The following is a 230686-nucleotide window of genomic DNA, read 5'->3' on the forward strand; positions in this document are numbered from 1 at the left end:
CCATCAGTAGGCTTCACATAGTTGCATACATTATAAATAACAGGTTTAGTACCTAATAACTTCGATTGATTTACAAAATTGCTCATCCAAGCCCCACCACGTTTGCTTTCGCGAGCAAAAAAATCACCATAGAAAAGCCCTAATGGAGTGCCATCTTCTTCAAAAAGCTCATATACTAATACATCGGGGTGGTATACAGGTATATCTTTACGTTCTTTAAAAGTGATACCATAAAGCTTAGTAGCCGCATAAAACACTCCATTCTCAAGAGCATTCTTCAACTCGAAGTATGGTTTTATTTCGTTCTCATCAAGATCGTATTTAGCTTTACGCACTTGCTCAGCATAGAAGTTCCAATCATAAGGTTCTAAGCTGAAATTACCTCCTGTCTTAGCAATTTGTGCTTGTATCTCTTTAGCTTCAGCTTTAGCTTTACCTACTGAAGCAGGCACTAAATCTTTAAAAAACTGGACAATAGCAGTAGGTGTTTTTGCCATAGTGCGTTGCAAACTCCATTCTGCATAGTTTTTAAAGCCTAAAAGCTCTGCTTTTTTAGCACGAAGTAAGGCAATGCGTTTTAAAATGTCGTTAGTATTATGAGCGCCTCCATCGGTGCGATTCCAAGCAGCTTCAAATAGTTGTTTGCGCTGATTGCGGTCTGCTAATTCGCTAAGAAGCGGTTGCTGAGTAGTATTTACAATCGCTACTTTCTGACCATTGATAGTTTGTGCTGCTGCTAATGACCCTTCTAAAAGCGTTTGGTTGAAATCAGTTTCTAAAGAAGCCAACTCGCTGTTGTATTTTTTAAGGGTTTCTTTATCAGTAGTGGATAGATTAGCCCCTGCTACTACAAAATCTTCATAGTAATTTTCTAACAATTTAAGCGATTCAGCATCTAATCGCAAGCTCTCACGTTTATCATATAAGGCTTTAATACGTGCAAAAAGCTTTTCGTTTAAGTGAATGCCATCAGCGTGCTCTGCAAACTTAGGAGAGAGCTCTTTTTGCAATACTTTCAGTGTGTCATTAGTATGTGCTTCTGTTAGAGCGTTGAATACAGCTGAGGCACGTTCTAATTCCACTCCACTTTTTTCTAAAGCAACGATGGTATTTTCAAAAGTAGGGGCTTCTTTATTACTTGTGATAGCCGCTATACGTTCATTTTGCAAAGCCATCCCTTTAAGAAGAGCAGGACGATAATGCTCGTCTTTTATCTTTGAGAAGTCTGGTGCTCCGTATAGCAAGGTGCTTTCTATAAGTAGTGGATTATTATCTATATTTTCTGTCATTTTCTTTTGGTTTTCAGAAGGGTTACAGCCTACTAAAGCAGTAAGTAGTAGCACTGAAAAGAGTTTTTTTTTTCATAGTCTGTTGGTTTTAAAAAGAAGGGCGAATTTTATCAATCCGCCCCCTTTATATATTTAACTAAAATATTATTACTTAGCTGTTAAACGTACATCTATACGTCTGTTTTTAGCTTTGCATTCATCGGTATCGTTAGCAGGACATATTGGATGCTCTGCTCCATAACCTTGAGCGCTCAACTGTGCTTTGTTAGCACCTAATGCTACTAATTTGTTTAGTACTGAATTAGCACGTCTTTCAGAAAGTTTTAAGTTACCTTCGGCACTACCAGTATTATCAGTATACCCCCCTAAACGGATAGCAGCCTTAGGATAAGCTTTCAATATAGCTACAATATTTTTTAATTGTTGTTCTGAACCTTCAGTAAGCTCATCATTACCTGTTTTGAAGTAAGTTCTATCCAAAGTAATCCAATTATCTTTGAATTGTTCTGAAGTAGTAAGGTTTTTATCTTCTAACAATTTTACAAGGCGAGCCTCAGATGAATTTTCACCTACTTCTAACATTGTATTGTCAAAAAGATTCAATTGAAATAAATCACCTACATTGTATTCAAAGTTACCATCAGCGTTTAATACTCCCTCTACTACTTCTATAGCAGGTTCTAATGGTATCATATCGGTTTCAGCCTCTCCTTGACGTATTTGAGCTTCTACAGGCATTCCGTTAGCATCAGCGGTATGTCCGCCCAAGATAGGAGCGATAACCAAGCCCACTAAGCAAGTAAGTTTAATAAGGATATTCATTGAAGGTCCTGAAGTATCTTTGAATGGGTCACCTACAGTATCACCAGTTACAGCTGCTTTATGAGCGTCAGAACCTTTATAAGTCATTTGTCCGTTGATTTCTACCCCTGCTTCAAATGATTTCTTAGCGTTATCCCAAGCACCACCAGCGTTATTTTGGAAGATTGCCCATACTACACCTGATACAGCTACACCAGCCATATAAGCTCCTAAAGCTTCAGCTCCCATTACAAAACCGATAATGATAGGGGTAATAATAGTAATTGCACCAGGCAACATCATTTCGCGCAAAGCAGCTTTAGTAGAAATATCCACGCATCTACCGTACTCTGGGGTACCTTTTCCTTCCATAATGCCAGGAATTTCACGGAACTGACGACGCACTTCGTTCACCATATCCATAGCCGCTTTTCCTACTGATTGCATAGCTAAAGCTGAGAAAATTACAGGAATCATACCTCCAATAAACAAGGCTGCTAATACATCAGCTTTGAAGATGTTAATACCATCAATACCTGTAAAGGTAACATAAGCAGCAAACAATGCTAAGGCAGTAAGAGCTGCAGAAGCAATTGCAAAGCCTTTACCTACAGCAGCGGTAGTATTACCTACTGAGTCTAAAATATCGGTACGTTGGCGTACTTCTTTTGGCAGTTCACTCATTTCAGCTACCCCTCCTGCATTATCAGCAATAGGCCCGAAAGCATCAATAGCCAATTGCATAGCAGTAGTAGCCATCATTGCTGAAGCTGCAATCGCAACCCCATAGAAACCTGCTAAGGCATAAGACCCCCAGATAGCTACTGCAAAAAGCAATACAGAACCAAAGGTTGATTTCATACCGGTAGCTAAACCTGCTATAATGTTAGTAGCAGCACCAGTAGAAGAGTTGCGCACAATGTTCAACACTGGTTTTTTACCTAAAGCAGTAAAGTATTCAGTAATAGTAGAAATAAGTAACCCTACGGCTAAACCTACGATAGTAGCATAGAATACATTAATACTTGGAATACTCTTTACACCTTCTCCAAAGAAACTCATCTGAATAGTTTCAGGAAGCATATATTTAATTAAGAAGAAACAAGCTACCAAAGTAAGCCCTAAAGCTACATAGTTACCAGTGTTTAGCGAACTTTGTACTTGTTTTTCTTTAGCTTCATTATTTTTGATACCTACAAAGAAAGTACCTATGATAGAAGCTACAATACCTACCCCTGCGATTACCAAAGGTAAAAGTATAGGCCCCATATTGCCGAAGTTGTCTGTAAAGGCACCTCCATTACTCATCGCCATATCTTTGATTACGTAGTTACCCAATACCATTGAGGCAAGTACTGTAGCCACATATGAACCAAATAGGTCAGCCCCCATACCAGCTACGTCACCTACGTTATCACCTACGTTATCAGCGATAGTGGCAGGGTTACGAGGGTCATCTTCTGGGATACCTGCTTCTACTTTTCCTACAAGGTCAGCTCCAACGTCAGCGGCTTTAGTATAAATACCACCTCCCACACGAGCAAAAAGGGCAATAGACTCAGCTCCTAATGAGAAACCAGCCAAAGCTTCAAGAACAAGAGTCATTTCATCATAAAAAGGTTTACCACCTTCTATAAAGGTGTTTACAAAGAGGATGAAGAACAAGCTCAAACCTAATACAGCTAAACCTGCTACTCCTAATCCCATTACAGTACCACCTCCAAATGACACTTTTAAGGCTTTTGGCAAACTAGTGCGTGCAGCTTCAGTAGTACGCACATTAGAGTTGGTAGCAATACGCATACCTATGTTTCCTGCTAAGGCAGAGAAAAACGCTCCACACACAAAAGCTACTACGATAAGCCAGTGAGAAGTCTCCACCATACGCGAAACAATAAATAAGGCTATAGCGGCTATTACCACAAAAATACCTAAAATACGGTATTCAGCATTAAGAAATGCCATTGCACCTTCTTTGATACTTTTAGAGATGCTTTGCATTCGTTCGTTGCCTGTGGTTTGCTTGTTTACCCACAAAGCCTTTGTAATCATAAAGATAAGCCCCAGAATAGCAAGGGCTAACGGTAGATATAACATCATTTTATCCATACAAATATTAGTAATTAATTATTCAGGCGGTAAAAGTACAAAAGATTATATTAATAAGAAAATAAAATATGATTTTTTTTTGTTTTCTATCCTAAAAAACCTATAAAAGTAGTTAAAATAAAGACGTTGATAAAGTCTATAAAGAAAGCCCCTACCATCGGTACGATTAGAAAGGCTTTATGGGAAGGCCCAAAACGCTCAGTAACCGATTGCATATTAGCCACTGCCGTAGGGGTAGCTCCTAAGCCGAAACCACAATGCCCTGCACAGAGTACTGCTGCATCATAATCAGACCCCATTAAGCGGAAAGTTACAAAATAAGCATAAGTACACATTACAAAGGTTTGTACCGCTAAAATGATAAGCATTGGCACAGCTATATCTAACAACGTCCAAAGTTTTAGGTTTAAAAGAGCAATTCCTAAAAAGAGACTTAGTGAGGCATTGCCAAACACATCTATAGCTCGGTCAAACATATTTACTTTGAAAGCATTGGTAAGTACATTGCGCAGAAGTACCCCGAAGAATAAAGCCCATACAAACTGTGGAATAGTAAATTTTTCAGGTAAGTAAGCTGTTACTGTAGGAGAAACCATTATAGCTGAAAACGATAGACAAGCAGCAAAAAGAGCCATTGTCTCTATAGCTGATTTTGAAGTGATAAGACGCTGCTTACCTGCATTTTCAAACACTTCAACTACAGTATCTACTACATTATCAGTAGCTTTATCAGTTATAGGTTTTCTCCCCATATTATTGACTAATTTTCGTGCGACAGGACCTCCTATAAGTCCACCGAGTACCAAACCAAAGGTAGCTGAAGCCATACCAAGACTCGTTGCCCCTTTAATACCATAGTCTGTCTCTAATATCTTACCCCACGCACCTGCCGTACCGTGTCCACCGGTCAGGGTGATAGAACCTGTTATCAAGCCCATAATAGGATTTTGCCCCAATGCACTTGCCAACCCTACTCCTACTGAGTTTTGTACTACTATAAAAAGAGCCACTACCCCCAGAAAGAAAATCAGCCCTTTACCTCCTGCTTTTAATCGAGAAAAATCAGCACTGAGCCCTATTGAAGAAAAGAAAAACAGCATAAAAGCCTCTTGCAAATTAGTGCTAAACTCTAATGAAATTTCGTATTTAAGATACAGCAAAAAGATAATAATAGCAGCTAATAGTCCGCCAGCCACTGGCTCAGGAATATTGAAGTTTTGAAGTATCTTTATTTTCCCTACCAATAAGCGTCCTACCAATAGCACAAGAGTAGCAATAATAAGGGTGTAATAAGGGTTTATAACAATTGTATTCATAGGTTTAAAAAAATTAGCTATTTAATAAAAAAAAGAATTAGCAAATTAGCAAATTTACAAATCAGCTAATTCACTAACTACAAAGGTACTCCCCCCTATAAAAATAAAATCAGTAGGTTGTGCCTTTGCTTTAGCTGCAGATACTGCTTCTTGTACTGAAGAGTAAGCCTCCCCTTTCAACCTTTTAGCAGTGGCAATTTCTTTCAATATCTCTACAGCCAATCCACGCTTGATATTCGGACTACAGAAGTAATAATGTGCTTCTTTAGGAAAAAGGTCTAAAACAGCCTTTACATCTTTTTCTTTTACAAAACCTATTACTATATGTAGCTGTGTATAAGTTTGCTTTTTCAGCTGCTCCATTACATAAGTGAGTCCGCCAATATTATGCCCTGTGTCGCATACGACAGTTGGGTGAGTACTAAGAGTTTGCCAACGCCCTTTGAGATGGGTATTCTTCACTACATTTAGCAAGCCGTTTTTGAGGTTTTCATCGCTGATATCCCAACCCTGATGTTTTAAAAAATCAATTACAGCTATTACACCTTTGATGTTTTTCTCTTGATAAATACCTTGCAAATCGGTAGTGAGGTTAGTGGTCAGTTCATTAGCGAAAACTATAGGAGCCTTGTCTTCTTTTGCTCGCTTAATAAATACAGGGGCTGTCTCTTCTTGATATTCACTAATCACTACAGGGGTATTTTTCTTGATAATACCTGCCTTTTCAAAAGCGATTTCAGGTAGGGTATTACCTAATATATCGGTATGATCTTTAGAAATATTGGTGATAAGCGACACTTCCGGAGTGATGATATTAGTAGAATCAAAACGCCCCCCTAAGCCCACTTCTATTACCCCTATATCAACTTTTTCTTCAGCGAAATAATCAAAAGCCAAACCTACTGTCATTTCAAAGAAAGAGAGGTGATGAGTGGCTAGAAAATCTTTATGGGCAGCAATAAAACTCACTACACGTTCCTCAGGAATTTCTACACCATTTATTTTGATGCGCTCTCTGAAATCTTTGAGATGAGGAGAAGTGTAAAGCCCTACTTTATAACCAGCCTCTTGCAGTATAGAAGCGAGCATACTACTCGATGACCCTTTGCCATTAGTACCAGCTATATGTAAGGTTTTGAATTTCTTTTCGGGATTTCCTAATACTGAGGCAAAAGCAATTGTTCTGTCTAATTTATTGTTCAGAGCAGTTTTTCCTTGTGTTTGAAACATTGGTAACTGATTGAACATCCACGATAATGTTTCTTGATAGTTCATTCTTACTCTCCTAATTTGAAGTTGATCACTATGAAGCCTACTTGACGGGCAGGAGCATTTTCATCAGGATTCCAGCTGTGTTTATAGGCCGTCTTGCGAGCAGCGTCTAACAGACACTGAGCTGAGTTAGTGGTACCCTTTACGCCAGCCGTAGCTTTTACTACTTTACCACTACGATCTACTTCTATCTGTACTACTACACGTCCTTCCTCATTGCAATCTTGTACAACCTTCCCTTGGGTAGCAATACTGCGCCCTTTCAGTCCCCAACCTTTGCCAGAGGAGCCACCACCTCCTGCACCATAGTAGGAGTCGGCATACTGACTACCATCTATTTGTCCTTGGTAACCAGGTCGCTGTCCGTCACCTTGTCCTGCAGTACCACTACCCCCTGCATTAGCAGCCCCCAATATACTTGAAAGTGCTTCAGAGGTTTCACGCGAAGGTTTAGGGTCAGGCTTAGGAGTTTCTGTTTTAGGAGTTTCTTTCTTTTTTTCTTGTTTTTTAGGCGCTTCGGCTATTGCTACTGTTTCGTCATTATCTTGGGCTAAAAGATTCTCTTTCACCTCTGTAGAAGTTGTTTCTTCTGGCACCGATTCAGGAGGCGTTTGGGTCTCTACTTGTTGGGCAGCACTAGGAGGCGTTGTACGTTCCCCCATACCCGTAACATCTACCCCATATATCACCTCTACTCCACTCTCTGGCGGAGGGTCTAAATAAGTCATTCCCGCAAAGAAGAGCAATAGCACCACTATGCTCATCACAGCGGTAGTGAGTACCAGCGACTTGCGCTTATGTGTGGTATCTAATAAACTCATAATTTTTCATCTATTTTGGGCGTACTGCCAAAATTACTTTATACTGATTTTGGTTGGCTATATCCATTACATTTACGGCATTTTCTATTGGCACACTTTCCTCTACTCGTAAGATAATAGTAGGGTTTTCTACCCCATTTAGAGCCGACCTAAGTTCGCTATCTAAATTGGTAACAGAAATAGGTCTTTTATCAATAAAATAATTCAAATTTTTATCAATACTTACCGAAACATTCTGTGTATTAGTTGATTTACCCTTTGCTTTTGGTAATAATAAGTCTAATGCATTAGGGCTATTAGCTGTAATCATAAAAAATACCAAAAGCAAGAACACTATATCGGTCATAGACGACATACTGAACTCTGGGCTGATTTTATTTCTACCTTTTAATTTCATAACTTTTTCTTTAATTAAGCAACTAGCAGACTAAAGAGGTTCGTTGAGCAAATCTAAGAACTCTACTGCATTAGCTTCCATTTGGTGAACTATTTTATCGGTTTTTACCACTAAATGGTTGTACCCCACATAGGCTATGATACCTACTATAAGTCCCGCTACTGTAGTGGCCATAGCCGTATAGATACCTCCTGCTAAAGCCCCCATCTCAGCTTGCCCACCAGCGGTAGCCATTTCGTGAAATGACATAATCATACCTACTACCGTACCCAAGAAGCCTATCATTGGGCCAGCTCCTGCAATAGTAGCCAAGATAGCTGTATTTTTCTCTAACTTATACACCTCTAAAGTACCTGCATTTTCAATAGCTTTGTTGATATCTTCAAGCGGTTTCCCGATGCGTGATACTCCTTTTTCTATAAGGCGTGCTACAGGTGTGTTTGATTGCACACATAGCATTTTAGCAGCATCTAATCGACCTGCTGCTATACAATCGCGTATTTTGTACATAAAAGTTTTATCTACTTGCGAAGCTGCTTTGATAGCAAATGTGCGTTCGAAATAGATGTAGAGTGCCACACCCAACATCAGGAAGAGAACCCCGATAATGATAATATTACCCGTGCCACCGTCTATAATCATATCCATTATAGAAAGTGTTTTTTCTTGTACTTCAGGGGCAGCATTATTAGTTTGTGTAGCTATCCCCATAGCCGTTTGTAATCCTAACATAACTTCTTGTTTTTAGCTTTTAAAATCTCGCAAAAGTAGTAAATAATTATCAAATAGCAATTAATAAATGAAAAAACAATTGAATAAAGAAGCTGTTTTTTATAGAAGTATTTGATTTTCAGAGGTTAATTATTACTTATTAAACACAAAAAAAGGCTCTCAAAAAATGAGTAGCCTTTTTTTGTTTTGTGGACTCTACTGGATTCGAACCAGTGACCCTCTGCTTGTAAGGCAGATGCTCTGAACCAGCTGAGCTAAGAATCCGTTAAATTATGAAAACAACAATAAAATCCGAAATTTTGTGGGTCCTACTGGATTCGAACCAGTGACCCTCTGCTTGTAAGGCAGATGCTCTGAACCAGCTGAGCTAAGAACCCCAAAAATAACAATGATAAAAATTTTAAATCTTAAACCTAAGTGGGTCCTACTGGATTCGAACCAGTGACCCTCTGCTTGTAAGGCAGATGCTCTGAACCAGCTGAGCTAAGAACCCTTACGTTTTTAAATCGGGTGCAAAAGTACAACCTTTTTTTATAACCTCCAAATATTTTGCATATTTTTTTAGTAAAAATATACTATTCGCAACATTATCAACTGATTATCAACACAAAATACAGGTGCATACTTTATTAAAGTCTTAACTAATCTGCTAATTAGCTAATGTATTTCCATAGGTTTTTGTGGCGTTGGAGTTGGTCGAGGGTGTAGGCTACGCATTGATGCTCTGGCTGGACTAAGTCGGGGTCAGCTTTGAGGAGGTCGATAGCATAGGCACGGGCTGCTTTTAGTATCTCTTGGTCTTTTACAATATCAGCTATTTTTAGGGCAAGTACCCCACTCTGTTGAGTGCCCATTAGGTCGCCAGGCCCGCGCAGTTTGAGGTCTACTTCCGCTATCTCAAAACCATCATTAGTGCGCACCATTGTCTCCATACGCGTACGGGTATCATTACTCATCTTGTTGCCTGTCAGCAGTATACAATAGCTCTGCTCGCTACCACGCCCTACACGTCCGCGTAGCTGATGCAGTTGCGATAAACCAAAGCGCTCGGCACTCTCTATAACCATCACTGAGGCATTAGGCACATTGACCCCTACCTCTATGACAGTTGTCGCCACCATTATCTGGGTTTCGTTTCGCACAAAACGCTCCATCTCGACATCTTTCTCCGCAGGCTTAAGCTTGCCGTGCACTATTGAGACTTTGTATTTAGGTAGCGGAAAAGAGGCACTGATATACTCGTAACCCTCGGTTAAGTTTTTAAAGTCTAAGGCTTCTGATTCTTCTATCAGCGGATATACTACATACGCTTGTCGCCCTTTGTCTATTTCTTTTTTGACAAACTCATATGTTTCTGCACGTCGATTTTCAAAATGATGTATGGTTTTAATAGGCTTTCTACCAGGGGGTAACTCATCTATTACCGACACATCTAAGTCGCCGTACACGCTCATCGCTAAAGTGCGCGGTATAGGAGTGGCAGTCATTACTAATATATGAGGCGGCAAGGTATTTTTGCGCCAGAGCTTAGCACGCTGTTCTACCCCAAAACGGTGCTGTTCATCAATAATAGCCAAGCCCAAGTTAGCAAACTGTACCTTATCTTCTAACAAGGCGTGAGTGCCAATGAGTATAGAAAGACTCCCCTCTTGCAACTGCTCATCTAAAATACGGCGCTCTTTGGTTTTAGAAGAACCTGTTAGTAAAGCTACACTTATACCTGTATTTTGCAACAGGGCACTAATACTCTGGTAGTGCTGGGTAGCGAGAATTTCGGTAGGAGCCATTAAGCAGGCTTGAAAGCCGTTATCTACCGCTAATAGCATTGTCATCAGGGCTACTATGGTCTTGCCAGAACCTACATCACCTTGCAAAAGTCTGTTCATTTGAGCATTTGAGCCTAAATCGGCACGTATTTCTTTAAGCACTCGTTTTTGAGCGTTCGTCAGAGGAAAGGGTAAATGGTGATTATAGAAGTTCATAAACGCATCGCCTACCTTTCTGAAAGGCATTCCTTGAAACTTCTGCTTCTGCAGTAGATTTTTGCGTACTAACTGTAGCTGTATGTAAAAAAGCTCTTCAAACTTCAGGCGCACAGTAGCTTTGGTCAGCATTGATTGGTCAGCAGGGAAGTGAATGTTGCGCATCGCTTCCTGCTTACTAATTAGGTTTAGTGTCTTGCGTATTGAAGCGGGCAGGTTCTCCATAAACTGATAGCCTACCTCTTCGAATACCGTATGTATAAGTTGCCGCATCACACGGTTGCTGACTCCGCGCTTAGTTAGCTTCTCAGTAGAGGGATACACCGGCTGTATGCTGCTGTGCCCTGCCTTGTTGAAATCGACAAGCAAGTCCATTTCGGGGTGAGGCATAGAGAAAATACCTCCGAAGTGATTGACTTTGCCAAATATGACATAGGATTCGTTTAGCTTTAGGCTATCGCTTATCCACTTGTGTCCTTTGAACCATACTAACTCCATTTGCCCCGTTTCATCTACAAAAGTAGCTACTAAACGCGCTTGCTTCTGCTGTGCTGAGGCTACCGTACGCAAGTTTACAATCTTACCAATAAGCTGTACTTCGGCATTATTATTTTGTAACTCATTGATTTTATAAAACTTGGTACGATCTATATACCGGTTAGGAAATAGGTTTAGCAAGTCTTGATACTGCTCTATGCCTAATTCGGACTTAAGCAGTTCTGCCCGCTGTTTGCCTACCCCTCGCAGGTATTCTACAGAAGTATGTAAAAGATTTGGCACTTGTGTCATTTAAAGAAATGAATGTTTTTGGTGCAAAGATAGTGATAATTTGTCAATTTGACAATTTGTCGATTTGACAAATTAGGTAAAACAAACGAAATTATTGGGTTAGTGGGAGGGCTCAGAAGGCTGAGAGGGCTGGAGGTAGCATATTTTTCTGGTTTTTAGGCGATAATTAGACGTTTGGATTTCGCTCATCTTTCGGTAATCCTTCGGTGATCTTGTATTCTTCCTATATCTAAAGTAAAGGGAAGCTATAGAAGAAATTTTTTCTGAAAGAACTGAGAAGGCTGGGAGGATTGAGAGGGCTGGGAAAAGTGGGACAGGTGAGACAAGTGGGAGGGCTGAGAAGGCTGAGAAGATTGTCACGTTCTAAAAATGGTTAGCAAATGAGACAAATAAATATGGTACAAATTTTGCATTCTTTCTTCATTGGCAAATTAGCAAATTGACTCATTATGATTATCATTCCTAAAAACTACGTATCGCCTTATGGCATTATGGATACCGAACGCGCTATCAAGCTTATTAAAGATACTTTTGAAACTACTTTGGCTCGTGCGCTTCACCTCACTCGTATCTCTGCTCCACTGTTTGTAAAACGCGCTACAGGACTTAATGACGACCTGAACGGTGTGGAACGCCCAGTGAGTTTTGAAATGAAAGACGCTGAAGGACAGACTATTGAAATTATTCACTCGCTCGCTAAATGGAAGCGTTTGGCACTAAAGCGTTATGGCATCAGCCTACACGAAGGTATTTATACCGATATGAACGCTATCCGCCGCGATGAAACCTTAGACAATACACATTCTATCTACGTAGACCAATGGGACTGGGAAAAGGTTATAGCCCCTACTGACCGGACTTTGTCGTACTTGCAACAAACAGTAAATCAGCTTTATAATGCTTTTTTGGAAACAGAAGCTGCCCTTGTAGCTCATTACCCCAAGTGCAAGGCTTTCCTGCCTAAAGAGGTGACTTTTATCAGTTCACAAGAACTTGAAGACCGCTACCCTACTCTATCGTCTCAAAAACGCGAAGAAGTATTTGCTAAAGAAAAGGGCGCTATTTTCATCACTCAAATAGGAAAAACACTACGCTCAGGTAAAAAACACGACAACCGCGCCCCTGACTATGACGATTGGGAACTAAACGGTGACCTTATTTTATGGAATCCGGTGTTGGACAGTGCCTTAGAATTATCGTCTATGGGGATACGCGTAGATGAAAAATCATTAGCAGACCAATTGCAAGTGGCTAATGCTGAACACCGCAAAAGCTTAGACTACCACCAAATGCTCTTAAAAGGAGAGCTCCCTCTGACTATTGGTGGCGGTATCGGTCAGTCGCGTATTTGTATGTTGCTTATGCAGAAAGCACATATAGGGGAGGTACAAGCCTCTATCTGGACAGATGATATGCTGCTGCTTTGTGAAGAAAACGGCATTCAGTTGCTGTAATTTAAATAAAATGTTGTACATTTGCACTGCATTACGTGAGATAAATGCGTTATTACAAACTAATGAAAATAACAAAACCCAATGAAAAATAAGACAAATATTTTTGTACTTTTATTCTCAATTGCTACCACAAGCCTTATGGCACAGGAGTTACTTCCGCTATCTTTGCGCCAAAAAGAAGAACTAAAAAAACAATCGTGGGTACGCGAAACTCCTTTTGAACCGGTGAAAGTAAAAGATATGGGAAACCGTATCAGTGCTTTGGCTGTGAACCCTGCTAATGCTAGCCATTTCGTAGTGGCTCCTCATCAAGGGGGGGTGTGGCTTACCCAAAACGGAGGGGAGACTTACCGCGAGCTATGCACTACCCTGCCCTCACAAACGATTACAGCTCTGGCAATGAATTGGCAGTCAGGTACGTTAGCAGTGGCTACTCCCTATGGATTATTCGTTTCTACTGATAATGGCAAAACTGTTGATTTTAGGGGACTTGCTGGACTTAAACACATCACAGCCATTTATCTATCGCCCTCTAATCCTCAAGAGATAGTAGTAGGCGTATTAGGCAATAAGTATAAAACAGATGAAAAGCGCGGTATCTTCAAAAGTAATGATGGAGGCAAAACGTGGCAGCAAAAGCTATTTGTAGGTACTCGCACGGGTATCAGCGACATAGTAGCTACCCCTGATGGCAGCACTCTACTAGCTACCGCTTGGGAGATAAATGACAGTCCGTGGAATAGTGTGCCTTACGGCAGCAATAGTGCCATCTACAAAAGCACTGACAAGGGCAACACTTGGACGAAAATAACGGCTAACAATGGTTTTCTAAAAGGTAATGCCATAGGCAGAATAGGAATTAGCTGTGTAGATGCACAAACCTATTACGTTGTAGTAGACAACCGCAACTATAAGAAAAAAGAGAGCAGTAACAGCCTACAAAAACAGACTCACTTACAGCTTACCGCTCAAGATTTTGATGGTATGAGCAAGAGCGATTTTCTCGCCTTAGACAACAGTCGGTTAAATCGGTTTTTATACAACGTAGGAGAAAACAAAAAGTACACCGCTCAACACCTGAAAGATATTATTAGTGCTGAAGTGACCTCGCCCAGCAAGTTACTCAACTTTTTAGGCACCAGCGAAAAAGAAGTTATAGGAGCTGAAATATACCTCACTACCGATGGGGGTACTTCGTGGCAAAAAACAAACACCCAACCCTTAAATGATGTGTATTACCAAAATGGCGAACGCTTTGCCTCTATCAGTGCTGACCCTGCCGACAAAGAGCACGTACTTATCGGTGGTTACCCTTTATTGGAGTCAGTTGATGGAGGAAAAACGTGGCGCAGCAAACAGCCTGTAAATCTTGGAAGTGGTTATGAGCAATTATATCAGCAGCAAGGCACCCTATTTTGCACTACTCCGTATGGGCTAATGCTTTCTTACGACAGTGGACGTACTTTTGCGACTAAAAACGTTCCTCAAGCGATGAATTTTGAGCAATTGACATATGACAACGCTAACAAAACACCTTACTTTATTAGCAAACAAGGCGTACTGGCCAAAAATAACGCACAATGGAATATCTTTAAGCTCCCTATTAACCGTTTAACCTTTGGAAATGAGACCTATGCAGCTGCCTCTTACGGTCGTTTCTTTACTTTTTATCCTAATAAAGACCAACAAACAGCCTTGGGCACTATGTATTACGGCGAAAGTAAAGCCCCTTTGCGTTTTGGCAAGTACGCTCCTCTATTGGTTTCACCTCAAAATAAAGACATCATTTATATAGGAAGCAATAAATTGCATATCTCTTTAGACAAAGGGCGCAATTGGCGCACTATCTCTGACGATGTAACCAATGGGAACAAACAAGGTAACAAGGCATATGGCACTATCTCGGCAATAGCAGAATCGCCTTTTATGTTTGGCTTGCTATACACAGGTAGTGATGATGGTATGATATACACTTCTGACAATGGAGGTGTATCGTGGAAGCAGATATACAACGCTTTCCCTCGTGCACTACGCGTGAATAACCTTATTGCCTCAAAACATCAGCGCAACCGCGTACTCACCACCCTTATAAGCACTGATGAAACGGCTACTGACCCTTTTATTTTCATCAGTAATGACAATGGAAAAAGTTGGACAGACATTCGTTCAGACCTGCCTGACAGCAGGGTAAATGTACTAAAAGAAGACCCTATAAACGAACAAATACTATACGCTGGCACTGACAACGGTTTGTACATTTCGTTTAACTTAGGAGAAAGTTGGCAACCTTTTAGCAAAGGGCTGCCTGAGACAGGTATCGCCGACCTTATGATAGACGAAAATACCGGTGAAATGACGGTAGCTACCCTAGGGCGTGGGCTTTATCGCACCTCTATAAAGATGATGCAAGAACTGCGAGTAGCTATTACCTCACAAGAATTTTACCCCTTTGAAGCCCCTATCAGCATAAACTATTCGGCTAAATGGGGCAATGCTGCTAATGAATGGGAAGAGCCTCTAAAACCTACTGTATACAGCTATGCTTTTGCTTCAGAAGAAGGATTATCAATAAACGTAAAAGTAATGAAAGGTAAAATTACCCTCAATGAGTTTATTTATAAAACCAACAAAGGGTTTAACTACATACCTTACGACCTTACTATTTCGGCAGAAGGCAAAGTAGCCTATGAAAAAAGTGTACAGAAGATATTCCTGCCCACTGCAACTGACGGCAATGTATATCTGCCCAAAGGGCGTTATACCCTTGTATTCACGCTGCCCAACGATTTTGAAGAAGAAAGAACGTTAGAAGTGAAATAAATTAAATAATCAATACTATATGAAGTCTTTTTTACCAAGTATGTTTTATTACGGGTTTCCTGTAGTACTCCTTACTACTATTGATAAAGACGGAAACGCCGATGTTACGCCTATTTCGTGCAACTTTACCTTAGGCACGAATGCTGTGATAGCTCTTGTAAAGCTAAACAAAGCCTATCATAATGTAATGGAAGTACCCGAAGTGGTATTCAACCTGCCTTCGGCAGAAATGTGGGAGAAAGTAGAGGCAATAGCCCCCTATACTGCGCAAAACCCTGTACCCCCTCAGAAAGTAGGTAAGTACGCTTATACTGACGACAAGTTTGCTATAGGTGGTTTTACCCAATTGCCTTCTGAAAAGGTTCGTGTTCCTCGTATAGCTGAGTGCCCTATACAAGCAGAAGCCGTAGTGAAGCAAGTGAATGACCGCGGCACATACGCCCTAATAGAGCTTGAGTTTGTTCAAGTACACGCTGAAGACCATTTAGTGATGGAGGAAAACAAAATCAATCCGTTAGCGTGGGAACCTCTTATCTATAACTTTAAGCATTATTATGGCTTAGGAGAGCACAAAGGACTTAATTTTACTATTAAATAGCCTTAGCTGTTAGTAGTTAGTTATTAGCCGTTAGCTGTTAGTTATTAGCCGTTAGCTGTTAGTTTGGCTAGCAGCTAATAACTTTTATAAAAAAACTAATAACACACTTGCTAATTAAGAATTTATTATTACCTTTGTGGTATCAATTCAAAAAACCTAATATTATGATGAGAAAAACAACTAAAACCGTACTGTTACTTTCATCAATGGGGCTAATGATAGCCTGCGGAAATAACAAAAAAACAGAAAACACAATGAGTGAAAACACAAATGTAGACAAGGGAATTGCCCTTGCTGAAATGGACACTACCGTGCGTCCGCAAGATGATTTCTACAATTATGTAAATGGTACTTGGGCTAAAACTGCCCAAATACCCGCTGACAAACCTACGTGGGGTTCTTTTCATATTCTACGTGAGAAAACCGATGAGAACTGTCTGCTTATTTTAGACAATTTGCTAAAAGAAAACTTTGAACAAGGCACTGAAGGACAGAAGATAAAAGACCTATATGAATCTTTCATAGACTGGAACAAGCGCGATGCTGAGGGACTAAAACCTATAGAAGGCTATCTAAACAAAATTGATGCTATTAAAACGCTTGCTGACCTTCAAAAATACTTAGAAGAGGCTACTAAAGAAGGTGAAAACCCTATCTGTGCTTGGGGCGTGTATGCCGATATGAAGGATTCTAACACCAATACCGTTTATCTTGGTAACTTTAGCATCGGTATGGGACGCGATTATTATCAAAAGGATAATAAAGAGAATACTGAAGCGCTACAAAAATACCAAGATTACGTAGCTGCTATCTTCAAAGTGTTAAAAGATGACAAAGCTGCTGAAAAAGCTAAAAAAATAGTAGATTTTGAGCGCTCTGTAGCTAAACTAATGCTAACCAATGAGGAAGACCGCAACCCTAACCTCAGCTATAACCCCCAAACTATGGAGGAGCTTAGCAAATTGGTTAAAAACCTCAACTTGCCTCAATACCTCAAAAATGTAGGTGTAAATATTGATAAGGTGGTAGTTTCTGAAATTCGTTTGTACAAACAATATGACAAGTTTATCAACGAAAAGAACTTACCTCTGCTAAAAGATTACCTAAAATACCAATTGGTAGCTGATAACGCAAGCAACCTTACTAAAGAGCTTGATGAACTTTCTTTTAACTTCTACAATAAAGAATTGCAAGGACAACAAGAGCAACGCCCAATGAACAAACGCGCTCTAAGTGTTATCAACAATATTTTGGGAGAAGCCTTTGGTAAGCTGTATGTAGAAAAATACTTCCCTGCTAAAGCTAAAGAAGAGATGGTAACTTTAGTAGACTACCTCAAAAAGAGTTTTGCTCAACACATAAAAGAAGTGACTTGGATGTCTGATGCTACAAAAGAAAAAGCATTGGCTAAACTGAACAAATTCACCGTAAAAGTAGGGTATCCTGACAAATGGGAAGACTACTCTAAACTTACCATTGAACCCGCTGCTAAGACTGTTTATTTTGCTAACTTGCAACGCGTGAGCGAATGGGCTTACCAAAAGAGTTTGGAGAAAGTAGGCAAACCTGTTGATAAAACTAAATGGGGAATGTCGCCACAAACCGTAAATGCGTATTACAACCCGCTATATAATGAAATCGTATTCCCTGCTGCTATCTTACAACCTCCTTTCTTTAACTTTGAAGCTGACCCAGCAGTGAACTTTGGTGGTATAGGAGCTGTAATAGGACACGAAATGACCCACGGTTTTGATGATAGTGGTGCTGAGTTTGATGGAGATGGTAACCTACAAAACTGGTGGACACCTGAAGACAAAAAGAACTTTGAAGATGCTACCAAAGCTCTTGCTGCACAATTTGACAAGTATGAACCTGTGAAAGGCGTATTCGTAAACGGTACTTTCACTAGTGGTGAAAACATAGCTGACCTTGGTGGAGTAAACATCGCTTTTGATGCCCTACAAATGTATTTGAAAGACAAAGGACAAGTGGGTAAAATAAGCAACTTTACACAAGAACAACGTTTCTTTATCTCTTGGGGTACTGTATGGCGTACGCTTTCTAAAGAACAATACCTCACCAATCAAGTGAAGACAGACCCTCATAGCCCTGGTTACTTCCGTTCATTTGGTCCTCTTGTGAATGTTGATGCTTGGTATAAAGCCTTTGATGTAAAAGAAGGAGATAAACTCTATAAAAAACCTGAAGACCGCATTAAGATTTGGTAAGTTAGCACTGCACTGATGGTAACCCCTACCAATCCGTGCATTGCAACACTTTGCCCTACGAGATATAAATTCTTAATGTGAGTTTGTGGCATAAAAACGCTTTCCATTATATGGTCAGCGTTTTTTTTGTAGCCGTAAATAGCCCCCATAGCACTGCCTATATAGTCGCGGTAAGTAAGAGGGGTAGATGTGTAATAATAAGCGATAGATTGCTTGATAGTAGGGAACTTTTGGGCTACAACATCTAATAAATCTAAAGCGCGTTGGCGTTTGAAAAGTTCGTATTGCTCTCCCCTACCCTCTCCTTGAGTACAAGTACTAAAACTCTCTTGCCAGCGGTGTAGTTCATCAGGAGCCATATAGGTAAGAATAGTGATATTATCGGTATAAGCTCCCCCATTCTTTGGTGGATTCATAGAGAGCATATATGATAGTGGAAAATCATTAGTGGCATATTGTGCAGTGTTATACACACTATCATTATCCTTAAACCAGTAGATATTATAAGGTAAATAAAGGAAAATATTAGGCTTAAGCACCAAGTGCAATGAAAAAGCCGAAGCTGTAGGTTGCAGTCCCTGTACGCGCTTATAGAAAGAAGGTTTGAAAGCTTGCTTACCAGCTATCTGTAGTAATTGCTTTACATCAATAGCTGAGATTATATGACTAGCCCTGAAAGTCTGTCCTTGCTTAGTATGCACCGCTGTAATCTGTTGCTCGCTGCCATAGCTGAATGCAACAACTTCAGTTTGACGATAAAGATTCGCTCCATAGCGCTGTAACTCCCTAATAAGCAAGTCGGTTATCTGGCTACCTCCTTTGGTAAGTCGGTAAGCACTCTGTATATATGAATTAACTGAAAGCGCGTGTACATAGAGAGGCGTTTGAGGCGCAACCCCTGCATAAAGGAAACTTGCCCCCAAAAGCACTGCTTTAAGTCGTTCGTTAGTAGTAAGATTATCTAAAAAATCGGAGAGTTTTATAGAAAGAGTAGCAACATCGTAATGTACTTCTGTAGCATTATAACGGTAAAGTGGAAATTTATCGCAAATAGTACGTATTGTATAGACATATTGCTCTAAAGCCTTTCTCTCTTCAGGGAAATAAATAAGCAGCTGCTTTACGAAGTTTTCATACCCTTGGGCGTGAGGGTACATTACATCAGGAGTGTCGCCAAAGCAAATACGGTCGTAGCCATTTAAATCGAGACGCTCTAATGAAAGGTCTTGCATTATCCCTACTTCTTTAAAATACTCATAGAGTACCTGCCCTTCAGATAGACTCCCTACGTAATGTACACCTGTATCGAAGAGAATATGATTGCGCTTAAAGGTCTGCAAATTGCCTCCGTATTGTTGGTTTTTCTCTAATACACACACCTTTTTTCCCGCCCTTGCTAATAGTAAAGCTGAGAAAAGTCCCGAAAGACCACTACCTATTACTATTACATCATAAGTTTCATCTTTATTCTCTTCTGCCATATATTATTTTTCGATTATTTCTACGTTTTTAGTTCTTTCGAGCTTAAAACGCTCTTTATTCCAGTGAAAAGGTTTAAAATCTTTATTCTTAATTACTGTATTATTTCTATAAATAAGATTTTCTACTGATTTAGCGTATAATATAGGTTCATCAAAAGTTTCAAATACGTTATTTTCAATACGAATATTAGAATGAAAGTATTTTTTTTGATCTGACAAGTTAGGTATTTCAGGATAAATGGAGATAATTGCATTAGTAAATTGATAATTTGCCGTAAGCGCATTGATAAAGCGGTTGTGTTTGATAGTTACATCGTGGCAAGCCCCCGTTTCGTACCAACCATTACAGTCGCCACAAAGCAAAATAGCAGCCCCATGTGTGTGGTCGAATACATTATGCGCACATACTACTTTTTTAGGAGTACTAAAGAGTGCTCCTCGTGCCCTATTGTTGCGCACTACATTATGCGTAAATATAACCTGAGGGGTAAGAGTAAGGTTTTCTACCCCACAAGCGTACTCTGCTGATACTTCATCGGGGAGAGGCTCAGCAAAACTTATTTCGAACACTTTAGCTCCTTCATCTGTAGGGCTATCAACAGGTTTAATAGACTGAATACGATACGTTTTATCACCTATGGTTTCCATCGTTTTGGCAGCAACAAACTGTACTTCATCTCCCGTTCTTCCCCAAGTAAAACCCCACGATTGAGGATGCATATACTTGGCTGTGATAGTATTACGTGAGGGACGAGCTATGACTTTGAGGTACGTACCGTGGACATTAATAGCATCGTCTGCCATTCCCTCATAAAGTCCCCCTTCAGAACGAATGACACCACTACAGCTTGAAAAGTGAGTAGCATCAGCTTGGGTAGTATAAAAACGCTCTGAACCTTCTTTTATAGCTACCTTGAAGCCTTTGAGAGTAATATTTTCAGTAAGTTGTGCCAAAAGCCCCATTCCATAAGCATTATGCACTGTAACGTTTTCTAACTTTATATTTTTACTCTCAGTAATAAAAATAGCTGGCGTAGGTCGCCCATAATTGCGGAGTGCAAAACGCTCGTCTTTTTCTATGCAAGGCTCTGCCCCCATTCCCTCTATTTTAAACATATTAGGAGACAATTCTGTAACTTTAGTAGGATTGAAAGACACATCTGCTCGCTGGTAAGTAAGTCGCTTATCTGGAGTAAAAAGCATACCGCCCATAGGCTGCTCTTCGTAATCCTCACCACAAAATAGGAGCTTACCAGCTTCTACTTTATAATTACCCTCAGGATAAAGCTTGCCTACAACCGTATTATGCGCCTTATCTACTTCAGTAATATGCAGTTGTCGAAAATGAGGAATAGCAAAATCAATGGAAAAATTCTTGAGCGTGACATTAGTACAATTCTTGAGTACTATGGGGAGTATAGTGCCGTGAAAGATAAAATCGCTATTATTGCCGTCAATCACTACATCTTTTAGATTTTCTAAGTACAAAGCGACTTTTTTAGGGTTAGTTTGGTCGTGATTAGAGATGTAGAGTACTTTCTCTGAAGTTTGTGACAGATGAAAGTGATACGTATCCTTAGGGAAGGCATACTGATGGTTACTTCGAACCTCTACTTCGGTAGGGCTACTAACAGATGTTGATGTTTTGCAAGCTATGAAGCTGCTCAAAATCATAAGTATTGCATAATGTGGTTTCATATTGGTTTTTATTTTATTATTCTGAAAATTTGGTTATAAACTTATCAATATATAGTTGTTTTTCTTTTGATTTGTACTGCTCTATATAGCGAGGATGCTCTAAAACTACCATTTCGCCAAATAAAGAGGCTTCTTTATTGAGTTTATGGAGAAAAGTAGCATTTTTCTTGCCTAAAACAAACACTTTTTGAGTATCTAACCCCATAGTTATATGCTTTTTGAGTGTTTCAATCATATAATCTTTTACTGCCAAAAAAAGAGCTGTATCATCATAATAATTGGCATTGAGCCATTTGCCATCTTTGGCTTTTTGTACAATAGCTAAAGGAAAAGGAGAATTAATATAAAACTGCTTATAAAAACGTTCTACCCCACCGTACTGCTTAATCATATCATACACAAAAACAGACGAGACCTCGTGGGTATGAGCCGAGTGCATAGGTATACCGCACTCGCTCTCTAAGCGCTTAGTATCAGTGAAAGGTACCCCTGTAACCCCAGCTCCATTTCTACTAGGATTGATACCTATGATAAACTTTCGCTGTTGATTATCTTTATAAAATTTCTCATAAAAAGCACGCATCACCTGCATTGTTTCAGGATTATCAACATAAGGATTGAGCACTGCAAAACCATTGGGCAGCGATTGCTCATACACTAAATGCGTGTTGAAATTAATAACTCTTTCAGCAAAAGTATTCATTAGGCTTGTTTTTTGAATTTTACAGCTACCCATTTATTGCGTTCTAAATTCTCTACGTATTGCAGACTGTGCGCTTCGGCTTTTTCACGAATAAGAGGTATATCTTCTTCATAAAAACCACTAAGCAAAAGAGTTCCGCCCGCTTTGAGCGATTGAGCGTAGTGAGGAATATCGGCAAGAAGAATATTTCGATTGATATTGGCTATAATCAAATCAAAATTCTTTTTGTTAGCCAACGAAGAAGCATCACCAAGTTGTACTTGTATATGCTCACAACCATTGCGTTGAACGTTTTCTATTGAGTTTTCTACACACCACTCATCTACATCTATTGCAGTAATATCGGTAGCGCCTCGCTTAGCTGCCATAATAGCTAACACACTAGTTCCACAACCCATATCGAGTACTTTTTTATTGGTAAGTTCTTCATTTAGTAGGAATTGTAGCATCATATAGGTAGTTTCGTGATGTCCTGTGCCGAAGCTCATCTTAGGGTCTATTACTATCTCATAAGGAGTAGAGGCTGCTGGATGAAAGGTAGCCCGAACCGTGCAAAGCCCCTCTATAGTAATAGGCTCAAAATGTTTTTCCCACTCTTCATTCCAATTGACCTGTTCAATAGTCTTAAAAGTGTAAGTAATTTGAAATTCATCACTCTGTAGTATCTGTATATCATTGAGAATAGCTGTATGCCAAAGAGGTTCTTGTATATATGCTAACAGTCCGCTATCAGTATCTACAAAACTCTCAAAACCTACTTCAGCTAGCTCAGCTACTAAAATTTCTGAAGCTATCCCCATTGGGGTTATTGTAAAATTGTATTCTATATAATTCATTTTGGCAGATTCAATTCATAAAGGTAACTTTTAATTTTGCTGATTGTTATTCAATAAGTTAACGTTTCCTTGATTTTTAATAGCTTGCAAATATACCTGTTTTGGACTCATATAACCAAATCTTTTTCGAGGTCTATTGTTAAGTTTGTTTTGTACTCTCTCCAATTCTTCTTCATTTATAAACCTTAAATCAGCTCCCTTTGGAAAGTACTGTCTTAATAAACGATTATAATTCTCATTAGAACCTCTCTCCCAACTATGATATGGATGAGCAAAATAATAGTCTAAATTGAACTCTTCTGATAGCTCTTTGTGTTTAGAAAATTCTTTGCCATTATCAGAGGTTATTGTATGTATAGTTAGTTGATTTTCAGTAATTAACTTAGCTATCATTTCTTTTGTATGGATAGCTCCCTTACAAGGCAAGTGCCCTAATAAAGTATAACCTGTAGCTCTATCATTAAATGTTAAAATAGCTCCTTTATGATTAGCTCCCATTACTAAATCCACTTCGTAATCACCTATGCGTGAGCGTTGTTCAACGATTGCTGGTCTTAAGTCTATACTTTTTCTATCGTTAATAGGATCATTTGATTTATAAGTTTCTTTTCTTTGATACCTTTTCCCCTGATTTCTAAGGTGTTTGTACAAATCACCTCCCTTTTTCTTATCATTCCAAACAAACTTATAAATAGTTTGATGAGAAATATTTTTTAGTGTTCCTGCAATTTGTTCAGGACTATAATCTTCTTTTAAAAGGGTAGTTACCTGCTCTTTAATTTCCTCTGTAAAATGTATAGCTTTTCTCTTTTTCTGCATTCTATCAAGGTATAATTGATGAGCTTCCTCAGCTTTATATATGCCTGTTTGAGGATTAGAGTTTCTTTTAATTTCTTGATTTACAGTCTTTTTAGGCAACCCTATTTCTTTTGCAATTTGAGCTCTTTTTAAATTAATTTGTAGATATCCTTCTATTTTGTATCTTTGCCCCAATGAAATATGACTCATAATTTGTACTTTACATTTTTCAATTTCAACAACGCAAATATGAGGATTTTTTTCATTTGGCAAGGAAAAACTATATGATTTTTCCTTGCTTTTTTTGTTTTTAATTTTTGTCTGCAGCAGACAAAAATTAAAAACAAACCCTTATTAAAAAGTTACTTTTATTACTTGAATTTAGGTTTCTTAGCAATTATTTTCAGCTAAAGGCAAAATTACAAAAAAATATCTATTGTTCATTGTTAATTGACAATTATTTTGTACCTTTGTAATCACAATTCATAGAAGCATCAGAATTTATGAAATACCTACTCCTATTTATATCACTCATTTTTAGCACTTTATCTTCTTTTTCGCAAGAAAAGGAATTATACCCACACTCTCGTGCTGAAGAACTTATTGGTACGTGGACAATTATATCACAACGATTGGATAATTTGGAAATTACTCTAACTGATTGTGAGAAACAGAGTCATTTTATTTTTACAGCTAACGAAATTATTGAAAATTACTATAAAATATACGATGGTAGATGTGTAATACTCAATTCTAACAAAGATATGTATACAATAAAGGAAAATCATATCATACGAAAAGAAGAAAGCGACTTAAACAATACTTTTGCTATAGAAAATGACCTTCTTACGCTTACTTTTACCGGAAAAGATGAAGATGGCACTGAGCATATAGCTGTGATTATCTTAAAGAAAACCAAACCCATAGAATACATAAAATAATGAGAACACTATTTTTCGCCCTATGCTTGCCCTTTATGGGCTATTCGCAAACTCTTTGGACATTAGACGACTGTATCAGTTATGCCAAAGAGCACAACCTTTCTATTAAACAATCTGAAATTGATTTAAAATCTACAGACATAGACCGTTTGCAGGCTAAAGGGGCTTTTTTGCCCTCAATAAATGGTAATTTGTCTTACAATTTCAACAGTGGGAAGAATATCAACCCTGTGACAAACCAGTACGAAAATACGGTTTTTCAATCAGCTTCAGGAGGTATTGGGGCTGAAATGACACTTTTCGCAGGACTGCAAAACTGGCGTAAACTACAACGTGCTACCCTAAACCAAATGGCATCGGAATATCAGCTTGAGAAAGTAAAAGAAGATATTGTACTGATGATTATTAATGCTTATGCCGAAGTATTGAGCTATAAAGAACAAATAAAAAACCTAAAAGCACAACGTGAGGTATCGGAAGAAAGCGTAGAACGCACCAAAAATCTAATAGAAGCCGGTTCTCTACCAAAAGGCGATATTTATGAAGCTGAAGCACAATTGCTAACCCAAGAACAGCAGATTATTGCTACTGAAAATGCTCTTTTTATTGCTAAAATGGGATTAGCTCAGTTACTTTTGCTGAAAAACTATCAAGATTTTGATATTGCAGACCCTACTTTTGAACATCCTTCAGAAGAAATACTTGTAAAAACCCCTCAAGAAATCTATCAGCATGCTAAAGAAATAATGAGTGATGTAAAAATAGCTGATAGTAATATTTTATTGGCTAAAAATGCACTACAAAATGCACAAGCAGCTTACTCTCCACGACTTTCAGCACAATGGGGATACAGCTCTCGTTGGACGAAGAATAAATATTTGAACTTTTGGGATCAGATAGACCTAAATAAGGGGATGTATGCTGGGTTTTCGCTATCAGTGCCTATTTTTAATGGATTTTCTACCTTAACAAATATAAAACGTCAGAAACTGAACTTGTTAAAAGCTCAATATGCAAAAGAGCAGGCAGAACTTACTTTAGAAAAGAACAGTTATCAGGCGCACACCAATGCTACTAATGCTAAAAAGCTATATGAAGCTACTGAAAAGACTGTTTTAGCAAAAAAACAATCTTTTAACTACGCAAAAGAACGTCACGATGTAGGTTTGATGAATACTTTTGACTTTAATCAGGCAAAGTATCAGTACGAAAATGCTCAAAATGAATCAGTAAAAGCGAAGTATCAGTATATATTAAAGCTAAAAGTATTAGAATACTACTTTAGATAATAAAAAAGAAGTGATTTCTCACTTCTTTTTATACGGATTGGCACGATATCCTTCTAATAAAGCATCGTTTTCCATTATAAAGGGAATAGCAGTAGGCTGATCCCATTCTACATCATACCTATTCATCAGATAATCGCTTAATTCTGTTCGGTTCTGGAACTTTATAACTTGATAAGGTTCTTGAAAAGCAAGCTTTTCTACAAATAATATTCCTCCTTGCTTAAGAGGTACTAATACGCCTACGTGACCCACAAAAAGGGTATTCTCATCTGCACTGAGTTGTGAATGAAAAAGGACTGAAATAAATGAGGCCTTCATAGGGTCATCTTTTTTAGGAAAACTAATACCTCTTTCTTTCCAAACGTGCTGTACTGTGGCTAAATGGGAAGCTACTTCTTTAGTATTTTTTGTAGGCATAGAGGAAAATAAAGCCCAAAAACGGGCTTCATCCTCTGCTGTAAAATATTTTTTAGGCATTGTATGCAATACTTCTTTATCTATAAAAAGTATTTCATCATCAGTAGATACACTTGTCGTAGGAGTTGCTACTGCTACAAAATCACGTAATAGAGTAAACGAAGTTATTCTACAGTTATAGCCTTGAAAAATAGGATATTTACGCGTCCATTGGCTCTGAATTGCAGCTTCATCATACTGTGGTAATAATGAGTCGATAGTAGCATAACCTTGCGGTACTAAACCTACTTTTCCCCCAACTGTATTATTGAATAAAGCTACACTCTCCAAAAAATCTCCTATATTTTTAGTAGACACTCCCGCTGCAGCAAGAGCTTGTTGTACCTCTTGTTGAGATTCTGTATCCACCAAATTGCTATATACTAACTGTAGTTTGTGCTTTTCTTCTGTTTCTACAACTTTTTCTGTTACTTTTTTATTTGTTGGCTGCTGACAAGCAAACAGAAGTCCGCAAACTATAGCCGTAAGAACTATTTTATTCATTATAGATTATTATTTAAATAGTGTTTTTATCTCTTCTAATAGTTTTATCTGTTTCTTTAAAGATTCTGTTTGCGTAAGCCCTTTCTTAATAGCAATCCCTTCATCTAAAACACTTAAAAGCATTTTCTTTCCTACAGGATTTTCCATTTCCTTAGCTATATCTTTCAACGGATTATAAATGCTTTCTACCAATTGAGTATTGTCTAAACTCATTGCCCACTGATAGCCTTTTTTAAAGTTAGCTGAAGTCTCTGGAGTATCTCTTTCTAAAAATGGATAATAAACGAAATAAGGCAGCATAGTAGGCAGATACTTCTCCATTTTGTTATCGATTATTACACTTGCTAAACCCGCTAACTCGTCTACAGTATAATCTTCAGGTTTAGCTTGCTCTAAAAAGTTCTTTGCTCTTGCTGGTTCTGTACGTGCTATCCCATTAAGTGCTGCATTTTTTATAGCTCCTGAAGGTATAGACAAGGCTTTCTCAAATATAGCTGAATACTTCTTATCCTTGGTTGCTGCTAATACCCATATAGCAGCTGCTTTCACAAGATTGGCACTATCTGTTTCTGCTACTTTCTCTACTATTTGCAATTCTTTAGGAGTAAGTTTATAGCTAATGAGCTTCTGCAAAGCTTTTTCTCTTACTTTGAAGAAAGGGTCTTTCAGCGCCGTTAATAGAATCTCTTTCCCTTCTGTAGCAGTAGTAGCATCTACCGCCTCTATTCTACTCTTATAATCAGTAGCGTGTTGCAATTGATATAAATATTCTTTCCATGATTTATTATTGTGCTCAGTTGCAATTATCACTCCTCGTGGATTTATATCTACTAATTCTGGAGTATTAGCTACCGGAAAAGTAAAACTATTCTCTTTGCGGGCATCTACCCACACTTTATGACGCACTCGCTTACCATTTTCATAAACATCTATCTCTAATGGGAACTGAAATAGTATTTTTTCATCTTGTGTTTGTACTATTTTCACTGTCAACTTCTTAGTTGTAGCATTGTATTTTTTTACTACATCTATCACAGGATTTCCACTGCCAAAATACCACTGATTAAAGAACCAGTTTAAGTCTTTTCCACTTATTTTTTCTAATGAAAGTCGCAATTGGTGAGCTTCCCCAGTACTATAAGCATTAGTTTTCAAATAATCTGCTACTCCTGCAAAAAACGCCTCATCTCCTAAATAATCACGCAGCATATTAAGGATAGCTCCTCCTTTATTATAAGATACCAAATCAAACATATCATCTTGGCGGTCATATCCAAACCGTACTAAGTCCTTACTAAAATCAGTAGGACGATGTTGATATTGACGCATATCATTTAATAAATGCTCGTCTGCTACATCTCTACCATATTTATGATCAAGCCACAAATATTCTGAATAGTTAGCAAATGACTCATTCACTGTAAGGTTTGCCCAACTTTCTGTAGTCACCAAGTCTCCAAACCAATGATGCGCTAACTCGTGTGCTATAATAGGCTCCCAATGATTTTGGTCTTCTAAATCTTCTGCTGTCTGATAAGCTGTCTCTGCGTGGCTTACGGCTGTTGTATTTTCCATTGCACCACTGACAAATTCGCGTACTACTATTTGAGCATACTTCTGCCATGGAAAATCATATCCAAATCGCTCTGAAAAAAAGGTTATCATCTCTGAGGTATTGCCAAATATTTTCTTAGCTACTGATTCGTATGGCTTTTCTACATAATACTCTATGGGTATATTTCCACGCCAAGGAGTATCTTTCACTACAGCAAATTCTCCTGCTCCCATAAAAAATAGATAAGGTGCGTGTGGTTTGTCCATCACCCAATGATCAGTACGCATACCATCCTTCTTTACCGAATTTTTAAGAACTCCATTAGAAAGGGTCACAAAGCTGTCTGGTACTGTCATCTCTATTTCTTGTGTAGTCTTCTGGTTAGGACGGTCTATAGTTGGAAACCAACAAGAAGAAGCTTCACTCTCTCCTTGTGTCCATATCTGACGCATTGGCTTATCAGCTTCTCCTTTTGGATTAATAAAATACAATCCTTTAGTATCTGTTATTGCAAGAGAGCCCTTATCAAGTACTTTTTCAGGCTGTGCTGTATATTTAATGTAGATAGTATAATCCTCATCTTTCTGATAAGTTTTATCTAATTTTATTTTCAGCAAATCTTCTTTATACTGATAAGTAAGAGGCTGCTGTTTGCCTTTATTATCTATTGCTACAGTGTGTATCAACATCGATTTAGCATTGAGAATCAAACTATCTGTCGGATAAAAATAAGGAGCGGCAGTCAGCCATTCTTCCCCATTAAGTGTCTGATTATCAAAATTAAAACTCACCTTTAGTTTAGTATGCTTCAATGCTGTTTTCTTTTCAGCAGTAGCGCGATAAAGGGTTCTGCCCGAAGTATCTGTTTGCGAAAATGCATAGCCCACAAGTAAAAAGGCGATAACAGATAAAATAATTCTTTTCATAAGTAAGAGTTAAAAAAATATAAATTTTGAGAGTGCAAAAGTAGTAAAAAAATAAGAACAAAAAAAGAAAATTTGCTACTCAATTTTTTTTATTATCTTTGCAGCAATAAACAATAATAAAAATGAAACTTTCAATACAACATCTATTAATGGGCGGTGGAGTTATACTTACTTCTGGCTTTCTTGTCAATGCTATGTCTGTGAAAAAAGAAGAACGCAACATTTACGAACAAGCAGAAGCCGAGGTAGCTACTACTTTCCCCGATAGTGAGGTGTCTCCTATGAGTGAAGAGACATTTAGCAGTTACAAAGTCTATGCCATTGATTTACCCGAGAATTTAGATTTCGCTGGTGAAAGAGTTCCCATTGAAGACCCTGATGTTTACGAACGATTAGATAGAGAGTTCCTTGTCAATACTTATTGGCAGTCTAATGGATTGCTACTTCTAAAACGAGCTAATAAGTATTTTCCTATTATCGAACCTATCCTCAAACGCAATAACATCCCCGATGATTTTAAGTATTTAGCTATTATTGAGAGTGGACTAACCAATGCTGTTTCACCCTCTGGAGCTAGTGGCTTTTGGCAATTTATGAAAGCAGCCGCCCAAGAGTACGGTTTAGAAGTAACCGACCAAGTAGATGAACGTTACCATATAGAAAAAGCAACCCAAGCTGCTTGCGACTATTTCAAAAAAGCAAAACGTAGCACTGGAAGTTGGACGATGGCAGCTGCAGCTTATAACGCTGGTATAGCTGGTATGAACAAACAAACCTCTTTTCAGCAGACTAATAATTATTATGACTTATGGCTAAATACTGAAACTTCTCGCTATGTATTTCGTATTTTAGCAGTAAAAGAAATTATGAAACACCCTAAAAAGTATGGTTTTATCTTTGAGAAGAAGCACCTATACAATGAACTACCTACTTATAATGTTATGATAGACTCTACTATTGAAAATCTAACTGATTTTGCAAAAACATATAATATAACTTACAAGGATTTGAAGATATATAACCCTTGGTTACGCGACAGAAAGCTTGACAACAAAGAAGGTAAAACCTATTACATCAAAATCCCTAAAAAATAAAGCAATATAATCTTTTTTTTATCTTACACTCTATCAAATTTTTAAAACTTCGATAGAGTGTTTTTTTTCGTCTTTATATGCTGCAAACTGTTTCAATATCTCCAGATTACCATTGGTTACCCACTTATGAGTCGCTACATAATCCTGCTTTTCATTTAGCAAGTGATATTGAGCAAGTATATTGCGTGTCTGCCGTGCTACAGCATAACCTGAGTCAATCACTTTGATAGAAACAGGAATAAATCGTTGTATCTGAGGCAGCAGGTAAGGGTAGTGTGTACATCCTAACACAAGGTAGTCTATACCTTCTGCTACCATTGGTTGTAGGTATTTCTGTAGTAGTGCTGTCATTTTAGCACTTTCCATCTGTCCTGCTTCTATAAGGTCTACTAACCCCTCTCCTACCTGCTCTATAATTTCTATTTTCTCTTCTTGCTTTAAGTGCTCACTTGTTTTAGCAAAAAGGTCGCTTGTGAGGGTACGACGAGTAGCCAATACTCCTATTTTTTTAGTAATACTCTGCAAACCTGCAGGCTTAATAGCTGGTTCAATACCTATAAAAGGTACCTGTTTATATTTATCTCTAAGATAAGCTATCGCATTAGTAGTACCTGTATTGCAAGCTACTACTATTATTTTTGCGTTATGATTGAGCAAAAATTGAGTATTAGCATCACATAGAGCTATTATTTCCTCTTTAGTTTTCTCTCCATAAGGAGCATTTTTATTATCTGCTAAAAAAAGTGTATTTTCATTAGGCATCAAAGCATTAATCTCTTTCCAGATAGTAGTACCACCTACGCCCGAATCAAATAAACCTATAGGTGCCGTCAAAAGCTCAGCATTTTTCATTGTTGAAAAGTAGTTTTGGAACTGCAAAAATAAAAAAAAGTGTTCAAAGAATGAACACTTTTTCTAAAAATTTTATTCCTATTCTTAAAATCCTAAATCTTTCTTTACACTACTGTATAGGTCTTCTCCTGAAGCTACTATCACACTTGAACCTGCACTTGAGTCTAACACATATTGTACTCCTTTTGCTTTAGCCACTTTTTCAATAGAGCTTTTTACTTTCTTAAGCAAAGGTTCTACTAACTCTTGTTGCTTCTTTTGCAAGTTTTGAGCAGCTGTTTGCTGAGACTGACGAATGTTGTTTTCCATTGTCTGAATTTCTTCTGATTTTTTCAGAAATTCTGTCTCACGTGCTTTCAATTGTGCCTCTGTAAGTGCTGCTGCTTCTTTCTGATATTTATCAGCTCTGGCCTGTAGTTCTTTTATAGCTGCCTGAATATCGGCTGTATAGCCTTGCTCTAATTTCTTCAATTGAGCTTCTATTGATTTTCTTTCAGGCATTTCTTCCAAGAGTTTTTGCACATCAATATGAGCTATTTTTACTTGGGCAGTTAGCATAGTCGTAGCCCCAAAAAATAAGGCTATTGCTACCATCAGCGTTCTAATGTTTCTCATCATCGTTTTAATATATTAGTTATTAAGTTTTTACTATTTTGTTGTAGGTGTTTGTGTCTTTGCCTCCATTTGTTTTTTCACTCTTTCAGCTTGTTCCTTTTCGCGTTGTGCTTTCTGTGCTTCACGCTCTTGTTGCAATTTTTGTTGGCGCTCTGCTAATTCCTTTTCACGTTGTGCTTTCAGAGTCTCGCGTTCTTGTTGTAACTTTTGTTGGCGTTCTGCCAATTCCTTTTCGCGTTGCGCTTTCAGAGCTTCACGTTCTTGTTGCAATTTTTGTTGGCGCTCAGCTTGCTCTTTTTCTCGTTGTGCTTTTAGGTTCTCGCGCTGCTGTTTCATTTCTTCTGTCTTGCGGAGGCGCTCTTGTTCATACTGCACACGGCGTTCCTCACGGGCTTTCTCTGCTTCCTTACGTTTTTTCACTCGTTCTTCTACGAACTCAAAATCATAACTTTCTTTTAGCAGTTCTGCCATATCTTTATTCCGATCATCTGCATTATCTTTTTTCTTCAGAGCACGTAGTACTACCTTGCTCAAGTTATGCTGCTCGTTCGAAAAAAGCATTGTAGCATCAGTTTTCTCAAATATAAAGTCATACTTGCGCATCTTGCCTATCTCTTGCACTATGTTAAAAACTTGGTCTTGTATAGGCTTTGCTAGCATAAACTTCTGCGATATGTATTCACCTTTTTCAGCATTAAACTTTTGTTCTTTATAAGCGTTTAGGTTATGCTTTAGCAAGGCTATCTCTTCTTCCTTATCTTTAATAAGTTCAGGCGTCAGCAGTGCTCGCTCAGCTTCCAATTGCTTTTCTTCTGCGTCTATTTTGGCCTGACGTTTTTCTATTTCTGCCTCCCACTGTGCTACCTGAAGCGCAAATTGCTCACTCGCTACTTTGTAATCTTCTAAGTGCGAAAGTATGTAATCCATATCCACATAGCCTATTCGTGAGGGCTTTTGCGAATATGACAAACTCATAGTTGCAAGTAGTAGCAAAATTAGTGTTCGTAACTTTTTCATAGAAAATATCGTGCCAAAAATTAGAATTGCTGACCAAAAATAAAGTGTGTTTGCCAACCGCTGCGTGTATTAGCATTTGCTGGATTGTCAAAACCATAACCAAAATCAATACCCAACATACCAAACTGTGGCATAAAGAGTCTGAGTCCTAAACCTGCTGAACGTTTTATCTGGAAAGGATTAAAGTTGCCTAAGCCATTGTATACATTACCTCCTTCAGCAAATAGCAAACCGTAAATTGATGCCATAGGCTTAAGAGTGATAGGATAACGCAACTCCAAAGAGTATTTGTTATATACGGTTTCTCCGTCATCTGACGAAAGGGCGTAGTTTTCATAACCTCGCATTTGTATATTCTCACGGCTATCCATATTGTAGTAGCCTAATCCATCCCCCCCCATAAAGAATCGTTCAAAAGGCACTACACCACGTTTGCTGTTATACGCTCCTAAGTAACCAAAGTCTGCTCCAAATTTTAATACAAATTTACTATATAAATTGGTATACCAAGCTGATGAAAACTTCAGTTTGTAAAATTCTAACCAGCGGAATCGCTTCTGATCTACTAATGACAATTTATCCGAATCATTATCTGCTATTGCTTCTGCGCGTTCTTCTAATAATTTTCCATAATCTACTCCATTAAAGAGAGAATAAGGAGGTGTCAACTTAGCACTGATAGTAAAGCTACTACCCGACATCGGATAAATAGGGTTAGGACCACTCGAATTTCTTGATAGAGAAATTGTGTAAGCAAATGAATTAGAACGACCATCTTTAAATGTAAACACACCAAAGTTGCTATAATCTTGTAAGTCGTAATGCTGATAACTTAGGTTATGTGCAATTTGGAAATAATCATCAGGCACACGTAAGCGTTTTGCTAAACCTACACTCACACCTGTTATATATACACGCTTACTCTTATCTACATCATAGCTACGGTAGTTATAACCAAACTGCTCTGTTCTACTAAACGATACCGAAAACTGTACAGGGCGTTCTCCTCCCATCCAAGGCTCAGAGAATGAAAACCCATAAGTACGATAGTATCTACTCACTTGCACACTAAGCGATAGAGCTTGTCCATCACCCATAGGCACCGGAGTATACGCCTTAGGATTGAAAAGATTCTTTATCGAAAAGTTATTGAAAGAGAGTGCTACTGTTCCAATAAACGAACCACCTCCATAACCTCCCTGTAGTTGTACTTGACTCGAACCTGTCTCTGTTAGATTATACTCAACATCTACGGTACCTGCATTAGGGTCTGCATTCTTCAGCTCAGGATTCATATTCTGTGCATCAAACAGTTGCATTTGTCCTAACTCCCGCAATGTACGTATTATTGACTCTCTACTATATAGGTATCCAGGACGTGTACGAAGCTCTCGATATATCACATAGTCATTAGTCTTCTCATTTCCTACTACCGAAATCTTATTGAAGTAAGCTGGTTTACCTTCTTGTATACGCACTTCAAAATTAATTGTATCATTCACCACGGACGTTTCTACAGGATGCACTTGCGAAAAAAGATAACCACTGTTCTGATACAAGTTAGAAATATCTTCAGAATCTGGATTAGTAGAGTCTTGTATACGTTTCTTTAACAATACGCCATTATAGACATCTCCTTTCTTTATCCCTAATACTTGATTGAGTACTCGGTCGTTATATACTGAGTTACCTAAGAAGCGTATATCACCAAAATAGTAACGTTTTCCCTCCTCTAACGCTATCTTCAAGTCAATATTTCCGTTTTTATTTCTGATAAGTGTATCACTCACTATACGCGCATCTCTATATCCTTTCTCTTTGTAAAAATCAATAAGTCCTACTAAATCCTCATCGTAATCCTTCTTCACATATTTCGAGCGCTTCCAAAAACGTCCAAAGCGTATTTGCTTAGTTTTTTTAAGCTTTTTGTGTAGTTTAGCCGCATCAAATTCTTTATTCCCCTCAAAAGTAATCCGATCTATCTTTATCTTACTACCTTTATCTATGTGTATAAGCATATCTACCCCATTGGCATCAGTAGTATCTATTTTTGTATCAATAGTTACTTTAGTGTTGAAGTAGCCATCTTTTTTATACTTATTTGTAATATAGTTCTTAGTATTAGCTATAAGACTCTCATTTACCTTCACTCCTTTTTTTAGATCAGCATCTTTAAGCAATGTCTCAGCTTTTTTCTGATTAACCCCCGACACTTTCACATCTATAAGCGAAGGAGTCTCTTTGATAGCCAACTCTAAAAATACCTTATTCCCCTCCACTCGTTGTATGTAAATATTAATATCGCTAAACAACTTATAGCTCCACAATTTGTGAATGATGGCACTGAACTTTTCACTTGGTACCTCTATCTCATCGCCCACTCTCAATCCCGATGTGGTAAGAATAGTTTGCTCATTATAACGTTTGGCACCCGTTACTTCAATGCCTCCAATAGTATATTTTCTTCCTTGTCCTAATGATATTCTTTCTTCCTCTTGAGCATTCACCAAACTACAAACAGCTATGAATGCTAGTAATAAAATCTTTTTCAGCATAGTTTTACTTAAGTTGTTCGCTAATTTTTCCAAATCGTCTCTCTCTATTTTGATAACTAATGAGGGCTTCTTCCAAATGTTTTTTGGTAAAATCAGGCCATAGTACATCAGTAAAATAAAGTTCAGCATATGCTATCTGCCACAGTAGAAAGTTGCTAATTCTGTACTCTCCGCTGGTACGGATAAGTAAGTCTACATTGGGCAAATCATACGTATATAGATGTTGTTGTATAATATCTTCGTTTATAGCATCAACTTTTAGCTGTTGTTGCTCCACTTGCTGAGCTATGCGTTTTATTGTTGTCAGCAACTCCTCACGCGCTCCATAACTCAAAGCCAAGGTTAGAGTAGTACCCGTGTTGTGCTTCAGACGGTCTATCACTCCTACAAGTGTATTCTTTACTTTCTCAGGGAACCTTTCTAAGTTACCTATCATATTCAGCCGCACATTGTTCTTATCTAACTCATCAGCTTCTTTTCTCAAGAATTTTACTAATAGTTCCATAAGAGCCTTCACTTCCAATGCGGGTCTATTCCAATTTTCTGTTGAAAAAGCATAGAGTGTCAAATAAGGAATGTGGTGCTCTACACAATATTCCAACACTTGGCGCACACTTTGGCCCCCTTTTTCGTGTCCTAATGCTCTGAGCAACCCTTGTTTCTTAGCCCAACGTCCATTGCCATCCATTATAATGGCTAAATGTTCAGGGTATTTTGTTATTTCCATATATTAAACTCTATTTTCTACAATAGCAAGGCTCTTCTCCAAACGTATAAGTAAGAGTTAAACCTGTAAATGTATACCAATCATTGCTAGCTTTATTACCAAATGAAAAAGGTCGTTCTTTCGGTAAGCTACCATCTAAATTATTAGTAAGTGTGTATCTAAAACCTACTTCACCTGCTAAAATAAGCCGCATGGTTATCTTTTTCTTTACTCCTAAAATCACAGGGAAAGTATAACTGAGCGTGCGCTTAGTAGTATCAGTAGCCTCTACTGGCGGAGTAACAGCCTTCTCAAAATACAAATCGTCGTGCCAAAAAGCAGCGGCTCCTATGTAAAGATAGGGGGTCATTGGCTTATCTAATAAGTTTTTGATTCTAAAACGGAAGAAATTAAACTCCGCTCCTACAGAAAGTTCAGTCAAGTCGCTCTTAAACGAGAACTGACGGTTAATCTTACCTGGTATATCCGACTGTGCATCATCACCTTTCAATGATGATTTATTAACCTGCACCCTAAGAGCCATCCTCTGGTGAAAATTCCATTTAAAAAGACCGCCAAAGGCTGCTTGGTTAGGATATACATAATAAGTACTCCCAACATCTGATATAGGGTTGCTTCCGCCTAAAAATACCCCTACTTCATACCGCTGTGCTGATGCCAATTGCACCATCAATAGTATTCCGGTGATATATAATATTCTATACATACGCTATTCTATGCAAGGCGCAAATATAGGAGTTTTAAATGAAATAACATTCATTTTTAGCTTTTTTTTAACCCTAAAAACTCATTTTTTCCATCACCAAACCCATATAACACTGATTTTCAATAGTATACAAAAAGCATCTTTTACCTCTATCGCCCCTACTCCTAATCACACTCTTTCACAAGCAATGATTATGCCAAATTTACCTATTTTCTAATTTGCGAATCTTCTAATTTGTTAATTTGCCAATTATACACTATCTTTGCGCCATTAATTAAAAAAAGGATAAACTAATATGGCAAACATTGAAAAAATAAAATGCCTCATCATAGGATCAGGTCCTGCGGGCTATACAGCAGCCATCTACGCTTCTCGCGCCAATCTTAACCCTGTGCTTTACCAAGGCGAACAACCTGGGGGACAACTCACTACTACCAATGAGGTAGAAAACTTCCCTGGCTATCCTGAGGGGGTAATGGGTACAGAAATGATGATGCAATTAGAACAACAAGCTAAACGTTTCGGCACAGACATTCGCAATGGGTGGATTACTAAGGTCGACTTTTCTGCACACCCGCACAAAGTATGGGTAGACGACAAAGAAGTTCACGCCGATGCAGTAATCATTGCTACAGGGGCTTCTGCTAAATATTTAGGATTACCTTCCGAGCAACACTATCTACAAACAGGAGGAGGCGTGTCAGCTTGTGCCGTATGCGATGGCTTTTTCTACCGCAATCAAGAGGTAGCTATCGTAGGAGCAGGCGATTCTGCTTGCGAAGAAGCACTATATTTAGCTAATATCTGTGCCAAAGTTACGATGCTCGTACGCCGCGATGAGTTCCGTGCCTCTCAAATTATGAAAGAGCGCGTACTCAATTCACCTAAAATAGAAGTGCTTTTCAATACCGAAACTGAAGAAATTCTCGGTGACGGACAAGTCGTTACAGGTATGAAAGTCCGCAATAACAAAACGGGAGAAATAAGCGAAATAGCTATCACAGGTTTCTTTGTAGCTATTGGTCACAAACCTAACACTGAGGTATTTAAACCTTATATTAACACTGATGAAGTAGGCTATATCAAGAACGTACCAGGTACTTCTCTTACCAATGTAGCGGGCGTATTCGTTGCGGGCGATGCTGCCGATACCCGTTACCGCCAAGCTATTACAGCCGCAGGTTCAGGCTGTATGGCTGCCCTCGATGCCGAAAAATACCTAATGACCCTCGAATAACCTCATAAGGGCAAAAGGCAATTCACCATAAAAAAGCGCGATGTTTACTTCTTCTAAACATCGCGCTTTTTCATTTGCTAATTTATTTGCTTGTGCCGCTGGCACCTAATTTATGATTAATAATTCTATCCATATAATCCTGCATAAAAGCCTTAAGATCTTTAATGCCTTTCTGAATTTCAGCATTATCTACCTTACCCAGTAGATTATCCTTCAAAGCCCCATCTTCTTTCCTATAAATACCATTAACTTTAGCATTTTCATCTATAATATAGATATAATTACCCTGCATCATTTGGTACATCACCGCATTCGAGATAAAAGCACGTGGTGTTTCATCTGCTACATTACTAAAAAGACTCCGCCCCCACGAACGGAAAGGCTTATGATAACCCATCAAATCTACTAATGAGGGGTAAATATCTATCTGTTGGGCTATTTCCGAAGATACTTTAGTAGGCACCAAGTTAGGATTAGCACTGTAGAACATTATAGCAGCTCCCATACCCGTAATTGGTTCTTTATACAAATCGTAATATACCTGATTAGGGTGGTCATTTACGAAAGCAAAAATCGTATTCTCAAACCAAGGTTGTTTCTTAGCACATTCAAAAAACTGTTTCAATGCGTAATCCGTATAACCTATACATTTATGAATTTCCAAATGCCCCACAGGAAATTTTCCTTCATATTTCTTCGGAATCTGAAAAGGATGATGTGACGAAAGTGTAAAAATAGTACCAAAGAAAGGTTGCTTTTTCTCAGAATAAGTCCTACACATATACTGAAAGAAAGGCTCGTCCCATATCCCCCAATGTCCATCATCATCAGCATCGTTATTATATTCTGTTTTGCCGTAATAATGGTCAAAACCTAAGATATTAGAAAAACCTAAAAATCCCATTGAACCATTAGGAGCTGAATGGAAAAATGAAGTGTCATACCCCATCTCTTTAGCTATTGAAACTAATGACTGGGTAGGTTGTTTCACATAGGGCGAAGAAGTATAAGCTACCTGAAATGAGGGAATACCTGCCAACATAGACGAGATTCCGTGTATAGATTGCCGCCCTGTACAGTAAGCATTATCAAGCACAAATGAATGATGTGCAAGCGAATCTAAGAAAGGAGTATAACTCTCAAAATTAGGAATATGCGTCTTAGTATTCATACAGCCCCAATACTCCTTACCAAAGCTCTCCAAAATAAACAACACCACATTAGGTTTCTGTACCACCTCACGGCTATACTGCTTAATAGGCTTAATATTTCCTTCTATATACGCCTCATCTACCAAATGATATTCTTTAAAACCTTTATTCTTTCCCATACTACGTATAAGGCAGAAAGGCGTGTTGAGTATCGCATCTGCCTGTGCCGTGATATTCACGTGCCTACTCGCGTCCAACATATTAATAGGACGTGTATCCGAAGTAAAACCACCCCCGCGAATCGCCATCATTATCAGCGTACCCAATCCTAAAAAGCAAATCGTAGACCACGCATAGTAAGGTACTTTTCTCTCAACCTTCACAGGCTTTATTTTCACTAACTTATACAGAAATACCCATAAAGCAATAAGCAAAATAAAACCGACAAACATATACCAATAATCTACCAAAAAAGTAAAAAATAAGGTCGTTTTGTTCTGTTCGTGCTCAATAACCGCAAAAGAAGCCGAAGTAAGACGCGATTTACTGAATGGATAATACACCATATCGATAAAATTAGTGGTGTAAGCTATCGTATTAGGAATAAAATACGCCCAAAAGACCACTTTCTGAAATTTCGGATGCGTATTCACCCACAAAGGCAACAAACTAAGCAGTATAAATAGTAAATTGATATACATTATAGCACAGTTATCAAACGCCAGACCATAGTAGAAAAGGTCAGTAGCGCTATAATCACCCATCACATCGTGATTAAAATAGATAAACAAGCCACGTGCTATAGCATAAAAGAAATATACCAAGAAAATACGATACAGAAATACTAAATATTCTCTAACCCTCATAATATTTATAGTTGATTTTTAAGTAAATTGTAATAATAATATAACAAAAGCCAATACAGTTGAAGCGATAAGTACCCCTCGTGCGCTCTCATTCTTATTCCTATTCAAGAAAATGAAAAACACCAAAAGGTCTAATGCACCTCCTAAAGCAATAAGTTTCCCCAGATAACCTTTATAATAAGCATCTAACAAAGTAATGCGAACGCTGAACTTCGAAAAAATAAGCACATAAGCCAAAATAGCCAACGCATTAGCCAATAATCCTGCTAAAAAACCAATAATAAGGTCTCTCCTATCCTCATTTATTTTTATAAATCCCATTGCTGTAGTGTTTGAAGATGTTGATGAGCAGTAAGGTCAAACTGCACAGGCACTACCGATATATATCCATTTTCAAGAGCCCATTGGTCAGTATCAGTACCTTCATCTTGGTTTACAAAAGTACCAGTCATCCAGTAGTATACCCTTCCTTGTGGATTTACACGCTTATCAAAGCTCTCAATCCATCTCGAACGTGCCTGACGACATATTTTCACCCCTTTTATTTCTTCTTTGCGAAGATTAGGGATATTCACATTCAGTACCGTACCTTTAGGTAAACCATTAGCGAGCACCTTCTCAGCAATATGTTTTATATAGCTACGTGCTTGCGAAAAATCAGCATTCCAACTTGGGTCTAATAGCGAGAAGCCTATAGCGGGTATTCCTTCAGTTCCAGCTTCGATAGCAGCACTCATTGTACCCGAATATATCACATTTATAGAAGCGTTACTCCCGTGATTGATACCACTCACACAGAGGTCAGGCATACGTCCGTTTAGTACCTCGTGTTTAGCAATCTTTACGCAGTCAGCTGGTGTACCGCTACAAGCGTACTCACGGGTTGCACCATTTTTAGAAGGCATTGGGTCGCAATACATAGTTGTATCTAAGGTTACTGCGTGACCTTTACCACTTTGGGGCGAGTCAGGAGCCACTACCACCACCTCGCCTAATTCATTCATTATCTCTATCAAATAACGGATACCAGGAGCAGTAATACCGTCATCATTAGTTACTAAGATCAAAGGTTTTTGCATATTCAAAAAAACTTAAAAAAGTATCAGCGCACAAAAGTACAAAATAATTAGCTATTTACAACGTTATCAAGTTATTTTTTTAAAACAAAAAAAGAGCAATCTAACTATTTAGATTGCTCTTTTTATAAGAAGGCGGCGACATACTCTCCCACTTGCGTAGTACCATCTGCGCTAAAAGGTTTAACTGCTCTGTTCGGAATGGTAAGAGGTGAGACCTTTGACTATAACCACCTTAAAATTTTAGTCGTTAGTACTCTAGTTCTTAGTCGTTAGATTATTACTTATAACTCATAACCAATAACTAAACTCCCTTTACTAACTCTATCATATTGTAACATATGAGGATAAAAAGCAAATATTTAACTAACTCTCTCTTAAAAAGAATGCTGCGCGAAAAGTCTACGGGTTATTAGTATTACTCGGCTATGATGTTACCACCGTTACACCTGTAACCTATCAACGTGGTCATCTCCCACGACCCTTAAAAGAAATCTCATCTTGTGGCGGGTTTCGTACTTATATGCTTTCAGCACTTATCCCATCCGCACTTAGCTACTCTGCTATGCCCTTGGCAAGACAACAGATACACCAGCGGTGCGTCCAACTCGGTCCTCTCGTACTAGAGTCAGATCCACGCAAATTTCTAACGCCCACAGTAGATAGAGACCGAACTGTCTCACGACGTTCTGAACCCAGCTCGCGTGCCACTTTAATGGGCGAACAGCCCAACCCTTGGGACCTTCTCCAGCCCCAGGATGTGACGAGCCGACATCGAGGTGCCAAACCCCCCCGTCGATGTGAGCTCTTGGGGGAGATCAGCCTGTTATCCCCGGCGTACCTTTTATCCTTTGAGCGATGGCCCTTCCATACGGAACCACCGGATCACTATGCTCTACTTTCGTACCTGATCGACTTGTCTGTCTCTCAGTCAAGCTCCCTTATGCCATTGCACTCTACGCACGGTTACCAAGCGTGCTGAGGGAACCTTTAGAAGCCTCCGTTACACTTTTGGAGGCGACCACCCCAGTCAAACTACCCTCCACGAATTGTCCTTTGCCTTGTGCAAAGTTAGACCTCAGATAAGCAAAGGGTGGTATTTCAACAATGACTCCACAACTACCGGAATAGCCGCTTCTTAGTCTCCCACCTATCCTACGCATCACTTATCCAAGACCAATACGAAGATATAGTAAAGGTGCACAGGGTCTTTTCGTCCCACTGCGGGTAATCGGCATCTTCACCGATACTACAATTTCACCGAGCTCATGGCCGAGACAGTGTCCAAATCGTTACACCATTCGTGCAGGTCGGAACTTACCCGACAAGGAATTTCGCTACCTTAGGACCGTTATAGTTACGGCCGCCGTTTACTGGGGCTTCAATTCAAACCTTCGCATTGCTGCTAAGCTCTCCTCTTAACCTTCCAGCACCGGGCAGGTGTCAGACCCTATACTTCATCTTTCGATTTTGCAGAGTCCTGTGTTTTTGATAAACAGTCGCTTGGACCTTTTCACTGCGGCCTATCTAATGATAGGCGACCTTTCTCCCTAAGTTACAGGTCTATTTTGCCTAGTTCCTTAGCCATGAATCTCTCGAGCGCCTTAGAATTCTCATCCCAATCACCTGTGTCGGTTTACGGTACGGGCATTAGCCTTCGCTTTTCTTGGAAACGTTGTCACCACACTCACCTCGGCCGAAGCCTCAGCGTACTTTCGAAGTCATAACAACTCCTTAAACGTACTATTCCGTCAGTACGCGGTAGTTATCTCATTCCGTCACTTTTAACAGACTAATGGTATAGGAATATTAACCTATTGTACATCCACTACCCCTACTCGGGTTCGCGTTAGTCCCCGACTAACCCTCAGCTGATTAGCATAGCTGAGGAAACCTTGATCTTTCGGCGGGCAGGTTTCTCGCCTGCCTTATCGTTACTTATGCCTACATTTTCTTTTCTATCAGGCTCCACTATGGCTCACGCCTTTAGCTTCCACGCCAATAGAATGCTCCCCTACCGGTATATTACTTCAAGTAATAACCCCATAGCTTCGGTAATATGCTTATGCCCGTTTATTATCCATGCCCAACCGCTCGACTAGTGAGCTGTTACGCACTCTTTAAATGTATGGCTGCTTCCAAGCCAACATCCTAGCTGTCAGTGCAGTCAGACCGCGTTTGGTCAACTTAGCATATATTTGGGGACCTTAGCTGATGGTCCGGGTTCTTTCCCTTTAGGATATGGACCTTAGCACCCATACCCTCACTGCTGATGAGCATTTAATAGCATTCGGAGTTTGTCAGGAATTGGTAGGCGATGAAACCCCCGCATCCAATCAGTAGCTCTACCTCTATTAAACTCGCATCAACGCTGCACCTAAATGCATTTCGGGGAGTACGAGCTATTTCCCAGTTTGATTGGCCTTTCACCCCTACCCTCAGGTCATCCGAAGTCTTTTCAACGACAACCAGTTCGGTCCTCCACGCTGTGTTACCAGCGCTTCAACCTGCCCAAGGGTAGATCACCAGGTTTCGCGTCTACTACTACCAACTATGAGCGCCCTATTCAGACTCGCTTTCGCTACGGATTCGTATCTGAAATACTTATCCTCGCTGGTAACAGTAACTCGTAGGCTCATTATGCAAAAGGCACGCCGTCACAGCTGACGCTGCTCCGACCGCTTGTAAGCGTATGGTTTCAGGGTCTATTTCACTCCGTTATTCACGGTTCTTTTCACCTTTCCCTCACGGTACTGGTTCACTATCGGTCTCTCAGGAGTATTTAGCCTTACCGGATGGTCCCGGCGGATTCAGTCAAGGTTCCACGTGCCCCGACCTACTCAGGATACCCATAAGATTTATAAAGCTGTACCTATACGAGACTTTCACTCTCTATGGTGTGTCTTTCCAAACACTTCTAATCCAGTTTTACAACCTATATCTGGGTCCTACTACCCCCATATTGCCGTAACAATATGGGTTTGGGCTGCTCCCATTTCGCTCGCCACTACTCTGGGAATCACTTTTGTTTTCTTCTCCTCTGCCTACTAAGATGTTTCAGTTCAGCAGGTTTGCCCACCAATCGGTGTAGTACATCTTCAATGTACTGGGTTGCCCCATTCGGATATTTGCGGATCTAATCGTATGTGCCAATCCCCGCAACTTTTCGCAGCTTATCACGTCCTTCTTCGCCTCTGAGAGCCTAGGCATCCCCCATACGCCCTTACATAACTTTTCGCGCTTGTAGTCTTTCTTAATTCTGAATTTTAAATTCTAAATTAAGAAAATACCTCGTTCTCTTTGATTCTTTTTAATATTTTTTCGTTAGATTATCAATAATCTATTATTGATCTCTTATGCTTTTTATCCCAATATGTCAATGTACTGTTTTCCTCACCCTAACCCTCTCCAAAGGAGAGGGAACTTGTGGGTGCGTGTTGTGGAGAATAAGGGATTCGAACCCTTGACCCCCTGCGTGCAAGGCAGGTGCTCTAGCCAGCTGAGCTAATTCCCCGTGTTTAGTCGTTAGTTATTAGTCGTTAGTCGTTAGCCATTTAACTATCTAACTCTTCAGCTCCTAGAATTTCCTCAATTCAGCTTATCTTTTCGTAGTCCCAGGCAGACTCGAACTGCCGACCTCTACATTATCAGTGTAGCGCTCTAACCAGCTGAGCTATGAGACTGCTTGTTTTTTTGTTGTCCAGCAAGATTTAAAGAAAAGGTGTTATCCTTCTATTCGTCTATAACATCGGTCGTCTCTAAAAAGGAGGTGTTCCAGCCGCACCTTCCGGTACGGCTACCTTGTTACGACTTAGCCCCAGTCACTAGTTTTACCCTAAACAGCTCCTTTCGGTGACCGTCTTCAGGTACCCCCAGCTTCCATGGCTTGACGGGCGGTGTGTACAAGGCCCGGGAACGTATTCACCGGATCATGGCTGATATCCGATTACTAGCGATTCCAGCTTCACGGAGTCGAGTTGCAGACTCCGATCCGAACTGTGATCGTCTTTATAGATTCGCGCCTGCTCACGCAGTGGCTGCTCTCTGTAACGACCATTGTAGCACGTGTGTAGCCCAAGATGTAAGGGCCGTGATGATTTGACGTCATCCCCACCTTCCTCACGGTTTGCACCGGCAGTCCCACTAGAGTGCTCGACTTTACTCGCTAGCAACTAATGGCAGGGGTTGCGCTCGTTATAGGACTTAACCTGACACCTCACGGCACGAGCTGACGACAACCATGCAGCACCTTGAAAACTGTCCGAAGAAATACCTATCTCTAAGTACGTCAGTCTCCATTTAAACCTTGGTAAGGTTCCTCGCGTATCATCGAATTAAACCACATGCTCCACCGCTTGTGCGGGCCCCCGTCAATTCCTTTGAGTTTCACACTTGCGTGCGTACTCCCCAGGTGGGATACTTATCACTTTCGCTTAGCCACTCAGTCTTACAACCAAACAGCTAGTATCCATCGTTTACAGCGTGGACTACCAGGGTATCTAATCCTGTTCGCTCCCCACGCTTTCGTCCATCAGCGTCAATTAATTGTTAGTAATATGCCTTCGCTATCGGTGTTCTGTGTAATATCTAAGCATTTCACCGCTACACTACACATTCCAACTACTTCACAACCATTCAAGACTAACAGTTTCAAAGGCAGTTGCTCAGTTGAGCTGAGCGCTTTCACCTCTGACTTATTAGCCCGCCTACGGACCCTTTAAACCCAATGATTCCGGATAACGCTCGCATCCTCCGTATTACCGCGGCTGCTGGCACGGAGTTAGCCGATGCTTATTCGCAGAGTACCGTCATCAAAGTACACGTACTCCTTATTCTTCCCCTGCAAAAGCAGTTTACAACCCATAAGGCCGTCTTCCTGCACGCGGCATGGCTGGATCAGTCTTCCGACCATTGTCCAATATTCCTCACTGCTGCCTCCCGTAGGAGTCTGGTCCGTATCTCAGTACCAGTGTGGGGGATATCCCTCTCAGAACCCCTATCTATCGTAGCCTTGGGGAGCCGTTACCTCTCCAACTAGCTAATAGAACGCATACTCATCTTTCACCGCCTCAGCTTTAATATAAAAATGATGCCATCCCTATATACCATTAGGTATTAATCCAAATTTCTTCGGGCTATCCCTATGTGAAAGGCAGATTGTATACGCGTTACGCACCCGTACGCCGGTCGAAGCCCGAAAGCTCCTCCCTCGACTTGCATGTGTTAGGCCTGCCGCTAGCGTTCATCCTGAGCCAGGATCAAACTCTTCATCGTTAAAATCTTTAATTTCTTCTAACCGATTTTTAAGTTATTGACTTCAGGTTTCACTCGATTCTTTAAATCTTCTTTTGTGCTGTACAACATTATGTCAATGTACGTGTTGTTTATTCTTGCAAGAGCACTTATCGTCTCATTTGCGGGTGCAAAGGTACGGCGTTTTTTTAATTCTGCAAATTTTTTAGCACTTTTTTTTGAAGTTTTTTTGAGGGGAATTGTTAAGTGGTTGGAAATCAATGGTTAGAGAGATGAAGATTTTTTGGGGGAAAATGGGAGGAATGGGAAGGCTGGGAGGTTTGAGAGGGCTGAGAGGGCTGGGAGGGCGAGCCGCACAGGCGATTATGAAACAGGTGGGGCAAATGGGAGGCTTGGGAAGGCTGAGAGGACTGGGACAAGTGGGACAGGTGAGACAAGTGGGACAAGTGGAACAAGTGGGAACAAAAAAAGCTGCCTTTGGTAAGGCAGCTTAATTTTTTATTATATACTAATTATTTAATTATTCATCATCTCCATCAAAGTAGTCTAAAAACTCTTTGATAAGTTTGGTAGGATTGGCTTTTTTCGTCCAAAGGATAGGAGTTTCTTCAAATTCCTGTTGGTGAATAATAATAGGTATATTACGTGTAAATACCTTCTCTACCTCTCCTTCATCTATAAGACGCTTGGCAAGTGCTATCACCTCTTTAATAAATTCTTTAGTGAATCTATCACCTTTTTTGAGAATTTTTTCATATAAATCTTCGTCTTCCTCGATAGCACGGTCGTTTTCTTCGTCAGAATAAAAATAAGGTGTTTTGGCAAACCACTGCTTGAGTTGTTTGTCTTTCTTACCTCCTATAGTTTCAATTTCAGTTTGTAACCAATAGTCATAATTCCACTTTGCATCTTCTTTTGACGCAGCATTATAGCTTTCTTCTTTTACATTTAAAAGGGTATTATAGCTCAGTGTAACCTTAGGAAATCGCAAGTCTTCATCATCACAAGTATAGCAGAGAGACAAAACGTATACATCTTTTCTATCTTCTTCATTTACAATTTCTTGAATTGCATTTTTCAGCTTCTCATAACTCTTCTCAGTAAAATTCTTTCTTTCCTTTTCCACTATTAATTTGTTATTTTAGTTATATTTTTGGGATTGTGTTTTTCTAAAAATTGCCTGCAAAAGTAATTCTTTTATTTTAGATAGTGAAACTTTTTAAGCTATTTTTTTTCACTAAAGATAATGTGATAAGGAAACGAACTATTTATGACAGTATTTTATAGCTATTCGTAAGTTTTAGGGCTATAGTGTTTTCGTATGAGGTATCGCTTTTTACTAATACTTGTCCGTCTTGGGTTTGTAAGCTGAGTGAAAGTTGCAAGAAAGGATGAAGCTCTGGGTTGATAAGGGCTGTAAATTTTACATTGAGCATCTGGGTAAGCTGTAATTGGTGACCTGTGATTTGCTCGGTGAGATTTTTGACGATTTGCATCATACACACCCCAGGTGTAACGGGATTATTAGGAAAATGACCTTTGAAAATAGGGTGCTCAGCATTGAGGGTTAGCGTACAAAGATAAGTGTTAGCTGCTATTTGTTGTAAGGTATTGAGGGTATAAAAATCTTTTAACATCTTTAACAATTGAAAGTTGGCAATTAATAATTATGAATGGGTTCTAAAATTATTTGAATCTTAAGGGTGTGGTGCTCTATTGTTATATTGTCAGGGGTATAAGTAAAGGTTGTGTATAAGCTTTTGGCTTTCATATTAAGCTGCTTAGAAAGGTTAGTGCCTGAAGTAAAGAGATAAACTGTATCACTTCCAACGCTACACTGTTGTACCTCTGTAGTGCCTTCAGCATATTTTTGAATGACAACAAAATGAGTTTGCAGTAATTTCTGAAAATCGGCTATAAGCGTATTGATGATAACTTTACGATTAAGGTCAGGGAGAACATAATTGACCTCTACCCTACCCTCTTTCTTTTCAAAATCAAAAAGAGTATTGCCAAAATCAGTAGTGAGAGCCACTCGCCAAGCGTTATCAGCAGTGATTTTAGCCGCTAAAAGCCCGCTAAAAGTGTGTCCGTATGCCGTTATTGTAGCCCGATAGAGGTATTGTTCGCCTACTAAAAAATGCGGATTCTTGACCGTTTCTGTAGTTTTTGGCACTAACTGGTATTGCGAGGGGAGTTGATAAGGCGTAGAACAGCCTACAAATAACAGCAGACTATATTTTAAAATTCGCTTCATCAATAGAGGTATTTAGTTTTTTATTTGTAAAAATAATTTCGGTATAATCAGCAGTGGGTTCGATGAGTTTCACGCGGTCTACTAAATATTGGGCATCAAAATAAAGGTTAATCTCGCGTATATACTTCAGCAGGGTTTTATCTTTAGGCAACAACTTCACAAGGGTATGCTTGCCTGATTGCGAAAGACTGATAGTAAACTCTTTCTCGTCAAACATATCACCGGTAACTGAGCTGATAATAAGATGATTAATTTTCTTAAAAACTTTATTATCAGCTTTTATTTGTGATACTTTGCCTGCATCATTCACCGTAATATTATCTTTCTGAAAGATAATACGATATTGGTAAGGCTTAGTGTATTGCCAATTGAGTTGTGAAGGTTTAGCAAAAGCCATTTTGCCAAAGGTCTCGATATCTTTGCTCATAAAATCGAGGTGTTTTTTCTGCTGGAAATCTGCTTGCATAGTTTGTAACGTACGAGTTTTAGCGATAAGCTGTGCTTTGAACTGGGCAGATTGTTCGGCAGTAAGGGGCTGAGCTATAAGGACAAAAGGAGCACAGAGGCTCAGTAATAAGAAAAGAGTTTTCATCAGAAATCTGTAGTTATTGTATAATTGTTATCTTTGAGATATTGCAATAAGCGTTCCAAAACGTGCAGACTGCGCTCGAATTTATCGTGCATCAGTATAATATTGCCGGCACTGAGTTTGCGGGTGATACGCCTAAAAAGCCGGTCTTCATCAGTAATGACTGTATCTAACGAACGAATGTCCCAGCCGATAGTTTTTTTATGAGTAGCGCGAATGGCACGAGCTAAGGGAGGATTGGTGATGCCATAAGGCGGGCGAAAAAGAGGAGTGTGTATACCTAACTCTGCTAGGACAGCATCAGTGCGTTTAATTTCGTCTATAAGTCGTTGGGTATGCAGTAGGTTTCGGGGCTGGTGACTAAAAGTATGATTCGCCAGAAGATGTCCTTCGGTTTTCATACGGCGCAACACTTCAGGGTATTTTTGTATTTGTTCGCCTACGCAAAAGAAAACGGCTTTGGCATTGTATTGCTTCAGTAAATCTAAGAATTGAGGTGTAAGTGCTGAAGGACCATCATCGAAAGTGAGAACAACCGTTTTAGGAGGTCGCCCCTTTAGGCAGTACTGAGTAGGAATAAAGTAGGAAAGACGGATATCGAATACTCCCCACGAGAGCAAGGCCAAATATAAGAGCAGTCCCACACCATATATATAGATAGGAACTCGCCACAGTACCGCAGCGAGTACTGCAAGTACAAAAAAAGCCGTTATATAGAAATGTTTGTTCAAGATGATAAATTTGAATATGGGACAAAAGTAGTATTTTTTTCTGTTTTTAAGCCTATTATTAGACACTTATTTTTCGCTTTTTCTTCGCTTATCCTTCGGTGTAGATGGCTTGTTCGTATATCCATTGTATAGGGTAAGTGGCTACAGAAAATTTTTCTATTACCTTTTTAAATATAAGCACCCTATCTGTCGCTGTAACTGACGGGTCTCATCATAATATTCTATCAAGTAAAAATAAGTGTCTTGAGGTAAGAGGACTGCATTAGGTAGAGATACCTCCCCCTCGACAATTCCTTTGAAGACCCTTTGACGATTGTCGTAATGAGATATTGTGAAGACTTTTTCGCCGTTACGGTTATATATAGTAACTTGATTATCAGGATAATTCTCTATTCCTACAATATGGAAATAGTCATTTTTGTCATCACCATTAGCAGACATCGCATTATCTGCTACAACTTTGTGAGTAACTTTGACCATAACGGTAGCAGTGGTGCAACTTTGAGAGGAGGGCGTGCATAGCTCATAGACAAAGTAGTCGGTGCCTATAAAGCGCACGCGGGGACGGTATAGTATTGTGTTATCTTCTTTGACAAAAGCATCGCCATTTGTTGGAAAAATGACAATCTTTGGGGAGGCAGTATAGGGCGTATCATTATCTAATACTGCGATGCGTATGGGGGTATTCATAGGAGTAGTAGCACTGTCTGACACTGCTATAGGCTGATTAGTAGCACTTTGGGTAGTGGAAGAAGTATCTGTTTCTACTGTGGCGGAGACCGTAGGGGTAACAGGAGTCTGTAAAATAGTAATGGTAATAGTCGCCGTCTGACAAATAGGTTTTTGGTTCTTGTTTTTTGAGTCGCAGATACGGTAGTTTAAAGTGTAACGCCCTATTGGGGTTTGAGGTGGAACAATGATGTTGCCGTCTTTAGTGATGATAAAAGTATTAGGAGTAGACTGTGGTAACAAGCTAAAAATAACTTTTCGGATATCAATGGGTTTTCCATTTAGGCGGTCGTTAGTGAAAACGCTGCCGACAGTTGTAGCGGTAGTAGTGGTGCTTGCGGTAGTGGTAAGAGTATAGGTGTCGTCTGAAAGGGTAATAACAGTTGGGGTAGTAACTGATTGTAATATTGCAATAGTTACAGTTGCCGTTTGACAAATGGGCTTGTGGTTCTTGTCCTTTAAGGTTTGAGAGTTGTCACAAATACGGTAGTTTAAGGTGTAACGCCCTATTGGGGTTTGAGAGGGAACAATAATGTTGCCTTCTTTAGTAATAACAAAAGAAATAGACGTAGATTGCGGCAACAAGCTAAAGATTACTTTTTGGATATCAATAGGTTTTCCGTTTAGGCGGTCGTTACTGAGGACACTACCGACAGTTGTAGCGGTAGTAGTGGCGCTTTCGGTAGTCGTAACAGTATAGGTGTCATCTGAAAGTGTGAGAATGGTCGGGGTGACTACAGTCGGGGTAGTAGTAGCAGTGACAGTGGTGCTTGTCGCAGTAGTTGGAGTAGTAACTGATTGTAATACTGCAATAGTTACGGTTGCTGTTTTACAAATAGGTTTTAGGCTCTTGTCTTTTGAGGTTTGAGAGTTGTCGCAGATGCGGTAGTTTAAAGTGTAACGCCCTATAGGGGTATGAGGTGGGACAATGATGTTGCCGTCCTTAGTGATGACAAAAGTACTAGGTGCAGATTGCGGTAATAAGCTAAAAATTACTTTTTGAATATCAATGGGTTTTCCGTTCATACGGTCGTTAGTGAAAACACTTCCTACAGTTGTAGCAGTAGTAGTAACACTCTCGGTAGTTGTGAGCGTATAGGTGTCGTCTGAAAGGGTAATAACTGTTGGGGTGGTAGTAGCGGTGACGGTGGTGCTTGTTGTAGTGGTTGGGGTAGTGACTGTTTGTCGCACTAATATGGTTACAGTTGCTGTTTGACAAATAGGCTTTAGGTTTTTATCTTTTGAATTTCGAGAATTGTCACAAATGCGGTAATTTAAGGTGTAACGCCCTATAGAGGTTTGAGCTGGAACAATGATGTTGCCGTCTTTAGTGATAACAAAAGAGGTTGGGGTAGATTGTGAAAGTAGGCTAAATATTACTTTTTGGATATCAATAGGTTTTCCGTTTATACGGTCGTTGCTGAAGACGCTGCCGACAGTTGTAGCAGTAGTAGTGGAGCTCTCAGTAGTAGTGAGAGTATAGGTATCGTCTGAAAGAGAAATAACAGTCGGGGTGACTATTGTAGGGGTAGTAGTTGTGACGATGGTGCTTGTTGTAGTGGTGGGGGTAGTAACTGATTGTAGCACTGCAATAGTTACGGTTGCTGTTTGGCAAATTGGTTTAAAGCTCTTATCTTTCAAGGTTGAAGAGTTGTCGCAGATACGGTAATTTAGGGTGTAGCGCCCTATAGGCGTTTGAGGTGGGACAATGATATTGCCGTCCTTAGTGATGATGAAAGTATTGGGAGTAGATTGTGGTAACAAACTAAAAATTACTTTTTGAATATCAATAGGTTTTCCATTCATACGGTCGTTAGTGAAGACGCTACCGACAGTTGTAGCGGTAGTAGTGATGCTCTTGGTAGTAGTAAGTGTATAGGTGTCGTCTAAAAGGGTAATAACGGTAGGGGTGACTATAGTAGGGGTAGTAGTAGTGATGGTAGTGCTTGTTGTAGTGGTTGGAGTAGTAACTGTTTGTAATACTATAATGGTTACGGTTGCTATTTGACAAACAGGCTTAAAATTCTTGTTTTTTGACGGTTGAGAGTTATCACAAATACGGTAATTTAAGGTATAGCACCCTATAGGGGTTTGCGCTGGGACAATGATATTGCCGCCCTTAGTGATAACAAAAGAAATAGACGTAGATTGCGGTAATAAGCTAAAGATTACTTTTTGAATATCAATAGGTTTTCCGTTTAGGCGGTCGTTAGTGAAGACACTACCTACAGTTGTGGCGGTAGTAGTAACACTCTCGGTAGTAGTGAGAGTATAGGTATCGTCTGAGAGTGTGATAATTGTCGGGGTGACTATGGTAGGAGTGGTAGTAGCGGTAACGGTAGTGTTTGTTGTAGTTGGGGTAGTAACTGATTGTAGTATTGCAATAGTTACAGTTGCTGTTTTACAAATAGTTTTTTGACTCTTGCCCTTTGAGGGTTGAGAGTTGTCACAAATACGGTAATTTAGGGTGTAACGCCCTATAGGGGTTTGAGTTGGAACAATGATGTTTCCATCTTTAGTGATGATGAAAGTATTAGGCGTAGATTGCGGTAACAAACTAAAAATTACTTTTTGAATATCAATAGGTTTTCCGTTCATACGGTCGTTAGCGAAGACACTACCGACAGTTGTAGCGGTAGTAGTGGTGCTCTCGGTAGTAGTGAGAGTATAGGTATCGTCTGAAAGTGTGATAACGGTAGGGGTAGTAGTTGCAGTGATGGTAGTACTTGTTGTGGTTGGGGTAGTCGTGGTTGGGGGGGTAACTAACTGTAGTACTGCAATGGTTACAGTTGCTGTTTGACAAACAGGCTTTTGACTCTTGTTTTTTAAGGGTTGAGAATTATCGCAAATACGGTAGTTTAAGGTGTAACGCCCTATTGGGGTATGAGAGGGGACAATAATGTTGCCATCTTTAGTAATAACAAAAGAGGTAGGTGTTGATTGCGGTAACAAGCTAAAAATTACTTTTTGGATATCAATAGGTTTTCCGTTCATACTGTCGTTAGCAAAGACACTACCGACAGTTGTAGTGGTAGTAGTGGAGCTCTCGGTAGTAGTAATAGTATAGGTGTCATCTGAGAGGGTAATAACGGTAGGGGTAACTATAGTAGGGGGGGCAGTAGCGGTGACGGTGGTGCTTGTTGTAGTAGTTGGAGCAGTAACTGATTGTAGTACTACAATGGTTACAGTTGCTGTTTGACAAATAGGTTTTTGACTCTTGTCTTTTGACAGTTGAGAATTATCGCAAATACGGTAATTTAAGGTGTAACGCCCTATTGGAGTTTGAGCTGGAATAATGATATTGCCTTCTTTAGTAATAACGAAAGAGGTAGGAGTAGATTGCGGTAACAAGCTAAAGATTACTTTTTGGATATCAATTGGCTTTCCGTTCATACTGTCGTTAGTGAAGACACTACCGACAGTTGTAGCGGTAGTAGTGGTGCTATGTGTGGTTGTGATAGTATAGGTGTCGTCTGAAAGGGTGATGACTGTAGGGGTAGTAGTAGCGGTGACAGTGGTGTTTGTTGCAATGGTTGGAGTAGTAACTGTTTGTCGCACTACTATGGTTACGGTTGCTGTTTGACAAACGGGCTTGTGGTTCTTGCTTTTTGAGGGTTGAGAGTTATCACAAATACGGTAATTTAAGGTATAGCGCCCTATTGGGGTATGAGCTGGGACAATAATATTACCCTCCTTAGTGATGATGAAAGTATTAGGAGTAGATTGCGGTAACAAGCTAAAGATTACTTTTTGGATATCAATAGGTTTTCCGTTTAGGCGGTCGTTAGTGAAGACGCTACCGACAGTTGTAGCGGTTATAGTGGTACTCTCGGTAGTAGTAAGAGTGTAAGTGTCGTCTGAAAGTGTGATAATAGTCGGGGTGACTATTGTAGGGGTAGTTGTGGTTGGGGTAGTAACTGATTGTAGTATTGCAATAGTTACAGTTGCTGTTTTACAAATAGGTTTTTGACTCTTGCCCTTTGAGGGTTGAGAGTTGTCACAAATACGGTAATTTAGGGTGTAACGCCCTATAGGGGTTTGAGCAGGAACAATGATGTTGCCGTCCTTAGTGATAACAAAAGAAATAGACGTAGATTGCGATAACAAGCTAAAAATTACTTTTTGAATATCAATAGGTTTTCCGTTTAGACGGTCGTTAGTGAAGACGCTACCTACAGTTGTAGCGGTAGTAGTAGTACTTTCAGTAGTAGTGAGGGTATAGGTATCGTCTGAGAGGGTGATGACTGTAGGGGTAGTAGTGGTGACAGTGGTGTTTGTTGTAATGGTTGGAGTAGTAACTGATTGTCGCACTACTATGGTTACAGTTGCTGTTTTACAAATAGGTTTTTGCTTCTTGTTTTTTGACTGTTGAGAGTTATCACAAATACGGTAATTTAAGGTGTAGCACCCTATAGGCGTTTGAGCTGGAACAATGATGTTGCCGTCTTTAGTAATAACAAAAGTAGTATTAGGCGTAGATTGCGGTAATAAGCTAAAAATTACTTTTTGGATATCAATAGGTTTTCCGTTCATACGGTCGTTAATGAAAACGCTTCCAACAGTTGTAGCGGTAGTAGTAAAACTCTCGGTAGTTGTAAGAGTATAGGTATCGTCTGAGAGTGTGATAATAGTCGGGGTGGCAGTGGTGTTTGTTGTAGTAGTTGGGGTAGTAACTGATTGCAGTATTGCTATAGTTACGGTTGCTGTTTGGCAAATAGGTTTTTGACTCTTGCCCTTTGAGGGTTGAGAGTTGTCGCAAATGCGGTAATTTAAGGTGTAATGCCCTATTGGGGTATGAGAGGGGACAATAATGTTGCCGTCCTTAGTGATGACAAAAGTATTTGGCGTAGATTGCGGTAATAAGCTAAAGATTACTTTTTGGATATCAATTGGCTTTCCGTTGATACGGTCGTTAGTGAAGACACTACCGACAGTTGTAGCGGTAGTAGTGGTGCTATGTGTGGTTGTGAGAGTATAGGTATCGTCTGAAAGCGTGATAACAGTAGATTCCTCTTTCGGATGAAGTAACTTTGTTTCCTCTTTCGTTTCATAAAAACGCAATGTATTATCGCCCCAATAAGTTGCATACTTTATAGGACAATTCGCTTGACAATTTGCTACGGTATAATGCTCATATATTACTATTCCATCTTTCTTTTCGTTAAAAAATGTGCCTTCTACCCTATACAAAGGAGCTCCTGCATTAGCATAACCTGCAGGCACTACTCCTATAGGAAGTATCTTTTTCCCTTTATATTTTAAATCTATAAGAGACACTTCTTCAGGGTAATCTACTGAAAAATAAATATCTTTAACCCCTCCTATACCCGTATTGCTAAGTACGAAAAAATCATTATGTTCACCATCTTTTTTATCAAACACTATAGGCGAAGGTTGTAAAAGCAAAGACGGTGAGCGCAAGTAATAGCTGTTAGAAAGCTTAGTATCATACAAGCGCTCACCGACTTTTAATTTTACAGTATCTTTGAGTTCTCCTTTAAGAAGCAATGCCCGAGAAGTTACTTTCCTATTAAATTCAAAAGCAATAGTGTTACTCTTGTTAATAGTAACTACAAATGTAGGTTGAGAAAGTAAAGTTCCTGCTTTTTGTATTATTTTAGCCTCTCCTTTTGTTATAACAACAGTACCTTCAGCGTATTCTACCCCTAAAGGGAGTATAATTTCCACTTCTACTGTTGTTATACCTTGAGGCACTGACAAACGAACTATTTCCTTTTCTTGAAAATTATCTAATGCAAAATGCAAATTAGTGGAAGTAAGAACATTTTCTATAGTTTGTCCGTCAGCAAATTGAAAAAATATAATGGTTAGTACAAATAAAAACCTTATTAATAGAATTCTATATAACTTTTCTATCTTCATCATCCTAATTCTGTTGGTAAATTTTAGGACAAAGATAGTGCTTTTTTACAATAACAAAAAGTTTTTTATACTATTTTTTATATTTTTATTTAGAACCGCAACCCTACACCTATTTGAATTTGTTGCAAAGTTGCCTTTTCAGAAAGGGCTTTATTGATATCTGAATATCCCCACGCATACCTACCATACACATACAAAGGATTTAATATTTTCACCTCTAAGCCTGCTACTATAGAGAAGTCCGTGTCTTTAAAAAGCTTCTTACCGTTCTCCCAAGTGCTATCCTCACTATTAGTTAAAAAACTGAACTGAGACCCTGCGTGTAACGACAGAAATTCATTAGGATTATACTTCAACAATACTGGCACACTCACATAATCCAGCGTTTTGTTCTTATTAAACTTTTCGTCCCACACTTGTTTGTAACTATTGCGAATCTCTGTATTGCTTTGGTTAAAGAGCACTTCGCTCTGCAATCCCCATTTGTCAGTAAAGTCAAATTCAAGAAATCCTCCTATTTGATAGCCCAACTTAAAATTGTCTTTATAGGCAACCCCTGCTATCTTTCCTAAGTTAGCCCCTGCTTTAGCCCCTATGTGAAACTCTTGAGCATAAGTTGCAGTGGTAAGTAGCATTAATGCAATAATAGCCGATAGTTTAACTAAGTTCTTTTTCATATATTATTATTGTTTTAAATATTTTGTACTGAATAAAGGGCAAATAATATGCCAATTTTTCAAAATTACTGATTTACTAATTTGCTAATCAGCAAATTATTTGTACCTTTGGGGCGTGAACAATTAAAATATTAACAAGCCAATGATTATACACCATTTGGGTGAAGAACCCTCAGTACTTAATCGTTTTATCGCAGAACTCCGCGATGTAAATATTCAATCAGACCGTATGCGTTTCCGTAAAAATTTGGAACGAATAGGAGAAGTATTATGTTATGAGATGAGTAAGTTCTTGCATTATCGCAGTGAGATTATCACTACTCCATTAGGCGAGAAGAAAGTACAACTACCTAAAGATGAAATAGTGATATGCTCTATCTTGCGTGCTGGTTTAGCGCTCCATCAAGGACTGATGAATTATTTTGACAATGCCGATAATGCTTTTATATCGGCTTATAGAAAACATACCTCTGAGACTGATTTCGACATAATGGTAGAGTATTTGGCATCGCCCTCTTTAGAAGGAAAAGTACTCTTCTTAGCTGACCCTATGTTAGCTACAGGACGTTCGTTTGCCAATGTGTACAACGCTTTAGCTCCTTTGGGGAAACCTAAAGAAGTACACCTATTTGCCGTGATTGGTGCCCAACAGGGGATAGAATATTTAGAAGACAAATTCCCTGAAAGTACTCATCTCTGGATTGCGACTATCGACCCTAATCTAAATGAATATGGTTATATAGTACCTGGTTTAGGTGATGCTGGCGATTTAGCTTTTGGTGATAAAATGTAAGGTAAGTAGCGCAGCGGGTAGTGAGAGTAGTAGCCATAGCACAGTCTCTTTTAGCCACCATATACGTATTTTCTCTACGTAAAGGGCAAAAATAATAGCTATAGGCGCAAAGCTATAGAGCACTTCTCTAGAAACTATGGCTACTATTACGGCTACCCAAAGAAACTGAATTACTACAAGGGAGCTGATACTGTGATAGGTAGTCTTAAAATAATACACTATCAGCGAAAGTGCAAACAAAAGCCCCAAACAGCCCAACGCTACTAAAGTAGGCAAAGGGTATGAAGGAAAAACTAAAAGATGCTCTATATCAGTGTAGAGTTTCTGATAATAGTCGCTCAAAAAAGAAGTGTAATCAAAAAGGATAAGCGTTGCCCCTAATAATATGCCGATAATAAGAATAGCTAAAAGAGGTATAAACCAATAACGACGCTTCTTAGCTCCATAGAAAAGCAATGAAATCCATATATTTAACAAGAAAATAAGTGCCCAAGGGTGCAATAGCCCAGCACAAACAATAAGTAAGGAGGTATCAAACAATTTCTGCGAGATACCTTCTCCTGTTTTTAGCGTAAGCACGCGCCATAAGGCAGCTATTATAAGGAAGTTAGCGCCTACTACTTTTACTTCTTGAAAAAGAGACGGAAAAAGCACTACAAAAATACTAAAAAAAGCTATCGAATAACAGTTTTTTGTCTCTGTTAATTCATTCCAGCGGTCTATCTGGTGCAAAAGCAATAAAGAAAGCCAAAATATCACAAAAGTGATAAGCAGTGTAGTAGTATGCGGACTATTAAAAGGGGCTATTTGTAAGATTTCATATTGATATAACCCATCACCTATCAACAGAGCTATAAGCACGATGATAAAAGTGATGGGTTTAGTATTTTCAAAACGTTCTGAAAGCATTAGTTACTAATAGTTAAAATATTACCTGCTACCGAAACATTATAATAGAGCAGATGATAAGGTGAAGTCACTTTGTCTATCGCAATAGGGCTCCCATTCACAAGGTTATACACAGTGCCATCGCAAGGACATTGTACAAAAATAAACGAATGGGTATTAGTATCATCACAACGCTCAAAAGTATTTCCTCCTCCTGACTTCGATGCACAATGCAACCGCTCGCAAGTATTGGTAGTGTGGTTAGGACAAGCTGCTTCCCAAGCGTAATACGAACTACCATTATAAGTCACAAAAAAACCCTTAATACCTCCGTAAGGTACAAAAACGGTACTCATAGGTGTTTTCAACGAATTGTACAGAGGTAAGTTCATATTGATAGTATAGGTAAAGTGAAATTCACCTAAGTAAGGGTTTCTAGTGCGTTGTTCTTTTTCGCAACCTAATAAAACGCCTAATACGAAAATGAAAATTATTTTTTTCAGAGCTTAAAATATATATCCTACTCCTACTGAGAGGGTTCTATTCTTAAAATTATAATCAGTACTAAAAGGTACGTGACTTAAACTGTTATCTCCTTCAAATATATTAGTAAGCCCTTGTACCCAGCGCAACTCAAAAAACCAACCCGATTGGGTAGTATAGCCTATACCAGCAGTCAGTGCTCCGTCTATCATATCAATAGCATCGTCTTTTACACGGGTTACTGGGTCTGTACCATCAAAATAGAAGTTAGGCTTATCAATGCGATATTCTAACTGAGGCCCTACGTGTAGATTAATACCTTTCCCTACATTGAAGCGTGCCAATACAGGAGCTGATAGGTAATCTAATGCTAATTTTGCCTTACCATAAGTACTATTTCTTATATTGGCACCGCGCCTGTTATAGATACCTTCTACCTGTAGAGAGAATAATTTAGAGAGAGGAAACTCAAGAGTAAGACCTGCATAATACCCGTGATAAGGATTCACACTGCTATCACTATTCACATTACCGCTCAGGGTAGCGTAATTATACCCTCCTTTGATGCCTATGTATTGTGCTTTCGCACTCCACAGTCCTAATAAACATACTGCTAATAATACTATTTTCTTCATTGGTTATATATTTTCGTTGATATTCAATTCATTATTCAAAAAAAACTCAAAGTTTCTTTGTAGTTATAATCTTCACAGGACAGGCTTTTTGGGCTTTCTCACAATCTTCATAAATACTATCATCATAACTCTTCAGTGTAAAGAACCCTTTCTTATCGGTAGAACGCAGTAGCACGCTCTTACCATCTTTCTTAGACATCTGAAACTGCTCAGGAGCCGCCTCCACACAGTAGTTGCAGCCTATACACTTCTCACGTTGTAAAGTTACTATTACCATTTATTAGTCGTTAGCCTTTAGTCTTTAGTCGTTAGTACGTTAGTCTCTAGCCTTTAATCGTTAGTACGTTAGTCTTTAGTTGTTAGTCTCTAGCCTTTAGCACATTAGTTTTTAATCTCTAATCTTTAAGTCGCTTTCTAACGACTAACGACTAATCACTAACGACTAATTCTTCACTATTTTATACAATTTATCTGATAAGCGCACTCTAAAATCAGTTTTGATAGTGCACGAATCCCCTTTTTTAGCGCGCTCGGCAGGGACGTCATTTACCATCATACTTGTTAGCTCAAGCTCTTGCACTCCTGTAGAAGGCCCTGTGATAAGTAGCTTATCGCCTATCTTTATATCAAAAGCCTCAATAGCAAACTCAGCTATACCTGTTTTAGGAAAATAGTGCTTGCCTTGCCCTATGTACACTTTCTTTTGGGTAGCATTAGAACCAGGATTCTCGCTCCATTCGCCGAGTTTTTGTCCTAAATAATAACCACCCCAGAACCCGCGATTATACACTGTCTTAAGGGCTTCTATCCACCCTTCAAATTTATCTTTGCTATAAGTACCTGCGTAATAAGCATCTATCGCCTCGCGATAGGTACGGATAACAGTCGCCACATACTCAGGCGCGCGCCCACGACCTTCTATTTTTAGCACCTTCGCCCCTGTATCAATTACTTGGTCGAGGAAATCTATAGTGCAAAGGTCTTTAGGCGACATCATATACTCATTGTCTAACTCTATCTCGAAACCGCTCTCTTGGTCAATTACGGTGTATTTCTTCCGACAGTTTTGCTTACAAGCCCCTCTATTGGCTGACGAGTTATGCGAGTGCAAACTTAGGTAACACTTGCCCGACACTGCCATACAGAGGGCTCCGTGTCCAAATATTTCTATTTCTACCAAATTGCCCGAAGGCCCCTTTATTTGCTCCTTTTCTATCTGCTCGCATATCTTTTTGATTTGTCGCAAACTCAGCTCGCGGCTCATCACCATCGTATCGGCAAACATCGCGTAGAAGCGTACGGTTTCTATATTAGTAATATTTATCTGAGTAGAAATATGTACCTCCATCCCTATCTGCCTTGCATAGGCAATTACAGCCTGATCCATAGCGATTACTGCTGTAAGCCCAGCTTTTTTAGCCGCATCAAGCAGCGTTTTGATGATAGAAAGGTCGTGATCGTAAATAATAGTATTGAGGGTGAGGTAAGTGCGAATACCTTTAGGAGCACAACGGCGTGCTATCTCATCAAGATCAGCAATAGTAAAATTGATGCTAGCCCTTGCCCTCATATTCAGCTGGTCTACCCCAAAATATACTGAGTCGGCACCGTTGTCTATCGCCGCTTGTAGCGACTCAAAGTTACCCGCAGGTGCCATTAGTTCAATTTTTCCTGTATTTGTCATTTTATAGTGAGTGAGGGTGCAAAGATACAACTTTTATTTATATAATAGGTATTTCTTTCTTATTTCTTTGAATTTATCGAGGTCTTTCTGCCAGCTTTGGCGTATTTCAGCTTCTGTTTTCCCCTCTGTAATTTGTTTCTTCAGCAGGTCATTACCGGCTATTTTATTGAAAGAAGCGGTAAAAAAAGATGTTTTAACGCCTTTCCCTTGCTCAAATGCTTTTTTTAGCCACGTCAAATTCAGTTGCGATAAGGGGGCTGTCTTGCTCAGGTCTTCACCGTAACATACTTTGCCATTAAACTTCGGACTTTTATCGCCGGCATTGGGCTTAGGCGTAAAGTGAAACGCGGTCTTATCAAAATAAGGAGCTCCGTATATTTGAAACTGCTTATTAGTGCCCCGCCCCATACTAACATTTGTCCCCTCAAAAAAACACAAGCTGGGGTACAAATTAACTGAAGCGTCATTAGGCAAATTAGGTGATGGCTTCACTGGCAAACTATAAGCCGTTTGGTGAGTGTAATTAACAAGCGAAATAACTTTTAAGTCGGTAGTAACTGACTTGGCAAGCCATTTTTCGCCATTAATCATCTGCGCATATTCCCCTATGGTCATTCCATAAACTACTGGCACGGGGTGCATACCAATAAAGCTTTTGAAAGCGGGCTGCAATACAGGCCCATCAATGTAGTGCCCGTTAGGGTTAGGGCGGTCTAAAACAATAAGCGGAATATGCGCCTCAGCACAAGCCTCCATCACATAATGCAAGGTAGAGATATATGTATAAAAACGGGCTCCTACATCTTGCAGGTCAAAGAGCATCAGGTCAATACCTTTTAGCTGCTCGGCTGTAGGTTTCTTGTTTTTGCCGTATAGCGATACTATTGGCAGCCCTGTGCGGGTATCTTTGCCATCTTTTATCACTTCGCCAGCATCGGCTTCCCCTCTAAAACCGTGCTCAGGAGCAAATACTTTAGTGAGCTTTATTTTCTTTTTTAGTAGCGTATCAACCAAATGTACGTACTTGCCTTTTTCGGTCTTTACGATGCCGGTTTGGTTAGTGACAAGCCCTATATTTTTATCCTGCAAATCTTTAATATACAGATACATACGGTTAGCCCCCACCACTACTTCCTTGCTGTGTTTCTCTGCTTTTTTCTCAATAGTAGTAGCCGACTGCTGCCCATTATTTTTGCACGAAATGAGTGTACATAAGAAAAAAAGTGTAATTTTGGCACTTCTAAAATTGATTATCGAATTGAATGTTGAATTTTTCATAGCGAAAAGAGTTATTTTCTCAAAAGGCGACAAAAGTACAATATCTTCACCAATTATCAAAATGGCAGTAGCTGCAATTGCCGTTGGAATGGTGATGATGCTCATCGCTATTGCCACTGGTATCGGTTTGCAGCGCAAGATTCGCGAGAAGTTAGTAGTCTTTCACGGGCATATACAAATTTTTAATTATGACAACAATGCCTCTGAAGTTTCTATCAAACCTATCTCTATCAACCAAGATTTTTATCCCTCTTTTAAAAGCGTACCACAGGTTACCCACATTCAGGCGGTAGCTACTAAAGGGGGCATTATCCGTACCCCCGACACCTACGAGTCTATCCTTGCTAAAGGGGTAGGAAAAGACTACGATTGGTCGCTGATGCGCGACTTTATCACCCAAGGGCGCGTACCTAAGGTTGATGGTGAAGAGATTACCGATGAGATACTAATGTCTACCTATTTAGCCAATCGTCTACACCTAAAATTAGGCGACCGCTGTCAGGCTATCTTCCTCAAAGACGAGGCAGCACAAGCTCCTAACCAACGTAGCTTCAAAATAGTAGGCTTGTACAATAGTGGTTTCCAAGAGTTTGACGCGTCTTATATCTTCACCGACCTGCGTCAAATACAGAAAATAAACAAATGGCAAGCTGACCAAATCGGCAATTTCGAACTCTTCATCAATGATTTTAACCAAATAGAAAACATTGGCAAACAGGTGTATGCTCATACCAATTACCACCTCGATTCGCAGACCATTATGCAAAAATTCCCTTTTATTTTTGAATGGTTAGGAATGTTCGATTTCAATATCTACCTCATTATCGGCATTATGATTATCGTGGGGGGCTTCAATATGATAACGGCTATATTAGTACTTATCTTAGAGAAAACCCCTATGATTGGCACCCTCAAAAGTATGGGGGCTTCTGATAAGAGTATTCGCAAAATATTCCTCTATAACGCTGCCTATATCATTGGGTTAGGACTGCTATGGGGCAATGTGCTGGGCTTTGCACTGCTCTATCTACAGCAGTGGTACAGCCTCGTAAAGTTAGACCCTGCCACTTATTATGTAAGCGAGGTACCTACAGCCTTTACCCCTATGTGGATTGTATGTTTAAACATTGGGGTGCTACTGCTCTGCCTGCTGATGTTGCTAATACCTACTTATATTATCACCAAAATTTCACCTACCAAATCAATGAAGTTCGCTTAAAAATAACTTTTTAGTAACAAATAAATATATCAATATGAAAAAACTTTTTCTTAGCCTTGCTTTTTTAACGCTGACCTCTTTGGCTATGGCACAGAGTACTAACATCTTGTCGCCCGCTTACCAAAGTAGTTTAAACTCACCTATAACCTACGGCGGTAATGTAGGTATCAACTTTACCACTTACGGTTTGAGTTTAGATTTATCACCCCGTATAGGTTATAAAATCACTAATGACATAGAGCTTGCTCTCAACATCAACGGCTCTCTACAGCACACTGAGTACTACCGCAGCCTCTCTTTAGGGGTAGGGCCTTCATTAGCCTATTATATCGGAAGAGCAGCCTATCTGAGCAGCTCTTTTCAGCACTATTTCGTATCACTTAAGAACAAAAGCACTAGTTACACCCATAACACCGAAGAAGACGCCCTTTACCTTGGCGGAGGTTATATGCAGCAATTGGGCAATAATACCTATTTGCAAATAGGTGCAAGCTATAACGTACTGTACAAAAAAGACAAAAGTATTTTCAGTTCGGGCTTAGTTCCTCACGTAGGTATCGTTATCGGACTGTAATCGAGCAACTACTTTTTTTCTGAATAATGATAATTTGCTAATTATATACTTGCTAATTAGCAAATTATCATTATCTTTGCCCCGAAAATAATAACAAGAGGACAAATTTGTACTGATTGCAACCTCTTGGGGTACTCCCCAAAAAATGCTAAAACAGTAATCTTTTATTACTTCTTTTTTAGTAGTACCCCATTGATTTAGTGCTAATTATCCTCTACAAATCACATATAACAATGGGATATCTTTTTACCTCTGAGTCCGTTTCTGAAGGACACCCTGACAAAATCGCTGACCAAATTAGCGATGCTCTTATCGACAACTTCCTCGCTTTCGACCCCCACTCTAAGGTGGCTTGCGAAACCCTCGTAACCACTGGGCAGGTAATTCTTGCGGGCGAAGTAAAATCAAACACTTATATTGATGTGCAGCAAATAGCGCGCAACGTTATCAAACAAATAGGCTATACCAAAAGCGAATATATGTTTGAGGCTAACTCTTGCGGGGTGCTATCAGCCATACACGAGCAGTCACCTGACATCAACCAAGGCGTTGAGCGCGGCAAACCTGAAGAGCAAGGGGCTGGCGACCAAGGTATGATGTTTGGCTATGCGGTAAACGAAACCGATAACTATATGCCGCTTGCCTTAGACCTATCGCACGCCTTGCTAAGAGAGTTAGCCGAAATACGCCGCGAAAACCGCGAAATAACCTACTTACGCCCTGATGCTAAAAGCCAAGTAACCTTAGAATACAGCGATGATAATAAGCCAGTACGCGTAAATACTATAGTAATTTCAACCCAGCACGACGATTTTGATACGGAAAGCAAAATGCTTAAGAAAATCAAAGAGGATATAGTGAATATACTTATCCCTCGTGTGATTAAGAAATACCCTCAGTACGCGCCTTACTTCGACGAAAACATCATCTACCATATCAACCCTACAGGTATTTTCGTTATCGGGGGGCCTCACGGCGACACCGGACTAACAGGACGCAAAATAATAGTGGATACCTACGGTGGTAAAGGGGCTCACGGAGGGGGTGCTTTCTCAGGCAAAGACCCTAGCAAGGTAGACCGCAGTGCTGCCTACGCTATGCGCCACATCGCCAAAAACTTAGTAGCAGCTGGTGTTGCCGATGAAATATTGGTACAAGTCAGCTATGCCATAGGGGTAGCAGAGCCTACTGGTGTATATGTAAATACCTACGGCACTGCCAAAGTAAAGCTAACCGATGGCGAAATAGCTAAGAAGATACAAGAAATCTTCCCGCTACGTCCTTACGATATAGAGCAACGCCTCAAACTGCGCAATCCTATCTATAGCGAAACCGCTTCATACGGACATATGGGTCGTACCCCTAAGGTAGTAACTAAAGTGTTTTCATCACCTTACCACAGAACTAAAAAGATAGAGGTAGAACTCTTCACTTGGGAAAAGTTAGACTATGTGGATAAAGTAAAAGAAGCATTCTTTAACTAATAAAATAATAAATCAGAAAAGCCGTTCAGTTTTGAGCGGCTTTTTTTATTTATTAAAACACTCATCACACCACACTAGTATAGTGGCTCTACACCGAAGAATGAGCGAAGGATAAGCGAAGGATGGTCAAACAATAATCGAATGCATAACTGTCATTTTGTCATCAAAAACTGTCATTTTGTCAGTTATTAAGCATTGGCACAACTATTGCCCTACCCTATGCGAGATTGTTGAACCCTAAAAAAGAATTTAATATGAACTTCAATACATTTACTATCAAAGCGCAAGAAGCGGTACAAACCGCTCAGCAAATTGCCCAACAATATGGGCATCAGGAATTGCAATGCGAACACTTCTTTAAAGCTATCGAGCAAGTAGACGAAAACGTGTTGCCTTTCCTCTTTAAAAAATTGAACATCAACCGCGAACAGCTCAGCAAAAACTTAGAAGCTGCCTTACAGTCTTTTCCAAAAGTAACGGGGGGTAGTATGGGCATCTCTCGCGAAGCCAATACAATGCTCAACGAAGCGGCTAACATCGCTAAAAAATGGAACGACGAATACGTATCGTTAGAGCACTTGCTTTTAGCTATCTTCAAAAGTAATAGCAAAATAGCACAAGCCCTCAAAGACCAAGGCGTAAGCGAAAAAGAAATGGAGAAAGCCATTCAAGAGCTGCGCAAGGGCGAACGAGTAACTTCCGCATCGGCTGAAGATACTTACAACTCGCTTAACAAATACGCTAAAAACCTCAATCAGCTGGCTGATAGTGGCAAGCTCGACCCTGTGATTGGTCGTGATGAGGAAATACGCCGCGTGCTACAAATCCTTTCGCGTAGAACCAAAAACAACCCTATGCTAGTAGGTGAACCAGGGGTTGGTAAAACCGCTATCGCCGAAGGTTTGGCACACCGTATCGTAAAAGGCGATGTACCCGAAAACCTTAAAGACAAAGTAATCTACTCGCTCGATATGGGTGCCCTTATCGCGGGAGCCAAATACAAAGGCGAGTTTGAAGAACGACTCAAATCGGTAGTGAAAGAGGTAACCAGCTCTGATGGTAGCATCATTTTGTTTATTGACGAAATCCACACCCTTGTAGGGGCTGGTGGTGGCGAAGGTGCTATGGACGCTGCCAACATCTTAAAACCGGCTTTAGCTCGTGGTGAGCTACGTGCTATTGGGGCTACTACCCTCGATGAGTATCAAAAGTACTTCGAAAAAGATAAGGCATTAGAACGTCGTTTCCAGAAAGTAATGGTAGAAGAACCTGATACTGAAAGTGCTATTTCTATCCTTCGTGGTATCAAAGAAAAATACGAAACTCACCACAAGGTGCGCATCAAAGACGAGGCTATCATTGCAGCGGTAGAGCTTTCAGAACGCTATATCACCAATCGTTTCTTGCCCGACAAGGCCATCGACCTAATGGACGAGGCAGCTGCTAAACTGCGTATGGAAATCAACTCTAAACCTGAAGAGTTAGACGTACTCGACCGCAAGATAATGCAGCTCGAAATAGAGATCGAGGCTATCAAACGCGAAAACGATGAGGCTAAACTCAAAATACTCAACGTAGATTTGGCAAACCTAAAAGAAGAACGCAACGCTATCTATGCCAAATGGCAAGGCGAAAAGGGCGTAATTGACGAGGTACAAGCTACCAAAGAAGCTATCGAACAGTACAAACTAGAAGCGAGCAGAGCCGAACGCGAAGGCGATTACGGAAAAGTGGCTGAGTTGCGCTATGGCAAAATAAAAGAAGCTGAAGCTAAATTGGCTGCTTTGCAAGAGAACTTAGACAACAAAAGTGAAGGTAATAGCTTAGTAAAAGAAGAGGTTACGGCTGAAGATATAGCTGAGGTAGTAGCCAAATGGACAGGCATACCGGTATCGAAAATGCTACAAGGCGAACGCGAAAAGCTGTTGAAGCTCGAAAGCGAATTGCACAAACGTGTAGTAGGACAAGAGGAGGCTATAGAAGCAGTATCTGATGCCATACGCCGTAGCCGTGCAGGCTTGCAAGACCCTCGTCGCCCTATAGGTTCATTCCTTTTCTTAGGTACTACAGGGGTCGGTAAAACGGAACTTGCCAAAGCGTTGGCTGAATACCTCTTCGACGATGAAAACGCAATGACGCGTATCGATATGAGTGAATACCAAGAGAAACACGCTGTAAGCCGATTGGTAGGCGCGCCTCCAGGATATGTAGGTTACGAAGAAGGCGGTCAGCTAACCGAAGCCGTACGTCGCCGTCCGTATTCTGTTATTCTGTTAGACGAAATTGAGAAAGCACACCCTGACACTTTCAATATTCTTTTGCAGGTATTAGACGAAGGACGTTTAACTGACAATAAAGGTCGTACTGCCGACTTCAAAAATACCATTATCATTATGACCTCTAATATGGGTAGTCAGCTTATTCAAGAAGCGTTCGACAAGTACGCCAATGACACTGAGCGCGCTATTGAAACCTCTAAAAACGAAGTGCTACAACTGCTCAAACAGACAGTACGCCCTGAGTTTCTGAACCGTATAGACGATATCATAATGTTTACACCGCTCAACGCCAACAATATCCGCAGTATTGTGCGTTTGCAACTCGATGCAGTTATCAAAATGGTAGCTAAAGAAGGTATTCTTATAGATGCCACCGATGAAGCGATAGACTACTTAGCACAAAAAGGCTTTGACCCTCAATTTGGTGCCCGTCCTGTAAAACGTATCATTCAGAAGGAAGTGCTCAACCGCCTTTCTAAAGAAATACTAAGTGGCAATATCCACAAAGACAGCACCATACTCTTAGACGCTTTCGACGGAAAATTGGTATTTAGAAATTAGTCTTTTAATTAGTGATTAGTCGCTTTCTAACGACTAACGACTAATCACTAACAACTAAAAAAAATGACATTTTGTCAGTTTTTAGTGCTTTGGCACAATCATTGACTATCTACTAATGAAATTAAAAATAAATGTTGAACTAATAATAACGAACAATTAATATGAGCAAGATTATAGGTATAGACTTAGGAACCACCAACTCGTGTGTTTCTGTTATGGAAGGTAATGACCCTGTAGTAATTACCAATGCTGAAGGCAAACGCACTACTCCATCAGTAGTAGCTTTTGTAGACGGAGGCGAAATAAAAGTAGGTGACGCCGCTAAACGTCAGGCTGTTACCAACCCTCACAAAACTGTTTATTCTATCAAACGTTTTATGGGGAACAAATTCTCTGAAATAGGAAAAGAAATAGCACGCGTACCTTACAAAGTAGTGCGCGGCGACAACGATACCCCTCGTGTAGATATTGACGGACGTTTGTACACTCCTCAAGAAATCTCAGCTATGATACTTCAAAAAATGAAGAAAACCGCTGAAGACTTCTTAGGGCAACCAGTAACCAGCGCGGTTATCACCGTACCTGCTTACTTTAATGATGCACAACGTCAAGCTACTAAAGAAGCGGGCGAGATAGCAGGTCTAAAAGTAGAACGTATCATCAACGAACCTACAGCTGCTGCCTTAGCTTACGGTCTTGACAAAAACCACAACGACCACAAGATAGTAGTATTCGACTTTGGTGGTGGTACCCACGACGTGTCTATCTTAGAGCTTGGTGATGGTGTGTTTGAAGTACTTGCTACCGATGGCGATACACACCTTGGTGGTGATGACGTAGATGAAAAAATCATCAACTGGTTAGCTGAAGAGTTCCAAGCTGAAGAAGGTATTGACCTACGCAAAGACCCAATGGCACTACAACGCCTCAAAGAAGCAGCTGAAAAAGCTAAGATTGAACTTTCATCATCTACTGAAACTGAAATCAACTTGCCTTACATCACCGCTACTGCTTCAGGCCCTAAACACTTGGTGCGCAAACTCTCTCGTGCTAAGTTCGAGCAACTGATAGACGACCTAGTAAAACGCACTATCGAGCCTTGTAGAAAAGCACTACAAAACGCAGGTTTAAGCGTAGGTGATATAGACGAGGTTATCTTAGTAGGGGGTTCTACTCGTATCCCTGCTGTACAAGAAGCGGTAGAGAAATTCTTTAATAAGAAACCTAATAAGAGTGTAAACCCTGACGAGGTAGTAGCTATAGGGGCTGCTATACAAGGGGGGGTACTTACCGGTGATGTGAAAGATGTATTGCTCTTAGACGTTACCCCTCTATCATTGGGTATCGAAACTATGGGCGGCGTGATGACTAAACTCATCGATGCTAACACCACTATCCCTACTAAAAAGTCACAAGTATTCTCAACTGCTGCTGACAATCAGCCAAGTGTGGAAATACACGTACTACAAGGGGAACGTCCAATGGCTAACGACAACAAAACGATAGGTCGTTTCCACTTAGACAACATCCCTCCTGCTCCACGTGGAGTACCACAAATTGAGGTAACTTTCGATATCGATGCTAACGGTATCATCAACGTATCAGCTACCGACAAAGGTACTGGCAAATCGCACAACATACGTATAGAAGCCTCATCAGGACTTTCTAAAGAAGACATCGAAAAGATGAAACGCGAAGCTGAAGCTAATGCTGAAGCCGACAAGAAAGCCAAAGAGAGAGCTGATAAGCTAAACGAAGCTGACGCGATGATTTTCCAAACTGAAAAGCAATTGAAAGAGTTTGGCGATAAGCTACCTGCTGACAAGAAAGGGGCTATAGAAGGCGCGCTAAGCGAGTTAAAAACAGCTTATGACAGCAAAGACCTTGGCAACATAGAAGCAGCGTTAAACAAAATCAACACTGTTTGGCAACAAGCTTCAGAAGACCTCTACAAAGCACAACAAGGCGGTGCTACCGGACAACCTAACGCTGGCGGACAACAACAGCAAGGCGGTAATACCGACAATGTACAAGACGTAGATTTTGAAGAAGTAAAATAGTCCGTAGCACGGACAAGCAGATAACAAAAACACCCTCAGTAAATGGGGGTGTTTTTTTGTATATGATGAAAGCAAAATATTTTTTCGGTTAAAACAACTGCTAAAAAATCACACATTCGAACTAAAAAATCAAAAAAAGTTTTGGTATTAAAAAAAATAGTTGTACCTTTGCGCCCTGAATATAAATAACATATTAATAAATAGAGAAAAAATGGCAAGAGTTTGTGACTTAACAGGCAAAAAAGCATTGGTGGGCAACAACGTGTCGCACGCAATGAACAAAACGAAACGTAAATTTAATGTAAACCTCCGTACCAAACGCTTCTTCATTCCTGAAGAAAACCGTTGGATTACCCTAAAAGTATCGGCAGCTGCTATCAAAACTATCGACAAAAAAGGTATCTACGAAGTGCTTAAAGAGGTAGAACGTAACGGATATATTAACTAAATTTTAAAAACAATAGTAAAATGGCTAAAAAAGGAAATAGAATTCAGGTTATATTGGAGTGCACCGAGCACAAAGAATCTGGCTTACCAGGAACTTCTCGTTACATCACTACCAAAAACAAAAAAAATACTCCAGATAGATTAGAACTTAAAAAGTTTAACCCTATCCTAAAGAAAATAACTGTTCATAAAGAAATTAAATAATTAAAACGTTATGGCAAAGAAAACAGTAGCAACACTACAAGGTAAATCAAAAAAGCTTACTAAAGCTATCAAAATGGTGAAATCACCTAAAACAGGTGCCTATACTTTCGTAGAAAGCGTTATGGCTCCTGAGCTCGTTGATGAATTTTTGAAGAAGAAATAATTAAATTTTCTCTATTTTTATCATATCTGAAAAGCTGTCGTGAGACAGCTTTTTTGCATATATAAACCTTTTTTATTACCTTTGCCCGAGTTTTTAGATTATAGTATAGTTATGGCATTTGAGTTTTTAAAAAATATCTTTTCTAAAGAGAAGAAAGAGACCCTAAACAAGGGCTTAGAAAAATCGAAAAATAGCTTTTTCGACCGTCTTGGCAAGGCTATTATTGGAAAATCAAAAGTAGATGAGGAGGTGCTCGATGACCTTGAAGAGGTACTCATCGCCAGCGATGTAGGGGTTAATACTACCCTAAAAATTATTGAACGTATAGAAGCACGTGTGGCTAAAGACAAGTATTTAGGCACTTCTGAACTTAATAAAATCTTACGCGAAGAGATTGGTAGTCTACTGTCAGAAACGCACACTGGCGAGGCTACCGACTTTTCTCTCCCTGCAGACAAAAAGCCATACGTAATGATGGTAGTAGGCGTAAATGGAGCTGGAAAAACAACTACTATAGGCAAACTAGCTAGTCAGTTTACTAAAAAAGGACTAAAAGTAGTCTTAGGGGCTGCCGATACTTTCCGCGCAGCAGCAATAGACCAGTTGCAAGTATGGGCTGATCGTACGGGAGTACCGATGATTAAGCAGCAGCTGGGTAGCGACCCTGCCTCAGTAGCCTACGATACTCTTACTTCTGCTGTAAAACAAGGGGCTGATGTAGTAATCATAGATACAGCAGGACGCTTGCACAACAAGATAAACCTGATGAATGAGCTGAGCAAAATAAAGCGCGTAATGCAAAAAGTAATAGCTGATGCTCCTCACGAAGTGCTATTAGTATTAGACGGCTCTACAGGACAAAACGCTTTTGAACAAGCTAAAGAGTTTACCAAAGCGACTGAAGTAACCGCCTTAGCCGTTACCAAGTTAGACGGCACTGCCAAAGGCGGCGTAGTAATAGGCATTTCAGACCAGTTCCAAATTCCGGTAAAATACATAGGGGTAGGCGAAGGAATTGATGATTTGCAAATATTCAACAAATATGAGTTTGTAGACTCATTCTTCCAGCAATAAATACTATTTTTAAGAGATAAAAAGAATCACTTTAGGTTATTTTAATTGAAAATATTAACTTTTCAAGAAGCCATAAATATCTGAAGTGATTCTTTTTTTATAAAATAAAATCACTACATTATTTTATATCCAAAAAATATTCGTATATTTGTCGCCAAATTTAACAAAACTAACTAATATTTTTTTAGATATGTCAAACGACATCCGCATTCGAAAAGGGTTAGACATACTGTTGGAAGGGAAAGCTGATAAGACTACTAAGCAGCTCCCTCTTTCGGCATTGTATGCTGTTAAACCCAGTGATTTTCACAGAGTTATCCCCAAACTTTTACTACGTGAGGGGAATGAAGTGAAGGCAGGTGAAGCATTGTTCTTTTCTAAGAGTGATGAGCGTATCTTGTTCCCCTCTCCTGTAAGTGGTACTATCAAGGAGATTATACGTGGCGAAAGACGTAAGGTCTTAGAAATACGTATAGCACCCAGCGAGGAACAATCGTTTAAGAGCTATGGTGAAAAGGATGTGAACGAAATGGAGGGCGAAGACATTAAGGCACACCTACTTAGCAGTGGTTGTTGGCCTTTTATCAAACAGCGCCCTTATGACGTGATTGCCAATCCTGACACTACTCCAAAAGCAATATTCGTGTCGGCTTGCAAAACCAACCCGCTTGCCCCAGACTACGACTATGTGCTAAAAGACAAAGAAAATGAGCTACAAACAGCTCTTACTGCCCTTTCTAAGCTAACCCCTGGTAAGGTGCACGTATCAGTGTTTAAAGACAGTTCTCTTTCTCCTTTCCGTAACCTCAAAAACATTGTTCTTCACAATGTTTCAGGACCTCACCCTGCTGGTAACGTCAGCACCCAAATAGCACGCATTAGCCCTATCAACAAGGGTGAAGTGGTATGGGTGGTTACTCCTCAGGACTTGGTAGTTATCGGTGAACTTTTCCTTACTGGTAAACTCAACCTTACACGCACTGTAGCACTTACAGGTTCTCGTATTGAAAACCCTCACTACGTAACCGCTATTGCAGGAGCTCAAATTAGCAGCGTGGTAGGTAACCAAGTAAAAGAAGTTGCTAACACTCGTATTATCAGTGGTGATGTACTTACTGGCACTAAGGTAGGTGAGAACGATTTCTTAGGTTTTTATGACGACCAAATCACAGCTATCCCTGAAGGAAATGATTATGATTTATTCGGTTGGGCAAAACCTATAAGCAACAAAGTATCTCTTACTCGTTCGCTTACTTTCTCGTGGTTGAATCCTAAGAAAAAGTACGACCTTAACACCAATACCAATGGCGAACACCGTGCTTTTGTGGTAACAGGTATGTACGAAGAAGTTTTCCCATTAGACATCTATCCTATGCAACTACTTAAAGCTTGCCTATATAAGGATTTGGACGAGTTGGAAAACCTTGGTGCTTATGAAGTAGCTCCAGAGGACTTTGCGCTTACTGAATTTGTATGTGTGTCTAAACAGCCACATCAGCAAATTATCAGAGACGGACTTGATTTAATGATTCAAGAATTAGGATAATAATTCATAGACAGTAATATATCAGAAAAATGTTAAACTATTACAAGCCTTCAGGAAAATTTTCACCTATAGCTTTTGTATATCTTTTATTAGTGTGTGCTATAATAATGCCTATTCTGGGTGCTATCTATGCATATGCTACGTGGTATATACCTATTATATATGTAAACTTTCTCATTACCTTTGGTTTTGGGGTTAGTATCTCTTTTGTAGTGAGCCTTTTAGTCATCAGATTAGGAAAAGTGCGTAACTATGGGCTTTCAGTACTTTTTGCTATTATTGCCTCATTGGTAGCTTATTACAGCCAATGGGTAGTATGGGTAGACTTAGTACTAAACGCTGGAGAAGTTTACGGAAATGAACAGATGGGTATATCGGTGAGCAATGTTCAATTTGAGCAACTGCTTTACTTAGCCACTCACCCAAGTGATCTTATTGATTTGATAATGCTTATCAATGAAGAAGGTACTTGGGGTATAAAGAGTATGACTGTAAGTGGTATTTTCCTTAGTATTATTTGGTTAATTGAGTTCGGAGCTATTATGTTCTTTGGTTTTATGGCTGCAGGTCGTTCAAAAGTACCTTTTAGTGAAGTTACCGAAGAATGGTTTAAAGAAGAAGAGTTACCTGCTTTTACTTATATAGACAACCCTAATAGCTTTAAGCAAGCCGCTGAACAAGGTAATTGGGAAGCATTAGCTGAAACTTTACAGTTAGCAGATAGACAAGCAAGTCATAGCCTTTTTACGGCATATGTATCGGGCAATGATTATTATCTTTCTGTATATAATGTAAAGGCTAAAACAAATAGTAAAGGCAAAGTAGAGTTTGATACTGATGAGTTTATGAAATACTTACATATCAATAAAACTATTTATGATATGCTGAAAGCAAAAGCTTAAATTAAAATGGCAAGACCTGCAACGAAACTAGATTTAGAGTTTTTAGCTAAAGAAAATTACCAAAAGTTACTTTCTTTGATAGAAACACTACCTGAGGAACAGCGAGAAGACTCCTTCCTAGAAGGTACAATGAATAGAAATATTCGCGATGTTATAGGACACTTGTATCATTGGCATTTATTATTCCTAAATTGGTATGAGGTAGGAATGCGAGGTGAAAAACCTAAAATACCCAAAGAGGGTTATACTTTTTCTGACACTCCTAAACTCAACCGAGAAATATGGGAGCAATGTCAAAAAGTATCACTTGCTGAGATACTCTCACTTTTTGAAGCTTCTCATAATAAAGTGTTTCAACTTATACAGAAACACTCAGATGAAGAGCTTTTTACCAAAAAGAAGTATCATTGGACGGGTACGACCTCACTCGGCTCTTACTTAGTTTCATCAACGTCAAGCCATTACGATTGGGCTTTAAAACTAATTCGCAAATCAATAAAAAGAAATAATTAACTTATTCATTAAGAAAATGAGTTTAAAAAGTAAATTAAATACATTAAAAGAAAAGTATAAAGGAACGAAGATGGAGACAACTTTCAACGCGCTCCACACATTCCTCTATACGCCTAATGAGGTAACCCACGGGGGTACCCACATTAAGGCTGCTGACGACCTAAAACGAACTATGAATATGGTGGTAATGGCACTTATTCCTTGTTTGATTTTCGGTATTTTCAATGCTGGCTATCAGCACCAAGTCGCTTTCGGAACGATTGAACCTCAGGCGGGTATGGCTTTCTGCAGCGGCGATTTCTGGAATTGGGCTAACTTCAGTATTGGTATTACTAAAGTACTTCCTTTAGTGATAGTATCATACGTGGTAGGTTTGGGCATTGAGTTTATCTTTGCTACTATCCGCAAACACGAAGTAGAAGAAGGTTATTTAGTAACCGGTATGTTAGTACCTCTTATCGTACCTATTGACATTCCTCTTTGGATGCTAGCTGTAGCTGTAGCTTTTGGGGTAATTATAGGTAAAGAAGTATTCGGTGGTACAGGTATGAACATCTTGAACCCAGCACTAACTATTCGTGCGTTCTTATTCTTTGCTTACCCAACATCTATGACAGGTGATAAAGTATGGGTAGAAGGAGCCGTACAACGCGCTAAAGACATAGCTGCTGGCGCTAATTTAGATGCCGTATCAGGAGAAACAGTTTTAGGTAATTTAGCACAAGGACAAACGGGTACTTACCAAGTATCAGACCTGTTTTTTGGTTTTATACCAGGTTCAGTAGGTGAGACCTCTACCCTACTCATTATCTTAGCTGGTCTATTCCTTATTTATACCAAAATTGCTTCTTGGCGTATAATGGTAAGTATGTTTGTAGGTGCTTGGGTAATGGGTGCTATCTTCAATTGTTTAGCCCCAAGTATGGAAGGTACACAGTTTTACGCTTTGTGGAGCTTACCTGCATATGAGCACTTACTTATAGGTGGTTTGGCTTTCGGAGCTGTATTTATGGCTACCGACCCTGTAACAGCAGCACAAACCAATACAGGTAAATACATCTATGGATTCTTAGCAGGTTTTATAGCGATTGCTATCCGTTGTTTCAACCCTGCCTACCCAGAAGGTGTAATGCTTGCTATCTTATTGATGAACGTATTGGCACCTACTATCGATCACTTCGTAGTACAAGCCAATGTGTCTCGTAGAAAAAAACGTTTAAAATTATCAACTGCTAAAACCGCATAATTATGGCAATCAAGACAGAAAGTAATTCGTATACAGTGATTTTCGCCATTATAATGGTGGTAATCGTAGGTGCGTTACTCGCTGGTATCTCGTCAGCGTTAAGTAGCGATATCAGCAACAATAAAAAGTTAGAAAAGAAACAGAATATCCTCTACGCTATGGGCGTAAATCACAATGAAGGCGAGCTCGGAGGAGGTAAAGTAGAGTTTCTTTCTACTACCGATGCTGAAAAAGAGTTTCCTAACTATGTGAAAGAGCAATACCTTATCAAAGGAAATACCGCTGAAAAAGTAGAAGGTGCTAATGACCTTATCAACTTCAACGGTCATCGTGAAGGTTTACCTCTTTACGTAGGTGAAAAAGATGGAGCTACCCTCTATATAATTCCCGTAAGCGGACGTGGTTTGTGGGATGCTATTTGGGGATATATAGCAGTAGATAAAGACCTTATCGTACGTGGTGTTTTCTTCGACCACAAAGGTGAAACCGCTGGTTTAGGAGCTAACATCAAAGAACGTTTCTTTATGGACGACTTTATTGGGGAACATTTATTGGATGCGGCAGGTAACTTCCAAAGCATTCAAATTTCAAAAAGTAATGGTGACCCTGAAAATAAACGTAAAGAAGATGGGAAAATTGATGCTATTGCAGGAGCTACCCTTACTGGTAATGGAGTGCAAGGGATGATAAGCGATGGCATAGAGCCTTATATATCCTATATTAAAAGTTTAAACAAATAAGAGACTATGGGACTATCAAAAAAAGATACAAAATTAGTAACTGACCCTCTATGGGATAACAACCCCGTAACAGTACAAGTGTTAGGTATCTGTTCAGCCTTGGCAATTACAGCTCAGCTGAAAGCCGCTATCGTAATGAGCCTTTCATTTACCTTTGTGCTTGTAATGGGTAACGTAACCATTTCTTTGCTTAGAAATGTGATTCCACCAAAAATTCGTATCATCGCCCAGCTGATAGTGGCTGCTGCCTTGGTAATCGTAGTGGACTTTGTTCTGAAGGCTTATGTATACGACCTTAGCAAACAGCTATCTGTATACGTAGGGCTTATCATCACCAACTGTATTTTGATGGGGCGCTTTGAGGCATTTGCTTTGGGTAACCCTCCAGGAAAATCGTTCTTAGATGCTATTGGTAACGCAGGTGGTTACTCTATCGCCTTACTTATCGTAGCTTTCTTCCGCGAACTATTAGGTTCTGGTACTTTGCTAGGTTTCCAAATATTAGGAGACCCTATCAAGAAAACAGGAGTTTATGCCTTAGGCTACGAAAACAACGGTTTTATGTTGTTAGCTCCTATGGCTTTGGTAACCTATGGTATAGTAGTGTGGGTACAGCGCTCACGCAACAAAGCCTTAATAGAAGACAGTCATTAATCATTTAAAAAGAAAAGAAAATGTTAGAATATTTAACACTGATTTTTAAATCAATATTCGTAGAGAATATGATTTTCGCTACCTTTTTAGGTATGTGTTCGTACTTGGCTGTATCTAAAAAAGTGTCGACTGCTATAGGATTAGGAGCTGCCGTAGTATTTGTACAAACCCTAACAGTACCTATGAACTGGCTACTCAATGAGTATATACTCAAAGAAGGTGCTTTGCGCTGGTTGGGTGAAGAATATGCTAATTATGACTTGAGCTTCCTTACCTACATTTTGTTTATCGCTACTGTAGCTACAATGGTACAGTTGGTAGAGATTGTAGTAGAGAAGTTCTCACCATCATTGTATAACTCATTAGGTATCTTCTTGCCTTTGATAGCTGTAAACTGTGCTATCTTAGGAGGTTCACTCTTTATGCAATCGCGTGCTGAAGTGATTCACTCATTCGGGCTTTCAGTAGCTTACGGGGTGAGTTCAGGATTAGGTTGGGCTATCGCTATCTTGGCGTTGGCAGCTATACGCGAAAAGATACGTTATTCACACGTACCAGCTCCTTTGCGCGGCTTAGGTATCACTTTCATCACCACAGGGCTTATGGCTATTGGCTTTATGAGTTTTGGTGGTATGCTAACAGGTGGTAGCAGCAAAAAAGAAGAGCCTAAGAAAGAAACCACTATCCAACAAGAAGTTAAAACTGATAATTTAGCCAATAACACAAAAGATTTAAGCAATGATATTAGCAAGTGAAATATTAACAACTATTGCAGTAACGGTAATAGGGTTATTAGTAATAATCCTTCTGTTAGTAGCCGTTTTACTATATGTAAAGCAGAAACTAACCCCATCCGGCCCTGTAAAAATCACTATCAATAAAGATAAAGTAATAGAAGTGCCTATCGGTGGTTCATTGCTTTCTACTTTGGGTAACGAGAAGATTTTCTTGCCATCAGCTTGTGGTGGTAAAGGGTCTTGCTTGCAATGCGAATGCCACGTATACGAAGGGGGTGGCGAAGCCCTTCCTACTGAAACCCCTCACTTTACCAAAAAAGAACTTAAAGAGGGAGTACGTTTGGCATGCCAAGTGAAAGTAAAACAAGATATGCAAATAGGCGTACCTGAACAAGTATTTGGTATCAAAAAATGGGAAGCTAAGGTGGTAAGCAACTACAACGTTGCCTCTTTCATCAAAGAGTTTGTGGTAGAAATCCCTGAAGATATGGACTACAAACCAGGTGGATATATACAAATAGAAATCCCTGCTTGCGAGGTAAAATACACTGACATCGACATCACTGCACACCCTAAAGAACACCCAGGTGAGCCTGATAAGTTCAAAATGGAATGGGATAAGTTCAAACTATGGCCTTTAGTGATGAAAAACCCAGAACCTGCAGAGCGTGCTTACTCTATGGCTTCTTATCCTGCTGAAGGACGTAGAATTATGCTAAACGTACGTATCGCTACACCTCCGTTCGACAGAGCTAAAGGTGGCTGGATGGATGTAAATCCTGGAGTAGCCTCATCATACATTTTCTCTCGTAAACCAGGTGATAAGGTTACCATTTCAGGCCCTTATGGTGAGTTCTTCATCAACGAGTCTAATGCCGAGATGCTTTATGTAGGGGGAGGTGCAGGTATGGCACCTATGCGTTCGCATTTGTATCACCTCTTCAAAACCCTAAAAACCAATAGAAAAGTTACTTATTGGTACGGAGGTCGTTCAAAACGCGAATTGTTCTATGTAGAGCACTTCCGCGAATTAGAGCGCGAGTTTCCTAACTTCAAATTCTTTATCGTACTTTCTGAACCGCTACCAGAAGATAACTGGAAAGTGAAGAAAGATATCAATGACCCTGAAGGTGATGGATTCTTAGGATTTGTACACAATGCTGTAATCGAACAGTATTTGAAGAAACACGATACCCCAGAAGATATAGAACTGTACTTCTGTGGTCCTCCGATGATGAACAAAGCTGTTCAGAAAATGGGACAAGACTTTGGTATGCCTGACGAAAACATTCGTTTTGACGACTTTGGTGGTTAATCACCTTTTTCATATAAAAATCCGACTTAGTAATAGGTCGGATTTTTTATGATATAGATAAGGTTTCTTTTCGTTCTTTTATAATTGTGGGGTGGGTGATAATTTCTAAACTCATAAATTTATCTACCGAATTAATACCAATATTTAAAAGTCCTTTTCCTTCATTGATATAATAATACCATATTTTTCGTTCAGTAAAAAGGTTTTCATCAATACAGAAAGGAGTGCCTAAGGTAGATTTAACAAGATGACCATCATCTCCAAAACGAATAGGAATACACAGTGTTCGTAAAATATGATTAGCCATTTCAGTAAGTTCTTTATGTAGTAAAATATCATCAAAACTGATAGCAGAAACAATATCACTGTTTCTTTCCTTAAAGCAGATAATATAATATCCAAAACAATCAGCTATACCTCCTACACCAGCATAATCAAAAGGCATAGTTTCAACAGAAGAAATAAAATTAGTAAGACTGAAATCTTCGATGTTTATATTCATAAATGAGTTATTGTTTCCTATTAGAAGATTTTTGAGTGCAAAAATAGGAATAATTGCTAAAATTAGAGAATATTTCAAAAAATATCGTACCTTTGTCATTATTTTAAATCATAGTGTTATGAAAAAGATATTTGCAATTCTTGTATGTGCCTTAGTGTCGTGCTCCAATCCAGAAGAAGCAATAAAGGCTTATCAACAACAAAAAGACAGCATAGGTTTACAATCAGCTGAGAAACAAAATGAACTCTTAGGACAAGCTCCTATGGCTTTTAAACAAAGTATGCAGGCAATAGCCCAACAATACGGCAAAATACTAAAAAACTTGCCAGCAGATTTCGCAGCTAAAGAAGAGAAAACTAACCGCTATCAGCAGCTGGCTATAGTATCGGAATATTTGTTGAATCACCGCAAATATACCGAAGAAGAAGCTCCGGTTATCAATGAGTTGGAAGACTTGTGCGCTACAGTAGATTTAGACAATGCTACTGATTTTAACGATTATCCTGAGTATCAAACTTTAGTACACAATATTTTTAAGCTACATATCTACTCTTATAAAGTACAATATGAGTTTGATGACCCTTGGGGAAAGATTTTACCTGACTTCAAAACAATTAAATCAGAAAACATCAAGCAAGCACTAGCTCCTTTGCTCATAGAAGGGGTTTCACCTACTTCAGCAGCTACTACTAACGAAGAATTAATGGCTTTAATACCACAAATAATAAAGAACACTGAGCTTCTACAAGAACTCAACCAACATATAAACTTAGTTAATAAACTTAAATCAGGGCAACCTTTCCCGCCTTTTGAAGGAGTAGTAGATATGAATGACAAGCCCATAAGTTTTGAGCAACTAAATCTAAAAGGAAAAATGCTCTTCATCGATATTTGGGCAACTTATTGTCCTGATTGCAGAAAAGAACTCCCTGCTTTAGAAACCTTACAACAAACTTATAAAGGTAAACCCATTACTTTTGTAAGTATTTCGGTAGACCGCGATAAAGAAGCGTGGAAAACAATGGTAAAAGAGAAGAAACTAAGCGGTATTCATCTCTATGCTTCACCAGAAACAAAAGAATTATTCAAAAAACTATATGATTTGCGAAGTATTCCGCGTTATATGTTAGTAGATAAAGAAGGTAGTATCATTTCTATCAATGCTCCAATGCCAAGTAAAGATACAGCATTAGAAAGCCTCATTAACTTATAAGATAAAATTTTAGGAAATATTTTTGGTCTTTAACAAAATATTTTGTAATTTTGTTGCCGAAAAATAAGTTTATAATCATAAATAAACCAACAGCTTTATGAAAAGATTGTTACTTTTATGTGGAATATGTTGTTCTACATTTGGTTTTGCACAAAGCAAACCTAACATTGTACTCATCGTATCTGATGACCATTCTTATCAAACCATTGGGGCTTATAACAATGGGCAAACCGATGCTACCCCTGCTATTGATAAGTTAGCTAAAGAGGGAGTTACTTTCAACAAGGCATTTGTAACCAACTCTATTTGTGGCCCTAGTAGGGCTTGTATCTTAACGGGGAAATACAGCCATAAAAACGGATTTATGGATAATGAAACCTCGCATTACAACTCGTCTCAGCAGCAGTTTGTTAACCTTCTACAACAAGGTGGCTATCAGACCGCTTGGATAGGTAAATATCATTTAGGCGATGACCCTAAAGGCTTTAACTTCTTCAAAATATTGGTAGACCAAGGCAGGTATTTCAACCCCGACTTCATCATTGAAGGCAAAAAACGCGTACGCGAGCAAGGGTACGTGAGCAATATCATAGAAGACGAAGCAGAAAAATGGCTTGACAGACGGGATATGAACAAACCTTTCTGTTTAGTAGTAGGACACAAGGCTGTACACCGCACTTGGATGCCTGACCTACCTGAATTAGGAGCTTATGAGCATGTCAATTTTCCTCTACCTGATACTTTCTTTGACGATTATGCTACACGTGTACCTGCAAGTTTGCAAGAAATGGCTATTGGAAAAGATATGCGTATGGGTTATGACTTAAAAATGTTTAAAAATGAGAAAGATGTAGCACAAGACGCTAACTTCTCTCGAATGACAGCTGCTCAATTTGCTGCTTATAACGATTTTTACAATCCTATCAGAAGTGAATACTTCAAGGAAAACCTCAGCGGAAAAGAATTAGCAAAATGGAAGTTCCAACGCTATATGCGCGACTATCTTTCTACTGTAAAATCAATGGATAAGAACATAGGGCGTATGCTCGACTACCTTGAAAAGCACAATTTAAAAGATAATACTATTATCATCTACCTTTCAGACCAAGGTTTTTATATGGGTGAACACGGATGGTTCGACAAGCGTTGGATGTATGAAGAGTCTTTCCGTACTCCTATGATAGTTTCATACCCTAAACTCTTCCCTAAAGGCACTACTAACGATGATTTTGTATTAAATATCGACTTAGCTCCTACTTTCTTAGAATTAGCAGGAGTGAAAGTACCTGAAGATATACAAGGTAAATCTTTCTTGCCTTTATTTGCTAAAAAAGCAAAACCTATCCGTAATCAGTTGTTCTACCACTATTACGAAAATGGAGAGCACGCTGTATCACCACATTTTGGGGTTCGTACTGAGCGCTATAAACTTATCCGTTACTACAAACGTTGTAATACTTGGGAATTATTTGACCTTAAAAAAGACCCCAAAGAATTGCAAAATGTATACGGACAAAAAGAATATCAGAAAATCACTAAAGAATTAGAAAGCTTACTGCTAAAAGAAATTCGCGATAAGAAAGATGATCTTGCTGAAAAAGTATTCTTCAACAAAGAATTCCCAACACAAAAATAACTATGCAGCGACAGTTTTTACTCTTGTTATTTCTATGGGTATGCGGCAACGGATATGCTCAGACCTTAGATTCTATTTTTGAAAATCCGGCAGTACAAGAAATAAACCGGATGCCAATGCATGCCTCTTATTTTCCTTTTGAAGAAATAAGTAAAGCAAAAAATGGCTTGCCTTCTAATTCTACACGCTATTTAAGTTTGAATGGTGAATGGTCATTCCTTTGGAAGAACGATTATAAGCAACTTCCTAAAGATTTCTATAAGAAAGATTACAAGGAAGAAAAATGGGATAAAATAACTGTACCTGCCAATTGGGAAATGAAAGGTTATGGCATTCCTATTTACGTAAATGCTTCATATGAGTTTAACCAAAAAAATCCCACTCCTCCTGATATTCCTGATGATTTAGCTCAAAATGCAGGTGCATATCGCAAAGTATTTGAGCTACCCTCTACTTGGAAAGATGAAAAGGTTTACCTACATTTAGGAGCTGTAAAATCAGCATTTAAACTCTATATCAATGGTACTTTTGTAGGTGTTGGCAAAGACAGTAAGTTAGCTTCAGAGTTTGATATTACACCTTATCTGACCTCAGGAAAGAACCTTATAGCTATGGAGGTAAGACGATGGACGGATGCTAGTTACTTAGAGTGTCAAGATATGTGGCGTTTTTCGGGTATTTCACGTGATTGCTACCTATATATGCGCCCTAAAACACACTTTTATGACCTTAATATACAATCAACCTTAAGCAATAATTACGCTGATGGGCGACTCATTGCTTCGGTAGAGGTGTGGAATGAAACCATTCAAGATAAATCAAAATATCAAGCGGAACTATCTGTATACTACAAAGATAAGCTACTTTATCAGGAGAAGAAAAATACTACAGCCTTAAAAAGAGCTTTTGGCAAAACAGAGTTACAATTTCAAGCAGACTTTCCACAAGTGAAAGCGTGGAGTGCAGAGTTGCCCCACTTATATAGGTTACAAATGGTGTTATACGATGCTGAAGGCAAAGTAAAAGAAGTCATCAGTCGTCCTATAGGTTTTAGAACTGTAGAAATAATAGGAGCTAACTTATTAGTAAATGGGAAACGCATCTTGATAAAAGGTGTAAACCGACACGAAACTGATCCTTATACAGGTCAAGTAATATCGAGGGAGAGTATGGAAAAAGATGTAATGCTAATGAAAGCACTCAACTTTAATGCAGTACGTACTTGTCATTATCCTGATGATCCTTATTTCTATGACCTATGCGACCAATACGGACTTTATGTAATGGATGAGGCTAATGTAGAAAGCCACGGAATGCATTACGAAGTGGATAAAACACTTGCTAACGATACCAAATGGGAATATGCCCACCTATTGAGAATGCAACGAATGGTGATGCGTGACAAAAACCACCCTTCTATTATCATTTGGAGTATGGGCAATGAAGCTGGCAATGGATGGAATTTCTATAAAGGCTACAGAATGATGAAAGGGTTAGACCCTACTCGTCCTATCCATTATGAGTTAGCTCATTACGATTGGAATACCGATATTGAATCGCGTATGTACAGACGTATTCCTTTCCTATTAGAGTATGCTTTGAGTCATCATCAAAAACCTTTCTTACAATGTGAGTATGCACACGCTATGGGCAATAGTTTAGGAAACTTCCAAGAATATTGGGACGTTTATGAGCATTATCCTAAGCTACAAGGCGGTTTTATATGGGATTTCGTAGACCAAGGTATATATAAAACACTACCTAACGGGAAGAAAATACTGACATATGGAGGAGATTATGGGGATAAAGATACCCCAAGCGACAACAACTTTCTTATCAATGGAGTTATAGCTTCTGATAGAAGTTTACACCCACATTCTTACGAAGTACGAAAGGTACAACAAGAAATAGGATTTCAGTACAAAAATAATTTACTTACCCTGCGTAATAAGCACTTTTTCAAGGATTTGTCAAATTATGAAATACAATGGAAGTTACTAAAAGAGGGTAAAGAAGTACAAAAGGGTAGTATCACCGACCTTGTAGTTTTGCCTCAAACTGAAGCTACTATTATAATGCCCAACTTATTGGTAGATAAACAAGCCGAGTATATACTACAATATATTGCTACTTTGAAAGAAGATGAGGGATTATTAAAAAAAGGAACTGAATTAGCCTTTGCTGAGTTTCCTTTGACAAGCTATCAGCCAGCAAAAGTAGAGGAGGATAGCACTCCTATTAATATAGAAGAAACATCTACTTATATCTTGCTAACAAACAAGAATTTCAGTGCTAAAATTGATAAAACAACAGGTAAATGGACTTCTTTCAAAATAAAAAAAGAAGAACTTTTTGCTGCTGAAGGTTTAGAAGTAAACTTATGGCGACCAGGTACTGATAACGACTTTGGTGCTGGGCTTCCTAAGAAATTACAACATTTACAAAACGCTGATAGTAAAGCAAAAGAAATAAAAGTTAGTGTTGAGACTCTACCTTCAGAACAAGTAAAGGTAACCATTCAAAAACAATTAGTAGATGGAAGTATAGCATACAAACAAGAGTTGCTTTTTAATGGAAAACCTTTCGTAATAGTAAGCAATACTTTTAAGCCTTTAAAAGATGATAAAACACTTACCTTTAAAATTGGGAATCACCTTACTCTATTGCCTTTTGAACGCATTCAATGGTATGGAAGAGGTCCGTGGGAAAGTTACCAAGATAGAAAAACCTCTTCTTTAATAGGACTATATGAAGGAAGTATTGAAGCGCAAGCACATCCTTATGTACGTCCACAAGAAACAGGAAATAAAACAGAGGTGCGCTGGGCAAAACTAATGAAGAAAGGTGTTACTCTTGCTATATATAGCACTGACAAGTTGCTAAATGTAAATGCTTTGCCTTATACCCCTGAGCAATTATTCCCTGGTATTGAAAAAGGACAAACACATTCAGGTGAACTTACTCTAAGCAAAAACACTCATTTAGACATTGATTTACAACAATTAGGTCTTGGAGGAGATAATAGTTGGGGCAATCTACCTATGGAACAATATTTATTGTATTTGTATAGACCTTATAGTTATTCTTACAGATTAGTTGCTGAATAAATTATTATCTTAACTCTATTCCCTAAAATTTAATATGGGGGTATTTCATAGTAAATACCTCCATTTTTTGTTGCAATTGTATTAAAAATTGCTGATGTTTTTCTGTATCAGGGTTAAACGGACGATGTAGAAGGGCCTTTTGAATACTTTCTGCTTGCTTCATATCCATTTGAGTAGCTGTATCTATATAACTAGCCACCAAGCGCTCCCATATATAATTTATTGCCATTTCTGAAGGATGCACCATATCATTAGCATAAAATCGATAGTCACGAAGTTCATCTAAAAGCAACTCATAAGCTGGAAAATAAGTATAATAACCAGAAGTAATTAGAGGATAAAGCGCCGAGAAAAGTTGCGACTTACTTACTTGGTTTTCTAAAAAACCATCTTTAATATGCCGTACAGGAGAAATAGTAATAACTAAGTGTATTGAAGGATTAATTTGCTTTAGCAATTGAGCTATACGAGTAAGACTCTCTCCTATTTCTTCCATCGATAGAAGCCTTTTAGAAAAATGTTGTTGAGGAAGTTTATGGCAGTTAGCTACTATTCTATCAGTACTATTATAGATATATACCCAAGCTGTACCAAGTGTAAGAAAACAGAAATTAGCTCTATGCAATGTATCATAAAGCAATGTCTGTTGCCTGTTAGCTAAAGATATTGACTCTTTGAGTGAAATATGACTCATATCCGAGTGAAAATCAAAACTATGCCATAGTTCATTATGAAGAAAAAAGTCTTCAGCTACATAAGGTATTGACTGTAGAGCTCGAGTTATAATATTCTCAATAGCGAAAGGATGAAAAAGAATACCAAAGGGATTAAGTGTTATCGGAAACTTGTAATAAGCAAACTTTTCACCCATATTCACAGCAAAGCAGGAGCCTAAACTCACAATACTACTATGATAAGTAATAGAAGTACTAACCTTGGAAATAGGAATAACTGTTCTAAAATCCACTGATATAAAAATTTATAAGTTTTGACGCTCAAGGTCTAATAAAAACTTCTTTCTATCAAGACCTCCTGCATAACCTGTAAGCGTTCCATTAGTACCAATCACACGATGGCAAGGTACTATTATAGAGATACGGTTCTTCGCATTAGCATTAGCTACTGCTCTTACCCCTTTAGGATTGCCTACTGCTATTGCCTGCTCTTTATAAGTACGAGTCTCTCCATAGGGTATTGTTTGTAGTACTCTCCACACTTCTTCCTGAAAAGAAGTACCGATAAGCTCTATAGGAAGCGTAAATTCCTTTCTTTCTTTAGCAAAATATTCGTTCAATTGGTGTGCTAATTCTAAAAGCAATGGCGTATCTTTCTCCTCATCATCAGTAATTTTAAAATGTTGCATTGCTATAGCTTGGTCTATTAGTAATGTTTTGCTATCGAAAAAATCAAGTAAGCAAATAGCCTCATCGGTTGCCATTGCTATCATCTCTCCTATTGGAGTTATAATTTTCTTTTTATATAGTTTCTTCATTAACAGTTTTTCAATAATATCTCATTTCTAACTTATAAAACTCTGCAGTGCCAATTCGTAACTCTTCATACCAAAACCTACTATGCACCCTTTCACTACTGGCGATAGATACGAATGATGTCTAAAAGCCTCACGAGCAAAGGTATTTGATATATGCACCTCTACCACTGGTGTAGATACTGCTTTTACTGCATCTGCTAATGCCACTGAGGTATGTGTATACCCTCCTGCATTAAGTATGATGCCATCATAAGTAAAACCTATCTCGTGTATTTTATCAATAAGCTCCCCTTCACTATTGCTTTGAAAATAATGTAATGTTACTTCTGGGTATTGAGTTTGAAGTACTGCTAAATAATCTTCAAAAGTCTGACTCCCATATACTTCTGGTTCTCTTTTACCTAAAAGATTGAGATTTGCCCCATTGATAATCATTATTTTTTTCATATCTTATCTTTCTTCTTTATTTATTACCTCTCTCACTTTATTTAAAATTGCCTCTATCGTAATCGTCTCTATTGCTTTATCATACCCTTTAGGATATTTTTTACCATAAACTGAAGTAGGAACAAGAGGAAAACGTGTTCTATCTGCCAAAAGAGCATTCTCCATTGGCTGGGCATACGGATAAAAACCAGCGTATGGATGGGTTACCCCCCAAATAGTAATCGTTGGCACTCCATACATAGCCGATAAATGCGCATTACCGCTATCCATAGCCACCATTACATCTAAGCGCGAAATAAGCTCTAACTCTTGCTTAAAAGAGAGCTTACCTACCATATTCTCAGCATTAGGTAAGCATATTTGCTTTACTTTTTCCTCTTCTTTCTTTCCTCCTCCAAATATATATATTTTACCATTAGGATATTGTACTGAAAGTTGCTGAATCACTTCACACATCTTCTCAAAAGGGTACTGTTTCCCCTCATACGAAGCAAAAGGAGCCACCCCTATATTCACTGTTTCACTTAACATTCTTTGTACTGTTTCACTTATATCGGGAGGTGAAAGCAGATAATCTTCTGTTAGATCTATAGGGAATCCCAAAGTAGCAAACACATCAGCATAACGCTGATAAGAAGGCTTTAGAGGGTGAAATGACTTAAAACGGTAACGAGTAAGTGCCTGTTTTTCTATGCGCCCCTTATTTATTTGGGCAAAAGGTATCCCACTTCCTTTGAAATACAATCTCAAAATATTAGTACGCAATACGTTATGAATATCAGCCACTCCATCTATTCCTTTAGCTTTCAACTCCTTATACAGTCTATAGAGTCCGCATAATCCTGCGTGTTTGCCATTTAGCTCAGGCGAAAACACTTCCAAATTAGGAATATGTGCAAACATAGGAGCAAAGAGTGGACGCGTAACATACGTAATTTTCACCTCTGGATATTGGTCAGCAAATGCAGTTACTATGGGTACACTGATAGCTACATCTCCCATTGCTGACATTCTAAAAATAGCGATATGTTCCATTTTGTTTTGGTATTAAATATTTTATTGTTACTTTTGGCAGCTGAAAGACACCTACTTGTAATCAAAAAACAGGGTTAACTATAGTGCAAATGTAGTAATTATTTTTTAATTTTTATATATTATGAAGCATTTATTTTTAGTTTTTTTTATTGCTCAATGCATCTGGGCGCAAGAGCCAAGTGTTTTTGACTTTTCTAAGAGTCTACGCATCGACTTCAATTTGCTTACCGACGCCCAGCATACTGAAGTACTTTTTCAACAACTGAAGAAAGAACCATATTGGGGTGGCCCCACTCATCAGCTTATTGCACCTAACTGGGGTAGTTTCCGATTGCTGGTATTAGATGGTTCAAAAATCGTCTTTTCAAAAGGTTTTAACTCACTTTCTAACGAGTGGGCTGCTATCGATGAGGCTAAAAACGAAAAACGCCTCTTTTATCACGCTATTCAAATCCCGTTTCCTAAAAAAACGCTAAGGGTACAGATTGATCAACGTGACCGTGAGGGTATTTTTCACCCACTTAGTAGCTGCGAAATACGTCCTGACGATTATTTTATTAAGGTAGAAATGCCTATCAATTACCCTTCAAAAGACCTACTAATAAACGGCTCCCCTTCTGAAAAAGTAGATTTGGTTATTCTTGCAGAAGGTTATACAGCTGCCGAAGCCGATAAGTTTTATGCTGATGCCCAGCGTATGACCGACTATATGTTCACCATTCCTCCTTTCGACAAGCTCAAAAAAGACTTCAACGTACGTGCTATAGCAGTACCTTCTGCTGAAAGTGGCACTGATGTACCAGGTAAAAACATTTACCGAAACACAGCGTTCAATTCTTCTTTTTATACTTTTAATCAGGAGCGTTACCTCACTACCAACAGTCTGAAAGAAATAGCTGATGTAGCGGCTGCAGTACCTTATGACCAACTATATGTATTAGTCAATACCCCTATTTATGGCGGAGGTGGTTTTTACAATCATCTTAATTTAGGCACTGCCGACAACGAACTCTCTGAAAAGGTGTATATACACGAGTTTGGACACGGTTTTGTGGGACTTGCCGATGAGTATTACTACGATTGGGATCCTACTTTTCAGGATATGTACAATCAAAAAATAGAACCGTGGGAAGAAAACATCACCACTTTAGTTGATTTTGGTAGTAAATGGAAAGATATGGTGCAGAAAAATACGCCTATCCCTACCCCTCGTACCAAAAAATACCAAAAAGTAGTAGGTGCTTTTGAAGGAGGAGGCTATACCAGCAAGGGGGTTTATAGCCCTATGCAAGACTGCCGTATGAAGTCTAATGAGCCTAAAGGTTTCTGCCCTGTCTGCGAAAGAGCCATACAGAAAATAGTCAATTTCTACACCAAATAAAAACAGCGTACAAATAAAAAACTTTGCCAAAGTCTTTTACTTCCTTGGCAAAGTTTTTTATTTTTATCTTCTAATCTTTTGGCAAAATGCCTTTACTATTTCTGCCGAAATCCTACCTGCTTCTTCTACAAATTCGTTATACGAAATTGCATTACCTTCGCCTGCCTTGTCTGATATAGCACGAAGCATCACAAAAGGGACTCCTAACAGATAACAAGTTTGAGCTATAGCAGCAGCCTCCATTTCTACCGCTTTAGCTTGCGGAAAAGTATTAGCTATCTGCTGCAAACGTTCAGGTGATGAAATAAAAGCATCACCACTAACTACTTGCCCATAATGCAAGCGATACTGATGTTGTGCTGCTACTTCTTTCAGTTGTGCTGACCATTGAACATCTGCTATAAAAGCGGGAGGCATCTGCGCCTGCTGCCCTATTTCATAACCAAAAGCCGTTACATCTACATCGTGATGACGTACTTCAGTAGCTAAAATAATATCGTACACTGAAGTATCAGCTAATCCTCCAGCAGTACCTGTATTAATAATAAGTGAGGGGTTATATTTTTCTATTAACAAAGTAGTAGCTACTGCAGCACTCACCTTACCGATACCCGAAAGTAGCACTACTACCTCTGTACCACAGAGTGTCCCCTCATAAAATGCAAAACGCCCTATCTTTGTTTCCTTACAATCTATAATGGCAGCCCTGAGAGTATTAATCTCCAGCTCCATAGCTCCTATAATTCCTATCATTTGATAAATAAATTAAAAAGAGGGACTGTTCAATCTCTAAAGAACAGCCCCTTACTATAAATATGAACTTTATCTATTTCTTATTTTCTACCAATAATGGTTTCATATTTTCAGTTATATATGTTTCTGCCTTATTACCCTCGGCACTATATATTATAAGAGCCTTTATTTCAGGATGTTTAGCTAAAAATTCCTTACTTTTTTCAAGACCTATAAGCATAAACATAGTAGCATACGAATCTGACTCGCGTGCAGATTTGGTAACTACTGTAGCACTAAGCATTTCACTTTCCAAAGGTTTACCTGTTGAAGGGTCGATAATATGCACAAAGCGTCTTCCTGTACCATCTATCCATACACGGCGGAAGTTCTCATCAGTAGAAACAGCCTCATTAGTTAGTTTTAGATTTACTTCAGAATAATTAGAATCCAATTCATAAGGGTCAATCACATTTACTACCCAAGGTTTTCCTTCTACAGTATTTTTACCACTTACTTTTATTTCGCCTGCTACTTTCACCACATAATCATTGATACCCTTTCCTTGCAAATAGTCACCAATTACATCAGCGGTATAGCCTCTTACTACAGACGACAAATCCACTTGAATAGCTGGATGTTCTTTTTTTACATAACCATCAGCCCCTATTTGCACTTTGTCAAATCCCACATATTGTTTTAGGCTATCAATCTCCTGGTCAGTAGGTAGTTTAGAAATAGGTTGTATCATCTCACGACCAAATCCCCATACTTTTATAAGTAACCCCACTGTTGGGTCATACTTTCCTCCACTTTCTTTCCATATCTCACGAGCAGCTGTATATACTTTCTTAAAGTGTTCATCTGCTTTGATAGGCACATATCCCTTATTAATTTTTGAGACAATAGACTCTTCGTTATAAACAGAAAGTGAGTTATCTATAGTCCTCACTATTGAATCAATAGAAGACTTTAAACTAATGGTGTCTGTAGAGATGTATTTAACTCGGTATTCTACAGTTCCAGCTACACCTTCTATTTCTTGATATTTAGGAGTTCCTTTTTTCGAATCACAAGAGAATAGTAGAAGTCCTCCTAAGCACAATGTTAAAATTCTTGTTTTCATATTTGCTTATTATAAAAAATTATTTAGTTTTTTTATTAGTGAATTATTAATTTTTCAAATGATTTCGTCTTATAGGTTGCTTCCTGATGCTTGTCATCACTATACACTAATAGTACTGCTAAATCAGGATGTTTTTCTAAAAAAGCCTTGCTTTTTGCAAGTCCCATCACCATAAACATAGTAGCATATCCATCGGCTAACATTGTTGAGGGGGCTACTACGGTAGCACTTAGCACATCGCTCTGGGTAGCCCTACCTGTTAGTGGGTTGATAGAATGCACGTATTTACGCCCATTGCTATCTGTCCATACTTTTCTATAATTACCAGAGGTTGCCAATCCTTGGTTAGTAAACTGAATAGTAGCGACCAAATCGCGATCATCTAATGGTTTTAACGGATTCTCAACGCCTATTGTCCAAGACTTATCTTCAACTGTATTCTTACCTTTTAAGTACATTTCGCCAGCTATTTCTACTATGTAGTTCTTTATTCCTCTTGCACTTAAATAGTTAGCCACTACATCCGAGGTGTAGCCTTGGGCAATAGCGTTGAAGTCAAAAAGTATTTCAGTATATCGTTTTTTTATAAGATTCTTTTCTGTAATCGCCACTTTATCAAATCCTACATATTTTCTAAGACTATCTATCTTTTTATCAGTAGGAAGGTCTGCTTCGCTTATTTTTTGTTTACCAAATCCCCAAGCATTTACTAATACACCCACTGTAGGGTCAAACAGTCCTTCACTTTCTTGCCATATCTGCTGCGAAGCTTCAAACACTTTTCTAAAATGCTCATCTACCACCACCGTAGTATCTCCCTGATTAATCTTCGAAATAGCCGAATCAGAACGGTAGGTAGACATTGAGCGGTCTATCACTTCAAGTATTGAGTCTATGGCTGGTTTGAGATTTTCATCGCGCTCAGCTATGTACTTGATGTGGTAAGTAGACCCTTGTGCCTCTCCTTCTATTAAGTATACTTTTTCGTTTACAGAAGGTTGGCAGGCCACCATTACCATAGTAAGTATAAACACTAAATATTTCATTGTTTAATCAATATTGTGCGCAAAGATATATTTTTTATTTATTCCCTCCAAATTTTTTGTTAATTATTTTCTAAAAATTAACATTCCTACTTATTATTGTTTTTTACATAGTGGTAAAATTTCTTGCGGTACTATCCGATAGCGTTCTATCTCTTCTGCTGTAAAATGCGTTGAATAGATTATTTCTTCTACCTCAAACCCCACTTGTCGCAACCTATCAAAGTAATCCAACCCGTACACGCGTACGTGGTCGTACTGTCCAAAAATGCGAGTACGCTCAGCAGGGTCGGTGATGGTATCGTCTTCAAAAGTATGTGCCCTATTTATATCTTGGGGTACCTGAAATATTCCCCAGCCTCCTTTTTTCATTACGCGGTACAATTCGCGCATTGCTTGTGCATCATCAGGGATGTGCTCTAACACGTGATTGCAAAATATCACATCAAAACTATTATCTTCAAAAGGCAAAGCACACAAATCGGCTTTTACATCTGCCAAAGGCGAATAAAGATCTGTGGTGATGTAGGTCAGATTTTTCTGGTTTTTAAAGCGCTTATAAAACGCCTGTTCTGGGGCTACGTGTAGCACTTTCAAAGGTTTCGAGAAAAAATCAGTCTCTCGAGTAAGGTACAACCACAGCAAGCGATGCCGCTCTAACGACAAAGTAGAGGGCGAAAGCACATTGGCACGCGGACTACCATAGCCATAAGGCAAAAACTTCCTAAATGTTTTTCCATCAATAGGATCTTCATATTTTTTACCTCTCAAATATAGTGCCAAAAAAGGACGTACCCAATAACTCATTTTTATTAGGTACGGACGTGGTATAGTGTTTAAAATGTATTTAATTACCGACAAATTCTAATAGTTTTTAGTTTAACGATACAAGGTAAGTCCAAAACCTTTCATTTCAGCAGAATAAACAGGGTAACACACCATCTGAACAGAAGATTTTTCTTCAGCTGAAAACCATTTAGAAGTATAGGGCAAAAGCCAATAAGCGGCACGAGTACTAAGGATACCTATTCCTGCTCCTACGCACACATCACCTGCCCAATGGCGATTATTATGCAGACGCATACCTGCTACTACAGCAGAAAGTGCATAGCCGCTAATTCCTATCCATACACTTTCGTCTTTATACTCCTGCCAAAGCATTTCCATTCCTGTAAAAGCTGTAGCTGTATGTCCCGAAGGAAAAGAATTATAGCTACTGTTGTCAGGGCGGCGTATGCGTGTAGTGTATTTTACTCCATTTACCAAAGCTGCCATAATAGCATAAGAGGTAGCACCTACTATCAACCGTTCTTTCACCGTATGTTTGGGTTTAACGCCAAAATTGCTAAGCGCAAAAGTAGTTGTTATAGGGGCATATTGCAGGTAATCATCAAAACGGTGTTTCTGTCCTCCCGAAAATCTATAAGCGTGTCTTTGCACATACCTATTAATATAGGTAGCATTAGAAATAAGTCCTAATGATATAAGCGATGCAGGTAGCAATACTTGCTGTACACTTGGTTTTTCAGTTGTCAATAGCGAAGAGGGTAAAGCTATCGACAGACTATCGTTTTGTGCCTTTACTGAAGAGATGAGAATAAAGCAAAATGCTATAATAAAAAACAATACTTTCATTGGCTATCAATCATTTTACTACCAGAAATAGTACAAAAGTACTGAACCTACTATTATACGATAGATACCCCACACTTTAAAACCAAACTTAGTAAGTATATGTATAAAAAACTTCACTGCTATCATCGCCACTACAAAGGCTACCACATTGCCTATAATAAACAACCAAAAAGACTGGTCGCTTGCCATAATAAGCTCATAACCTTTTTGTTGTACCGTACCTTCAGCACCCCATTTTTTTAAGAAAAGCGAATAAACGGTTACAGCTAACATTGTCGGAACAGCCAAGAAAAAAGAGAACTCAGCAGCAGCCTTGCGCGAAAGCCCTTGGGTCATACCCCCAATGATAGAAGCTGCAGAGCGCGAAGTACCAGGCATCATCGCCAAGCATTGCCAAAAGCCTATTATAACTGCTTTCTTTACTGAAATCTCTTTTTCGTTATCAATAACAGGATTTTTAAACCATTTATCTACAAATATTAGAATAATCCCCCCTATAATAAGCACAATAGATATTACTTTTTGATTGCCCAATACCGCTTCTATCTTATCATCAAAAAGTTTTCCTAATATCAAGGCTGGCACTACTGCACAAGCTAACTTAATATAAAAATTGAAGTTAGAAAAGTCAAAGAATTTGCGCCAATATAGCACTACTATCGATAAGATAGCCCCAAACTGTATAGATACCTGAAACATTTTCAGATATTCATCTTCAGGCATTCCCATCAAGCTGGCGGTAAAGCCCATATGGGCTGTTGATGAAATAGGAAGGTACTCAGTAAGTCCCTCTACTATAGCGATAATAATAGCTTGTAGTGTATTCATTATTTATTTTCTTCTTTTTGAGTTTCTTTTTTAGTAGGGTTGAGCAATATAGCGTATATTTCTATGGCAAAGCCCAAAAGCACTAAAGCGGGTGCTAAGTGAATACGTCTAAAGTCAAAAATTGACGCATCAAACACTGCAGGATTATCGCTACCACCTCCACTCATCAGCAAAAAGCCTAGCGTTATAACAGCTAAGCCTATCGCCATAAAAATATAATTTTTCTCTTCAAAAATAAGGGTTGAATGATGTTTCATTATAATTGTATTTTTTCAATTTTGAATTATTCGCTAATTAGTAATACAAATCATTGGTGTTTAGGTTTAAAAAACGCTGAGTAGCAAAAAAAGTACTACCCCAACTGATAAGAATACCTATCAGCAATACACCTACAAATACTATCAATAGTACACTACTGTCTATCAGCACTCCAAACTCAGGATACGATCTAACAATAGCCAAAAGAGAAAGATAGAAAAAGCTCATTGCTATTAAGGCACTTAATATCCCTAAGCGTACATTAGTGCGTATAAACGGACGACGTATAAACCCACGCGTAGCCCCTACTAACTGCATTGTCTTGATAATAAAACGCTTAGAGTAAATAGAAAGCCTAATTGACGCATTGATGAGCAACACCGACACAAAGGTAAAAAGGGCACTAAAAACTAAAGTGATTAACCCTATTCTATTCACATTATCGTGAATGAGTGCTACCAATGATTGATCGTATATTACTTCGGACACAAACGAATTTTGCTCTAATTCGTGTTTAATTTCTTGCATTTTATCAGGCTCTGCAAACTCAGCTTTCAGACTGAGGTCTATAGCATTTCGCAGCGGATTGGTGCCAATAAAAGTAACAAAATCCTCTCCTATATCCTTACTAAACTTCTCTGCTGCCTCATCTTTCGATATAAACTTCAGCTCTTTTACATAATCAGCTACTGATAGCGTTTTCTGCAGTTGGGTAATATCAGCTGCTTTAGCATTATCCTTTATTTGCACAGTTACTGTTACCTGCTCTTTGAAATGGTCAGCTATTTTTTTAGTACTGAGTACCAAAAAACCAAAGAAAGCCAACAAAAACAACACCAAGGTAATACTTACGATAACCGAAAAATAAGAGGTGAGTAGTCTTCTTCTGTTAAATGAATCTATCGAACGCGACATTATAATAAGTTTAATAACGGGGCAAAATTACAAAATAATTACAAATGACAAATGATAAAGCACAAATTTTTTCCCCGTTTCAATCAGGAGAGGAGGAGGTTGACGAAACGAGGAAAAAATAAATATGAATAATAATCTATGAGTTCTTTTCTGTTTTGCGGCGTTTTTTCTCAGCACTTAGCAGTGTAAGCTCGCGTCCTGTTTGTCCTGCCACTGAAGTATTTTCTTCAGCACGGCGTATCAAGTAAGGCATTACCTCGCGCACAGGACCGAAAGGCAAGTATTTAGCCACATTATACCCCTCTTTTGAGGCATTGAAGCTAATATGGTCGCTCATACCATACAATTGGGCTATCCAAACACGTTTATCGTCTTTAGCAAGTCCTTTTTTAGCCATTAAGTCCATAATAAGAGCAGCACTTTCTTCGTTATGAGTACCTGCAAAAAGTGCAATACGGTCGATATGCTCTATAATATAGGTAACAACTGCATTATAATTATCATCAGTAGCCTGTTTGCTAGCACATATAGGGGTAGGATAGCCTTGTTCAGCAGCGCGTTCGTTTTCTTTTTCCATATACGCTCCACGCACTACCTTCACCCCAATATAGAAACCATCAGCTACTGAACGCTCATAAAGTCCTTTTAGGTAAGGCAGACGGTCGTGGCGATACATTTGTAGCGTGTTGTATACAATAGCTTCTTCCTTGTTATACTTGCGCATCATCTCTTCCACCAAGTCATCAGCGGCAGTCTGCATCCAGCTCTCTTCAGCATCTACTAAAATAGGGAGTTTATACTCATAGGCTTTCTTACAAGCAGCATCAAAGCGCTGCTTTATCTTTTCCCATTCTTTTTCTTCATCAGCGGTTAAGCTCTTGCCTTCAGTAATTTTTTGGAAAATAGCAAAACGCCCAAATCCTGTAGGTTTAAAAACTACGATAGGGATACCATCATTGCGGTGTTGGTTACCAAAATCAATGGTTTCCATCGTTTTCTGAAAGGTAGCTTCAAGAGAGGCTTCATCATCTTTCCCTTCTACCGAATAGTCAAGCACAGACCCCACCCCTTTGTTATGCATTTTTTGGATAACAGGTAGGCAGTCTTGCTCCGAAACGCCCCCACAAAATTGGTTAAACACCGTACTGCGAATCATTCCTTCTACAGGTAGACGGAGCTTTAGCGAAAAATTGGTAAGAGCAGTACCCATATTGATAAGGGCATTGTTACCGATGAGTTTAAAGAGCCAATAAGCCCAATTTAACTCTGATTGGCTTTTGAGTTCAAAAGCGGTCTTAGTGTCAGAAAAGCGATTTTCCATAATTGTCAATTATCAATTGTTAACTATTAATTGTTAATGTGAGGCAAAGATATCATTTATTTTTTTAACAAACAAATTTTTCTTTAATTATTTTTCCTTACCATATCTGTCGTTCAACATTAACAATCAACACTAACTATTAGCTATGTATTGCTCTGTTCTCGGTAGCAGCAAGAGCGGCTTCTTTTACAGCTTCAGTAAAAGTTGGGTGTGCGTGACTGATGCGCGCTATATCTTCAGCACTGGCTTTAAACTCCATTGCAGTTACAGCTTCGGCTATCATATCGGCAGCTCGCGCTCCTATAATATGTACCCCTAATACCTCATCGGTCTTAGTATCAGCTAATATTTTCACAAAACCATCAGTATCCATACTAGCACGAGCACGACCCAAAGCACGGAATGCAAATTGTCCTACTTTATAAGTTACTCCTTCAGCTTTTAGTTGCTCTTCGCTCTTGCCTACTGAAGCTACTTCTGGCCAAGTGTAAACAACGCCTGGTATAAGATTGTAATCAATATGAGGCTTTTGCCCTGCCAACTGTTCTACTACCAATACCCCTTCTTCTTCAGCTTTATGCGCCAACATAGCGCCGCGCACCACATCGCCTATAGCATAGATATTAGGTATATTAGTCTGCAAATGGTCATTTACCACTACCCTACCCCTATCATCTTTGTGTACGCCAGCTGCTTCGAGGTTAAGACCTTCGGTATAAGGACGGCGACCTACAGCTACTAAACAGTAATCGCCTTGCAGGCTGAGTTCTTCGCCCTTAGGAGTAGTTGCTTTTACTGTTACCGTAGCTCCTTCACGGGTTACTTCTTTCACTTGGTGACCGGTATAAAAATCAAAACCTTGCTTTTTGAGTACTTTAGTAAGTTCTCGCCCTAAACCTCTGTCCATTGTAGGGATAATACTATCGGTATACTCTACTACTGATACTTTTGCCCCTAAACGACTATATACTTGTCCTAATTCTAAGCCTATCACTCCCCCTCCTATCACTATTAGATGTTTAGGAACTTCTTTTAGTTTAAGTGCCTCGGTAGAGGTAATCACACGCTCTTTATCGAGAGAGATAAAAGGTAAAGAGGCAGGTTTAGAGCCTGTAGCTATAATAGTATATTTAGCTTCGATAAGCTGTTCGGTAGCATCGGTTGCTGTAATCTTTATTTGGGTAGGCGACACAAAAGAGCCTACTCCTGTAAAGACTTCTACCTTATTTTTGTCCATCAAGAATTTCACACCTGCACAAGTTTGCTCTACCACAGCCGCCTTGCGTGCTATCATTTTCTCTAAGTTGAGGGTTACCTCGCCAGAGAGTTCAATACCGTGTGCGTCTAAATGCTTAAGGGTATCTTCGTAGTGATGAGAAGAATCTAACAAGGCTTTAGAAGGTATACAGCCTACATTAAGGCAAGTGCCGCCTAAAGTGTTATATTTTTCTACAAGGGCCGTTTTAAATCCTAATTGCCCTGCGCGTATAGCAGCCACATAGCCGCCTGGACCTGAACCGATGATAACGATGTCGTAGGTTTTCATACTATATTGGTTTTTTAGATTTTTTTATTTTCACCGCAAAGTTAAATAAATAATCTGAATACACAAAATAAAGTAAATAAAAAAAAGCTGCCTTATCACTAAGACAGCCTTTTCACTATGCAAATAAAGTTAAACTTTTACTTTTTATGCTCTTCTTTGTTATCAGAGCTCACCGATTCATCTTTTACAGTATCGTAAATGATTGGTGCTGCCACAAAGATAGATGAGTAAGTACCTACAAATACACCTATAATCATAGCGAACATAAAGCCTCTAAGGGTTTCACCACCAAAGATAAAGATGGTTACCAATACGGCTAAAGTAGTAAATGAGGTGTTCAAGGTACGGCTAAGAGTAGTATTAAGGGCGTGGTTAATCTTTTCGCGAGACCAATGTGGCTGACGCATTACCTCCCTAATACGGTCGTAGATAATCACCGTGTCGTTAAGCGAGTAACCTACTACTGTAAGAATAGCCGCTATAAACGCTTGGTCGATTTCCATATTAAATGGCATTATGCTGTAGGTTAGCGAGTAAATACCCAATACCAATAGCACGTCGTGAGCTGATGATACTATCGCACCCATAGAGAACTGCCATTTACGGAAACGGAAGAGGATATACAAGCCTATCACTATAAGTGAACCTATTACTGACCAGAAGGCACTACTCTTAATATCTTCTGCTATGGTAGGCCCTACTTTCATTGACTGCATAATACCGACCTTATCAGTAGAGGAAGCTTGTGCAAAACTTTCATAAGAAAGCCCTTGTGGTAAGAAAGATTGTAAGCCTTTGTAAAGGAGTTGTTGTACCTCGTTATCTACTTCAGTACTTTCTTCTTGTACTTTATATTTAGTAGAGATTTTCACTTGGTTAGGAGCCCCAAAAGTCTTCACCTCTACATTACCTAAATCCTTTTTCAACGCTTCGGCTACTTGGGTAGGTACTACTTCTTTTTCAAAACGCACTTGGTAAGTACGTCCTCCTACGAAGTCGATACCTTGGTCAAGACCACGAGTGAAAAGCGAAATAATTCCTATTACAGAAAGAGCAATAGAGATAACATAACCCACTTTGCGGTTGCCTATAAAGTTCAAATTAACATTCTTGAACCAGTTTTTAGTAACAGAAGTTACAAAAGTAAGTGGGTGACGTTTTTCTACGCTATAGTCTATAAGAAGACGAGTAATAAAGATAGCGGTAAAGAGCGTAGTAAGAATACCGATGAGCAAGGTAGTTGCAAAACCTTGAATAGGGCCACTACCGAAGAACAAAAGTATCAACGCTGTCAGACCTGTAGTGATATTAGAGTCTAAGATAGACGATAAAGCGTGCTTAAAGCCATCAACTACCGCTTGGTCAGTACTTTTACCTTTAGCTAATTCTTCCTTCGAGCGCTCAAAGATAAGTACGTTAGCATCGACCGCCATACCTATAGTAAGCACGATACCCGCAATACCCGGTAAGGTAAGCACTGCCCCTATACTTGATAGCACTCCAAAGATAAGGAGAATATTCACCAATAAAGCTATATCAGCATAAATACCCGCACGACCGTAGTAGAACACCATCCAAGCGAAGATAAAGATAGTAGCAATAAGGAATGAGTTCATACCGCTGTCGATAGCCTCTTGCCCTAATGAAGGTCCTACCACTTCAGACTGTACGATGTCAGCCCCTGCAGGCAACTTACCAGCACGAAGTACGTTAGCAAGGTCGATAGCCTCATTAAGAGTGAAGTTACCGGTAATTTCAGAACGACCTCCTGAAATAGCACCTGTGGTTACCCCTGGTGCTGAATACACTATATTATCAAGTACAATGGCTATATTGCCGCGTTCAGTAAAGGCTTTGCCAGTAAGGGCTTCCCATATACGAGCTCCTTTACCGTCCATTTGCATTGATACTGATGGTTGGTTGCGCATATCATACCCTTGGTCTGCTTGGGTAATCACGTTACCAGTAAGGGCAGGAGTGTTATCGCGGTTGCCTTTGAGCGCATACAACTCAATCATAGAAGTTTTCTTGTCTGGTTTGCCCCATACGAATTTCACATATTGCAAATCAGCAGGTAGCAAACGTTTAGCTTCTGGTGAATGCAAGTAGCTATTCACCTGCATTGTATCTTTAAGATTTGCTGTTAAAAGTACAGGACTTTCGTAACGAACAGGGCTAGCCAAATCGAAAAGAGGATTAATAGTGCCTTTAGCAGGTACTGAATCTTTCTTCACATCAGTAAGAAGAGAGTCGATAGTGCTACCTGTTTGTGTATTAACCGCTAAAGTATCTTTAGTAGAAGTAGTTTTAGCTACTTTAGTAGTTTTGAGTTGCTCGTTAAGAGCTTCTAAGTAAGGATATACATCTCCGTTCTTATAAGTTTCCCAAAATTCGAGTTGAGCAGTACTTTGTAAAAGGGCTTTTACACGGTCGATATCTTTAGCTCCAGGAAGCTCGATAAGTATACGACCAGAGGCACCCAAGCGTTGGATATTAGGCTGAGAAACCCCAAATTTGTCGATACGTTTGCGCAATACCTCGAAAGCTGACACGATAGACTCATCAACTTTGCGACGGATAATAGGGCGCACCTCGCTATCAGACATTTGGAAGTTGATTTGGTCACTAAGGGTTTTATTAGCAAACACATCAGGTGAAGCTAATTTACCACCGTTTTTAGCGTAAGCTTCGAAGAACAAATCCAAGTAGGTTTTGTCGGTTTTGCGCAGCTGAACATCCGCTTCGGCTAATGATTTGTTAAAAATGGGGTCTTTAGAATTGTTAGCCAACCCTCTAAGGATATCTTTTACTGAAATCTGTAGGATAACGTTGATACCCCCTTTGAGGTCGAGCCCACGGTTGAGCTCTTTCTCTTTAACTTCAGCAAAAGTGAACTTAGCTATACCGATGTTATACACATCTTGCCCCAACATTGAGTCTAAATACTTTGCTTCGACTGCTTCGCGCTTAGCGATATAATCGGGCTGAGTATTAGACACTTTAGCCGCAGCAAACGCTTTGGCTTCGTCTTCCACTCTACCTGCCACATACGTAAATGAAAGCTGGTAAATACTTACCAACCCAAATAGTAGGGCAAATAGTTTAATAAGTCCTTTGTTTTGCATTTTTTTAAATGAATTACTTAACTTTTTATCTTCAAACGGCAAAGGTACATATTTTACACTAAATACAAAATATTTCTTAAAAAAAATTAGTGTCTTTTTTTTGTAAGTATTATAAATCAGACAATTAGATAATTAGCAAATTTGTAAATTAGCAAATTAGTAAATTCGCAAGGTTTTGCGGTTTTTATTGTTAATTTGACAAAGGCGTTTCTTCAGTGTGTCTATATTCAAGCTATATTCATTGTATATTCAACCTATAGCCAAGCTATCATTGCCGATTTGTCAATTTGTCAATTTGGCGATTTGGTGATTTGCCGATTTGTAAATTTGCGAAGAATTCTTGCTTATTCAAAAATTATTCGTATATTTGTGCGATTTTTATAAAAACTAAAAACTAATATTATTATGGCAAAAGCAGGAAATGTATTATTAGGGCTTGCAGCAGGTTTAGCTGTAGGCGTAGCTGTTGGTGTATTATTTGCACCCGACAAAGGTGAAGAAACCCGTAAAAAAATAAAAGACGGGGTGAGTGATAAGGCTGATAAGCTAAAACGCAAATTGGAAAAACTAACCCAAGAAGTTAGAGAAAAATCAGGAGAGGTAAAGGAAAACTTAGAAGAAAAAGTAGAAAACTTACTTTCTAAATCGAGCTATAAAGCTGACGATGTAATTACTTTCCTTGAAAAGAAATTGGCTGCCCTTAAGGAAGCTAACGCTAAGTTGCAGAAATAAGCTATTATGTCGTTTCACTCGATAAAAGAATCATTTAAGGAAGTTCCTACAAAAGCAACTGATGCTCTTGATGCGCAAGTGGCCTATTATAAGCTATTCCTTTTTAGGTTTATAGCCCAATCATCTACAGGCTTAATAACTTTTTTTATAGTAGCTTTTGCGTGTTTGTTGATGCTATTCTTCATATCGATTGCTGCAGCTTATGCAGTAGGTGAGGCTGTAGATAGCATAGCGTGGGGCTTTGTTATTGTAGGGACTTTCTATATAATAGTAGCTGCGGGAGCTTTCTTCTTCCGCAGGGTACTTATTGTGAAACCTTTGCTAAGGAAACTGTCGGAAATTTACTTTAAAGCAGCACCTGATGATGATGAAGAATAAAATATACGAATCATTCGAGGCAATTGATAATGACCTAAAAATACTGAAACTCGAAAAAGATATTCACGCCCTTAAACTATCGCGTCAGCTTTCTGTTTGCAAAGAAGAGATGACGGTAAGCAACCTGTTAGCGGGCACGTGGTTTTCTATCTTTTCTCCTAAAAAAAGATGGCTCAGTTTAGTGATGGAATACGCCCTATTTTTCCTATTTAGAAAAAGATGAGTAATAGTATTGTAAAGAACCTCGATTGGGTGTCGGTGATATTGTACCTATTATTGGTAAGTTGCGGGTGGATAGCTATTTTTTCAACTACTTATAGCGACCTGAAAGCTAGTTCTATATTCGACCTCAATCAGTTCTACGGAAAGCAGTTGCTTTTTATTGCCCTTAGCTTCTTGCTTATCCTCTTTATCTTGGCTATAGATAGCAAGTTGTACATTAATCTGGCAGTAACTTTTTACTTGATAGCCATTGTATTGCTGGCGGGACTGTTCGTCTTTGGAAAAGAGACGAATGGGGCGCGGGCGTGGTATGCTATTGGCAGCATCACGGTGCAGCCGAGCGAGTTTGCCAAAGTAGCTACTGCTTTGGCTTTTTCGCGTTATGTGAGCGACATTCACACCGATGTGCGGCGCATACCTGACTTACTACGCGCCATAGCTATTATTTGTGTACCTTCTTTTCTTATCTTGCTACAGCCCGACGTAGGGAGTTTATTGGTATTCTTCTCGCTACTGTTTGTACTTTTTCGCGAAGGAATGCCCTCTGCGCTCTTATTCTACCTATTTTTAGCAGGGGTAGTATTTGTTTCCTCCTTAAAATTCGGCACTCCACTTACTCTGTTAGCCTCTGCCTTATGCATTGGCTTCTACGTTTTTTGGCATAAACGCCGTACCAATCGTATACCCTTTGCCAATTTGTTCATACTCAGTGGCATCTGTTTAGTAACAGCTTTGGCTACCCACCCTGCCTATGAGAATGTGCTAAAGCAGCACCACCGCAACCGTCTAAGCCTATGGTTGCGCTTAGAAACTGACCCTCAGAAAATAGCCGCAATGAAACGCGACTTTGCCTACAATACGAATATGGCTGAATCGGCTATTACCTCGGGAGGTACTTTGGGCAAAGGTTTTTTACAAGGCACGCGCACCAAAGGTAGCTTTATACCCGAGCAACACACCGACTATATATTCACCACCATTGGCGAAGAATGGGGCTTTGCGGGTACTACGTTAGTGGTTGTCCTTTTTGCGTTACTCCTTCTGCGGTTGCTACAGTTAGCCGAACGACAGAAAACCAAATTTAACCGCGTCTATGGCTATTGCGTAGTGTCGATACTCTTTGTACACTTCTGCATCAATATAGGTATGGTTATCAGTCTTATCCCTACTATAGGTATCCCCCTACCCTTCTTTAGTTATGGAGGTTCAGGGCTATGGGCTTTCACTATATTGCTGTTTATCTTCCTCCGTTTAGATGCGAGGTAATGAGTCAATTTGCCGATTTGCCAATTTGTCGATTTGCCAATTTGTCGATTTGCCAATTTGTCGATTTGCTAATTGTCGATTTACTAATTTGCTAATTTAATTATTATGTACAAAGAAAAATTAGAGACCGCTACACAATTATATAAGCAGTACCACCAACAGTACAATGCCGTTGCTTTTGCAAGGTTGATAGACCTATTATTTGCAATAGCTATTGGCTACAAGGCTATAAACGAAAGTTCGTGGCTATGGGGCTTTTTAGCAGCTGTGATGATAGTGCTTTTCTTCTTACTTATTGGCAAACACAAACAAATAGCGGTAAAAAGACGCATTGCTAAGGCAAAAATAGCCATCAATGAGCGCGAAATAGCCTTTATAGAACAAGGCATCTACCCTGCTGACAATGGCAAAGATTTTGAACCTGCCCAGCACCCTTACGCCTACGACTTAGATGTATTGGGCGAAAAATCATTGTATCACTACCTCAACCGTACCCATACTTACTTAGGACGCAAACGCTTAGCCGAACAGCTATTGTACCCCAAAGATACTGCCATACTCGCCCACCAAGAGGCAATTAAAGCTCTAACCCCTCAATTAGCTTGGCGACAAACTTTTATGGCACACGCTGAACAGATAGACGACAGTCCTTCTTTCTACGACCGATTGCAGCAATGGGCAGCAACCCCTACCCCACCAATGGGCAAATTTACGCGTGTTTTTACAGTGATTTCACCTATAGTCTTCACTCTTTCGGCAATTTTAGGCTATATATACGACTACGAAGTGTTAAAAAGCATCGCTAAACTACTACTCACTATAAATTTATCGGTATTTTTCTTCTACATCAGCAAAATAAACAAAGAAAAACTCGGTTTTGAACGCACTTATGCTATGCTTTATGCTTTCAAATCGTGTATATCTTTAATAGAAGAGCGTTTCCCAGAGAAAAACCTGCAAACTAGCAAACCTATAGCACAACTTTCGCGCTTATTAGACGATTTAGATAGTGTAAGCAACATATTGGTCTCTATTCCGCTCAACGCTTTCAGCTTTTACCACCTACATCGTTATAGAGCTTTACAAACGTGGAAAGCCACCTACAGCAAAGAGGTATTGCCATGGCTCGAAACTGTAGCTGACACAGAAGTGCTGTGTAGTTTTGCTAATTTTGCTTACAACTATCCTCACCTTGTATATCCTACCCTAAATGAAGCTTATCGGATAGCTTTTGAAGCCGTAGGCCACCCTCTTATACACGAAAAAGAGCGTGTAACTAATGATATAGTGTTAGATGAAGCACATTTTGTACTCCTAACAGGCTCGAATATGTCGGGTAAGAGCACTTTTTTGCGTACATTGGGTATAAATATGCTACTTACACAGCTTGGATTACCCGTTTGTGCTAAAAAAGCTGATGTACACCCACTGCCACTATTAGTATCAATGCGGTTATCAGACTCATTAAGCGATGGTAAGTCGTATTTCTTTGCTGAGATAAATCGTATAGAGCAAATTATGGCAGCTCTAAAACGCGAACGCTGTATGGTATTATTAGATGAGATACTACGCGGTACTAACTCTGAAGACAAGCAGTACGGTACTATAAAAATCATTGAGCGACTACTATCGCTAAAGGCGATAGGCATTGTTGCCACTCACGATATTGAGGTATGTCGCCTGAGCGAACAGTACCCCGACCGCTTAGTAAACAAATGCTTTGAGTCAGACATCAGCGAAGGGGTATTGCACTTTGACTATAAACTACGCGAAGGTACCTGCCAAAACAGAAACGCTACGTTCTTAATGCGTGAAAGAGGAATCATTGCATAACGAGAGGTAAAACGCTTAAATTTTGCTAATTCGCAATAGTTTTATATCTTTGCAAAACATTGACCACTAACTATTAATAATTTATTCACTAAAAATCATTATTTCTATGAAATGGGAAGGAAGAAGACAGAGTAGCAATGTAGACGACCGACGCGGTATTAGCGGTAAGGGAGGTCTGTTGGCAGGCGGTGGTATCGTGGGTATCATCGTAGTTTTACTGCAGCTTTTTGGCGGCGAAACAGGGCAACAAGTTGCTTCAGTGGTCAATCAGGTAGCTGGTGGCAACCAAACTCAGCAAACAGAACGCGTAGAGCTAACTGCTGAGCAGAAGAAAATCGGTGAATTTACCGCTACTGTGCTTGCCGATACTGAAGATGTATGGGAAAAAGTCTTTGCCAAAAACAGACTTGGAGCGTATGAAAAGCCTACCTTAGTACTCTTTACTGCTAGTGTAAATACAGGTTGCGGACAAGCCTCATCGTCTGTAGGGCCTTTTTACTGTCCGGCAGACCATAAGTTATATATGGATATGGATTTCTTTGAGGAACTGAAAACGCGCTTTGGAGCCAAAGGTGGTGACTTTGCTATTGCCTATGTAATGGCTCACGAGGTAGGACACCATATACAAACGCTTTTAGGCACCTCGCAACAAGTAAGAAGACAACAGCAGGGACTTAGCCAAGCAGCCGCTAACAGGTGGTCGGTAGCCCAAGAGTTACAAGCCGACTTCTATGCAGGGGTATGGGCTCACCATAACCAGAAGTATTTAGATGTAGATGATATTGATGAGGCTCTAAGTGCTGCTAATGCTGTTGGCGATGACGCTATTCAGAAACGTATGCAAGGGCACGTAGTACCCGATTCATTTACACACGGTACTTCTGAGCAACGCAAATACTGGTTTACTAAAGGATACAAAACTGGTGATATTAACGAAGGTAATATCAAAACTATCTATGAACAAACAAATAATCGTTAAGGATTTAGGTCATAAAGACTATAAAGAAACTTGGGACTACCAAGAAAGCCTCTTTGAAGAAATAGTTGAGCTGAAACGCAAGAATAGGGCTGAAAACACTGACCTCCCTACTCCTAATTACTTTCTTTTTGTAGAGCATCCACACGTATATACGCTTGGCAAAAGTGGTCATATAGAGAATTTGCTAATTGATGAGGCTGCTTTAGCTAAAAAAGGGGCTTCTTTTTATAAGATAAACCGCGGAGGCGATATTACTTATCACGGGCCTGGACAGATAGTAGGTTATCCTATTATAGACCTAGAAAACTTCTTTACGGATATTCACAAGTATTTGCGTTCGCTAGAAGAGGTAATCATCAGAACCTTAGCCGACTATGGCATAAAGGGAGAACGTAGTGAAGGAGAGACTGGTGTATGGTTAGATGTAGGAACGCCTTTTGCTCGCAAAATATGTGCAATGGGGGTACGCGCCTCGCGATGGGTAACAATGCACGGATTTGCTCTGAATGTCAATACTGATTTAGGTTATTTTGATAATATTATCCCTTGTGGGATACGGGGTAAGGCAGTAACCTCACTCAATGTAGAGTTATCAAAAGAAAAGGTAGATACTGAAGAAGTAAAGAGATATATACTAAAGCATTTCGAAGAGATTTTTGAAGTTACCATAAAGAAATAAACACTAAAAAAGGCTGTCAGTAAGAATATTGACAGCCTTTTTTGTATCAAATAAATATCTAAAAATCACCGTAATTTACTTGAAAACAGGGTAAATGTAGGTCTTTGCGCCACATATCTACTACTTGATTGCGGTCGTCTAAGAGGAAGTTTATAAAGTACTTCCCTTGTATTTCCTGCTCAAAAAGTTCACGCTTGATGATGTTATCTTTGCGGAAATCATTAGTTGTGCGCATCAGTAGGAGGTCATAATCTATCTGGTGTTTAGCAAGAAAGCGCAAGGTGGGTTCGCGGTATTTATCTTCGCGCCCAGAAAGGAGAATTACCTTATAGCCCTGTGCTTTAGCCATTTGCAATACAGAGGCTACCGGAGCATTGAGCAAATCGTTATCGCAAGTAGCTGCATTATAAGGGTCGCGACCATTGAGCAAAGAGAGCGTGCCGTCTAAATCGCAGATAACCGCCTTAGGCAATGACTCGTCTTGAGTGATATATACCGCTTCTGGTGCTTTTACCTTCTGAGGAATAGGCTCAAAATTAAACTTTTCTAAAGTATGATGCAGATTGCTAACATTCTTCTCGATAACCCCTTTGGGGATAAACTTACCTGTTTCGGCAAAACGTTTGTCGCAACGTTTTACGAGCTCTTCTACAGGGACATCAAATACTTTAAAAGAAATATCAGCATACTCAGTATAAGCGTTTACCATATCTTGAATAGTGCGCAGCGAGGTATTAGTAGCATCAATAAGCACATTGGTATCGCTCTTAAGCAAGGCTAAAACAGAGGCATCGACCATCTTGCTGATGCGCTCTTCGTAAAAAGGTATCATCAGGGAATCGCCAAACTGCATTAAGCGAAAGTCATCACGGTTTACGCGTACCCAATTGTCTTCGGTACGCAAAAAATAACGTGCAAAGGTGGATTTGCCTGAACCAGGTGCCCCCACCAATATAAGTAATTTGCTCATAATCTGCTATCTAATTGATTTTCTATCTCCTCGCCCAAAATACGGTCAAGTACTAAGTTCTTAAATTCATAATTTTCTTCGTGTATATCGGCATAGGGCGTTTGCAATAATTTGGCATTGATAGCCCAGTCGTTTATAGAACACTTCAGTTTTCCTTTGATATTGCGTTTGTTTATCTGCTCTTGTAGTCGGTCTTGGAAATCAACTCCATAGATAAGGGTTAGGTAATCGTTATTGCGCACCTTGAAAGCGGGTGGCATAGCTGGTAAGAAAGCCTTACGCGGCTTTATAACTACCCCTTCTTCTTCATTGGCATTCATCTTATCTACCCAAGCACGAATTTCAGGATATTTAGCTTCAAAATCGGCTTCATCAGCAAAGGTGTAATGGAGAAACTCATCGTCATTAATCTGCTGAAAGCTGAGATTATCATTGACAAATACCTCCGTACCATCGTCTTTTATTTCCTTTAGGATATTAAACGGCTTGAAGTAAATAGGAGCCTCTTTGCCGAAAATATCTAATTCCTTCTTAAACAAGCTGATATTCTTAACATAATTGGGCAAATCGAGGAGCTTCATATCGCGTACTGATTGGTATTGACGAATGATATGATTAGGGTATTTATCTTTTAGTTCCTTACCTGATAGGGCTTTAGCATCGGCTACAAAAGCCTTATACTCAGGTTTCTGGCGTATTTGGGTTATCTTGGCATATAGGTCTGACTGTTGCAAATAGTCGGCGTGTATCTGGTGCGAGATGTAGTAAGCCGAGAACTCGTTGGCAATAAGTCCCTTACCCAAAGCAGACCAAGGCATCAGCTCGGACTGTATGATACGGATAGCGGTATCGCTCCAGCTAAAACGAGCGTGCAAATCGGTAAGGGCTGCAAGCCACTGAGTGCGATTTAAATGGTTGATTTTATAGCCATTACGGCTAACTAAATAACTATCGGTCAGCTCTTTATGCAAGTATATATCGCAATAAGAGCCCATATATTTCTTTTGTACCAAAAGTTCGTTTACCCCTCTATCTACAAACCATCGCAGTCCCTCGTAGAGACTCTCTATTTGGTTGCGCTCTACCGACTTAGGGGCAGGTGAGATAGTGGGTGAAAAGGCATTGATTTTGTTTTTGCAAAACCAATCGATGCGTTTTTTGATAATTGCTTTATCGTCCATTTTAGTTATTTTGATGGCAAAGATAACAATTTTTAAGAGGATATGCAAAATTAGCAGTATTAGTTAAAAATAAATAATAAAAAGGGCTGTCCGGCAAGAAGATTTGTGTGGACAGCCCTTTTCAGAATTAATTAGCTATATGGGTATTTTTAACCTATGATAAATTATCGTTTTTCTCTAAGAGACCAACCGGTTTTCAGACCGATAATGAAATATACCAATAGCAATTCGCCTATAGCTAAAAGCGTATCGCCAGGTACACGCAACCAACGAATAATCTGCATTGTGTCGGTATGCATAAATTCTTCAGAACGCGCTGACCAATAGCCATTTTGGATAGCTTCTACCGCTTGTAAAATTCCTATAGGCAATAGGCTGCCTACTAACATTACAAACAGCCCTATATTGATAAGCCAAAATGACCAACCGAGAATCTTGTAGTTCCAATGACGGTCGGCATACAAGCCGCGCAATACAAAGAGAATCAAACCGATGCCAAGAATACCATATACCCCAAACAAGGCAGCGTGACCGTGAACGGCAGTGGTATTAAGCCCTTGAATGTAGTACAAAGCAATAGGTGGATTGATAGCAAAACCAAAGATACCTGCCCCAAGGAAGTTCCAGAAGCACATAGCTATGAAGCAGTAAATAGGCCATTTATAAGCTTTAATCCACTCGGTTGTTTTAGACAATTGGTAGTTGTGGTATGCCTCGTAACCGATGAGTACCAAAGGCACGATTTCGAGCGCACTAAAGGTAGCCCCTAATGCCAATACCCCTGTAGGTGTAGCACTGAAGTATAGGTGGTGGAAAGTACCCAATATACCTCCTGCTAAGAATACAATAGTAGAGAAAAGTACGGCTGTACTTGCTACTTTGATGCGCAACAAGCCCAAACGAGAGAACAAGAAGGCTGCCACTACGGTAGCAAATACCTCGAAGAAACCTTCTACCCAAAGATGCACTACCCACCAACGCCAGTATTCAGCTATTGCCATATGTGTTTGACGACCATACATTAGTCCCGCACCGTAGAAAGCAGCAATTGCTACTGATGAAAGTACGAACAACAACAATAAATGGCGGCTTTCGTCTTTGCGTTTGAGAGCTGGAATTAAAGCTCTAACCATTAGGAACAACCACAAGAACAAACCTACGAGTAATAGAATTTGCCAGAAACGACCAAGCTCGATATACTCATAACCTTGGTGACCAAAGTAGAAGTTTTCTACTAAGCCTAACTTTTGCATTACTCCCATCCACTGACCGGCTAATGAGCCTAATACTACAATAAGTAAAGCCACGAAGAGTACATTCACCCCAAGACGTTGATATTTAGGTTCGTAGCCAGATACAGCAGGCGCTATATACAAACCTGTAGCCAACCAAGAGGTAGCAATCCAGAAAATAGCCAACTGTACGTGCCAGCTACGAGAAATAGCCTGTGGCAATACTACATCGAGAGGAATACCAAAGAAGCCGCCTCCTTCTACGCCATAGTGCGCTGTAATAACCCCAGAAATCATTTGTACAATGATAAGCAATGAAACAATCCAGATGTATTTGAGGGTTGCTTTCATTGAAGGGGTAGGCTTCATATTGCGCAAAGGATCTTCAGTAGGGAAAGTCTCGCTGGTTTCCTCTTCTTTGTTGCGAGCGTGGTAATACACAAGCAGCCCCACACCAAAGAGAAGCATTAGCACGCTGAAGCCAGACCACATCTGCAAAGAAGTAGAAGGGTGGTTGCCAATGAGCGGATCGTAAGGCCAGTTATTGGTATAAGTAACATCGTCATTAGGACGATTGGTGCTGCACACCCAAGACGTCCAAGTAAAGAAAGCGTTCATCTGCGCCATACGGGCAGGGTCTTTAATCGCATTCTTAGGAATGGCGTAATGGGTACGCGTTTGCTCGAGTGCAGGGTCATCCATAAAGAGTTTGCTATAATAGTTAGCTAACTCTTTAGCTACTTGCGCGCGCTCAGGTGAGAAAATGATAACCCCCGTTTGCTGATTGAAAGTATTGGCACGAAGCTCTTTTCGCAACTGTACCTGATACTTAGCTTGCTCTTCTTCGGGCAGGTCTTTATAGACTTTGCCGTCTTTTTGAGCATACAAATCTAATAAGAGCATAGACTCGCGGTGGAGGTAATCGGCGTTCCAGTCGGGAGCGATGTAAGCTCCGTGTCCCCAGATACTTCCTACGGTCTGACCACCCATAGATTGCCAAGCGTTCTGACCGTCTTTGATGTCTTGCCCTTCATAGAGCGTTTCCCCATCGGTAGTTACGATTTTTTCGGGGAAAGGAGGTGCTGTACGATATATTTCTACACCGAAAAAAATCAGCACCAAGAAAGAGGCTGCCACTGTAGCCCCTAACCAAATCCACAATTTTTTTGCTGTCATAATAAAATTGTTAGTGTTTTTAATTTCGGGTGCAAAGATATAAAAGATATTTCTATCTTGTATAAAAAAGGGAGATTTTTTTTATTTTTCTATGAATCCATTAGTATTCGCTCTGGTAGAGTAGGTTTATTATTCGTCACATACTCGGCTGCGCCAGCTCGCCGACTTTCCTTCGCTCATCTTATACTCATCTTATACTCATCTTATACTCATCTTATACTCATCTTATACTCATCTTATACTCATCTTATACTCATCTTATACTCATCTTATACTCATCTTATACTCATCTTATACTCATCTTATACTCATCTTATACTCATCTTACACAGTTTCACATCCTAAAATAGATCTATACTAAAAACAGAAAAAAAATATGACAAAAAGGCGGACAGTGATAGTTCGGTACAGTGATTGCTGTAAGAAAACTATTATAGAAGAAATAGAGAAAAAAGGCTTAAAAAAGAAATTTTACTTTGGAGATATGGATATTTGCAAAAACAGATAATATTAGAACCCTTGATGCCCTAAAATAAAAAGTGTTACAAGCTCTTAAAACAGCTGAGGAAAAAACCTATTAAGGAGTTAGAAAAACTATTTGGACCTAATAGTGTTTTTGCAAAAAAATTCTTTGAAATAGTGAATTAGTTATGTATAGACAAGTAAAAAAAATCAATGATATAGGCAGATATATCTATATAGATGGGCTTATTTATGGTATAAAAGAAGAAGAGGAAAAGAGATACTTCCAAGAGTTATCTTTAGGAGGAAAAGTCCTTTGGCAATCAAAAGAAAATAATGTATATGACTATTATGTAAATGAGGAGGTTATTATCTTTAACCTAAAGAATACTGAAGGAACTTCTAAGGATCTTTTGATATATGATAGAAAAACAAAAAAAATAATATTTAAGGGAGAAATAGAACTATATTTATTCTCATCCAGATTCTATGATAAAAATATTTTATATAATATTAATAAGAATAGAGTTTTAACATTTGATATACTGAAAGGTGGTATATTACAAGAAAAAGAAATGCCTCTCAAAGGAATAACAGCGTTTTTCACATATGATTACATTGTAAGATATGATGATATATATATTTATATATATGTAAAAAATGACTATTCTTTACTATGGCAACAAAATATCCAAGACTTTTTTCCTGGGGAAGAAATAGAGATATATTCTGTACATCCTTATAAAAATACTTTTATAGTAATTGCTAAAATGGGCATTGTTTGTCTTTCTCAAAAGGATGGTTCTCTTATTTGGAAGTGTGATCATTATGCACGGACTATGGAAATCGTAGGACATTATGGTTATGTGTGTACCAGCTTGTCTTTTTATCGTGTTGATTTAGATACGGGAGAGTTCTATAATTATAATAGAAAATATTCTCGTTTGCCTGATTTTGAATATAATGGAGAAACATACTGGCCAGCTGGTTATAGGGTAGTATATCATAAAGGGTTATTATGGTATGAAGTCTTTATATCTGGATACGCTTTTATCCTTGCCATTGACCCCGAAACAGGCAAATATAAGTGGATTCATAAAGTAGAAACCTATGAAAGAGTTATGGATATAAAGTTCTATGATGATAAAATGTTTCTTCTGGACTCCGGAAATACGTTATTTATCTATGAGGAAGAGAATTAGCTCTAAACACCTCTGCCATTGAAGTACATCAGATAATACCTTGTGAGACAGGAGAACAACATATCAGGGAAAATGAAGGAAATTTCTATATTTTTAGAGATTCCTATAAATAGTTAAATTTTAAAATGTTACCTCACAATTCACATATCGTACAAAAAAGCGTATCGCCACCACTAAAGAGATAGAAAGGATGAAATACCAAATAAAATTAAGCATTTTTATTAGTTTTCTACTTATAAATTGTAGTGTTAAAGAAACTGAGTTTGAAATTATCTGTACAAAAAAAGTAAGTAAAAAGTATTCTTATAATCCTATAGGTTTTATAGAAAATAGCTACGGAAAGTTAAACATAAAAACCATTTCTCACTACGATAAGGAAGGAAAGTTAAAAGAAGTTTTTTGGAATAGATCTAATGGTTTTTTGAAATATACATTGTCAGAACTAAAAAATGATGTAGCCTTATTAAATAGCTTTGATATTGATACTATATATTCCGACAAAAAATATATCAGTTATATAAAAGAGAAAAAGAATGATACTATATTTTATTTATCTAATGATGAAGTAATTATAGAGATAAAGAAGAAAGGATTGGATTAGTAAACTGTTAAATAACAATGTCTATTTTAGTTTTAATAGATAGGCTATCGTATAAATATCATCGATAATACAAAAAATTGATGTAATTTTGTCTTTGCAAAGCATTGGAGTTGTTTTTATTTTTTTTGCAATTACAAATATACAAATCTTTTGCTTTGCTTTTTTATTTTTTTAACTTTTCAACTAGCAAGTTGAATTATATAGATTTTGATGATTAACCTAAACTTACAGAAAAAAAGATACTCAAAATTTAATATATAATGCTTAATTAAAAATTATTTCTTACCTTTGCCGTTGGAATGATACAAAAGAAATCTGTACATATACGCTTAATTGCCTCTTTGCTGTTGCTATGTATGCTAAAAGTGGCTTTCCCTGTGGGTGAGTTTTTTCATAACCACCACACAAATAAGGAGTTATGCGCTATTGCTACAGGTAGTGAATGTAAGCACGAAGCACACTTTTCGGCTATAGATACTCACCACGATTGTATCTTTCTACAACTTCATCAGTTCTTTGCTCCTTCTTTCTTTACTTATCATTTATGGGAGCAAAGCGTTTCAACTATTTTCTTCTTTATTGAAAAAGACATTCCGCAAAATGTCTTTACTATCTTTTCAAGAGGACCGCCTGTTAATTTGTCAATGAGTCAATTTGCCAATTAGCAAATTGAGAAATCAATTAATTTTCAAATTAAATTCTTATGCAAAAGATATTATCTCTTCTGCTGCTGTTGTGTGCGTTTTCAACTTTTGGACAAGGACGCTTACAACTGCAAGTAGAAGATACTCAACAATTGCCGTTGGCAGGAGCGGTGGTGCACTTTATGGGCAAACACTACCTAACGGACTCTGACGGCAAAGTAGCTATTGAGAAAACGCCTAAAGGGTCTTATCCTATCAAAATCACTTATCTCGGTTATCACGATTACGAAGCAACGCTTACGCTGCCTATCGCCCAACCTTACAAGGTAGTAATGAAAGAGACTGTTAATCAGTTAGATGCGGTAACAGTGGTAGGACATAATACTTCTGTGATAGAATGTAGGTTGCCTTATAGGATTCAGGTTATCAAGCAAGATGGTTTTCTAAAGCATTCAGGAGAGGAACTGTCTAAAATACTTACCCAAGTAGCAGGTGTTTCGATGATACAAACGGGGGGTACTATTGCCAAGCCTGTGATTCACGGTTTGCACGGCAATCGTATTTTGATACTCAACAACGAGGTACGCCAAGAGGGACAACAATGGGGGGCTGACCACGCTCCTGAAATAGACCCTATGGTGGCTGACCAGATAAGCGTAGTGAAAGGAGCTGAGGCTGTTCGCTATGGTTCGGATGCACTGGGTGGGGTAATACTCATCAGCCCAAACAAACTGCCTTATGGCGATGGACTGCACGGTAAGTTATTGCCCTCATTTGCTTCAAACGGTAGAAAGACTGCCCTAACGGCAAGTGTAGAGGGGTCTGTACCCAAGCTACATTCGTGGGCATGGCGGATGCAAGGTACCCTAAAACGTTCGGGCGACATCAGTACGGCTAACTATCTGCTGAACAACACCGCAGCCCGTGAGGCGAACTTTTCGGTAGCAACAGGCGTACAGAAAAACAAAGGTACTGCTGAAGTGTTTTACAGCCGTTATGAGAATGAGAGCAGTGTATTCTACGGGTCGCATATAGGGAATTTAGACGACCTATTAGGCAGGTTTGAAATCGGCAGACCGCTGACTACCTATCCGTTTTCGTACTCTATCAATGCTCCTAAGCAAAAGGTAGTACATCACCTACTGAAAGCCAAAGCGTTTTACCTCCTGCCTTTAGGCAGTAAACTGACGGCACAATACGCTTTTCAGAAAGATATACGCCAAGAGTTTAGTTTGCGTAGGATGGATAGGACGCGCATCCCAGCCCTGAATATGGAGCTCACCACTCACATCCTTGATGTAGATTGGGAACACTCTTATCGCTACCGTTGGGGGACGATGATAGGGGGTAGCTTTAGCAAGCAGGACAACTACAACCAACCTGGTACGGGGGTAGTGCCTGTAATCCCTAACTTTGCTTCGCTTAGTTACGGCGTTTTTGGGATACAACGTTACTCTTATATGAATTGGCAAGCCCAAGCAGGGCTTAGGTATGACTACAAATACCTAAACGCCGATGGCTACGATATGTACTCACAACGCTACGGAGGAGAACACCAATTTCACAACCTGACCTACAGTGTAGGAGCCTCGCACCACCTCTCTAGTTGGATAGATGTGGGCAGCTATATAGGTTTGGCGTGGCGTGCCCCTCACGTAAACGAGCTGTACAGCAGTGGCTTGCACCACGGAGCAGGTACCTATGATTTAGGCGATGAGACACTGCAATCGGAAACAGGACTTAAGTGGCTCACCAGCTTTAGTTTTAACAACCGCAAGATACGAGTGAATATAGATATGTACCTACAATGGATACAAAACTATATTTACGACTACCCTACGGGGGAAACGCGTACCTTGTTTTCGGGGGTGTACCCTATCTTTCAGTATGCCCAAGCTGATGCTTTCTTTAGAGGCGTAGACCTTGATGCAAAACTACCTTTGCTGAAGTGGCATAGCCTAAGCGACCAAGAGTTGAACTATGAACTGAAGGGCTCTGTAGTTTTTGCTAATGAGATGCAGACTAAGCGATATTTCCCCTTTATACCCGCTCCGCGCATAAATCAGCAGTTAAAATGGAACGTAGAGCGCAATAGAGGGTTGGTAAGAAACTTTGCTGTGGGTATAGGGCACACCTTTGTAGCCCAACAAACCCGCTTTGAACCTGCCCAAGAGTTAGTGCCTACTACCCCTGATGCTTATCACCTTTTTGAGGCTAATATAGAAACAAAGCTGAAGATAGGAGGACAACAAACTTTAGGAATAAGGCTTTCTGCCGAAAACCTTTTGAACACAGAATACAAGGAATACACCAATCGGTTTAGGTATTACGCCCACGATTTGGGTAGGAATGTATTCGTGAGATTGATTTATAATTTTTAAAAGACATCAAAAAAAATGAAAAAAATATCATATTATTTAAAAGCTATCAGTATGATAATTTTAGTGTGTTTTGCCGTAAGTGGCTGTAGTAAGGACGATAGTAAACCAAAACCACCTACTGACGAGACTAAAGATAGAGGACACGATATGCCCGACAAGGTACAGTTTATCATCACCGATAAAGGCACTAAAGCAGTGCAAGAGCGTACCGCTAACAAGTCGCCTAAGGGAATAGTGTACGACATCAATAACCCTATACAATGGCAAGTAGGGCACGAGTACCTGTTCGAGATAGTGTATTACAACAACGGAGTGCGTATGAACCACGAGTTTGTAACTGCTGAAATGGCACCTATCCACCAACACTTCTTTCAGTTATTTCAAGGAAATTACCCTGAAAATAAAGAAGGAAGAGATGCGATGGTAACCACTATGAACAAGGTAGTAAGTTATGAATATCAGGATACTGACCCTGAGAATAGCACTTACGGCACACAAGGGGTGAAGTTGCGCCTGCGCACTTGGGACAAAAAGCACCCAGAACTACGCGACCCTGTGGGACTAAAAGGTTTTTTCCACATTAAAGACGAAGCTACTGTCGGCAATTATACCTTGCGAATTAAGTTAGCACACTTTCTCACTGCTAACAAGCTCAACCCACAAACCCAAGAAGAGCGCCCTTATAACGTAGTGGAATACTCTAATGCGTTTCAATTAGATTCGGATATGACACTACCCATAGAAATTAAACAATAACCTTTTTAACATTAAAAAAACGATGAAAAATATATATAATTTTTTTAAATACACTTTCCTTTTAGTAGTGATGGCTACTGCTTTTAGCGCTTGTAGCAAAGATGATAATAAAGTAACCCCTCTTACTACTCAAACTTCTACTACTACCGTTACCACAACTTCTACCACCACAGTTACTACTGAAGAGTTTATGGCTAAGTGGAGCCAACTTGAAGTGCGATTTACCAAAGGGCATTCTCACGGCTATTTCCACGGTAACCCCGACTATCCCGTGAAATACCTCAAAACAGTACAACATTTCTATTTTGAGAACAAAAATGGCGTTATTACCCCCGCAAGCAACAATCCTACCGCTATCCGTTGGGAAGGAAGTAATGATGAAGCTGGAGTATCACTCTCTGGAATAGAACTTATCTTCTATGATAAAGAAGGCAAACGTATAAACTCACTCTTGACTACTGGTCAGGCTCCTAATCACTATCAATTCTTCTTTATCGCCGATAATTTCACAGCAGTAGCTAGTAATACTACAGTGCCTACCCAAGCTGAAGCCTTGCGCTACAAATACCGCGATACCAATCCTGAAGAGTTGTATATCAAAGGAGGGGCAGGTATAGACAATAACCCCAATGCCCCCAAAGGTGTGCTCCGTAAAGAGCAAATAGGCTTAAAAGGCTTTTTTGAAATCAAAAGAGCTTATGTAAATTTCGATTTGCAAATTGTGTTAGGCTATTTCGCTACCAAACCCGCTGGATTAACTTATAGTACCCTTCCGGCTAATAAAGTTATGGAAGTGAAAATCCCTATTCATATCTATACAGATATCATAGCAGAAGATGAACAAATAGAAGATGCAATGCGCGAATTTGGCGCGACCAAAGCCGAAATCGAAAAAGACCGAAACGATATTCTCTCTTCAACCCTCAATCCTGAAAGTAGTGGTACCTTTTTGTAAAGAGGAGAGACAAAATACAAAGGACAAAAGAAGAACTTTGCCAGAGGTTATACCTTTGGCAAAGTTTTTTCTTTTTAAATTTTGGTGGTTCAAATAATTGTTGTATCTTAGCCGAAAATTTTTAAATACATCAACAAACTTAAAAAAACAAAATAACAATGGGAAAAGGATTTTTTAAAGTACCTAAGGCTGTAAATGAGCCCGTAAAGAGTTATGCACCAGGCAGCCCTGAGCGCGAAGCGGTGCTCAAAGCCTACAAAGAATTATGGAACACCTGTGTAGATGCTCCGCTATACATTGGCAGTGAGGAAGTACGCACTGGCAACACGAGCGAGATGCACCCCCCACACGACCACAAGCACTGCTTGGGCGTTTACCACAACGCTAGCAAAGCAGAGGTAGAAAAAGCGATAGCTGTAGCCCTTGAAGCTCGTAAGAAATGGGCTGCCCTTGCGTGGGAAGAACGCGCCGCTATCTTCTTGAAAGCTGCTGACCTTATTGCAGGGCCTTATCGCGCTAAAATGAACGCTGCCACAATGATTGCACAATCTAAAACTGTACACCAAGCTGAAATAGATTCTGCTTGCGAGTTGATAGACTTTTTGCGTTTCAACGTGGAATTTATGGCTAATATCTACAACGATCAGCCTAACTCGTCAGAAGGGGTATGGAACCGCGTAGAATATCGCCCATTAGAGGGATTTGTATATGCCGTTACTCCATTTAACTTCACCGCTATCTCGGGCAACCTACCTGCAAGTGCTGCCCTAATGGGTAACGTAGTAATATGGAAACCAAGTGCTTCGCAAGTATTTTCGGCTAATATGATAGTAGAAGTATTTAAGAAAGCAGGTTTGCCAGATGGGGTTATTAATGTACTGCACGGTGATGCAGCGATGATTACTGATGCGCTACTGGCTAGTCCGCATTTTGCTGGTATCCACTTTACAGGTTCTACCAATGTTTTCCAAGATATTTGGAAGAAAATAGGCAACAACATTCATAACTACAGAACTTATCCTAAGATAGTAGGTGAAACAGGCGGTAAAGACTTTATCCTTGCCCACCCAAGTGCTTGTGCAAAGCAAGTAGCTACAGCTATCACTCGTGGCGCATTTGAGTACCAAGGACAAAAATGTAGTGCTGCCTCTCGTGTATACTTACCTAAATCAAAGGCTGAGGAAACATTGGAATTGGTGAAAAAAGACGTATTGTCTTTCAAAATGGGTTCTCCTGAAAACTTAGAGAACTTTATCACAGCTGTTATTCACGAAAATTCTTTTGACAAATTGGCTAAATACATAGACGAAGCGAAGAAAGATAAAGATGCCGAAATATTCGTAGGCGGTGGTTACGACAAGAGCAAAGGGTATTTTATAGAACCTACCGTAATTGTTACCACTAATCCGCATTACACCACTATGGAAACTGAGCTTTTTGGGCCTGTGGTAACCGTGTATGTATACGAAGATGCTAAGTGGGAAGAAACGCTAAAATTAGTAGATGAAACCTCGGCTTACGCCCTTACAGGAGCGGTATTTGCTACTTGCCGTTACGCGATAGACGAAGCGGTGAAAGCCCTTGAAAATGCGGCAGGTAACTTCTACGTAAACGATAAACCTACGGGAGCTGTAGTAGGACAACAACCTTTTGGTGGCGCACGTGCCTCAGGTACTAACGACAAGGCTGGTTCGGCACAGAACTTATTGCGCTGGGTATCACCTCGCCTTATCAAAGAAACTTTCGTACCACCAGTGGATTATCGTTATCCTTTCTTGGGGTAATAAAGGAATAGTAAAGCTGTCCAAAAAAGTTTTTTTCACCTTAAAACATTAATACAAATTAGATTTTCATAACTCTATGATTATTAACATCCCCCCTCCCCCTTCGAAGGGGGAGATGTGATGGTCAGCATACACGAAAAACTTTTTGGACAGTCTATTTTCAAAGTAAAAAATTAGCAAAATAGAATAACAAAATCAATCAAATTAAACATTAAAAATGGAATGGCTTTGGAACTTGATGGCCGACCACGAGAGTGTGGCTTACACTGTGATAGTGTATAGTGTGGTCATCGCGATAGGAGTTGCTTTAGGAAAGGTTAAATTTTTTGGCATCTCATTTGGTATTGCTTGGGTACTTTTCGCAGGCATTGCTATGGCTGAAATGGGTTTTACGGTAAACACTCATATTCAGCACTTTATTAAAGAATTTGGGCTTATACTCTTTGTCTATACCATTGGACTACAGGTAGGGCCAGGATTCTTTTCTGCCTTTAAGAAAGAAGGCATCAAGCTCAATCTGTTGGCAGTAATATCAATAGCTACCTGTGTGGCTACAGTGATTGCCATTCACTACCTTACAAATACCGATATGAGTACCTTAGTAGGGATAATGTCTGGAGCCGTAACTAATACGCCTGGCTTGGGAGCTGCCAATGCTGCGTTGGCTGAGAAGTTTGGCGAAGATGCCCCCTCGCTTACTACTATGTATGCAGTAGCTTATCCGTTTGGGGTATTTGGTATTATCATTGTGATGTTGGGCTTAAGAGGTATCTTCAAAGTAAATATTGAAGCTGAAAAACGATTAAACTCACTACGGCATTCTAAAGACCAAGTAGTTATCAACCGCTTTGCTATCAAAGTATCCAATCCATCTTTATTTGGCAAAAAACTAAGCGTTATTAAGAAGACGCTCGATTTTGATTTTACCATTTCGCGTATGTGCCGAAAAGGTGAAATACTCTTAGCTGATGCTGACACCCTAATAGAAGAAGGCGATGTGGTATTAGTAGTAGCTAACCAGAGAGAGAATGAAAAGTTCTTTACGCTAATGGGCGATAGTGTAGCTATCACTGATTATTTCCCTGATGAGAAAGATATGCGCTACACCTCGCGCCGTATCAATGTAACACAACGTGCTATTTTCACCAAAACTTTAGGAGAATTGGATGTGCGCAGACGCTTTGGGGTGACTATAACCCGCGTATTTCGTGCGGGAGTGGAGTTCGTACCTTCTGCCCACACTAAGTTGCAATTTGGTGATACTATCACCGTAATAGGCGATGAAACCCACATACAATTAGTGAGTAAAGAATTTGGTAACTCTAAACGCCGCCTACAGACCCCACATATAGCAGAGCTCTTTATGGGTATTACTCTTGGGGTATTATTAGGCAGTATCCCCTTCTCAATACCAGGTATACCAGGTGCTGTACGCTTAGGTTTGGCGGGAGGCCCTCTTATTGTTGCTATACTTATCAGTAGATATGGTGGTAAATTCTCAGTGACCCACTACGTATCGCAAAGTGCCAACCTAATGGTGCGCGAGATAGGTATTGTGCTATTCCTTGCTAGTGTAGGTTTAGATGCTAAAGCTAAATTTATAGAAACTTTGTTGCACGGCGATGGACTTTACTGGATGGGCTTAGGTGTACTTATCACTCTAATACCATTATTAGTAACTTCGCTTATTGCACGTATAAAAGGCAAATTAGACTATTTGGAAATCTGTGGATTGCTTTCAGGAGCTTCTACTGACCCCCCAGCATTGGCTTTTGCTAATGATATGTCGAACTCTGAAATACCTGCCCTTACCTACGCAAGCGTATACCCTCTTACTACTTTCTTGCGAATAATGGTAGCACAATTATTGATTGTATTTTTTGTGTGATGTTAGAAAAAATGCTTACTTTTGCACCCTCAAAAAAACAGAATACTATGTTTGGAAATATGATGGATATGATGGGTAAGCTCCAAGAGATTAAACAAAAAACTGACGAAGCTAAAGAGCAACTCAGCAATGTACTCTTGGAAGAATCTACCGCTGATGGGAGCGTAAAAGTAACCATCACTGCTAACAGAGAAATTAAATCAATTAGCATAAGCGATACGCTTTTGGAAGACAAAGAAGCCTTAGAAGACTTTTTGATACTTACGCTAAACAAGGCTATAGCCAAAGCTACAGAAAAGAACGAAGCCACACTGGCAGCTGTAGCCAAACAAGGGCTTCCGTTTAACTTTTAAAACACAAAACAAATGGGTAAAATAATTGCTATTGCAAACCAAAAAGGAGGGGTAGGAAAAACTACTACCTCAGTAAACTTAGCAGCCTCATTGGGGGTGTTAGAGAAAAAAGTATTGCTTATTGACGCTGACCCTCAGGCGAATGCTACCTCGGGTTTAGGCATCAATGTAGATTCGATAGAACACGGTACCTACGAACTACTTGAGCATACTATGGACGCTAAAGATATGATTATACATACTAGCTCGCCTAACCTTGATTTGATAGCTGCCCACATCAACTTGGTAGCCATTGAAATAGAGTTAGTAGACAAACAAGAGCGCGAGTATATGCTTAAAAAAGCCTTAGCGCCCATACGCGACCAATATGACTATATACTAATAGACTGCGCTCCGTCATTAGGGCTCATCACCCTAAATGCCCTGACTGCTGCTAACTCGGTAATCGTACCTATACAGTGCGAATACTTTGCTTTGGAAGGGTTGGGCAAGCTATTGAACACTATCAAAAGTGTACAAAAGTCGTTTAACCCTAATTTAGACATTGAAGGGTTGCTACTGACTATGTATGATGCACGCTTGCGCCTATCAAACCAAGTGGTAGAAGAAGTGCAAAAACACTTTAGCAATATGGTGTTTAAAACTATCATACAACGCAATGTGCGCCTAAGTGAAGCCCCCAGCTTTGGTGAGACTATCATCAACTATGATGCTACTAGCAAAGGGGCAACTAACCACATCAACTTAGCTCAAGAAATCATAGATAAAAACAAGACAGCCTAATGACGAAACCTGCTAAAAAACAATCCTTAGGAAGAGGAATATCTGCTATTTTCGGCAACAGTCCTGAAGCTACGATTAGCTCTATCAACGACAAGAATGCTGATAAGATAGTAGGAAATATTATAGAATTAGAGCTCGACCTGATTGAGACAAACCCTTTCCAACCACGTACCTCTTTCAACGAAGAAGAGTTGCAAGGGCTCGCTTCGTCTATAGAGGAATTGGGGGTAGTACAGCCTATCACCGTTCGCAAATTAGAAGAAGGGAACAAATATCAACTTATTTCGGGTGAACGCCGTTTTCGCGCCTCTAAATTGGCAGGACTTAAAACAATACCCGCCTACATCAGAATAGCCGATGACAACGACTCGCTGACAATGGCATTGGTAGAGAATATACAGCGTCAGGATTTAGACCCTATAGAGATAGCCCTTTCGTACCAACAGCTGATAGAGCAAGTAAACCTAACCCAAGACCAAATGAGTAAGCGTGTAGGGAAAAAACGCTCTACCATCACCAACTATCTGCGACTACTGAAGTTAGCGCCTATTGTGCAAACAGGTATACGCGATGGTTTTATAAGTATGGGGCACGGACGCGCTATTATACCAATAGAAAACCCTGAACAACAGGCTGAAGTATATGAGCGCATCATAGCAGATAATCTTTCGGTACGCGACACCGAAGAATTAGTACGCCGCATTCAAAACCCTGAAACTACTGAAGTAGCCAGTGTAAGTCTGCCCAAAAACAGTAGCAAAACTGAAGTGCCTTCTTATATAAAGGAGCACATCAGTACTTTCAACCACTTCTTTGGTACAAAAGTTGCCGTAAAAATGAGTAAAGACGGGAAGGGTAGCCTAACAATACCTTTTAACTCTGAAGAAGATTTTAAGCGCATACAAAGATTATTAGACAAAAAAGATGAATAAAGCTGTTATTTTGATAATGGTTCTCCTATTAGGAGGGCGTATGGCGTATGCACAAAAGGAGGAGGTTGCGACAATACCTTCAGACTCGATGCAGGTAGCCGTTATGCAAAACAACCTAAACAAAATAACGTGGAATACAGACCCGCTATCACCTGCTAAAGCTGCCTTTTACTCGGCTGTAATACCTGGATTGGGGCAGATATACAACAAGAGCTATTGGAAAGTGCCCTTAGTGTATGCCGCTATTGGTACACCTATCTATTTCTATATACGAAATTCTAAAGAGTACGACCGCTACTTAACTGCCTACAAACGACGACAGCAAGGGTATACTGATGACGAGTTTTACCTTGATGGACAACCGCTTCTGAGCACCGATGGGCTACGCCGTGGCATACAGTTTTACAGGCGTAACAAAGAACTTTCGATACTTATAGGGATAGGTATGTATGCCCTAAACGTGATAGAGGCAAACGTTGATGCCCACTTGAAACAATTTAACGTAGATGAACGGCTTTCTTTAGAGCCCTACATACAGACCGACTACCTCACTCAACCGCAATTTGGAGTAACACTCACCTATAAATCAAAAAAATGAATACACAAAACTTATTGGCTACCTTGCGCAACATAGTAGGCGCAAAGTACGTAATGACCGACCCTGCACAAACCGAAAGATTTCGTACTGGTTACCGCTTTGGGACGGGAAACGCCATAGCAGTAGTACGTCCGGCAACCTTGTGGGAACAGTGGCAAGTATTAGAAGCCTGTGTGGCTGCTGATGTAATCGTCATCTCGCAAGCTGCTAATACCGGCATCACAGGTGGGTCTAACCCTTTTGGGAATGACTACGACCGCGATGTAGTGATTATCAACACTATGCGCAATGACAATGTACAACTAATATTAAACGCTGAGCAAGCCGTATGTTTGCCAGGTTCGACCCTAAACCACCTTGAAGCAGAACTTAAGCCCTACGGACGCGAACCACACTCGGTGATAGGTTCGTCTTGCATAGGAGCCTCAGTAATTGGAGGGGTGTGCAACAACTCAGGAGGTTCGTTAGTACAACGAGGCCCCGCTTATACTGAAATGTCCCTATTTGCCCAGCTAAACGCTGAAGGTAAGTTAGAGCTTATAAACCACTTGGGTATTGACTTGGGCGAAACCCCAAAAGAGATACTGACCAATCTGCAAGAAGGAAAATACCAGACTAAAGACATTAAGAATACTGGCAAAAAAGGACACGACCACCACTATTGCGACCACGTTCGCCAGATAAATGCCGATACACCAGCACGTTTTAACGCTGACCCTGCTCGCCTATATGAAGCTTCAGGAAGCGCCGGTAGGTTAGCTATCTTTGCCGTACGTGTAGATACTTTCGCTGCTGAAAAAAATACAGCTGTATTCTATATAGGTACTAATGACACAGCTGTACTTACCAAGCTACGCCGAGATATGTTGGGTTCGTTTGAACAAATACCTATCTCAGGAGAGTATATACACCGCACGGCTTTTGATATAGCAGCTAAATATGGAAAAGATACTTTCTGGTATATCAAAAATGTAGGTACAGAATACTTACCGCGTCTTTTTGCTATGAAAGCATGGGGTGACCGTGTAGCTAAAAAACTGCCTTTTATGCCTAACCACTTCAGCGAGAAGTTTTTGCAAGCAACTTCTAAGCTGATGCCTAAACACTTGCCCCAAATACTATGGGACTACCGCAATCAGTACGAGCATCACCTTATATTGAAAATGGGAGGTAAAGGAGTAGAAGAAGCTCGCGAATATCTAAAAAAAGAGTTTGCTGACAGCAGTAAAGGGGCTTATATAGAGTGTGATGCTAAATTAGCTCAAGCCGCTATGTTATTGCGCTTTGCAGTAGCTTCAGCCGCTATACGCTATCGCTCAGTACACGAAAAAGAGGTGGAAGATATTGTTGCTTTAGACATCGCTTTGCGTCGGAATGACGAAGATTGGTTTGAGAAACTACCGCCCGAAATTGATAACAAAATCTTGCACAAGTTATACTACGGACACTTTATGTGCCACGTATTTCACCAAGACTACGTAATCAAGAAAGGGTATAACTGCGAAGAGATAGAAGAAGAGATGCTCAAACTATTAGACAAGCGCGGTGCTCAATATCCTGCTGAACACAATGTAGGACACCTCTATCACGCTAACGATGACCTTAAGAACTTTTACAATAGTCTTGACCCTACCAACACCTTTAACCCAGGTATAGGTAAAACATCGAAGAAGAAAGATTGGAAATAAGTATATTATCTTAAAACATTTTATCATACTATATTAGGCTGCTCATTTGTATTGAGCAGCCTTTTTACAGAAGTTTTTAACATTCTTTGGCATACTTTTTGCTGGGCAAATTAGTTAGAACCAAATTATCAACACATCAAATGTTAATGAAAAGAATCTTATTTATAGCCATGTTAGGTGGTATAGGTTTTACCACTGTACAATGTACTAAAACTATTGAGGAACGTGTAGAAGTAATTCGTGAACGCGGCAATGCTATTCTTTCAGGCAATGGAATTCCTGATGCCTCTTTAGGGAAAGTTGGTGATTATTACTTAGACCTCAGCGGAGTAAACCTCTACGGAGCTAAAACTGCTGAAGGTTGGGGTAACCCTATCAGTTTGCGCGGCTTGAAAGGCGATAAAGGTAATGACGGACAAAATGGAACTGACGCCCCTGTGCCGAATATAAAAGGAGGTTATTGGTACATTGGTGAAACTAACACAGGCATCAAGGCCGAAGGAAAAGACGGAACTAATGGCAGTAATGGTTCTAACGGAACTAATGGTAAAGATGGAAAGGACGGAAAAGATGGCATTACTCCTACCATTTCAGCTGACGGCTATTGGGTAGTAAACGGACAAAAAACAAACATCAAAGCAAAAGGAACTGATGGCAGCAATGGTTCTAACGGAACTAATGGTAAAGATGGAAAGGACGGAAAAGATGGCATTACTCCTACCATTTCAGCTGACGGCTATTGGGTAGTAAACGGACAAAAAACAGATATCAAAGCAAAAGGAACTGACGGAACCAACGGACAAAATGGTTCTAACGGAACTAATGGTAAAGATGGAAAGGACGGAAAAGACGGCATTACTCCTACTATTTCAGCTGATGGCTATTGGGTAGTAAACGGACAAAAAACAAATATCAAAGCTAAAGGAACTGATGGAACCAACGGACAAAATGGTTCTAACGGAACTAATGGTAAAGATGGAAAGGACGGAAAAGATGGCGTTACCCCTACAATTACCATTAATAGTGAGGGTTATTGGGTGATAAATGGACAAACTTCTACTACTAAAGCTAAAGCTGAAAATGGTAAAGATGGAAAGGACGGAAAAGATGGTGTTACCCCTACTATAACCATTAACAGTGAGGGTTATTGGGTGATAAACGGACAAGTTTCTACTACCAAAGCTAAAGCTCAAAATGGTAAAGATGGAAAGGACGGAAAAGATGGTGTTACCCCTACTATAACTATTAATAATGAGGGTTATTGGGTGATAAATGGACAAACTTCTACTACTAAAGCTAAAGGAGAAGACGGTAAAGAAGGAAAAAAAGGCGACAAAGGAGCTGATGGTGCAAAAGGACAAGATGGTAAAGATGCTCCTAAACCTAATATCAAAAATGGTTATTGGTATATAGGTGATGAAAAAACGGAAGTAAAAGCTACAGGTGCCCAAGGAGAGAAAGGAGAAAGAGGTCTCCCTGGTAAAGACGGTTCTGTAATCTATGCTGATAAGGGGAAACCTACTACCCAAGGTAAGGACGGAGATTATTATATTGATACAGAAGCTAAGATATTCTATGGTCCTAAAGCAAATAACACTTGGCCTACTACAGGTATTTCATTGACTGGTAAAAATATCAATAATGAAGATTATCAACTAAGTGATGATGGTAAAACTTTGATAAAGTGGTTGAACCCTAAAACACGTTTTATTGATATGGATGCAGACCCTAGACTAAGAGAGGTGACAAAAATTGGCAATAATGCTTTCGATAGACAAGTAAATAACATTGATTATCAGTTCACTACTATCATCATAGGCAATAAAGTCAACGAAATAGGAGAAAATGCTTTTAGACTTTGCAACAGACTTAGAACTGTAGAGCTTCCTGAAGAACTTAGAAAGATAAATGCAGGAGTTTTTGATAACTGTACACGTTTGCAAAATATAGAAATTCCTGAAAATGTAACTTCTATAGGAACTGGTGCTTTTTCAAGTTGTGTAAAACTCTTTTCAGTTATCATACCTAAAAATGTTACTAGCTTAGGTAATGCCTCTTTTAGCAACTGTGCGAACCTACACACAATTATTATACGTCAACCTAATGCTTTTCCTTTATCTAATATTTTTGTAGGCACACCTATTAAAAATATTTATGTACCTTCTGGAAGTGAAGAGGGTTATAAAAGCAAAGCTGCTAACCTCAAAGACAAAATCAAAGTATTAGATTTAGTAGATTAATTTCATTATCAGGTAATAAAGACTTTGTCAGAGTTTTAGGACTTTGACAAAGTCTTTATGTCAAAAAAATGAATAAAAATATAATCCTTAGAAAAGCGGTTGCGAATGAAGCTCCTATTATTTGGGAGATATTAGCCACTGCCATAGAAAGGCGCAAAGCTGATGGTAGCGACCAATGGCAAGATGGCTATCCTAATGAAGGAGTAGTCGCTGACGACCTCAGCAAACAATATGGTTATGTGTTAGTAGAAGGCAAAACTATTATAGGTTATTGCGCTCTTATACTAAACGATGAGCCTGCTTACAAAACTATTGAGGGGCAATGGCTTAGCAATGAAGATTTTATGGTAATACATCGCGTTGCTATCGCTCCTGAGTATTTGGCAAAAGGTTTAGTGCAAACAATGTTAACCTACATAGAGGAATTAGCGAAAGAGCAACACATACATTCGCTACGCGCTGATACTAATTTTGACAATGCGGCTATGCTACATCTCCTACAAAAAATGGGGTATCATTATTGTGGTGAGGTAATGATGAGAGGAGGAAAACGCAAAGCTTTTGAGAAATACAGCGGCTAACCTATTGCTTAAAAAACAAAAAAATGTTATTAACCTATTTAGAAAGATTTATAACCGAAGAGCGCAAAGAGCGTTTTCGCGAGATTATTGGACAACGCACTAATCATTTCACTGTTGCTATGGAAGATGTTTTTCAGATGCACAACACTAGTGCGGTAGTGCGTACTTGCGAGGTATTTGGAGTGCAACAAGCTCACAGCATAGAGGGGCGCTTCGGCAAACGCCTTGATGCTAAAATAGCAATGGGTGCTCAAAAGTGGGTAGATGTATTTCGCTATGACAATACTCAGCACTGCATAGATAGCCTCCGTGCTAAAGGCTACCAGATAGTAGCTACCACTCCGCACAAAGACGCTTACTTTCTGAATGATTTTGACATCAGTAAAAAGAGTGCTTTCTTCTTTGGCACTGAAAAAGAAGGTCTCTCGGAGCAGGTACTCTCGCAGGCTGATACTTTTTTGAAAATACCAATGGTAGGCTTTACTGAAAGTCTGAATATATCAGTAGCAGTGGCCATTGTACTACAACAACTAACCGATAGACTTAGACGCAGCGACCTACACTGGCAACTAACCGAAGAAGAGCGTTATGATACCTTAGTACATTGGACAAAACAATCTATCAGAAATGTGAATGATGTATTAAAACGCTATGAAGAAATAAAAGATACGTTATGAAAAAACTGTTAATCTACGTTTACTTATTTGTCTGCCTCATACCCTCCTTATGGGGACAACAGCCTGCTACCCTTGTGAATGCTGAGGCAAATCTCTATAAGGTAGATGAACTACTATACCGTAGCGAACAGTTAGTAAGTGAGGATAAGGCTATTATCAAGCGTATTCCTATAAAATCGATTATTAATTTGCGATACTTCACCCGTTCGGGCGACAGAAAGTTGTTTGCTCCTTCAGAAGGCGTAAAGCTGATAAACCATCCGTTACTAACATGGCGCATCAAAGCTCCTGAAATAGCCCAAACGCTGAAACTTATACGGCAGCACCAACAAGAAGGTGCTGTACTCTTACATTGTTATCACGGGGCTGACCGTACAGGTATAATGGTAGCTATGTACCGCATTATCTACCAAAATTGGAGTATAAAAGACGCTAAACACGAAATGCTAAATGGACCTTATGGCTACCACAGTGTGTGGAAAAACTTAGAAGCTCTATTTACCGAACAAACTGTAGCTGAAGTGCGCCAACACTTAGGTATCAAATAAATAACACAATGAAAGTAAAAGATATTATCGCTCCCTTAGAAGAGCTTGCTCCGCTAAACTATGCAGAAAGTTTTGACAATGTAGGTCTATTAGTAGGTGATGCTGAGCAAGAAGTGACGGGAGTGCTCATCACCTTAGACACGTTAGAGCCAGTAATAGACGAAGCTATCGCTATAGGTTCAAACCTAATTATCAGCTTCCACCCTATTATCTTTAGCGGACTCAAATCGCTGACAGGTAAGACATATGTAGAGCGCGTAGTGATGAAAGCTATACAGCACCATATTGCTATCTACAGTATGCATACTGCTTTAGACAATCAGTTTGAGGGGGTAAATGCTTCTATTTGCGACCGTTTAGGGCTACAAAACAGACGTATTCTTATACCTCAGCCTGACACTATTCAAAAACTTATTACCTATGTACCTAAAGCCGATGCTGAAATGCTCCGCAAGGCACTGTTTGCTGCAGGAGCTGGCAATATAGGCAATTACGCTGAGTGTAGTTTTAATATTGAAGGTAATGGCACTTACAAGGGCAATGATGCCTCTCACCCTACTATTGGCACTCCAAATGTATTTCACACCGAAGCTGAGACTCAAATAGGTGTTATATTTCCCAAGCACCTACAAAGTGTTATATTAAAAGCTCTGCTACAATATCACCCCTATGAAGAGGTAGCTTATGAGATTTACACTCTTGAAAACTACCACCAACATATAGGAATGGGAATGATAGGTGAATTGAGCGAAGCTATGAGTGAAACTAACTTTTTGGCATTACTACAAGAACGTATGCAAGCAAAGGGTATCAGACATAGTGCTTTAAGAGGAAATCCTATAAAAAAAGTAGCTGTATTAGGCGGTAGCGGTACATTTGCTATCGAAAATGCTAAACGAGCAGGTGCTGATATTTTTATATCAGCAGACTTTAAATACCACGATTTTTTCAAGGCTGAAGGGCAAATATTATTAGCTGATATAGGACATTATGAAAGCGAACAATACATAAAATTACTTTTATTTGAGTTTCTTTCAAAAAAAATTCCTACCTTTGCAGTCTCAATATCAAAAGTGGACACCAATCCTATCAAATATTATTCGTAAATATGGCACAAAAAGTGGATATTACCGTAGAAGAAAAGTTAAGAGCTTTGTATGATTTACAGCTTATTGACTCAAAAATTGATGAACTACAGAACACACGTGGCGAGCTTCCATTAGAAGTTTCTGACCTTGAAGATGAGGTAGAAGGACTAAAGAAACGACACGTAAAATTCAAAGAAGAATTAGATGCCTTACAAGCAGGTATTGCTGAAAAGAAGGCAAAGATAGAAGAGGCGAAGGCGCTGATAAAGAAATACAGCACCCAGCAAAAAAACGTACGTAACAACCGCGAGTATACCTCTATATCTAAGGAAATAGAATTCCAAGAATTAGAAGTACAATTAGCAGAAAAGCGCATCAAAGAGGGAAAGGTATTAGTAGACCAGAAAAAAGAAGCTATTAAGCAGGTAGACGAACGCAAGGCACAACGCGATGCTCACTTAAAACAGAAAAAAGCTGAATTAGGTTCGGTATTAGCTGAAACTGAAAAAGAAGAAGCTTTCTTAAGAGAAAAAGCTGAAGAGTATGCTGCTAAGATAGAAGAGCGTTTATTAAAGGCTTATCAACGCATTCGCGAGAGTGTAGTCAACCGTTTAGCAGTAGTGCCTATACAACGTGGTGCTTCAGGGGGTTCATTCTTTACTATCCCTCCTCAAGTACAAGTTGAGATAGCTTCTCGCAAGAAAATCATCACTGATGAACACAGTGGGCGTATATTAGTAGATGCTGCCTTAGCTGATGAAGAAAAAGAGAAAATGGAAGCTCTTTTCAAGAGTTTTCAATCTCAGCCATAATTAATGTATTTTTTGAAAAAGACGCTGTTTAACCTTCCAAAATTTCTAACAGCGTCTTTTTTTATTTCAATCTATCCTATAATAGCTTTATTGTTCTACCTCTTCGAGATGTACAAGCTCAACTCCTGCTTTTTCTAAGAATACTAGACCTTCATTATCGCGGTATCCCTCTTTATAAACTACACGCTTAATACCCGATTGGTAAATGAGTTTGCTACACTCTTTGCAAGGAGACATTGTAATATAGAGCGTAGCCCCTTGTGAAGATTGTGTAGAAGCCGCTACTTTCATTATAGCATTTGCTTCAGCGTGTAACACAAACCAATGGGTATTGCCCTCTTCATCTTCACAGCAATTATCAAAACCAGTAGGCGTACCATTATAACCATCAGATATTATCATACGGTCTTTTACCATTATAGCTCCCACTTGCTTGCGCTGAGAATATGAGAGTTTAGCCCACTCCATAGCCATTCGCATATAAGCTTTATCATAGCGCAATTGCTTTTCTTGCTGCTGCTTCATCATCTTGAATTTGTTTTTTAAGAAGTGATACTGATGAAAACTTCCGTTCTTCACGGAGATATTTCACAAAATATATAGTCAAATCTTGTCCATAAAGGTCTTGGTTAAAATCAAAGAAATAAACCTCAATAGAAGCTCCTTTCCCTTGAATAGTAGGGTTCTTACCTATACTCATCATACCGTATACTTTTCGCCCCTCAATAAGACTATACACTACATATACCCCATCTTTAGGTATCAGTTTATAAGAAGCCTCTACCTGAAGATTAGCTGTAGGAAAGCCTATAGTTCTACCTAATTTGAGGCCGTGTACTACTTTACCCGTAAAACTATAAGGTACTCCAAGATAATGTTCAGCTATCTCTACCTTCCCTTCATTAAGAGCTTGTCTTATTTTAGTAGAACTAACAGACACCTCATCTACCTCTTGCACCGAAATTTCTTCTACTGAAAAACCATATTGTTCCCCAAAAAGACGCATATTATCAATATTAGCAGTCCGATTTTTACCAAAATGGTGGTCATAACCTATGATTACCTTTTTAGCACGGAGGTGCTTCACTAAAAGCTCAAACACAAAAGCTTCAGCAGAAAGGTTCGCAAAAGCCTCATTAAAAGGTTGTACAATAAGCAAATCAACCCCAAGCGACTGTAGAAACTGTTTCTTCTCTGCCAGCGTATGAATAAGCTTCAGCTGCTGGTCGTGCTGTACTATCATACGCGGATGAGGAAAAAAAGTAAAGACAGTAGCCAATAGTCCGTTTTTGTGTGCTGTTTCTACCACCCTTTTGATAATTTTCTGATGCCCCAGATGTACACCATCAAAAGTACCAATAGTAATGACAGTTGGCTTTTCAGAGGTAAAAGTAGTAATATCGGTTATTTCTCTCACTTGTCGTAAAACTTATTATAGATATCAATATATTTTTCTTTTATAACACGGCGCTTAAGCTTGAGGGTAGGTGTGAGAAGTCCTTCGTCAATCGTCCATTCGTCAGGGGTAAAATCAAAGAGTTTTACCTGTTCCCATTTTCCCAAATGTCTGTTTACCCTTTCTACCTCTTGGGCTACACGATTATGAACCTCCTCATTCTTAGCTATTTCGGCATTTGTATTACCTATTTTTAGGTTATGGCGTCTTGCCCATTCCCTCACAAAAGGAAAGTTAAGCTGAATAATAGCAGCAGGCATCTTCTCTCCCTCACCCACTACCATTGCATTTTCAATAAAACGAGAGAGCTTCAACTGGTTTTCAATAAGCTGAGGGGATACATATTTTCCTCCTGAAGTTTTAAAGATTTCCTTTTTTCTATCTGTTATTTTCAGGAAGCCCTCAGCATCCAATTCACCAATATCGCCTGTATGAAAGAAGCCATCAGTAATATTTTCAGCGGTTTGTTCCGCATTTTTATAATAGCCTAACATCACATTTTCTCCCTTAACAAGAATTTCCCCATCTTCAGCTATTTTTACCTCTACATTATTTACAGGCTTGCCTACGGTACCAATTTTCCAATACCTACCTGATTCTCGATTAACAGAGATCACAGGCGAAGTCTCAGTAAGCCCATATCCTTCCATAATAGTAAGCCCTGCTGCAGAAAATACTTTTGCTAAACGCGGAGAAAGCGCGGCACTACCACAGACTATCATCTGTATACGCCCTCCTAAGGCTTCACGCCACTTACTAAATATAAGTTTGCGCGCTATCTTCAATTGAATTTCATACCAGAAGCCATTAGCACCATAAGGTTCATAATGAAATCCTAAACCGAGTGCCCAGAAGAAAAGCCTTTTCTTAATCCCCTTAAGTTCTGTGCCTTTAGCAAATATTTTATCATAAATCTTCTCTATAAGGCGTGGTACTACTGTAAGGATATTCGGTTTAACTTCTTGAAGATTTTCACTTATTTTTTCGATAGACTCAGCAAAATAAATACGCAATCCATCATACTGATAAAGATAAGTAAGCATCCTCTCAAAAACATGGCACACCGGCAAAAAGCTAAGCGCTGTAGAACCTGGTAAGATTGGAAGCCTATCTTGGCAGTTGATAATATTAGAAATAATATTCCAGTGAGAGAGCATTACTCCTTTAGGGCGATTAGTAGTACCCGAAGTATAAATAATAGTTGCTAAATCATCTTTTTTAATGCTATTTTTAAGGTCTTCTACCTCTTGTTGATTGCTTTCATCTGCTCCTAAATCAAATATTTCTTGCCAAGAGTGAGCAAGCTCAACTGTATCAAAGGTAAAAATAGTAATCAGATGCGGTAATTTATTTTTGATAGAAGTAATTTTATCTAATAACACCTTATCAGAGACGAAGCAATACTTACATTCTGAATGATTTAGTATGTACTCAAAATCTTCTAAAGTAATGGTAGGATAGATAGGTACATTTTGCGCCCCTATTTGTAGGATACCAATATCTAAGATGTGCCATTCAGTGCGATTAGTACTCGAAATGACAGCTATTTTATCATCTTTTTTAACTCCTAAGCGCAATAATCCTCTACTTACGCAGTTCGCTTTCTGAATATAAGTTTGTGTTGAAGTCTTTTCCCACTTCCCATTGTATTTGGTTGCAAAAGCATCGTCCAATGGGTATTTAGTTTGTTGATAATAAGGAATATCAAACAAACGAGTAACGGTATTCATTGTTCTTTTGTTTTTTATTTTTGGTTATGTGTGCAAAAGTAATAAAATTTTGTTAAATGGCAAATAAAACAATGAGTCAATTCACTTCTTTTGCGCAAACTGACTCATTCTTATTTAAAAAAATTAACACATTATCTCTACTCAACAGTTACCGATTTGGCTAAATTGCGAGGCTGATCTACATTGCAACCGCGCTTAATAGCGATGTAATAAGAGAGCAATTGCAAAGGCACAGAAGCCAAGATTGGCGTAAGAGCCTCACTAATTTCAGGTATTTCAATCACGTGGTTAGCCAGACCTGCCATTTGGGTATCCCCTTCTGTTACTACGGCTATAATTTTGCCTTTTCGTGCCTTAATCTCCTGAGCGTTAGATACTACCTTATCATAATGCCCTTTGTTTGGTGCAATAAATATTACAGGCATATTCTCATCAATAAGGGCTATAGGCCCGTGCTTCATCTCTGCAGCAGGATAACCTTCAGCGTGAATATACGATATTTCTTTCAGTTTCAAAGCCCCTTCTAAAGCCGTTGGGAAGTTAAAACCACGTCCTAAATACAAACAATTAGTAGCGTGCTTATAGTTTTCTGCTATTGCTTTCACATTATCGTGCACTTTATTAAGGGTAATCTCCAAAAGTGAAGGAATTTTGCCCAAATCTTCGCATAAACGCTGATATGTCTCGTCAGAAATAGTACCTTTCTTATGTCCTAAGTGCAAAGCGATAAGGGTAAGCACTGTAAGTTGTGTAGTAAAGGCTTTGGTCGAAGCCACTCCTATTTCAGGACCTGCGTGGGTATAAGTACCCGAATCGGTAATACGAGCTATCGAAGAACCTACCACATTGCAAATTCCATAGATAAAAGCGCCTTTCTCTTTTGCCAATTTAAGAGCTGCCAAAGTATCAGCGGTCTCTCCTGACTGCGAGATAGCAATAACGATATCATCTTTATTGATAATCGGATTGCGGTAGCGGAACTCCGAGGCGTATTCTACTTCTACAGGGATACGTGCGTACTCTTCTAAGAGATACTCACCTACCAGCCCAGCGTGCCACGAGGTACCACAAGCTACAATAATGATGCGTTTAGCATTGAGAAAGCTTTCCAAATGCGCTTCAATTCCTGATAGCTTAGTAGTATGGTCAGGCAACAACCTACCTCTCATTGTATCTTGTATCGACTTAGGTTGCTCGTAAATTTCTTTGAGCATAAAGTGGTCATAACCTCCTTTTTCTATAGCATCAAGGTTTAACTTCAGTTGCTGTACAAAAGGACTCACAGCCTCATTACTGCCTATTTTAATCACTTTTAAAGGCTCGTTTAGGCGAATAGTGGCCATTTCGCCATCTTCTAAATACACAGCATTTTGGGTGTATTCAATAAATGGTGAAGCATCTGAAGCTATAAAAAACTCATCACTACCTACACCAATTACCAGCGGACTCCCTAAGCGTGCCACTACTATCTCTTGCGGATTGCCTTCTTCCATTACGGCAATAGCAAAAGCTCCTACTACCTCATTAAGGGCGTAGCGTACCGCTGTAGCTAAGTCTTTTTGTTCTTTTTGTTTAAAATATTCTATAAAGTTCACTAATACCTCAGTATCGGTGTCAGAATGAAAGGTAAATCCTTCTTTGATAAGGTTTTGCTTAATACTCGCATAGTTCTCAATAATACCGTTATGCACGATAGCTATCTTGCCCGAATTAGACAGATGAGGATGCGAATTAACATCATTAGGCACTCCGTGGGTAGCCCAACGCGTATGCCCCATACCGCTACCATAAGCAGGCACATCAGCTCCTGCTTTAGCCACCAAGTCAGATACTTTACCTTTAGTTTTCTCAGTATGAAAAGTTGTGGCGTTTAGTATAAAGCCAGCACTGTCATAGCCTCGATATTCTAAACGTCTAAGTCCATCAATCACGATGGGAAAAGCGGCACGTTTGCCTAAATAACCTACGATTCCACACATATTTTTTATTTTTTAAGTTTCCTTTTTTCATTTTATACTCTTACGCTCTCGGGCACTAATACCGTATAATCACCATTATTGCGAATTACATCGCGTACAATAGACGATGATATAAAAGAGGTACGAGCTGCCGTAAGCAAAAAGACAGTTTCTATCTTAGATAGGGTGCGGTTAGTATGTGCAATAGCTTTCTCAAACTCAAAGTCGGCAGGGTTGCGAAGCCCTCTTAAGATAAATTGAGCATCAATTTCTCTGCAATAATCAACTGTCAGTCCCTGATAAGTACTTACCTTCACTTTGGGTTCATCGGCAAAGGCTTTTTCTATAAACTCTTTGCGCTGTTCAACGGTAAACATATAATTCTTATCACCATTTACACCTATGGCTACTACTATTTCGTCAAATAGAGCCAAAGCACGGCGTATAATATCAAAATGTCCTAACGTAATAGGGTCAAAAGACCCGGGGAATAAAGCTCTTTTCAATGGTTAATTATTTAGTATTAAGTACTCGTTCTATCTCGCTTTCAAATAAGTCTGCCAAGCTAATCCCCGCTACTTTAGCTTGCTGTGGCAATAGGCTCGCTTCCGAAAGACCTGGGGTCGTATTCATCTCTAACAAATAAGGGGTATCCCCTACTATAATGAATTCACTTCTACTAAAACCTTCCATTTTCAATAGTCGGTACACGCGCTCTGCCAAAGCGTTAATTTTAGCCGTCATCTCTTCCGAAATGCGCGCTGGGGTTATCTCTTGCGATTTGCCATTATACTTAGCGTCATAGTCAAAAAAATCATTTTCTGACACTATTTCAGTCATTGGCAACACCTTTATGACTCCGCGATACTTAATCACACCAATAGAAATCTCAGTTCCTTTCAAGAAACTTTCTATAAGTATCTCATCATCTACCGCAAAAGCTTTATCAATAGCCTCTTTTAGGGCAGCTTCTTCATTTACTTTGCTAGCGCCTAAGCTACTACCTGCCTTATTAGGTTTTACAAAGCAAGGCAAGCCTACTTTAGCTACTATATCGGCAGTACTATAGTTTTCCCCTTTATTCAGATAATACGACGGAGCTGAAAGAATACCAAAAGGTTTTAGCACCGATAACATATCGCGTTTGTTAAAGGTCAATGCCGAAGCGTACATACTACAGCCTGTTAAGGGCACGCCTATCAGATTAAAATACGCTTGCAGATAACCGTCTTCCCCTGGGGTACCGTGAATAGCGTTAAACACCGCCTCGAAAGTAATCTTTTGCCCGTTTATTACTACTGAAAAGTCATTGCGGTTGATAGGGTATTCAGCATTCTGTTCATCTACATACACCCATTTATCTCTATCGATACGCACTAAGTAAGGTGTGTACTTTTCTTTATTAAGGTGATTAGCTACCACCCTTGCACTTTTTAAAGAAACAGGAGCTTCATCAGAGTAGCCCCCCATTATTATTGCTATATTTTTCTTCATATCACGTTTTTTGTTTATAAGTCCCTTTTTCACTCTTCTAATAAGTTAGAGACTTCTTTTTGAAGTACTGGTATATACTGCCATACTATTGCCCAAATAATTTCATCAGAAACAGTATCATAACCGTGTATAATTCTATTGCGAACATCTACTATCTGACGTGCTTGTGTTATCTGAATCTCACTATCTTTCTTCAAAATACGATTCATAGCTTCTCCTATTATCTCAATATTTCTTTCTACTGCTCTTTTGGTTTTCAAATCACTTTTAAACTCTTCAAAAGTAGTATGTTCTTCAAAATAACTTTCTATCTCAACAATAGCATTAAGCACATCATATAACCAAACTTTTACTTCAATCTGCATAAATAAGTCGTTTTTTTGAATTAATATGCGCTAAAAAATAAGGATTTTTAACCGCTTTTTCCTCTAATAAATCAATCTCTCGGTTGAAAATAGCTTGCAAAGCAAATTTTAAATTGAAATAGTTAGCCGCGTATTCCGATACATCTTGCTGTTTAAAATCTACTATCAAATCTATATCGCTATTTTCATTAAACTTTGGGGTAAGTACCGAACCAAAAGCATATAAGGTCTTTACCTTGTGGTTTTGGCACAAAGCATCTATTTTTAGCTTATTATCTTCTAAAAGATGATTCATTACTTCTGTCTGAAATACACATCAATAGGAACTCCTTTAAAATCAAAGTTTTCACGGAGTTTATTCTCAATAAAACGCCTATAAGGGTCTTTTACGTACTGCGGCAGATTAGCAAAAAAAGCAAACTGCGGCATCGGTGTAGGCAATTGGGTACAGAACTTTATCTTCACATATTTACCTTTGATAGCTGGTGGCGGATAGTTCTCTATTATTGGCAACATCACCTCGTTAAGCTGACGGGTAGGTATACGCTTAGTGCGGTTGTTATACACCTCTACCGCCGTCTCTATCGCCTTGTAAATACGCTGTTTATTAAGGGCTGACACAAAGATAATAGGCACATCAGTAAAAGGTTCTATCTCTTTGCGAATGGCAGCCTCGTAAGCCTTAGCCGTATTATTTTCTTTCTCTACCAAATCCCATTTATTAACTAATATCACTATACCTTTGCGGTTGCGTTGGGCAAGCCAAAAGATATTAGCATCCTGACTTTCAAAGCCGCGTGTCGCATCGAGCATCAGTATACACACATCAGAGTGCTCAATAGCGCGAATAGAGCGCATCACTGAGTAAAACTCAAGGTCTTCTTTAACCTTCGATTTACGGCGAATACCAGCCGTATCAACCAAGTTAAACTCAAAACCAAAGCGGTTGTATCTCGTATCAATAGCATCGCGAGTAGTCCCTGCTATATCGGTCACTATATAGCGGTCTTCGCCTATAAGAGCATTAATAAATGACGATTTTCCCGCATTAGGTCTCCCCACTACAGCAAAGCGTGGCAGATTTTCTTCCTCCTTCTGTTCTTTTTCAGGTAAGTTTTTCACTAGCTCGTCTAACAAGTCGCCGGTACCACTACCATTAATGCTCGATATAGAAAACAAATGCTCAAATCCTAAGGCGTAAAACTCGTGGGCATCATCGCGGCGGTTATTGCTATCCACCTTATTAACTACCACAAAAACAGGCTTTTTACTTTTGCGCAATAGGGCAGCTACCGATTCGTCCATACCGGTCAAACCGTCTTCTACATTCACCATAAAGATGATAGCATCAGCTTCGTCAATAGCCAGATTTACTTGTTTATCAATTTCTTTCTGAAAGGTATCATCGCCACCGGCCAAATACCCTCCTGTATCGATAACCGAAAACTCCACACCATTCCAATCCGTTTTGCCATAATGGCGGTCACGGGTTACGCCGCTTACGGCATCAACTATCGCCTCACGGCGTTTTATCAAACGATTAAAAAAGGTCGACTTACCTACATTAGGGCGCCCCACTATTGCTACAATAGCACTCATATTAGTTAATTTATTTTTGCAAAGATAGTAAATAATTATCAAATGACAAATGACCACAGCAGAAAATATTTCTTTTAGTCCTTCCCTTTACTTTAGATATACTTACACTATACGAACACTATACGAACACCGAAGGATAAGCGTCTATTAAACCACCCTAACCCATAAAAATATCCTACTCACAGCCTTCTCAGCCTCTCTATACCTCCCAGCCTTCCCAGCTTGTCATTCAAAAAATCCCTAAAAATAACTCTCAATTCAAAAAAAAGTCGTACTTTTGAGCCCTCAAAATACATCTAATCAGAAAAGACTTTGCAACAGTATAAACGCACCATAACATTCATTATTAGCTTATTAGTAATCACTTCTTGCTTTTGGTACGCTGAAACTTTTGCCTTTAGAAAAGGCGGTTTTCAGTATGAATATCCTTTTTCTATAGCCGACACTCTCAAAAAAGATAGCTTAACACCTAAGTTGCCTGTCCAACTACGCGGCAGGCGACCCAAACCTCAAAAGCCTAAAGCTAAGGCCGATACCCTCAAGAAAAAAGACACTATCAAAAAACCTAAAGGGGCTTTAGAAGATGTGGTAAAATACAAGGCTAAAGATAGTATCGTCTTCAACAAAGCCACCCACGAAATCATCTTGCACAACGAAACCAATGTGCAATATACTGATATTGATATTACTGCAGGGATAGATGTTATCAACTTTCAAAAAGGTGAAGTATATGCTGGGCGACTAAAAGACAGTCTTGGCGAGTATAGCCAGCACCCTGTATTTAAGCAGGGTAGTGATGTTATTGAGCCGGACTCTATCCGCTTCAACTACCGCAACCAAAAGGCGATTATCCGCAACGCCTACACTAAGCAGGACGAGAACAATGTAAAGGGCGAAATCATCAAGAAAGAGAACGACTCTACTTACTTTATGCGCAACGCCATCATTACTACGGCCGAAGACCTCGACGACCCCGATTATTACATCAAAGTATACAAAGCTAAGTTCGTACCTAAAAAGAAGATTATCGCAGGCTTCAGCAATATGTATATAGTCGATATCCCTACCCCTATCGCTATCCCATTTGCTTATTACCCAATGGTATCGGGGCGCTCTTCAGGGCTTATCTTTCCTACCTTTGGCGAGGTGAATAACCGCGGTTATTTCCTTCAGAACATAGGCTATTACTTTGTAGTTAGCAATAATTTCGACCTTGCCCTCACAGCCGATTATTACACTAATGGCAGCTACGGACTGCGTGCCCAATCGGCCTATGTGAAGCGCTACAGATACACCGGTAGCTTCAACCTTACTTATGAGAATAACATCTACAGTATGAGGGGCTTACCCGACTATTCGGGCAGTCAGATGTACAGCATACAGTGGACGCATAGCAAGGACAGCAAGGCAAACCCTAACTCTAACTTTTCAGCCTCTGTAAACCTGTCGAGCAATAGTAGGTACTACCAAGAGTCGTATAATCAAGCTAATACCTCTAACTTCCTAAACAACACGATGATGTCGTCAGTGTCATACTCTAAGACTTTTCCTTCATCGCCTTCGGTGAACTTGTCTGTATCGGCATCGCACTCGCAGAATACGAACACCAAAAGTATAGATATGACCCTGCCTTCGCTGCGCGGAAGTGTAGAGCGTATTTACCCTTTTGCTAAAGAGGGCGAAACCAAAAAAGGACTTATCAAGAGTTTGAACTTACAGTATAGTATGCAGGCTGACAACCGTTTTGCTACCTACGATAGCCTTTTCTTTTCAAAGAAAATGTTCAACGAGGCGCGCAATGGGGTGCAACACTCTATCCCAATTAGCACCACTGCTAAACTAATGAAATACATCACCTTAGGGCTCAACTCATCTATCAACGAAACTTGGCAGTTCAAAACCATACGCAAAAACAACTTCAATAGCACTATTGGCAAGGTAGGCATTGATACCCTTAGCGGCTTCGACCGTTTTATGACGTACAACTTAGGGGCTAGCTTAGGAACTACCATTTATGGTACTTTCCGCTTCAAAAAAGGGTCAGCCATACAAGCTATCCGTCACGTGATGCGCCCTTCAGTAAGCTATGGCTACACCCCATCATTCGACCAGTATTATGATTATTACATATCCGATGCTTATGGCAATCGTATGCAGTACTCGCGCTTCGAGGGGGGTATCTATGGCACCCCAGGGCTACACGAATCGCAGTCAATAGGCTTTTCACTTGCTAACACTTTCGAGGCTAAGATGAAGCAAAAAGACAGTGCCGAAACGGCTCCACGAAAGGTTATGCTACTAAACAGCCTCAACTTCAGCTCTAACTACAACGTGATAACCAAGCAATTCAGTCCGGTGAACGTTACAGGAGGTACAGCTCTGTTCAATGGCAAATTAGGGGTTAATTTTGGTGCCACTCTCAATCCGTATGCTATCGACAATAACGGGCGACAAATGGAAAAGTGGAATATCAACAATGGTGGTAGCCTTTTTAGGCTAACCAATGCCAACATTTCTACTAACTATTCTTTCTCTAACAAAGACAAAAAGGACAAGAAAGACAAGAACGGCAAGGATAAAAAGAGTACCGGCAACGTATCGGGCGGACGTACTGACGACCTATTTGGGTCTTCTAAGCCACTAAATGACGTGCAGCATATTGGCGATAAGAAAGAGGAGAAAGACGGAGACGAGAAGCAAAAGTTCTATCAGGCTACTATCCCTTGGGATTTAACGCTTGCGCACTCACTCACTTACAGCAATCAAGCGCGCGAAAGTATGATTTCTAATAACTCACTGATGTTCTCGGGCAATGTATCGCTAACCCCTAAGTGGCAAGTAGGGCTTTCGAGCGGTTACGACTTTGTAAACAAAGGGTTTACATACACCCAGCTCCGTTTCGAGCGCGACCTGAACAGTTTCAAAATGAGTTTTCAATTCACCCCTTTTGGTTACCGCACCTCTTGGTACTTCTTTATTGGTATCAAAGCCTCAATGCTTTCTGACCTAAAATGGGAGAAAAACAAAGAACCAGACCGTATCTTACGATAAAGACAAAAGTATAGTGTATAAGAATGAAAGAAAAAATACAGCAGCTTCGCGAGGAGCTTAATCAGCATAATTACAATTATTACGTGCTCGACACGCCTACTATTTCCGACTTTGAGTTCGACCAAAAACTCAAAGAACTACAGGCATTAGAGCAAGCGCACCCCGAGTATTACGACGAGAACTCGCCTACAGTACGTGTGGGGGGTACTATTACCAAAAACTTCCCTACAGTGGTGCACGAGTATCGTATGTACTCGTTAGACAACTCTTATTCTAAAGAAGATTTAGAAGAATGGGAACAACGTATCATCAAGACTTTAGGTAGTGACCAAATCAACTTCACCTGCGAACTAAAGTATGATGGCGCTTCTATTGATTTGCTCTACGAAAATGGCAAACTCAAGCAAGCTACTACACGTGGTGATGGTATTCAAGGCGATGATATTACTGCCAATGTGCGTACCATCGGTTCAGTGCCTCTACAGCTAAAAGGCGATTATCCTGAGCGTTTCTATATCCGCGGCGAAATAGTAATGCCTAAAAAGGCTTTTGAAGCACTCAACAAAGAGCGCGTTGCTGCAGGCGAAGACCCTTTTATGAATCCGCGCAATACCGCCAGCGGAAGCCTCAAACTGCAAGACACTGCCGAAGTAGCTAAACGCGGCTTAGACTGCTTGTTATACTTTTTAGTAGGCGACACAGGCATAAAGAGTCAGTTTGAGGGATTAGAAAAAGCACGCGCTTGGGGGTTCAAAGTGCCAAACATCTCTAAACTATGCCATTCAACTGCCGAAGTTATGGACTTTATCAACGAATGGGATAGCAAGCGCCACACCCTACCCTACGAAACCGATGGCGTAGTGGTGAAAGTAGACAGCATAGCACAGCAAGAAGAATTAGGCTACACCTCTAAGTCACCGCGCTGGGCGATGGCTTATAAGTTCAAAGCCGAGCAAGTAGATACCCTTTTAGAGAGCATCTCTTACCAAGTGGGTCGTACAGGGGCTATTACGCCTGTAGCCAACTTACAGCCCGTACTTTTAGCCGGCACTATCGTGAAGCGTGCCTCGCTGCACAATGCCGACCAGATAGAAAAACTCGACATACACATAGGCGACTCAGTATATGTAGAAAAAGGCGGAGAGATTATCCCGAAAATAGTAGGGGTGAATTTAGAAAAACGCGAAGCCAATGCGGAAAAAGTCCAATATATCACCCATTGTCCTGAGTGTGGCACAGCTTTAGTGCGCAACGAGGGCGAAGCACAGCACTACTGCCCTAATAGCAACAGCTGTCCTCCTCAAATCACAGGCAAGATACAGCACTTTATTTCGCGCAAAGCAATGGATATAGAGGGCTTGGGAGAGGAAACAGTAGAACTACTCTTTAGAGCTGGTATCATACACACCTATGCCGACCTCTACGAAGTAACTGTTGCCAAACTGCTACCTTTAGAGCGTATGGCACAAAAGAGTGCTGAAAACATAGTAAAAGGCATCGAAAAGTCAAAAGAAATACCGTTTGAGAGGGTGCTTTTTGCCTTAGGCATCAGATATGTAGGCGAGACTGTAGCCAAGAAATTGGCACGCCACTACAAAACCATAGAAGCCCTCGAAGCAGCTACTATTGAGCAGCTAATAGAAGTAGACGAAATAGGCAACCAGATAGCTAGCAGTGTAGTGAGTTTCTTTGCCGATGCTTATAACCGCGCCCTTATAGAGCGTCTAAAAGGCTACGGACTACAATTTGCCCTAAGCGAACAGGCTACCGAAGGGCAGACTGACAAGCTAAAAGGGCTCACTTTTGTAGTATCAGGGGTATTCCACCTACACTCACGCGATGAACTCAAAACCCTTATAGAGCAACATGGTGGCAAAGTAGGTTCGTCTATCTCATCTAAAACCAGCTATGTAATAGTAGGCGATAATATGGGACCTAGCAAAAAAGAAAAAGCAGAAAGCTTAGGGGTAAAAATGATAAGTGAAGAAGAATTTGAAGCGTTAATAATCAGTTAAATATGTAGGGAAGTTTGGCATTGTAAGCTAAAACCGTTATCTTTGCCCCCAATTAAAACAAAAAACTAATTGATGAAACTTTTACGCCTCATACTTTTCTGGTTATGCTGGGCTATTCCCCTGAGTGGGTATGCTCAGAAGACACCCGTTTTCAAAGTAGTTTTAGACGCAGGGCACGGAGGAAAAGACCCTGGTAAGGTAGTCAATAAAACTATTTATGAGAAAGACGTAGTGCTAAAAATAGCCCTTCTGGTAGGAAAGAAATTAGAAGCTCACCCTGACATCAAGGTTATTTACACCCGCAAAACCGATGAGCTTATCGACCTATACGAGCGAGGAGCTATCGCCAACAAAAACAAAGCAGATGTATTCGTATCGATACACTGCAACGCCCACGAAACACAAGTAGAAGGGGCTGAAACTTATGTATTAGGGTTGAATGCTAACGAACAAAACTTCGAGGTAGCTAAGGCTGAAAACTCAGTAATCTATCTAGAAGATGATTATAAGAAGAAGTATGCCCAGTACAATATCAACTCTCCCGAGTCTATTATTGGGCTCTCTATTATGCAAGAAGAGTTTTTAGAGCAAAGCATACAATTGGCTAAGATAGTGCAAAGTCAGCTAACAGGGGTTATGAAGCGCGCCAACAGAGGTGTGCGCCAAGCAGGCTTCATAGTGCTGCACCAAACCTATATGCCTAGTATCCTTATCGAGACGGCCTTTCTTACTAATAACGAAGAGCGAAAATTCTTAACCTCAGAGAAAGGGCAAGAAGAGTTTGCCGAAAACATTGCTACAGCTATCCTAACCTATAAAAAATGGATACAAGGGCAAAGTTCATACGTAGCGCCTAGCGACACTGTATCAGTACACGGCACAGGCAGAAAACAGCCTGCAAACCACCCTACCGAAAAGGGGAGTGTATCTTACAAAGTGCAAATTTCGTCTAGTCCCAAACGCTTGGAAGCTAAGCCGTTTAACTTCAAAGGGCTCTCGCCTATCTCAACAGAAAAAGACGGCAAAGTATATGTGTATTATTACGGCAATGCTAAACGACACAAAGAGGCTCTTACCCTACTGAGTAATGCTAAAAAAAAAGGCTACAAAGATGCTTATATAGCGGCTTTTTATCTTGGGAAACGAATCACTATAGAGAAAGCTAAACAAATAGAAAAATAGAACCTATAAATAAAAACTGATGAAATTATCAAAAGAAGTAAAAACAGCCATTATAGTAATAGCAGGTATTGCTGCTTTTTTCGTAGGATTTAACTTCCTAAAATCAAAATCTATATTTAATAAAACCAATACCTATTACGCTTACTTCCCTCATTCAGGCGGATTAAAAACAGGTACTCAAATAACTGTAAACGGAGTAAAAGTAGGTAGTGTTGAAGCTGTTGATTTAGAAGAGAAAACAGCAAAAATCAAAATCACTATGGAGTGCTCTGACGATTTTTCATTCTCTAAAAATAGTGTAGCCGAGCTGTACAACAGTTTATTAGGCGGTGCTGGACTTCAGATTATCCCTGCTTTTGACAATGCCCCTATAGCGGTATCAGGCGATGTACTCGAAGCGCGTATTCAAGAAGATATGCTTGCGTCTATCTCATCTTCTATTAAGCCTACTCAAGAAAAACTAAACCATTTACTCAATCAGGCTGATACTACCCTTACCGGTGTAAATAAGATTTTAGATGCTAAAACCTCTAACGACCTAAAAGTAGCTATAGCTGAAATCAGTGCTACTATGCGCAACCTCAACCAAGCATCAGTTACCCTCAATAAATTATTAGCTGATAGCCAAAGCAACCTGCGCTCTACCCTACAAAACGCTAATAAAATCACTACTGATTTGGCTAAAGTATCTGGCGAACTATCAGAAGCTGAACTTAACAAGGTTATAGCCGATGCTCAAACTACTCTTAACAACCTCAATACCCTTTTGGCTGATATAGAAGGGGGCAAAGGCACTATAGGCAAACTGATGAAAGATGAAGCGCTATACAAAGACTTAGACAAGTCTGCTAAACAGTTAGAGCTGTTGCTGCAAGACTTCCGCCTAAATCCTAAGCGCTACGTACATTTCTCTATCTTTGGCAAAAAAGCCAAAGTATACGAACCTCAAGACGAAGAAAAATCAGAATAATATAAACGTATAATGAGCTTCCTCCCTAACATAGTATTTGCGATACTTCTCTGTATAGGAGGAGGCTTTTTCATTTATAATATACGCAAACTCATACGCAACATACGTTTAGGTCGCCCTGAGGTAGTAACCGACCACAAACGCAAACGCCTAAAGAATATGCTGCGTATAGCCTTTGGGCAACAAAAGATGTTAGTGCGCCCCATAGTAGCCGTACTACACCTTATAGTATATGCAGGCTTCTTGATTATCAACATAGAGCTTTTAGAAATCATCATTGACGGACTTACAGGCTCTCACCGCATATTTGCTAGCTTAGGAGTTTGGTACTACTTCTTAATCACTGCTTTTGAGGGGTTAGCTCTTTTAGTTATTATAGCTGTTATCACTTTCTGGATACGGCGTAATATACTAAAAGTACCTCGTTTTCAGAAAACTGAACTAAAAGGGTGGGCTAAAAAAGATGCTAACAATATTCTCTATGCCGAAATGGTGATGATGAGTCTGTTTCTGCTAATGAACGCTGCCGATACCCAACTACAAGCCCTACACGCCCCTCACTACGTTTCTACTGGGGCTTTCGGCATCAGTCAATATATAGTACCCTTATTGCAACACACCTCTGTACCTACTCTTATAGCGATAGAGCGTAGCTGTTGGTGGTTGCATATCATCGGGGTTTTGTGCTTCTTAAACTACTTATACTACTCTAAACATCTGCACATATTATTAGCATTTCCTAATACCTACTACGCCTCTATTCAACCTTTAGGAGCACTAAAAGTAAATCCTACGGTGACACGTGAGGTAAAACTAATGTTAGACCCTACTGCTGACCCTTTTGCTGCTCAAGACACTTCCCCTCCTGAAAAATTTGGGGCTTCAGATGTAGCCGACCTTACGTGGGTACAGCTAATGAGTGCTTACACTTGCACTGAATGCGGACGTTGCACCGATGAGTGTCCGGCAAACCTTACTGGCAAGAAGCTCTCACCACGTGCCATTATGATGAAAACCCGCGATCGCTTAGAAGAAGTTGGTAAGAACATCGATAAGCACGGCAAGTTTGAAGATGATGGCAAACAGCTATTAGGCGATTACATCACGGCGGAAGAGTTATGGGCTTGTACCACTTGCAACGCTTGTGCCGAAGCCTGCCCTGTGAGCATTAGTCCGGTGAGTATTATTATGGAGCTGCGCCAATACTCAGTAATGGAGCAATCAGCGGCTCCTACCGAGCTAAATGCTATGATGACCAATATAGAGAATAACGGAGCACCGTGGGCTTATAGCCAAGCCGACCGTGCCCAAATAGTAAATATATGACCTTCTTACGCTACTGCTTACTGTTTAGCCTACTGTGTCCCCTCCTAACCTTGCGCGCACAGATTATATTTACCGAGAGTCTCGCTACGGTAATTGATACCACCCGCTCTTGGCAAGGCTCTGTTGCGCCTGAACTCAACTTCAAAACTGAAAAAGAGAACTTCTTCAGTTTTAAAAACAATGCCAATGTTAGTTGGCTACTTCAGAAGAAAAAAGCTATTACCCTTATCAATCAGTTAGAGATTACTGCTTTTGGCAATACTGTAAACGTCAGCAATGGTTTTCTACATATGGAATATCGCTATTTAGTAAAACCACGCTTAGAGGTTTATCCGTTTGCCGAATTGGTATGGTCGCCTACACGGGGGTTGCTGTTGCGGGTAGCCTCGGGTATGCAGTCGAGGTATAGACTTATACAATCAGAGCATTTTATCCTAACTAGCGGTCTCGGTTTTTTTTACGAATACGAAAAATGGAATATGGACGGTGTTCCTAAGTATACAGGCGAGAATATCACTCTGCACCAGCGTACCCTCAAAACCCGCTTAGCTATAGGCTTCAAAATACTCTTCAGCGAGAAGTGGCAGCTTACCACCAGCGGTTATATGCATTCGCGCTTAGATAGCAATATCGCAAATCCACGTTTTGCCTACGATTTACAACTAAAGCATCATATCACTAAAAATTTTGGTATATGGCTTTCTTACCAGCTCATTCAGCATACCAAACCTATTGTGCCCATAAAGAAGATGTACTTGGTTACTACTGGGGGCGTATTTATTTCGTGGTAGTGCTAATGATTTATGATACAGATAAAAAAATAGGCTGTCCTTGTTATTAGGACAGCCTATTTTTCTATTATGATTACAAAAATCTTACAACACACCAGCTAACGCTTTGTTTACTTCGCGTACAGCGGCAGTACTTTCAGCAAATTTCGCTTTTTCAGCATCGTTGAGTTTTACTTCTACAATTTTCTCAACACCATCTCTACCTACAATTACAGGCACACCTACGCATACGTCTTTTTCGCCGTATTCGCCTTCGAGCAATACTGAGCAAGGGAAAAGTTTCTTTTGGTCACAAGCAATAGCTTGTACTAAAGCTGAAACAGCTGCTCCTGGTGCATACCAAGCTGAAGTACCCAATAATTTAGTAAGGGTAGCTCCTCCTACTTTAGTATCTTCGGCTACTTGGTTGAGGCGGTCAGCTGAAAGGAATTCGGTAACAGGCACTCCGCGGTAGCTTGCCAAACGAGTAAGTGGTAGCATACCACTATCGCTATGTGCAGCGATTACCATACCATCTACGTCTGAAATAGGACTATTTAGCGCTTCAGCCAAACGGTATTTGAAGCGAGCACTGTCGAGCGCGCCTCCCATACCAATGATGTGGTTTTTAGGCAAGTTGGTAGCTTTGTGTACCAAATAAGCCATAGTGTCCATAGGGTTGCTCACTACAATTACAATCACGTTTGGTGAGTATTTCACCAACTGTTCTACTACTGATTTAACGATGTTAGCATTGGTACCGATAAGCTCTTCGCGTGTCATACCAGGCTTGCGAGGAATACCAGAGGTAATCACTGCTACATCACTACCAGCAGTTTTAGCATAATCATTAGTTACCCCTACGATACGAGTATCAAACCCGTTGAGAGAGGCAGTTTGCATCAAATCCATAGCTTTACCTTCAGCAAAACCTTCTTTGATGTCAATTAATACTACTTCAGAAGCAAAGTCCTTAATAGCGATGTACTCTGCACAGCTGGCACCTACTGCACCAGCTCCTACTACTGTAACTTTCATATATACTGTTATTTAGGTCGGGAAATGCTCTTCCCGAAGGTTATTTTCGAGCTACAAATGTAGGAACTTTTACCAAATCTTGCAAATTATATTTAAAATATTTTTAACATTTTTTTGTACTGGCGATGGTTATTTAATTTTTTACTAGTAATTTTGCTTTCTGAAAAATCAAAAAAAACAATCAAAATGAAGAAAAAAGACACTTATTTTGTAGTAGGTATTTCTACCGAAGTAGGAAAAACCATCGTTTCGGCTATCCTTACCGAAGCTCTTGAAGCTGACTATTGGAAGCCCATACAGTCAGGCGATTTGGAGAATTCTGACACCGACAAAGTACGCCGACTTATCTCTAACACACGCACTGTTTTCCACCCCAATAGTTACGCTCTTCATACTCCTGCCAGTCCGCACCTTTCAGCTGAATTAGATGGCATACGCATAGAATTATCTAAGATAGTGCGCCCTGAGACTGATAACCACTTGGTTATAGAGGCTGCTGGCGGACTTTTCGTGCCACTAAACGAAGACGACACGATGCTCGACCTACTCCGCCCTACCGATAAAATCGTACTGGTATCGCGCCATTACTTAGGCAGTATCAACCATACGTTACTCACTTACGAAGCCCTAAAGCACAGAGGTTTAGATGTGTATGGCATTGTATTCAGCGGCACACCTAACCCTTCAACTGAGTCGTTTATTTTGCATAAAACCCAACTACCAGTGCTACTGCATATAGATGAAGAACCTTATTTTGACAAAAATGTCATCGCAGAATACGCGGGGAAATTTGGCAATTAGCTAATTTGCCGATTTGTCAATTTGTCAATTTGTCAATTTGTCAATTACCTTTTGCTTATTGTTCGCTTATTGTTCGCTCATCGTTCGTTTATCGTTCGTTCATCGTTCGGTGTAAGTATATATAAAAAGTATGGGAGGACTGGGAGGGCTGGGAGGATTGGGAAGGCTGGGAAGAATGAGCAGACTTTTGTGTGTTTGACCTGATTGGCAAAATCAACAAATTGACAAATTGGCAAATTATTATTACCTTTGCACTTTTAAAATAAAGACAATACCGATGCTTACTTTACAAGACACTTTAAAACAGCATATCACTCAGGTCGTACAGCAGTTGTACAGCGTTGATTTAGAAACCGTTGAACTACAGCAAACTCGCAAAGATTTCACCGGTGATATTACCCTTGTGATATTCCCCTTATTGCGCCACATCAAAGGAAACCCTGTGCAAATTGGCGAACAAATAGGTGACTATCTGAAAAAACACGCTGGCAATTTAGTTAGCGATTTCAACGTTATTAAAGGTTTTTTGAACCTTGTGATAGCCGATAGTTATTACATCGATTTCTTAGACCAAATCAGAGAAAATAAGCACTTTGGTTTGGCTGCCCCTAACAGCAAAGAGGCGATTTTGGTAGAATATTCATCGCCTAACACTAACAAACCGCTGCACTTAGGGCATATACGCAACAACCTTTTGGGGTATTCGGTAGCTGAAATACTAAAAGCTGCTGGACATAAGGTGTATAAAACCCAAATCATCAACGATAGAGGGATACACATCTGCAAATCAATGATTGCGTGGCAACGTTTTGGCAACGGCGAAACCCCTGAAAGTATTGGTTTAAAAGGCGATAAGCTAGTAGGCAACTACTACGTGGCTTTTGACAAGGCTTATAAGGAGGAAATTCAGCAACTGATAGCCGAAGGAAAAAGCAAAGAGGAAGCCGAAAAGCAAGCCCCTATATTTGTAGCCGCTCAGGAGATGTTGCGCCAATGGGAAGCCGGCGACCCTGAAGTGATATCGCTTTGGAAAAAGATGAACGGCTGGGTGTACGATGGTTTTGCGGTGACTTATAAGAATTTAGGGGTAGATTTCGACTCGTATTACTACGAAAGCAACACCTATTTATTAGGGAAGGACATTGTAGAGAGAGGATTAGCACAGGGTGTTTTCTTCAAAAAAGAAGACGGCTCGGTATGGTGCGACCTTACCGCTGATGGATTAGACGAGAAGTTGGTACTGCGTGCTGACGGCACTTCGGTATACATCACCCAAGATATGGGGACTGCTACGCAGCGCGTGAAAGACTACCCCGATGTAAAGGGAATGGTATATACGGTGGGTAATGAGCAGGATTATCACTTCAAAGTGCTTTTCTTGATACTCAAGAAGTTAGGATACGATTGGGCTTCGCACTTATACCACCTCAGCTATGGTATGGTAGACCTACCAAGCGGCAAGATGAAGAGTCGCGAAGGTACTGTAGTAGATGCTGACGACCTTATAGCCGAAATGGAGCAAACCGCTAAGGAGATTTCGCAAGAACTCGGCAAGCTCGACGGTTATACCGAAGCGCAAAAAGAAGCCTTATACCACACTATCGGCTTAGGGGCACTGAAGTATTATATACTAAAGGTAGACCCCAAGAAGCGCATCCTCTTCGACCCTAAAGAGTCTATCGACTTCCAAGGGAATACAGGTCCTTTTGTACAATACACTTACGCGCGTATACAGTCGATTTTGCGGAAATACGCCGAAATGGGAGTCGCAGACAGCACAGCTATGCCTGATACTCTGCACGAAAAAGAGAAAGCACTGCTAAAAAGTATTACCCTTTTCCCTGCTATTGTGCAAGAAGCAGCCGAAGAATACAGTCCTGCTGTGATAGCTAATTACGTATACGACTTGGTAAAAGACTTCAATTCTTTCTACCAAAACGTATCCATCTTAGGGGAAAAAGAGCCTGTGAAGTTGCACTTCAGAGTAGTTTTATGCGAGAAAATAGGCGAAATTATAGCCGCTTCGTTTAAAATGTTAGGAATACAAGTGCCTGAAAGAATGTAAGTTAGCTTTTTGAAGCAAAAAAAGTTGTAAAAAAAGTAAGAAAAAATTTGCAGGTATTGAAATTTGTTGTACCTTTGCACCGCAAATGAGAAACAAATCAGCTGCAAACTTACTGAAAAACACAAGCGAAAATAGCTCAGTTGGTAGAGCGCAACCTTGCCAAGGTTGAGGTCGCGGGTTCGAACCCCGTTTTTCGCTCTTTTTTTGTTACTTACATATAACGATGATGCTCGGATGGTGGAATCGGTAGACACGCTGGACTTAAAATCCAGTGGGCAGCAATGCCTGTGCGGGTTCAAGTCCCGCTCCGAGTACGACTTAAAACAATCATTACTTTCTAACGAGAGTAATGATTTTTTGCTTTTACGTAACCTTTAAAAATATTTTGACTATGGACTTATCTTTCAAAATTGGTAATACAATAAAGGCTGAGTCTGAGCTTGAAAGTGCAGGTAAACTAAAAATGTAAGTTCCAGTAGTAAGTGCAATTTTTCAGGTATAAATTTGCAGGTATTAAATTTTGTTGTACCTTTGCAGCATAATAAGCGAAAATAGCTCAGTTGGTAGAGCGCAACCTTCCCAAGGTTGAGGTCGCGGGTTCGAGACCCGTTTTTCGCTCTTTTTTAATGTGCAATTATTAATTGTTAAATGAACACCTTTAAGAATATGAGTCAGTTAGCACTCTTTAGTGCTTTGATAGGCAGTACTCGAAAGAGATACGCAGGGCAACAATATTCTTTATTATTATAGTAGCTATATTTTTCTTTTGAAAGATGTAGCTATTTTTTTATGCAAAATAATAAAATGAGAGATAATACCCCCTTAACCTCCTCACGGCTTACACTTCGCCAGTGGCAACTTTCTGATAGCGCTAATTTATATGAATTAGCAAAAAATCCTAATGTAGCTCTTATAACTGGATGGAACCCTCACCAAAACGAAGAAGAAAGCCGATATGTTATTGAACATATTCTTTGCAAGCCTCATACATTTGCTATTTGTTTGACTGACAATACAATTATAGGTAGCATAGGGCTGCACTTTCAGGGAAATAGCAACTGCCCTTTGAAAGAAAATGAAGCTGAACTAGGCTATTGGTTAGGCGAGCCATTTTGGGGAAAGGGATATGCTACTGAAGCCTCTAAAGTTATTATTAAATACGGCTTTGAACAGTTGGGGTTACAGCGATTGATGGCAATTGTTTATGAGGAAAACAAGGCATCTAAACACGTACTCGAAAAGTGCGATTTTGCCTTTCAACATTCTTTAGAGAAGCAAATATCACCTTTAACTGGGCTCATACACACTCATTTATTTTATGTTTTAGAGAAGAATTAAATAAAAAACACAGCAATATCTATATAAAATGCCTAAAAGAAACGACCTACATTGTGTTCTGCTCATAGGATCAGGACCTATTATCATCGGACAAGCCTGCGAGTTTGACTACTCAGGCTCGCAATCGTTGCGCTCATTGCGCGAAGATGGTATCAAAACCATACTTATTAACTCTAACCCTGCTACCATTATGACCGACCCGTCTATGGCGGATGTGGTCTATCTGAAACCTCTCACCACTAAATCATTAGTGGAAATTCTAAAAGCTCACCCCGAAATAGATGCTGTTCTCCCTACAATGGGCGGACAAACAGCGCTTAACCTCTGTATTGAGGCTGATGAGAAAGGTATCTGGAAAGACTTTGGAGTAGAAATCATCGGGGTAGATATTGATGCCATACAAATCACTGAAGACCGCGAAAAATTCCGCGTGTTGCTTGATGAAATCGGTATCCCTATGGCACCGTCTGAAACGGCTACTTCTTTCCTTAAAGGAAAAGAAATCGCGCAACGCTTTGGTTTTCCACTCGTAATACGTCCGTCTTTTACTTTGGGCGGTACAGGAGCTTCTATCGTCTATAAAAAAGAGGATTTTGATATGCTCCTCAATCGCGGTTTGGAAGCCTCGCCTATCCACGAGGTGCTTATCGATAAGGCACTTTTAGGCTGGAAGGAGTACGAACTTGAGCTTTTGCGCGACAAAAACGACAATGTGGCCATTATCTGTACCATTGAAAATATGGACCCTATGGGTATCCACACTGGGGATTCTATTACCGTAGCCCCTGCGATGACTCTATCTGACCGCACTTTCCAACGTATGCGCAATATGGCGATCAAGATGATGCGCAGTATAGGCGATTTTGCAGGTGGTTGCAACGTGCAGTTTGCGGTATCGCCTGATGAAAAGGAAGATATTATCGCTATTGAAATTAACCCTCGTGTATCGCGCTCTTCGGCTTTGGCTTCTAAGGCTACAGGTTATCCTATTGCTAAGATTGCTACCAAATTGGCTATTGGCTATCATTTAGACGAGTTGCAAAACCAAATCACTAAATCCACTTCCGCTTTCTTTGAGCCTACGTTAGATTATGTGATTGTGAAAATACCACGTTGGAACTTTGACAAGTTCGAAGGCTCTGACCGCACTATTGGCTTGCAAATGAAGTCGGTAGGTGAGGTAATGGGTATAGGGCGTTCTTTCCAAGAGGCATTACAAAAAGCTACCCAATCGCTTGAAATCAAACGCAATGGTTTGGGTGCTGACGGCAAAGGCTATAAGAACTACGAACAGATTATTGAGAAACTAACCTACCCGAGCTGGGATAGGGTATTCGTGATATACGATGCGGTACAGATGGGTATTCCGCTTAGCCGCATACACGAAATCACTAAGATAGATATGTGGTTCCTCAAACAATATGAAGAACTATGTGCGCTCGAAAAAGAAATATCACGTTACAAAATAGACACCTTACCTAAAGAACTCCTCTTTGAAGCCAAACAAAAAGGGTTTGCCGACCGACAAATTGCCTATATGCTTGGTTGCTGGGAGAGTGAGGTACATAAGAAGCGTGAGGAGCTAAACATACGTCGCGTATTCAAATTGGTAGACACTTGTGCTGCTGAGTTTAAGGCGCAAACTCCTTACTATTATTCTACTTTCGAGGCTCCTATCCGCACCGCTGACGGCAAGGAATACGTGGCTAACGACAGCGTAGTAACTGACCGCAAAAAGGTGGTAGTACTCGGTTCAGGTCCTAACCGTATAGGACAGGGGATTGAATTCGACTACTGCTGTGTGCACGGGGTATTAGCTGCCGAAGAGTGTGGTTATGAAACCATAATGATCAACTGTAACCCTGAGACCGTTTCTACCGACTTTGACACGGCTAACAAACTCTATTTTGAGCCTGTGTTCTGGGAGTACATCTATGATATTATTCAGCACGAAAAGCCAGAGGGGGTCATTGTACAGCTCGGCGGACAAACAGCACTTAAATTGGCTGAAAAGTTAGATAAATATGGGATTAAAATTATAGGCACTAGCTTCCAGTCGCTTGACTTGGCAGAAGATAGAGGTAGTTTTTCAACGCTACTGAAAGAGAATAATATTCCTTATCCGCGTTTTGGTGTAGCTGAAACCGCTGATGAGGCGCTCAAACTCGCCGATGAACTTGACTTCCCGCTACTCGTGCGCCCTTCGTATGTATTGGGAGGGCAAGGAATGAAGATTGTCATCAACAAAGAAGAGTTGGAAGCCCACGTGGTAGACCTCTTGCGCAAGATACCTAATAACAAACTGCTACTCGACCATTATCTCGATGGTGCTATAGAAGCGGAAGCTGATGCAATATGCGACGGGGAGAATGTGTATATCATTGGTATTATGGAGCATATAGAGCCTTGCGGTATTCACTCAGGCGACAGTAACGCTACCTTGCCACCGTTCAACTTGGGTGAGTTCGTATTGCAACAAATAAAAGACCATACGCATAAAATAGCCTTGGCACTCAATACGGTAGGGCTTATCAATGTGCAGTTTGCCGTAAAAGACGATGTAGTGTATATCATTGAGGCAAACCCACGTGCTTCGCGTACTGTGCCATTTATCTCTAAAGCTTACCAAGAGCCGTACGTAAACTACGCTACCAAAGTAATGCTGGGCGAGAAGAAACTCACTGATTTCCATTTCAATCCGCACTTAGAGGGCTTTGCTATTAAGCAACCTGTGTTCTCATTCAACAAATTCCCAAATGTAGATAAGAAGCTAGGGCCTGAAATGAAATCTACCGGCGAAAGCATTTTGTTTATAGATAGCCTTAAAGATGATGCTTTCTACGATATTTATACAAGGAGGAAGATGTATCTTTCAAAATAAAGAACTAAAAGGGCAAGCATAGGCTTGCTCTTTTGGTTTTTAGTTGTATATTTGCAGAGTAAAAAATAATTAATTACTTTTATGAATATAACTTTATCATTCAAAAAAGGATCACAATCTGATATTTTATTAGATTTAAAAACTCTTGTTATTGTAGGGGCTAATGGTTCTGGAAAGACAAGATTCGGTTCAAAAATAGAAGAAAGCTACAAAGGTATTACCCATAGAATATCTGCTCAAAAATCTCTAATAATGCCTGATTTTGTAAGTCCAAAATCAAGAGAAGTGGCTAAGAATGAATTTTTATATGGTTATAATTATGATGATATAGAATATCTAAAGGAATATGGAAAGAAAAGAAATAGATGGGGAGATAAACCTAATACTCATCTATTAAATGATTATGAAAAGTTACTTGTTTTGCTTCACACAGAAGAATATGAACAGTCTTTACATTACAAAGAATATGGAGGAGATAAACCTTTTACTAAGTTAGATAAAATACAAGAAATATGGGAAAAAGTATTACCTCATAGAAAGCTAAAAAAAGAGGCTGGCGTTATAAAAACTTATCCTTCGGACAATTCAGATAGTATTTATAATTCTTCAGAAATGAGTGATGGAGAGCGAGTTATTTTTTATCTAATAGGAGAAGTATTGTGTGTGCCTGAAAACTCTATAATTATACTAGATGAACCAGAAATGCACTTACATAAATCTCTTGTTAATAAATTGTTTAACCTAATAGAGAATGCTAGAGAGGATTGTTGTTTTATATATCTTACTCACGATATTGACTTTGCAATAACAAGGCAAAATGCAAAGAAAATTTGGATGAAATCTTATGAAGGTAATGATACTTGGGATTATGAAATTTTAGAAAATAATGAGGCTATTCCAGAGTCATTATACTTAGAAGTTTTAGGCAGTAGAAAACCTATTTTATTTATAGAAGGAGAAAATAAAAGTTTTGATTATAAACTCTATCAATACATTTTCCCTGACTATACTATTAAGTCATTGGGAAGTTGTACTAAGGTTATTGAAATAGTAAAATCCTTTAATGAACAAAGTTCTTTTCATAATATAAAAGCGTATGGATTAATTGATAGAGATAGGAGAAATGAAGAGGAAATAGAAAAATTAAATTCTAAAGATATTTGGGTTTTAGATGTAGCAGAAGTTGAAAATCTTTTTCTCGAGGAGAATGTCATAAAAGAGATTGCAAATTATATGGGTAAAAATAGTGATAATGTTCTTAGAGAAGTAGGAGAAAATATATATTCATTTTTTGAAAAGGAAATAGAGAACCAAATAAGACTAAAGTTTAAGGAAGTAATACAAAAAAGATTCTATGAATTAACACAAAAAATCACTAATGATGAAGATATTATTAAACAATTAGATAGTAATTATAACACAATAGATAAAGAAAAAATATATGATGAGATTAAAGATGAATTTAGTAATTATGTTTCTTCAAAAGATTACAAATCTATTTTAAGAGTGTTTAATAATAAAGGTTTGATAGCTAATTCTAACTTATGCAAGCTAACAGGTTTAGATAGGAAAGAAGCATATATAGATCTTGTTTTATCTCTTTTAAAAAAGGATGATGGGATTAGTAATACAATAAGAAAAGCTATTATAAGCCAAATACAAAGGAAATAGATACAAAAAATTATTTTCTAAAACTTTTTTATGTATTAGAAAATATAAAATCATCAAGCCTATGCTCCGTTTATTCTTCCTCCTTTTCCCTTGTCTTGCACTGGCACAATATCCTAAAGCAATGGATTTTAGCAAACTCTATCAGGGGAAATTAGACAGTGTCGCAGTTGTACTTCGTACAGGCTGGACAAAAGAAACTTCGTGGCCTGAAGCTCCTGAAGAAGAACGTATTACTGAGATAAGAAAACACCTTCCGCTATCAGAGGGAAACCATTTGCTAAGGATATTAAGGAATAAAAGAGGGTATAAAGAAGAATATCCTTTGCTAAATGATGTAGTGAGTAGTTTCCTATTCTATGCAAACGGAAACGAAGTGCTTACTATACATTTTTCAACGGAGACCAAGCAACTAACAATGTATAAGGGTGATGAACTTATTTTTGCAGGAATGAGCAAAGGAAAACTTACTAAAAAGCTCATTCGCTATCTGTATCCTAAACTTTCTGCTAAAGAACTGTATATGAATTTCTTTATCCTATGGGAGGAAATTTAGAAACAATAAACCGCCACTTATTATATAAGCCGTCTTCCCCTCACAAAATAAGGTATTGCGGAACAACGAAAGGGGAATGACTCCATTTAATTCATTATTATTGGGAAGAAAGACAAGACAGAGTTTCTGCTCACTCTAAACAAAGTTTGCAAAACCGAGGATACCGCCTTTCGCTATTTTTGAAAGGCTTAATCGAGTTCTCCCTCTGTTTAGAGGTCTTCTCTTTCTTATTTTATTAACTTGTTAATCGTATTTATATGTTTTACAAAGAATTAGAGGTAGCTCCTAACTCAGTAGGACTCCTATTCAAAAAGAATGTTTTTCAGCAAGAACTCAGTGCGGGTATTTATAAATTTAGTCCGTGGGAGAAAGTGCATATCATATCACTATCGCAAAAATTAAGAAGTATAAGGGTGGTAAATCAGGAGGTATTGACTGCCGATAATATTGCATTGCGTTTTTCTTTTTACTTAGCTTACAAACTCGATAACGCTAAGTTATTTGTAGATAACTTTGGGGTAGAAGCCGATAATTTTGCTGTAGCTGAACAGCAAATAGTAGCCGCTGCACAGGTGCTACTACGTCAGAAAATCGCCACTTTCACTAGCGAAAAACTAAACGAATGCCGAGAAGACATTACTGACTTTAAAGAGGAAGATTTTTGTAACGAAGTAGCTACTTTGGGGCTTAAAATAATAAAAGCACAGCTGATAGATATTACTTTCCCTAAAAGTGTACAAGACCTCTTCTCAAGAGTATTAGAAAGCAAAATACGTGCTACTTCTGAACTTGAAAATGCGCGTACTGCAGTAGCTACTGCCAGAGCCCTTAAGAACGCTTCAGAACTAATGAAAGGCGATGAGAATATTAAGTTTTTCCAATATTTAGAGACTATCACCAAGATAGCTGATAAGGGCAAACATACCTTTGTAATAGGCGAAGTACCTACTGCTAAAATATAAAAAGTTAATGTTAGGATTTCGTATTTTCAAAAAAAAGTAGTACTTTCGCCCATTCTTTTATAGCTAACAATATGAAAAAAGCCTTACAATACTGTTCGTTTGTTCTTTTTGCTACGCTACTCATCATCGCTTGTACGCCTAATGCCAATACTTATTACAACCGCCAGCTACAGCCAATTGTTACTAAATACAATGTGTTGTACAATGGCGAAGAAGCCTACGCTAAAGGACTAAACGAGTTGCGAAATAAGTATCAGGACAATTTTAGCGAGATACTACCGGTAGAGCCTATCGGTATGAGCGGCAAAGTGCAAGTAGGAGGAATGGAAAATCCTAACTTCGAGCGTGCTGAAGAAAAAGCTATCAAAACTATTCAGCGCCACTCTATGGTCTTCAATGGGATACAACGCAACTACAAAATTGATGATGCCTATATGTTATTAGGGCAAGCACGCTATTATAACGAACGCTTCTTCCCTGCTTTAGAGGCTTTTAACCACTTACTTACTAACTACGGATTTAGCGAGCGCATACCAGAGGCTGCGGTATGGGCTCAGAAAACTAATTTGCGATTGGGAAGAGACAAAGTGGCTATTGATAAGTTAACAGAACTACTCAATGAAACTCCTAAAATGCGCCGTAACGACAAGGCTGAGGCTTATGCTACCTTAGGGCAAGCATATATCAACCAAGAGCAATATCCTGCTGCTGCAGATGCGCTCTACCTCGCTGGTAAATACACACGCAACAAAGCATTGCGCGGGCGGTATTACTTCATAGCTGCCCAATTATATGAAAAACAACACCAAAAAGATTCAGCTGCAGTAGCCTTTGAAAAGGTAGTAAAACAGAACTGGAAAATACCGCGCAAGCTATGGATAGAAGCGCAAGCTGGAAAGGCGCGTAATAAGACCTTTACTCCTGAAGAAAAAGCAGCGTTTTTAGCTTATTTGCGAAAACTTGAGAACCGCTACGAGCACAAAGACTTCCTTGATGTGCTGTATTACACTCACGCAGACTTGGTAAAAGACCCTAATAAACGATTAGCAACTGACTACTACCGCCAGTCCCTATTGCACAACAAAGACAACAATCCGTTGAAAGCTAAAGCTCACACTCGGCTTTCGGAATTGTACTTCGACCAAAAAGATTATATTGGGGCTTACCAACACTTAGACAGCACCCTTACTTACATTCCTGAAAACACCTTTGAGCATCTATATGTGCGCCGCAAAAAGGACAATTTGGCTAAAATTGCTGAATTAGAATTTGTAGTAAAGAAGAACGACAGCGTGCTAAAGGTAATAAAACTACCCGAAGCAGAGCGCCGTGTTTTCTATCAAAAACACATCGACTCGCTACAACAGCTTGCCGCCCTTAGAAGTCAGAAGACTAAGAATGTCAAAAATGCTAATTTAGGTTTAGGCTTTACAATGCCTACAGCCGACGAACAAAAGGGTGGTAAATTCTACTTCTATAACCCTCTGACTGTAGCATATGGGAAACAGCAATTCGAGCAGTATTGGGGCGACCGCAAGTTAGAAGATAACTGGCGATGGTCAGCTATAAACAATAGCACGATACCTAACCTCAGCGCTACAACCACTACTCAACAGGTAGCAGAAAAAGAGATAGATACTCCTGATAATTACCTCAGCAAACTGCCTAAAACTGAAGCTGAAATCAGTAAGCTAACGGCAGACCGCAATGAAGCGCTATATCAATTAGGGGTATTATACCGTGCCAAGTTTAGTGAAAATGAATTGGCTATACAGCGTTTAGAGCGATTGCTTTCTCTACAACCTACTGCCGACTTAGAGGTAGCTGCCCTATACGAACTACAGAAAAACTACACCGATGTACATAACCCTAAAGCGGAAAGTATTAAGGAGAAACTTCTGACAAACTACAGTGGCACCGACTATGCTAAACTATTGCAAGGAGGTGAAACTACTAAGCAAGAACAAAACAAATTGGCTCAGCAGTTTTTAGACTCGCTTACAGCTGAATACAATCGGAATGAAATAGTAGCCGTAGCCGAGCGCTTACAAAATGAAGCTATCAACTATCGCGAAACAGCCCTTGCACCTAAAATAGCCTTGCTACAAGCCAAAACCACTGCTCGTTTAGAGGGAATCGCTGCTTATCAGCAACAGTTGCAACAGCTCGTAACTAACTATCCAGCGACTGCTGAAAGCGAAGAGGCTAAAAACTTATTAGAGGAACTGAAAGACATAGAGAAAGAAACTTTTGTAACTGATGATAAGGCAACCAGCTGGAAGGTCATTATCACAGGCACCACTTCTGAAACACGTGCTCAACTGAAAGACACTCTTACCGAGAAACTACAAGCTATCTCTGCATCGCTTAGTCTTTCTGCCGACCTGTACAACGCACAAGAAACGTGGTGGGTAATTCACCACTTGCGCGATGCTTATACCGCTCATAGCCTTATTGAGGAACTGAAAGATTTCTTAGCAGCTCATAAGCTCTCAGCAAAGGCAGTACCTACCGAAAACTACCGTTTAATACAAATACGAAAAGAGAAACTACCTGATTAGTATCACTATACAAAAAAGGGGAACAACGCTGTGTTGTTCCCTTTTCTTTTTAGCTCAGCATTTGCTGGGCTTTTTTAATTCCTTCTATAAAAGTATCTATCTCTTCAAACGTGTTATACACCGCAAAGCTGGCGCGTACGGTACCCGGTATCTGGTAGTAATCCATTATGGGTTGAGCGCAATGATGCCCCGTGCGTACGGCTATGCCCAACTTGTCTAAAATAGTACCCACATCATAAGGGTGCACCCCTTTCAGATTAAATGAAATAACCGCTGTACGCTTGCTCAAATCTTCATTGCCATAGAGCACTATCCCCTCAATCGTTTTTAGTTTTTCGATAGCATACACTAACAACTCGTGTTCGTAGGCAGCTATTTCTGTTATACCCAACGAATGCATATAATCAATAGCTGCCCCAAAAGCAATTCCACCGCAAATATTAGGCGTACCAGCTTCAAACTTATAAGGCAAATCAGCATAGGTACTCTTCTCAAAACACACTTCTTTTATCATTTCACCTCCCCCCTGATAAGGCGGCAGTTGCAACAATAATTCTTCTTTGCCATAGAGAGCCCCTACCCCCGTAGGCCCGTACATCTTATGCGCTGATACGGCATAAAAATCTACATCTAAGGCTTGCACATCGGGCTGTAAGTGAGGGGCTGCCTGAGCGCCATCTACTAAGACCACTGCCCCTACCCTATGTGCCTTCTCGATAATAGCCTCTATAGGGTGGATGTTGCCCAAAGCGTTCGATACGTGTTGCACACTCACTATTTTAGTACGCTCACTAAGCAGTTGTTCGTATGCCTGTAGGTCTAATACCCCTCGTTCGTCCATAGGTATTACCTTTAGCGATGCCCCACTGCGCTGACAAGCTAATTGCCAAGGTACTATATTGCTATGGTGCTCAGAAGCCGACACTATTACCTCATCGCCGGCTTTCATCAGTGCTCCATAGCCGCTGGCTACCAAGTTGATACTGTGAGTAGTACCAGCTGTAAAAAGAATTTCAGACGACTTGCGAGCATTGAAATGTTTTTGTACTTTGATACGAGCCTGCTCATATAGGTCGGTCGCCTCCTGACTAAGGGTATGCACCCCCCTATGAATATTAGCATTCTCATAAGAATAATACGCTATTATCGACTCAATAACCTGCATAGGTGTTTGAGAAGTAGCCCCATTGTCAAAATAAATAAGAGGTTTATGATTGATAATGCGCCGCAATATCGGAAAGTCAGCGCGTATTTCGTTGATAGATTTCATTTTTTACTTAGTATTTATTGGCAAAGGTAGAAAAATAATAGCAATTAACAAAACAAACAAAAAAACAACTTTGCCAAAGTTTTACCTTTTAGCAAAGTTGTTTATAGTTGTTTTATAGTTTGTAACTATTCTGTAAACTCTATTACATCAGCAGAAACAACCACTTTATAGTTAGCCCCCAACAAAAAGCTAAAATAGTGTATTTCTACCGTCTCATTAATGACTGCTTTTGATGAGCCTACTAAATTAGCATTTTGTAACATCTTAGCACGAGCCTCTCCTACAAGTCCTGCTTTAGTACCACCGAAACCTAACACATACAAATTAGAAGCTTCACCTTTCACGTGTTCAACTACATTAAAGTTTTTCTTAGAAAGTACCACTTGGGTAGTGTGGTTGTTTAGGTTATGAGTAAGTTCATTAGTAGAACCACAGCTCGCTAACAATAGTGCCAATGCACCAAATAAAAACAGCTTTTTCATTGCTTATAAAAATTAAATTAGTTACTTATAAATATATGTCTTTATGTTATGGTTTTTCTGTTTCTTCTAAATAGGATTTAAATGTTTTTTAAAACTTGCGGCAAATATACCACTTATTTCTTAATTGCAAAAAAATATTTTTCTCCCGCTCTTTCCTTTTACTTTAGATATACATACACTATAGGATCAGCGAAGGATCAGCGAAGGATTAGCGAAGGATTAGCGAAGTTTCAGCAAAGTACAAACGGTTAATAACCATAAAAAAACAGAAAAAATAATCAAAAAAAGTTCGTATTTCAAAGAAAAGTACTATCTTTGTACTATGATTCAGAAGACAATACAAATATTAAACAAAAGGGCTAAGTTTGAATACGAAATTCTCGACAAATATCAGGCGGGTATAGTGCTGGTAGGTACTGAAATTAAATCGATTAGGCTTGGGAAAGCATCTATAGCCGAGAGTTTCTGCGAGTTTAACGAGCGAGGGGAATTGTTTGTTATCAATATGACGATTGAGGCATACGATTTTGGCACCTATTACAACCATCGCCCTAAAAGCGAACGCAAACTGCTGTTGCAAAAGAAAGAATTGCGCAAACTGAACAAAGAGGTAAAAAACAGCGGACTTACCATTGTGCCTTTGCGACTTTTTATCAATGATAAAGGGCTCGCTAAGGTAGATATTGCTTTAGTTCGCGGTAAAAAGCTATACGACAAGCGCGAAACTATCAAAGACCGCGACAATAAACGGAACTTAGATCGACTAAAAAGATTTTAAATAGTAAGCAACCTAACCACTAACGACTAATCACTAACGACTAACGACTAAAAAAATGTATATTGATTTTAAAGAACTTCCAGAAGATGCCCGTGTGTGGGTATACCAATGCAATCGCAGTTTTACTGAAGAAGAACAACAGCAACTGCACGCTCAATTAGAAGAGTATCTAAACCAATGGACTGTACACGGAAAAGACTTATTGGCTTCGTTCGAGTTGCGCTATAATCGCTTTATCATTATTGGGGCAAACTATGGGGCGCACGCTATTTCGGGCTGCTCTTTAGATGCTTTGGTGCGCTTTATACAAGAGCTTGAAGAGCAGTATCAGGTTATGCTGCTCGACCGTATGAATGTGAGCTATCGACAAGGAGAACATATCGCTTATAAGAACTTAATCGACTTTAAGAAGATGGTCAAGGATAAAGCGGTATCGGCAGAGACAATAGTATTTAACAACCTTGTCAATACTAAATTAGAATACGAAGAAAATTGGGAAGTGCCTTTGGCTGAAAGCTGGCACAATCGTTTTCTTTAAGAAATAAAAAAATTAGCAAATTACGCCATTGGTAATTTGCTAATTTTCAAATTTACTAATTTTTTAGATTTCTATTTCAATTTGTCCTCTTACTAAATCGTCAAAGGTTTCAGCTCTGCGGATAAGATGAGCTTCTCCCTTATACCAAAGCACTTCGGCAGGGCGTAGGCGCGAATTATAATTGCTCGACATAGTGTAGCAATAAGCCCCTGCATTATGGAAGCAGAGTATATCGCCCTCTGTAATTTCGGCTATCTGTCGGTTAGAAGCAAAAGTATCGGTCTCACACACATAGCCCACTACCGAATAAAAACGCTTGCGCCCTTCGGGATTAGAGATATTCTCTATAAAGTGAGTAGCCCCGTAAAACATAGGTCGTATAAGGTGATTGAAGCCCGAATCGACTCCTGCAAAAACTGTTGAGGTAGTCTGCTTTACTACATTTACTTTCACTAAAAAATAACCTGCTTGGCTTACCAAGAATTTACCAGGTTCAAAAGCCAAAGTTAGGTCGCGCCCATACTCTTGGCAGAAAGCTAAAAAGCGTGCGCTCAAGCGTTCGCCTAATTCTTCTATATTCGTCTGTATATCTCCCTCTTTATAAGGCACTTTGAAACCACTACCAAAGTCAATAAACTGCAAATTTTTGAAGTTTTTAGCCATCTCGAACAATATTTCGGCAGCGTATAAAAAGACATCAATATCAAGGATATCACTACCAGTGTGAATGTGTATGCCGTTGATATGCATTTTCGTGTTTTCAACAATACGCAGAATATGAGGTATTTGGTGGATACTAATACCAAACTTGCTGTCTATATGTCCCACTGAAATATTGCTATTGCCGCCTGCCATCACGTGTGGATTAATACGGATACACACAGGCACTTCGGGGTGCTTACTACCAAACTGCTCTAAGACCGAAAGGTTGTCGATATTGAGTTGTACCCCTAAGCGCATAGCCTCTTCTATCTCGTCTATAGAAACCCCATTAGGAGTAAAAATAATCTGTTGTGGGGCAAAGCCTGCGCGCAAGCCTAATTGTACTTCCTGAATGGAAACCGTATCGAGTCCTGCTCCTAATTTTTTCATCAGTTTTAACACTGAAATATTAGAAAGCGCCTTCATAGCGTAATTGATACGCAAATGAGGCACGCTGCTAAAAGCAGCTGTAAGTCGCTGATATTGAGAGCTTATTTTATCAGCATCATACACATACACAGGACTTCCGTAGGTATGTGCTATTGATAGTAAATCTTCTATTTTCATCTTATAAATGTGTTACTTAATGAGTTACAGAACTGCAAAGGTAAGATTTTTGCAAAAATAGTACTACAGAAAATAAAAAAATAGTATATTTGCCACAAATTTAGGACGCAATGAAATTAATTATAACATTTTTGTCTGCGCTATTGAGCTTTGTGGTATGGGGGCAGCAATCGGATTTTGTACGTTTGAAAGACCTCTCTGCTGACTTTGTGTACGAGTTAAAATACGCTACGCCCGACAACTTTCTAAAGCAGGCGGTATACGATTGTGGCGAGTGCTACTTGCGCAAAAGTACAGCTGAAGCCTTAGTGAAGGCTAATGAGGCTTTTAAACAGCTAGGATACCGCATTAAGCTGTTTGATTGCTACCGACCGCTCAGCGTTCAAAAGAAAATGTGGAAGATACTGCCCGGCACTCATTATGTAGCCAATCCCGCTAAAGGGTCTAAGCACAACAGAGGAGCGGCGGTAGACCTTACACTAGTAGATGCACAAGGCAAAGAGCTAAATATGGGGACGCCTTTTGATTTCTTTGGAAAAGAAGCGCATCATACCTATACTCAGCACTCTAAAGAAGTACTTGAGAACCGCAAACTGCTAAAAGAAACACTCGATAAGTTCAATTTTAAGTCGATTTACTCAGAATGGTGGCATTATGAGTACCGTCCCGAGATGCAATCGAAAGTAGAAAACTTTGAATGGCAGTGCAATTAGCCGGTTTATCAATTAAAAATACTATTCTATTATGAAGATACAGCATTATATAGTAAGTTTAGGTTTGTTTTTGGGACTTTTCTGTGCTGAAAAGGCTCAGTCGCAAGCACAAACATTAAAGCCTATCATTAGCGAAAAACGCCTAAGCAGTGATACCTCCACCGCAGGTATGGACGGCCCTCATATATATTATACCGGAAGAGGCCCCGAAAAAGTCATTAAATACATCACTGAAAGCGGTAGAGAGAATATGAAAATCACCTCTAAATGGTATTATTCAGGGGTAAAACGAGGTAAAAAACTAAAAACACAAGTAGGACACAAGCATTTTTTCAGCTTCAGATTGAAAAAGGAACTCACCAAGGAACCTGCAGTGTACGAAATGCCTGAAAAGCTAATTGCTATCTCCGATATAGAAGGAGAGTTTGAGGCTTTTCGCTCTTTTCTTATCGCTAATGGGGTGATGAATGAAAAGTATAAATGGACATTCGGCAAGGGGCATTTGGTAACCGTAGGCGACTTTTTTGACCGCGGACTAATGGTAACCCAAACCCTTTGGCTCATCTATCACTTAGAAAACCAAGCAGAAAAAGCAGGAGGCAAGGTGCACTTTATTCTTGGCAATCACGACCTGATGAATATGAATAACGATTTTCGCTATGTACGCAAAAAGTATTTCACCAATGCCGAACTGATGAATATCCCTTATATAGACCTTTATAAGCCCAAGACCGAATTGGGTCAATGGTTAGAAACTAAAAACATAGTAGAGAAGATAGGCGACTATGTATTTGTGCATGCAGGTATTTCTAAAGAAGTAGCTGACCTCAACCTATCAGTACAAGAGTTGAACGACAAGGCGCGCCGATATTACTTCAGAAACAAAGAAGCTCAACAGCAAACAGACAAGATATACAGCACTATCTATAAATTTGGGGTAAGCCCAACGTGGTACAGAGGTTGGGGCAAACAAACCATCGCCCTTGAAGAGGCTGATGAAATAATGAAAAAGTGGAATGTAGGCAAATTCGTTATCGGTCACACTCTTCATAGCGAGGTGACCTACCTACTAAACAAACGAGTTATCGACCTCGATGTATCCCACGCTAAAGGAGTGGTACAAGGTTTGCTAATAGAGAATGGCAATGAGTATAAAGTAGATAACAAAGGCAACAAAACAACAATAGTAGAAAACGCTTCTATCCCCGAAGATGATGATTAATAACTAAAAACTAATAAAAATGAAAGGAATTATCTTAGCAGGAGGTTCAGGAACCCGCCTTTACCCAATTACAAAAGGAGTTTCAAAACAATTACTCCCTATTTATGACAAACCAATGATTTACTACCCTTTATCAGTCTTAATGTTGGCTGGTATTCGTGAAGTATTAGTGATTTCTACCCCTCAAGACTTACCCGGGTTCCAACGCCTTTTAGGAGATGGTAGTAGTTTTGGTATAAATCTGAGCTATGCTGAACAGCCAAGCCCTGATGGATTAGCTCAAGCTTTTATTATAGGAAAAGACTTCATCGGCAATGATGATGTATGCTTGGTATTGGGCGATAATATCTTCTACGGACAGAGTTTTTCGCAAATGCTTACTCAAGCTGTTTATAATGTAGAGAAAGAGCAGAAAGCTACTGTATTTGGTTACTATGTAAAAGACCCTGAACGCTATGGAGTAGCTGAGTTTGATGCAGCAGGAAATGTACTGAGTATAGAGGAAAAGCCTGCCCAACCAAAGTCGAATTACGCAGTAGTAGGGCTTTATTTCTATCCAAATAAAGTAGTGAAGGTAGCTGAAGAAATCAAGCCTTCAGCACGCGGTGAGTTGGAAATCACGAGCGTTAATCAGGAATTTCTGAAAGATGGAGAGCTAAAAGTAAAGCTTTTAGGTCGCGGCTTTGTGTGGCTGGATACTGGCACCCACGATTCGCTTAGCGAGGCGTCTAACTTTGTAGAAACTTTAGAAAAACGTCAAGGGCTAAAAATCTCTTGTCTGGAAGAAATAGCCTTTCGCAAAGGTTGGATAAGCGCTGAAAAACTACGCGAATTAGCTCAGCCAATGATTAAAAACCAGTACGGACAGTACCTTTTGCAATTGACAATTGACAATTGACAATTAACAATTTAATAAAAAAACTATTCCCCTTACCTAAGCAATGGCAAAACTAAAAACAGCTTATTTCTGTCAGAATTGCGGAACCCAATACAGCAAATGGCAAGGACAATGTCACGCCTGCAAACAATGGAATACCATTGTAGAAGAGGTTGTACAGAAAGACTCTGCCCCTGTATGGCAAGAAAAAGAGAGCATAAGCAAAAATAAAGCTCCTAAATACATAGCTGTTTCGCAAATCAGCACTCAACAAGAGTCACGCCTAAATAGCAATAATCACGAACTAAACAATGTGCTTGGTGGGGGGATTGTGCCTGGCTCGGTAACCCTTTTAGGAGGTGAACCTGGTATTGGCAAAAGTACGCTATTGCTGCAAATAGCCCTTAACTTACCTTATCGTACCCTTTATGTATCGGGGGAAGAAAGTGAAAAACAGATAAAAATGCGTGCTGACCGCATTCCACATCATCTTGATAATTGCTTTATCCTAACAGAAACCAAGACACAAAATATCTTTCAGCAGATAAAAGAACTCCTGCCTGAAATTGTGATTATAGACTCTATACAAACGCTACAATCTGATTATATAGAAGCATCAGCAGGAAGCATCTCGCAGATAAGAGAATGTACTTCTGAGCTAATTAAATTTGCTAAGACTACGCATACCCCTGTAATTCTCATTGGGCATATCACTAAAGACGGACAGATAGCAGGCCCTAAAATATTAGAGCATATGGTTGATACTGTCCTGCAGTTTGAAGGCGACCGCAACCACGTGTATCGTATCTTGCGTTCATTAAAAAACCGCTTTGGTTCTACCTCGGAACTCGGTATTTACGAAATGCTCAGTAATGGTCTGCGTGAAGTTAACAACCCTTCAGAAATACTCATTTCTAAGACAGATGAGACTATCAGCGGTACTACTATAGCCGCTACCTTAGAAGGTATGCGACCTCTGATGATTGAAATACAAGCTCTTGTGAGTACAGCTGTCTATGGCACACCTCAGCGCAGCACCACAGGCTTTAATGCCAAACGACTGAATATGCTCTTGGCTGTACTCGAAAAACGCGCAGGTTTCCGCTTAGGGGCAAAAGACGTATTTCTAAACATCACAGGCGGTATCACTATTGATGACCCCGCCACTGACTTGGGGGTAGCAATGGCAATACTCTCATCTAACGAAGATATTGCTATTGAAAAAGATGTTTGTTTTGCCGGAGAAGTAGGACTTGGCGGTGAAATACGCCCTATACAGCGAATAGAACAGCGCATTACAGAGGCTGAAAAGTTAGGTTTTAATACTATTTTCATTTCTAAATACAACAAGATAGCCCTTAAAAACACTAAAATTAAGATTGTGAAAGTTGCCAAAATAGAAGATGCTATTGGCGAACTTTTTGGATAAGAAGACTTATATATGCTTAAGAAACTCTTTCAAGATACAGCTATTTACGGAATTGCAACCGTCTTGCCACGTGTGATGACGCTTTTGCTCACACGCCTCTACGTTAGCAAACTCGACACTAATAATTTCGGTATTTATTCAGGTATTTTTGTGTATCTTATTTTGGGCAATGTGCTACTGTCGTATGGTATGGAAACGGCTTTTTTTCGTTTTATGAATAAAGGTGAACAAAAAAAACAAGTACAATCTACTGCACTTACTTCTCTAACTGTATCTTCTTTATTTTTCCTACTATTTGCCTACCTGCTAAGAGAATCTATAGCCTCGTGGCTTAACTACAAAGTAGAGCATATTGTTTTTGGTATCTACATAATGGTGCTCGATGCTTTAGTTGTAATCCCTTTTGCATGGTTGCGCAATAAAGGTAAAGCTAACTTTTACGCTTTTGTAAAAGTAGGCAATACCGCCCTTAATTTGCTCCTAAATATCTACTTTTTAAACTACCTGTCTCAAGAAAGCATTGCCACCAACGGAGGAGTATATTACATCTTTTTAGCCAATGTTATAGCAAGTTTAGCAACTCTGATAGTGCTACTGCCTATCTATATCAAAATACGTTTTAGGTTTTATTACCCGCTGTGGAAAGAAATGATGATTTATGCCTTTCCTGTACTTTTAGCTGGTATTGCTTTTGCTGTAAACGAAGGCTTCGACCGTGTTTTCTTACGTATGCTACTCCCTGAAGAGACAGCTGACGCTACCATAGGTATTTATTCTGCTTGTTATAAAATGGGAGTGTTTATGAATCTTTTTGTAAGTGCTTTTAAGCTCGGAGTAGAACCTTTCTTTTTCAGTAGTGCTCAAGATAAGAATGCTCCTAAGACATACGCCCGTATTACTGAATATTTCATTGTATGTAGTGGTTTTATATTAGTTTTTATCACTGTATTTACTGATGTATTTAAACTTATCTTGATACCCAATAAGGCTTATTGGGAAGCACTCTGGATAGTACCTATCGTCTTGCTCGCCAATCTCTGTTTGGGTATCTACCACAGTCTTTCAGTATGGTACAAAGTAACTGACCGTACCAGCTTTGGAGCTATTGTATCATTAGTAGGTATGGCACTTACAGTACTTTTCAATTTTGCTTTAATTCCTTGGCTTAGTTATAAAGGAGCAGCATTAGCAACCCTTATCACCTACGGAGCAATGATGAGCATCTCTTATTACTACGGACAAAAATACTACCCTATACCTTATAACAAACGAAAGATAAAAGTATTTCTTGGTATGAGTGTACTCTTCTCTTTCTTAGAGTTTTACCTTTTCAACTGCAATATCTATATTGGGTGCGTATTTCTACTTATTTACAGTTACTTAGCTAGTCTAACCTTAAAGTTTAGATTTCGAAAAAATAAAAAGACTGCCCTTTAAGAGCAGTCTTTTTGTGTGTTTATAAACTAAAAAGTTTCGTTTTTTCATCTTCTTTAGCGCGCATCAACTCGCTATCTGCAGGTGTTTTATCCTTATAGCCACAAAGATGCAAAATCCCGTGTGCTAACACTCGTAAGAGTTCCTGTTCAAAGGTTACACCAAAAATATCAGCATTTTCTCGCACTCTTTCTATTGAGATATAAATATCAGAGTTTAGGGTAATACCTTCTGTATAATCAAAAGTGATAATATCAGTAAGAGTATCATGCTGCAGGTATTGCACATTTATTTTATGCAAATAAACATCATCACAGAATATATAGTTGATATCGCCTATTTTCTTTCCTTCTGAAAGGGCAATCTGTTTCACCCATTGTTTCACCTTATTTTTATGATAAAGAAAAACGAAAGATGTTTCATTAAAAAAAGCTATCATTATTTATTCTTCTCTTTATAAGTACTAATACCCAAAAGCATATATATTGGTGAAAAACCAATCATTATGGTTACTAATAGTAAGATAGATATAGCTCCAAGCACAGAAGCTACCGTTACAGAAAACTCATTATACAAACCTAAAATAGCAATAACTACTATTATCAAAAGGCGGATGTTCTTATCTAAAGTACTAATATTTCTTTTCATATATCTGACTTTTTAAAATTTGTGGCAAATGTACTTCTTTATTTTGTATAAAGCAAATTTCTATCTCACTATCTCTTAAAGTTCCCACTTTATTCCTACGAAATATGTTCTCCCTGGTGAAATACTCGAATAAAAACTAGTAGTTTTTGTTACATAGTCGAAAAGGTTATCGATACCAGCATTTAAGGTAAAATGATAAGGAAGTCTTGATGATAGTTGTAAACGCCATATAGTATATGGAGCATAATAGGTGTAATACTCTATATTATTAGATGTTTCATAGATAGTAGTAGCACTTACATATTTACCACTCACTATTACATTGGGTATATATTTTGTTTCAGCTTTCGGAATGTATTCAGCTTTCCAAGTAGCGGTATGAGGACGATTTTCTGAACGCTGTTGACTAGTATGATAATAGGCATATGACCCCTTTAAACGCAAACTTTTAGTAGGCCTATAAGTAGCCGACAACTCTGAACTTACTATTTTCGCATTTCCATAATCATTCACATATTGAATTGTGTCAGTAGCACGCGACCATTTATAAATTATTTTGTCTTTCACTACTGAAAGCTGCGTCATAGCCGTTATATTAATTTTTGAAGTATTATAATCTACCGAAAAGTTAAAATTATTACTCTTTTCAGGTTTTAGATATTTATTGCCCATTATCTGAAAACCTCCCCCCCAAGGGTGGAACCAGTTTGTGTAAAGTTCTTTCAATGTAGGCGAACGAAAACCTGTAGAATACCCACCTCTGAAAGTAAAATTTTCTACCTTAAACATTCCTGAAAATCTATAAGTAAAGAAATCTTTAAAGAGTGAGTGATAATCCATTCTAACTCCCGATACTAAGGTAAAAACAGGTGATAGAGCCCATTCTTGTTGTGCAAAGAGAGTGTAATTCTTAGCATTTTGCTTTGCCTCTGTTCCTGTATTATTGAAACGAAAGCTAAGTAACTCATCCGATAACACTTCAGCTCCTGCTACCAAAGAGTGTTTCTCAAAAAGTGACTGGTTATACTGTGCTACTACACGCCATATACTATTTTCATAGTTTTTTTCTTGTTCATTGAGCAAACGGTAATAATTAAACTTATCATAGCGGTCAAAAGCTCCAGAAAGACTCAGCTTTTTATCTTCTGAAAGTACTATATTAGTTTTGAGATTCATCACATAGTTATAATAGCGGTCTCTCACTTTTTTAGAGCTTTCTGTACCTGCATCACGTTCACTAAAATAATAATTAGGTGTTAAGGTAAGGTCTATTTTAGGAGTTACATTAAAGATAATTTTAGGAGTAATACCATAGTTACTACCTCCTGAAATATTCAATCCTCCTTGTGTAACCAATACCAAACGACCATTCTCATAAGTACGCAAGGGCTCTTTATCCTCTAATATATAAGGTTTCATATAGTTATGATACCCTGACAGACGTACACTTCCCCAGTTTTTTTTGCTACCTAATGAAATATTTGTTTTATGATTTCCACGATTTTCATAAAGGTATCCTACACCTGCTTCTAAAGGTTTATGAGCATTCTTAGTAATGATATTGATAACTCCTCCTAAAGCATTTGAGCCATAGAGCGAAGAGGACGCTCCTTTAATAATTTCTATACGTTCTATATTGTCAAGGTCTATACGGTTATAATCAATATTATCAAAAGTTTCACCAGCCATACGCTCACCATCTATCAAGAAAAGCACGTACTTACCTCCAAACCCCATCATATTGATATTAGGCATTCCCCCATCGTATGTAAAGTTAATACCTGCAAACTCTGTCTCCAAAAACGATTGAAAATCAGTAGCCTGCGATTTTCTTATATCTTCAGCAGTAACCACTTGTACAGTGATGGGTACATTCTTGAGGTTTCGCTGGGCACGAGTAGCGGTCACAATTACCTCATTGAGTTTTATCTCTTTATCTTTATTATCTTTATCATTTTGTGCAAAAGCTTCTTGTAGTGTCAAAAAAGCAATAAACGCTGTAATAATAATCTTTTGCATAATCATCTATCTTTTAGAAAAAAAAGGCTGTCCATAGCTGAACAGCCTCTTGAAGCTATTATTAATAATATTAAAAATTACCATCGTCTGATAATTGGTACTGAAAGGTAAGGTAAACAGCCTTTGCTCTTTCATTATAGCAGTCTGTAAGCTGAAATTTCACATATTTACCATTAGCTCTTTTTAGTACATATACCCACTTAGTAGGACGATATACACTCGGATATTTACGCACTTCTTTATTTTCAGGAGCAATGTGTATAATTCCTTCTTCAAGTCCAAAACCTCCTGTCATTGGCTTAGATAGTGAAATAGTTGCAGTTTTTGTATTAGGATAGCCTAATAACACTTGTTGTTCTGTATCTACTACAAATTGCCCTTCAGGTACTTTATTGATAGAAGCAAAATCAGTAGTCTTAGTATTTAAAGCAGCTGCTCTTCCCTCTCCTGAAGTACCTCCATTGAGTTTTACTAAATAACCATTAAAAGCTATATCCCAATCTAAACTTGTTGTAGTAGGTGTAGCTACAGTTGATACTCCTTTTTCAAAAGAAAAAGTAACCCACTTCCCATTTACATCTAAGTTAGAAATACTCTTAACATTAGCAGGTAATTTAGGAGTTTCGTCCTCTTTGCTGCAAGAGGTAAGAATAAAGGCTATAACCAAAACTGATAATAATAACTTAATTTTCATAGTTGTTATTATTTACTTTGTGTGTCACTCAATTGATATTTTAGTTTAGGAAAGTTAGCTATCTTTTTATTACTCACTTCTTTATAAAAGTCAGTTACTTGTACTTTAGCATACTTACCATCTGCTGTCTTGATAATATATACCCATTTATTAGGAGCATATACCCCTCCCCATTCTTTCATATTAGCAGGGTTAAGATTTATAGTTCCTGTTGTAGAACCAAAGCCTCCTGTAAGCACTGGTGAAATTTTTTCCTTTGTAGTACTTCCATCCCTATTAGAAAAAGACACTTCTTTATCTTTTTCAAAGCCTACTACTATAGTTTCCTTTACAGTCTCAAAATCTTTTGATTCAGTTTTAAGAGCTTCACCTTTTCCTTTTCCGCTTACTCCCCCATTAAGTTTCACATAGTATCCCTTGAAAGCTATATCCCAAGAAGTAGTATTGCTTTGGGTAGCACTTACTACAGAACCTGCAGCTAATGAAAAATATTGCCAATCAGCAGTAGCATCTAATTGTACTTCAGCAGCTGCTTTAGTAAAGGTAAGGCTTACTTTTTCTACAGGAGCTTGTGAAGTAAGTGTATCATATTTGAAAGTAAGATACCCTATTTCTCCTTTAGAATTGGTATATTCAGTAATTTGAATTTTTACATAGCTACCTTTTGTTGTTTTTATAACATACACATATTTAGTAAGATTAATATGAGGTGTATTACTTCCTTTAGCAGGAGGAGTATAATTATAGAAACCTTTAGGGTCAGGATTCATTACTGTACCTGTAATTGCTTTATTAACAGAATTAGTTATAACTGTAGGAGTAGTTTGCCCTTCTTTTGGTTTCCCATAGGTTGTTACTTCTTCATCTTTTTGGTAACCAACACCTGGATATTGGGTTACAGCATCAAAATCTTTGCTACCTGTGTTCACTACTTCTACTCCGCCAATTCCCGAAGTTCCTCCGTTAGTTTTTACATTATAACGATTGAAAGCTATGTCCCAATTATTACTTGTACGTGGATTAGTAACAGCCACTTGTTTTCCTTCTGAGAAAGAAAAATACGTCCATTCAGTTTGTGATGAAGCGTTTAATTCCTTTACTTCTTTAACACTTGAAGCTTGAGGGGTATCAGGTGTATCATCTTTCTTACAAGATGTACTAAAAAGCATCATTCCTGCCATAACTGCAGGTACTAAAAATTGTAATTTCATATATGTTTGGTATTAATATTTTTGACGCTGCAAAGATACAAACTATTTAGAAATATACAAAATAATAGATTACTTTATTTAGAAATATTTTAATTCACTGACAAAACACCTACTCCTCACCTACTAAATATTCCTATTGATTACATAATTCACCATCAAAATCAATGATTCTTTATAAGCAGAAGCAGGAAATTCATCTAACAAACTGAGTGCTTTCTGTTGAAAATCTTTCATCTTAGCTGTAGCATACTCTAATCCATTATGGGTTTTAACAAAGTTTATAACCTCTTTTACTCTCTTCTTATCCTTATTATACTTTTTTACCGAGTTGATAAGCCATTTTTTCTCTTCTTCTGTACAAGTATTGAGTACATAAATAAGCGGGAGAGTCATTTTTTGTTCTTTAATATCTATACCTGTAGGCTTTCCTATAGCATCTTCTGTATAATCAAAAAGATCATCTTTTATCTGAAAAGCCATTCCTATATACTCTCCAAAGAGACGCATTTTCTCAATTAACTCTGGTGCATTAGGCATTACTGAGCAAGCTCCCATAGCACAACACGCAGCTATAAGGGTAGCTGTTTTTTGCCTAATTACTTCATAATACACTTCTTCTACTATATCCAAGCGGCGAGCTTTCTCCATCTGTAGCAGTTCGCCTTCACTCATCTCTCGTACAGCTACCGAAATAATACGTAGCAGGTCAAAATCACCATTATCAATAGACAGAAGCAAACCTTTCGACAGAAGATAATCTCCTACTAAAACGGCTATTTTATTTTTCCATAGTGCGTTGATAGAAAAGAAACCTCGCCTTTTATTGCTATCATCTACTACATCATCGTGTACTAATGTAGCTGTGTGAATAAGCTCTATCACCGAAGCTCCGCGATAAGTACGCTCTGTTACCTTGCCTCCCGAAAGCATTTTTGCTACCAAAAAAATAAACATTGGGCGCATTTGCTTGCCTTTCCTATTTACTATATAATAGGTAATACGGTTTAGCAAAGCTACTTTAGACGACATAGCTCCACGGAACTTCTGTTCAAAAAGCTCCATCTCCTCTCTGATGGGTTCTTTTATTTGAGCGGTTATTTTCATTGGGTTACCTCAGCCACATTTTTGTTCTCTGCTGGTATCTCGGCTTCTATAGCTTCTTCAGCATCTTTGTATTTTCGCTTACCAAAAATATTTTCCAAATCATCACGGAATATCACTTCTCGTTCTAAAAGTAGATTTGCCAAAATAGTAAGCTTTTCTTTATTTTCCGAAAGTATCTTTATAGCGCGTTGGTATTGTTCCTCTATAATTTTAGAGATTTCCTCATCTATCAAATGGGCAGTACGCTCGCTATAAGGTTTTGTAAATCCGTAATCGGACTGTGCTGAATCATAATAAGTAAGGTTACCTATTTTGTCATTAAGTCCATAGATAGTCACCATAGCGCGAGCTTGTTTAGTCACTTTCTCAAGGTCGCTAAGGGCTCCTGTTGATATTTTATCAAAAATCACTTTCTCAGCAGCTCTACCTCCTAAAGCAGCGCACATCTCATCAAGTATTTGTTCTGTGCGAACTATTTGTCTTTCCTCTGGCAAATACCAAGCGGCTCCTAATGATTGCCCTCGTGGCACAATAGTCACTTTCACTAACGGAGCGGCATATTCTAACAGCCAGCTAACCGTAGCGTGTCCAGCTTCGTGAAAAGCAATAGCCTTGCGCTCTTCAGGGGTCAATATCTTGCTCTTTTTCTCAAGACCTCCTACTATTCTGTCTACCGCATCTAAGAATTCTTGCTTACTTACAGCTGTTTTTCCTTTACGGGCAGCTATAAGGGCAGCTTCATTACATACATTGGCAATATCAGCTCCCGAAAATCCTGGTGTTTGCTTCGCAAGGAAGTCTATATCCAATGTTTCTGATGTCTTAATAGGCTTCAAATGCACCTGAAATATCTGCTTGCGCTCATTTAGGTTAGGTAGCTCTACATATATTTGTCGGTCAAAACGTCCTGCACGCATCAGTGCTTTGTCCAATATATCTGCACGGTTAGTAGCAGCCAATACTATTACATTAGTGTGCGAACCAAAACCATCCATTTCTGTTAGTAGTTGGTTAAGGGTATTTTCGCGCTCATCATTAGCTCCTGTCATTACATTTTTACCACGAGCACGCCCTATCGCATCAATCTCATCTATGAAGATGATAGCTGGTGCTTTTTCTTTAGCTTGCTTAAAAAGGTCTCGCACTCTCGAGGCTCCTACCCCTACAAACATCTCTACGAAATCAGAACCTGATAACGAGAAGAATGGCACTTGTGCCTCTCCTGCTACAGCTTTCGCTAATAAGGTTTTACCCGTTCCAGGAGGACCTACTAATAAGGCTCCTCTTGGAATTTTTCCCCCAAGAGAAGTATATTTATCTGGATTTTTAAGAAAATCTACTATTTCTTGTACCTCTTCTTTAGCTCCTTCAAGTCCTGCTACATCTTGAAATGTTACGCGGTTTTCTTTTTTCTCATCAAAAACTCTTGCTTTCGATTTCCCTATGCTAAAAATACCTCCAGGGCCACCTCCAGACATACGGCGCATTATATAAATCCAAACGCCTATAACCAAGGCAAAAGGTAAAACGGTAAGCAGCAGGTCTGACAATAAATTCTGCTGACTCTTGTTTTCACGAGTGGTTTCTAAGTTATTATCTTTTACTATTTGGTCAAATCGGTTCTCGAAGTTGCTCAAGTCTCCCAATTCAAATCGATATTGGGGCACATCTGCAGGATTACCACTTTGCATAATAGCATTGCCTGTAGGTCTCACCTCTTTGTGCTCTTCTTTTTTCAGGGCATTAGGGGTAAGGTATACATTAGCTTCTTTCTTATTGAGAATGATTATTTTAGATACATCGCCATTAGTCAAATACTCTTCAAATTTTGATTGAGGTATCTCTTTCGGTTGCGTCCAAAATGTGGCTCCCGAATAATAATTAAATCCTAAAAGTATAAGGAGTAAAACAGCGTAAAGCCAATAGGCTGAAAATCGACTTCTGTTATTATTGTTATCTGCCATATTAATAGTTAGTTTCTAAGTTTATAATTTTAGCATCACCCCATAGCCCTTCTAAGTCGTAGTGGGCACGCAAACGCGTCTGAAAGATGTGTACAACTACATCTACATAATCTATCAGTACCCATTCAGCATTAGCTTCTCCTTCTACGTGCCAAGGATGCTGATGCTCGTCTGCTTGACTTACTACTCTCTGTATAGCGCCCGAAATAGCTGCCACTTGGGTGTTTGACGAACCATTGCATAAAATGAAATAGTCACACACCGTGTTTTCTACTTCACGCAAGTCCATAATAGTGATGTCTGTTCCTTTTACTTTTTCAATACCTGCTATAATATTGGTTATCAAGGTATTTGATGATAATTCTTTATTCAAAGCTCTTCTATTTTTTTAGTTATAACTATTGTGTGCTTATAAAGCGTGCAAAAATACTATTATTTACTTTAAAAAGCAAAAATATTGCCAATATAATCTATCAAGCCATTTTGTCAGTTTTATCTAAAACTTGTAACCGCTGGCATTCGTTGCGAAAAACTGTGCAATCTAAAGTCGTCATTAGTATCTCCTGTTATCTTTATAATATGGTTCCCCGTACCAGGCACCACTGGGTAATAAGCAAATGAAAATTGTATAGCTCCAAAAGGCAAATAATCATTAGTAATGTAAAATCCTAAAGCACATTTAGCATAACATTCCGTTTTAAAAAAAGGGGTATTGTTTCGGCCTATAAAACCTAAATCTGCTGATAAAAACGGACTAATACGAAAACCAATAAACTGAAAAGGGGCATAAATCTGTGTTTGTGTAGTCAGTAAGAGCTTTCTAGTACCGTAAACTTTCTCGCTGCTAAAGCCTGAAATCCCATTGCTACCATTAAGGTTGATGATTTTATGTTGATATACAAAGTCATTAACTCCTAATACAAAGTTTGCTCTTAAAAACTCTCTAAAGTGCCAACTACCTATATCAAATAGATTAGTGAAGTGGGTAGCACTTCCTTTTATTACTATTTCTTTCAAAGCTCCTTGAGTTATAAAAGTACCTGCTTCCAAATGCATTGCATAATACCCACTTTTAGCGTAATAAGCGCGTTGTGCTCCAACAGAAAAATAGGGCAAAAGTGTGGTATTTTTCCAAATCATTCCAGAGGTTAGAAATATAGAATGTCCTACCCCTACATCTTCTGTATCTCCATTGCGAAATAGGTATCGGTCTTTCACAAAGTTACTGCTGTTTAAGCTAAACTGCGTAAGCCATTGATTTTCATTAGAATGATAAGTTTCTTTATAAGGAATCTGAAGTGAATTTCTGTAATAACTTATATTTCTGTAATTTACAGCTATTATAAAGTTATTGATATTCTTACTGCCCTCCATCTTTATAGGTTTAACCCAACTACCGAAAGCGGTAAAACTTTTCGAGTGAAGTAAAGGGGTATAAGTAGTTCGCGTACGCAAATCTTCCTCATCTCTGTACTCGTAATAAGACAATCCCCCCGACCATCGTGCTAATGGCGAATACAGTGGGCGCTCTACATACAAATATTTGCTGAAATAATTATCATAATCTGCATAATATGACCCGCGTACATTTATATGAGTATTCCTAATATTCCGCAATGTATAACTCATACCTTTTCCGTTATTAGAAATCCCAGAGAAGAATTGTTGATAGGTAAATGTGGCTTCGTGTCCTAATCCAAAAAGGTTCTGCTCTGTAAGTCGCGTCCAGCCTTTGTTCCCCGCTAAATCTCCATCAAAGTACATTGTCCAACTATCAAGTACAGTTACGTACACATCTACCGAATCCGACGACTGCGAAATAAGCTCTGGTGCTATCTGCACCCTTCGTATATACCGCTGATTGCGCAATAACCGCTCACTCTCGCTCAGCAACAGAGTATCTAATGGGGTGTGCGATTTAAACAGCAGTATCCCCTTTACGGTACCCTCACGTGTCTTTATATGCAACATATTGCCATAACGCTCTAAACGGGTACGAGGTACTTTAGTACTATCTTTTTCATCAAAACCAAAAGGGTCTAATGTACGAATATGTATTTTCCGAATTATTTTTCCCTGATAAGAGGGCTTAGGTATTATCTTTTTTTCAGGAAGAGTAATTAAATGAGTAGGAGTAGCTACCGCAGCTGTAGGAGTAGGTGTTTGTATAAGGTCATCTAACCTTTTTGTGAGTCTATGTTTGCGTAAGTACGTCCGTATTTTCTCATAGAAGGCTTTATTTTTAGCAGAACGTTGCGGATTAATAGGGGCGATAAGAGTATCTTTTGTTTTTACTTCCAATGTATCAACTGTTTGGGAAAAAAGTGAAGTAATTCCCAACCAAAATGATAGTATGAAAAATAGTCTCATCATCGTTTTCTTTTCTGCTGAAAAAACTGTTTTAAAAGTTCTGTAGCAGGCGCTGCCAGCACACCTGTTGTAATTTCGGTTTTGGGGTGAAGAGTACCACCCATCACGGTATACCCTCTGTGCGTATCTGCCGCCGCATAAACTAACCGCGACAACTGACTCCAATATAAGGCTCCCGCACACATAGCACAAGGCTCTAAAGTGAGGTACATAGTACAATCTTTTAAGTATTTACCTCCTAAGTAGTTAGCTGCCATCGTAATGGCTTGCATCTCAGCGTGTGCTGTAACATCATTTAGTCGCTCAGTCATATTATGCGCACGTGCTATTATTCTGTTATCAATAGTTATAATAGCTCCTACCGGTATTTCATCTTCTTCAAAAGCCACTTCTGCTTCTTCAAGTGCCTTCTGCATAAAGTATTCGTCTTCTGTCATAACTAACAAAAATTACTTTGGCAGAGCAAAAACTCTGCCAAAGTAAAAATCAATGTATTAAAATGTAATTATTTACCTCCGAAAAGGTTACCTATACCACCCATTATATCATCCATTACATTCCCGTCCTTGTTTTTATCAAGGAAAGAGGTAAGCATATCGCCTATATTTCCGCCTTTTCCTCCAAAGAAGTTAGAAATCATAGGAGTTAAGTTTTGGAATATTTGGCTCACATTGTCAAGAGAAACTCCTGTTTTTTCGCTGATAGCTTGCAAGGTAGACGATTGTCCATCGCCTGTTAGTTTGCTTAGCAGTTCAGCGCCAGTATTTTCACCTTGTCCTAACATTTGCTTAAGCGAATCTAACACGGTACCTACTTTATCTGTTGATACTCCTGTCTTTTCACTAAGCCCGTTAACGATTTGTTGGAGGTTCTCTCCACCCAAGAAGTCTAAAATTCCTGCCATTTTATATAATTATTTTAATAAAGTTACTATTTGAGCGGCTAATTCTGTGCCGATACGGTCTTGTGCCTCATTGGTAGCTGCACCTATATGGGGCGTGAGCGAAATTTGGGGGTGCATCAGCACTTGTATAGCCGGATTAGGTTCATTTTCAAATACATCTAAGCCTGCAAAAGCTACTTTTCCGTGATCTATAGCTTCTATTAGCGCTACTTCATTAAGTGCCCCTCCTCTTGATAGATTTATAACCCCTACTCCGTCTTTCATCATCCTAAATTCTTCTTCATCAAGCACATAACCTCCATCTGCAGGACTGTTATTAAGAGTTATAAAATCTGATTCCATCAGTAGTTGCTCTTTTGCTACTGTTTTCACTGTAAAAGAGGTTTCTTGTCCATCAAAGAAACTAAGAGTAATCACAGCCTCCTGCACATTAGGGTCGTATGCTAACACACGCATTCCTAAGCCTATGGCTATGCGGGCTACTGCTTGCCCACTGCGTCCAAAGCCTATAATACCAAGGGTTTTACCTCTTAGCTCTGCCCCATTATTGTAGTTTTTCTTCAGTTCATTAAATCGTTGGTCACCTTCCAATGGCATATTGCGGTTAGCGTCGTGTAGATAGCGAACTCCAGTAAAAAGGTGTGCAAACACCAATTCTGCTACCGAATTAGCTGATGAAGCAGGAGTATTAATTACATGTAGCTGCTTGCTCTTAGCATACGCTACATCTATATTATCCATACCTACCCCTCCCCTACCGATAAGTTTTAGCGTAGGACAGCCATCTATAATATCTTTGCGTACTTGGGTAGCCGAACGTACTATCAAAGCATCAATACTGTGTTTATTTATATAATCTACTAACTGATTCTGAGCTACTTTTGTAGTGATAACCTCAAATCCTTCGCGCTCCAAAGCTACCTTACCTGTCTCAGATATACCATCATTTGCAAGTATTTTTATCGCCATTATATATTATTATTTTTATTATATTTTTAATCTTTTTCTCTCACGAACAAATTTGCTAATTTGCTAATTAAACCCTCCTTTGTACTACCTCAAATACTCTTTCTCCATCGCATTTCAGGGTTTTCGACGGAAATTTAAGTATAAGAGCGTAATCGTGTGTAGCCATTAATATCGTACGTCCCGAAGCATTTATCTCCTTCAGTACTTGCATTATTTCCACACTCGTCTCTGGGTCTAAATTCCCTGTTGGTTCGTCAGCAAGTATAAGCTCTGGATTGTTTAAGAGGGCACGTGCAATAGCTACACGTTGTTGCTCCCCTCCTGAAAGCTCGTGCGGAAACTTAAAGTCTTTCGTTTCCATCTTCACCTTTGTTAAAACTTCTTTTATACGGTTTTTAATAGCTATTTTGTCTGTCCAACCAGTTGCTTTTAGTACAAAAGCGAGATTGTCATACACACTACGATCGGTAAGCAGTTTAAAATCCTGAAATACCACTCCTAATTTTCTCCTTAGCAAAGGTATTTTGTCTTCATTTAGCTTATTCAAATTAAAACCGACTACCTTTCCTTGCCCTTGTGTCAGAGGTAAATCACCGTATAGTAATTTAATAAGGCTACTCTTTCCCGAACCTGTTTTCCCAATAAGATATACTAATTCTCCTTTTCCTATCGCAAGATTGATATTCGAAAGAATAAGATTATTATTTTGATATACAGCTACATCTTTCAGCTGTAATATGGGTGCCTCCATTTATTTTCTTATAATTAATAATTGCAAAGATACAAAATAATTGAGAATTCACAAAATTCCTTATTACTTAGCGCTGATAAGCTGTTTCAGCGCACTCATCTCTCTGTATTTTTCTCTTGCTTCTCCTGCTGGGTAACCAAAGTAGGTTTGATCGCCTTCTAATGATTTCGACACACCGCTCTGCGCCAATATAACGGCTTTCTTGCCAATAGTTATCCCACTGGTCATTCCTACTTGCCCCCATATGGTTACCTCGTCTTCTATTACCACACAGCCAGCTATGCCTGTCTGCGAAGCTATTAAGCACTTCTCCCCTACTACAGTGTCGTGCCCTATATGCACTTGGTTGTCTATTTTCGTCCCTTTCTTTATTGTGGTATCTCCTGTCACACCTCTATCTATAGTACAAAGAGCGCCTAAATCTACATTATCTTCTATGACTACTCTCCCCCCTGATTTTAGCTTATCAAATCCTTCAGGACGTTTTTTGTAGTAAAATGCATCGGCTCCCAATACAGTCCCTGCGTGTATAGTTACATTATCTCCTATTACGCAATCGTCATATACCGATACGTTAGAGTGTATAAGGCAGTTTTTCCCTATTTTCACATTATTACCGATGAAAGCCCCTGGTTGTATTATAGTATTTTTCCCTATTACAGCGGTAGGTGCTACTAACGAAAAAGCTTTTACAAAAGGCTTAAAAAAATCGGTTAGCTTATTAAAGTCTCTAAATGGGTCATCCGATATTAGTAGAGCTTTCCCTTCAGGGCACTCTACTTCTTTGTTTATCAGCACTATAGTAGCTTTCGATTGCAGTGCTTTATCGTAGTACTTAGGGTGGTCTACAAACACTATATCACCGGGTTGTACTACGTGTATCTCATTCATTCCGAGTACGCTAAAATCATCATCGCCTATATATTTGGCATTGATAATGGTAGCTATTTGTTTTAATGTATAAGGTTGAGGAAAACGCATATGAATGTTTATTTTAATAAAAAAGAGGTTCTCCGACAAAAAGTTTATTTTTCTTTAGGACAACCTCTTTTGTTGAATAGTAAAATTATAAATATGGGGAAACTAATCTTTCATCCTTTCTACATAAGTACCCTTTTCGGTTTCCACTTTTATGCGGTCTCCTTCATTGATGAAAAGAGGTACATTTACAGTTGCTCCTGTTTCTACAGTGGCAGGTTTAGTAGCATTAGTAGCTGTATTTCCTTTCACACCTGGTTCTACGTGTGTTACTGTTAGGATTACATTGGCAGGCATTTCTACCGAAAGAGGGGTTTCGTCCTCTGCGTTAAAGATTACCATTACAGTCTCTCCTTCTTTTAGAAGGTCTGGGTAATCAAGCATATCTTTGCGGATATGTACTTGGTTGTAATCATCGTTATTCATAAACACAAACTCATCTCCTTCTGCATATAAGTACTGAAATGAGCGAGTTTCTACACGTACATCTTCTATTTTATGCCCTGCCGAAAAAGTGTTATCCAATATTTTACCTGTGGTAACGCTTTTCAGCTTGGTACGTACGAAAGCAGGTCCTTTTCCTGGTTTCACGTGTAGGAACTCTATGATTTTATAAATGTCGTGGTTAAAGCGGATACATAATCCTTTTTTAATGTCTGCTGTTGTTGCCATTAATTATTATTGTTTTTATTTTTAAATACTCTTCTAAACACTTTCACCATAATAGCCTTTCATTATACCGTGTTGCGATTTGCGCACAAATTGCAGTATCTCATCGCGCTCTACGGTAGCCTCCATTTCGGCTTCTATATATTCCAAAGCGTGCGAAGTGGTGAGTTTCTTCTGAAAAAGCACACGGTATATATCTTGTATTTCTCGTATTTTTTCTACACTGAAGCCTCTTCTGTGCAACCCTATTGAGTTTACTCCCACGTATGAAATAGGGTTACGCGCTGCCTTAGCATAAGGAGGTACATCTTTTGATACCATTGTCCCGCCTGTTACGAAAGCGTAACTACCTACCGAACTAAATTGGTATACAGCTGTCATCCCTGCCATTACTACAAAATCACCAATAGTTACGTGCCCAGCAAGAGTTGTGCTATTAGAAAAAATACAACCCTCACCTATAATGCAGTCGTGCGCCACGTGCGAGTATGCCATTATCAAACAGTTGTTACCCACTACTGTTTTCATACGGTCTGCGGTACCTTTGTTTATGGTCACACACTCTCGTATAGTAGTGTTATCCCCTATATGAGTAGTGGTTTCTTCTCCTTTGTATTTAAGGTCTTGCGGAATAGCCGAAATAACTGCCCCTGGGAATATTCTACAATTCTTCCCAATGCGTGCGCCTTCCATAATAGTCACATTAGGACCTATCCAAGTACCTTCTCCTATCTCTACATTCTTACTAATAGTAGTGAAAGGCTCTATTACTACATTCTTTGCTATTTTAGCATCAGGGTGTACGTAAGCTAAAGGTTGTATCATATACATTTATTTTACTTTTACTATTTGAGCCATCAGCTCTGCTTCTGTAGCCAACTTACCATTTACGTATGCATATGCCTGCATATGGCAAATGCCTCTTCTTATAGGGGTTAGCAATTCTAATTTAAAGATAAGTGTATCTCCAGGCACTACTTGCACCTTAAATTTCACATTATCTATCTTCATAAAATAGGTAAGATAATTCTCCGGATCGGGTACGGTGCTGAGTATAAGTACCCCACCTGCTTGTGCCATAGCTTCTATCTGCAATACCCCTGGCATCACAGGTGCTCCAGGAAAGTGCCCTACAAAGAAAGGCTCGTCCATCGTCACATTTTTTAATCCTATCACGTGCTTGTCCGAAAGCTCAAATATCTTATCCACTAATAAAAATGGAGGACGATGTGGCAACAATTTCATTATATCAGCCGTATTAAACAATGGCGGCTGATTAATATCTATTGAAGGCACGTTATTACGTCGCTCATTTTTTATTATCTTCAAAAGTTTTTTAGCAAACTGTGTATTGGTGAAGTGCCCTGGCTTTGTAGCAATCACTTTCCCACGTATACGGGTACCTACTAAGGCAAGGTCTCCTATTACATCTAATAGTTTGTGGCGAGCCGCCTCATTGGGGTAGTGTAGCGTAAGGTTATCAAGTACCCCATTAGGTTTTACAGTAATCTCATCTTTGTTGAAGATTTTCTTTAGCTTTTGCATAGTAGTATCCGATATTTCTTTATCTACATACACTATAGCATTATTTAGATCACCTCCTTTTATAAGCCCGTGGTCAATTAGCGTCTCAAGCTCGTGCAAGAAACTAAAAGTACGTGCATCTGCTATCTCGTTCCTAAAATCTGATAGCTTATTCAGATAAGCATTCTGGGTACCCAATATCTTGGTACCAAAGTCTACCATTGTAGTTACTTGGTACTCATCAGCAGGTATAAGGGTTATCTCACTACCTGTTTCTTCATTTACGTAGGTAATTACTTGTTTCACCACGTATTCATTACGTGGGGCATCTTGTGGCTCAATCCCTGCTTGGGCTATTGCTTCCACAAAAAACTTAGACGAACCGTCCATTATTGGCGGTTCTGATGAGTTCAGTTCAATAATAACATTATCCAAATCCATCCCTACAAGTGCCGCAAGTATATGCTCACAGGTCTGTATTCTCACACCTTTTTTCTCCAACACTGTACCTCGCTCAGTGTTCGACACATAGGTTGCGTCAGCTTCTACTACAGGGTTCCCTTCTAAATCAGTACGTACGAAGGTAAATCCGTTATCAATGGGGGCTGGTTTCAGCACCATTTTCACTTGTTTGCCTGTGTGTAGGCCAATACCTTCTAAAGATATTTCTTTGGATAAAGTATTTTGCTTCACCATATTATATTGTTATTTTAATTTCTTTTCTAATTCTTCTATGCGTTTTAGCAAGTTTGGCAGCTTGCGAAATACCACATAGGCTTTGTTGTATTCTGCATAGCCTAAGGCTGGCGAACCTTGTATCACTTCATCATCTTTCAGATTGCGCCCTACTCCTGTTTGGGCTTGTATGCGCACACGGTTTCCTATAGTTAGGTGTCCTACTATGCCCACTTGCCCGCCTATCATTCCGTTTTCACCTATTTTAGTAGAGCCTGCTACGCCTGTTTGCGCAGCTATCACTGTGTTTTTACCTATCTCTACATTATGGGCTATCTGTATTTGGTTATCCAATTTCACCCCTTGTCGTATGATAGTCGAACCCAGAGTAGCTCGGTCTACGGTACTATTCGCCCCTATATCTACATTATCTTCCAATACTACATTACCTATTTGGGGCACTTTGCTGTATACCCCTATTTCATTAGGAGCAAAGCCAAAACCATCTGCCCCTAATACCACACCGCTGTGTAGAGTACAGTTTTTGCCTATTACAGTCTCCGAATATATCTTACAGCCTGAGAATATAGTGGTATTATCACCTATTACCGAATTATCGCCTATATAGGTGTTAGGGTATATCTTCACATTGTTGCCTAATACTACATTTTCGCCTATATAAGCAAAAGCTCCTATATACACATTCTCGCCCACTTTAGCAGTAGTAGCTATAAATGAGGGCTGCTCTATCCCCGTCTTGTTCAGCTTTATCTCGTTGTAAAAAGCTAATAATTTCGAGAAAGCAGCGTAAGGGTCATCTACTCTTACTAAGGTGGCTGTAAGCGTACTCTCTGGTTCAAAATCCTTCCCTACTATTACTACAGACGCGTGGGTTGTATAGATAAAATGCTTGTATTTAGGATTGGCTAAAAATGAAATACTCCCTTCTGTCCCCTCTTCTATTTTTGAAAGTTTATACACCTCCACCGTGGGGTTTCCTTCTACTTCTCCACCCAGTACATTGGCTATTTGTATTGCTGTAAATTTCATTTAATTAGTTTATAATCAAAACGATATAGCTCTAAAGCTACCTGTTTCAGATGTTTCTAGACTCTATTTTTCGCAACAAAAGTATAAAAATTATTTTAAACTACATCTATTTTTATCATTTTTTTTCAATTTTCTTTCCTCTCGCTCCGTACAGACTACTTAGGGTAACACACATAGTATTTCACCGTTTTTTGTGCCAGAGCCTCAAGGTTCAGTCCCTCAGCGGTCTTGCTAATATCCACTACTCTACCGTTCTTTGTCAAGAGTTTTACAATTTGTTTCTCAGGATTATAGGCTCTATTTTCCATCATTCCTGTAAACACAAAATAATCTACCGTTTCAGGAGCATAGCCATTAATCACTGCCATATTCTGTAGTCGTTTTATCTTAAGCGCTTCAAAGTCTGTAGGGCGCAGTTTTACTTTCAGCAGGTCGCGGTTCAGCAGCATTCTACTCAGTGAGGAAAGCACCCTATCTGAGTGAAACTGCCACTCTTTCATAGCCGCAAAAATATCAGTATCGTCTAACAGAGCAAACTGTTCAAGTACTTCTGTGGTAAAATTTTCGTTTGAAATTCTGTTATGCACAAAAAATGATAAGGCTGACGACATTCGCAGTGGTTCTCCCCCTTGCACTAATATCTTTGCTCGTTTAAGAAGCCTAATAAGCATCTGCTCTGCTGTCACACTGGTTTTGTGCAAATACACCTGCCAATACATAAGCCTTCTGGCTATCAGGAACTTTTCTACCGAAAACAGCCCTTTTTCTTCTACTACCAACTCGTCATTGCGCACATTCAGCATCGAGATAAGTCGCTCCGAGTTAATATTCCCTTCTGCTACTCCGGTATAAAAACTATCTCGCTTCAGATAGTCTGCTCTGTCCATATCCAACTGACTCGAGATGAGTTGGTGCATAAACTTTCGCGGATAAGTACCCTGAAATATCTGTATAGCCAACTCTAATTTCCCATTGAAAGTAGCATTGAGTTCTTTCATAAAAAGCAGCGAGATATCCTCGTGCGAGATATTCTCTACTATGCTGTGCTCCATAGCGTGCGAAAAAGGCCCGTGCCCTATATCGTGTAGCAAAATAGCAATGTATAACCCTTCTGCCTCCTTGTCCGATATACTCACCCCTTTAAAACGAAGCATCTCTACCGTTTTCTGCATCAGGTACATACACCCCAACACGTGTTCAAAACGGGTGTGCTTAGCCCCTGGGAAAACTAAGAACGAAAGCCCCATTTGATTGATACGCCGCAAACGCTGAAAATAGCGATGCTCTATAATATCAAACACCAATGTGCTCGGTATATGTATAAACCCATAAATTGGGTCATTGATAATTTTTAGTTTATTTCTTGACCGCATTCAGTTGTTGTTTTTTGAGCCAATGCGAGGTTGCTTGGTATGCCGAAATACATTCTTTTACTTCTTGTCCTGTAGGCGTTTGCGCTTGCTGCTCATAGAACAATGGGTAATCTTTTGCAGGCTGTTCTGCCTCTGGCAACAATTGGTATTGTCGTATTTTATTCAATGGCGAAACAATAGTCAAATGGGTAGGCGACAAATAGCCCAAATCCTGATAAGTAGCTATATAAGCTCTCGGTGTGTAATGCCCGCTAAATACATCTTGTCCTATAAATTTAGAAGTGTATTCAAAATTCAGCAGCCCCAATACGGTTGGCATCACATCTATTTGCGACACAAGCGTATCTACCTTTTTAGGTGTTATAAAATCAGCGTAGATAAAGCACGGTATCCTATACCCATCAAGGGGCAATTCGGTACTACCTGCACTCGAAGCACAGTGGTCTGCCACTATCACAAACAAGGTGTTTTTATACCATTCTTGTTGTTTAGCCAATTCAAAAAAGTGTTTTAGCGCATAATCAGTATATTTCACGCCTCCTATTCGCTTCTTTAGGGTAGGTGGTATATCTATTTTTCCATCTGGATAAGTAAAAGGTCTGTGATTGCTAACTGTCATCCAGTGATTAAAGAATGGCTTGCCTGTTTTAGCCTGCTCATTCATCACTTTTATAGCTTTATTGGCCATATCTTCATCACAAACACCCCATATATTCGAAAAAGTAACCTCCTGAGGCGAAAAACTCTTGCTATCTACTATCTCATAACCATTACCGGTAAAGAAATCCTTCATATTGTCAAAATAGCTATCGCCTCCATAAAGGAATTTCACATCATACCCTTTACTTCTAAACACACTACCTGTAGTAAACTTATTCTTATTATCCTTGCGTTTTACCACACTTTCCCCTGGTGTGGGGGGTATGCAGAGCGTCAAAGCTTCCAATCCACGTACCGTGCGATTTCCCGTAGCATAAAGATTAGTAAAAAACAGACTCTTGTCTACCAATTCGTTTAAAAACGGTGTGCGATTATCATCATTACCATAGAGAGCAAGATATTCAGCCGACAAACTCTCTACCGAAATAAGCACCACATTACGGCGTTGCTCTTGCCCCTTAGCAGCTACAGTACGCTCAATGGCAGGAGCATTCATCTGTTGTAGAAGTGTTGCTTCAGCCTCGGCTTCCTCTAAAGTAGGATAAAATTGAGCGTAATCCAACTCACTATGGGTGAAAGCATAATAGAATTTATAAACTCCATTAGCTTGCATTTCTTGTGCAAATATATTACTACCACTCAAGTTGTGCAGTGCTGGTAAAGCCCAAATCGCTAAGAGGGAAAGTACTGCATAGTTAAGCACATATATACTCTTTTGCAATAGGGTCGGAATAGAGGTCAAAACCGATTTTGTCTTTACAAATACCCATATAGTGAGCGCCAATACTACTGCAAATACCCCAGAAAACAGCGGCACCACAGGGTAACTCTCCATTATATTCCCTATCACTTCATTAGTGTAAATCAAATAATCTACGGCTATAAAGTTATACCGAATACCAAATTCATTCCAAAAGAAATACTCACTTACCGCATTCATCACTATTGCAAAAATATAAATAAATAAAGTGATGAAATAGAGAATATTGCGCAGTGTTACGCGATATTTAGGCAAGAAGAGCAAAAGACCAAAACAGAAGGTTTTAAAACCAAAAAAAGCCAATGCTATTTCAGGAATAACCCCTCCGTACTGCTCAAATATATTATTAGGGTAGAATTGGATATAGAGCAAGAAGAGCACCAATGCCCCAAAGATGAGATAACCATAAGGCTTTTTGTATTTCACATTGGCTATAAAAAGGAAGTAAATAGCCAAAATACCCATCGCCAGTACTATTGTTAGCACGTCTGAAACCAACCCTATACTACATATTTTCAGCACTTCTACAAAAGAAAAAGAAGCCGTTGTGATAGGGTGAAATACAAACACACAGCGCATTATCAGCGATATTATTACATATAAGCCAGCTATATAAGCGAAAGGTTTAAGTTTTCCTATAAAGTATTTCATATATCAAATTATAAACAATCATTAAATCCCCCCTTTTTACTAATATTCGTGTATGCATACCATCACATCTCCCCCTTTGAAGGAAGTCCGCGAGCAGGCGCAGCGGAGTATGTGCATAGGGGGGATGTTAATAATCAGTAAATTACAAAATAACTCATTGGTATTAATAAGTTCTTTTTAAGGTTAGGTGGAACTTTTCAGATTGCTCCACCAACAATTTGGGATTATTTTGCAAAAGTAATAAAAAACTTCCAAACCACCGAAAAAAATCAGTACTTTCTTTTCGCCCCCATTCGTCTCTCGCTTCTCGTCTTTTGTCTTAAAAAAAGTGCTTTCAAGAAAAAACTTCTCAAAAGCACTTTTTTTCAATAGATATGAATAAAAAAAACTATCTTTTACTGATTGTTAAGCATTATAGGCATCGCCAGCATCAGTACTTTTTCTCCCTCGTCTAAACCATCAATAGGGGTGATAATACCAGCGCGATTAGGCAGTGACATTTCTAACAATATCTCGTCAGAGTCAAGATTGTTAATCATCTCTTTCAAGAATTTAGAATTAAACCCTATTTCCATATCATCGCCCTGATAGTTACAAGTCAAACGCTCCTCACCTTTATTGCTGTAGTCTACATCTTCTGCCGAAATAATAAGACTTGAACCAGCTACTTTCAAGCGTACTTGGTGAGTCGTTTTATTAGAAAATAGTGAAAGACGATTCACCGAGTTGTAGAATTGCGAACGGTTTAGCGTCAGCTTATTAGGATTTTCTTTCGGAATAACCGCATCGTAATTTGGATATTTACCATCTATCAATCTACAGATAAACTCCATATCATCAAATGAGAATTCAGCGTTGCTTTCATTGTATTCTACAGTTACCTGAGTTTCGCTACCTGCCAAAATACCCTTCAATATATTGAGCGGCTTTTTAGGCATAATAAAGTCAGTAGCTTCTGTAGCTTTAATGTCAGCACGTTCGTATTTTACCAATTTATGAGCGTCAGTACCTACAAAGGTAAGCCCTTGCTCGTTAAACTGAAATAGCACCCCACTCATTGTCGGACGCAAGTCATCATTCCCTACTGCAAAAATCGTCTTTTGTATAGCAGTTGCTAACACGTCACCTAATAGCGTTACTTTGTTAGCTTCTGGCAAAGCCACTGGCTGAGGGAACTCTGCCCCATCAAGGTATGCCAATGTATAGTTACCAGTTGTCGAACTAATTTCTATAATATTATTTTCTTTTACAAGAAAAGTAAGTGGTTGTTCTGAGAAAGTTTTCAGAATATCAGTCAAAAGCTTTGCCGAAATAGCAATACTCCCCACAGAATCCGACTCCACTTCCAACGTTCCTCTCACAGTAGTCTCAAGGTCTGAGGCTGAAATAGTTAATGAATTGGGTGAAAGTTCAAACAAGAAATTATCAAGTATAGGCATAGTGTTACTACTATTGATAACACCTCCAAACACTTGCAATTTCTTTAATAGATACGAACTTGATACTATAAATTTCATATTTTATGTATTTTAAACGACAAATCTTCCCCCTCATCGGGAGTAATAATGGCAAAAGTAATAAGAAAATTTATTACTACCAAATATTTTTTAATATTTTTTTCTCCTAGTCATTTTTTCATAATACACAAAAAACACCTACCATAAAACTGTAGTAAGTGCTTTTTTAAATTTTATATAGTTTCATTTGTTAATTATAGCGTTTAAACTAATTACTATATTAGTAATCTCTTTCATCAAAATAACCATACCCCATATATTTACTAACAGAATTTACAAAGAAAACAAAAGCCTCTTTTTTATTCTCAAACTCTTTTCCTGCGGCTATCTTTCCATACCATTGCATATTAAATAACCTTGTTCTATACCATAAACTTCTCTCTGGAGATGAGTACCCTATATGATAATTATATTGTTTATAATTTTCAAACAGTAAACTTTGTCCCTGAAACTCTTTTTTATACAAGTTTAATACCTCTTGTGCTGAAAAAGGAGTATTTAGAGTAAGTTCTCCTAACAAAGGGGGCTTAAGCATTACTTGTTTTGCATATACACTCCACGTCATAAACAGACCTTTATCATCGCGCCCTTCTGACCAAGGTACATACACCTGCGTTTGTGGTGCTTTTTCTGGATAAAGCAGATATAACACAGGGGTCTCTTTATAAATAGGAGTGGGATAGCTTTTAAGTACTTTCAATTTATTAGGTATAGCATTTTTATCACCAACATCTACACTATTGAGTTCTGCTAATGAATAATATGTAATAGATTGATTACCCACTACTGCATACTCAATGTCCGTAGTCAATGATAAGTTTTTAATACTCAAATAATCAGCTCCTTTAGGAGTATAATTTCTTTGTATTTTATTACAAGTACTTTTTACTTCCCCCGCATACATTGTAGCTAAGCTGTCGTATATCACTTTCACTTCCTCCCCTCCCAATACAAAAGGAGTTGTTTTTCTCTCTGTTTTTATAATATTATCAGAGTTTCCTCTTACAAAAATAGAGTAGCTCACTTCTACTTCTACAGGAGAATTATCTACAGAATTAATCACTACATAATTATGATTAAACACCTTTTCTTTAGTAGCTTTCACCTCCATTTCAGGTGGCTTATTGCACATCCCACATATATTTAGAAGAGCAGCTAATATTCCAAATATTTTTAGTAAAATATGTTTCATCTTTTTTTCAAGTTAAAAACCGTAGAAACTAAAATAACTTAACATCCTAACATTAGTAGTATCCTTTTTCTCCAAAATAATCACTCCCTTTAGAACGACCACAGATATTTATAAAATATAATTGTCCTTTATTCTCAAGTCTATCTCCTGCTGATATAATCCCATACCATTTTATATTCTCTCCTTTAGTACTATACCGCAAACTTTCCTCTGAAAATGAATAACAAGAATTATTATAAAATTCATAGTTATCAAATAGCTGTTCTTTATTAGAAAATTCTTCCCTATACAATTCTAAAACTTTATTCAAAGAATAAGGGCTATCCACCCTTACTTCTCCAAAAATAGGTGTTTTCAAAGATATAGATTTAGCATAACTTGCTGTTGCTATTTTCAAACCATCTCTTTTTTCCATATCTTTCCAATAAATATATACTTGTTTTTGAGGTGATTTTTCAGGGTAAAGTAAATACAATATTGAAGTTCCTTTATAAATAGGGGTCGGATACCATTTAAGCATCTTTTTACTATTTACATCATTTTTATTACTAATATCTAAGTTTGATATCTCTTTCAAACTATAATATTCCACTTCTTCATTTCCTATCACACAATATTCCAAATCTACAGCAGAAAGATTATTGATATATAGATAATCAGCCCCTTTTGGCATAAACTCTCTTCTTATTTTATTATAATTACTTCTTATATCTCCCTTAAAAGAAAGTTCTAAACTGTCATACTTAATCTTTACCTCCTCTCCCCCTAATATAAAAGGAGTAGTTTTACGCTCTGTTTTTACTATATTTTCACTATTCCCTATTCTATATACAGAATAGCTTACCTCTACTTCAACAGGAGTATTATCGACAGAATTAACGATTATATAATTATGTTTCATCACTTTTGTTTTATTATCTTTCAAAATAGTTTCTTCCATTTTTGAACAAGTCATAAAAACATTAGTGAGAAAAACCACTGCTACAAAACATATTAATAAAATCTTTTTCATAATTCTACTAATTTACTGATTTGCTAATTACTCAAACGACTGCATCTCCACTAACTTCTTATACATCCCCTGCTTTTGCAGTAGTTCCGTATGCGTGCCTTGCTCCACTATCTGTCCTTTTTGCATCACCACTATATGGTCAGCATTTTGTATGGTAGAAAGGCGGTGAGCTATCACTACCGAAGTGCGGTTCTTCATCATATTCTCCAAGGCAACTTGCACCAAGCGTTCACTCTCAGTATCCAATGCCGAAGTCGCTTCGTCAAGCACCATTATAGGCGGATTTTTCAACACCGCTCTCGCTATACTTAAGCGCTGCTTTTGTCCCCCACTTAGCTTACTACCGGCATCCCCTATATTTGTATCCAACCCATCAGGGAGGTCTTGTATAAATTCGTAAGCATTTGCTATTTTAGTAGCCGCTACAATCTCCTCATCTGTTGCCGAAGGCTTGCCTATCAGCAAGTTATTCTTAATGGTATCGTTAAAAAGAATCGAATCCTGCGATACCACACCTATCAGGTGGCGCAACGAATCCGTCTGCATATCACGCACATCTACCCCATCTATCAGCACCTGCCCCTCATTCACATCATAAAAACGAGTGATGAGGTTTGCCACGGTACTCTTTCCACTCCCCGACTGCCCTACCAAAGCCACTGTCTTGCCTTTAGGCACTTCCAATGTGAAGTTAGTCAGCACATTAGCCTCTTCATATCTAAAAGTTACCTTGTCAAAACGAATAGCTGTAGTAAAATCCTGCATCACCACAGGCTGTTCTTTTTCCTTTATCGGGTTGTCGTAATCCAGTATCTCCAATATACGCTCAGCCGCAGCATTCCCTCTTTTCATATCATACGAAGCCTTGCTGATAGCCTTAGCGGGAGTCAAAATATTATAAGCCAAGCCCATAAAAGCAATAAACTGCGTACCTTCTAAAGTCTTGTCAAGCAATACCAGCGAACCTCCAAACCAAAGCAATATCGCTATCATCAGTATACCGAGAAACTCGCTCATTGGCGACCCTAAGTTCTGACGGTTCATCACCTTATTGCTCATCTTCATAAAGTGCTCACTCGACTGACTAAAACGTTGAGTAAAAATATGCTCTGCCGTAAAAGCCTTTATCACGCGCAAGCCTCCTATCGTCTCTTCTATAAGCGAAAGAAACCGCCCCTGCTCTTGTTGTACAGCTATCGAGTTCTTTTTCAGCGATTTTCCTATCTTCGAAATCACCGCAGCCGCTATCGGTATAAATACAAAGGTGAAAACAGTCAGCTTCACACTGATGCCCAACATCACTATTATCGAAAAAAGTATCGTCAGCGGCTCGCGTACGTACGCCTCTAATCCCGAAAGCAAAGAGTACTGTACCTCATTCACATCTCCGACCATTCGCGAGATAATATCGCCCTTGCGCTGGTCTGAAAAAAAAGCTACCGGCTGACTTATTATTTTCTTGTAAAGACTATCTCGCAGGTCGCGTAGCACCCCATTGCGCAAATAAGTAATGAAGAGCGACGCCAAATAGCTAAACATATTTTTCAGCAAAAAGAGCGAGATAACCAAAGCGATAACAATAGCCAACGCCCATACAGTATCCTCTCCCGCCATCTTTCCTACTTGGTAGTTCAGATACGCTTTCCCATAGCCACCTAAGTCCATCAAACTCCCTGAATATACAGGCGGCTCACTTATAGGCTTATTCTTACCAAAAAGCACATCCAACATCGGAATAAGTGCTATAAACGACAGCGCACTAAAAAGCGAATAGAGTACATTGAAAAAAATATTGAGCAATGCCTGTTTCTTATAAGGCAAAATATAAGGAATAAACCTTTTCAGCTTCATAGTAGGTTATTGTTTGTATTTCTTTACGGTTTCATCACGCCTTATCTTCTGATTATCAGTATATACAAACTCAGGTACGAAGTAAATCTGGCGTGGCACTTCATACTTCAGCATATCCTTATCCATATAAATATCGTGCGAAAGCGTAGGATAATCCTTCTCATCACCTTGTACATACAGCACAGCGCGTTGTCCTAACTCTTCGTCAGCCTCTTTAGTGATGAAGTAATCTCCTTTAATATATTTCTTTATCTTTCTTTCCACACTTTCAGGGAACACCTTAAAGCCTCCTGAATTGATAATATTATCAAAGCGTCCCAGCCATTCAAATTCAGTACGCGATATAAGGTTCACTATATCGTTTGTCACTACAGGGTGGTCAGCTACCAAAGGAGCATCAATCACCAAACAGTGGCGCTCGTCTTGCGTAAATGTCACATTAGGCAATGCCTTATATGTATTCTGATGCACTTCTGTATGGTTCACCTTGCGCATCGCTATATGCGAAATAGTTTCTGTCATTCCGTATGACGAATACACTTCGGTTGAAATAGTTTGCAGCTTAGCCTCCAATTCTCCATCTATCGAAGCTCCCCCCAAAATAACCTTCTTCACACGTGGCAAATCCACTAATGATTTTGAAGCCTGTAGCGGAATCATCGCACAGAAATCGTAATTTTTGCTCGTAAGCGAAAGTGGCATAGACGAAGGTCTGATGATATCGAGGTGTAGCCCCAGAATAATAGAGCGGATAATCATCATCTTACCTGCAATAAAGTCAGCTGGCAAACATAGCAAAGCCCTATTTTTAGGCGAAAGTTTCAAATAATCACCCGTAGCAAGAGCCGAATTTACCATACTTTGTTTCTTCAACTTTATTTGCTTAGGAATACCTGTCGAACCAGAAGTGGTAGCCTCTACATAATCACGATCGTCCAACCAATCCAGCAAAAAACGTCCTACCGACTTACGATAAGGAAGACCGTCTTTCACATAAGCCACAGCCAATATAGTAAGGCGATTTCTGTCTATCGGAAAACCATTAATTCTAAAATCTTTATGTACAAACTTGTAATCTATTTCATTCATTTTATTACTATATTAAATATTTTCTACTATTATATTTTGATACGCTTTACACCTCTTACTTTCACCGAACGATGAGCGAAGGATAAGCGAAGGATGAGCGAACAACTATTAACTAATTCACTAACCAATGATAATTGCTGCAAAACTACAATAATTAAACGAATTGAGCAACAGTAAATAAAACTAATATTTCTATAATAGTGATTATTAACACTTTAAGTAAAAACAACAAAAAAAAATTCTATTTACACCCTCTATATCAAAAATATTTTTTACCTTTACCGCAATAATTTAAGTTGAATATGTACGTATTAGATCAAACTGATTTACAATTGTTAGACGAACTCCAGCAAGATAGCGAGCAGTCTATCAAACAATTAGCTGAAAAGGTAAAACTCTCTATCACCCCAGTACACGAGCGGGTGAAAAAGTTAGAACAAATGGGGGTTATTCAAAAATATGTAGCTGTCGTAAACCCCAAAGCATTAGGCAAAAAATTAGTAGCTTACTGCCAAGTAAAACTACTTAGGCATAACGGCGAACTATTTGAAGAGTTTGAAAACTATATAAGCACCTTAGACGAAGTATTAGAAGCCTCTTATATGGCAGGAGCTTATGATTTCCTACTGAAGTTGGTGCTTAATGATATGGAAGAATACCAGACTTTCGTAGTACACAAAATATCAAAATTAGAAATCATCGCAAACATACAAAGTTCTTTTGTTATCCAAGAAATCAAAAACACCTCTATGATTCGTTGTTTGCGCGAAAATAACGACAAAAAATAACAGTAAAAATGCACATAGCTATAGCAGGAAATATCGGAGCTGGCAAAACCACCCTTACCGCCCTTCTGGCTAAGCACTACCAGTGGGAAGCTCATTTCGAAGATGTTGTCGACAACCCCTATTTAGATGATTTTTACCATCAAATGGAGCGTTGGAGTTTCAACCTACAAATCTACTTCCTCAACAGTAGATTCCGACAAATATTAGACTTTCACGAAAAAGGCAACGATATTATACAAGACCGCACCATATATGAAGATGCTCATATCTTTGCCCCCAACCTACACGAAATGGGACTAATGAGTACCCGTGATTTTGATAATTATCGTTCATTATTTGCTCTTATGGAGCGACTTATCTCTCCTCCTGACCTTCTTATATATCTAAGGAGTTCTATTCCCAATCTGGTAAAACAAATCCAAAAACGAGGCAGAGAGTACGAAAACTCCATCTCCATCGACTACCTAAACCGACTAAACCAGCGCTACGAACAATGGATAAAACAATACAACAAAGGCAAACTCCTCATCATAGAAGTTGATGACATTAATTTCGTTGATAACCCTGAAGATTTAGGCGACATCATCAACAAAATAGACGCACTTCTTTACGGATTATTCTAAGAAAATTATAGCATAAAAAAAAGAGACTATCAATGATAGTCTCTTTTTTTGTATCTTCTTTATATCTTCTATTTGAAGTAGTTATTTACGTGAAATGCTACTAATCCATCAATAGGTTTTCTCAATACAGTTCCCAACTTAAGTTTGTTTTCTGCTAATACTTCTTCCAAAATATCTTGAAGGAAGAAAGCGATACTACCTACGAAGTTAATAGGCACTTCATAACGTTCTTCATATTGTGAAATCCAGTGGTCTACGAATAGTTGCATTCCTTTCTTCACTATGGTACGGCAATACTCGTGATTTTTATTTTCCACTATAAATTTTGCAAAAGTAGCCAAATAGCTATTAGGGTTTGGCATCTTGTAAAGGTGGTTTTTCACTACATCAGAGCCCAACTCATACTGACTTTCGAACTTTTGTACAAGGTCAGCTGGCATCTTCTTAAAGTAGTAATCTATTATCAAGCGTTTGCCATAAAAATTCCCACTTGACTCATCCATCAAGATATAGCCCAATGAATCTACTGCTTGGTAAAGCTCCTTACCATTCCAGAAAGAACAGTTAGAACCTGTCCCTAATATACAAACTATAGCTTTTTCACTTGGATTAGTTGTTGCAAATACAGCCGCATAAGTATCTTCCTTTACATCTATTTTAGCGTTTTTAAAGATAGTCGCCAAACTGCGTTCTACAAAATAACGAATGCGTTCTGTACCACAGCCAGCCCCATAAAAATAGATTTCACTTACACTATTTCTATTTTCAAATAGTTGGTAGTTAGTTGTAATACGCTCTACAAGTATCTCTTCAGTTAAAACCTCAGGATTAAGCCCTAAAGTTTGAGTAAAAAACACCTTTTCTCCTTTGCTGTTTAAAGCTGTCCAATCTGCCTTAGTTGCTCCACTATCAACAATTAAAATCATATTATTTCGGTTTTATTATGTTATTAATAGTAAAAAATAAAGGTGAAGCACTAACCAAAGTACTTCACCTTTCGTTAATTATAATTTAGCTACGTGTTGTGCCAAATCTACCAATTTGTTAGAGTAACCTGTTTCATTGTCATACCAAGAAACTACTTTAAAGAAGTTTGAGCTTAAGCCTATACCTGCTTTGGCATCAAAAATAGATGTATTCTTGCATCCTACGAAATCTTGAGATACTACTAAGTCTTCAGTATATCCAAGGATACCTTTTAGTTCTCCTTCTGAAGCTTTTTTCATAGCAGCGTTGATATCTTCAAGAGTTGTAGCTTTCTTAGTACGGAAAGTCAAATCAACTACTGATACGTCTGCAGTAGGCACGCGGAATGCCATACCTGTAAGTTTACCATTAAGTTCTGGAATTACTTTTCCTACAGCTTTTGCTGCTCCTGTGCTTGAAGGAATAATATTGCAAAGTGCAGAACGTCCTCCTCTCCAGTCTTTTTTAGAAGGACCATCTACTGTTAATTGAGTAGCTGTAGTAGCGTGAACAGTTGTCATTAAAGCTTCTTCAATACCAAAGTTGTCATTTAACACTTTAGCAATAGGAGCCAAACAGTTAGTTGTACAAGATGCGTTAGACACAATAGTATCAGTAGGTTTTACTGATTTGTGGTTAACACCCATTACGAACATAGGAGCATCTGCTGAAGGAGCTGAAATAACTACTTTTTTAGCACCTGCATTGATGTGTGCTTGAGCTTTTTCTAAAGTAGTGAAAATACCTGTACATTCAGCCACTACATCTGCACCTACTTCGTTCCATTTAAGGTTGTTAGGATCCTTTTCTGCAGTAATACGTACTACTTTCCCGTCTACTACTAAATGTCCATTTTCTACTTTCACGTCTCCTTTGAAAGTTCCGTGAACTGAATCATATTTCAAAAGGTAAGCGATGTAATCAACATCCAAAAGGTCGTTAATACCAACGATTTCTACATCGGCTCTCTCATAAGCGGCACGGAATACAAGACGTCCAATACGTCCAAATCCATTAATTCCAATTTTTACTGACATATTAATTCTCTTTTAATTTAATTAACTTATTATTTTATTTCTATAAATATTTTATCTCTCAAAAAACTATGTAGCCATTATTTCAGCTACACGAAGAAGTTCTGTATTGATTTTAGAACTTCCCTTGATAGCTTTTTCAAGAGGGGTAAGTTCCATTTTAGTACTGCGGATACCCACCATATAGTTTGATTTTCCTTCTAAAAGTGACTCTACGGCTTTCACTCCCATTCGGCTTGCCAACACACGGTCAAAACAAGAAGGAGAACCTCCTCTTTGCATATGTCCTAACACAGACACACGTACATCATAATCAGGGTGATGTTGCTCTACATATTCTTTTAGTTCAAATACATTTTTACCGATTTTATCTCCCTCTGCAACTACTACTAAACTCGAGGTCTTACCAGTACTTCTACTTTTCTCTAATGAGCTAAGCAGTTTTTTAAGCCCTATATTCTCCTCTGGTATTAATATCTCTTCAGCCCCAGCTCCGATACCAGAATTAAGAGCTATATGCCCTGCATCACGCCCCATTACTTCTATAAAGAAGAGACGATTATGAGAGCTTGCAGTATCTCTAATCTTGTCGATAGCTTCAATAACAGTGTTGAGGGCGGTATCATAGCCTAGAGTAAAGTCAGTACCATAGATATCATTATCTATAGTCCCTGGTATACCTATCACAGGAAATCCATACTCTTGGTTAAACAAAAGCGCTCCCGTGAATGAACCGTCTCCGCCGATAACTACTAATGAATCTACTCCTGCAGCTTTTAGATTTTCATAAGCTACTTTTCGTCCTTCAGGAGTTCTAAAATCTTTTGAGCGAGCTGATTTTAGTATAGTTCCTCCTCTATTGATAATGTCGCGTACACTACGCGCATTCATTTCTTTAAAGTCGCCTTCTATCATTCCTTGATAGCCGCGATATACACCTACTACTCCTATATTGTGATAGGCACACGTACGCACCACTGCTCTAATGGCTGCGTTCATACCAGGAGCATCGCCTCCTGATGTTAATACTGCTATTTTCTTTACTGACATTTATCTTTTATTTTTCGCATCAAAGGTACGAATTATTTTTCAAATAAAAGCAATTTTATTGCTGTTTTTTTACTATATTCTTGCTAACTCTCTAATTAACTATTAATTAACTTTTTCTTCTCGTCCGTTACATTTCATATTTTGCATTCAAGTCTATTGCTTTTTATAGCACTCTAATCCTTTTTTTAGTATTTCTACCGCTCTCTCTATTTTTTCTTTTTCGAGCACATAAGCTATACGCACCTGATTGCGTCCTAAACCTGGAGTAGCATAAAAACCTTCTGCTGGAGCTAACATTACTGTTTCATTATCTACAGAAAATTGGTCTAAAAGCCATATACAAAAATCTTCAGCATTCTCTACTGGCAACTCAGCTATACAGTAGAAAGCTCCCTTAGGCATTGACACACGTACTCCTTCTACCCTTTGTAGAGCATCTATTAGCACATTTCTGCGCTGAGTATACTCTTTCAACACTTCTTCAAAATAAGTTTCTGGCACATCAAAAGCCTTTTCAGCTCCTATTTGAGAATAAGTAGGAGGTGAAAGACGTGCTTGAGCAAACTTTAAAATAGATTTCATTACCTCTTTGTTTTTAGAGACTACCCATCCTATACGTGCTCCACACATACTAAAACGTTTTGACACAGAATCTATCATTATAGCGTTTTGCTCAATATCAGGTACTTGCATAATAGAAAAATGCTGTGCTCCATCATATACAAATTCTCGATACACCTCATCAAAAATGAGGAAGATATCGTATTTTTTAGCTATTGCAGCTAACTGCAAAATTTCTTCTTTAGAATACAAATAGCCTGTAGGATTTCCTGGATTACAAATCAAGAAAGCTTTAGTCTTAGGTGTGATTTTTTTCTCAAACTCCTCAATCGGCGGGAGAGCAAAATTATTATCAAAAGAAGAGGTTATAGGCACACATACTGCATCAAAAGCTTCTGAAAAACTGATATAATTTGCATAATAAGGCTCTGGAATGATAATCTCATCATCAGCATTAGCTACTGTAGCGATTACATAAGTAAGGGCTTCAGAGCCCCCACAAGTAATAATAATATCACTACTATCTACCTTTATATCATGTTTTTTATAATACTCTACCACCTTTTCTCTCAGTGAATTAATCCCCTCACTCTTAGTATATTCAAGCACTGTAGGACTAAAATCTTTTACAGCTTGAATAGCTATTTCAGGAGTTTTAATATCTGGCTGACCAATATTAAGGTGGTAAATGGTCTTTCCCTCCTTAGACGCTTTTTCAGCATAAGGAGTCAATTTCCTGATAGGTGATTGGGGTAATATTTGTGCTCTATGTGATATTGTTGGCATTTTTTATAGTTTTTAGTTGTTAGAAATTAATCGTTAGTACTTAATAGCTAAAGACTAAGTACTAACGACTAATAACTGATTATTTTTTTGCTACTAATTCAGCAATGCGAATAATCACTTCAGTAGCTTTTTCGAGGTTTTCTACAGGTACGAACTCATATTTACCGTGAAAATTATGGCCTCCTGCAAAAATATTAGGACAAGGCAAGCCCATAAAGCTAAGTTGTGAACCATCAGTACCCCCACGGATTGGTTTTGTAATAGGTGTGATACCCAATTCCTTCATTGCGCGCTCAGCTACTTCTACAATATGCATCACTGGTTTAATTTTTTCACCCATATTATAATATTGGTCTTTTATTTCAGCTACAGCTACATTGGGTATTTGTTTGTTAAGATCATCTACTATTTGCTGTACTAGAGCTTTGCGCTTATTGAAAATATCACGATCGTGGTCGCGGATAATAAGTTGTACCACTGTATTTTCTACATCTCCAGAAATATCAGTAATGTGATAAAAACCTTCACGACCTTCAGTACGAGCAGGTATCTCGTCAGCAGGAAGCGCATTAATAAACTGATTAGCAACAAGCATTGAGTTAATCATCTTGTTTTTAGCAGTCCCTGGATGAACGTTTTTCCCTTTGAAGTGAATCTTAGCTCCTGCAGCATTAAAACTCTCGTATTCAAGTTCGCCTATTTGTCCACCGTCCATCGTATATGCCCAGTCAGCCGCAAATTTCTTAACATCAAATTTATGCGCTCCTCGTCCTATTTCCTCATCCGGAGTAAAACCTACGCGTATCTTGCCGTGCTTGATTTCTGGGTGGTGAACAAGGTATTCCATAGCGGTCACAATTTCGGCAATCCCCGCCTTATCATCAGCTCCTAAAAGGGTAGTACCATCGGTTGTGATAATAGTATTGCCTTTGTAGAGCAATAAATCTTCAAAATAAGAAGGTGATAACACTATATTTTGTTCCTTGTTAAGAACAATATCGCCCCCATCATAATTTTCTACAAACTGTGGATTTACATTCTCTCCTGAAAAATCAGGTGAAGTATCGAAGTGAGAGATAAAACCAATAGTAGGAACCTCATAGTCTACATTTGATGGTAAGGTAGCCATTACATAGGCATTCTCATCTACAGTCACGTCTTGCAAACCGATGGCTTTTAGTTCTTCTACCAATAGGTTTGCCATATTCCATTGCTTTTTAGTACTAGGAGTTGTTGAACTCTCAGGGTCTGACTGAGAATCTATTTTTATGTACTTAATAAAACGATCTACTAAATTTTTCATTATATTATAGTTTTTAATTCTTTATTCATTTGCCAATTGGTTAATCTTCCAATATTTTCTTTCTTCTCAATTCAAAATTCCTTCCAAGATATACCTTCCTCACCATCTCATCAGCTGCCAATTCCTCTGGCACTCCAGATTTAAGAATCCCTCCTTCAAACATCAGGTAAGTGCGGTCAGTAATAGCAAGAGTTTCCTGGACGTTGTGGTCTGTGATGAGAATACCTATATTCTTATCTTTGAGTTGTGCCACTATACGCTGAATATCCTCCACTGCTATAGGGTCTACTCCCGCAAAAGGCTCATCAAGCAGGATAAACTTCGGACTAGTAGCTAAGGCACGAGCTATCTCTGTACGGCGCCGTTCACCCCCTGAGAGCAAATCTCCTCGGTTTTTTCGGATATGCCCCAAGCTAAATTCATCTATCAGCTCATCTGTTTTGCGTTGTTGCTCAGCTTTTGAGAGCTTTGTGAGTTGCAATACGCTTTTGATATTGTCTTCTATACTCAATTTTCTGAATACCGAAGCCTCTTGCGCCAAATAGCCTATTCCACTTTGGGCGCGCTTGTACATCGGGTAATGAGTAATCTCTGTATTATCTAAAAAGATAGTACCTCCATTAGGTTTGATAAGTCCTACTATCATATAGAATGACGTAGTTTTACCAGCCCCATTAGGTCCTAGTAGCCCAACGATTTCACCTTGATTTACTTCTAGCGAAACCCCTTTCACTACTTTCCTACCTTTATAGATTTTGATAATATTATTTACTATTAATTTCATATATTAAAACGAAAAGCGATAAGGTATTTCGTTGAGTTCTGTCTCTAAATCTACCCAATCATACACCTCAGTCACAAGACTGTACACCATCTCTTCAGTAAGTACTTTACCTGCGTAAATATCTGAAATTGTTTGTTCAGACATCGTTTCTTGTAGATAAGCCTCTTCTCCTAAGTAAGCTTGCGCCCACTCTTTATATACAGCAGGGTTAGTAGTGATTTTGTCAAACTTATCAATATGCTCCTCTACAGCAAAATTCTCTATACAATACCAAGTTTCACCATCTAACGAATAAATAACAAACGGAATATCACTCTCTGTAAAATTCTTGCGATAATAAGGCAAAAAGACTTTAGGAAGTTTCCTTTCTAAATCGTGATTATCACCTCCTTTACTATCTTCAGCACTCGATGAAGGTACTATTATGCACGCCTTATCGACAAAGTAGAAAGAAAGTGAAGATCCATCTTCATCTTCAAAGCCATGCCCCCATTGGGCTTCATAGCCATCATATTCTTCTTCATTTGCTTTGTAGTACGTATGATATACCTCATACTCGTGACCACAAATAATCCAGTCTAACACAGCTTGTCCTTTGCAAAGCTGTTTCAACGTTTTCACGTTGGGTAATTGCTGTAAGTAGGTATTACAATCCATTAAAATATTAAGTTACCTTGTTTTGTTCTTTTTTTAAAACGTATGCCGAAATAAATATACTCACTTCGTATAACAACATTATTGGAATCGATACAATAATTTGACTTGTAACATCCGGAGGGGTAATGACAGCAGCTATTATCAGTACTACTATTACGGCGTGTTTGCGATATTTGCGCATAAAATCTGGATTTACTACCCCCAATTTTGTCAGAAAATAGATAACTATCGGAAGCTCAAATATTATGCCACACGAAATAACTGACGAACGCACTACTGAGATATACGAATCAATGTCTATTTGGTTTTTCACCTCTGGACTAACTGAGTACGAACCTAAAAAATTAACTGACAATGGAGTTATAAGGTAATAACCAAATAATACTCCTATGAAAAAAAGTATAGAAGCTATTAGTATAAAGCCTCGTGCTAACTTCCGTTCATTATCATATAGCCCCGGACTGATAAATCTCCATACTTCATAGAGAACATAAGGGAATGCTACTATTACTCCTGTCCAAATTGATGTCCAAATATGAGCCGAAAACTGACCCGCCATTGTTCTACTCTGAATAGTAAAAGGTAGGTGCTCTGCACAAAAATCACTCTCAAAATTAAACCAATGACCAACTTTGCAAAACATTTGATAAGTAAAAAAATCTCCGTTTTTTGGAGCAAAAAGAAGAGCAAAAATGTAGTCTTTAAACACAAAAGCAATCACGGCTACTACTAATACCGCTACAGCTGAGCGTATTATATGCCATCGAAGCTCCTCCAAATGGTCTAAAAAAGTCATTTCTCCTTCCGATACTTTCATCAGTTTTACGTATTAATATGGTTTTCTATTCGCTAATTAGCTAATCAACTTTTTCCGTTGCAAAGATAGTATTTTTTTCGTAACTATTCAAAAAGAGACTACCTGAAAAAGTTAAACTCATTAACTTTTTTTAGATAGTCTCTTTGTTTTTATTATAAAATAATGGGTATCATTACTAGTGGTTAGTCCATGCTTACGATTATGAACTCACTTCGACGGTTTGCTTGGTGTTCCTCATCTGTACAAGGCACTCCGTTAGAGCAACCGTTTACTAATTGAGTTTCTCCATAACCTTTAGCCGTCAAACGTTTGCGTTCTATACCTTGTTTTACTATCCATTCGAGGGTAGCTTTAGCACGGCGGTCAGAAAGTTTAAGGTTATATGAGTCAGCACCACGGCTATCAGTATGCGAACGTATATCAATCTTCATCTTCGGATTTTCACGCATTACTTCTACTATCTTAGCAAGCTCAACAGCTGCATCAGGTCTAATATCTGATTTATCTAAGTCAAAGTAAATTTCTTTGATATTTAATACTTTAGCTAAGTCAACATCTTTATCAATAGCAATTTCGCGTGGTTTAATCATAAATTCGTAGAATACATCTCCTTCTACACTCAAATCTACTTTTACCTCAGTTGTTACATAATCACCTATTTCAGCACGTAAGTAGTAGTAAAGGTCTTTACAGTCTACTTTCTCAAAGGCAAACGAACCATCTGCTTTTGTCTTTTGACGTGCCACCTCTTTCATAGTCTTATCTGAAAGAACTATTACTCCATCAGCTATTACATCATTTTTCTCAGAGTCTTTTAACACCCCTTTAATCATTTTTTCGCAGTCGAATACCAATGGTTTTTCTTCATAAAAACTATAGATATCATCTCTACCTTTTCCTCCTGGGCGATTAGAACTAAGGAATCCAACCTTAGTATCACTATCCATTACAAAGCAGAAATCATCATCAGCACTATTACCCGGTCTACCTATATTGATTGGTTTTGAAACAGTACCATTTTCATAGAATTTTACAGCAAAAATATCTAAGCCTCCTAAACCTGGTATACCGTCAGAAGAATAGTACAATACATTATTCTTAGAAATAAAAGGGAAAGACTCTCTACCTGGGGTATTAATTATATCTCCTAAATTTTCAGGAGTACCATATTGATTATCACCCAATATTTCTACTCTATAAATATCTGATTCCCCTAAGCTACCTTTCATATCTGAAGCAAAGTACAAAAACTTCTCATCTGGACTAAGAGCAGGATGTGCTATATTATAATCATCGCTATTAAAAGGAAGTTCTACTACATTTCCCCACTCACCATTACTATCCTTAGTAGCACGAAGTATCTTCAACAAAATAGTATTTTCAAAATCTGTACCTACCTTACGATTTACATAGTTATTACGAGTGAAATACATAGTATTACCATCTTTGGTAAAAACTGCTGTAGATTCATTAAAAGGAGTATTAACAGTAGTAGAAAAGAATTTCTTGTTAGAAAGATTCTGTTTATCACGATCTGCCATATACAAATCGTAATAACTTTCTCCTGTCCATTGCGAAACGCCTCCTTTTGAAGTTTTACCACTATTAGCAGCTGTAAACACTACTTTATCTCCATATAAGGCTGTACCATATTCTGAAAACTCTGTATTAATAGATACAGGATGCAGTTCTAACCTTCCTGAATTACCTTGAATAACCTCTTGATAATCCTTATTTTCCTCAAATAATACAGCACGAGTATCAGCATTACCTGTCAATTCAGCAAACTTATTCATCATTTTATCAGATTCGTCATACCTACCTACTGATTTCAAAGCTTGAGCATAACGGTAGTAATACTCAGGTTTTACATTATACTTCCCTTCCTCAAAAAGTTGTTCATACCATTGCAAAGCATTCTTATACTCTGCTTTATAGTAATAGGAGTTTCCCAAACTCTCGAGCATCTCCTGATTAACATAGCCTTGTTTAGCTATTTTTTCGTAGATTTTAATAGCATCAACATACGCAAAATTCTTGTACATCTCATTAGCTTTCTGCAGTTCGCGCTCGTGCTGCGCAAATAGCAGAGATGTAGTACATAAGAATGCTAATGTAAAATTTAAAAACTTCATATCTAATTAACAATTAATAATGTTAGCAATAAAAATAATTAGAAGAATCGAGGGGATACGATTTTCTTATAGGTTTTAACAAGTTCGTAACGCAAGAATATCTCGTGTGAACCTGAGTTGTATTTTGATAATTCGGTAGTTTCGTAGTCATAACCATAGCCTATAAACCAACGATCATTAGCTTGGAAGCCCGCCATTATACTAACTGCCGCATCCCAACGGTAAGCTGCCCCTATGACAAACTTTTCATTGAACATAAAGTTAAGCGAGCCATCTACTTGCAATGGTGCTCCAAAAGAAGCTTTAGTAAGTACTGCTGGCTTAAACTTCACATTATCTGATAGGTTAAACACATAACCCCCGATAAAATAGAAGTGTTGTGAATTTTTAAGCACTGATACCGATTGGTCTTTATAATGGGTAGTTTCTAACATATTAGGCACTGAGAAACCAAGGTAAAACTTATTAGTATACCAATATACTCCTGCCCCTATATTAGGAGAAAATACACTTTCAGTACCCGCTAAGGTAACATCGGTATTATCTTGTTTGCGCAACTCATCGTAGTCTATCTGAAACAAACTACCAGAGCCTACAAGTCCGAAAGCTAATTTAGAATTTTCAAAATTCAATGTATACGATACATCAACTGCTAATTCTGTTTGTTTTTGAGGCCCGATGCTCTCGCGGAAAATACTTCCTCCTAAGCCTACATTGCGTAGGTTTTCCATCGGTTGGTGATAGCTAATGCTACCATTAGTAGGTGCCCCTTTGATGCCTACCCATTGGGTACGAAACATACCAAAGAAACTTCCTACCTCGCGCGAACCAGTATAACCAGGATTGAACAGCATAGTGTTATACATATACTGTGTATACTGTGATTCTTGTTGTGCTAAAACTACTGTGCAAAAGAAAGTAGCAATTACTGAAAATAAGGCTTTTTTAATCATAGCTTCTATTTAATATGTGCAAAACAGCACCTTTCTTTAAATTACAAAATATAGTTAACCTAAAGGCTAAGCTATCGTAAGTCAAATTACGGTGCAAAGTTAGTAATTTTTTTCAATATAAAAAACAAAAATGAGAAAATTTGTTAACGAAAAAAGACTTTGCTAAAGGTCGTAGCACGACACGCTATGAACTTCGCAAAGTCTTTTATTCATTGTTAATTAACTTATTTATTAATTATTTAGTTTTTCTTCAAGTACAACCAACCGGTTTCGGTTTGTGTTTTATTATGTTCATCTACATATTCGATGATGTAATAATAAGTACCTTGTGGTAAGTTGTCTGAGGCTTCTAAGGTAGCACGAGCATCCGATACTCCTCTGAAAGCTTTAGTGGTATTATTATAACCGCTCATTTCAAAGACTTTCACTCCCCAACGGTTGTAAATTCTTACCGTGTTGTTAGGATAGTTTTCTATGCCTTCAATATGGAAGTGGTTATTCTTATCACTACCACCTATTGATACTCCGTTGTAGATGATCAACTCGCTGGTTACGCGTACACTTATAGTAGCGGTACGACAACCTGCCGCGTTGCACAAACTATACTCAAAGCTATCAGTACCCTTAAAGCCATTGTTTGGCGTATAAGTTATAGTACCATCACCATTGCTTACAGCAGTTCCGTTAGCTGGTTGCGATGGTATGCTTACCGTTACAGTTGTACTGCTAGTTACTCCTACTGTTACCGGTGTATTGATACGAGTATAAGCCGTTACATCGTTAGTATCTGGTGCCTCGGTTACAGTACCCGATACCGTGATAGTTACTACCCCTGTATCGCAGCTGGTAGGTGTAGCAGTCGTACATATCTTATAAGTAATCGTATAAGTACCTGATGGTGTACCTGCTGGTACGGTCACTACCCCTGTATTAGGATTAAGCGTTGGTACAGTAGCACCTGGTGCTTTAGGAGTAGCTGGTATTGTAACGGTAATGCTTACATTACCACCATTACCTGCTGTAGCCGATTGAGTACCTACCCTATCATTGGTCAATATATTGCCCGCTGTAGTGGTAGTAGTATCAGTGTATACCATATCATCAGGGGTTATCACTGGTACATTTGGTATAGTAATAACTACTGCCCCCGGAGTACAAGCTGTTGGAGTAGCTGTTGTACAAACATCGTAGGTTATAGTATAAATACCTGGTGGTGTACCTGCTGGTATAGTTACCCTTCCGTTGTTAGCATCCAAACTTGGCACTACAGTTCCGGTAGGTGTACTAGTAATATTGATTACCACATTACCACCTGTACCTGTTGTAGCCGACTGGGTACCTACTGTATCATCATCTAATATACTTGGTGTTGTAACAGTAGCGGTGCCGGTATAGGTAAAGGCATTAGGCGTTACCACTGGCACATTGCCCACTGCTATAGTAGCAACGCTTGTTACGCAATGATCAGGATTCAACACTTCGCACACAGTATAAGTAACGGTATGTATACCTGTCGGTGTACCTGCTGGTACTCTGAAACCACCTGAAGTAGTAGTTTGAATACCTACTGGCAGATTGCCAAAAGTAATCGTTACTGACTGACTGCTTGGCGTATGTCCGTCTATAGTTATTGTTTCTAACACACTGCTAGTAGTTCCACCTACAGTAGCATCAGGAATAGTATAAGTGCGCGGTGTTACGCTAAGGTTTGGCGTACCTATCACTAAAGTAGTGCTATAAGTATGACAGTTATTATTAGCATTAAGGGTTTCACATACTGTATAATAGATAGTAGTGTTAGTAGCTGGTGTTCCTGGTGCTACTACCAACTGTCCGTTAGTATTGCTAGTTACTCCTGCAGGCAAGCCACTGAAAGTAATCGTTACCGACTGACTGTTAGCTGGCTGTCCGTTAAGGCTAACCCCTGTTAGTACTGAATTGGTAGTGGTACCACCTTGTGCGCCGTTGGCTACTGTTAGGGTAGTAACCGGAGTAACGGTTAATACGCCACCACCTATAGTGATAGTGCTAGTTACTGTAGTACAGTGACCGCTGTTAAGTGCCTCGCAGATAGTATAACTTACTGTATAAGTACCTGCTGGGGTGTTAGGAGCCACATTCACAGTACCGTCGTTATTACCTGTTGCTCGCGGTGGCAGACTATTCCAAGTAATAGACACTGTATTAGGAGCAGGATTGCTGTTGCCATTAAGCACTACTCCTGTCAACACACTTGGTGTAGAAGTGCCGCCAATAGTACCATTAGGCACTGTTATAGGAGTAGGAACTACTATCATATTGCCATTTCCTACTATAATAGTACTAGTTACTGTCTTACAGTTATTGTTTTGATTCAAACGTTCGCAAACAGTATAGCTTACGGTATAAGTACCTGCTGGCGTATTCGCTGGAACAGTAACAGTACCGCTGTTAGTACCTGTAAATCCTGGTGGCAAGCTGTTCCAAGTGATGGTTACCGAGTTAGTATTTACAGGGTTACCATTAATAGTTACTCCTGTCAATACATTATTTACTGAAGTACCTCCTGTAGCGCCATTTGCCACTATCAATTGAGTTGGTGTTACGGTCATATTACCACCTCCTATAGTAATTTGCGAAGTAACTGATTGACAGTTGCTGTTGCCATTGAGGCTTTCGCAAACAGTATAGCTAATTGTATAAGTACCCGCTGGGGTATTAGGGGCGATAGTTACCGTACCGCTCGCATTACCCGTAGCATTTGGTGGCAAACTGTTCCAAGTGATGGTTACTGAAGCCGTATTCACCGGATTACCATTTATCTTCACGCCAGTAAGTACTGTGCCGGTAGTAGTACCGCCTTGTGTACCGTTAGGGTGTGTTAAAGTAGTTGGTGTTACAGTCATATTACCTCCACCTATGGTAATTTGCGAAGTAACTGATTGACAGTTGCTGTTGCTATTGAGGCGTTCGCAAACAGTATAGCTAATGGTGTAAGTACCTGCTGGGGTATTAGGTGCGATAGTTACCGTACCGCTGGCATTACCCGTAGCATTTGGTGGCAAGCTGTTCCAAGTGATAGTTACTGAAGCCGTATTCACCGGATTACCATTTATCTTCACGCCTATAAGTACTGTGCCGGTAGTTGTACCACCTTGTGTACCGTTAGGGTGTGTTAAAGTGGTTGGCGTTACAGTCATATTACCACCTCCTATGATAATTTGCGAAGTAACTGACTGGCAGTTGCTGTTACCGTTAAGGCGTTCGCAAACAGTATAGCTAATGGTATAAGTACCTGCTGGGGTATTAGGGGCGATGGTTACTGTACCACTCGCATTACCCGTAGCATTTGGTGGCAAGCTATTCCAAGTGATGGTTACTGAAGCCGTATTCACCGGATTACCATTTATCTTCACGCCGGTTAGTACTGTGCCGGTAGTTGTACCGCCTTGTGTACCGTTAGGGTGTGTTAAAGTAGTTGGTGTTACAGTCATATTACCACCTCCTATAGTAATTTGCGAAGTAACTGATTGACAGTTGCTGTTGCCGTTGAGGCTTTCGCAAACAGTATAGCTAATTGTGTAAGTACCTGCTGAGGTATTAGGGGCGATAGTTACCGTACCGCTCGCATTACCCGTAGCATTTGGTGGCAAAGTATTCCAAGTGATGGTTACTGAAGCCGTATTCACCGGATTACCATTTATCTTCACGCCGGTAAGTACTGTGCCGGTAGTTGTACCGCCTTGTGTACCGTTAGGGTGTGTTAAATTAGTTGGCGTTACTGTTAAGCTACCAGTACCGATTACCAATGTACTTGTTACGGTGTGGCAATTAGTTGGGTTCAGCTTTTCGCATACTTTGTAAGTAATAGTATGAGTACCTGCTGGTGTACCTGCTGGTATTACAAGCTGACCGTTAGTATTAGTGGTTACCCCTGCTGGCAGACCGCTAAAGCTTATCGTTACCGAATTAGTATTGGTTACCGTTGCTCCGTTTAGGGTGATACCTGTAAGTACGCTGCTAGTAGTACCGCCGCTTATACCATTAGGGACTGTAAGCGGTGTTACTGGTGTTACTGTCAAGCTACCAGTACCGATTACCAAAGTACTTGTTACGGTGTGGCAATTAGTTGGGTTCAGCTTTTCGCATACTTTGTAAGTAATAGTATGTGTACCTGCTGGAGTGCCCGCTGGTATTACAAGCTGACCGTTAGTATTAGTGGTTACCCCTGCTGGCAGACCGCTAAAGCTTATCGTTACCGAATTAGTATTGGTTACCGTTGCTCCGTTTAGGGTGATACCTGTAAGTACGCTGCTAGTAGTACCGCCGCTTATACCATTAGGGACTGTAAGTGGCGTTACTGGCGTTACTGTCAAGCTACCAGTACCGATTACCAAAGTACTTGTTACTATATGGCAATTAGTTGGATTAAGCTTTTCGCATACTTTGTAAGTAATAGTATGTGTACCTGCTGGAGTGCCCGCTGGTATTACAAGCTGACCGTTAGTATTAGTGGTTACACCTGCTGGCAGACCGCTAAAGCTGATGGTTACCGAATTAGTATTGGTTACCGTTGTGCCATTTAGGGTGATACCTGTAAGTACGCTACTTGTAGTACCGCCGCTTATACCATTAGGAACTGTAAGTGGGGTTACTGGTGTTACTGTTAAGCTACCGGTACCGATTACCAATGTACTTGTTACTGTCTGGCAATTAGTTGGATTAAGTTTCTCACATACTTTATAAGTAACAAGAGTGCTAGTAGCTGGGGTGCCTGCTGGTATCACGATACGTCCTTGTGTATCAGTAGTTACTCCTGTTGGCAGACCGCTAAAGCTGATGGTTACCGAATTAGTATTGGTTACAGTTGCTCCGTTTAGGGTGATACCTGTAAGTACGCTGCTAGTAGTACCGCCGCTTATACCATTAGGAACTGTAAGCGGTGTTACAGGTGTTACTGTTAAGCTACCAGTACCGATTACCAATGTACTTGTTACGGTGTGGCAATTAGTTGGGTTCAGCTTTTCGCATACTTTGTAAGTAATAGTATGAGTACCTGCTGGAGTGCCCGCTGGTATTACAAGCTGACCGTTAGTATTAGTGGTTACTCCTGTTGGCAAGCCGCTAAAGCTGATGGTTACCGAATTAGTATTGGTTACCGTTGCACCGTTTAGGGTGATACCTGTAAGTACGCTGCTAGTAGTGCCGCCGCTTATACCATTAGGAACTGTAAGCGGTGTTACAGGTGTTACTGTTAAGCTACCGGTACCGATTACCAAGGTACTTGTTACGGTGTGGCAATTAGTTGGGTTCAGCTTTTCGCATACTTTGTAAGTAATAGTATGAGTACCTGCTGGAGTGCCCGCTGGTATTACAAGCTGACCGTTAGTATTAGTGGTTACCCCTGCTGGCAGACCGCTAAAGGTTATCGTTACTGAGTTAGTATTCGTTACTACATTACCGTTGAGTCTTACTCCGGTAAGTACGCTGCTAGTAGTACCTCCTGTTATACCATTAGGTACAGTAAGTGGCGTTACTGGCGTTACTGTTAAGCTACCGGTACCGATTACCAAGGTACTAGTTACTGTCTTGCAGTTGTTATTACCTGCGGTTTCGCATACTCTATAAGTAATAGTATGAGAGCCTGCACGGGTGTTAGGCGCTACTATCAGACGACCACCAGTAGTGCTGGTTACGCCTGTTGGCAAGCCGCTAAAGGTTATCGTTACTGAGTTCGTGCTCGGACTTGCTACGCCACCCAACGTGATGTTAGGCACTACACTGCTGGTAGTACCACCCAATGCCCCATTAGGTACGCTAAGGGTAGTTGGCGTAACGGTAAGCGTCATAGTAGCGAAGCTGATAACACGTGTAGCCGTTACTACATTACCAAAAGGATCGGTAGTGCTAAAGGTTACGGTTACTGCCCCGCCAGTTACATTACATAGGTTAGCAGGAGCTACATAGTTATGCGTTACAGTAGCGGTACCACAAGTGCTTGTAGCGGTAGCTGAAGCTATCCAGCTGCTGATAGTAGCCGAAGCCGTTGGCGCACTACATATCACGCTTAAGTTCGCTGGCAAGGTAAGCGTTGGTGTTGCTACATCACCCTTAGTAAGGGTAGCGGTTACTGAAGTAGTACAAGGGGCTATAACTTGGGTTACCTTAATATCGTCCATAGCCATATCGTGACCGCCAGACTCAGGGTTCACCATACTCACTACTACGTATACCGATGAGCGCGCCCCTACTTCTGTAGCGGTTAGGCTCACACTTTCTTGCTTCCAAGCATTGGGATTATTTGCATTACGAGGAATTTCATTAGAAATAAAATTCTTTAGTGGTGTTGAATTATTTTCATAATCTGTTTTATTTTTATAGACTGTTAATTGTACCTTCGGATTATTACCAGGAGTTATAAGCAAGTTATAGAAATAAGCAGAAAAAGTAAGTGCTTGGTTAGGCAATACGTTTACCTCACGAGCATAAATAGTTTGCAAAGTGCTCGGTGATGGATTCACAAAGAATATCCTACCATTTGTATTACCTGTATGGTCATTAGGAGTGCGCCAAACACTACTAAAAATATTTACAAGAAGGTTATGAGATATAGTATATTCACCTTCATTCAAGTCACTACCAGAGTGAGGTTTCGATTGCCCGTTAGCATTATAAACTGTATAGTTTGCATTTATATTTTCGTCGAAATACAGATTCTTACCTGTATATGGGCTCTTCACTGCGTGAGTAGGCGTTGTACCTACACCGAAATCTTCATTAAGCAAGGTAATAGTATTGCTTACTGCTTGATAGCTTACGCTAACTGTATAAGTTCGCTCTAAATCTAAACCTGTAAAGGTAGCGGTTGTACTAGTATAAGTAGTGCTACCCAAAGTATAAGTATAAGTAAAGCCAGTAGTAGCCGTTGGGGTTACGGTTAGAACTCCCTTACCTGTCGCACAATCATAAGTTTTGCTAACTGTAAAGGCAGGTATATCTTGCCCATTAGCTGTTACTATTTGCGTAGTACTTACTACCTGACCACAAGCCTTTGGTACTTGATATACAGTGATATCGTCTATACAGAAATCATTTCCCCAAGCATGTGAAGATGAACCGTTAGAACGGAATTCAATAGTAAATTCGGTGTGAGTACCTGAGTTAAATGTTCCTTCATATTTATGCCAGTTATTAAGCCCTGCACCACAGATAGAGTTAGGAACCTCTCCCGTATTTTTAGAAGCTATCACAGTATTATCATTTGCTACTAATACTACGCGAATATTAGGCTTAATCGCATTTTGAGAACCTCCCATTTTTTCATCTTCACGGAATAAGTTCAAAATAAAGAACTCCCATTTTATTTCAGAATTAGGAGCTATTCCTGTTACTTTCTTTTTATAGAACACATCACCATCAGAAAGAACTGCTTGCGCATTTGTTAAGAAGAAGCGTCCTTGTGTATCTGTACCTCCTGAAGTATGATCAGGGACAGGTACCCACACGTGATTTGGAGCGCAAGTTAATGACAACATACTTTTTCCATGCCCAGCACCACCTGCCATAGGAGTATAAGTAGCATTATATTGAGTAGGATTAGTTACTTCATAAGCTCCCACTCCTAATCCAAAAGGCATCGGTGTTGTTGTTGCTGGTAAACTTGTTCTTGGTCCACTACCAAAAGTCTCTTTCAATAGCATCACTGGTGAGGGCGCATTTCTGTACTCATATTGTACACTTACTGAGTGTGTACCACTTGCTACATTAGTATATACATAAGTAGTAGTATAAGCTGCTCCATCTAAACTATAAAGGTATTTAAGCGCAGGGTCTGGGTTTTCTACACCTATATTAAGGATAGCCTTACCATCGCAGCCGTAGAATACCTCTGTTTTGATAGTAGGTTGCGCCAACGCTGCTGGTACCGTTACACTCATATCAAACGGACAACCGTGAGTAGCAGCATCGCGTACTGAAACCGTGCGTGTACCTGCAGGTAACCAACTAGTATTAGAAGCCGTCCAAGTTATACCGTCAAAACTGTATTCGTAATTACCGCTACCGCCTTCTACATTGGCGATAGTTACTTCAGCCAAAGAAGCCTTGGCTCCTGTACCGCAACCTATTAGTTTGGTAACCCCTGCAAAGGCACTGGTTACTGAAGTATTAATAGTAGTCGTAAAATCTTTAGTACATTCCGCTAACTGTTGGGTTACAACAATGTCATCAACAGCTATATCATTACAGCCTCCTAAGGCAGACAAGTCTAATACAAAGTACAGAGAAGTATTAGCTCCTACTTCTGCTGCTGACAAACTTACTGTAAGGTACTTCCAATCACTAGGAGTTGCAGAAAGAGGTAAAGATATAGACTGAGATTTTATTGGTGTAAGATTTGCTAGGAAAGCAGCTTTATTAGGATAAAAGCGTACCCGCACCTGTGTTCCAGGTGTATTACAAGGGCTGGGTGCTGTAGTCTTTAGCAAATTGAAAATAGCTGCCGAAAAGTCTAACCTCTTGTTAGGCAATACGCTTATAGGGCGCATATAAAATGCAGGATTAGGAGTACTTAGGTCTATAATCAATTTCCTACCATTAGTAGTACCTGAGGCATCGGTAGGTGTATGCCAAAGAAAGGCAAGACTTGGAGGTATATTAACACTGATAGCGTATTCTCCATCAACTGTTCGATCTATATGAGCACTATTATCCTTAGCATCTCCTTTACCATTATAAATAGTAGTAGCCCCATTCATCGACTCAAAATAATATTCAGGGTTTACATAACTATTAGCAGTTGGATTTGCTCCTACACCAAAATCTTCATTTACAAGAGTAACTACTGAAGCTACCGGTTTGTAATGTACTTTAAAGGTATGAGTACTACCCATTGCTAAACCTGTAAACACATTGCTGTTTTGTAGCGCTCCTCCGTCCATTTGGTATTGATAGGTAAAGAGCGAAGAGGTAGGCGTTACCACCAAATTAAGAGTGTTATTAGACAGGCTACAGTTGCTAAGGTTTGCTGAGATTGTAGGCATTTGCAGCGTAGTAACACTTACTGTTGTAGACACTTCTTGCCCGCAAGTTTGAGGCATTTGCCATACTTTTATATCGTCAATAGCGTAGTCATTACCCCAGCCGTGAGCAGAGGAACCATCAGAACGAAATTCAATTGTAAATTCTGTATAACTTCCTGAGTTAAGAGAACCTTGATATTTATGCCAATTGTTCATTCCTGCCCCACAAAGTGAGTTAGGCACTTCACCTGTTGATATTTCTGGAGATATAACATTTCCTAAATTATCTACCAATCGAACTTTAAACTTGGGTTTAATAGCATCAAGTCCTGAAGCATGAATCTTTTTATCTTCTTGAAACAAATTCAATACGTAAAACTCATATCTAATTTCTGAATTAGGTGAAATATCCTTTACTTTTTTCTTATAGATCAGATCTCCATCAGGAGTAAGCGTTTTTGCATTGGTAACAAAAAAACGCCCTTGTGGGTCTGTCCCATTAGAAGTATGGTCAGGCACAGGCACCCAAACCCCTGTCCCTGGACAAGTAAGATTAACAACACTTATAGTATTAATATAAGCTGAATTATTTATTTCATAATCTCCTTCTAAAACTGTAATCCCCCCATAATGTAAATCAGTTACTCCTGCTGGCAAACTAGTTTTTGACCCACTACCAAATGTCTCCTCCAATAGCATCATAGGTGAGGGAATCGTAGTATCTTCATACTTTACTGTAATAGTATGAGTACCCGTACTTACATTCTGAAAAAGGTATTTTTCTGAAAAAGTAGGCGCATTATCTAATTTAAAGAGATAACGATAAGAAGGCTGTGGGTTTTGCACCCCTATCTTTAGGGTAGGTCGCCCATCACAATCATAAAAAATCTCCTTTGTAATCACAGGTGCTACCGAAGAGGTAGGCACTTTCACTTGCATAACAGTACTAAGTATACCATTATTATCTTTTATCCATACGTTATGGATACCTACGGGCAGCCAACCTACGTTGCTCGTTTGCCACCCACCGCTACCAAATTTATATTGGTAAGGTGCTGTACCTCCTGTTACATTAGTAACACTTACTTCTGCCTTATTAGCATTAGTCCCGCTACCGCAACCAATAAGCTTAGTTACGCCAGCAAATCCTTTTACTTGCGCCTTTATTGGCACAGAGGCAAAAAAGAAAAACGCTAATAGCCACAAGGGCAATAACTGCATTGTTAGATTCTTTTTCATTATTTTTTCTATTGTTTTACTTATGATTTTTTAAAATGAAATTACTACTCATTTTTGAGAGTGCAAATATACAACATTTCTCTGAAATGAAAAAATTTTTACCGAAAAAAAAATACACCGCCTATTCCATAATCAAGCTGTTTTTTACAAGGGAGGTAGGAGTGTAGTAAATAAAAAACTTTGCTAAAGGTAGTAAACCACAACCTTTAGCAAAGTCTCATTTGTTTATTTGCTAATTTACTAGTACGCAAATAGCGGTCTGTCTTCCATAAAAAGGTTTACTTCTTCAGCTATTTCTTCAAGCACCTCATCATTAGTGTGGTTAGCAATAGCACGGTCTATAAAGTCAGCGATACGCTCCATATCATCTTCTTTTAGTCCGCGAGTAGTGATAGCTGCTACCCCTACACGTATACCGCTGGTTACAAAAGGAGAGCGTGTGTCAAAAGGAACCATATTTTTATTTACAGTTATATCAGCCTTGCCTAAAGCAATTTCTGCTTCTTTACCGCTAATGTCTTTATTGCGTAGGTCGATAAGCATCAAGTGGTTGTCAGTACCTTTAGAGATAATGTCATAGCCTTTGCCTAAAAGGATAGAAGCTAAACGGCGGGCATTCTTCTGTATTTGTATAGCGTAATGCAAAAAGTCGTCAGAAAGCGCCTCGCCAAAAGCTACTGCTTTGGCTGCAACTATGTGTTCTAATGGGCCTCCTTGGTTGCCAGGGAATACCGAACTATCTAATAACGATGACATCATTCTTACTTCACCCTTAGGAGTTTTAAGCCCAAATGGGTTTTCAAAATCTTTACCCATAAGGATAAGCCCCCCGCGAGGTCCTCTAAGTGTTTTGTGGGTAGTAGTGGTAACAATATGGCAATAAGGAATAGGGTCGCTAAGAAGTCCTTTAGCAATAAGTCCCGCAGGGTGAGCAATATCGGCAAAGAGCAAAGCACCTACCCTATCAGCTATTTCTCTAAAGCGTTTGAAGTCTATATCGCGAGAATAAGCTGAAGCTCCTGCTACTATCATTTGAGGTTTTTCGCGTTCTGCTATTTCTAAAATTTTGTCGTAGTTTAGCAAACCGGTTTCCTTTTCTACTCCGTAGAATACAGGCTCGTACAATCTACCTGAAAAGTTCACAGGAGATCCGTGCGTAAGGTGCCCCCCGTGCGAAAGGTCAAATCCTAAAATCTTATCACCTGGTTTGAGGCAAGCCGCATATACTGAAGCGTTAGCTTGCGAACCGCTATGAGGTTGTACGTTAGCATACTCAGCCCCGAAGAGCAATTTAGCGCGGTCTATAGCTATTTGCTCGATTTCGTCTACCACCTCGCAACCTCCGTAGTAGCGCCTGCCAGGGTACCCCTCGGCATATTTGTTAGTAAGGATAGAGCCAGCAGCTTCCATCACTTGGTCGCTTACGAAGTTTTCCGAAGCAATCAGTTCAATACCTCTTTCCTGACGTTCTCTCTCGTCCTGAATAAGTTCAAAAATGTCAATGTCTCTTTGCATAATAATATATTTACGATTTTAAAAGATTTTTAAATTACTATTCTATATACTCTCACCTCTTTATACACACCCTTATAGTATAACCAATCGGGGAGTGTTGCTACTACTGTAAAACCTACTTTCTGAAAAAGGCTGTTACTGACTTTATTGTCGGCAGGTATATAAGCTACCAATTGGTGTATATCTAAATAGCTTTTCACGTGGGCAATTAGTGCCGTAAGAGCTTGCTGGGCATAGCCTTTGCCTCTGTAGTTTGGCAAAATAGCAATGCCTACTGAGGCTCGTTTGTGTTGCGGACAAAAATCGTATAAGTCTACACAGCCCACTGGAGTATCATCTTCTGCTGCAATAACAAACCTAAACTGTTTAGCCTCATAAATATCTTGGGTAGCATTTAGCAGGTATTGTTGTAGCAGATGCTTTGCAAAAGGCAATTGCGTTTCGCTTACCTCCCATAATCCTCGCTCATTTTCTAACTGATAGAGGAAATCAATATCTGTAGGTTCTAAAGCCCGAAGCATTTTTAAAATTATGTTTTTTGAATGGTCTAACAACTAACCCCTAAAACCTCACTAATCTTAAACACTTTTTCGGCAGGGCCTGAAAGATATACCTGCTGATAGAGGGCTCCTTGTTTTTCAAAAGTTACCTTTAAGTCACCTCCTTTAGTGTGTAAGGTAACAGCAGGGGTAGTTATTTGCGCCGTATGATAGAGGGCTATGGCTACAGCAGTAACCCCTGTGCCACAAGAATAAGTCTCATCTTCTACTCCACGCTCATAGGTACGCACT

At 39.2% G+C, this 230686-nt stretch carries 188 protein-coding genes, 8 tRNA genes and 3 rRNA genes (2 of these 199 running past the window's edge); 83 read left to right on the plus strand and 116 right to left on the minus strand.

Annotation, left to right across the window (positions count from 1 at the left end; genetic code table 11):
* From FOC45_RS07315 to recG, 11 genes are all read right to left on the minus strand, one after another.
* Nucleotides 1–1289, minus strand: the 5' portion of a protein-coding gene (locus FOC45_RS07315) for a M3 family metallopeptidase (protein WP_009391816.1). It extends 679 nt beyond the left edge of the window; the window shows 1289 of its 1968 coding nt (coding positions 1–1289); its start codon is at nucleotides 1287–1289; its stop codon lies beyond the left edge, outside the window.
* Nucleotides 1290–1436: 147 nt separating this feature from the next.
* Nucleotides 1437–4199: a sodium-translocating pyrophosphatase gene (locus FOC45_RS07320; protein WP_009391818.1), complete on the minus strand. Its 2763-nt coding sequence runs from the start codon at nucleotides 4197–4199 to the stop codon at nucleotides 1437–1439.
* Nucleotides 4200–4285: 86 nt separating this feature from the next.
* Nucleotides 4286–5515 (minus strand): sodium/glutamate symporter, encoded by a 1230-nt coding sequence (gltS, locus tag FOC45_RS07325; RefSeq protein WP_009391819.1) that lies wholly within the window; start codon nucleotides 5513–5515, stop codon nucleotides 4286–4288.
* 54 nt (nucleotides 5516–5569) lie between these two features.
* On the minus strand, nucleotides 5570–6790 hold the full coding sequence (locus FOC45_RS07330; RefSeq protein ID WP_009391820.1) for a folylpolyglutamate synthase/dihydrofolate synthase family protein: 1221 nt from the start codon (nucleotides 6788–6790) through the stop codon (nucleotides 5570–5572).
* 2 nt (nucleotides 6791–6792) lie between these two features.
* Entirely contained in the window at nucleotides 6793–7608 is an 816-nt protein-coding gene (locus FOC45_RS07335) for an energy transducer TonB (RefSeq protein WP_009391822.1), read from the minus strand.
* A gap of 10 nt (nucleotides 7609–7618) precedes the next feature.
* Nucleotides 7619–8005, minus strand: a complete 387-nt coding sequence (locus FOC45_RS07340; protein WP_009391824.1) for a biopolymer transporter ExbD — start codon at nucleotides 8003–8005, stop codon at nucleotides 7619–7621.
* Between the two features lie 30 nt (nucleotides 8006–8035).
* On the minus strand, nucleotides 8036–8737 hold the full coding sequence (locus FOC45_RS07345; protein WP_009391826.1) for a MotA/TolQ/ExbB proton channel family protein: 702 nt from the start codon (nucleotides 8735–8737) through the stop codon (nucleotides 8036–8038).
* Between the two features lie 189 nt (nucleotides 8738–8926).
* A tRNA-Val gene (locus FOC45_RS07350) sits at nucleotides 8927–9001 on the minus strand.
* 38 nt (nucleotides 9002–9039) lie between these two features.
* A tRNA-Val gene (locus FOC45_RS07355) sits at nucleotides 9040–9114 on the minus strand.
* 41 nt (nucleotides 9115–9155) lie between these two features.
* Nucleotides 9156–9230, minus strand: a tRNA-Val gene (locus FOC45_RS07360).
* 160 nt (nucleotides 9231–9390) lie between these two features.
* The gene (gene recG, locus FOC45_RS07365; RefSeq protein WP_009391827.1) at nucleotides 9391–11508 is read right to left on the minus strand and encodes an ATP-dependent DNA helicase RecG; all 2118 of its coding nucleotides are present in this window, start codon (nucleotides 11506–11508) and stop codon (nucleotides 9391–9393) included.
* Nucleotides 11509–11957: 449 nt separating this feature from the next.
* Between recG and asnA the strand changes: the two genes are divergently transcribed.
* The 4 genes from asnA (at nucleotide 11958) to FOC45_RS07385 (ending at nucleotide 18608) form a co-directional block, all read left to right on the plus strand.
* Nucleotides 11958–12962 carry an aspartate--ammonia ligase gene (gene asnA, locus FOC45_RS07370; RefSeq protein WP_009391828.1) on the plus strand — a complete coding sequence of 335 codons (1005 nt, stop codon included), beginning with the start codon at nucleotides 11958–11960 and terminating at the stop codon, nucleotides 12960–12962.
* Nucleotides 12963–13043: 81 nt separating this feature from the next.
* Nucleotides 13044–15782 (plus strand): sialidase family protein, encoded by a 2739-nt coding sequence (locus FOC45_RS07375; protein ID WP_009391829.1) that lies wholly within the window; start codon nucleotides 13044–13046, stop codon nucleotides 15780–15782.
* Nucleotides 15783–15801: 19 nt separating this feature from the next.
* Nucleotides 15802–16380, plus strand: a complete 579-nt coding sequence (locus FOC45_RS07380; RefSeq protein WP_009391831.1) for a flavin reductase family protein — start codon at nucleotides 15802–15804, stop codon at nucleotides 16378–16380.
* A gap of 164 nt (nucleotides 16381–16544) precedes the next feature.
* Nucleotides 16545–18608, plus strand: coding sequence for a M13 family metallopeptidase (locus FOC45_RS07385; protein WP_009391833.1), 2064 nt, complete (start codon nucleotides 16545–16547; stop codon nucleotides 18606–18608).
* Here FOC45_RS07385 and FOC45_RS07390 read toward each other — a convergent pair.
* From FOC45_RS07390 to FOC45_RS07410, 5 genes are read right to left on the minus strand one after another with little or no spacing between them, the layout of a single operon-like run.
* Nucleotides 18572–20089, minus strand: coding sequence for an NAD(P)/FAD-dependent oxidoreductase (locus FOC45_RS07390; RefSeq protein WP_009391835.1), 1518 nt, complete (start codon nucleotides 20087–20089; stop codon nucleotides 18572–18574). The two genes, FOC45_RS07385 and FOC45_RS07390, sit on opposite strands and share 37 nt — an antisense overlap.
* 3 nt (nucleotides 20090–20092) lie before the next feature.
* Complete coding sequence (locus FOC45_RS07395; protein WP_009391837.1) at nucleotides 20093–21787, minus strand: hypothetical protein; 1695 nt, start codon at nucleotides 21785–21787, stop codon at nucleotides 20093–20095.
* A gap of 16 nt (nucleotides 21788–21803) precedes the next feature.
* The gene (locus FOC45_RS07400) at nucleotides 21804–22490 is read right to left on the minus strand and encodes an SMUG2 DNA glycosylase family protein (RefSeq protein WP_009391839.1); all 687 of its coding nucleotides are present in this window, start codon (nucleotides 22488–22490) and stop codon (nucleotides 21804–21806) included.
* A complete protein-coding gene (gene prmA / locus FOC45_RS07405) occupies nucleotides 22490–23326 on the minus strand; it encodes a 50S ribosomal protein L11 methyltransferase (protein ID WP_009391840.1) in 837 nt (278 codons plus the stop codon). The genes FOC45_RS07400 and prmA overlap by 1 nt, the downstream gene beginning before the upstream one ends.
* A 30-nt stretch (nucleotides 23327–23356) precedes the next feature.
* Nucleotides 23357–24397, minus strand: coding sequence for an IS30 family transposase (locus tag FOC45_RS07410; protein WP_147715965.1), 1041 nt, complete (start codon nucleotides 24395–24397; stop codon nucleotides 23357–23359).
* A gap of 230 nt (nucleotides 24398–24627) precedes the next feature.
* Here FOC45_RS07410 and FOC45_RS07415 point away from each other — a divergent pair, with 230 nt between their 5' ends.
* Nucleotides 24628–25065 (plus strand): lipocalin family protein, encoded by a 438-nt coding sequence (locus tag FOC45_RS07415; RefSeq protein WP_009389250.1) that lies wholly within the window; start codon nucleotides 24628–24630, stop codon nucleotides 25063–25065.
* Entirely contained in the window at nucleotides 25062–26354 is a 1293-nt protein-coding gene (locus FOC45_RS07420; protein ID WP_155846648.1) for a TolC family protein, read from the plus strand. Before FOC45_RS07415 ends, FOC45_RS07420 begins: the two co-directional genes overlap by 4 nt.
* An 18-nt stretch (nucleotides 26355–26372) precedes the next feature.
* Here the strand turns inward: FOC45_RS07420 and FOC45_RS07425 are convergent, their stop codons facing one another.
* Together FOC45_RS07425 and FOC45_RS07430 are read right to left on the minus strand one after the other, a co-directional pair.
* Nucleotides 26373–27314, minus strand: a complete 942-nt coding sequence (locus FOC45_RS07425) for a DUF4300 family protein (RefSeq protein ID WP_009389247.1) — start codon at nucleotides 27312–27314, stop codon at nucleotides 26373–26375.
* A 9-nt stretch (nucleotides 27315–27323) separates the two neighbouring features.
* On the minus strand, nucleotides 27324–29795 hold the full coding sequence (locus FOC45_RS07430; protein WP_009389245.1) for a M1 family metallopeptidase: 2472 nt from the start codon (nucleotides 29793–29795) through the stop codon (nucleotides 27324–27326).
* A gap of 122 nt (nucleotides 29796–29917) precedes the next feature.
* Between FOC45_RS07430 and FOC45_RS07435 the strand changes: the two genes are divergently transcribed.
* Nucleotides 29918–30889, plus strand: a complete 972-nt coding sequence (locus FOC45_RS07435) for a lytic transglycosylase domain-containing protein (RefSeq protein WP_009389243.1) — start codon at nucleotides 29918–29920, stop codon at nucleotides 30887–30889.
* 33 nt (nucleotides 30890–30922) lie between these two features.
* Here the strand turns inward: FOC45_RS07435 and murI are convergent, their stop codons facing one another.
* The 6 genes from murI to FOC45_RS07465 all read right to left on the minus strand — a co-directional run bounded on the left by murI (nucleotide 30923) and on the right by FOC45_RS07465 (nucleotide 37361).
* The gene (murI, locus tag FOC45_RS07440; protein WP_009389241.1) at nucleotides 30923–31741 is read right to left on the minus strand and encodes a glutamate racemase; all 819 of its coding nucleotides are present in this window, start codon (nucleotides 31739–31741) and stop codon (nucleotides 30923–30925) included.
* 84 nt (nucleotides 31742–31825) lie between these two features.
* Entirely contained in the window at nucleotides 31826–32359 is a 534-nt protein-coding gene (locus FOC45_RS07445; protein ID WP_009389240.1) for an OmpH family outer membrane protein, read from the minus strand.
* 30 nt (nucleotides 32360–32389) lie between these two features.
* On the minus strand, nucleotides 32390–33373 hold the full coding sequence (locus FOC45_RS07450; protein ID WP_009389239.1) for an OmpH family outer membrane protein: 984 nt from the start codon (nucleotides 33371–33373) through the stop codon (nucleotides 32390–32392).
* A 20-nt stretch (nucleotides 33374–33393) separates the two neighbouring features.
* Nucleotides 33394–35928, minus strand: a complete 2535-nt coding sequence (locus tag FOC45_RS07455) for an outer membrane protein assembly factor (protein WP_009389238.1) — start codon at nucleotides 35926–35928, stop codon at nucleotides 33394–33396.
* Nucleotides 35929–35932: 4 nt separating this feature from the next.
* Nucleotides 35933–36655: an isoprenyl transferase gene (locus FOC45_RS07460; protein WP_009389237.1), complete on the minus strand. Its 723-nt coding sequence runs from the start codon at nucleotides 36653–36655 to the stop codon at nucleotides 35933–35935.
* 10 nt (nucleotides 36656–36665) lie between these two features.
* Nucleotides 36666–37361: a DUF6089 family protein gene (locus tag FOC45_RS07465; protein ID WP_009389236.1), complete on the minus strand. Its 696-nt coding sequence runs from the start codon at nucleotides 37359–37361 to the stop codon at nucleotides 36666–36668.
* Between the two features lie 295 nt (nucleotides 37362–37656).
* On the opposite strand from FOC45_RS07465, the gene trxB reads away from it, so the two are divergent.
* The gene (trxB, locus tag FOC45_RS07470; RefSeq protein WP_009389235.1) at nucleotides 37657–38598 is read left to right on the plus strand and encodes a thioredoxin-disulfide reductase; all 942 of its coding nucleotides are present in this window, start codon (nucleotides 37657–37659) and stop codon (nucleotides 38596–38598) included.
* An 82-nt stretch (nucleotides 38599–38680) separates the two neighbouring features.
* Here the strand turns inward: trxB and FOC45_RS07475 are convergent, their stop codons facing one another.
* The 8 genes from FOC45_RS07475 to FOC45_RS07510 form a co-directional block, all read right to left on the minus strand.
* On the minus strand, nucleotides 38681–40615 hold the full coding sequence (locus FOC45_RS07475; RefSeq protein ID WP_009389233.1) for an LTA synthase family protein: 1935 nt from the start codon (nucleotides 40613–40615) through the stop codon (nucleotides 38681–38683).
* 18 nt (nucleotides 40616–40633) lie between these two features.
* Nucleotides 40634–40936 (minus strand): hypothetical protein, encoded by a 303-nt coding sequence (locus FOC45_RS07480; protein ID WP_009389232.1) that lies wholly within the window; start codon nucleotides 40934–40936, stop codon nucleotides 40634–40636.
* Nucleotides 40924–41694 (minus strand): 5'/3'-nucleotidase SurE, encoded by a 771-nt coding sequence (gene surE, locus FOC45_RS07485; protein ID WP_009389231.1) that lies wholly within the window; start codon nucleotides 41692–41694, stop codon nucleotides 40924–40926. The genes FOC45_RS07480 and surE overlap by 13 nt, the downstream gene beginning before the upstream one ends.
* A 127-nt stretch (nucleotides 41695–41821) precedes the next feature.
* A 5S ribosomal RNA gene (rrf, locus tag FOC45_RS07490) occupies nucleotides 41822–41929 on the minus strand.
* 154 nt (nucleotides 41930–42083) lie between these two features.
* A 23S ribosomal RNA gene (locus FOC45_RS07495) occupies nucleotides 42084–44929 on the minus strand.
* Nucleotides 44930–45131: 202 nt separating this feature from the next.
* Nucleotides 45132–45205: transfer RNA gene (locus FOC45_RS07500), tRNA-Ala, on the minus strand.
* 95 nt (nucleotides 45206–45300) lie between these two features.
* Nucleotides 45301–45374 (minus strand) — tRNA-Ile (locus FOC45_RS07505).
* A gap of 79 nt (nucleotides 45375–45453) precedes the next feature.
* Nucleotides 45454–46965: ribosomal RNA gene (locus FOC45_RS07510) — 16S ribosomal RNA — on the minus strand.
* Together the 16S, 23S and 5S rRNA genes with 2 tRNA genes alongside form the textbook arrangement of a ribosomal RNA operon.
* Nucleotides 46966–47216: 251 nt before the next feature.
* Between FOC45_RS07510 and FOC45_RS07515 the strand changes: the two genes are divergently transcribed.
* Complete coding sequence (locus tag FOC45_RS07515; protein ID WP_155846649.1) at nucleotides 47217–47438, plus strand: hypothetical protein; 222 nt, start codon at nucleotides 47217–47219, stop codon at nucleotides 47436–47438.
* 26 nt (nucleotides 47439–47464) lie between these two features.
* Here FOC45_RS07515 and FOC45_RS07520 read toward each other — a convergent pair whose 3' ends face one another.
* From FOC45_RS07520 to FOC45_RS07550, 7 genes are all read right to left on the minus strand, one after another.
* Nucleotides 47465–48070, minus strand: coding sequence for a hypothetical protein (locus FOC45_RS07520; protein ID WP_009391904.1), 606 nt, complete (start codon nucleotides 48068–48070; stop codon nucleotides 47465–47467).
* Between the two features lie 142 nt (nucleotides 48071–48212).
* Complete coding sequence (locus FOC45_RS07525) at nucleotides 48213–48581, minus strand: 3-hydroxyacyl-ACP dehydratase (RefSeq protein ID WP_009391902.1); 369 nt, start codon at nucleotides 48579–48581, stop codon at nucleotides 48213–48215.
* A gap of 23 nt (nucleotides 48582–48604) precedes the next feature.
* Nucleotides 48605–49201 (minus strand): DUF3261 domain-containing protein, encoded by a 597-nt coding sequence (locus tag FOC45_RS07530; RefSeq protein WP_009391900.1) that lies wholly within the window; start codon nucleotides 49199–49201, stop codon nucleotides 48605–48607.
* Nucleotides 49179–49793 carry an outer membrane lipoprotein carrier protein LolA gene (locus FOC45_RS07535; protein ID WP_009391898.1) on the minus strand — a complete coding sequence of 205 codons (615 nt, stop codon included), beginning with the start codon at nucleotides 49791–49793 and terminating at the stop codon, nucleotides 49179–49181. Before FOC45_RS07535 ends, FOC45_RS07530 begins: the two co-directional genes overlap by 23 nt.
* Nucleotides 49793–50464 (minus strand): polysaccharide deacetylase family protein, encoded by a 672-nt coding sequence (locus FOC45_RS07540; protein ID WP_369700494.1) that lies wholly within the window; start codon nucleotides 50462–50464, stop codon nucleotides 49793–49795. Before FOC45_RS07540 ends, FOC45_RS07535 begins: the two co-directional genes overlap by 1 nt.
* A 216-nt stretch (nucleotides 50465–50680) precedes the next feature.
* A complete protein-coding gene (locus FOC45_RS07545; RefSeq protein ID WP_155846650.1) occupies nucleotides 50681–57136 on the minus strand; it encodes a gliding motility-associated C-terminal domain-containing protein in 6456 nt (2151 codons plus the stop codon).
* A gap of 86 nt (nucleotides 57137–57222) precedes the next feature.
* A complete protein-coding gene (locus tag FOC45_RS07550) occupies nucleotides 57223–57810 on the minus strand; it encodes a porin family protein (protein ID WP_009391348.1) in 588 nt (195 codons plus the stop codon).
* 142 nt (nucleotides 57811–57952) lie between these two features.
* Here FOC45_RS07550 and upp point away from each other — a divergent pair, with 142 nt between their 5' ends.
* Nucleotides 57953–58603, plus strand: a complete 651-nt coding sequence (gene upp / locus FOC45_RS07555) for a uracil phosphoribosyltransferase (RefSeq protein WP_009391347.1) — start codon at nucleotides 57953–57955, stop codon at nucleotides 58601–58603.
* Here upp and FOC45_RS07560 read toward each other — a convergent pair.
* The 6 genes from FOC45_RS07560 to FOC45_RS07585 all read right to left on the minus strand — a co-directional run bounded on the left by FOC45_RS07560 (nucleotide 58580) and on the right by FOC45_RS07585 (nucleotide 63571).
* Nucleotides 58580–59512, minus strand: coding sequence for a DUF6427 family protein (locus FOC45_RS07560; RefSeq protein WP_009391345.1), 933 nt, complete (start codon nucleotides 59510–59512; stop codon nucleotides 58580–58582). The two genes, upp and FOC45_RS07560, sit on opposite strands and share 24 nt — an antisense overlap.
* Nucleotides 59512–59994 carry a hypothetical protein gene (locus FOC45_RS07565; protein ID WP_009391343.1) on the minus strand — a complete coding sequence of 161 codons (483 nt, stop codon included), beginning with the start codon at nucleotides 59992–59994 and terminating at the stop codon, nucleotides 59512–59514. The genes FOC45_RS07560 and FOC45_RS07565 overlap by 1 nt, the downstream gene beginning before the upstream one ends.
* 3 nt (nucleotides 59995–59997) lie before the next feature.
* Complete coding sequence (locus tag FOC45_RS07570) at nucleotides 59998–60609, minus strand: porin family protein (RefSeq protein WP_009391341.1); 612 nt, start codon at nucleotides 60607–60609, stop codon at nucleotides 59998–60000.
* A gap of 46 nt (nucleotides 60610–60655) precedes the next feature.
* Nucleotides 60656–60886 (minus strand): ferredoxin, encoded by a 231-nt coding sequence (locus FOC45_RS07575; protein WP_009391339.1) that lies wholly within the window; start codon nucleotides 60884–60886, stop codon nucleotides 60656–60658.
* Between the two features lie 165 nt (nucleotides 60887–61051).
* Entirely contained in the window at nucleotides 61052–62293 is a 1242-nt protein-coding gene (locus tag FOC45_RS07580) for a peptidase U32 family protein (protein ID WP_009391337.1), read from the minus strand.
* 33 nt (nucleotides 62294–62326) lie between these two features.
* Entirely contained in the window at nucleotides 62327–63571 is a 1245-nt protein-coding gene (locus FOC45_RS07585; RefSeq protein WP_369700493.1) for an exo-beta-N-acetylmuramidase NamZ domain-containing protein, read from the minus strand.
* Nucleotides 63572–63632: 61 nt separating this feature from the next.
* Here FOC45_RS07585 and FOC45_RS07590 point away from each other — a divergent pair, with 61 nt between their 5' ends.
* The 17 genes from FOC45_RS07590 (at nucleotide 63633) to nqrF (ending at nucleotide 81289) form a co-directional block, all read left to right on the plus strand.
* Nucleotides 63633–64790: an ABC transporter permease gene (locus FOC45_RS07590; RefSeq protein WP_034539914.1), complete on the plus strand. Its 1158-nt coding sequence runs from the start codon at nucleotides 63633–63635 to the stop codon at nucleotides 64788–64790.
* Nucleotides 64791–64824: 34 nt separating this feature from the next.
* Nucleotides 64825–65364 (plus strand): hypothetical protein, encoded by a 540-nt coding sequence (locus FOC45_RS07595; RefSeq protein WP_009391332.1) that lies wholly within the window; start codon nucleotides 64825–64827, stop codon nucleotides 65362–65364.
* A gap of 233 nt (nucleotides 65365–65597) precedes the next feature.
* Complete coding sequence (gene metK, locus FOC45_RS07600) at nucleotides 65598–66848, plus strand: methionine adenosyltransferase (RefSeq protein WP_009391330.1); 1251 nt, start codon at nucleotides 65598–65600, stop codon at nucleotides 66846–66848.
* A gap of 254 nt (nucleotides 66849–67102) precedes the next feature.
* Nucleotides 67103–69688: an ATP-dependent chaperone ClpB gene (gene clpB / locus FOC45_RS07605; protein WP_009391328.1), complete on the plus strand. Its 2586-nt coding sequence runs from the start codon at nucleotides 67103–67105 to the stop codon at nucleotides 69686–69688.
* A 161-nt stretch (nucleotides 69689–69849) separates the two neighbouring features.
* A complete protein-coding gene (gene dnaK / locus FOC45_RS07610) occupies nucleotides 69850–71748 on the plus strand; it encodes a molecular chaperone DnaK (RefSeq protein ID WP_009391326.1) in 1899 nt (632 codons plus the stop codon).
* Between the two features lie 211 nt (nucleotides 71749–71959).
* Complete coding sequence (gene rpmB, locus FOC45_RS07615) at nucleotides 71960–72196, plus strand: 50S ribosomal protein L28 (protein WP_009391324.1); 237 nt, start codon at nucleotides 71960–71962, stop codon at nucleotides 72194–72196.
* Nucleotides 72197–72216: 20 nt separating this feature from the next.
* Nucleotides 72217–72399 carry a 50S ribosomal protein L33 gene (rpmG, locus tag FOC45_RS07620; protein WP_009391322.1) on the plus strand — a complete coding sequence of 61 codons (183 nt, stop codon included), beginning with the start codon at nucleotides 72217–72219 and terminating at the stop codon, nucleotides 72397–72399.
* 10 nt (nucleotides 72400–72409) lie between these two features.
* The gene (locus FOC45_RS07625; RefSeq protein ID WP_002680984.1) at nucleotides 72410–72562 is read left to right on the plus strand and encodes a DUF4295 domain-containing protein; all 153 of its coding nucleotides are present in this window, start codon (nucleotides 72410–72412) and stop codon (nucleotides 72560–72562) included.
* A 111-nt stretch (nucleotides 72563–72673) separates the two neighbouring features.
* Nucleotides 72674–73636, plus strand: coding sequence for a signal recognition particle-docking protein FtsY (gene ftsY, locus FOC45_RS07630; RefSeq protein WP_009391321.1), 963 nt, complete (start codon nucleotides 72674–72676; stop codon nucleotides 73634–73636).
* A 190-nt stretch (nucleotides 73637–73826) separates the two neighbouring features.
* Complete coding sequence (locus tag FOC45_RS07635) at nucleotides 73827–75182, plus strand: Na(+)-translocating NADH-quinone reductase subunit A (RefSeq protein ID WP_009391320.1); 1356 nt, start codon at nucleotides 73827–73829, stop codon at nucleotides 75180–75182.
* A 29-nt stretch (nucleotides 75183–75211) separates the two neighbouring features.
* Complete coding sequence (locus FOC45_RS07640) at nucleotides 75212–76084, plus strand: hypothetical protein (RefSeq protein WP_009391319.1); 873 nt, start codon at nucleotides 75212–75214, stop codon at nucleotides 76082–76084.
* 6 nt (nucleotides 76085–76090) lie between these two features.
* The gene (locus tag FOC45_RS07645; protein WP_009391316.1) at nucleotides 76091–76597 is read left to right on the plus strand and encodes a ClbS/DfsB family four-helix bundle protein; all 507 of its coding nucleotides are present in this window, start codon (nucleotides 76091–76093) and stop codon (nucleotides 76595–76597) included.
* Between the two features lie 16 nt (nucleotides 76598–76613).
* The gene (locus FOC45_RS07650; protein WP_009391315.1) at nucleotides 76614–77843 is read left to right on the plus strand and encodes an NADH:ubiquinone reductase (Na(+)-transporting) subunit B; all 1230 of its coding nucleotides are present in this window, start codon (nucleotides 76614–76616) and stop codon (nucleotides 77841–77843) included.
* A 2-nt stretch (nucleotides 77844–77845) separates the two neighbouring features.
* The gene (locus FOC45_RS07655; RefSeq protein WP_009391314.1) at nucleotides 77846–78583 is read left to right on the plus strand and encodes a Na(+)-translocating NADH-quinone reductase subunit C; all 738 of its coding nucleotides are present in this window, start codon (nucleotides 77846–77848) and stop codon (nucleotides 78581–78583) included.
* Between the two features lie 6 nt (nucleotides 78584–78589).
* The gene (locus tag FOC45_RS07660) at nucleotides 78590–79237 is read left to right on the plus strand and encodes an NADH:ubiquinone reductase (Na(+)-transporting) subunit D (protein WP_009391312.1); all 648 of its coding nucleotides are present in this window, start codon (nucleotides 78590–78592) and stop codon (nucleotides 79235–79237) included.
* Nucleotides 79238–79257: 20 nt separating this feature from the next.
* Entirely contained in the window at nucleotides 79258–79992 is a 735-nt protein-coding gene (gene nqrE, locus FOC45_RS07665) for an NADH:ubiquinone reductase (Na(+)-transporting) subunit E (protein ID WP_009391310.1), read from the plus strand.
* Nucleotides 79976–81289 carry an NADH:ubiquinone reductase (Na(+)-transporting) subunit F gene (nqrF, locus tag FOC45_RS07670; RefSeq protein ID WP_009391308.1) on the plus strand — a complete coding sequence of 438 codons (1314 nt, stop codon included), beginning with the start codon at nucleotides 79976–79978 and terminating at the stop codon, nucleotides 81287–81289. The genes nqrE and nqrF overlap by 17 nt, the downstream gene beginning before the upstream one ends.
* A 46-nt stretch (nucleotides 81290–81335) precedes the next feature.
* On the opposite strand, the gene FOC45_RS07675 is transcribed toward nqrF, so the two are convergent.
* Nucleotides 81336–81791: a hypothetical protein gene (locus FOC45_RS07675; protein WP_009391303.1), complete on the minus strand. Its 456-nt coding sequence runs from the start codon at nucleotides 81789–81791 to the stop codon at nucleotides 81336–81338.
* 118 nt (nucleotides 81792–81909) lie between these two features.
* Here FOC45_RS07675 and FOC45_RS07680 point away from each other — a divergent pair, with 118 nt between their 5' ends.
* The 3 genes from FOC45_RS07680 to FOC45_RS07690 all read left to right on the plus strand — a co-directional run bounded on the left by FOC45_RS07680 (nucleotide 81910) and on the right by FOC45_RS07690 (nucleotide 87747).
* Entirely contained in the window at nucleotides 81910–83004 is a 1095-nt protein-coding gene (locus tag FOC45_RS07680) for a TlpA disulfide reductase family protein (protein WP_034539911.1), read from the plus strand.
* 97 nt (nucleotides 83005–83101) lie between these two features.
* Entirely contained in the window at nucleotides 83102–84640 is a 1539-nt protein-coding gene (locus FOC45_RS07685; RefSeq protein WP_009391302.1) for a sulfatase, read from the plus strand.
* Nucleotides 84641–84642: 2 nt separating this feature from the next.
* Nucleotides 84643–87747, plus strand: a complete 3105-nt coding sequence (locus tag FOC45_RS07690; RefSeq protein ID WP_009391301.1) for a glycoside hydrolase family 2 TIM barrel-domain containing protein — start codon at nucleotides 84643–84645, stop codon at nucleotides 87745–87747.
* 22 nt (nucleotides 87748–87769) lie between these two features.
* Here the strand turns inward: FOC45_RS07690 and FOC45_RS07695 are convergent, their stop codons facing one another.
* From FOC45_RS07695 to FOC45_RS07710, 4 genes are read right to left on the minus strand one after another with little or no spacing between them, the layout of a single operon-like run.
* On the minus strand, nucleotides 87770–88714 hold the full coding sequence (locus FOC45_RS07695) for a GSCFA domain-containing protein (RefSeq protein WP_155846651.1): 945 nt from the start codon (nucleotides 88712–88714) through the stop codon (nucleotides 87770–87772).
* Between the two features lie 12 nt (nucleotides 88715–88726).
* Complete coding sequence (locus FOC45_RS07700) at nucleotides 88727–89239, minus strand: methylated-DNA--[protein]-cysteine S-methyltransferase (protein WP_009391299.1); 513 nt, start codon at nucleotides 89237–89239, stop codon at nucleotides 88727–88729.
* A 27-nt stretch (nucleotides 89240–89266) separates the two neighbouring features.
* Nucleotides 89267–89686 (minus strand): type II 3-dehydroquinate dehydratase, encoded by a 420-nt coding sequence (aroQ, locus tag FOC45_RS07705; RefSeq protein ID WP_009391298.1) that lies wholly within the window; start codon nucleotides 89684–89686, stop codon nucleotides 89267–89269.
* A 3-nt stretch (nucleotides 89687–89689) separates the two neighbouring features.
* On the minus strand, nucleotides 89690–90721 hold the full coding sequence (locus tag FOC45_RS07710) for a glycosyltransferase family 9 protein (RefSeq protein WP_009391297.1): 1032 nt from the start codon (nucleotides 90719–90721) through the stop codon (nucleotides 89690–89692).
* A 121-nt stretch (nucleotides 90722–90842) separates the two neighbouring features.
* Between FOC45_RS07710 and FOC45_RS07715 the strand changes: the two genes are divergently transcribed.
* The gene (locus FOC45_RS07715; RefSeq protein WP_009391296.1) at nucleotides 90843–92102 is read left to right on the plus strand and encodes a M64 family metallopeptidase; all 1260 of its coding nucleotides are present in this window, start codon (nucleotides 90843–90845) and stop codon (nucleotides 92100–92102) included.
* Between the two features lie 63 nt (nucleotides 92103–92165).
* Here FOC45_RS07715 and FOC45_RS07720 read toward each other — a convergent pair whose 3' ends face one another.
* The 11 genes from FOC45_RS07720 to secDF all read right to left on the minus strand — a co-directional run bounded on the left by FOC45_RS07720 (nucleotide 92166) and on the right by secDF (nucleotide 104631).
* On the minus strand, nucleotides 92166–92855 hold the full coding sequence (locus FOC45_RS07720; RefSeq protein WP_009391294.1) for a 5'-methylthioadenosine/adenosylhomocysteine nucleosidase: 690 nt from the start codon (nucleotides 92853–92855) through the stop codon (nucleotides 92166–92168).
* A 73-nt stretch (nucleotides 92856–92928) separates the two neighbouring features.
* Nucleotides 92929–93960 (minus strand): FAD:protein FMN transferase, encoded by a 1032-nt coding sequence (locus tag FOC45_RS07725; RefSeq protein WP_009391293.1) that lies wholly within the window; start codon nucleotides 93958–93960, stop codon nucleotides 92929–92931.
* Nucleotides 93961–93995: 35 nt separating this feature from the next.
* The gene (locus tag FOC45_RS07730) at nucleotides 93996–95006 is read right to left on the minus strand and encodes an FAD:protein FMN transferase (protein WP_009391292.1); all 1011 of its coding nucleotides are present in this window, start codon (nucleotides 95004–95006) and stop codon (nucleotides 93996–93998) included.
* A gap of 93 nt (nucleotides 95007–95099) precedes the next feature.
* Complete coding sequence (locus tag FOC45_RS07735; protein WP_009391291.1) at nucleotides 95100–95810, minus strand: class I SAM-dependent methyltransferase; 711 nt, start codon at nucleotides 95808–95810, stop codon at nucleotides 95100–95102.
* Nucleotides 95811–95882: 72 nt separating this feature from the next.
* Nucleotides 95883–96638, minus strand: coding sequence for a phosphatase PAP2 family protein (locus FOC45_RS07740; RefSeq protein WP_009391290.1), 756 nt, complete (start codon nucleotides 96636–96638; stop codon nucleotides 95883–95885).
* Between the two features lie 18 nt (nucleotides 96639–96656).
* Complete coding sequence (locus FOC45_RS07745) at nucleotides 96657–97466, minus strand: undecaprenyl-diphosphate phosphatase (protein WP_009391289.1); 810 nt, start codon at nucleotides 97464–97466, stop codon at nucleotides 96657–96659.
* A complete protein-coding gene (locus FOC45_RS07750) occupies nucleotides 97466–97723 on the minus strand; it encodes a DUF3098 domain-containing protein (RefSeq protein WP_009391288.1) in 258 nt (85 codons plus the stop codon). The genes FOC45_RS07745 and FOC45_RS07750 overlap by 1 nt, the downstream gene beginning before the upstream one ends.
* 37 nt (nucleotides 97724–97760) lie before the next feature.
* Entirely contained in the window at nucleotides 97761–98639 is an 879-nt protein-coding gene (locus FOC45_RS07755; RefSeq protein ID WP_034540150.1) for an ABC transporter permease, read from the minus strand.
* A gap of 136 nt (nucleotides 98640–98775) precedes the next feature.
* Nucleotides 98776–99960: a proline dehydrogenase family protein gene (locus FOC45_RS07760; RefSeq protein ID WP_009391283.1), complete on the minus strand. Its 1185-nt coding sequence runs from the start codon at nucleotides 99958–99960 to the stop codon at nucleotides 98776–98778.
* A gap of 139 nt (nucleotides 99961–100099) precedes the next feature.
* The gene (gene lpdA, locus FOC45_RS07765) at nucleotides 100100–101506 is read right to left on the minus strand and encodes a dihydrolipoyl dehydrogenase (RefSeq protein WP_009391282.1); all 1407 of its coding nucleotides are present in this window, start codon (nucleotides 101504–101506) and stop codon (nucleotides 100100–100102) included.
* 137 nt (nucleotides 101507–101643) lie between these two features.
* Nucleotides 101644–104631 carry a protein translocase subunit SecDF gene (gene secDF, locus FOC45_RS07770; RefSeq protein WP_009391281.1) on the minus strand — a complete coding sequence of 996 codons (2988 nt, stop codon included), beginning with the start codon at nucleotides 104629–104631 and terminating at the stop codon, nucleotides 101644–101646.
* 405 nt (nucleotides 104632–105036) lie between these two features.
* Between secDF and FOC45_RS07775 the strand changes: the two genes are divergently transcribed.
* From FOC45_RS07775 to lipB, 7 genes are all read left to right on the plus strand, one after another.
* The gene (locus FOC45_RS07775) at nucleotides 105037–105363 is read left to right on the plus strand and encodes a YtxH domain-containing protein (protein WP_009391280.1); all 327 of its coding nucleotides are present in this window, start codon (nucleotides 105037–105039) and stop codon (nucleotides 105361–105363) included.
* Nucleotides 105364–105369: 6 nt separating this feature from the next.
* Nucleotides 105370–105741, plus strand: coding sequence for a hypothetical protein (locus FOC45_RS07780; protein ID WP_009391279.1), 372 nt, complete (start codon nucleotides 105370–105372; stop codon nucleotides 105739–105741).
* Nucleotides 105725–105964 (plus strand): DUF6327 family protein, encoded by a 240-nt coding sequence (locus FOC45_RS07785; RefSeq protein WP_009391277.1) that lies wholly within the window; start codon nucleotides 105725–105727, stop codon nucleotides 105962–105964. Before FOC45_RS07780 ends, FOC45_RS07785 begins: the two co-directional genes overlap by 17 nt.
* A complete protein-coding gene (gene rodA / locus FOC45_RS07790) occupies nucleotides 105961–107229 on the plus strand; it encodes a rod shape-determining protein RodA (RefSeq protein WP_009391275.1) in 1269 nt (422 codons plus the stop codon). Before FOC45_RS07785 ends, rodA begins: the two co-directional genes overlap by 4 nt.
* Before the next feature lie 105 nt (nucleotides 107230–107334).
* Nucleotides 107335–109062: a DNA mismatch repair protein gene (locus FOC45_RS07795; protein WP_009391274.1), complete on the plus strand. Its 1728-nt coding sequence runs from the start codon at nucleotides 107335–107337 to the stop codon at nucleotides 109060–109062.
* Nucleotides 109063–109168: 106 nt separating this feature from the next.
* Nucleotides 109169–110041, plus strand: a complete 873-nt coding sequence (locus FOC45_RS07800; protein ID WP_009391267.1) for a neutral zinc metallopeptidase — start codon at nucleotides 109169–109171, stop codon at nucleotides 110039–110041.
* Nucleotides 110019–110720: a lipoyl(octanoyl) transferase LipB gene (lipB, locus tag FOC45_RS07805; protein WP_009391266.1), complete on the plus strand. Its 702-nt coding sequence runs from the start codon at nucleotides 110019–110021 to the stop codon at nucleotides 110718–110720. The genes FOC45_RS07800 and lipB overlap by 23 nt, the downstream gene beginning before the upstream one ends.
* Nucleotides 110721–110778: 58 nt before the next feature.
* Here the strand turns inward: lipB and FOC45_RS07810 are convergent, their stop codons facing one another.
* From FOC45_RS07810 to FOC45_RS07820, 3 genes are all read right to left on the minus strand, one after another.
* Nucleotides 110779–111690 (minus strand): AAA family ATPase, encoded by a 912-nt coding sequence (locus FOC45_RS07810; RefSeq protein ID WP_009391265.1) that lies wholly within the window; start codon nucleotides 111688–111690, stop codon nucleotides 110779–110781.
* Nucleotides 111687–112871, minus strand: coding sequence for a hypothetical protein (locus FOC45_RS07815; protein WP_034540144.1), 1185 nt, complete (start codon nucleotides 112869–112871; stop codon nucleotides 111687–111689). The genes FOC45_RS07810 and FOC45_RS07815 overlap by 4 nt, the downstream gene beginning before the upstream one ends.
* 164 nt (nucleotides 112872–113035) lie before the next feature.
* Complete coding sequence (locus FOC45_RS07820) at nucleotides 113036–115279, minus strand: nitric-oxide reductase large subunit (RefSeq protein WP_009391263.1); 2244 nt, start codon at nucleotides 115277–115279, stop codon at nucleotides 113036–113038.
* 650 nt (nucleotides 115280–115929) lie between these two features.
* On the opposite strand from FOC45_RS07820, the gene FOC45_RS07825 reads away from it, so the two are divergent.
* The 19 genes from FOC45_RS07825 to FOC45_RS07915 all read left to right on the plus strand — a co-directional run bounded on the left by FOC45_RS07825 (nucleotide 115930) and on the right by FOC45_RS07915 (nucleotide 136252).
* Nucleotides 115930–116943, plus strand: coding sequence for a hypothetical protein (locus FOC45_RS07825; protein ID WP_009391260.1), 1014 nt, complete (start codon nucleotides 115930–115932; stop codon nucleotides 116941–116943).
* 190 nt (nucleotides 116944–117133) lie between these two features.
* A complete protein-coding gene (locus FOC45_RS07830; protein WP_009391259.1) occupies nucleotides 117134–117544 on the plus strand; it encodes a hypothetical protein in 411 nt (136 codons plus the stop codon).
* A gap of 299 nt (nucleotides 117545–117843) precedes the next feature.
* Nucleotides 117844–118209: a hypothetical protein gene (locus FOC45_RS07835; RefSeq protein ID WP_009391258.1), complete on the plus strand. Its 366-nt coding sequence runs from the start codon at nucleotides 117844–117846 to the stop codon at nucleotides 118207–118209.
* A gap of 38 nt (nucleotides 118210–118247) precedes the next feature.
* Entirely contained in the window at nucleotides 118248–120569 is a 2322-nt protein-coding gene (locus FOC45_RS07840; protein WP_009391257.1) for a TonB-dependent receptor domain-containing protein, read from the plus strand.
* 15 nt (nucleotides 120570–120584) lie between these two features.
* The gene (locus FOC45_RS07845) at nucleotides 120585–121325 is read left to right on the plus strand and encodes a hypothetical protein (protein WP_009391251.1); all 741 of its coding nucleotides are present in this window, start codon (nucleotides 120585–120587) and stop codon (nucleotides 121323–121325) included.
* 22 nt (nucleotides 121326–121347) lie between these two features.
* Nucleotides 121348–122280 (plus strand): hypothetical protein, encoded by a 933-nt coding sequence (locus tag FOC45_RS07850; RefSeq protein ID WP_009391249.1) that lies wholly within the window; start codon nucleotides 121348–121350, stop codon nucleotides 122278–122280.
* A 158-nt stretch (nucleotides 122281–122438) separates the two neighbouring features.
* Nucleotides 122439–124064, plus strand: a complete 1626-nt coding sequence (gene pruA, locus FOC45_RS07855) for an L-glutamate gamma-semialdehyde dehydrogenase (RefSeq protein ID WP_009391247.1) — start codon at nucleotides 122439–122441, stop codon at nucleotides 124062–124064.
* Nucleotides 124065–124281: 217 nt separating this feature from the next.
* Entirely contained in the window at nucleotides 124282–125952 is a 1671-nt protein-coding gene (locus tag FOC45_RS07860; RefSeq protein WP_009391245.1) for a putative transporter, read from the plus strand.
* A gap of 47 nt (nucleotides 125953–125999) precedes the next feature.
* Nucleotides 126000–126305 (plus strand): YbaB/EbfC family nucleoid-associated protein, encoded by a 306-nt coding sequence (locus FOC45_RS07865; protein WP_034540558.1) that lies wholly within the window; start codon nucleotides 126000–126002, stop codon nucleotides 126303–126305.
* Between the two features lie 12 nt (nucleotides 126306–126317).
* Nucleotides 126318–127088, plus strand: a complete 771-nt coding sequence (locus tag FOC45_RS07870) for a ParA family protein (RefSeq protein ID WP_009391241.1) — start codon at nucleotides 126318–126320, stop codon at nucleotides 127086–127088.
* Nucleotides 127088–128020: a ParB/RepB/Spo0J family partition protein gene (locus tag FOC45_RS07875; protein WP_009391240.1), complete on the plus strand. Its 933-nt coding sequence runs from the start codon at nucleotides 127088–127090 to the stop codon at nucleotides 128018–128020. The genes FOC45_RS07870 and FOC45_RS07875 overlap by 1 nt, the downstream gene beginning before the upstream one ends.
* The gene (locus FOC45_RS07880) at nucleotides 128013–128618 is read left to right on the plus strand and encodes a DUF5683 domain-containing protein (protein WP_009391239.1); all 606 of its coding nucleotides are present in this window, start codon (nucleotides 128013–128015) and stop codon (nucleotides 128616–128618) included. The genes FOC45_RS07875 and FOC45_RS07880 overlap by 8 nt, the downstream gene beginning before the upstream one ends.
* Nucleotides 128615–130306: a D-lactate dehydrogenase gene (gene dld, locus FOC45_RS07885; protein ID WP_009391238.1), complete on the plus strand. Its 1692-nt coding sequence runs from the start codon at nucleotides 128615–128617 to the stop codon at nucleotides 130304–130306. Before FOC45_RS07880 ends, dld begins: the two co-directional genes overlap by 4 nt.
* Nucleotides 130307–130452: 146 nt before the next feature.
* Nucleotides 130453–132546 (plus strand): leucine-rich repeat domain-containing protein, encoded by a 2094-nt coding sequence (locus FOC45_RS07890; RefSeq protein ID WP_231121850.1) that lies wholly within the window; start codon nucleotides 130453–130455, stop codon nucleotides 132544–132546.
* Nucleotides 132547–132614: 68 nt separating this feature from the next.
* Nucleotides 132615–133127 (plus strand): GNAT family N-acetyltransferase, encoded by a 513-nt coding sequence (locus tag FOC45_RS07895; protein ID WP_009391236.1) that lies wholly within the window; start codon nucleotides 132615–132617, stop codon nucleotides 133125–133127.
* A 23-nt stretch (nucleotides 133128–133150) separates the two neighbouring features.
* The gene (locus FOC45_RS07900; protein WP_009391235.1) at nucleotides 133151–133804 is read left to right on the plus strand and encodes an RNA methyltransferase; all 654 of its coding nucleotides are present in this window, start codon (nucleotides 133151–133153) and stop codon (nucleotides 133802–133804) included.
* A complete protein-coding gene (locus FOC45_RS07905) occupies nucleotides 133801–134352 on the plus strand; it encodes a tyrosine-protein phosphatase (RefSeq protein ID WP_009391234.1) in 552 nt (183 codons plus the stop codon). Before FOC45_RS07900 ends, FOC45_RS07905 begins: the two co-directional genes overlap by 4 nt.
* Before the next feature lie 8 nt (nucleotides 134353–134360).
* Nucleotides 134361–135458: a Nif3-like dinuclear metal center hexameric protein gene (locus FOC45_RS07910; protein WP_009391233.1), complete on the plus strand. Its 1098-nt coding sequence runs from the start codon at nucleotides 134361–134363 to the stop codon at nucleotides 135456–135458.
* Nucleotides 135459–135460: 2 nt separating this feature from the next.
* A complete protein-coding gene (locus FOC45_RS07915) occupies nucleotides 135461–136252 on the plus strand; it encodes a zinc ribbon domain-containing protein (protein WP_009391232.1) in 792 nt (263 codons plus the stop codon).
* An 87-nt stretch (nucleotides 136253–136339) separates the two neighbouring features.
* Here the strand turns inward: FOC45_RS07915 and FOC45_RS07920 are convergent, their stop codons facing one another.
* The 9 genes from FOC45_RS07920 to der form a co-directional block, all read right to left on the minus strand.
* Nucleotides 136340–136780, minus strand: a complete 441-nt coding sequence (locus FOC45_RS07920) for a dCMP deaminase family protein (RefSeq protein WP_009391231.1) — start codon at nucleotides 136778–136780, stop codon at nucleotides 136340–136342.
* Nucleotides 136743–137669, minus strand: a complete 927-nt coding sequence (locus FOC45_RS07925) for a bifunctional riboflavin kinase/FAD synthetase (RefSeq protein ID WP_009391230.1) — start codon at nucleotides 137667–137669, stop codon at nucleotides 136743–136745. The genes FOC45_RS07920 and FOC45_RS07925 overlap by 38 nt, the downstream gene beginning before the upstream one ends.
* Nucleotides 137666–139438 carry a long-chain fatty acid--CoA ligase gene (locus FOC45_RS07930; protein ID WP_009391229.1) on the minus strand — a complete coding sequence of 591 codons (1773 nt, stop codon included), beginning with the start codon at nucleotides 139436–139438 and terminating at the stop codon, nucleotides 137666–137668. Before FOC45_RS07930 ends, FOC45_RS07925 begins: the two co-directional genes overlap by 4 nt.
* 137 nt (nucleotides 139439–139575) lie before the next feature.
* Nucleotides 139576–141417: a glutamine--fructose-6-phosphate transaminase (isomerizing) gene (glmS, locus tag FOC45_RS07935; protein WP_009391228.1), complete on the minus strand. Its 1842-nt coding sequence runs from the start codon at nucleotides 141415–141417 to the stop codon at nucleotides 139576–139578.
* A 32-nt stretch (nucleotides 141418–141449) separates the two neighbouring features.
* Complete coding sequence (gene coaD / locus FOC45_RS07940; RefSeq protein WP_009391227.1) at nucleotides 141450–141902, minus strand: pantetheine-phosphate adenylyltransferase; 453 nt, start codon at nucleotides 141900–141902, stop codon at nucleotides 141450–141452.
* Nucleotides 141903–141909: 7 nt separating this feature from the next.
* Nucleotides 141910–142890 (minus strand): D-alanine--D-alanine ligase, encoded by a 981-nt coding sequence (locus FOC45_RS07945; RefSeq protein ID WP_034540596.1) that lies wholly within the window; start codon nucleotides 142888–142890, stop codon nucleotides 141910–141912.
* Between the two features lie 29 nt (nucleotides 142891–142919).
* Nucleotides 142920–143255, minus strand: a complete 336-nt coding sequence (locus tag FOC45_RS07950; RefSeq protein WP_009391224.1) for a DUF86 domain-containing protein — start codon at nucleotides 143253–143255, stop codon at nucleotides 142920–142922.
* Nucleotides 143245–143550, minus strand: coding sequence for a nucleotidyltransferase family protein (locus FOC45_RS07955; protein ID WP_009391223.1), 306 nt, complete (start codon nucleotides 143548–143550; stop codon nucleotides 143245–143247). The genes FOC45_RS07950 and FOC45_RS07955 overlap by 11 nt, the downstream gene beginning before the upstream one ends.
* Nucleotides 143550–144854: a ribosome biogenesis GTPase Der gene (gene der / locus FOC45_RS07960; RefSeq protein ID WP_009391222.1), complete on the minus strand. Its 1305-nt coding sequence runs from the start codon at nucleotides 144852–144854 to the stop codon at nucleotides 143550–143552. The genes FOC45_RS07955 and der overlap by 1 nt, the downstream gene beginning before the upstream one ends.
* Before the next feature lie 312 nt (nucleotides 144855–145166).
* Here der and FOC45_RS07965 point away from each other — a divergent pair, with 312 nt between their 5' ends.
* From FOC45_RS07965 to FOC45_RS07990, 6 genes are all read left to right on the plus strand, one after another.
* Nucleotides 145167–147905, plus strand: coding sequence for a putative LPS assembly protein LptD (locus FOC45_RS07965; protein WP_009391221.1), 2739 nt, complete (start codon nucleotides 145167–145169; stop codon nucleotides 147903–147905).
* Nucleotides 147906–147928: 23 nt separating this feature from the next.
* Entirely contained in the window at nucleotides 147929–149920 is a 1992-nt protein-coding gene (gene ligA / locus FOC45_RS07970) for an NAD-dependent DNA ligase LigA (protein WP_009391220.1), read from the plus strand.
* 72 nt (nucleotides 149921–149992) lie between these two features.
* Nucleotides 149993–151102 carry an N-acetylmuramoyl-L-alanine amidase gene (locus FOC45_RS07975; protein WP_009391219.1) on the plus strand — a complete coding sequence of 370 codons (1110 nt, stop codon included), beginning with the start codon at nucleotides 149993–149995 and terminating at the stop codon, nucleotides 151100–151102.
* 19 nt (nucleotides 151103–151121) lie between these two features.
* Complete coding sequence (locus tag FOC45_RS07980; protein WP_009391218.1) at nucleotides 151122–152072, plus strand: MlaD family protein; 951 nt, start codon at nucleotides 151122–151124, stop codon at nucleotides 152070–152072.
* A 12-nt stretch (nucleotides 152073–152084) separates the two neighbouring features.
* The gene (locus FOC45_RS07985) at nucleotides 152085–153398 is read left to right on the plus strand and encodes a (Fe-S)-binding protein (RefSeq protein WP_009391217.1); all 1314 of its coding nucleotides are present in this window, start codon (nucleotides 152085–152087) and stop codon (nucleotides 153396–153398) included.
* On the plus strand, nucleotides 153395–154189 hold the full coding sequence (locus tag FOC45_RS07990; protein ID WP_009391216.1) for a DUF481 domain-containing protein: 795 nt from the start codon (nucleotides 153395–153397) through the stop codon (nucleotides 154187–154189). Before FOC45_RS07985 ends, FOC45_RS07990 begins: the two co-directional genes overlap by 4 nt.
* A gap of 84 nt (nucleotides 154190–154273) precedes the next feature.
* Here FOC45_RS07990 and FOC45_RS07995 read toward each other — a convergent pair whose 3' ends face one another.
* On the minus strand, nucleotides 154274–155206 hold the full coding sequence (locus FOC45_RS07995; RefSeq protein WP_009391215.1) for a malate dehydrogenase: 933 nt from the start codon (nucleotides 155204–155206) through the stop codon (nucleotides 154274–154276).
* A 186-nt stretch (nucleotides 155207–155392) separates the two neighbouring features.
* Here FOC45_RS07995 and bioD point away from each other — a divergent pair, with 186 nt between their 5' ends.
* The 11 genes from bioD (at nucleotide 155393) to FOC45_RS08050 (ending at nucleotide 168038) form a co-directional block, all read left to right on the plus strand.
* Nucleotides 155393–156007, plus strand: coding sequence for a dethiobiotin synthase (bioD, locus tag FOC45_RS08000; protein ID WP_009391214.1), 615 nt, complete (start codon nucleotides 155393–155395; stop codon nucleotides 156005–156007).
* Between the two features lie 277 nt (nucleotides 156008–156284).
* A complete protein-coding gene (gene argS / locus FOC45_RS08005; RefSeq protein WP_009391212.1) occupies nucleotides 156285–158072 on the plus strand; it encodes an arginine--tRNA ligase in 1788 nt (595 codons plus the stop codon).
* Nucleotides 158073–158197: 125 nt separating this feature from the next.
* Nucleotides 158198–158270 (plus strand) — tRNA-Gly (locus FOC45_RS08010).
* 30 nt (nucleotides 158271–158300) lie between these two features.
* A tRNA-Leu gene (locus tag FOC45_RS08015) sits at nucleotides 158301–158386 on the plus strand.
* A gap of 231 nt (nucleotides 158387–158617) precedes the next feature.
* A tRNA-Gly gene (locus tag FOC45_RS08020) sits at nucleotides 158618–158690 on the plus strand.
* 171 nt (nucleotides 158691–158861) lie between these two features.
* Nucleotides 158862–159410, plus strand: a complete 549-nt coding sequence (locus FOC45_RS08025) for a GNAT family N-acetyltransferase (protein ID WP_009391208.1) — start codon at nucleotides 158862–158864, stop codon at nucleotides 159408–159410.
* A gap of 28 nt (nucleotides 159411–159438) precedes the next feature.
* Nucleotides 159439–162291 carry a carbamoyl-phosphate synthase large subunit gene (carB, locus tag FOC45_RS08030; RefSeq protein WP_009391207.1) on the plus strand — a complete coding sequence of 951 codons (2853 nt, stop codon included), beginning with the start codon at nucleotides 159439–159441 and terminating at the stop codon, nucleotides 162289–162291.
* Between the two features lie 81 nt (nucleotides 162292–162372).
* Nucleotides 162373–163962, plus strand: a complete 1590-nt coding sequence (locus FOC45_RS08035; protein ID WP_009391206.1) for a DUF4435 domain-containing protein — start codon at nucleotides 162373–162375, stop codon at nucleotides 163960–163962.
* Between the two features lie 61 nt (nucleotides 163963–164023).
* Nucleotides 164024–164515 (plus strand): hypothetical protein, encoded by a 492-nt coding sequence (locus FOC45_RS08040; protein WP_009391204.1) that lies wholly within the window; start codon nucleotides 164024–164026, stop codon nucleotides 164513–164515.
* Between the two features lie 257 nt (nucleotides 164516–164772).
* Nucleotides 164773–165477, plus strand: a complete 705-nt coding sequence (locus FOC45_RS08045; protein ID WP_009391203.1) for a slipin family protein — start codon at nucleotides 164773–164775, stop codon at nucleotides 165475–165477.
* 71 nt (nucleotides 165478–165548) lie between these two features.
* Nucleotides 165549–168038 carry a hypothetical protein gene (locus FOC45_RS08050; protein ID WP_009391202.1) on the plus strand — a complete coding sequence of 830 codons (2490 nt, stop codon included), beginning with the start codon at nucleotides 165549–165551 and terminating at the stop codon, nucleotides 168036–168038.
* Nucleotides 168039–168087: 49 nt separating this feature from the next.
* Here FOC45_RS08050 and FOC45_RS08055 read toward each other — a convergent pair whose 3' ends face one another.
* The gene (locus FOC45_RS08055) at nucleotides 168088–169308 is read right to left on the minus strand and encodes an aminotransferase class V-fold PLP-dependent enzyme (protein ID WP_009391201.1); all 1221 of its coding nucleotides are present in this window, start codon (nucleotides 169306–169308) and stop codon (nucleotides 168088–168090) included.
* A 125-nt stretch (nucleotides 169309–169433) separates the two neighbouring features.
* Nucleotides 169434–169790 (minus strand): DUF6567 family protein, encoded by a 357-nt coding sequence (locus FOC45_RS08060; RefSeq protein ID WP_009391197.1) that lies wholly within the window; start codon nucleotides 169788–169790, stop codon nucleotides 169434–169436.
* 322 nt (nucleotides 169791–170112) lie between these two features.
* Here FOC45_RS08060 and smpB point away from each other — a divergent pair, with 322 nt between their 5' ends.
* Together smpB and FOC45_RS08070 are read left to right on the plus strand one after the other, a co-directional pair.
* Nucleotides 170113–170568 (plus strand): SsrA-binding protein SmpB, encoded by a 456-nt coding sequence (gene smpB, locus FOC45_RS08065; protein WP_009391195.1) that lies wholly within the window; start codon nucleotides 170113–170115, stop codon nucleotides 170566–170568.
* Nucleotides 170569–170623: 55 nt separating this feature from the next.
* Nucleotides 170624–171106 carry a hypothetical protein gene (locus tag FOC45_RS08070; RefSeq protein WP_009391192.1) on the plus strand — a complete coding sequence of 161 codons (483 nt, stop codon included), beginning with the start codon at nucleotides 170624–170626 and terminating at the stop codon, nucleotides 171104–171106.
* Between the two features lie 63 nt (nucleotides 171107–171169).
* Here FOC45_RS08070 and lysA read toward each other — a convergent pair whose 3' ends face one another.
* On the minus strand, nucleotides 171170–172375 hold the full coding sequence (gene lysA, locus FOC45_RS08075; RefSeq protein WP_009391190.1) for a diaminopimelate decarboxylase: 1206 nt from the start codon (nucleotides 172373–172375) through the stop codon (nucleotides 171170–171172).
* Between the two features lie 110 nt (nucleotides 172376–172485).
* Here lysA and FOC45_RS08080 point away from each other — a divergent pair, with 110 nt between their 5' ends.
* Genes FOC45_RS08080 through FOC45_RS08100 form a run of 5 tightly spaced genes read left to right on the plus strand, consistent with a single transcriptional unit; the run spans nucleotide 172486 to nucleotide 178053 of the window.
* Nucleotides 172486–173088, plus strand: coding sequence for a M15 family metallopeptidase (locus tag FOC45_RS08080; protein WP_009391189.1), 603 nt, complete (start codon nucleotides 172486–172488; stop codon nucleotides 173086–173088).
* A 31-nt stretch (nucleotides 173089–173119) separates the two neighbouring features.
* Nucleotides 173120–174310 carry a metallophosphoesterase gene (locus tag FOC45_RS08085; protein WP_009391187.1) on the plus strand — a complete coding sequence of 397 codons (1191 nt, stop codon included), beginning with the start codon at nucleotides 173120–173122 and terminating at the stop codon, nucleotides 174308–174310.
* A 19-nt stretch (nucleotides 174311–174329) separates the two neighbouring features.
* Nucleotides 174330–175208, plus strand: a complete 879-nt coding sequence (gene rfbA, locus FOC45_RS08090) for a glucose-1-phosphate thymidylyltransferase RfbA (RefSeq protein WP_009391186.1) — start codon at nucleotides 174330–174332, stop codon at nucleotides 175206–175208.
* 43 nt (nucleotides 175209–175251) lie between these two features.
* Nucleotides 175252–176616, plus strand: coding sequence for a DNA repair protein RadA (gene radA / locus FOC45_RS08095; RefSeq protein ID WP_009391185.1), 1365 nt, complete (start codon nucleotides 175252–175254; stop codon nucleotides 176614–176616).
* 12 nt (nucleotides 176617–176628) lie between these two features.
* Nucleotides 176629–178053 (plus strand): lipopolysaccharide biosynthesis protein, encoded by a 1425-nt coding sequence (locus tag FOC45_RS08100; protein WP_009391184.1) that lies wholly within the window; start codon nucleotides 176629–176631, stop codon nucleotides 178051–178053.
* A gap of 19 nt (nucleotides 178054–178072) precedes the next feature.
* On the opposite strand, the gene ybeY is transcribed toward FOC45_RS08100, so the two are convergent.
* From ybeY to FOC45_RS08225, 25 genes are all read right to left on the minus strand, one after another.
* A complete protein-coding gene (ybeY, locus tag FOC45_RS08105) occupies nucleotides 178073–178489 on the minus strand; it encodes an rRNA maturation RNase YbeY (RefSeq protein WP_009391183.1) in 417 nt (138 codons plus the stop codon).
* Nucleotides 178489–178698: a DUF2892 domain-containing protein gene (locus FOC45_RS08110; RefSeq protein ID WP_009391182.1), complete on the minus strand. Its 210-nt coding sequence runs from the start codon at nucleotides 178696–178698 to the stop codon at nucleotides 178489–178491. The genes ybeY and FOC45_RS08110 overlap by 1 nt, the downstream gene beginning before the upstream one ends.
* A 75-nt stretch (nucleotides 178699–178773) precedes the next feature.
* Nucleotides 178774–180717: a TonB-dependent siderophore receptor gene (locus tag FOC45_RS08115; protein ID WP_034540687.1), complete on the minus strand. Its 1944-nt coding sequence runs from the start codon at nucleotides 180715–180717 to the stop codon at nucleotides 178774–178776.
* Nucleotides 180718–180787: 70 nt separating this feature from the next.
* Nucleotides 180788–181411 carry an HmuY family protein gene (locus tag FOC45_RS08120; protein ID WP_009391180.1) on the minus strand — a complete coding sequence of 208 codons (624 nt, stop codon included), beginning with the start codon at nucleotides 181409–181411 and terminating at the stop codon, nucleotides 180788–180790.
* Nucleotides 181412–181419: 8 nt separating this feature from the next.
* Nucleotides 181420–182622, minus strand: coding sequence for an HmuY family protein (locus FOC45_RS08125; protein WP_009391179.1), 1203 nt, complete (start codon nucleotides 182620–182622; stop codon nucleotides 181420–181422).
* Nucleotides 182623–182745: 123 nt separating this feature from the next.
* Entirely contained in the window at nucleotides 182746–183726 is a 981-nt protein-coding gene (locus FOC45_RS08130) for a polyprenyl synthetase family protein (protein WP_009391178.1), read from the minus strand.
* Nucleotides 183723–185690, minus strand: coding sequence for an ATP-dependent zinc metalloprotease FtsH (gene ftsH, locus FOC45_RS08135; RefSeq protein WP_009391177.1), 1968 nt, complete (start codon nucleotides 185688–185690; stop codon nucleotides 183723–183725). Before ftsH ends, FOC45_RS08130 begins: the two co-directional genes overlap by 4 nt.
* 1 nt (nucleotide 185691) lies before the next feature.
* On the minus strand, nucleotides 185692–186063 hold the full coding sequence (gene rsfS / locus FOC45_RS08140; protein ID WP_034540847.1) for a ribosome silencing factor: 372 nt from the start codon (nucleotides 186061–186063) through the stop codon (nucleotides 185692–185694).
* 119 nt (nucleotides 186064–186182) lie between these two features.
* The gene (locus FOC45_RS08145; protein WP_009391175.1) at nucleotides 186183–188063 is read right to left on the minus strand and encodes a hypothetical protein; all 1881 of its coding nucleotides are present in this window, start codon (nucleotides 188061–188063) and stop codon (nucleotides 186183–186185) included.
* A complete protein-coding gene (locus tag FOC45_RS08150) occupies nucleotides 188060–188497 on the minus strand; it encodes a nucleoside deaminase (RefSeq protein WP_009391174.1) in 438 nt (145 codons plus the stop codon). The genes FOC45_RS08145 and FOC45_RS08150 overlap by 4 nt, the downstream gene beginning before the upstream one ends.
* Nucleotides 188498–188565: 68 nt before the next feature.
* Nucleotides 188566–188964: a DUF937 domain-containing protein gene (locus FOC45_RS08155; RefSeq protein WP_009391173.1), complete on the minus strand. Its 399-nt coding sequence runs from the start codon at nucleotides 188962–188964 to the stop codon at nucleotides 188566–188568.
* A 9-nt stretch (nucleotides 188965–188973) separates the two neighbouring features.
* On the minus strand, nucleotides 188974–189933 hold the full coding sequence (locus FOC45_RS08160; protein WP_009391172.1) for a D-2-hydroxyacid dehydrogenase: 960 nt from the start codon (nucleotides 189931–189933) through the stop codon (nucleotides 188974–188976).
* A gap of 67 nt (nucleotides 189934–190000) precedes the next feature.
* Nucleotides 190001–190684, minus strand: coding sequence for a cell division ATP-binding protein FtsE (locus FOC45_RS08165; protein ID WP_009391171.1), 684 nt, complete (start codon nucleotides 190682–190684; stop codon nucleotides 190001–190003).
* Nucleotides 190685–190747: 63 nt separating this feature from the next.
* Nucleotides 190748–191665, minus strand: coding sequence for a UDP-3-O-(3-hydroxymyristoyl)glucosamine N-acyltransferase (locus tag FOC45_RS08170; RefSeq protein WP_009391170.1), 918 nt, complete (start codon nucleotides 191663–191665; stop codon nucleotides 190748–190750).
* A gap of 102 nt (nucleotides 191666–191767) precedes the next feature.
* Entirely contained in the window at nucleotides 191768–192334 is a 567-nt protein-coding gene (efp, locus tag FOC45_RS08175) for an elongation factor P (protein ID WP_009391169.1), read from the minus strand.
* A 33-nt stretch (nucleotides 192335–192367) separates the two neighbouring features.
* Nucleotides 192368–193156, minus strand: a complete 789-nt coding sequence (gene lpxA / locus FOC45_RS08180; RefSeq protein ID WP_034540269.1) for an acyl-ACP--UDP-N-acetylglucosamine O-acyltransferase — start codon at nucleotides 193154–193156, stop codon at nucleotides 192368–192370.
* 6 nt (nucleotides 193157–193162) lie between these two features.
* Nucleotides 193163–194551 (minus strand): bifunctional UDP-3-O-[3-hydroxymyristoyl] N-acetylglucosamine deacetylase/3-hydroxyacyl-ACP dehydratase, encoded by a 1389-nt coding sequence (locus FOC45_RS08185; protein ID WP_009391167.1) that lies wholly within the window; start codon nucleotides 194549–194551, stop codon nucleotides 193163–193165.
* Between the two features lie 9 nt (nucleotides 194552–194560).
* Nucleotides 194561–195580 carry a UDP-3-O-(3-hydroxymyristoyl)glucosamine N-acyltransferase gene (lpxD, locus tag FOC45_RS08190; protein ID WP_009391166.1) on the minus strand — a complete coding sequence of 340 codons (1020 nt, stop codon included), beginning with the start codon at nucleotides 195578–195580 and terminating at the stop codon, nucleotides 194561–194563.
* A 155-nt stretch (nucleotides 195581–195735) separates the two neighbouring features.
* Nucleotides 195736–196953, minus strand: a complete 1218-nt coding sequence (locus tag FOC45_RS08195) for an HD domain-containing protein (RefSeq protein ID WP_009391165.1) — start codon at nucleotides 196951–196953, stop codon at nucleotides 195736–195738.
* Nucleotides 196937–199024 (minus strand): LTA synthase family protein, encoded by a 2088-nt coding sequence (locus FOC45_RS08200; protein WP_009391164.1) that lies wholly within the window; start codon nucleotides 199022–199024, stop codon nucleotides 196937–196939. The genes FOC45_RS08195 and FOC45_RS08200 overlap by 17 nt, the downstream gene beginning before the upstream one ends.
* A 395-nt stretch (nucleotides 199025–199419) precedes the next feature.
* A complete protein-coding gene (gene dnaN, locus FOC45_RS08205) occupies nucleotides 199420–200541 on the minus strand; it encodes a DNA polymerase III subunit beta (RefSeq protein ID WP_009391162.1) in 1122 nt (373 codons plus the stop codon).
* A 220-nt stretch (nucleotides 200542–200761) separates the two neighbouring features.
* Nucleotides 200762–201733, minus strand: coding sequence for a hypothetical protein (locus FOC45_RS08210; protein ID WP_009391161.1), 972 nt, complete (start codon nucleotides 201731–201733; stop codon nucleotides 200762–200764).
* Between the two features lie 52 nt (nucleotides 201734–201785).
* Nucleotides 201786–202745: a hypothetical protein gene (locus FOC45_RS08215; RefSeq protein ID WP_009391160.1), complete on the minus strand. Its 960-nt coding sequence runs from the start codon at nucleotides 202743–202745 to the stop codon at nucleotides 201786–201788.
* Nucleotides 202746–202772: 27 nt separating this feature from the next.
* Nucleotides 202773–204596, minus strand: coding sequence for an ABC transporter ATP-binding protein (locus tag FOC45_RS08220; protein WP_009391159.1), 1824 nt, complete (start codon nucleotides 204594–204596; stop codon nucleotides 202773–202775).
* Nucleotides 204597–204602: 6 nt separating this feature from the next.
* Nucleotides 204603–205685 carry an AMP-binding protein gene (locus tag FOC45_RS08225; protein ID WP_009391158.1) on the minus strand — a complete coding sequence of 361 codons (1083 nt, stop codon included), beginning with the start codon at nucleotides 205683–205685 and terminating at the stop codon, nucleotides 204603–204605.
* A gap of 302 nt (nucleotides 205686–205987) precedes the next feature.
* Between FOC45_RS08225 and FOC45_RS08230 the strand changes: the two genes are divergently transcribed.
* Nucleotides 205988–206473, plus strand: a complete 486-nt coding sequence (locus tag FOC45_RS08230; protein ID WP_009391157.1) for an Lrp/AsnC family transcriptional regulator — start codon at nucleotides 205988–205990, stop codon at nucleotides 206471–206473.
* Between the two features lie 8 nt (nucleotides 206474–206481).
* Nucleotides 206482–207096, plus strand: a complete 615-nt coding sequence (locus FOC45_RS08235) for a deoxynucleoside kinase (protein ID WP_009391156.1) — start codon at nucleotides 206482–206484, stop codon at nucleotides 207094–207096.
* A 68-nt stretch (nucleotides 207097–207164) separates the two neighbouring features.
* Here FOC45_RS08235 and FOC45_RS08240 read toward each other — a convergent pair whose 3' ends face one another.
* From FOC45_RS08240 to dapF, 14 genes are all read right to left on the minus strand, one after another.
* A complete protein-coding gene (locus FOC45_RS08240; protein ID WP_009391155.1) occupies nucleotides 207165–208022 on the minus strand; it encodes a hypothetical protein in 858 nt (285 codons plus the stop codon).
* Between the two features lie 78 nt (nucleotides 208023–208100).
* Entirely contained in the window at nucleotides 208101–209099 is a 999-nt protein-coding gene (gap, locus tag FOC45_RS08245; protein ID WP_009391153.1) for a type I glyceraldehyde-3-phosphate dehydrogenase, read from the minus strand.
* 66 nt (nucleotides 209100–209165) lie between these two features.
* Entirely contained in the window at nucleotides 209166–210146 is a 981-nt protein-coding gene (gene pfkA / locus FOC45_RS08250) for a 6-phosphofructokinase (protein WP_009391151.1), read from the minus strand.
* Nucleotides 210147–210299: 153 nt separating this feature from the next.
* Nucleotides 210300–211493, minus strand: a complete 1194-nt coding sequence (locus FOC45_RS08255) for a pyridoxal phosphate-dependent aminotransferase (protein WP_009391148.1) — start codon at nucleotides 211491–211493, stop codon at nucleotides 210300–210302.
* Between the two features lie 79 nt (nucleotides 211494–211572).
* A complete protein-coding gene (gene pepT, locus FOC45_RS08260; protein WP_009391147.1) occupies nucleotides 211573–212796 on the minus strand; it encodes a peptidase T in 1224 nt (407 codons plus the stop codon).
* A 40-nt stretch (nucleotides 212797–212836) separates the two neighbouring features.
* A complete protein-coding gene (gene lptB / locus FOC45_RS08265; protein WP_009391145.1) occupies nucleotides 212837–213580 on the minus strand; it encodes an LPS export ABC transporter ATP-binding protein in 744 nt (247 codons plus the stop codon).
* A 3-nt stretch (nucleotides 213581–213583) separates the two neighbouring features.
* Entirely contained in the window at nucleotides 213584–214237 is a 654-nt protein-coding gene (locus tag FOC45_RS08270) for a hypothetical protein (RefSeq protein ID WP_009391143.1), read from the minus strand.
* Nucleotides 214238–214244: 7 nt separating this feature from the next.
* Nucleotides 214245–215054 (minus strand): twin-arginine translocase subunit TatC, encoded by an 810-nt coding sequence (gene tatC / locus FOC45_RS08275; protein WP_009391142.1) that lies wholly within the window; start codon nucleotides 215052–215054, stop codon nucleotides 214245–214247.
* A 182-nt stretch (nucleotides 215055–215236) separates the two neighbouring features.
* Complete coding sequence (locus FOC45_RS08280) at nucleotides 215237–217189, minus strand: OmpA family protein (protein ID WP_009391141.1); 1953 nt, start codon at nucleotides 217187–217189, stop codon at nucleotides 215237–215239.
* Between the two features lie 38 nt (nucleotides 217190–217227).
* Nucleotides 217228–218142, minus strand: a complete 915-nt coding sequence (locus FOC45_RS08285) for a type IX secretion system membrane protein PorP/SprF (RefSeq protein ID WP_009391139.1) — start codon at nucleotides 218140–218142, stop codon at nucleotides 217228–217230.
* 239 nt (nucleotides 218143–218381) lie between these two features.
* The gene (locus FOC45_RS08290; RefSeq protein WP_155846652.1) at nucleotides 218382–228380 is read right to left on the minus strand and encodes a gliding motility-associated C-terminal domain-containing protein; all 9999 of its coding nucleotides are present in this window, start codon (nucleotides 228378–228380) and stop codon (nucleotides 218382–218384) included.
* Between the two features lie 240 nt (nucleotides 228381–228620).
* The gene (gene glyA / locus FOC45_RS08295; protein WP_009388615.1) at nucleotides 228621–229895 is read right to left on the minus strand and encodes a serine hydroxymethyltransferase; all 1275 of its coding nucleotides are present in this window, start codon (nucleotides 229893–229895) and stop codon (nucleotides 228621–228623) included.
* A gap of 29 nt (nucleotides 229896–229924) precedes the next feature.
* On the minus strand, nucleotides 229925–230416 hold the full coding sequence (locus tag FOC45_RS08300) for a GNAT family N-acetyltransferase (protein WP_009388616.1): 492 nt from the start codon (nucleotides 230414–230416) through the stop codon (nucleotides 229925–229927).
* Nucleotides 230417–230442: 26 nt separating this feature from the next.
* Nucleotides 230443–230686 carry the final stretch of a diaminopimelate epimerase gene (dapF, locus tag FOC45_RS08305; protein ID WP_009388617.1) on the minus strand. Its footprint extends 548 nt past the window's final position, so only the last 244 of its 792 coding nucleotides appear in the window; its start codon lies beyond the right edge, outside the window — the gene reads right to left on this strand; the stop codon is at nucleotides 230443–230445.

This window comes from Capnocytophaga sp. FDAARGOS_737 (genome assembly GCF_009730375.1).
Classification (GTDB): Bacteria; Bacteroidota; Bacteroidia; order Flavobacteriales; family Flavobacteriaceae; genus Capnocytophaga; species Capnocytophaga leadbetteri.

Bases quoted from the DNA above. Each gene is read 5' to 3' on its own strand.
- FOC45_RS07870 (WP_009391241.1), top strand. From the start codon at position 126,318: ATGGGTAAAATAATTGCTATTGCAAACCAAAAAGGAGGGGTAGGAAAA.
- prmA (WP_009391840.1), bottom strand. From the start codon at position 23,326: ATGAATTATATAGAATACAATTTTACAATAACCCCAATGGGGATAGCT.
- FOC45_RS07640 (WP_009391319.1), top strand. From the start codon at position 75,212: ATGTTAAACTATTACAAGCCTTCAGGAAAATTTTCACCTATAGCTTTT.
- FOC45_RS08025 (WP_009391208.1), top strand. From the start codon at position 158,862: ATGCAAAATAATAAAATGAGAGATAATACCCCCTTAACCTCCTCACGG.
- FOC45_RS07930 (WP_009391229.1), bottom strand. From the start codon at position 139,438: ATGAATACCGTTACTCGTTTGTTTGATATTCCTTATTATCAACAAACT.
- ybeY (WP_009391183.1), bottom strand. From the start codon at position 178,489: ATGATAGCTTTTTTTAATGAAACATCTTTCGTTTTTCTTTATCATAAA.
- aroQ (WP_009391298.1), bottom strand. From the start codon at position 89,686: ATGAAAAAAATAATGATTATCAATGGGGCAAATCTCAATCTTTTAGGT.
- FOC45_RS07390 (WP_009391835.1), bottom strand. From the start codon at position 20,089: ATGGCAGAAGAGAATAAAGATGAAACTTATGATGTAATAGTAATAGGT.
- der (WP_009391222.1), bottom strand. From the start codon at position 144,854: ATGAGTGCTATTGTAGCAATAGTGGGGCGCCCTAATGTAGGTAAGTCG.
- FOC45_RS07580 (WP_009391337.1), bottom strand. From the start codon at position 62,293: ATGACAAATACAGGAAAAATTGAACTAATGGCACCTGCGGGTAACTTT.
- FOC45_RS07810 (WP_009391265.1), bottom strand. From the start codon at position 111,690: ATGAGCAAATTACTTATATTGGTGGGGGCACCTGGTTCAGGCAAATCC.
- metK (WP_009391330.1), top strand. From the start codon at position 65,598: ATGGGATATCTTTTTACCTCTGAGTCCGTTTCTGAAGGACACCCTGAC.
- FOC45_RS08045 (WP_009391203.1), top strand. From the start codon at position 164,773: ATGTTTTACAAAGAATTAGAGGTAGCTCCTAACTCAGTAGGACTCCTA.
- FOC45_RS07340 (WP_009391824.1), bottom strand. From the start codon at position 8,005: ATGAAATTAAAAGGTAGAAATAAAATCAGCCCAGAGTTCAGTATGTCG.
- FOC45_RS07975 (WP_009391219.1), top strand. From the start codon at position 149,993: ATGAAACTTTTACGCCTCATACTTTTCTGGTTATGCTGGGCTATTCCC.
- FOC45_RS07775 (WP_009391280.1), top strand. From the start codon at position 105,037: ATGGCAAAAGCAGGAAATGTATTATTAGGGCTTGCAGCAGGTTTAGCT.
- asnA (WP_009391828.1), top strand. From the start codon at position 11,958: ATGATTATCATTCCTAAAAACTACGTATCGCCTTATGGCATTATGGAT.
- FOC45_RS07320 (WP_009391818.1), bottom strand. From the start codon at position 4,199: ATGGATAAAATGATGTTATATCTACCGTTAGCCCTTGCTATTCTGGGG.
- FOC45_RS08145 (WP_009391175.1), bottom strand. From the start codon at position 188,063: ATGATGAGACTATTTTTCATACTATCATTTTGGTTGGGAATTACTTCA.
- FOC45_RS08290 (WP_155846652.1), bottom strand. From the start codon at position 228,380: ATGAAAAAGAATCTAACAATGCAGTTATTGCCCTTGTGGCTATTAGCG.
- dnaN (WP_009391162.1), bottom strand. From the start codon at position 200,541: ATGAAATTTATAGTATCAAGTTCGTATCTATTAAAGAAATTGCAAGTG.
- FOC45_RS07575 (WP_009391339.1), bottom strand. From the start codon at position 60,886: ATGGTAATAGTAACTTTACAACGTGAGAAGTGTATAGGCTGCAACTAC.
- FOC45_RS07795 (WP_009391274.1), top strand. From the start codon at position 107,335: ATGTACAAAGAAAAATTAGAGACCGCTACACAATTATATAAGCAGTAC.
- FOC45_RS07955 (WP_009391223.1), bottom strand. From the start codon at position 143,550: ATGAATCATCTTTTAGAAGATAATAAGCTAAAAATAGATGCTTTGTGC.
- FOC45_RS07445 (WP_009389240.1), bottom strand. From the start codon at position 32,359: ATGATGAGAAACATTAGAACGCTGATGGTAGCAATAGCCTTATTTTTT.
- argS (WP_009391212.1), top strand. From the start codon at position 156,285: ATGCTTACTTTACAAGACACTTTAAAACAGCATATCACTCAGGTCGTA.
- FOC45_RS07880 (WP_009391239.1), top strand. From the start codon at position 128,013: ATGAATAAAGCTGTTATTTTGATAATGGTTCTCCTATTAGGAGGGCGT.
- FOC45_RS08150 (WP_009391174.1), bottom strand. From the start codon at position 188,497: ATGACAGAAGACGAATACTTTATGCAGAAGGCACTTGAAGAAGCAGAA.
- FOC45_RS08240 (WP_009391155.1), bottom strand. From the start codon at position 208,022: ATGATTTTAATTGTTGATAGTGGAGCAACTAAGGCAGATTGGACAGCT.
- FOC45_RS07675 (WP_009391303.1), bottom strand. From the start codon at position 81,791: ATGAATATAAACATCGAAGATTTCAGTCTTACTAATTTTATTTCTTCT.
- pfkA (WP_009391151.1), bottom strand. From the start codon at position 210,146: ATGTCAGTAAAGAAAATAGCAGTATTAACATCAGGAGGCGATGCTCCT.
- FOC45_RS07345 (WP_009391826.1), bottom strand. From the start codon at position 8,737: ATGTTAGGATTACAAACGGCTATGGGGATAGCTACACAAACTAATAAT.
- FOC45_RS08120 (WP_009391180.1), bottom strand. From the start codon at position 181,411: ATGAAAATTAAGTTATTATTATCAGTTTTGGTTATAGCCTTTATTCTT.
- FOC45_RS07710 (WP_009391297.1), bottom strand. From the start codon at position 90,721: ATGGAACATATCGCTATTTTTAGAATGTCAGCAATGGGAGATGTAGCT.
- FOC45_RS07585 (WP_369700493.1), bottom strand. From the start codon at position 63,571: ATGAAAAATTCAACATTCAATTCGATAATCAATTTTAGAAGTGCCAAA.
- FOC45_RS07385 (WP_009391833.1), top strand. From the start codon at position 16,545: ATGATGAGAAAAACAACTAAAACCGTACTGTTACTTTCATCAATGGGG.
- lpdA (WP_009391282.1), bottom strand. From the start codon at position 101,506: ATGAAAACCTACGACATCGTTATCATCGGTTCAGGTCCAGGCGGCTAT.
- FOC45_RS08220 (WP_009391159.1), bottom strand. From the start codon at position 204,596: ATGAAGCTGAAAAGGTTTATTCCTTATATTTTGCCTTATAAGAAACAG.
- carB (WP_009391207.1), top strand. From the start codon at position 159,439: ATGCCTAAAAGAAACGACCTACATTGTGTTCTGCTCATAGGATCAGGA.
- FOC45_RS07515 (WP_155846649.1), top strand. From the start codon at position 47,217: ATGAAGATTTTTTGGGGGAAAATGGGAGGAATGGGAAGGCTGGGAGGT.
- FOC45_RS07480 (WP_009389232.1), bottom strand. From the start codon at position 40,936: ATGGGATTTATAAAAATAAATGAGGATAGGAGAGACCTTATTATTGGT.
- FOC45_RS08055 (WP_009391201.1), bottom strand. From the start codon at position 169,308: ATGAAATCTATCAACGAAATACGCGCTGACTTTCCGATATTGCGGCGC.
- FOC45_RS07415 (WP_009389250.1), top strand. From the start codon at position 24,628: ATGAAATACCTACTCCTATTTATATCACTCATTTTTAGCACTTTATCT.
- FOC45_RS07730 (WP_009391292.1), bottom strand. From the start codon at position 95,006: ATGAAATATTTAGTGTTTATACTTACTATGGTAATGGTGGCCTGCCAA.
- FOC45_RS07985 (WP_009391217.1), top strand. From the start codon at position 152,085: ATGAGCTTCCTCCCTAACATAGTATTTGCGATACTTCTCTGTATAGGA.
- radA (WP_009391185.1), top strand. From the start codon at position 175,252: ATGGCAAAACTAAAAACAGCTTATTTCTGTCAGAATTGCGGAACCCAA.
- FOC45_RS08300 (WP_009388616.1), bottom strand. From the start codon at position 230,416: ATGCTTCGGGCTTTAGAACCTACAGATATTGATTTCCTCTATCAGTTA.
- FOC45_RS08230 (WP_009391157.1), top strand. From the start codon at position 205,988: ATGTACGTATTAGATCAAACTGATTTACAATTGTTAGACGAACTCCAG.
- FOC45_RS07820 (WP_009391263.1), bottom strand. From the start codon at position 115,279: ATGACAGCAAAAAAATTGTGGATTTGGTTAGGGGCTACAGTGGCAGCC.
- FOC45_RS08210 (WP_009391161.1), bottom strand. From the start codon at position 201,733: ATGAAACATATTTTACTAAAAATATTTGGAATATTAGCTGCTCTTCTA.
- FOC45_RS08050 (WP_009391202.1), top strand. From the start codon at position 165,549: ATGAAAAAAGCCTTACAATACTGTTCGTTTGTTCTTTTTGCTACGCTA.
- rpmG (WP_009391322.1), top strand. From the start codon at position 72,217: ATGGCTAAAAAAGGAAATAGAATTCAGGTTATATTGGAGTGCACCGAG.
- FOC45_RS07760 (WP_009391283.1), bottom strand. From the start codon at position 99,960: ATGGAAAATCGCTTTTCTGACACTAAGACCGCTTTTGAACTCAAAAGC.
- glmS (WP_009391228.1), bottom strand. From the start codon at position 141,417: ATGTGTGGAATCGTAGGTTATTTAGGCAAACGTGCCGCTTTTCCCATC.
- FOC45_RS08185 (WP_009391167.1), bottom strand. From the start codon at position 194,551: ATGGTGAAGCAAAATACTTTATCCAAAGAAATATCTTTAGAAGGTATT.
- FOC45_RS07375 (WP_009391829.1), top strand. From the start codon at position 13,044: ATGAAAAATAAGACAAATATTTTTGTACTTTTATTCTCAATTGCTACC.
- dnaK (WP_009391326.1), top strand. From the start codon at position 69,850: ATGAGCAAGATTATAGGTATAGACTTAGGAACCACCAACTCGTGTGTT.
- FOC45_RS07735 (WP_009391291.1), bottom strand. From the start codon at position 95,810: ATGAGTTATTGGGTACGTCCTTTTTTGGCACTATATTTGAGAGGTAAA.
- FOC45_RS07455 (WP_009389238.1), bottom strand. From the start codon at position 35,928: ATGCTGAAAAAGATTTTATTACTAGCATTCATAGCTGTTTGTAGTTTG.
- FOC45_RS07995 (WP_009391215.1), bottom strand. From the start codon at position 155,206: ATGAAAGTTACAGTAGTAGGAGCTGGTGCAGTAGGTGCCAGCTGTGCA.
- secDF (WP_009391281.1), bottom strand. From the start codon at position 104,631: ATGCAAAACAAAGGACTTATTAAACTATTTGCCCTACTATTTGGGTTG.
- ligA (WP_009391220.1), top strand. From the start codon at position 147,929: ATGAAAGAAAAAATACAGCAGCTTCGCGAGGAGCTTAATCAGCATAAT.
- FOC45_RS07850 (WP_009391249.1), top strand. From the start codon at position 121,348: ATGAAAAATATATATAATTTTTTTAAATACACTTTCCTTTTAGTAGTG.
- recG (WP_009391827.1), bottom strand. From the start codon at position 11,508: ATGACACAAGTGCCAAATCTTTTACATACTTCTGTAGAATACCTGCGA.
- FOC45_RS07990 (WP_009391216.1), top strand. From the start codon at position 153,395: ATGACCTTCTTACGCTACTGCTTACTGTTTAGCCTACTGTGTCCCCTC.
- FOC45_RS07590 (WP_034539914.1), top strand. From the start codon at position 63,633: ATGGCAGTAGCTGCAATTGCCGTTGGAATGGTGATGATGCTCATCGCT.
- FOC45_RS07830 (WP_009391259.1), top strand. From the start codon at position 117,134: ATGAAATACCAAATAAAATTAAGCATTTTTATTAGTTTTCTACTTATA.
- FOC45_RS07895 (WP_009391236.1), top strand. From the start codon at position 132,615: ATGAATAAAAATATAATCCTTAGAAAAGCGGTTGCGAATGAAGCTCCT.
- FOC45_RS07570 (WP_009391341.1), bottom strand. From the start codon at position 60,609: ATGAAGAAAATAGTATTATTAGCAGTATGTTTATTAGGACTGTGGAGT.
- lpxA (WP_034540269.1), bottom strand. From the start codon at position 193,156: ATGATACAACCTTTAGCTTACGTACACCCTGATGCTAAAATAGCAAAG.
- FOC45_RS07755 (WP_034540150.1), bottom strand. From the start codon at position 98,639: ATGTCGCGTTCGATAGATTCATTTAACAGAAGAAGACTACTCACCTCT.
- FOC45_RS07635 (WP_009391320.1), top strand. From the start codon at position 73,827: ATGTCAAACGACATCCGCATTCGAAAAGGGTTAGACATACTGTTGGAA.
- FOC45_RS08080 (WP_009391189.1), top strand. From the start codon at position 172,486: ATGAAATTAATTATAACATTTTTGTCTGCGCTATTGAGCTTTGTGGTA.
- tatC (WP_009391142.1), bottom strand. From the start codon at position 215,054: ATGAAAGTATCGGAAGGAGAAATGACTTTTTTAGACCATTTGGAGGAG.
- FOC45_RS07680 (WP_034539911.1), top strand. From the start codon at position 81,910: ATGAAAAAGATATTTGCAATTCTTGTATGTGCCTTAGTGTCGTGCTCC.
- FOC45_RS07560 (WP_009391345.1), bottom strand. From the start codon at position 59,512: ATGCTTTCAGAACGTTTTGAAAATACTAAACCCATCACTTTTATCATC.
- FOC45_RS07395 (WP_009391837.1), bottom strand. From the start codon at position 21,787: ATGAAACCACATTATGCAATACTTATGATTTTGAGCAGCTTCATAGCT.
- FOC45_RS07800 (WP_009391267.1), top strand. From the start codon at position 109,169: ATGAAATGGGAAGGAAGAAGACAGAGTAGCAATGTAGACGACCGACGC.
- FOC45_RS08110 (WP_009391182.1), bottom strand. From the start codon at position 178,698: ATGAAAAGAAATATTAGTACTTTAGATAAGAACATCCGCCTTTTGATA.
- FOC45_RS08035 (WP_009391206.1), top strand. From the start codon at position 162,373: ATGAATATAACTTTATCATTCAAAAAAGGATCACAATCTGATATTTTA.
- FOC45_RS08130 (WP_009391178.1), bottom strand. From the start codon at position 183,726: ATGAAAATAACCGCTCAAATAAAAGAACCCATCAGAGAGGAGATGGAG.
- FOC45_RS07720 (WP_009391294.1), bottom strand. From the start codon at position 92,855: ATGATAGGAATTATAGGAGCTATGGAGCTGGAGATTAATACTCTCAGG.
- FOC45_RS08285 (WP_009391139.1), bottom strand. From the start codon at position 218,142: ATGATTAAAAAAGCCTTATTTTCAGTAATTGCTACTTTCTTTTGCACA.
- FOC45_RS08085 (WP_009391187.1), top strand. From the start codon at position 173,120: ATGAAGATACAGCATTATATAGTAAGTTTAGGTTTGTTTTTGGGACTT.
- FOC45_RS08215 (WP_009391160.1), bottom strand. From the start codon at position 202,745: ATGAAAAAGATTTTATTAATATGTTTTGTAGCAGTGGTTTTTCTCACT.
- murI (WP_009389241.1), bottom strand. From the start codon at position 31,741: ATGAAAAATGCTGAGCTTTTGACGGCACCTATAGGTTTATTTGATTCG.
- FOC45_RS07825 (WP_009391260.1), top strand. From the start codon at position 115,930: ATGTATAGACAAGTAAAAAAAATCAATGATATAGGCAGATATATCTAT.
- FOC45_RS07475 (WP_009389233.1), bottom strand. From the start codon at position 40,615: ATGAGGGTTAGAGAATATTTAGTATTTCTGTATCGTATTTTCTTGGTA.
- FOC45_RS08070 (WP_009391192.1), top strand. From the start codon at position 170,624: ATGTATATTGATTTTAAAGAACTTCCAGAAGATGCCCGTGTGTGGGTA.
- surE (WP_009389231.1), bottom strand. From the start codon at position 41,694: ATGCAAAAACCTTTGATCTTAGTAACTAATGATGACGGTATTACTGCT.
- gltS (WP_009391819.1), bottom strand. From the start codon at position 5,515: ATGAATACAATTGTTATAAACCCTTATTACACCCTTATTATTGCTACT.
- FOC45_RS07465 (WP_009389236.1), bottom strand. From the start codon at position 37,361: ATGTATAGAATATTATATATCACCGGAATACTATTGATGGTGCAATTG.
- FOC45_RS08225 (WP_009391158.1), bottom strand. From the start codon at position 205,685: ATGAATGAAATAGATTACAAGTTTGTACATAAAGATTTTAGAATTAAT.
- FOC45_RS08100 (WP_009391184.1), top strand. From the start codon at position 176,629: ATGCTTAAGAAACTCTTTCAAGATACAGCTATTTACGGAATTGCAACC.
- FOC45_RS08195 (WP_009391165.1), bottom strand. From the start codon at position 196,953: ATGCGGTCAAGAAATAAACTAAAAATTATCAATGACCCAATTTATGGG.
- FOC45_RS08200 (WP_009391164.1), bottom strand. From the start codon at position 199,024: ATGAAATACTTTATAGGAAAACTTAAACCTTTCGCTTATATAGCTGGC.
- FOC45_RS07645 (WP_009391316.1), top strand. From the start codon at position 76,091: ATGGCAAGACCTGCAACGAAACTAGATTTAGAGTTTTTAGCTAAAGAA.
- gap (WP_009391153.1), bottom strand. From the start codon at position 209,099: ATGTCAGTAAAAATTGGAATTAATGGATTTGGACGTATTGGACGTCTT.
- FOC45_RS07335 (WP_009391822.1), bottom strand. From the start codon at position 7,608: ATGAGTTTATTAGATACCACACATAAGCGCAAGTCGCTGGTACTCACT.
- FOC45_RS07875 (WP_009391240.1), top strand. From the start codon at position 127,088: ATGACGAAACCTGCTAAAAAACAATCCTTAGGAAGAGGAATATCTGCT.
- FOC45_RS07780 (WP_009391279.1), top strand. From the start codon at position 105,370: ATGTCGTTTCACTCGATAAAAGAATCATTTAAGGAAGTTCCTACAAAA.
- FOC45_RS07915 (WP_009391232.1), top strand. From the start codon at position 135,461: ATGGCACAAAAAGTGGATATTACCGTAGAAGAAAAGTTAAGAGCTTTG.
- FOC45_RS07750 (WP_009391288.1), bottom strand. From the start codon at position 97,723: ATGAAACATCATTCAACCCTTATTTTTGAAGAGAAAAATTATATTTTT.
- FOC45_RS08125 (WP_009391179.1), bottom strand. From the start codon at position 182,622: ATGAAATTACAATTTTTAGTACCTGCAGTTATGGCAGGAATGATGCTT.
- FOC45_RS08280 (WP_009391141.1), bottom strand. From the start codon at position 217,189: ATGAAGTTTTTAAATTTTACATTAGCATTCTTATGTACTACATCTCTG.
- FOC45_RS07745 (WP_009391289.1), bottom strand. From the start codon at position 97,466: ATGAATACACTACAAGCTATTATTATCGCTATAGTAGAGGGACTTACT.
- nqrF (WP_009391308.1), top strand. From the start codon at position 79,976: ATGATATTAGCAAGTGAAATATTAACAACTATTGCAGTAACGGTAATA.
- smpB (WP_009391195.1), top strand. From the start codon at position 170,113: ATGATTCAGAAGACAATACAAATATTAAACAAAAGGGCTAAGTTTGAA.
- FOC45_RS07525 (WP_009391902.1), bottom strand. From the start codon at position 48,581: ATGTTAAAAGATTTTTATACCCTCAATACCTTACAACAAATAGCAGCT.
- FOC45_RS07400 (WP_009391839.1), bottom strand. From the start codon at position 22,490: ATGAATACTTTTGCTGAAAGAGTTATTAATTTCAACACGCATTTAGTG.
- FOC45_RS07845 (WP_009391251.1), top strand. From the start codon at position 120,585: ATGAAAAAAATATCATATTATTTAAAAGCTATCAGTATGATAATTTTA.
- efp (WP_009391169.1), bottom strand. From the start codon at position 192,334: ATGGCAACAACAGCAGACATTAAAAAAGGATTATGTATCCGCTTTAAC.
- FOC45_RS08235 (WP_009391156.1), top strand. From the start codon at position 206,482: ATGCACATAGCTATAGCAGGAAATATCGGAGCTGGCAAAACCACCCTT.
- FOC45_RS07435 (WP_009389243.1), top strand. From the start codon at position 29,918: ATGAAACTTTCAATACAACATCTATTAATGGGCGGTGGAGTTATACTT.
- FOC45_RS07330 (WP_009391820.1), bottom strand. From the start codon at position 6,790: ATGAACTATCAAGAAACATTATCGTGGATGTTCAATCAGTTACCAATG.
- rodA (WP_009391275.1), top strand. From the start codon at position 105,961: ATGAGTAATAGTATTGTAAAGAACCTCGATTGGGTGTCGGTGATATTG.
- ftsH (WP_009391177.1), bottom strand. From the start codon at position 185,690: ATGGCAGATAACAATAATAACAGAAGTCGATTTTCAGCCTATTGGCTT.
- FOC45_RS07450 (WP_009389239.1), bottom strand. From the start codon at position 33,373: ATGAAAAAGTTACGAACACTAATTTTGCTACTACTTGCAACTATGAGT.
- FOC45_RS08155 (WP_009391173.1), bottom strand. From the start codon at position 188,964: ATGGCAGGAATTTTAGACTTCTTGGGTGGAGAGAACCTCCAACAAATC.
- FOC45_RS07425 (WP_009389247.1), bottom strand. From the start codon at position 27,314: ATGAATAAAATAGTTCTTACGGCTATAGTTTGCGGACTTCTGTTTGCT.
- FOC45_RS07950 (WP_009391224.1), bottom strand. From the start codon at position 143,255: ATGCAGATTGAAGTAAAAGTTTGGTTATATGATGTGCTTAATGCTATT.
- FOC45_RS07650 (WP_009391315.1), top strand. From the start codon at position 76,614: ATGAGTTTAAAAAGTAAATTAAATACATTAAAAGAAAAGTATAAAGGA.
- FOC45_RS07865 (WP_034540558.1), top strand. From the start codon at position 126,000: ATGTTTGGAAATATGATGGATATGATGGGTAAGCTCCAAGAGATTAAA.
- FOC45_RS07430 (WP_009389245.1), bottom strand. From the start codon at position 29,795: ATGAAAAGAATTATTTTATCTGTTATCGCCTTTTTACTTGTGGGCTAT.
- ftsY (WP_009391321.1), top strand. From the start codon at position 72,674: ATGGCATTTGAGTTTTTAAAAAATATCTTTTCTAAAGAGAAGAAAGAG.
- FOC45_RS07690 (WP_009391301.1), top strand. From the start codon at position 84,643: ATGCAGCGACAGTTTTTACTCTTGTTATTTCTATGGGTATGCGGCAAC.
- lpxD (WP_009391166.1), bottom strand. From the start codon at position 195,580: ATGAAATTTACAGCAATACAAATAGCCAATGTACTGGGTGGAGAAGTA.
- FOC45_RS07815 (WP_034540144.1), bottom strand. From the start codon at position 112,871: ATGGACGATAAAGCAATTATCAAAAAACGCATCGATTGGTTTTGCAAA.
- clpB (WP_009391328.1), top strand. From the start codon at position 67,103: ATGAACTTCAATACATTTACTATCAAAGCGCAAGAAGCGGTACAAACC.
- FOC45_RS07380 (WP_009391831.1), top strand. From the start codon at position 15,802: ATGAAGTCTTTTTTACCAAGTATGTTTTATTACGGGTTTCCTGTAGTA.
- lptB (WP_009391145.1), bottom strand. From the start codon at position 213,580: ATGAAATTAATAGTAAATAATATTATCAAAATCTATAAAGGTAGGAAA.
- FOC45_RS07945 (WP_034540596.1), bottom strand. From the start codon at position 142,890: ATGAAGAAAAATATAGCAATAATAATGGGGGGCTACTCTGATGAAGCT.
- rpmB (WP_009391324.1), top strand. From the start codon at position 71,960: ATGGCAAGAGTTTGTGACTTAACAGGCAAAAAAGCATTGGTGGGCAAC.
- FOC45_RS07860 (WP_009391245.1), top strand. From the start codon at position 124,282: ATGGAATGGCTTTGGAACTTGATGGCCGACCACGAGAGTGTGGCTTAC.
- FOC45_RS07685 (WP_009391302.1), top strand. From the start codon at position 83,102: ATGAAAAGATTGTTACTTTTATGTGGAATATGTTGTTCTACATTTGGT.
- FOC45_RS07535 (WP_009391898.1), bottom strand. From the start codon at position 49,793: ATGAAAACTCTTTTCTTATTACTGAGCCTCTGTGCTCCTTTTGTCCTT.
- nqrE (WP_009391310.1), top strand. From the start codon at position 79,258: ATGTTAGAATATTTAACACTGATTTTTAAATCAATATTCGTAGAGAAT.
- lipB (WP_009391266.1), top strand. From the start codon at position 110,019: ATGAACAAACAAATAATCGTTAAGGATTTAGGTCATAAAGACTATAAA.
- lysA (WP_009391190.1), bottom strand. From the start codon at position 172,375: ATGAAAATAGAAGATTTACTATCAATAGCACATACCTACGGAAGTCCT.
- FOC45_RS07715 (WP_009391296.1), top strand. From the start codon at position 90,843: ATGAAGCATTTATTTTTAGTTTTTTTTATTGCTCAATGCATCTGGGCG.
- FOC45_RS07595 (WP_009391332.1), top strand. From the start codon at position 64,825: ATGAAAAAACTTTTTCTTAGCCTTGCTTTTTTAACGCTGACCTCTTTG.
- FOC45_RS07785 (WP_009391277.1), top strand. From the start codon at position 105,725: ATGATGATGAAGAATAAAATATACGAATCATTCGAGGCAATTGATAAT.
- FOC45_RS07655 (WP_009391314.1), top strand. From the start codon at position 77,846: ATGGCAATCAAGACAGAAAGTAATTCGTATACAGTGATTTTCGCCATT.
- FOC45_RS07550 (WP_009391348.1), bottom strand. From the start codon at position 57,810: ATGAAAAAGAACTTAGTTAAACTATCGGCTATTATTGCATTAATGCTA.
- FOC45_RS07835 (WP_009391258.1), top strand. From the start codon at position 117,844: ATGATACAAAAGAAATCTGTACATATACGCTTAATTGCCTCTTTGCTG.
- FOC45_RS07740 (WP_009391290.1), bottom strand. From the start codon at position 96,638: ATGAAAGTATTGTTTTTTATTATAGCATTTTGCTTTATTCTCATCTCT.
- FOC45_RS07660 (WP_009391312.1), top strand. From the start codon at position 78,590: ATGGGACTATCAAAAAAAGATACAAAATTAGTAACTGACCCTCTATGG.
- FOC45_RS07840 (WP_009391257.1), top strand. From the start codon at position 118,248: ATGCAAAAGATATTATCTCTTCTGCTGCTGTTGTGTGCGTTTTCAACT.
- FOC45_RS08165 (WP_009391171.1), bottom strand. From the start codon at position 190,684: ATGGAGGCACCCATATTACAGCTGAAAGATGTAGCTGTATATCAAAAT.
- FOC45_RS07980 (WP_009391218.1), top strand. From the start codon at position 151,122: ATGAAATTATCAAAAGAAGTAAAAACAGCCATTATAGTAATAGCAGGT.
- FOC45_RS07625 (WP_002680984.1), top strand. From the start codon at position 72,410: ATGGCAAAGAAAACAGTAGCAACACTACAAGGTAAATCAAAAAAGCTT.
- FOC45_RS07460 (WP_009389237.1), bottom strand. From the start codon at position 36,655: ATGGAAATAACAAAATACCCTGAACATTTAGCCATTATAATGGATGGC.
- trxB (WP_009389235.1), top strand. From the start codon at position 37,657: ATGGCAAACATTGAAAAAATAAAATGCCTCATCATAGGATCAGGTCCT.
- FOC45_RS08270 (WP_009391143.1), bottom strand. From the start codon at position 214,237: ATGGATTGTAATACCTACTTACAGCAATTACCCAACGTGAAAACGTTG.
- FOC45_RS07905 (WP_009391234.1), top strand. From the start codon at position 133,801: ATGAAAAAACTGTTAATCTACGTTTACTTATTTGTCTGCCTCATACCC.
- glyA (WP_009388615.1), bottom strand. From the start codon at position 229,895: ATGCAAAGAGACATTGACATTTTTGAACTTATTCAGGACGAGAGAGAA.
- upp (WP_009391347.1), top strand. From the start codon at position 57,953: ATGATTATACACCATTTGGGTGAAGAACCCTCAGTACTTAATCGTTTT.
- FOC45_RS07530 (WP_009391900.1), bottom strand. From the start codon at position 49,201: ATGAAGCGAATTTTAAAATATAGTCTGCTGTTATTTGTAGGCTGTTCT.
- FOC45_RS08160 (WP_009391172.1), bottom strand. From the start codon at position 189,933: ATGGCGATAAAAATACTTGCAAATGATGGTATATCTGAGACAGGTAAG.
- FOC45_RS08170 (WP_009391170.1), bottom strand. From the start codon at position 191,665: ATGCGTTTTCCTCAACCTTATACATTAAAACAAATAGCTACCATTATC.
- FOC45_RS07700 (WP_009391299.1), bottom strand. From the start codon at position 89,239: ATGAAGAAACTATATAAAAAGAAAATTATAACTCCAATAGGAGAGATG.
- dld (WP_009391238.1), top strand. From the start codon at position 128,615: ATGAATACACAAAACTTATTGGCTACCTTGCGCAACATAGTAGGCGCA.
- bioD (WP_009391214.1), top strand. From the start codon at position 155,393: ATGAAGAAAAAAGACACTTATTTTGTAGTAGGTATTTCTACCGAAGTA.
- FOC45_RS07545 (WP_155846650.1), bottom strand. From the start codon at position 57,136: ATGATGAAGATAGAAAAGTTATATAGAATTCTATTAATAAGGTTTTTA.
- pepT (WP_009391147.1), bottom strand. From the start codon at position 212,796: ATGAAAAATTTAGTAGATCGTTTTATTAAGTACATAAAAATAGATTCT.
- FOC45_RS07900 (WP_009391235.1), top strand. From the start codon at position 133,151: ATGTTATTAACCTATTTAGAAAGATTTATAACCGAAGAGCGCAAAGAG.
- FOC45_RS08115 (WP_034540687.1), bottom strand. From the start codon at position 180,717: ATGCAAAAGATTATTATTACAGCGTTTATTGCTTTTTTGACACTACAA.
- pruA (WP_009391247.1), top strand. From the start codon at position 122,439: ATGGGAAAAGGATTTTTTAAAGTACCTAAGGCTGTAAATGAGCCCGTA.
- FOC45_RS07890 (WP_231121850.1), top strand. From the start codon at position 130,453: ATGAAAAGAATCTTATTTATAGCCATGTTAGGTGGTATAGGTTTTACC.
- rfbA (WP_009391186.1), top strand. From the start codon at position 174,330: ATGAAAGGAATTATCTTAGCAGGAGGTTCAGGAACCCGCCTTTACCCA.
- FOC45_RS08255 (WP_009391148.1), bottom strand. From the start codon at position 211,493: ATGCCAACAATATCACATAGAGCACAAATATTACCCCAATCACCTATC.
- FOC45_RS08060 (WP_009391197.1), bottom strand. From the start codon at position 169,790: ATGAAAAAGCTGTTTTTATTTGGTGCATTGGCACTATTGTTAGCGAGC.
- FOC45_RS07725 (WP_009391293.1), bottom strand. From the start codon at position 93,960: ATGAAAACAAGAATTTTAACATTGTGCTTAGGAGGACTTCTACTATTC.
- FOC45_RS08040 (WP_009391204.1), top strand. From the start codon at position 164,024: ATGCTCCGTTTATTCTTCCTCCTTTTCCCTTGTCTTGCACTGGCACAA.
- FOC45_RS07910 (WP_009391233.1), top strand. From the start codon at position 134,361: ATGAAAGTAAAAGATATTATCGCTCCCTTAGAAGAGCTTGCTCCGCTA.
- FOC45_RS07920 (WP_009391231.1), bottom strand. From the start codon at position 136,780: ATGATGAAGCAGCAGCAAGAAAAGCAATTGCGCTATGATAAAGCTTAT.